Source organism: Streptomyces sp. STAM6, from assembly GCF_054963715.1.
In genome coordinates, this window is the sequence record NZ_JBUEFZ010000002.1 from 165,937 (window position 1) to 391,714 (window position 225,778).

Sequence of the window (225,778 nt, forward strand, 5' to 3'; positions counted from 1 at the left end):
ACGGGCGTGGTGGTGCCGGGCCGGAAGGTCAGCAAGGACTGGAAGATGTTGCTGTACATGGCCCAGGACCCGGCGTCGTAGGCGCCGGCCGGATCCAGTGAGGTCACCTCGTCCGTCGTGCCGACGGCGATCGGGCTCCGCCCCGCACCGTCGGACGGCAGCAGCTGCCAGCCACCGATTCCCGCGGCGATCAGTACTAAGCATGTGATGAGGACCCGCAGACGGACCGATCGCATGACCGTGATTCCTTTCACGCCACCCCTGTCGCGAACGGGGTCACCCAATCACACGCTGTTGACTTGTGGAAGGGTAAACATTCACACGCCCACCACATCACCCTTTGATACAGGGGGAGTTGAGCGCGTGACGCCTCGTCAGGCCTGGCGGGATGCCAGCTCGACGACCGTGATGTCGGAGGGCGCGCCGACCCGGACCGGGGGACCCCAGGCACCGGCGCCCCGGGAGACGTACAGCTGGGTGTCGCCGTACCGCTCCAGCCCCGCGAGGGTCGGATTGGCCAGCTCGGCGAGGTAGTTCCCGGGCCAGAGCTGGCCGCCGTGGGTGTGGCCGGACAGCTGGAGGTCGACCCCGTGGCGCACGGCGTCGTGGATGACGATCGGCTGGTGGGCGAGGAGCACGGCGGCCCGGGCACGGTCCCGGTCGCCGAGCGCCGCGGCGAAGTCCGGGCCCTGGCCCTCCCGTTCGCCGGCCACGTCGTTGACCCCGGCGAGGTCGAAGCCGGCGGCGATCTCGACGCGCTCGTTCTGCAGCGGCCGCAGGCCGAGTTCGCGGACGTGGTCGACCCACTGCTCGGCACCCGAGAAGTACTCGTGGTTGCCGGTGACGAAGAACGAACCGTGCCGGGCCCGCAGCCGGGTGAGCGGCTCGGCGGCCGGCCCGAGGTTCTCGACGGTGCCGTCGACCATGTCGCCGACGACGGCGACCAGGTCGGGCTGGGTGGCGTTGATGGCGTCGACGATCCGCTGGGTGTGGGCCCGGCCCAGGATCGGCCCGAGGTGGATGTCGCTGACGACGGCGATCCGATAGCCGTGGGCGCCGCGCGCGAGCTTGCCGAGCGGCACGGTGACCCGCTTGACCCGCGGCCCGCGCAGCACGCCGTACGTCCCGTACCCCACGGTTCCCACCGCGGCCGCGGCGGCGGCCCCGCCGACGATCCGCGAGACGAAGAGCCGCCGCGACATCCCGGCCGCGCCGGGCGCCGCGGCGTTCGGCGCCCCGGCGTCCGGCGCGGTGCTCTCCGGCGCGGTGCCGGAAGCGGCAAGAGCGGCGTCCACGGGCGCGGGCGACGCGCCGGGACCGGCCGCCGGGTCGACGGCCGTGGCCGTCCCGCCGCGCGGCAGGTCCGGCGAGTCGGGCGCCGCCGTGGAGGCGGGGGCGGGCTCGACGACGGTGGCGGCCTTGCCGGCCGACGCCGCGGAGGCGGGGCCGCCGTCGGACACGACGGCCTGCGCGGCGGCCTCCGCCCCGGGTCTGTCCTCGGCCGGCCCGCCGACGGCAGGGCCCGCCCCGCCGGGCAGCACGAGCGACGCGGAAGCGCCCTCGGGCGTGCCGGCGCCCGGGGCGGGCGAGGCGCCGGGCGCCTGGCCGCCGCGGGCGGCGGCCTCACCGGGGGACGTGACCGCGGGGGTGCCGACGCCGTGCGGGGTTGTCGCGGCGGGCGCCGGGGCCACGGCCCCGCCCGACGGTGCCGTGGCCGTCGCCGGACCGTCCGTGGGCGCGCCGGCACGGGTGCGGAGGGCCGGGGCGCGGTGCAGCAGGGGGCGGATCGCCTCGCCGACGAGCAGGGCCAGGACCAGGTACAGAAGGAGCGCCAGCCACAGGAAGCCCGGCCAGGCGACGATCTGCTGGAGCCGGAAGGGTGCGCCGGCCCGGCCGGCGGTCAGGGCTCCCAGCGACAGCAGCGGGAGTACGAACGCGGCCACCGTCCCGGCCCGGCGCGCCGGGCTCCCGGGGCGGGTGACGTCGCGCACGAGCCGGCGCCAGACGTACCAGTGCACCGCGCCCAGCAGGGCGACGACCAGGACGATCACGAGCAGGACGACCAGCACGGCCTCGTACTCCCCCTCCGGTTATCCGCGATCGCCCACGCGATCGCGGCGCAAGGCGCGGACGCCGCGCAACCCGATGGCGCCGACCACCGTCCCCAAGACAAAGGACGTGATGGCGAGCACCAGATGGACCCAGAAGTACCCGGTCGGCTCACCGGCGTCGTCGAAGGCGAGACCGCTCCCGTCGTTCCACAGGTTTTTGACGAAAGTGATCCAGATGAACCAGCTCCACACCCCGAACGCGAGCAGGAACCATGAGGCGGAGCGGTTGAGCTTCATGGAGCCAGTATCGCCTTCACCGGTGACCCGTATCGCGGGGGGTCGGGGTGTGGTGCCGGCTTCCGCTGACACTCCCTGTACGTTCCTGATCGTGTCTGCTTTGAAGAAGACCGCTTTGACGGTCGCTGCTGCCGCACTGCTGCCCGCCCTCGCCGCCTCACCGGCGCTGGCGAGCCCCGGGGCGGACAAGAAGGAAGAGGACAAGCAGCCCAAGCCGCCTGCGGTCATGTCCACGGTCGGCGGGGCGAAGCTCGGCAAGCCGGGCACCCAGGTGAACCTGGCGGCCGGTGTGCCGGTCCTCCCCAAGCAGGTCACCGGCCGGTCGTGGATCGTCGCGGACGCCGAGACCGGTGATGTGCTCGCCTCGCACAACGCGCACTGGCGGCTCCCCCCGGCCTCCACGATGAAGATGCTCTTCGCGGACACGTTGCTGCCCAAGCTCCCGCGGAACCAGGCGCACGTGGTCACCCGGGCCGAGCTCGCCGGGGTCGGCGAGGGCTCCAGCCTGGTCGGGGTCAAGGAGAAGCTCAGCTACACCGTCCACGACCTGTGGCTCGGGGTCTTCCTCCGCTCCGGCAACGACGCCGTGCACGTCCTGTCCCACATGAACGGCGGCATCGCGCAGACCGTCAAGGACATGAACGCCCGCGCGGACGAGCTGCAGGCGCTCGACACCCATGTCGTCTCGCCGGACGGCTACGACGCCGAGGGCCAGGTGTCGTCGGCGTACGACCTCACCCTCATCGCGCGCAGCGGCATGCAGAACAAGGACTTCCGGGAGTACTGCTCCACGTCCCGGGCGAAGTTCCCCGGCGAGCAGAAACCCGGCAAGAAGCGCGAGACGTTCGAGATCCAGAACACCAACCGGCTGCTGACCGGGGACTACGGCATCCCGCCGTACAAGGGCATCGCGGGCGTGAAGAACGGCAGCACGACGCATGCCGGCTCCACCTTCACCGGGGTCGCCGAGCGCAACGGCAAGGTGCTGCTGGTCACCGTCATGAACCCGTCGGCCACGGAGGGCCACGCGGTCTACAAGGAGACCGCCCGCCTGCTCGACTGGGGCTTCGCGGCGGCCGGGAAGGTGAAGCCGGTCGGCGAGCTGGTGCCGCCGAAGTCCGCACAGACCGGTTCGGGGTCGGGCGAGAGCGGCGGCACCGAGCAGGCCGCCGGGAAGGGCGAGGGGGGTGCCGCCAGGGCGGGCGCCGCCGCCGGCAAGGCGTCCGGCGGTGCCGGCGTCGCGCTGGGCGTGGTCGGCGGTGTGCTGGTGCTGGTGGCGGGCGCGGTGTACCTGGTCAACCGGCGCTGGCCGCTGCCGGATCTGGTACGTCGTCTGCCCCGTCGCTAGCGGCCTCGCCGGACGCCGAGGGCGTCGCCGTCCAGGCGGCGCAGTACAAGAGCAGCTTGGCGGTGAAGTTGATCCACAGCAGCAACGCGACGGGGACACCGAAGGCTCCGTACATCGACTTCGCCGCCACGCCGCTCATGTAGCCGCCGAGCAGCAGCTTCAGCGCCTCGAAGCCGACCGCGCCGATCAGCGCCGCCACCACGAGGCGCCGGCGCGGCGGCTGGACGCCGGGCAGCAGTGTCAGGACGTAGAGCAGGATCAAGAAGTCCGCGACGACCGCGACGACGACGGCGCCGGCCTGGAGCAGAACGCCGCCGGCGCCGCCGCCGGAGATGCCGAGGCGCTCGGCGGTCCAGCCGACGGCGGTGGAGCCCAGGCTGGAGGCGGCGAACGACGCCAGGCCGGTCAGGCCGAGACCGCACAGGATCACCGCGTCCTGGCCCTTGCGGACCACCGGATTGCCCTCGTCGACGTCGTCGAGCTCCCACACGGCGCGCAGGCAGTCGCGCATGGAGGTGACCCAGCCGATGCCGGTGAAGAGCAGGACGGCACCCGCCACCAGCCCGACGGTGCCGGCGTTGGCGACCAGGGCGTTGATGTCGAGCTGGTCGGAGATACCGGGGACCTGGTCGCTGATCCGGTCCTCGATCCGGCGCAACTGGTCGTCGCTGAGCAGCGCGGCGCCGATCGCCGCCGCGAGGGTGATCAGCGGGAACAGCGCGAGGAAGCTGATGAAGGTGATCGCGGCGGCGAGGCGGGTCCAGTGGACGCGGTCGAGGGTCTCGTACGAGCGCCAGGCGTGTGTCGCCATGAGCCGGGCCGCCCATGGGCCGATGACGGGGAGCTTGGTCAGCCAGTCCATGGGGTGCCTTCTACCCCCGTGCTCCGAAGACCAGCGTGCGGGTCCCCCAGAAGCGCAGGCAGGTGGCGAGAACCATGCCGACGCCGAGACCCGACACGGCGTCGGCGCGCGCGGAGGTGAGTCCGAGTCCGTAGTGCGACACGCTCAGGCAGGCCATCTGCACCGCCGCCCCCGCCGCGTTGACCGCGAGGAACGCGCCGTAATCCCTGATCCGCACCCGTCCACGGCGGTAGGTGACCAGGGCGTTGCCGAGGTAGGCGACGGTGCATGCGGCGAGGAAGGCGAGGACCTTGGCGGTCAGCGGGTCCTGGCCGAGGGGGCCGCGCAGCCACAGGAAGAGGGCCAGGTCGGCGGCGTAGGCGGCGGCCCCGGCGCCCAGGAAGCCGGTGATCTCGGTCCGGGTGGTCCTCACAGGTCGGTGACCGCCATCGCGTACATCGCGAGCCACACGGCTCCGATGACGGCCAGCGGCCGGTCGCGCAGGACGACGTCCTCGGGGGCGCCGGCGGTGCCGCGGTCGGCGAAGACGGCGTAGCGGAGGACGGCCAGGATGAAAGCGATCATGGAGAGCTGGCGCCAGGGCAGCAGGGAGCCGTTGGCGGTGCCGCCGCTCTCCAGGGCCCACAGGCAGTAGCCGAGGACGGCGACGCCGGCCGCCAGCTGCCACACGAAGCGCAGGTAACCGGTGGTGTAGGTGTTCAGCAGCACCCGTGTGGCCCCTCCGCGCCCGGCCATCTCCACGGCCTCCGAGTACCGCTTGGCGGCGACCATGAAGAGGGCGCCGAAGCCCGTGGTGATGAGGAACCAGCGCGAAAGCGGGATGCCGAGGGCGATCCCGCCGATCATGGCGCGCATGAGGAACCCGGTCGTGACGACCGCGAGGTCGACGACCAGGACGTGCTTGAGGCGCAGGCAGTACGCGAGCTGCATGACGAGGTACGCGGCGAGCAGCGCCGCGGTCATGGGGGTGCACAGCGCGGCGCCCCCGGCGACGGCGGCGACGGCGAGGACGCCGCCCGTCGCGTACGCCACGGGCACGGGCACGTCCCCGGCGGCGACCGGGCGGCGGCACTTGGCGGGGTGGGCGCGGTCCGCCTCGGCGTCCCGGGCGTCGTTGACGAGGTAGACGCCCGCGGCCGCCGCGGTGAACAGGGCGAATACCAGGACCAGTTGGACGGCGGTGTGCCGGGAGGCGAGCTGTCCGGCGGCGGCAGGCGCGGCCACGACGAGCACGTTCTTCACCCACTGGCGCGGCCGCGCGGCCCGGACCAGGCCGACCGGCACCCCGAAGGCGGGAGAGACGCTCCTTACGGCGACGGTCCGCTCACCCATGGGCGCCCCGCAGCATCCAGCGCCCTCCGGCCGAGGCCGCCGCCGCGCCCAGCAGGGCGCCCGCAGCCACGTCGGTCGGATAGTGGACGCCCACCACCAGCCGGGAGAGGCACATGGCGGCGGCGAGGGGGCCCGCCACCCGGCGGACCGCCGGGCGCAGGGTGCCGAAGGCGACCGCCGCCGCGGCGGCCGAGGCGGCGTGGGAGCTCGGGAAGGAGTGCCGGCCGGCGGTGCGGACCAGGGGTTCCACGGTCGGCCGGGGCCGGCGCACCACCCGCTTCACGCCCATGCTCGTCAGATGCGCGGCGCCGATGAGGGCGGTGCCGCGCAGCCAGGCCCCGCGCCGCTCGCGGTCGGCGGCCGCTCCGGCCAGCCCCGCGGCGAGCCACAGCGCGCCGTGCTCGCCGCCGAACGACAGCGCGCGGGATGCCGCCGCCACCCCCCGAGAGCGGCGCCCGCACGCGCGCAGTGCGGCCAGCAGCCGATGGTCGGCGCCTGCGCGGTCGTATCCCATCCGGCTCCCCTTCCTGCCTCGCGGCAGCTCCGTGCACCAGGGGGACTCTCGCTCGCCGCGCGGCCGACGGCACGGCAATCTTTCCTGACACTCGTTTAATCACCCATTTCGGCGAGTCAGGTGACAAAGGAGTCAAACCGCGCATACCCGGCGGTACGGTCGCCCTCATGTCCGTCGTCACCGTCACCGGCTGGGGCCGTACCGCGCCGACCGCCGCCCGGGTCCTGCGCCCCCGCAGCCCGGAGGAAGCGGCCGCCGCCGTCCGTGCGTGCGGCGCCCGCGGCGGTATCGCCCGCGGCCTCGGCCGGGCCTACGGCGACGCGGCGCAGAACGCCGGCGGCACCGTGCTCGACATGACCGCCCTGTCCCGCGTCCGCTCCGTCGACGCGGAGGCGGGCACCGTCGTCTGTGACGCCGGTGTCAGCCTGCACCACCTCATGGAGGTGCTGCTCCCGCTCGGCTGGTTCGTCCCGGTCAGCCCCGGCACGCGGTACGTCACGGTCGGCGGCGCCGTCGCGGCCGACATCCACGGCAAGAACCACCACGTCTCGGGCTCCTTCGGCCGCCACGTACGCGCCGTCGACCTGCTCACGGCGGACGGCGGCGTCCGGACCGTCCTGCCCGGCACCGACCTCTTCGACGCCACGACCGGCGGCATGGGGCTGACCGGGGTGATCCTCTCCGCCACGCTCCGGCTGCACCCGGTCGAGACGTCCCTGATGTCCGTCGACACCGAACGGGCGACCGACCTCGACGACCTGATGCACCGGCTGACCACCGGCGACGGCCGCTACCGCTACTCCGTCGCCTGGATCGACCTGCTCGCACGCGGCGCCGCGACCGGCCGCTCCGTCCTCACCCGCGGCAACCACGCCCCCCACGACGCGCTCCCCCCGCGGGCCCGGCGCGCCCCGCTCGCCTTCCGCCCCGGCCGGCTGCCGGCGGCACCCCGCCTCCTGCCCGAGGGGCTGCTGAGCCGCCCCGCCGTCCGGGCCTTCAACGAGCTCTGGTACCGCAAGGCCCCCCGGCGCCCCCGCACCGGCCAGCTCCAGCCGATCCCCGCCTTCTTCCACCCCCTGGACGGCGTCCCGCACTGGAACCGGATCTACGGCCGGGGCGGCTTCGTCCAGTACCAGTTCGTCGTCGGGTACGGGCAGGAGGAGACCCTGCGCCGCGTCGTGCGCCGCATCTCCCGGCGCGGCTGCCCGTCCTTCCTGGCCGTCCTCAAGCGGTTCGGCGAGGGCGACCCGGGCTGGCTGTCGTTCCCGATGCCGGGCTGGACCCTGGCACTCGACATCCCCGCCGGGCTGCCGGGCCTTGCCGCGCTCCTCGACGAACTCGACGAGGAGGTGGCGGGCGCGGGCGGCCGGGTCTACCTCGCGAAGGACTCCCGGCTGCGGCCGGAGACCCTGCGCGCCATGTACCCACGGCTCCCCGAATTCCTCGCCCTGCGGGCGGAGCTGGACCCGCGCTCGGTCTTCAGGTCCGACCTCGCCCGCCGTCTCTCCCTGTAAGGAAACCGGTCATGAAGGACGCCTTCGGCACCCCGCAGTCCCTGCTGGTCCTCGGCGGCACGTCGGAGATCGCCCTGGCCACGGCCCGGCGCCTGATCGCGCGCCGCACCCGCACCGTGTGGCTGGCCGGCCGGCCCTCCCCCGCCCTGGACGCCGCCGCCGCGTCCCTGCGTGAGCTCGGCGCCGACACCCGTACCGTCGCGTTCGACGCCCTGGACACCGCCGGCCACGAGGAGACCCTCGCCAAGGTCTTCACCGAGGGCGACATCGACATGGTCCTGCTGGCCTTCGGGGTCCTCGGCGACCAGGCCCGCGACGAGACCCACCCGCCGGCCGCCGCCCGGGTCGCCCAGATCAACTACACCGGCGCCGTCACAGCCGCCCTGACGTGCGCAAACGCGCTGCAGGCGCAGGGTCACGGCTCGCTGGTGGTGCTGTCCTCGGTCGCCGCCGAACGTGCCCGCCGGGCCAACTTCGTCTACGGCTCCAGCAAGGCCGGTCTGGACGCCTTCGCGCAGGGCCTGGGCGACGCGCTGCACGGCTCCGGCGTCCACGTCATGGTCGTCCGGCCCGGCTTCGTCCGCACCAGGATGACCGCCCACCTCCCCGAGCCGCCCCTGGCGACCGGCCCGGAGGCCGTCGCCGAAGCGATCGAGCAGGGTCTGCGCCGCCGCGCGGAGACGATCTGGGTGCCGGGCGCACTGCGCCTGGTGATGTCGGCCCTGCGGCACGTGCCGCGGCCGCTGTTCCGCCGTCTGCCCCTGTGAGGCGTCAGGTACGCGTCGGCGCGGGGGCGTCCACCGGCGCCCCCTGCGCGGGCACGCCCTTGGCCGGACGGGCGGGACCGAAGTCGAACTCGCGCAGCTTCCGCCACACCGCGTCCGGGCCCTGCTCGTACAGCGCGAAGGAGTTGACCGTCCACTCGGCCTCGAAGTCGGCCAGCTCCTCGTACGCCCGGTCCATCGCCTCCTCCGCGATGCCGTGCGCCACGGTCACGTGCGGGTGGTACGGGAACTGAAGCTCCCGCACCAGCGGACCCGACGCGTCGCGCACCCGCTGCTGGAGCCAGGAGCAGGCCGAGGTGCCCTCCACGAGCTGGACGAAGACGACCGGCGACAACGGCCGGAACGTGCCGGTTCCGCTCAGCCGCATCGGGAAGGGCCGGCCGGCCGCGGCGACGGCGGCCAGGTGCGCCTCGACCGCGGGCAGCCGCGCCTCGTCGACCTCGGTCGGCGGCAGGAGGGTGACGTGCGTGGGAATGCCGTGCGCGGCGGGATCACCGAAGCCCGCGCGCCGCTCCTGGAGCAGGCTGCCATAGGGCTCCGGGACCGCGATCGAAACGCCGAGCGTTACGGTCCCCACGTCGTTCTCCTCAGTTTCAGTCGTCCGCTGCAGCGCCAGTGTGGCGGCTGCACCCTCTCCATGGCCAGACTCTTCCGGCTCAGTGCTTGGCGGGCAGGAAGCCCACCTTCTCGTACGTCCGTGCCAGCGTCTCCCCGGCGACCGTCCGTGCCTTCTCCGCGCCCTTGGCCAGGATGGAGTCCAGCGTCTCGGGGTCGTCCAGGTATTCCTGCGTACGGGTCCGGAACGGGGTGACGAAGTCCACCATCACCTCGGCCAGGTCCGTCTTCAGGGCGCCGTACATCTTGCCCTCGTAGGCCACCTCCAGCTCCGCGACGGTGGTCCCGGTCAGGGTGGACATGATCGTCAGCAGATTGCTGACGCCCGGCTTGTTCTCCGGGTCGAAACGGATCACGGTGTCGGTGTCCGTGACCGCGCTCTTGACCTTCTTGGCGGTGGTCTTCGGCTCGTCGAGCAGATTGATCAGCCCCTTCGGTGTGGAGGCCGACTTGCTCATCTTGATCGACGGGTCCTGCAGGTCGTAGATCTTCGCCGTCTCCTTCAGGATGTACGGCGCCGGGACCGTGAACGTCTCACCGAAGCGGGTGTTGAACCGCTCGGCCAGGTCCCTGGTGAGCTCGATGTGCTGGCGCTGGTCCTCGCCGACCGGGACCTCGTGCGCCTGGTACAGCAGGATGTCCGCGACCTGGAGGATCGGGTAGGTGAACAGACCGACCGTGGCGCGGTCGGCACCCTGCTTGGCCGACTTGTCCTTGAACTGCGTCATCCGGGAGGCCTCGCCGAAGCCGGTCAGACAGTTCATCACCCAGCCCAGCTGGGCGTGCTCCGGCACGTGGCTCTGGACGAAGAGCGTGCAGCGCTCGGGGTCGAGTCCCGCGGCCAGCAGCTGCGCGGCCGCGAGCCGGGTGTTCGCGCGCAGCTCCGCCGGGTCCTGCGGCACGGTGATCGCGTGCAGGTCGACCACCATGTAGAAGGCATCGTGCGACTCCTGCAGCGCGACCCACTGACGGACCGCACCGAGGTAGTTGCCGAGGTGGAACGAGCCTGCGGTCGGCTGGATTCCGGAGAGCACACGACGTGGACGCTGCATGGCGGAGCCATTCCCCTGAGGGTGGTGGTGGGCGACGGGCGGGCTATCAGAGGCCATGCCCATCATTCTCTCAGGTGCCGGAGACCGCTCGGAAACGGATCGGCACCCATGGGTGTACGAGGCGGGTGAGGACACGGGAACCCGGTCCGCGGCCTCACGCCGGTCGCCCCGCGGACGGCCGTGGCCTTCGGAGCAGGTACGGACCCCGAGGACGTCGTGCGGCGTGCCTCCTCCAGGACGTACCGCTCACCGGGGCGGTTCCGGCCGGGCACCGGATTCCGCCCGTGGCGGCCGCGGATCGTCATGAATGAGACGAGGAACACAGTGCCTTCGGCCGTACGGCGGCGGGGCGCCGGCCCACGGGGCGCGGCACGCTCTGCCGGACCGACGACGAGGGGAGGCCCGGGCCAGGTCCAAGCGCCCCGGCGAACCCCCGGCCCGGACAGCCGGAGGCTCCGGGGACGGTGGGCAGTCCCCGGAGCCTCCGGCCGGGGCACCGGCCTTCCGCCGGAAGGGCGCGCCGTCCCCCGGCTCGCGGAGCCGACGTGAGGTGAGGTGGGGCGTGCGGGGTCGCCCCCGCAGGGGCCGGCGGCGGGTCACGCCCTGGACAGGGACGCTCACCGGCCGGCCCCGAGGAGTCCGGGCCGGAGGGGCCCCGCCGCCCGTGCTCGCGAGGGAAGGCACGCGGGGGCAGCCAGTCCGCACCTGGGCGGCGGGAGGGCCGCCCACCCCGGCCGGAACCGGCGGGGCCCGGGCGGCCGGGTCAGGCCGGCAGGCCCGGCGCCGGGTGCTCGGCCATCAGCGCGGCGACCTCCGCGCGGATGCCCGCGAGGGCGTCCTCGTCGCCCGTGCGCGCCGCGGTGACGCCACGGTCGATCCAGTCCGCGACCGCCGCCATGTGCTGCGTTCCCAGCCCGCGCGAGGTCAGCGACGGCGTGCCGATGCGGATGCCGGACGGGTCGAACGGCTTCCTCGGGTCGTAGGGCACCGTGTTGTAGTTCACGACGATGCCGGCCCGGTCGAGGGCCTTCGCGGCGACCTTGCCGGGGACGTCCTTCGGCGTGAGGTCCATGAGGATCAGGTGGTTGTCCGTGCCGCCGGAGACCAGGTCGAAGCCGCGGGTGAGCAACTCGTCGGCGAGCGCCTTGGCGTTGGCGACGACGTTCGCGGCGTAGTCGCGGAAGGCCGGCCCGGACGCCTCGCGGAGGGCGACCGCGATGCCCGCGGTGGTCTGGTTGTGCGGGCCTCCCTGCAGGCCGGGGAAGACGGCCTTGTCGATGGCCTTGGCGTGCTCCTCACGGCACATCAGCATCGCGCCGCGCGGCCCGCGCAGCGTCTTGTGCGTGGTGGTGGAGACGACGTCGGCGTGCGGCACGGGCGACGGGTGGGCGCCGCCCGCGATCAGGCCGGCGATGTGGGCGACGTCGGCGACGAGCACGGCGCCCGCCTCGCGAGCGATCTCCGCGAAGGCGGCGAAGTCGATGGTGCGGGGCAGGGCGGTGCCCCCGCAGAAGATGACCTTGGGGCGCTCCTTGAGGGCGAGGTCGCGCACCTCGTCGAAGTCGATCAGGCCGGTGTCCTGGCGTACGCCGTACTGGACGCCGCGGAACCACTTGCCGGTCGCGGACACGCCCCAGCCGTGGGTGAGGTGGCCCCCCATGGGCAGGGCCATGCCCATGACGGTGTCGCCGGGGTCGGCGAAGGCGAGGTAGACGGCGAGGTTCGCCGGAGAGCCGGAGTAGGGCTGGACATTGGCGTGGTCGACGCCGAACAGGGCCTTGGCGCGCGCGACGGCGAGCTGCTCGACCTGGTCGATGTTCTGCTGGCCCTCGTAGTAGCGGCGGCCGGCGTAGCCCTCGCTGTACTTGTTCTGCAGGACCGTGCCGGAGGCTTCCAGCACGGCGTGCGAGACGTAGTTCTCGCTGGGGATCAGGCGCAGGGTGTCGGCCTGGAGCCGCTCCTCTGCGGCGACGAGCGCGGCCAGTTCGGGGTCGGCGGCGCTCAGGGCGGGGTGGTGGGCGGGAAGGCCGGTCATGGCGTCCTCCGGGGCGATCCGTTCGGTCGTGGTCCCGGGTGCGAACTCCGGCGGCCCCGCACGAAGGCGCGGGGCGGAGGCGGACAGCACCCGATTCCGGGGTGCCCAGGCGGGCGGCACCTCGTGGGGTCTGCCGCGCACGGCTTCCCCGGGGTCGGTTCCCCGCGCGCCAGTCGCCGTGCGTGGAGCCCACCCTAATGGCCCCGCCGCGCCCCGGTTTCCCTGTCCGCATCCCGAGCGACCATAGGGGGGACCTCTGCCCGCACCGGACGAACGGAGATCCCGTGTCGAGAACGGAAGACGCGATCGCTGCCGCGGAGGCGCACAGCGCGCACAACTACCACCCGCTGCCCGTGGTCGTCGCGTCGGCGGAAGGCGCGTGGATGACGGATGTCGAGGGGCGCCGCTACCTCGATCTGCTGGCCGGCTATTCGGCGCTCAACTTCGGGCACGGCAACCGCCGGCTCATCGAGGCCGCGAAGGCGCAGCTGGAACGGGTGACGCTGACGTCCCGGGCGTTCTACCACGACCGGTTCGCGGAGTTCTGCGCGCAGCTGGCGGAGTTCTGCGGCATGGAGATGGTGCTGCCGATGAACACCGGGGCGGAGGCGGTGGAGACGGCGGTGAAGACCGTCCGCAAGTGGGGCTACCGGGTGAAGGGCGTCCCGGACGGGATGGCGAAGATCGTGGTCGCGGCGGGCAACTTCCACGGCCGGACGACGACCGTCATCAGCTTCTCGACGGACCCGGAGGCCCGCGCGGACCACGGCCCGTACACGCCGGGCTTCGAGATCGTGCCGTACGGGGACCTGGCGGCGATGGAGGCGGCGCTGACCGACAACGCGGTGGCGGTGCTGCTGGAGCCGGTCCAGGGCGAGGCGGGGGTGCTGGTGCCGCCGCCCGGCTATCTGCCGGCGGTGCGTGAGCTGACGCGCGCCCGGGACGTGCTGTTCGTCGCGGACGAGGTGCAGTCGGGCCTGGGCCGTACGGGGCGGACGTTCGCGTGCGAGCACGAGGGTGTGGTGCCGGACATGTACGTGCTGGGCAAGGCGCTGGGCGGCGGCATCGTGCCGGTGTCGGCGGTGGTGTCGAGCGAGGCGGTGCTGGGGGTGCACCGGCCGGGTGAGCACGGTTCGACGTTCGGCGGGAACCCGCTGGCCTGCGCGGTGGCGCTGGAGGTGCTCGCGCTGCTGCGGACGGGCGAGTACCAGCGGCGGGCGGCGGAGCTCGGCGAGCGGCTGCACCGGCAGCTGGGTGAGCTGGTGGGCGGCCCGGTGGTGGCGGTGCGCGGCCGCGGGCTGTGGGCGGGGGTGGACGTCGACCCGGCGCTCGGCACGGGCCGGCTGATCTCGGAGAAGCTGATGGACCGCGGGGTGCTGGTGAAGGACACGCACGGCTCGACGATCCGGATCGCCCCGCCGCTGGTGATCAGCGAGGAGGACCTGGACTGGGGCCTGGCGCAGCTGCGGGACGTGCTGGGGGTGCCCGCGTGAGGCGCCGCCGGGGCACGTCCCGCGCCGGGGGTGGCGTCAGAGGATGACGTGCGGCAGGAAGCGGGCGTACTCGTCGGTGACGAGGCCGGCCGACTCCCGGATGCCGAGGCCCGCGGACTCGTCCTCGACGACCCACGCGCCGAGGACGACGCGGTTGCCGTCGAAGTCGGGCAGCGGCGCCAGCTCCTGGTAGCAGCACGGCTCGTCGCGCAGCACGGGCGCGGCGCCCGGCTCGTGAATCGTGACCCCGGCGCCTTCCCGCCCGAGCAGGGGCTTGGCGACGTAGCCGGGGCCGTCGGCGAGTTCGCGCGGCCCGTCGAGGTAGGCGGGCAGCAGGTTCGGATGGCCCGGGTACAGCTCCCACAACACCGCGAGCAGCGCCTTGTTGGAGAGCAGCATCTTCCACGCCGGCTCGATCCAGCAGGTGCTGCCCGTGCCGCCGCCGTTGTCGAGGGTGTCGAGGACGTGCGGCCCGAACCGGTCGGTGGTGAGCCACTCCCAGGGGTACAGCTTGAAGCAGCTGCGGATGAACCGGAGCCGGTCGTCGACGAACCGGCCCGACAGCCGGTCGAAGCCGATCTGCTCGACGGAGAGGGCCTCGGTCTCCAGACCGGCCTGCTCGGCGGTCTCGCGCAGGTACGCGACCGTCATCAGGTCCTCGCCGAGCTCGTCCCCGTCGGAGTGGACGAAGTGCACGGGCCCGGGCGGCAGCAGCGGCGCCTGCCGCTTCCAGGCGGCGACGAGCCGCTCGTGGAGGGAGTTCCACTGGTCGGCGCCGGGGAACCGCTCCTCCATCCAGAACCACTGGGGGCTGGCGGCCTCCACCAGCGACGTGGGGGTGTCGGCGTTGTACTCCAGCATCCTGGCCGGGCCCGTGCCGTCGTAGCGCAGGTCGAACCGGCCGTAGACGGAGGGGAGTTCGGCGCGCCGGCGCCACGACTCGGCGATCCGCCCGGCCAGCCGGGCGTCGGTGATGCCGAGGTCGGCGAACCGGTCCCGGTCGACGATGTGCGCGGCCGCCGCCAGGCACATGGCGTGCAGCTCCTCGACGACCTCCTCCAGCGCCTCGACCTCGGGCAGCGAGAAGGTGTAGTAGGCGCTCTCGTCCCAGTACGGCCGCAGCGAGCCGTCGGGATAGCGCGTGAGGGGGTAGATGAGCCCCTGCTCCTCGACGGTCTCCTGCCAGCCGGGGCGCGGTTCGATCGTGTGGCGCTTCATGTCGGACCCGGGTGCCGCTCAGCCGCCGCCGGAGCCCGAGCAGCCGAAGCCGCCCCGCTCGACCGCCGACTTGTCGAAGCTGCCGCCGGACACCTTGCCGTCGCTCACGCTGCCGCCGTAGTAGTACGAGCCGCGGGCGGTGCCACTGCCGCCGCTGCCGCACTCGTAGCTGGGCAGCTTCTCGCGCGTGATCGGGTCGACGCAGCGCTTGTCCGGCTCGGAGCCGCAGGACGTGATCGTCGCCGCGAGCACCCCCATCCCGCCGAGCACCACCGTGCTCGACCTCAGCCTGCGCATGCGCCGTCCTCCTTGCCGATGAGCCTGTCATGTGCCGTACGAACATGAACGCCGCACACACTAGAGGTCGGTGCGCCGCGCTGGTAAGCCCGGTCCTCGTTCACTCTCGAACCAAAGTCGCTTTGTGTTTTTTGGGATGGTGTGCGCACTCGGTTCCGCGGTCTGCTGCGACACGGCGTCCGTTCCGCAGGCCATGGGTGCCCGCGCCGCGCCCCCGGGAACCGGCTCGGGGCTCGGCGTGCGCCGCGCCGGGTGAGGGCCAGCCCGGTGGTCGCGGTCCTGGCGCTCGGAGCGGTCGCGGGCCGGCTGCCCGACCGGCCCGGGCGCCGGCGCCGGGCCTGGGATCGGGCGGCCCGGCCGGTGGTCGCGGGCTTCGCGGTGGCCGGCGTGGGCGCGCCCGGCGCCGGCCCGCCTCGGGGAGCTTCCCGAGCCGGTGGCGGTGCCGGAGGGGACGTGAGGCCCGGGTGCGCTCACGGCAGGGCCCGGCACAGCGCGTCCAGGGCTCCCGCCCATGCGCTGTCCGTCGGGGTCGCGTAGCCGACGACGAGGCCGTCGCGGCCACGCGGCACGGACGGGTGGCGGAAGCGGTCGAGGCCCTGGAGGGCCAGGCCCTGCCACGCGGCCGCCCGCACGACGGACTCCTCGGTGCCGGGCGGGAGTTCCAGCACGGCGTGGAGGCCGGCCGCGATGCCGCTGACCCGGATGTCCGGGGCGCGTTCGGCGAGCGCCGCCACGAGCTGGTCGCGCCGTCTGCGGTAGCGCAGCCGCATGTTCCGTACGTGCCGGTCGTACGCCCCCGAGGAGATGAACTCGGCGAGCGTGAGCTGGTCCAGCGCGCTGCACACCCAGTCGACGTCGCCCTTGGCCGCGAGCACCTCGCCCACCAGGTCCCGCGGCAGCACCATCCAGGCCAGCCGAAGCCCGGGGGTGAGCGACTTGCTCGCCGTACCGAGGTAGACCACGCGCTCGGGGTCGAGGCCCTGGAGCGCGCCGACGGGCTGGCGGTCGTAGCGGAACTCGCCGTCGTAGTCGTCCTCCAGGACCAGCCCGCCGGTCCGGCGCGCCCAGTCGACGGCTGTCGCGCGCCGGTCCGGGCGGAGGGCACCGCCGAGCGGGAACTGGTGGGCGGGGGTGATCAGTACCGCGCCCGCCCGGCCCAGGCCGTCCGTGCGGGTGCCGAGTTCGTCGAGGGGCAGGGCGGGGGTGCGCAGTCCCGCCTCGGTGAGGAGGTTCCAGTGGACGTCGAGCCCGTACGACTCGACGGCGGCCTCCCGCACGCCCCGCTCGCGCAGCACCTTCCCCATCAGCATCAGTCCGTGGACGAATCCGGAGCAGATGACGATCCGTTCGGGGCCGGCGTACACGCCGCGGGCCCGGGCGAGGTACTCGGCCAGCACGGTGCGCAGTTCGACGCGCCCGCGCGGATCGCCGTAGCCGAAGGCCTCGTGCGGGGCGGCCGTCAGGGCTCGCCGGGCCGCCTTGAGCCACTCGGCGCGCGGGAAGGAGCCCAGGTCCGGTGTGCCGGGGTGCAGGGTGTGGGTGGGCCGGCCGCGCGGCGGGGACACCCGCCGCGCCGCTGCGGCCGCCGGGGGGCCGGTCCGGCCGCCGGTGCCCGCGCCGGGGTGCGTGCCCGCGCCGGGCCGAGAGCCCGCGGCCGCGCCGGCACCTGCACCGGCACCGGGCTGAGGCGCTCTGCGGGGGGTGGTCCGCCCGGCGACCCGGGTGCCCGATCCCTGACGGGCGGTGAGCCAGCCCTCGGCGACCAGTTCGGCGTAGGCGTCGGCGACCGTGTTGCGGGCGATGCCCAGGTCGGCGGCGAGCGAGCGGGAGGACGGCAGCCGGGCGCCGGGGGCGAGCCGCCCCGTGCGCACGGCCTCCCGCAGGGCGTCCATCAGCCCGGCCCGCAGCCCCGGTCCGCGCAGCTCCAGGTGCAGGTCGGCACCGAAAGTGGCCCAGGAATCCGTCATGGAAATGGACCATACCTCTGCGCCACAACGCCCGTACGGTCGTCGCCATGACGACGCACACGCACACGACGAACCACGCCCCCGAGCAGACACCCCGCCTCGACTGGGCCACGGCGGCGCCCGAGGTCTACAAGGCCATGGTGCGGCTGGACGCGGCCGCGCGGCAGGGCCTCGACCCGGTCCTCCTGGAGCTCGTCAAGATCCGCGCGTCGCAGCTCAACCGCTGCGCGATGTGCCTGGACATGCACAGCAAGGACGCGCTGGCGGCGGGCGAGTCGGTCGACCGGATCATCCAGCTCAGCGCCTGGGAGGAGTCGCGGCACTTCTACACGGAGAAGGAGCTGGCCGCGCTCGAACTCACCGATGCCGTCACGGTTCTGACGGACGGTTTCGTCCCGGACGAGGTCTACGAGCGGGCGGCCGCCCATTTCGACGAGACGGAACTGGCCCAGCTGATCGCCTCGATCACCGTCATCAACGCGTGGAACCGGTTCGGGGTCTCCACCCGCAGGACGCCGGGCCACTACACGCCGGGACAGTTCGCATAGCCCCCCGCGGCGGAGGTGTTCCCGGCACCGCACACGGGCGGGTCCCTCGGCCGCGACGTTCGCGGCGGGCGGCCGTCAACGCCCCGTGTGGATACCTTCCTTCGGCGGTCTCGCCGCCCCGGACGGGCGCATGGTCCGCCACGGCTCAGCCGTAGCGGACGTACGACTCGCCGTTCAGGTAGAGAATGCCGTTCCGGTCGATCGCCCACTCGTACGCCAACGGCGCCGCGCCGCCGTCCGTGTAGGCCGTGATCCGGCTGCCGTGCACGACGAAGCGTCCCGTGACGGTCGCGCCCATGATGTCGTGCCTGAAGGTGCCGTCGGCGAAGAAGCGGTACACGGAGGACTGGAAGCCGTCGCTCGAACCGCCACTCCAGCTGCCGACCAGCGCGGCCGGGACGGCGGAGCCGCCCGCGTCGTCCCAGTCGCCCCCTCCGTCCCGGGAAGCGGTGCCCGTCACGGACGTGGCGCCGGACTCGCAGGCGGAAAGGGCGAGGAACGCGCCGATCAACAGCACCGGCGCAAGGCCCCGTCGGGCACGGTTCATGGCAGCCTCCGGGGTTCTGTGCGGCACGGCTCGCGCCCAGCCTCGGGGCACGGACGGGGCCGCACAACGCGACGACCGCAAGTGACGCCTCTTGACCTGCCCTGACCGTCCTTGACCGGGCCCACCCGGCACATCCGCCCCTGCAGACGCACCGGCCCGGGCAGTCCTGAGACTGCCCGGGCACGGCGGACGTCATCCGCGGACGCGGGCGCGGGTCATTCCGGCAGCCACGCGCGCCACGTGCGCTCGTTCTCCTTCACCCACTTCTCGGCGGCGGCCTCCGGCGACAGCTTCTCCTCGGCGATCATCAGCGCGACGTCGTTCTGCGCCTCCGTCGTCCAGGAGAAGTTCTTCAGGAACGCGGCCGCCTGCCCGCCCTTCTCCGAGAAGTCCGCGTTCAGGAACTTCTGCAGCGGGGTGTGCGGATAGGCGCACGCCACCTTCTTCGGGTCGGCGTCGCAGCCCTCCTTGTACGCGGGGAGCTTCACCTCCGTCATGGGCACCTTCCGGAACAGCCACTGCGGCTTGTACCAGTAGGTGAGGAACGGCTTCTTCTCCTTGGCGAACTGCTTGATCTGGGTGATCTGCGCGGCCTCGGAGCCCGCGAAGACGACCTGGTAGTCCAGGTCCAGGTTCTTCACCAGCGCCTTGTCGTTGGTGATGTACGACGGTGATCCGTCGAGCAGCTGGCCCTTGCCGCCGCTCTCGGCCGTGCGCAGCCGGTCGGCGTACTTGTTGAGGTTCTTCCAGTCGGTGACGTCCGGGTGGGCGTCGGCGAAGTACTTCGGCACGAACCAGCCGATGTGGCCGGTCACGCCGAGGTCGCCGCCGCGGGCGATCGTCTTCTTGTCGTCGACGTACCGCTTCTCCTGGTCCGGATGGCCCCAGTCCTCCAGGATGGCGTCCACGCGGCCCTGGCTGAGCGCGTCCCACGCGGGGACCTCGTCGACCTGGACGGTGTCGACGCGGTAGCCCAGCTCGTGTTCGAGCAGGTACTTCGCGACGGCGACGTTCGCCTGGGCGCCCACCCACGACTGCACGGACAGCGTGACGGTCTTCGCGCCCTCGGCGGCGGCGTACGGGGAAGCCTGCTTGGTCATGTCGGCCGCGCCGCAGCCGGCCAGCGGGAGCGCCAGCAGGGCCACGGCCGCGGCGGAAACGGTGATGCGGGTGGTACGCATGTCAGGCCTCCTTCCGGGTCGGCTGCGTCACGCGGTCGAGCATCAGGCCCAGGCAGACGATCGCGGCACCCGCGACGAGGCCGGTCGCCAGGTCGCCCTGGGCGAGGCCGAACACCACGTCGTAGCCGAGCGCGCCACCGCCGACGAGGCCGCCGATGATGACGACGGCGAGGACCAGGACGACGCCCTGGTTCACGGCCAGCAGCAGCGCCGGCCGGGCGAGCGGCAGCTGGACCTGGCGCAGTTGCTGCCAGCCGGTCGCGCCGAGCGAGCGCGCGGACTCCATGGCGACGGGGTCGACGCCCCGCAGCCCCTGCGTGGTGATGCGGACGACGGCGGGCAGCGCGTACACGACGGCGGCCGCGACGGCCGGCGCGCGGCCCACGCCGAACAGCGCGACGACCGGGATCAGGTAGACGAACTGGGGCATGGTCTGGAAGACGTCGAGTACGGGGCGCAGGCACCGTTCGACGCGTGCGCTGCGGGCCGCGGCGACCGCGACGCCGAAGCCCAGGACCAGCGTGACCGCGACGGCGGCCAGCACCTGCGACAGGGTGTCGAGGGAGGCGTCCCACACGCCCAGGACGCCGATGGCGGCCATGGCGAGGACGGCCGTCAGCGCGGTGCGCCAGGTGCCGATGAGCAGCGCGAGCGCTCCGACCAGCAGCAGCACCGTCCACCAGGGCAGGGCCTGCAGTCCGCTGCGGAGGGGGTCGAGGACCCAGCCGGTGAAGCGGGCCGCCCAGTCTGCGGTGCCGCCGACGACGGGCACGCCGGAGTAGAGGTGTGCGGTCATCCAGTCGACGGCGCGGTTGACGGGCTCGGCGATGTCGACGTGCCAGGCGTCGGGCCAGGTGAGCCGGCCGGCCAGGCGGCCGGCCACGGCGGCGGCCAGGACTCCGAGGACCGCCACGGCGGTGAGGACCGGGCTGTGGCCGGGGGCGGGACGGGTACCGGTCGCGGTGCGGTCGAGCACGACCGCGAGCAGCACGATCGGGATGCCGGCGGCGAGCGCGGCGCCCACGTCGACGGAGGCGAGCGCCTGGTAGACACGGTCGCCGAGGCCGCCGGCGCCGATGACGGACGCGATGACGGCCATGGACAGGGCCATCATGATCGACTGGTTGACGCCGAGGAGGAGTTCCTTGCGGGCCAGCGGGAGGCGGGCGGTGAGCAGCCGCTGCTTGCCGGTCGCGCCGAGCGAGGCGGCGGCCTCCAGGACACCGGGGTCGGCGCCGCGCAGTCCCAGGGCGGTGAGCCGCGCCATGGGCGGGGCGGCGTAGACGACGGTGGCGAGGACGGCGGCGGGCACGCCGATGCCGAAGACCAGCACCACGGGCAGCAGGTACGCGAAGGCGGGCAGCACCTGCATGGTGTCGAGGACGGGGCGCAGCGCCCGGAAGGTGCGGTCGGACAGGCCGGCCGCGAGGCCCAGCAGCGCGCCGAGCGCGACGGAGGCGGCGACCGCGACGACCATGAGGGCGAGCGTCTGCATGGTGGGCACCCACATGCCGAGCAGTCCGCACACGGCGAAGGCGGCGACGGCGGTGACGGCGAGCCGGACACCGGCGAGGCGCCAGGCGATCAGGCCGGCCGCGGCCGTGACCCCGGCCCAGCCGGCGGCGAGCAGCAGCAGGTAGACGGCGCGCACGGCCAGCACGACGGCGTTGCTGACGTGGCCGAAGAAGTACAGAAACAGCGGGTGGCTGTCGCGGTTGTCGATGATCCAGTCGCTGGCGGAGCCGAGCGGGCCGGACAGGTCGACGGTGAGCGCGGCGGGCCAGTTGCCGGTGCCGGCGACGAGGACGCCGACGGGCAGCAGGACGAGCGCCGCGGCCAGCGGCCAGAACCGGCGGAGGGCGGTGGGCAGGCGGGGGGTCACCGCGGCGGTGACAGCCGCGGTCATGCCGCCGCCTTCCCGACGGGGACGCCCGCCACGACCGACAGCAGGTCCTTGTGGTCGACGACGCCCACGCAGCGGCCGTCCTCGACGACCCGGGCCGGGCCGCCGCTGCGGGCGACGGCCTCGATGGCCTCGGCGACGGTGGCGTCGGGGGCGACGGCGGGGCCGGCGGTGCCGGCGTCGCCGGGCGGCCGCATGGCGCTGCGGACCGTCATGACCTGCTCGCGCGGCACGTCGCGGACGAAGTCGCGTACGTAGTCGTCGGCGGGCGAGCCGACGATCTCCTCGGGCGTGCCGAGCTGGACGATCCGGCCGTCGCGCATCAGGGCGATGCGGTCGCCGAGGCGCAGTGCCTCGCTCAGGTCGTGGGTGATGAAGATCATCGTGCGGCCCTCCTCGCGGTGGAGCCGGACGACCTCCTCCTGCATGTCGCGGCGGATCAGCGGGTCGAGGGCGCTGAACGGCTCGTCGAACAGGAGCACCTCGGGGTCGACGGCGAGCGCCCGGGCGAGCCCCACGCGCTGCTGCTGGCCGCCGGAGAGCTGGCCGGGCCTGCGGTCCTCCATGCCGTCGAGGCCGACCTTGGCGACGAGCTCGGCGGCCTTGGCGCGCCGTTCGGCGCGGCCGACGCCCTGGATCTCCAGGCCGTAGGCGACGTTGTCGACGACCGTGCGGTGCGGCAGCAGGCCGAAGTGCTGGAACACCATGGCGGCGCGGTGCCGTCTCAGTTCACGCAGCCGTGCCTTGTCCATGGACAGCACGTCCTCGCCGTCGATGGCGACGGTGCCGGAGGTCGGTTCGATGAGCCGGGTCAGGCAGCGCACGAGGGTGGACTTGCCGGAGCCGGACAGGCCCATGACGACGAAGACCTCGCCCTTGCGGACGTCGAAGGAGACGTCACGGACGGCGGCGGTGCAGCCGGTGCGCTCGCGCAGTTCGGCCGCGGGCAGTTCCGCGAGGTCCGTGCCGGGGACGCGGTCGGCCTTCGGTCCGAAGACCTTCCACAGGCCGTCGACGGAGAAGACGGGGGCGGGGGTGGGGGCGGAAGGATGGGCGGGGGTACTGACGGGATTGCTCATCGGTTGTCACCTCGCAGCAGATCGGCGGCTTTCTCCCCGACCATCAGCACGCCGATCATCGGGTTGACGGCGGGCATGGTGGGGAACACGGACGCGTCGGCGATCCGGATGCCGTCCAGGCCACGGATCCTCAGGTCGGGGCCGACCACGGCCTGTTCGTCGTCGACCGCGCCCATGCGGCAGGTGCCGGCCGGGTGGTAGACGGTGTGGGCGACCTTGCGGGCGTACTCGCCGAGTTCGTCGTCGCCGGTGATCTCGGGGCCGGGGCAGACCTCGCGCTTGAGCCAGCCCGCCAGGGGTTCGGCCTTGGCGATCTCGCGGGCGATGCGGATGCCGTCGACGAGCGTGCGGCCGTCGTAGTCGTCCTCGTCGGTGAAGTACCGGAAGTCGAGGGCGGGCTTGACCTCGGGGTCGGCGCTGGTCAGGTAGAGGCGGCCGCGGCTGCGCGGCTTGGGTATGTTCGGCGTCATCGACACGCCGTGCGCGGGGCGCTGGTAGCCGAGGCGCTCGGGGTTGTCGGTGAACGGGACCTGGTAGAAGTGGAACATCAGGTCCGGGCCCCGCTCCTCGGGGTCGCGGCGCACGAAGAGTCCGGCGTCGCTGTCCATCGCGGAGTTCTCGGGGATCGGCCCGTGGGTCTCCCAGACGATGACCGACTCCGGGTGGTCGAGCAGGTTCTCGCCGACGCCCGGCAGGTCGTGGACGACGGGGATGCCCAGCTTCTCCAGGTCCGCCCTGGGCCCGATGCCCGAGTGCAGCAGCAGCCGCGGGGTGTCCACGGCGCCGGCGCAGACGAGTACTTCGCGCCGTGCGGTGACGAGCCGCTCGTCGCCGTCCTTGGTGCGGACGTGGACACCGGTGGCGCGGGTGCCCTCCAGCTCCAGCCGGTAGGCCCAGGTCTCCAGCATCAGGTGGAGGTTGGGGCGCCGGTCCATGACGGGGTGGAGGTACGCCACCGACGCGGACGAGCGCTTGTTGTCCTCGGGGTGGTAGGCGAGGTCGAAGAAGCCGACGCCCTCGTGGAACGGCTTGCTGTTGAACCCCTCGACGCGCGGCACGCCGAGCGCGGCCTGTGCGGCGTCGACGAAGTCGCGGGCGATGGCGTTCCGGTCCTTCTCGTCGACCGGGACGATGTTGTTGAGCAGCTTGCCGAAGTACGGGTCCATGGCGGCCGCGTTCCAGCCCTCGGCGCCCGCCTCCTCCCACTCGTCCCAGTCGGACGGCAGCGGCTTGAAGGAGATGAGGGTGTTGTGCGAGGAGCAGCCGCCGAGTACCCGGGCGCGGCTGTGCCGGATGTGGGAGTTGCCGCGTGGCTGCTCGGTGGTGGGGTAGTCGTAGTCGAGGTCGCCGCCGAGGAGGCCCATCCAGCGGCGCAGGGTCAGCACGTCGGGACGGTCGACGTCGCTCGGCCCGCCCTCGATGACGGCGACGGTGACGTCCGGGTCGGAGGTGAGGCGATGCGCCAGAACGGAACCGGCGGTTCCGCCTCCGACGATGACGTAGTCAAAGGTGGTGTGCTCGTTCATGGTGCGTTCGTTTCCCTGCTCAGCCCGCGAACCAGCGCACGGGGCGCGGGGCGAGGTTCTGGTAGACGTGCTTGGTCTCGCGGTACTCGGCGAGCCCGGACGGGCCCAGTTCACGGCCGATGCCGCTCTTGCCGAAGCCGCCCCACTCCGCCTGCGGGAGGTAGGGGTGGAAGTCGTTGATCCAGACGGTGCCGTGGCGCAGCCGGCCGGCGACGCGCCGGGCCCGGCCCGGGTCGGCCGACCAGACGCCTCCTGCGAGGCCGTACTCGGTGTCGTTGGCGAGGGCCACGGCCTCGTCCTCGGTGCGGAAGGTCTCCACCGTCAGGACCGGACCGAAGACCTCTTCGCGCACGACCCGCATCCCGCGGTGGCAGCGGTCGAGGACGGTCGGCCGGTAGAAGTAGCCCGGGCCGTCGGGGCGTTCGCCGCCTGCGCGCAGCACCGCGCCCTCCGCGAGGGCGGAGGCCACGTACTCCTCGGTCCGGGCGAGCTGCTGTGCCGAGACGAGGGGGCCGCACTCGATTCCGTCGTCGGTGCCGCGGCCGATGCGGATCCGCTCCGCCCGGCGGGCGAGTTCGGCGACGAACCGCTCGCGCAGCGACTCCTCGACGATGAGGCGGGAGCCGGCCGAGCAGACCTGGCCGCTGTGGATGAAGGCGGCGTTCAGCGCCTGGTCGACGGCGGTGTCGAAGCCCTCGTCGGTGGCACAGGCGTCGGCGAAGACGACGTTGGGGTTCTTGCCGCCCAGTTCGAGGGCGACCTTCTTGACGGTGTCGGCGGCGGCGCGCATCACCTTCGTGCCGCTGGCCAGGCCACCCGTGAAGGACACGAGGTCGACGTCCGGGTGTTCGGACATCCGGGCGCCGACGGGGTCGCCCGGGCCGGTGACGAGATTGGCGACACCGGCCGGGAGACCGGCCTCCGCCAGCAGCCCGATGAGGCGGACGGTGCTCAGCGGGGTGATCTCGCTCGGCTTCAGCACGAAGGTGTTGCCCGCGGCGAGCGCCGGAGCGATCTTCCAACTCGCCTGGAGCAGCGGGTAGTTCCACGGCGTGATCAGCGCGCAGACGCCGACGGGCTCGTGGACGACCACGCTGTGGACGTCGGGTGAGCCCGCGTCGACGACCCGGCCTCCGCTCTCGTTCATCACGAGGTCGGCGAAGTAACGGAAGGCGTCGGTGACGCAGTCGACGTCGACGCGCCCCTCTTCGAGGGTTTTTCCGGCATCCCTGCTCTCCAGCAGGCCGATCTCCTCGCGGTCGCGCTGGAGCAGATCGGCGACGCGGCGCAGCAGCGCGGCCCGCTCGGCGACGGGGGTGCGCGGCCAGGCGCCCTCGTCGAAGGCCGTGCGGGCGGCGGCGATCGCGGCGTCGGTGTCCTCGGCCCCGCCCTCCGCCACGACCGCGAGGGTCGTGGCGTCGGCCGGGTCGAGGATCTCTCGCGTGGCGCCGGAGGCGGCGCTGCGCCACTCTCCGGCCACGTGGATGGTCTGTTGGTCCGACACGTCGCGTTTTGCCTTCCGTTCCCGGTTCGTTCTTCGCCGGTGGTGACCGGCGACCGGGAGCCCTGCCCCGAAGGACGGAAAGCATGCGCAACGCTTGTTCGAAAGTGTCTTTCCTCACTCCTCGTCGCGTTCGGGCGATTCATCCTGTACGCGCAGGCCGGCGACCCACAGAGGCATCACCCAGTGCACGACCAGCGCGCCGAACAGCACGGCGAAGGCCAGGCCTTCGTACCGGACGTCGGTGACCCAGGTCACCAGCCCGACCGTGGCGGCGGCGACGAGGAACACCCCTGTGGTGATCCGGTGGGCCAGGGCTCGCACCCGGTCGCGCTCGGCGAGCTGACGCTCGTCCAGCATCCGGCCGCGCAGCTCCAGCAGACCGCGGGTGGCGCCGTTGATGACACCGGTGACGACGCACCAGGGCAGGAGCAGCCCCAGCAGCAGCCAGAGGCTCCACGTCGGCCCCCCACCCACGACCATGTACAGCCAGTCGGCCATACCCATGAGGGTCAGCGCCATGTGCGCTCCCACCACCAGCCACCTGCGCGGCGCCGTGGCGTACAGCGACGCACCCTCGCGCCGGTTCATGATCGCGTACATGCGCCGGTCGTGGCGCGTGACGGTCGCGGTCTTCACTTCTTCCTCCCGTAGACCTCGTCGGAGAGCGGCTGGAACGGTTCCAGCGAGAACAGCGCCTCCACCGGAAGCCCGAAGAAGGCGGCCATCTTCAACGCCAGGTCGAGGCTGGGGTTGTACTGCCCGCGCTCGATGTAGCCGATGGTCTGGTAGTGGACCCCGAGGGCTTCGGCCAGCGCCTGACGCGACACTTTCCGCTCAGCCCGGACCACCGCCAGCCTGTTGTGCACCTGCTCGCTCATGTATAAGAAGTACTACATCCGATCGCACTTTCGCAATGATCCGTATGGATGACTGTCGTGATTCATTGCCCGGAGGGCGGAGCCGCCCCGGCCTAGGGTGCGGTGCATGCGCAGCAGCGACGACCGCGTCTATCTCGCCCCCGTCGACCATCTGCGGGCCCTCGCCGCTGTGCTGGTGGTGCTCTACCACGGCTGCCAGCTGATCGGCGCGCGCGGGGAGGGCCGGACGTTCACACCCGCGAAGGACTGGCTCTACTCCAGCAATCCGGCCGCCACGCTCGTCTTCGAGGGGCACACCGCCGTCGCCCTCTTCATGGTCCTGTCGGGGTTCATCTTCACGGTGGGCGCCGGGGGCGGGCCGGTGCGCTACGGCCGCTTCATGGCCAACCGGCTGCTGCGGATCTACCCGCTCTACCTGACCGTCGCCGTCCTCGGCACGGCCACCCACGTCACCCTGCCGGACTTCCAGGACCTGCTGCGCATCCTCACCCTCGGCACACCCGGGCTGCCCTACGGCGGCGTCTTCTGGACCCTCGGCGTCGAGCTGCAGTTCTACCTGCTCTTCCCGCTGCTCAACCGGCTGCTCACGGAGCGGGGGCCGGGCGCCCTGCTGCGGCTGCTGGCCGCCGTCTCACTGCTGCGGGCGCTGGTGTGGCTGAGCAGCCCGGCGAACGAACCGCCCACGGCCGCCCTCTATCTGGGGCTGGCCGGCCGGATCGACCAGTTCCTGCTCGGCATGCTGGCCGGCTGGGTCTTCCTGCACCACCGCGACCGGCTGCGGTCACGCTGGCTGACACCGGCCGCGCTGGCGGTGGCACTCGGCGCGCTCTGGGCGTTCAACCAGGTCCACGGCTTCGTCTCCAACAGCCCTTGGAAGCTGCTGTGGTGCGCCGCCGAGGGGGCCGTGTGGGCGCTGGTGGTCGCGGCGTACGTGGCCAACGGACCCGCCACGGGCGCGCTGTCGCGCGGACTCGCCCGGCTCGGGGAGGTCAGCTTCTCGGTGTACCTGACGCACTTCATGGTGCTGACGGTGATCTGCGAGGCGTACGAGGGACGGCTTGCGGGCGCCCTGCCGCCGTTGTGGGGCGCCCTGCTCGTCACCGTGTGCGTGGCGCTGCCGCTGACGGTCGCGGTGTCGTTCCTGACGTACCACGCGATCGAGCTGCCGTTCCTGCGCCTGAGGCGGCCGTACGCGGGCGCCCCGGCCGCCACCGGAACACCGCGCCCCCGGCAGCGCGAGGGCTACCGGGGGCGGTGAGTACCGGCTCGTACGCGCCGGCGAGCGGGATGGCTCAGATGAGACCCAGACCGCGGACCGCGTCGCGCTCCTCGGCGAGCTCGGCGACCGAGGCGTCGATGCGGGTGCGGGAGAACTCGTTGATGTCCAGGCCCTGGACGATCTCGTACTTGCCGTCCTGGCAGGTGACGGGGAAGGAGGAGATCAGGCCCTCCGGGACGCCGTAGGAGCCGTCCGACGGGATGCCCATGGACGTCCAGTCGCCCTCGGCGGTGCCGTTGACCCAGGTGTGGACGTGGTCGATGGCGGCGTTGGCGGCCGAGGCGGCCGAGGAGGCGCCACGGGCCTCGATGATGGCGGCGCCGCGCTTGGCGACGGTCGGGATGAACTCGTCGGCCAGCCACTGCTGGTCGTTCACGACCTCGGCGGCGTTCTTGCCGGCGATCTCCGCGTGGAAGATGTCCGGGTACTGGGTCGCCGAGTGGTTGCCCCAGATCGTCAGGCGCTTGATGTCGGAGACGGCGGCACCGGTCTTCGCGGCCAGCTGCGAGATCGCGCGGTTGTGGTCCAGGCGGGTCATCGCGGTGAAGCGCTCGGCCGGTACGTCCGGCGCGGCGGCCTGCGCGATGAGCGCGTTGGTGTTCGCCGGGTTGCCCACGACGAGCACCTTGATGTCGTCCGCGGCGTTGTCGTTGATGGCCTTGCCCTGCGGCTTGAAGATGCCGCCGTTGGCCTCGAGCAGATCACCGCGCTCCATGCCCTTGGTACGCGGGCGGGCGCCGACCAGCAGAGCCACGTTGGCGCCATCGAAGGCGACGTTCGGGTCGTCGGTGATCTCGATGCCGCGCAGCAGCGGGAAGGCGCAGTCGTCGAGCTCCATGGCGGTGCCCTCGGCGGCCTTGAGGCCCTGCGGGATCTCCAGGAGGCGGAGCTTGACCGGCACGTCCGCGCCGAGCAGGTGGCCGGAGGCGATGCGGAAGAGCAGCGCGTAACCGATCTGGCCGGCCGCGCCGGTCACGGTGACATTCACGGGAGTGCGGGTCATGGCGATCTCCGTAAGACAGCTGGCGGTGGGGGTCCCTGCCCCTGATGCTGGACATCTCCGTTGATCGATCGGTGTCTCGATGTGAAGAGATATCCAGCGGTCAGGCTATCCGACCCGGGCCCCCGTCAACCGCTGCCCCCTTGTGTCACGGCTCACTGCTCCCCTGTGCAGCCCTTCTGGCCGCTCTTCAGGGTGGCGCACGCCTTCGGAGCGGTGCCGTCGGCCGCCGCGACCATCGGGGTGTAGGCGTCCTTGTCGATCTTCACCGCCCCCTTCTGGGTGGCGCCCTCCGAGGTGATGGTGACCGTGTCGCCGGCCGTGGCCTGGGTGATGCGCGCCCAGGCGGCACCGCAGGTCTCGCTGTAGCGCACCTCGACCTTGGTGGTGCCGACGGTCGCGGAGGAGACGGTCGCCGCGTACTCGCCGCCGCAGCCCATGGTCTCCGGGTCCTGGCCGGTGCAGTCCTTGCCCGTGCACTTCACCCCGGCCGGCAGCGGCTTGGGGGAACTGGCGCTGGGGGAGGCCGCCGGGGACTGCGCCACCGTCTTGCCGCCGCCGTCCCCGCCGCCACCGAGGTCGGTGAGCAGCACGGCCGCGGCGACCACGAGGAGCGCCCCGACGACGCCCGCGAGGAACATCGTGATCTTGCGCCTGCCGCCGCCCGCGGCGGGCGGGGGGCCGTAGCCGGGCGGGGTCGCGGGCCGGGTGCCCGCTCCGCCCGCCGCGGCGCCGGGGCCGCGCGGGGCGGGCCCGTTGGGACCGCCGTCGGGAGGTATGACGGAAGGGCGGTCGGCGCCCGGACCGGCCGGGGCGGCCGTACGGGCCCCGGCGCCGGCCGCCGCCGCGGCGGCCGGCGGACCGGCGGTGCCGCCGAACTCCCCGAGCGCCGCGCGCGCCTGGGAGATCCGGATCGCCTCCATGGTCATGTCGTGGCGCATCTCGGCGCGGCTCCAGGCTCGCTCGGCGAGCTCCCACATGGTGGTGAGGTGCACCGGGTTGGTACCGGTCACCTCGGCGAGTGCCACGATCGCGCCCTTGGGGGCGAGCAGCCGCCCGTTCAGATAGCGCTCCCACGACGTCTTGCTGTATCCGGTGCGGTCCGAGACCGCGGCGATGCTGAGACCGCTGCGGTCGACCAACCGGCGCAGTTGACTCGCGAACTCCTTGACCTGCGGATCGAGTTCTTCCGGTAGCGCCTTCCAGCGAGGCATTGCGTCCCCCTATTCCCCCCGTACGTGCCTGATGTGCCCCCCGCGCTGCGTGCCCCCTGAAGGGTGTCCGCCGGACACCCCAACCGCCCTCGGGTCTCAACCGGAGGGATGCGCGAACCCAGGATGACAGTTCCGCGGGCGGGGGCGCACGGGCGCATACGGAACATGGGCGTGCCCCCTTACGCGCCCCTGTCCTGTCTGCGGACCCAGTTTCGCATCCGTTGCCCACCGATCACACCATGCCGGAATGGTCACTTCCGTGCCACAGGGGCCGGACATACCTTGATCCGGGTTGGCGCGTGCATGACGCTCGTCAGGCAGGTCGGCGGCGCCCGTCCTTCCTCGGGGGAGGGGACGGTCGCCGCCCACCACGAGCGGCGGCCCGTGCCCGGACGTGCGGACCGGGCGCGGGCCGCCGCCGGACGCGCCGCAACTGCCTCAGAAGGACGCCATCTTCTTCTGCAGGGCGATGTCCAGCACGTCGAGGAACTGCTCGGTGGTCAGCCAGGGGTGGTCCTTGGAGACCAGCACGGCGAGGTCCTTCGTCAGCTGGCCGCCCTCCACCGTCTCGGCGCAGACCTGCTCCAGGATCCGGGCGAACCGCACGACATCGGGCGTGTCGTCCAGCGTCCCCCGGTGAGCCAGCGCCCGGCTCCAGGCGTGGACCGTGGCGATCGGGTTGGTCGAGGTCGACCGGGACTGCTGGTGCCGGCGGTAGTGGCGGGTGACCGTGCCGTGGGCGGCCTCGGCCAGGACCGTCCTGCCGTCGGCGGACATCAGGACCGACGTCATCAGGCCCGGCGACCCGAAGCCCTGCGCGACCGCGTCCGACTGGACGTCGCCGTCGTAGTTCTTGCAGGCCCAGACGTAGCCGCCCTCCCACTTCAGGGCGGAGGCGGCCATGTCGTCGACGAGACGGTGCTGGTAGCCGATGCCCGCCTCCTCGAAGTCCTCGCGGAACTCGAGGTCGAAGACCTCCTGGAACAGCTCCTTGAAGCGTCCGTCGTACTTCCTCAGGACCGTGTTCATCGTCGACAGGTAGACCGGGTAGCCGCGCCCGAGGCCGTAGCGGAACGAGGCCCGCGCGAAGTCGCGGATCGACTCGTCCAGGTTGTACATCGCCAGGGCGACACCGGCGCCCCGGAACTCGTGCACCTCCAGCTCGACCGGGTCCGAGCCGTCCTGCGGCGTGAACGTGAGGGTGAGGGTGCCGGGGCCCGGGACCTTGAGGTCGGTGGCCCGGTACTGGTCGCCGAAGGCGTGCCTGGCGACCACGATGGGCCTCGTCCAGCCCGGTACCGGCCGCGGCAGGTTCCGCATGACGATCGGCTCGCGGAAGACGGCGCCGCCGAGGATGTCGCGGATCGTGCTGTTCGGCGAGCGGTGCATCGCCTTCAGGCCGAACTCCTCGACCCGCGCCTCGTCCGGCGTGATCGTGGCGCACTTGACGCCCACGCCGTACCGGCGGACGGCGTGGGCGGCGTCGACCGTCACCTGGTCGCTCGTGGCGTCACGGTGCTGGATGCCCAGGTCGAAGTGGTGCAGCTCGACATCCAGGTACGGCAGGACCAGCTGGTCCCTGACGAACTGCCAGATGATGCGGGTCATCTCGTCGCCGTCCAGCTCGACGAGCGGGGTGGCTGCCTTGATCTTGGCCATGCCCCCATGTATGACCGCGCGTGCGCCCGGTCTAACGGTCCGGCAGGGCCGTCCGGTGCCCCGGGGGCCGCGGAGCGGAGGCGTCCTAGGACTGCAACGGACCGTTGCAGTACTAGGGCGTGAAAGTCCCGTCCGGCCGGGGCCCCGGCCCTCCGGGCGGACGACGCCACTTTCGAAACACGCGCTAGCGCACGGTGAAGCGGACGGCCTTCTCCAGGAACGGGATCTCCAGCCACGGATTGGGCTGGGTCATCAGCGCGAGCAGCACGATGGATCCGCCGAGCACCCCGTACGTCGCCAGGTCGGTGAACCGGGACCGTACGGCGAGCATGCCGACGGAGGGCAGGGCCCGCCGCAGGGCGGCTCCCGTGAGGAGGGCGACGCCGACGAGCAGGGTGCCGATCCGGTGGGCCTGCGGGAACAGGTCGAACCCGACGATGAGCAGCCCCAGGGCGGCCAGCCCGAGGACGGTCAGCAGCGGCCACTGGCGGGCCGGCGCCGGAGCGTCACCGGGAGCGGCCCGGCCGCCGCCCTCGGGTCGCGCGGTCCCGTGCGTCACGCTGGGCGGCCGCCGGGACGGTCCGCCCTGGCGGGTGCCTGCTCCCCCGTCCTCGTCGGCGGCGCCCCGGTCGGCCGGCCGTCCGGCCGGACCGGTACCGGTGGTCGCGGCTGTGGTCGTACCGGCGGTCGCGGCGGTGCTCGTGCCGGTGCCGCCGCCCGGGGCGCCGGTACCGGCGGGCGCCCGGCCCGCGCGCGCGGCCGAACGGCTCGCGTCCTCGGAGTCCTCGCCCCCGCCCTCGGCCGGGCTGCTGTCCGCCTCGGCCGCGGACGCCCCGGCGACCGGGGCGGGCTCGGCGTCCTCGGCCGGCGGCTCGGTGACCGGGCCGGAGGCATCCGGCGCCGGGCGACCCGCGCGGGCGCGGCCCGGCGGCCGCGCGTCGGCGGCCCCCGGGTCGGGGGCGCCCGGCCCGTCGGCCGGGTCCGTGGTGGCGGGGTCGTCGTTGGCCCGTACGCCCATGGGGTCGCCCTCTCCGGCTCAGCTCGCGGCGGCGTTCGCGGCGCGCTCCGCCGCTTCGACGACGTTGACCAGCAGCTGCGCGCGGGTCATGGGGCCGACGCCGCCCGGGTTGGGGGCGCGCCAGCCGGCGACCTCGTTGACACCCGGGTGCACATCGCCGACGATCTTGCCGCTCTCGTCGCGGCTGACGCCGACGTCCAGGACGGCCGCGCCCGGCTTGATGTCCTCCGGCTTGATCAGGTGCGGCACACCCGCCGCGGCGACGACGATGTCGGCGCGCCGCAGATGGGCGGCGAGGTCGCGCGTACCGGTGTGGCACTGGGTGACCGTGGCGTTCTCGGACTTGCGGGTGAGCAGCAGCGGCATCGGGCGGCCGATGGTGGTGCCGCGGCCGACGACCACGACCTCGGCGCCGTTGATCTCGACGCCGTGCGCGCGCAGCAGCGTGATGATGCCGTTGGGGGTGCAGGGCAGCGGGGCCGGCTCGTTCAGGACGAGGCGGCCCAGGTTCATCGGGTGCAGACCGTCGGCGTCCTTGGCCGGGTCCATCAGCTCCAGGACGCGGTTCTCGTCGATGCCCTTGGGGAGCGGCAGCTGCACGATGTAGCCGGTGCAGGCCGGGTCGTCGTTGAGCTCGCGCACGACCGCCTCGATGTCCTCCTGCGTGGCGGTCGCGGGGAGTTCGCGCTGGATGGAGGCGATGCCCACCTCCGCGCAGTCGCGGTGCTTGCCCGCGACGTACTTCTGGCTGCCGGGGTCCTCACCCACCAGGATCGTGCCGAGGCCCGGGGTGATTCCCTTCGCCTTCAGGACCGCCACACGGGCGGTCAGATCGGATTTGATCGCGGCCGCGGTGGCCTTGCCATCGAGAATCTGGGCGCTCATGGACCCATCCTCGCGGATGACCCCTCCCCTGTTCCAATTCGCCCTCCGCGCCCCCGTGACGAAGGTTGCACTTGCACAACACATTCGTTGTCCGACTGGACAAAAAGTCGATGTCAATACCACGATGAGGCGCGCACAGCCGCGGGCAGTGCCGGGGGGCAAACCGCTAAGAACATGTGCAGTTCCTCCGCGCGGGCCGCGCCGTCCCCGCACTATCAACGGAGGAAGACCAGCCATGAGCTTCGGCGACCCGAACAACCCCTACGGCCAGCAGCCGCAGGGCCAGCAGCCCGGCTACGGCTACCCGCAGCAGCAGGGTCAGCAGCCGGGCTACGGCTACCCGCAGGCGCCGCCGGTGCAGCAGCCGTACGGCGGCTACCCGGCCGCCCCGGCCACGATGCCGGGTGGCGTGAAGGCCGCCCAGGTCATGATGTGGGTCATCGCCGGTCTCCAGGTCGTGGGCATCGTGCTGCTGGGCCTCGGCGCGGCCGCGGTGAACAAGCTGAAGGACGACCCGAACCTGCAGAGCAGCGAGGGCTTCGACGCCTTCGCCGACTTCTCCAGCGGCGTCATCTACGCCCTGATCGGTGTGGCCCTGGTCTACCTGGTGGCCTCCGTCGTGCTGGCGCTGCAGTGCGGCAAGGGCGGCAGCGGTGCCCGCGTCGGCATCATCGTCTACGCCGCGCTGGGTCTGGTGCTGAGCCTCTACCCGTTCTTCCCGCTGAGCATCGTCCACATCGTGCTGCTCATCCTCATCATCGTCTTCGTGGCGAAGAAGGACGGCGCCGAGTGGTTCCAGCGCCCGCGGCACTGAACACCACCGCCGGGCCTCGCCCGGTGTGAGCGAAGAGCCCCGCACCCCGCCTCCGAAGGCGGGATGCGGGGCTCTTCCGCTGCCGGGGCCCGAGCGGTCCGGAGCGGGCCCGGCCGGACGCGGCCGCCGGGCCCGGACCGGGCTCAGTGGAAGAAGTGGCGCGTGCCCGTGAAGTACATCGTCACGCCGGCCTTCTCCGCGGCCTCGACGACCTGCTCGTCGCGGACCGAACCGCCCGGCTGCACCACGGCCTTGACGCCCGCCGCGGTGAGGATCTCCAGCCCGTCGGGGAACGGGAAGAAGGCGTCGGACGCGGCGTACGCGCCGCGGGCGCGCTCCTCGCCCGCCCGCTCGACGGCGAGCTTCGCGGAGTCGACGCGGTTGACCTGGCCCATGCCGACGCCGACGCTCGCGCCGTCCTTGGCGAGCAGGATCGCGTTCGACTTGACCGCCCGGCACGCCTTCCAGGCGAACGAAAGCTCGGCCAGCTCGGCGGCGGACAGCACCTCGCCGGTCGCGAGGGTCCAGTTCGCCGGGTCGTCGCCGTCGGCCTGGAGCCGGTCGGTGACCTGGAGCAGCGCGCCGCCGTCGATGGGCTTGACCTCGACCGGGGCCGAGGGGGCGCCGGGGGCCCGCAGCACGCGGATGTTCTTCTTGCGGGCCAGCACCTCGACGGCGCCGTCCTCGTAGTCCGGCGCGACGATGACCTCGGTGAAGATCTCGGCGACCTGCTCGGCCATGGCGACGGAGACCGGACGGTTGACCGCGATCACACCGCCGAACGCGGACAGCGGGTCGCAGGCGTGTGCCTTGCGGTGCGCCTCGGCGACATCGGCGCCGATCGCGATGCCGCACGGGTTGGCGTGCTTGATGATCGCGACACAGGGCTCGTCGTGGTCGTACGCGGCCCGGCGCGCGGCGTCGGTGTCCGTGTAGTTGTTGTACGACATCTCCTTGCCGTGCAGCTGCTCGGCCTGGGCGAGGCCGCCGCCCTCCTCGGTGAGGTAGAGCGCGGCGCCCTGGTGCGGGTTCTCGCCGTACCGCAGGACGCTGGAGCGCGCGTAGGTGGCACCGATGAAGTCGGGGAACGACGACTCGTCGGCCGGGGCGTACCCGGACGCGAACCAGGACGCGACGGCGACGTCGTACGCGGCGGTGTGCTGGAACGCCTCGGCGGCCAGGCGCTTGCGGGCGGTCAGGTCGAACCCGCCGGCCTTCACCGCGTCGAGGACGTCCCCGTACCGCGCCGGGGAGGTGACGACCGCCACGGAGGGGTGGTTCTTGGCGGCGGCGCGGACCATGGAGGGGCCGCCGATGTCGATCTGCTCGACGCACTCGTCGGGGGTGGCCCCGGAGGCGACGGTCTCCCGGAACGGGTAGAGGTTCACGACGACCAGCTCGAACGGCTCGACACCCAGCTCGGCGAGCTGCTCACGGTGGGCGTCCAGGCGCAGGTCGGCGAGGATTCCGGCGTGCACGCGGGGGTGCAGGGTCTTGACCCGGCCGTCCAGGCACTCGGGGAAACCGGTGAGTTCCTCGACCTTGGTGACCGGGACACCGGTCGCGGCGATCTTCGCGGCGGTGGAGCCGGTGGACACCAGCTCGACGCCGGCCTCGTGCAGCCCGCGGGCGAGCTCCTCCAGCCCCGTCTTGTCGTAGACACTGATCAACGCGCGACGGATGGGCTTATTCACCGACATGAACCTTTCGTCCCTCAATGCGGTAGCCGTGCCGGGCGAGACGCCCCACGACCTCGACGAGCAGCGAGCGCTCGACTTCCTTGATGCGCTCGTGGAGGGCGGCTTCACCCTCCACTGTGTCCTCTTCCACCACCTCGACCACGCCCTGGGCGATGATCGGGCCGGTGTCGACGCCGTCGTCGACGAAGTGGACGGTGCATCCGGTGACCTTCACGCCGTGCGCGAGCGCGTCGCGCACTCCGTGGGCACCGGGAAAACTGGGCAGCAGGGCGGGGTGCGTGTTGACGATCCGCCCGCCGAACCGGGCCAGGAACTCCTTGCCGAGGATCTTCATGAACCCGGCCGACACGACCAGGTCCGGCTCGTACGCCGCGGTCGCCTCGGTGAGCGCCCGGTCCCACTGGTCGCGCGTGGCGTGGTCCTTGACCCTGCACACGAAGGTCGGCAGCCCGGCACGCTCGGCGCGCTCGAGGCCGGCGATGTTGTCACGGTCGGCGCCCACGGCGACGATCTCGGCCCCGTATCCGTCCGGATCGGCGGCGATCGCGTCGAGCAGGGCCTGGAGGTTCGTGCCTGACCCGGAGACCAGGACGACGAGGCGGGCGGCAGCCACGGGGGACTCTTTTCGCGTTGCGTGCATGCCTTACGGCTGCGTACGGCTTGTTTGTGTGGTCCTACGAAAGAATCGCGCCCCTCGATACGGGGAACCCTACGAAGGACCAGACCGTCAGCAACGATACCGGCACACCGAGCCGCCCCCACGGGACGGGGGCGGGGCCGGGGGGTAGCGTCTGGGGACAGAGCCGTCCCCGAACGGACGGTCACGACGACAGAAGACCCCTGTAGAGGTGGGTCTGAGGGGAAGACGTTCACCACATGCCGGACCGACGCCGCCGCACGGCCATCCACCTCCTGCCGCGGGAACGCCAGTCCACGGACGAGAACAACCCGTTCGCGCCGCCGCCGGAGGGCAGGCCCGACCAGCCCTGGCGGCCCCGCCGGCCCGAGGGCGGCGACGGCGACGACGGCTCGTCCGGCTCCGGTTCCGGGTCCCCGGACTCGCCGGACCGCGACCGGCCCGCCTGGGGCAGCCAGTGGAGCCCGCACCAGCCCGGCCGCTCCTCCGGCGGCTTCGGAGGGCGCCCGGGCGGGGATCAGCAGGGCGGCGGACCGGGCCAGGGCGGCCCGGGCGGCGGCCCCGGCGGGCCCGAGGGGCCCGGTCTGCGCTGGGACCCGACCGACCCGGCCCAGCGCCGCGCACGCTACGCCCTGCTCTCGGGCATGTGGGCGTTCTTCTTCGCGATCTTCGACTTTCCGGAGATCGCCCTGCTGCTGGGCTCGCTGGCGCTGTACTGGGGCATCAGCTCGCTGCGGAACCGGTCGCGCCGGCCGCAGCCGGCCACGGCCGCCGGTGCCGTGACCCCGCCGGCCGCAGCCCCGGCCCCCGGCTCGGGCCGGCCGCAGACGACGGCCGCGGTGAGCGGACTGGTCACGGCGGGGCTGGCGCTGCTGATCGTGGCGGCGACGTTCACGGTCCAGCTCGTCTACCGCGACTACTACGCGTGCGTGGACGACGCCCTGACCAAGACGGGCCAGCTGTCCTGCAACGAGCTGCTGCCGACCCCGCTGCGGGACGTCTTCGGGGTGCAGGAGTAGATCACACCTCCGGGCCCGGCCGAGGGTCCGGCCGTTCCGGGTCCGGGCTCAGTGAGCTTGGACCCGGTTCCGTTTCCGGACCGGCCGCCGCTGTCGCGTCCGCTGCCCCCGGCCGCGGCGCGGGCCCGGCCACCGGCCTCGGTGCGGCCCGGGCGACCGGCTCCGAGGGGCCCGGAGGCTCCGGCTCGGCCCCCGGATTCGAGGGGGCCTGAGGTCCGGGCCCGGCACCCGGCTCCGCGGGGGCCTGAGGTCGGGGCGGCTGCGGCGGTGGGGGCGACTGCGGCACGACGGTCCGCGGGGCGGCCGGCGGGAACTGCGCCATCAGCCCGCCCGAGGCCTCCTTGAGGGCCGCCCAGCGGGCTTCCCGGGCGGCCGGCTCCTCCCACGCCGCGGGCAGGAAGTCGTACGGCTCGTAGGGCGTGTCGTCATAGAGCGCGTCGTCGTAGGGCATGTCGTCGTAGGGCGTGTCGTCGCACGACGGGGCGTCCGCGTCGTAGGGCGCGCGCGGGCCGACGGTGACCGCCGGTCTCCCGAACGGCGCGGCGACCACGGCGGCACTCCCCTCGCCGGGCTCCGGCCCACCGCCGGAGGTCTTCTCCCGCCGCCCGCGCCAGGCCCGCACGACCAGGGCCCCCGGTACGCCGCACACGACCGTCCACACGAGGGTCGCCACACCCGTACGCCACCACACCGGGCCGAACGCCGCCAGCCGCCCCGTCCCGAGCGGCCCGCCCGCGGCCGCCGCGAGAGCCGCCGCTCCCAGCGCGCAGAGGACCGCCGCCAGCAGCGACGCCAGCGCGGAGTCCCGCAACCGCCACCCCGTCACCCGGCCCGTGAACCATGCGATCGCGACCGCCGCCGCGACGGGCACCGCCCCGGCCGACCAGTGCAGCCAGGTCCCCGGCCCGTCCGCCGGGACGGCGGCGAGCAGCGGGAAATCGGGCAGATCCGCCACCCCGGTCGTCTTGGAGGCGCCCACCACCGCGAGGGGCGTGGCCGTCGCCCCGGCGCCGAGCGCGAAGCCGGGGCCGAGGCCGTAGGACGCGCCCCACACCGCCGCGTTGGGCACCAGCGCGATGCACAGCAGGACGACCGCGATCCGGCCCGACCAGACGTCCGACAGGTGCAGGAACGACTCCTGTGCCTCGCGCGCGTGCCACAGCAGCGAGGCCGCCACCAGCAGCGCTCCCCCGCCGAGCAGGGTCGCCAGCGCGGCCGCCGAGGCGCGCGCGGCGACCCCGGTCCTGCTGCCCACGGCCCGCCCCAGCCACGTCGGCAGCCACCCGCGCACGTGGCCCGGGGGCCAGCGGCGGGCCGACCACACGCCGCTGATCGCCGCGAGGACGGTCAGCGGCGGGATGTGCAGCGCCGCGCTGAGCGGGACGGCGGGGAGCGGACCACCCGCGGCGTATGCGGCGGCGCCCGCCGCGGCGGCGAGATAGCCGCAGGTCACGGCCGCCACCGCGCCGGAGGCGGACGGCGTGCGCGCCCCGTCGCGTCGGTCCAGGACGTCCCGCGCGGTGCGGTGCGCCAGCCACACGGGCAGGGCGACGAGCAGCAGCGGCACCACACCGACCGGCGCCGGGACCTCCGAGAGCGTGTCCGGCCGCACCAGTTCCACGCCGTGGGCCAGCAGCCACAGACCGGCGGCCACGTGCAGGGCACCGGCGGGTCCGCTGTCCGGGTACGGGGAGCTGATCCACATCACCATGACCAGGACGGCGAGGGAGCCGAGCCCGAGCCCCGCGGCGATCCCCCCGCGCACGAAGGCCACGGCCAGCGCGCCCGCGGCGGCGCCGCGCCCCTGCACCGGGGGCGCGTCGGCCGGCGGCGGTGACGGACGGTGGTCGATCGACTGTGTCACGGCGCCATGCTGCCAACGACACGCGCTTTCACCATGTAACGGCAGAATGCCCGTTGTGTCGCTCAAGATACGGTTATGTACTTTTCCGTCGAGTGCAGCCCTGCCGGGGGCCGGCCATGAGCCGGATCATCACGACCCTCCAGTCCAAGCCCCCGCTGCCCTCCCCGAAGGAGCGGCGGCGGCTGCGGATGGCGAAGTCGCTGAGCGAGGAGCAGGTCGCCGAGGCGCTGGGCGTGCCCCTCACCACGGTGCGGGCGTGGGAGACGGGCCGCGGCACCCCGCGGGGCCGGAAGCGGGAGGCGTACGCGAAGCTGCTGGGCACGCTGGTGACGGTGGACGCGTCGGCGGCACGGCAGCCGCCGGCACGCAAGGGACCGCCGAAGGGCGCGCCCCCGGTGCCGCGCGAACGGGAGGCGGGCGCGGATGCGGGGGCCGCGGCGCGGGAGACTCCTCGCGAGCCCCCGGGGTCCCGCGCCCGGGCCCGGGCCGGCGCTCCGGTGGACTCGACGCCCCTCCCCCACACGCCCCCGCGCGCCCGCGCGCACACCACCACACCCCCGCCGGAGGCGGCCCCGGGCCCTCTGCCCCGAGCCGGATCGTCCGCGGCCGCGCCCACCCGGCCCGTCTCTTCCTCGGCCGGGACCGCCGATCCGAGCGGCGGGGCGGAGCCGGACGGTCGAACGGGCGTCCGCGAACCGAGGGCGGACAGCCGACGCGCTGAACCGCAGGGGCGACCGGACATCCATGAATCACGGGCGGACAGCCGACGCACCGTGGAGCCGGACGGCCGAACGGGCATCCGCGAACGGGGAACGGACACCCCACGCACCGCCGAGCCGGAGGGCGGCGCCGGCGGCAGCGAGACGCCGGCCGGCACGCCGGACCGCCCGGCCGGGGCAGAGACCCAGGACCGCCCGGCCGGGGCAGAGACCCAGGACAGCCGGGCCGGGGCAGGCACACCACCGGCCCGCCAAGCCGACGGCCGAGCGCCGGGCGGAGCCGCGCCGGGCAGTGGCGGGCCGGGCAGTGGCGCACCGGTGGGCGGGCCCGCCTCCGCCGGGGCCGACACGGCACCCGAGGACGGGGCCGACGGTGCCGGTGCCGACCGCGGAAAGCGCAAGGGCGGGGGGTCGAAGTCAGGCACCCGGTCGAAGGCCCGCCACGCCTCGAAGCCGGAGGACTCGCCCGGCGGCGGCGCCCCGCCCGGCACCGAGGGCCAAGCTCCGGCCGCCACGCCGGACGGCGCTGACGCCCCCGCCCCCGGACGAGGCCGGCGCAAGGCGGACGGCCGGCCGGACGGCGAGCCCGCCACCGAGCGGAGGAAGGGCCGCCGGTCGGGGGCGCCCGGCCCGAGCGGCGGTGAGCCGGACACGGACCAGCCCAAGGCCGGCGCGGGCCCCGGCCCGGACGGCACGCCCACCCCCAGGGCCAGGGGCCGCCGCCGCAAAGCCGGCACCCGGACGGACAGCCGGACCGGCGGCCGGACGCCGGGCGGAGGCCGGTCGAACGGTGAGAGCGACGGCGGGCCGAAGGACGCGGGTGATCGGCCTGCCGCCCGAAACGGCGAGGGACCGGGCACAGCAGACGAACCGTCCGGGGCGGGCCCCGGCCCGGACGGCCACGCCCCCACGAAGGCCAAGGGCCGCCGCCGCAAAGCCGGCACCCGGACGAACAGCCGGACGGGCGGCGGCCGGACCCCGGCCGGCGGCGGGCCGAACAGTGAGACCGCCGCCGCGCCGAAGGCGGGGGGCCGCCGCCCCGGGGCGGGCCACCCCGCGCCGGACGGCACCGAAGGCGAGGACGAAGCCGGTTCCGGTCGGCAGAAGAAGCGTGCTGGTGGCCCGCGCGCCGCAGAGCCGGGCGGCACACCGGACGACGGCAGCGGCGCCCCGGCCGGGGACGGCCGCGAAGCCACGGCCGGCACGCCGGACGACGCGCCTGGCAGGGGCGATGCCGCAGGCGATGCCCCGCAGGACAGTCCGGCCCGTGGGAAGGCGAAGACCGGGGACGGGCAGGCCGGGGCGGACACCCCGGCGGACGGTCGGGCCGGTGGTGAGGCCCCGGCCGGGGCGCGGGCCGGCGGGCGGGCCGGCGGGCGGGTCGGCGGGCGGGCCGGCGGCGAGGACGACCCGGGCAAGGTCACCGCGGGCGTGCGGCCCGTCGGCGCCGGCCGCGTCGCCGTCGCCGGGCGGGCCCGGCGGGGTGCGGTGGTGGTGTCCGCGCCCGCCGAGGCGTTCGACACGCTGTACGCGTGCGCCGCCCCCGTTCTCGTGCAGCAGGCCTACCTCCTCACCGGGCGGCGGCTCCTCGCGCGCGAGGCCGTCGAGTTCGCGTTCCACCGGGCGTGGGAGCGCTGGCCCGAGGTGGCCGTTGACCCGGATCCCGCCGGGTGGGTCCGGGCGGTGACGTACGACTACGCGCTGTCGCCGTGGCACCGGCTGCGCCCCAGCCACCGGCATCCCGACACTCCGACCACGGACCGCGCCGCACGGGCGCTGCGGGGCGCGGTGCTGGACCTGCCGCCCGCCTACCGCCGGACGCTGGTGCTGTACGACGGCCTGGGACTCGACCTCCCGGAGACGGCCGCCGAGACCGAGGCGAGCACCCCGGCCACCGCGATGCGGCTGCTGCACGCCCGTGAGGAGGTCGCCGGGCGGATTCCCGAGCTGCGCGACCCGGAGGTCCTGCACGAACGGCTGGCCGCGCTGCTCGCCAAGGGCCCGGCGATGGTGCTGGCGACCGCCCGTACCGTACGTACGGGCAGCGAGCGCCGCGCGCGGTTCTGGACGCGGGCGGCGATCGCGTTCACCACGCTCATCGTGGGCGCCACCGTGTTCACTCTGGCCACGGCGCCCACCCGGTACCAGCCACCGCTCGCGCCGGGCGAGGCGATCGCCGGGGTGCCGGTCCTCAGCGGCGCGGAGGGGCTGAACGGCGAGGACGAGGTCCTGCGCGACAAACTCCGGGAGGAGCACGTGACCGGCCCGCCGCGGCTGGTCCCGGAGACCCACTGAGCGGCCCGCCGCGCCGGGCGCGCGGAAGGGCCCGCCCCCGGAATGACGGGAGCGGGCCCTTCGGACTGCTGCGGCGGGCTTACTTGCCGAGGATGGCGCGCGCCAGCTTCGCCGTCTCGGTCGGCGTCTTGCCGACCTTGACGCCGGCGGCCTCGAGGGCCTCCTTCTTCGCCTGCGCGGTGCCGGACGAGCCGGACACGATCGCACCGGCGTGGCCCATCGTCTTGCCCTCGGGGGCGGTGAAGCCCGCGACGTAGCCGACGACCGGCTTGGTGACGTTGGCCTTGATGAAGTCGGCCGCCCGCTCCTCCGCGTCGCCACCGATCTCACCGATCATGACGATCAGCTCGGTCTCGGGGTCGGCCTCGAAGGCCGCGAGCGCGTCGATGTGGGTGGTGCCGATGACCGGGTCGCCACCGATGCCGACGGCGGACGAGAAGCCGATGTCACGGAGCTCGTACATCATCTGGTAGGTCAGCGTGCCCGACTTGGAGACGAGACCGATCTTGCCGGGCTTGGTGATGTCGCCCGGGATGATGCCGGCGTTGGACTGGCCCGGCGTGATGAGACCGGGGCAGTTCGGGCCGATGATGCGGGTCTTGTTGCCCTTGGCCTTCGCGTACGCCCAGAAGGCGGCGGAGTCGTGGACCGCGATGCCCTCGGTGATCACGACGGCCAGCGGGATCTCGGCGTCGATGGCCTCGACGACGGCGGCCTTGGCGAAGGCCGGCGGCACGAACAGGACCGAGACGTCGGCGCCGGTCTCCTTCATCGCCTCGGCGACGGAGCCGAAGACCGGGACGGACGTGCCGTCGAAGTCGACGGACGTGCCGGCCTTGCGGGGGTTCACGCCACCGACGATGTTGGTGCCGTCACCGAGCATGAGCTTGGTGTGCTTCATGCCCGTGGCGCCGGTCATGCCCTGGACGATGACCTTGCTGTCCTTGGTGAGGAAGATAGCCATGGTGTGTCTGTGACCTCGTCCCTTTTACTTCGCAGCCGCGAGCTCGGCGGCCTTGTCGGCCGCGCCGTCCATGGTGTCCACACGCTGCACCAGCGGGTGGTTGGCGTCCGACAGGATCTTGCGACCCAGCTCCGCGTTGTTGCCGTCGAGGCGCACGACCAGCGGCTTGGTGACCGCCTCGCCCCGCGAGGACAGCAGGTTCAGGGCCTGGACGATGCCGTTGGCGACCTCGTCACAGGCGGTGATGCCACCGAAGACGTTGACGAAGACGGACTTCACGTCGGGGTCACCGAGGATGATCTCGAGACCGTTCGCCATGACCTCGGCGGAGGCGCCACCGCCGATGTCGAGGAAGTTGGCGGGCTTCACGCCGCCGTGGTTCTCACCGGCGTACGCGACGACGTCGAGGGTCGACATGACCAGACCCGCGCCGTTGCCGATGATGCCGACCTCGCCGTCGAGCTTGACGTAGTTGAGGCCCTTGGCCTTGGCGGCAGCCTCGAGCGGGTTGGCTGCGGCCTTGTCCTCGAGCGCCTCGTGCTCGGGCTGGCGGAAGTCGGCGTTGGCGTCCAGGGACACCTTGCCGTCCAGCGCCAGGATGTCGCCGGAGGCGACCTTGGCGAGCGGGTTGACCTCGACGAGGAGCGCGTCCTCGGCGACGAAGGTCTTCCACAGGGTCACGAGGACCTCGGCGACCTGCTCGGCCACGTCGGCCGGGAACTGCGCCTGGGCGACGATCTCGCGGGCCTTCTCGATGTCCACGCCGTTGTTGGCGTCGACCGGGACCTTGGCGAGCTTCTCGGGGGTCGTCGCGGCGACCTCCTCGATGTCCATGCCGCCCGCGACCGAGGCCATGGCCAGGAAGGTGCGGTTGGTGCGGTCGAGGAGGTACGAGACGTAGTACTCCTCGACGATCTCGGGCGCGGTCTCGGCGATCATCACCTTGTGGACCGTGTGGCCCTTGATGTCCATGCCGAGGATGTCCGTCGCGCGGGCGACGGCCTCGTCGGGGGTGGCGGCCAGCTTGACGCCACCGGCCTTGCCACGGCCGCCGACCTTGACCTGGGCCTTGACGACGGACTTGCCGCCAAGACGCTCGGTCGCCTCGCGCGCCGCCTCAGGCGTGTCGATGACTTCACCGGCCAGCACCGGTACACCGTGCTTGGCGAAGAGGTCCCTCGCCTGGTACTCGAACAGGTCCACGCGCGTCCGTCCCTTTTCTGGTGATCGCGGTTCGTTGTCTGCGTGGGCGTGCCGCGGAGGGCAACGTGACTGCGCTGTCACAAGGGAGGCGTACACGGTGTCCGTGGACGCGGCATGTCCGTCTCGCAGGTTATCCCCGTGGGAGCGAGGGTCCTAAATCGCAGCTCACACCGGCGCGGTGATACCTGTCACAGACAACAACCTCAAACGGGCGGCCTCCCTCTTTGTGAGACCGCCCGTCACTGCGGATTTCGTACCGGATCAGACGCCGTACGGGAGGTAGTCCGGGCTGACCGCCGCCACCGTGCCCCGGACACCGGTGACGGCGTTGCCGGCCAGCGGCTGGACGTCCGCCGTAACACCGGAGGCGACCTCCTGCGCGAACGGCCGCGCGTCCGACGTCACTCCCTCCGCGAACGGCCGCACGTCACCGGTCACGCCGTGGGCGAGAGCGGTGGTGCTGCCGCCGACGCCCTGCGCGACCGGCTCGACGTGGTCGGCGACGGCCCGCACGAGCGGCTCCACGGCTCCGGTGACGCCGTCCGCGAACGGCCGGACCTCGCCGGTCACCCCGTACGCCAGCGGCGGGACGTCGGCGACCACGCCGTGCGCGAAGGGCTGCACCTCCGAGACGACGCCGTGAGCGAGGTACCCGGCGTCGCCGGCCAGCTGGCCCGCGACCGGGAGGGCGGAGGCGACGGCGGTCGCCACGACGGGCGGGGTCACGTCGGCGGCGACACCGCCGGCGATCGGGGTGGCGGTGGCGACCGGGTCGTTCGTCAGCTCCCCCGCGAAGGCGGACAGGGGGCCGAAGAGGTAGTCGATCTCCTCACCGGCGGTGTCCACGGCGGGCCCGGCGTGCCGGTCGGCGACTTCCTGGGTCCGGTGCACATCGGCCCGGACGTCCTGGGCGGAGCTCCGGGCGACGTCCTGGACGCCCGCCATGCCGGCCCGGCCGGCGTCCAGGACCTCGGGCTGGGTCGCGGTGGCGTCCTGGACGCCGCCCCGGGCGGTGTCCTCGACCGTGTCCTCGACCGTGTCGACGGCCTGGTCGGGCGAGGAGAGCGGGACCGAGACGGGGACCTCGGCCGCGCCGGCGGCCGCGGTGCCGATCGCCCACATACCGGTTGCGGTGGCGGCGACGGCTATGGAACGGCGGATGTTCTTGTTCATGGGTGTGTGATTCCTTCGAATTCGGCTTCGAGCTCTGCCGGGTCCGGGAACGCTGTCCGGGAGAGCTCCGGTGACGACGGGCAGACCTGTCCCGCCCCCGCGCGGCAGGTCCTGAGCGGGGGGAGGTCTGCCCTAGCCGGGGAATTCGAGGATCTGGTGGGGCCGTTCCGCGACGGGTGCCGCGGTGGCCGGCAGCCCGGCGCCGCGTACGAGTGCGTGGTGCGCGGCGGCGGCGGACGCGACGGCGTCGTGGTCGCCCCCGCGTGAGCCGCCGGTGTCACCGGCCCGCTGGGGCGCGGTGCTGCCGCACGGGTCGGTGGGCCCGGGGAGGAGGGGCAGCCCGGGGCGGCCGTCGTACGGGCGGGCGGCCTTCGCCGCGGTCGCGTCGTGGGTGTCCGGGCCGGTGAAGCCGGCGCCGGTCGGGGGAAGCCAGGTGAGGTGCGGGAACAGCCGGGGACCGATGGCGTCCGCCGGGTCGGTGCCCCGGCCCGGACCGGTGGTCGTGGACCGTGGTGCCGTGGGCTGCGGCAGCTCCGCACGGGGCGCTCCGGTGACACCGCCGGGCATGCCGGTCGTCGTGGGCGCCGTCGGTCCGAAGGCAGGCTCGACGGTGGTCGCCACCGTGCCGGTGACGCCGTCCGTGACACGGTCCGTGACCCCGGCGACGGCGTCGCCCACGGCCGTCACCGTGGTGGCAGCGGTGACCGGCCGGCCCGAGGGCACGGTGGTTTCCCGTATCTCGCCGGTGACGTCGGCGGCCGTGCCGGCGGTGGTGGTCGCCGCCTCGCGGATCCGCCCGTCGTGGACGGTGGGGTCGGCCTGCGGCCGCCCGGCCGCGGGTGCCGTGTCCGTGTGCTCGGCGGTGGCGCCGGCCGGTGCCGGGGCTTCCGCGGCATGGGCCGTCCCTCCGAGGAGGAGTCCCAGGCCGAACAGCCCGCCGAGGAACAGCAGGACCGCCGCGGCACGCCGGCCGGCCACCCGGCGCGCGGGGCGCGGGGCGGTGGCGGGCGCGACGGCGGATGCGGTCACGAGCGGGATGCCTCCAAGATCGCGGAATGTCCAACTCCGCGTACGACGCGACGATGCTCGCACGAGCCTCCCCGGTTCACGCAAGCCCGGTGTTACTGATGAGTCGCCATGTCCGGTATGGGCAGTGGCCTTTTCTCGATCGCCGCTGCCATCACCTCCGGGAACAGGTCCGGAGTGCAGGCGAACGCGGGTGCGCCGAGGGCCGCCAGCGCGGCCGCGTGCTCCCGGTCGTACGCCGGGGCTCCCTCGTCGGAGAGCGCGAGCAGCGCCACGAACTGCACACCCGACGCCTTCATCGCCGCCACCCGCTTCAGCATCTCGTCGCGGATTCCACCCTCGTAGAGGTCGCTGATGAGGACGACGACGGTGTCGGCGGGGCGGGTGATCTGCGACTGGCAGTACGCCAGTGCCCGGTTGATGTCGGTGCCGCCGCCGAGCTGGGTGCCGAACAGGACGTCGACGGGGTCGTCGAGCTGGTCGGTCAGGTCGACGACCGCCGTGTCGAACACGACGAGCCGGGTGGAGATGGACCGCATGGACGCCAGTACGGCCCCGAACACCGAGGCGTAGACGACCGACGCGGCCATCGAGCCGGACTGGTCGATGCACAGGACGACGTCCTTCTTCACGGACTGGGAGGCGCGTCCGTAGCCGATGAGCCGCTCGGGCACGACCGTGTTGTACTCCGGCAGGTAGTTCTTCAGGTTCGCCCGGATCGTGCGGTCCCAGTCGATGTCCCGGTGGCGCGGGCGGTTCACGCGCGCGCTGCGGTCGAGGGCGCCGGTGAGGGTGGCGCGGGTACGGGTGGCGAGCCGCTTCTCCAGGTCCTCGACGACCTTGCGGACGACCGCGCGCGCCGTCTCCTTGGTCGTCTCGGGCATCGCCTTGTTGAGCGACAGCAGCGTTCCGACGAGGTGGACGTCCGCCTCGACGGCTTCGAGCATCTCCGGCTCCAGCAGCAGCGCCGACAGGCCGAGCCGGTCGATCGCGTCGCGCTGCATCACCTGGACGACGGAGCTGGGGAAGTACGTACGGATGTCGCCGAGCCAGCGGGCCACGGACGGGGCCGACGAGCCCAGTCCCGCGCGGCGGTCCCGACCGCCCTGCCGGCCGCCCGCCCCGGTCTCACCGTCGCCGTACAGCGCGCCCAGGACGCCGTCCATCGCGGCGTCGGTCCCCGCGAGTGCGCGGCCGGTCCCGTCGGCGGCTCCCCCGCCGAGCACCATGCGCCACCGCCGCAGCCGCTCGTCCTCGCTCATCGTCCCACCTCCACCAGGTCGTTGTTCTCCGCGGCGCCCAGCAGCAGCCGCACCAGCGGCAGCACCGCGTCCGCCCGGGCCTCGTCGAGCCCCGGGCCGAATCCGGGCACGCCCGGCTCGGCCCGCCCCGGGCCCGCCCCGCCGGTGGCGCGGGTGGCCGGGCCGCGCCGGACGAGCTCTCCGAGGGTGCGCCGCACTCCCGGTTCGTAGGCCGAGAACGTACGCCGCAGCAGCGGCAGCACGTCCGTGAAGGCGTCGGCGGGGACGCCGGTCAGCCAGGTGTCGACCAGTCCGAGCAGCCGCTCGTCGTGGACCAGCAGCATGCCGCTGCCCGGGCCGGCGGAGCCGCCGCCGACGAAGCCCTCGATCCAGGCGGCCGCTTCGGCGGGCGGGGTACCGGGCGAGAGGGCGAGGCCCATGCGCCGGGCCGCCTCGTCCTCGGCGAGCCGGCCGTCGTCCAGCAGCAGCCGGGCCGCCCGGCCGCGGATCAGCCCGGGCACGGTGTCCCTCGCGGTCAGGGTGCGCAGAACGGCGGTCCAGCGGCCGGTGACCTCCTCCGCGTCCGGCAGGAGCCGGATCGCGGCGTGCACCCCGTCCAGGTGGCCGCGCATCTCGGTGGCGCCGTCCGCGTCGAGTCCCGCGCACGCCGGCGGCAGGCCGACGCAGATCCGCAGGACCAGCCCCGTCGCGACCTCGCCGAGAGCGGCCGTGTCGGTGGACCGCACGTCGCCGTACCGGAGGGAGCGGGCGAGCGCGGGCAGCGCCTGCGCCAGGTGGCCGACGTCCGCGTCGAGCGCGGCCCGCTCGGCCAGTGCCCGCATCACCGTGGGCAGCGCGTCGGGCAGATCGGCCAGCAGGCACCGCTCCGCGAGCGCGGTGACCTCGGACAGCGCGGTCGCCGACACCGCCCGGGACTCGGCCTTGGCGGTGGCGGCGGACAGCACGGTGGTGCCCCAGACGCCGGCCTCGGCGACCCTCACGTACAGCTCCGGCTCCCAGCGCAGCCGCCAGGTCTCCCGGAAGGTGCCGGTACTGCCGCGCCCGGCGGCGGGCTCGCCCCAGCCGACCGCGAGCAGCCGCAGCCGGTGCAGCAGCCGGCTGCGCGCCGCGTCCGTGTCCTTGCGCAGATCGAGCTCGAGTTCGCGCTCCAGCACCTCCGGCTTGAGGCGCAGACCGCGCTGAAGGCGGGTCAGGTCGCGCTGCAGCGGGACGGCGGGGGCGCCCTCGGGGACCTCGCCGAGGACATCGCCGATGATCAGGCGGTCCTTGATGAGTCCGAGCGGCACGTCGGAGCCGTCGCACATCACGGCCCGCACGGCGTCGAGCGTCTCGCCGAGCCCGGCGAGCGGGCGGCCGCGCATGGCGGCGAGCGTGTCGGCGAGCCGTACGGCCTCGATGACATGGGCGGACGAGACGATCCGGTCCTCGTCACGGAGCAGTCCGGCGATCTTGGTCAGCCAGCGTTCGACGGGCCGGTCCGGGGCGCTGAACAGATGCCCGTACCAGCCGGGCGAGTCGATGCCCGCGCCGTATCCCCCGTGACGGGCCAGACGGTGGTGGGTCCAGGGGACCCAGGTCATCTCGGTCTTGATCTTGGGAAGACCCTTGAGGAGGGCGCGGTCGGCGGTGACGGTGCTCCTGGCGGCGAGCGCGGGCACGTGCCACGCGCCGCAGACGACGGCCACTTCGCCGTCCGTGTGCTGCTTGCGCGCGGCGCGCAGCTGGAGCCGCATGTACGCCTCGCGGACGAGGTCGCGGTGGTGCCCGCCGTGCCCATAGGTCTCCCGCAGTGCCGTCATGGCCTCGGCGAGAGCGGCGAACGGAGCCAGGGGATCGTGCTCGCCGTCCGGTGGGGCGTGGGCCGCGGACCCGGTACCGCGGTGTTCGACGACGTCCTCCCACCAGCGTTCCGGGTCGTCGTACCCCGCGGTCTCGGCGAGCACCGCGATCGGGTCGACCCGCAGGGCCGGTGCCCTGGCGCTCGGCTCGTCGTCGGCCGGCTCCTCCTCGTCGTCCCCCCAGGTGGGGTCGCCCATCATGGCCAGGGAGTGCGCGGCCGGCAGGTCGATGAAGCGGACCGCCGCACCGTGGTCGAGCGCCCAGCGCAGGGCGACCCACTCGGGTGAGAACTCGGCCAGCGGCCAGAAGGCCGCCCGGCCCGGGTCGTCCACGGCGTGGGCGAGGAGCGCGACCGGCGGCCGCATCCGCTCGTCGGCGGCGAGCGGCAGGAGCGTGTCGCCCTCGGGCGGCCCTTCGATCAGCACGGCCCGCGGCTTCGCCGCGTCGAGCGCGGCCCGCACCGCGCGGGCGGAACCGGGTCCGTGGTGGCGTACGCCGAGCAGCAGGGGCCCCGTGGGCGCGCTCACGCCGACACCTCCCGGCAGGCGCGGTAGAAGTCCTTCCAGCCGTCGCGCTCGCGGACCACGGTCTCCAGGTACTCCTGCCAGATGACGCGGTCGGCCGCGGGATCGCGGACGACGGCGCCGAGGATGCCGGCGGCGACGTCGCCGGGGCGGAGCACTCCGTCGCCGAAGTGGGCGGCGAGGGCGAGGCCGTTGGTGACCACGGAGATGGCCTCGGCCGTGGACAGGGTCCCCGAGGGGGACTTGAGCTTGGTGCGCCCGTCGGCGGTGATGCCGTCGCGCAGCTCCCGGAAGACGGTGACGACCCGCCTGATCTCGTCCATGCCCTCCGGTCCGGCCGGCAGGTCGAGGGAACGCCCGATCTGGTCGACGCGCCGGGAGACGATGTCGACCTCGGCGTCGGGAGTGGCGGGCAGCGGGAGCACGACGGTGTTGAAACGGCGGCGCAGCGCGCTGGAGAGGTCGTTGACCCCCCGGTCCCGGTCGTTGGCCGTGGCGATGAGGTTGAAGCCCCGGACCGCCTGGACCTCCTGGCCGAGCTCGGGAATCGGCAGCGTCTTCTCGGAGAGGATGGTGATCAGCGTGTCCTGCACGTCGGCCGGGATGCGGGTCAGCTCCTCCACGCGGGCGGTCATGCCCTCGGACATGGCGCGCATGACGGGGCTGGGCACGAGCGCGTCCCGGCTCGGTCCGTGGGCGAGCAGCTGCGCGTAGTTCCAGCCGTACCGGATGGCTTCCTCGGGCGTGCCCGCTGTGCCCTGCACGAGCAGTGTCGAGTCGCCACTGACCGCCGCGGCGAGGTGCTCGGAGACCCAGGTCTTGGCGGTGCCCGGGACACCCAGGAGAAGCAGGGCGCGGTCGGTGGCGAGTGTGGTGACGGCGACCTCGACGATGCGCCGCGGTCCCACGTACTTCGGTGTGATCACCGTGCCGTCGGGCAGCGTGCCGCCGAGGAGGTAGGTGGCGACGGCCCACGGGGAGAGTCGCCAGCGGGCCGGCCGGGGCCGGTCGTCGGCGGCGGCGAGCGCCTTGAGCTCGTCGGCGAACGCGTCCTCGGCGTGCGGCCGCAGGGCCTCCGTCCGGGTCTCCTCGCGGGTCGCACCGGCGGTTTCGGCGGCATGGGTGGTTGCGGGCACAGTCATGGAATCCCCCTCCAGATCGTGTTCGACCGGGTGTGGGACCAACCGTGCACCATGCCACTGACAATCGGCCGTTTCCGCTGCCGACGTGCGGAAACGGCCGGTGCCGCAGGCGAGTTGCGGGGTGGGTCAGCCGGCGATCGGGGAGATCGCGACGCAGGTGGCGGCCGCGGCGGCGCCCTTGCCCGAAGCCTCCTTGATCACTTTGCCCTTGTGCGTGATCTTGCAGGTGATGTCGGCCTCGGTGGTGCCGAGGCCGATGGGGGTGACGGCGGGGGCCTCGATGCCGCGCAGCTTCACCGTCTTCTTCCACGGCAGCGTCGGGTTCTGCACCGTCTCCAGCTTCGGATTGGTCGCGTCGCCACCGCCGGCGTTGTAGTCGATGGAGTCCACGCCCTTGCCGGTGACCTCGTACGTGACCTCGTACTCCTCGTTCACCGCCTTGTCGACCTGCTTCGTCGCCTCGTCGGCCACCTCCGAACAGGCCGCCAGGACGAGCGCGAGCCCGCCCGCGGCGAGGACGGAGACGATGGAGCGGCTGATGCGGTTCATATGGACCCCCCAGGGTGATTGGCGTGCGATACCCGCAGAGAACAGTAGAGGGCAAGCATGGTCAACTCGTCGGCACCGGAAGAATCCGCTGGTCATGAACGATTGTCAGTGGCGGGCCCTACGGTCGGCCGTATGAATCAGCAGGGGGTGCGCTGGACGGCGGAACAGGTGCTGGCCCTGGCTCCTGACGACGCCTCACGCAGAGCGGGGAGCAAGCTCGGCACGGCCGGACCGTGGTCCGAGGCGGGCTGCGGCGGCGAAGGAGCCGTCTGGGGCCTGTGCAAGGGCAGCGGGAGCAAGCCGTACCAGACGATCGTCGACACCACGGGCCCGGCGTACAAGTGCAGTTGCCCGAGCCGGAAGTTCCCGTGCAAGCACGCGATCGGGCTGCTGCTGCTCTGGGCGGCGGACGAGGAGGCCGTGCGCGGCTCCGAAGCGCCGGACTGGGCGGGGCAGTGGCTGGAAGGACGCCGCGCCCGCGCGGCGAAGCAGGAAGAAGGGGGAGGGACCGGGGACGGGGCAGCGGCCGCGAGAACGACCGACCCCGAGGCGGCCAGGCGCAGGGCCGAGCGGCGGGCCGCCAGGATCAGCGCCGGCGCGCGGGAGCTGGAACAGCGGCTCGCCGATCTGCTGCGCGGCGGGCTCGCCGCCGCCGACCGGGCGGGGTACGGCCTGTGGGAGGAGACAGCGGCCCGGATGGTCGACGCGCAGGCGCCCGGACTGGCGGCCCGTGTCAGGGAGCTGGGGGCGATACCCGGCTCGGGCCAGGGCTGGCCGGTACGGCTGCTGGAGGAATCCGCACTGACCCATCTGCTCGACCGCGCCTGGCTGGGCATCGATCGGCTGCCGGAGCCGCTCGCCACGACCGTCCGCACACGCGTCGGCCTCAGTTCGCCCGCCGCCGGCCCGGTCGTGCGCGACCACTGGACCGTGCTCGCGCAGTACGACACCTCGGACGGCAAGCTCACCACCCGCCGCGCCTGGCTGCACGGACGCGACAGCGGGCGCACGGCGCTGCTGCTGTCCTTCGGCGCGGCCGGCCGGGCACCACAGCTGGCACTGCCCGTGGGAGTCGTCATCGACGCGGACATCACCCCGCACACGGGCGCCGGACAACTGCGGGCCGAATTGGGCGAGCGGTTCTCCCTGCCCGTCCCCGCCGAGGCGCCGCCGCCCGGCGGGACGACCACCGACGCGGTCGAGGCGTACGGCGCCGCGCTGCGCGACGACCCCTGGCTGGACTCCTGGCCGGTCACCCTGACCAACGTCATACCCGTCCCGACCGAGGGCGGCGGTTGGCAGCTGGCCGACGCGGAGGAGCGCGTGGGGCGCGCGGACGACGGCGGCGCGGAGGGCGGAACTGCGCTGCCCGTCGCCCCGGCCGCGCTCGGCCGCCCGGGCCTGTGGCGCCTGGTCGCCCTGTCCGGCGGCGGCCCGGTCACGGTCTTCGGCGAGTGCGGGCACCGCGGCTTCAACCCGCTGGCCGCATGGTCCGCGGACACGCCCGAGACGGTCCCGCTGATCTGAACGTACGGAGAACCCGATGACCACGAACCCGATGACTGCGCGACCGATGACCACGGAGCCGGCGGCTGCTGAGCCGCTGACCGCTGACGCGGCGGCCTCGGAGCCGCTGCCCGCGACATCGGCGGCCACGAGAGCGACGACCGTAAGGGCCACGACCGCGAGGGCGACCACGGCGAGGGCGACCACCGCGACATCGGCGGCCACGACGCCGACGACCGCGGACCCGGCGGCCACGGCGCCGGTGCGTGCGACTCCCTGGGAGGAACTCGTCACCTCGGCCCTGCTCGGCACCGACCGCCGGCCGCCCGGCGCCGACGTCATGGCGTCGGCGGCCGGACAGGACGCACCGGTCGCCCTGCTCGACGCGGCGGCCCTGCACACCGTCCGGCGGCGGGCGGGACTGCTGCCCGCGACCGCGGCCCCGCCACCCGAGCCGGCGCCGCACGACACACGCGCGCCCCTGCCCGAGGCGGCCAGGCACCGGCTCATCCAACTGCTCGCCGACCGTTCCGGCACCTCGTCGGGCGGCGGCCGGCGCGGCGCGGCACCCGACCTCACCGAACTGCTGCCGCAGTGGCTCGCCACCGCCAACGAGCACGGGTACCGGGCGCCCGCGTCCGTGCTGCCCGCCCTGCTCGACGCCGCCCGGGCACGCACCGATCTGCGCCCCCAGGCACTGGCGTTCGCCGGACCGCGCGGCCTCTGGCTGGCGCGGCTCAACCCGGAATGGCGGTTCGCCCTGCGCGGCGGCACGGGCAGCACCACGCTGCCCGACCCCGAGGACACCGAGGCCGTGCGGCGGCTGTGGGAAGAAGGGCTGTTCGCCGAGCGGGTCGCCCTGCTCGGCGCCGTACGCGCCCACGACACCGCCGCCGCGCCCGCACTGCTGGCCACGACTTGGTCCACCGAGCGGGCCGAGGACCGGCTGATGTTCCTCGACTCACTGCGCCACGGACTGTCCGACGCGGACGAACCCTTCCTGGAGCAGGCGCTCTCCGACCGCAGCCGCAACGTCCGCTCCACCGCGGCCGAGCTCCTGTCGGCACTGCCGCGGTCGGCACTGGCGGGCCGCATGGCCGAGCGGGCGGCGTCCTGTGTGAGCCTCGACCGGACGGGGAGCGGATCCTTCCTCTGCGTGGAGGCGCCCCACGAGTGCGACGCGGGCATGCAGCGCGACGGCGTCGTGCCTCACGCACCCGCCGGACGCGGCGAACGATCCTGGTGGCTGGGGCAGTTGGTGGAGGCCGCGCCCCTCACCGCGTGGACGCGACGGCTCGGCGGGCGCACGCCCGAGGAGATCGTCGCCCTGCCGGTCGCCGACGACTGGCGCGACGAACTGCACGCGGCGTGGTGCCGGGCCGCGGTGAGGCAGCGCGACTCCCACTGGTCCCGCGCCCTGCTCGGGCCGGCCGCGGCGCCCCCGGCGACGGGTCCGGGGACGTCGTCACCGGCGGAGCGGTCGAAGCTGCTGTCCGTCCTGCCCGCGGAGGAACGAGCCGTGTGGGTGGCCGACTTCATCGCCGCCCACGGCCTCTCGGAGGCCTTCCAGCTGCTGGGCGCCTGCAACGTCCCCTGGGCCGAGCCGCTCGGCCGCGCGGTGATCGACGCGCTCGACATCGCCCGCGACGCGGGGAGCTACCCGTGGAGCTTCAGCGGGGTCATGGGACTGGCGGAACGATGCCTCGACCCTGCCGAGGCGGCCCGCCTCGAGGTCCTCACGGCCCTCCCGGACGAAGCGGAAGGCGCGTCGCCGGGGGCGGGGGGCTACTGGTCGGAGGCGTTCCAGCGCCTGGTCGCCACGCTGCGGCTCCGAGCGGCCATCCAGGCGGAGCTTGCGGCCGCCTGAAGCAGTGGGCGGGCGCGGCCTCTGCCGGGGGTGGGCCCGTCCGTTTCCGGGTCCGAGCGCGGTGCCGGCCCGGGGAGTGAGCGTGCCCTTGCGGGTGCGGGTGCGGGCGCGGCCCCTGCCGGGGGTGGGCCCGTCCGTTTCCGGGTCCGAGCGCGGTGCCGGCCCGGGGAGTGAGCGTGCCCTTGCGGGTGCGGGTGCGGGCGCGGTGCCTGTCGGTGGGGTAGGCCTGCCCCTTCCGGGGCGCGATCACTCCGGCGGGGTGGGCCCGCCGTTTCCGGGCGCGGGTGTGCGGCCTGCCGGTGGGTGGGGGGCGTGGCCCCTCCGGGCTCGACCCTCCCCCAAAGGGGCACCCCCACGGGGCCGGGCGGCCTGACCTTCTTTGTGAGGGAGCCGTTTCCCGGCCGCCACCCCTGCGGGGACGACCCTGCACGGCCCCACCCCAACGCCGCATGCCGCCCGCGGCTCGGCGCGGGCCGGGGCCCATAGCTCCGGTTACCGGCCGGGTGCACCTGTGTGGCCCGTCGCTCCGGTTACCGGCTCGGTGCACCACGTTGTGGGCGGTCGTTCCGCGGGGCGATGGGGGTCCCCCCTGCTCGAGCGAAGCCGAGAGCTTGGGGGGGTGGGCACAACGGGACCACGGTCCGCAGACGGACAGGGGTCCGGGCCGGAGCCCCGAGTGGGGCCGCACCCTGAAGTGCGGGCCTGGGGGTCCGGGGCGGAGCCCCGGGTGGGCCCGCAACCCGAAGTGCGGGCCCAGGGGCTCCGGGGTCAGGCTTCCGCGGAGACGCGGACGTTCGCGTTCACCCAGTTCACGATCGACGCCGTCGTCGCCCCCGGCGTGAAGATCTCCGCCACACCCTTCTCCTTCAGCGGCGCGATGTCCGCCTCGGGAATGATCCCGCCACCGAAGACCTTGATGTCCTCCGCGTCGCGCTCCTTCAGCAGCTCCAGCACCTTCGCGAACAGCGTGTTGTGGGCGCCCGACAGGATCGAGAGGCCGATCGCGTCGGCGTCCTCCTGGATCGCCGTGTCCACGATCTGCTCCGGCGTCTGGTGCAGTCCGGTGTAGATGACCTCCATACCGGCGTCACGGAGCGCCCGCGCGATCACCTTCGCGCCGCGATCGTGGCCGTCGAGACCCGGCTTGGCCACCACCACGCGGATCGGACCGGTCACACCCATCACTGCCTCCACATGCGTCCCCCGATACCTAGTGCCGGGGAGGTGAACGAACGTTATCTCCAGCATCCCGCACCCTGTCGTTTCGCGGTGGTCAGGGAGGGGGAAATCACACGTGGGACATGTTCGCTATGCGTTGTACCCGCCCCGGAAGGCCCAATGGCCCCGTCCGGGACGTCCGGGACGAGCGCACAGGGGAGCCGCAGAGAGGTCGCCGTATCACCGTGCCGCCAGCCGCGCGGCGCGGCGGTGCGGCCCCCGGCACCCCATGAGGGCATACGGGGGACAGCGCCGTCTTTCGCGTGCCGTTCGGGAGGTCGGCCATGAAGGCGCTGCCCTGGATTCCTCTCCTTCCGTTACGGCTGTCCGTGGCCCTGATCAAGGCCACCGCCCTGGAGCTCGCGATCCTGGCCGGGCATCTGGTCCTCTATCCGACCGGGATCACCCAGGAGCGCCGGGAGCCGGCTCCCGCGGACCGGCCGGGACAACCGCCCACCCTGCTGCTGCACGGCTTCATCGACAACCGTTCCGTTTTCGTGCTGCTGCGCCGTGCGCTGGGGCGGGACGGCCGGCGCCCTCCGGAGTCGCTCAACTATTCACCGCTGACATGCGATCTGCGCACCGCCGCCGTACTGCTCGGCGCCCGCGTCGAGGAGGTCTGCGCCCGCACCGGGCACGCCCGGGTGGACATCGTCGGGCACAGTCTCGGAGGTCTGATCGCCCGCTATTACGTACAGCGACTGGGTGGTGACCGGAGAGTGCGCACCTTGATCACCCTCGGCACGCCGCACTCCGGCACGCTGGTCGCGCCGCCGGCCGACGCCCATCCGCTCGTGCGCCAGATGCGGCCCGGCTCCGCCGTGCTGCGGGAGTTGAGCGAACCGGCACCCCACTGCACTACGCGATTCATCGCTTTCTGGAGCGAACTGGACCATGTGATGGTGCCGGTGGAGACGGCCCGCATCGATCATCCGGATCTGATCGCGCAGAACATCCGCGTGAGTGGAATCGGACATCTCGCGCTGCCCGTTCACCCCGCGGTCATCGCCCGCGTCCGCGAGCTCCTCGACGCCGACGAGACACCCACCGGAGCCTCCGGTTCCGCGTCCGTGGCCTGACATCCATCGAACAACTCTCGAACGTAAGGCCAAGGCTCCGTCCGCACTCCGCCGAAAGGCGGCCGAATGCCCGTTTCCCGCGGACCCAAAACCCCCGGAAGATTGTCGCGTGCGCGTACCGCCGGGTACAGTCGCGCCCACTACTTCCCCTCTGGGGCCCTCCACACAGGGCCGATCCCAGAACTGGTCCTGCTGCCGAGGCGAGAGAGAAGTTGGTGAACGACCAGCACCCCCACGCCGGGTACGCCGGAGACGCCGCTTACACCACGGGCAGCTTCGACACCGGCAGCTTCGACACCGACCCGCTCTTCGGTGCCCTCCCCGGCGGTTACGACGCCGGCCACAGCGGCCAGTACGACTCCTCGCAGTGGACGGCCACCACGGCCGCCACCACCGGTTACGTCGAGTACTCCGAGTACACCGGCCAGTGGGACGCGAGCGCCTGGAGCCAGGGGAGCGAACTGCACAACCCGAACTACGCGGCACAGACCGGACAGTTCGACACCGCGACGTACGAAGCCGCCGTCGCTTACGGCACATACGACACCACCGGGCAGTGGGCCACGCCCGGACTCACCGGCGACGAGAGCGGCGCCTACGACGCCACCGCCTGGAACTACGCACCGCCCACCGAGGTGTTCGTCCCGGAGCAGTACGACTACGCGGCGGCCACCGAGGCCGAGGCCGGCCCCGAGGAGCCCGAGACCGCCTACTCCGAGGCGGAGTTCGCCACGGAGACCGTGACCGAGGCGGAGCCCGAGGACCACCACCTGATGGAGACGGTGGCCGCGCCCGTCATCCCCACTCCGCGACCTTCCCGCCGCGCCGGCGGGAACAGTGGCGGCGGCCGCGGCCGGCGCCGGCCGCCGGCCAAACGATCCGCACTGCTCACCGTCGCCGTGCCGTCCGCCTGTGTGATGGGTGTCGCCGGTATCGCCGCGGCGTCCGTCAGCGGGATCACCGACGCCGGCGAGAAGAAGGACGACGGCAGAACCGTCACGGCGGCCGACCCCGCCTCTGTGAAGCCGGTCGCCGCCAACAACGCCCTGGACACCCAGCTCGCCGCGCTCAGCGCCGACGCCCGGGACTTCGGCGACCGCGCGAGCCGCACGCAGGAGCGCATCGACCTCAAGGCGCGCCAGGAGGCCGAGCGGAAGAAGCGTGAGGCGGAGGCGGCTCGCAAGGAGGCCCTGCGGCCGAAGTTCGCCCTCCCGGTGAAGCTGCACCAGCTCAGCGCCTATTACGGGCAGGCGGGCGTCAACTGGATGTCCCTGCACACCGGTATCGACTTCCCCGTCCAGTACGGCACGCCCGTGATGGCGGCGACCGACGGCACCGTGCGCACCCAGTGGAACAGCGCCTACGGCAACATGGCCATCGTGACGGCCAAGGACGGCACCGAGACCTGGTACTGCCACCTCAGCAGCACCAAGATCCGGTCAGGTGAGGTCAAGGCCGGCGACGTGATCGCGTACTCCGGCAATTCGGGCAACTCCACCGGCCCGCACCTCCACTTCGAGGTACGGCCCGGCGGCGGCTCGGCGATCGACCCGCTGCCGTGGCTGCGCGGCCACGGCCTGGATCCCACGGGCTGACCGCAGCTCCTCTCAGAGCTTCTCGACCGGCGCGTACCGCAGCAGGAGCCGCTTCGGCTTCTCGTCCCCGAAGTCGATCGTCGCCTGGGCGTCCGCGCCCGCGCCCGTCACCGCCATCACGGTTCCGAGTCCGAACTGGTCGTGGGTGACACGGTCGCCGACGGCCAGCGAGATCACCGGCTTGTCGCCGGTGCGGCCGGTGGCGAAGCCGGACGGGCCGGAGCGCCTCCGGGACGAGGACAGCGAGGACGTGATGCCGGACACCGGGCCCGCCGACTTGGCCACCGGACCGGTGCGCTTCCACTCCAGGTGGCGGCCCGGGATCTCCTCCAGGAACCGCGACGGCGGGTTGTACGAGGGCTGGCCCCAGGCGCTGCGCATCGACGACCGGGTCAGATAGAGCCGCTCGCGGGCACGGGTGATCCCGACGTACGCCAGGCGGCGCTCCTCCTCCAGCTCCTTGGTCTGGCCGAGGGCCCGCATGTGCGGGAAGACGCCGTCCTCCATGCCCGTCAGGAACACCACGGGGAACTCAAGGCCCTTCGCGGTGTGCAGCGTCATGAGCGTGATGACGCCGGAGCCCTCCTCGTCCTCGTCGGGGATCTGGTCGGAGTCGGCGACCAGGGCGACCTGCTCCAGGAACTCGGCCAGCGTGCCGGCGCCCTCCCCCTCCCCGCGGTCCTGCTCGAACTCCAGGGCGACGGCGGCGAGCTCCTGCAGGTTCTCGATACGGGTCTCGTCCTGCGGGTCGGTGGAGGCCTGCAGTTCCGCGAGGTACCCGGTCCGCTCCAGTACGGCCTCGAGGACGACGGCCGGTCCGGCCCCGGAGTCGGCGATGGTGCGGAGCTCCTCCATGAGGGTGTTGAAGCGCTTGACGGCGTTGGCCGAGCGGGCCGCCATTCCGTATGCCTCGTCGACCCGCTTCAGCGCCTGCGGGAAGGTGATCTTCTCCCGCAGGGCGAGGGCGTCGATCATCGCCTCGGCGCGCTCGCCGATACCGCGCTTGGGCACATTGAGGATGCGGCGCAGCGGGACGTTGTCCTCGGGGTTGGCCAGCACCCGCAGGTAGGCCAGGACGTCTCGGACCTCCTTGCGCTCGTAGAAGCGCACGCCGCCGACGACCTTGTAGGGCAGGCCGACGCGGATGAAGATCTCCTCGAAGACGCGGGACTGGGCGTTGGTGCGGTAGAAGACGGCGACGTCCCCGGCCTTGGCGTCGCCCGCGTCGGTGAGCCGGTCGATCTCGTCGGCGACGAACTGCGCCTCGTCGTGCTCGGTGTCGGCGACATAGCCGGTGATCTGCGCGCCGGCTCCGGCGTTCGTCCACAGGTTCTTGGGGCGGCGGCTCTCGTTGCGCTCGATGACGGCGTTGGCGGCGGAGAGGATCGTCTGCGTGGAACGGTAGTTCTGTTCCAGCAGGATGGTGGTCGCGTCCGGGTAGTCCTCCTCGAACTGGAGGATGTTGCGGATGGTCGCGCCGCGGAAGGCGTAGATGGACTGGTCGGCGTCACCGACGACGCACAGTTCGGCGGGGCCCAGATCCTCGTACCCGCTGCCGACCAGCTCCCGCACGAGCGTGTACTGCGCGTGGTTGGTGTCCTGGTACTCGTCGACGAGGACGTGGCGGAAGCGGCGCCGGTAGTGCTCGGCGACGTCCGGGAACGCCTGGAGCAGATGGACCGTGGTCATGATGATGTCGTCGAAGTCCAGGGCGTTGGCCTCGCGGAGCCGCGCCTGGTACATCCGGTACGCCTCGGCGAGCGTCTTCTCGAAACCGTCGGCGGCCTGGTCGGCGAAGGTCTCCTCGTCGATCAGCTCGTTCTTCAGGTTCGAGATCTTGGCGCTGAAGGACTTCGGCGGGAACTTCTTCGGGTCGAGGTCCAGGTCGCGGCAGACCAGCGACATCAGGCGCTTGGAGTCGGCGGCGTCGTAGATCGAGAAGGAGGAGGTGAAGCCCAGCTTCTTGGACTCGCGGCGCAGGATGCGCACGCACGCGCTGTGGAAGGTCATGACCCACATGGCGTTCGCGCGCGGGCCGACGAGCTGCTCCACGCGCTCCTTCATCTCACCGGCGGCCTTGTTGGTGAAGGTGATCGCCAGTATCTGGCCGGGGTGGACGTGCCGGGTGGCCAGCAGGTGCGCGATGCGGTGGGTCAGGACGCGGGTCTTCCCCGATCCGGCACCGGCCACGATGAGCAGCGGGGAGCCGGTGTGGACGACGGCGGCACGCTGCTGCTCGTTCAGCCCTTCGAGCAGCGCGGCAGCGTCCACGACGGGGCGCGGGGCGCCGTTGCGGTAGTGCGGGTCCCGGGCCGGGGGCACGTCGAAGCGGTCCCCGAAGAGGGCGTGCGGGATCTCCTCCGGGGCCGGGCCGTGGCCCTCGGAGTCCTCGGGCGGCGGTGGGGGCTCCTCGGAGGTGTGGTTCCGCAGGTCCGCCAGGAAGCTGTCGTCAAAGAGGCTGCTCATCGCCTATTGAGTCTAGGCCGCCCCACTGACAGCCGTGGCCGAACGGGATCCGTCACCCACAGGAGTTTCCGGGTGACCCACGGAGAAGGTCACGAAAACGTATCGGGCATATCGAACATCATCCTTCACAGCACCACCACAGGTTGGCTAGCGTGCTCGCCCAAGCGGCCCGTACCCGCATCGGCGAACCACGCCAACCGGGCCGCCCACGCCGAATCCGCGCTTTCCGCAAGAAAGTTCGGAACCGGGGACCCACCATGTACAACCGGGGTGAATCGGTCCGCACCAGCACGGCCGTAGGGCACCTTCCGACCGCCCGAACCCGACAGCTAACCCGGTAGGCGGTCCACGGAAGGAGATGCCGGCCTTGGCGTCGCATCGCAAGCCGCGCAGCCGCACGACCCGCTCCCACTCCCCTGCCGTCGGGGTCACGACGGCCGCGATCGCCGGAGTCAGTCTGCTTTCCACCCAGGGCGCCACCGCGGCGCCCGCGGAACCGCGCCCCAACAGCAAGCCGACCGTCGAGGAGGTCCAGAGAAAGGTCGACGACCTCTACCGGCAGGCCGGCACGGCGACGCAGCAGTACAACACGGCCAAGGAGGCCACCGAGGAGCAGCGGCGCGAGGTCGGCGGCATGCTCGACGACATCGCCAAGCGCACGGACGCCCTGAACGAGTCGCGCCGCGAGCTCGGCGCCTACGCGGCGGCGCAGTACCGCTCGGGCGCGGTGAGCCCGACGGCCGCGCTCATGTTCGCGGACAGCCCGCAGTCGTTCGTCGACCAGACGCAGCTGATGGACCGGCTCACGGACCGGCAGCGCGAGACGGTCACCGAGTTCCAGACACAGCAGGCGGAGGCGGCGAAGAAGCGCGTCGAGGCCTCCAAGAGCCTGGAGGACCTGACCGCCTCCCAGGCCTCGCTGCGGGCGACCAAGCAGACCGTGCAGCGCAAGCTCGGCGAGGCGCGGGCGCTGCTGTCGCAGCTGACGGCGCAGGAGCAGGCCCGGCTCGCCGAGCTGGAGCGCGAGCGCGAGGAGGAGGCCCGCCGCCGGGCCGAGGAGAAGGCGAAGGCCGAGGCGGAGGCCGAGGCGGCACGCGAGCGCCAGGAACAGCAGGAACAGGAGCAGCAGGAGCAGCAGGAGCAGGCCCCGCCGCCCGCGGACGAGACGGCTGCCGCCACCAAGGCCGACAAGGTCCTCGCCTTCGCGGCGGCCCAGATCGGCAAGCCGTACGTGTGGGGCGCGACCGGCCCCAGCTCGTACGACTGCTCGGGACTGACGCAGGCGGCGTGGAAGGCGGCCGGTGTCGACCTGCCGCGCACCACGTGGGACCAGGTGAAGGTCGGCACACGGGTCGCCACCGAGGATCTGCGCCCCGGTGACCTGGTGTTCTTCTACGACGACATCAGCCACGTCGGGATCTACAAGGGCGACGGCATGATGATTCACGCGCCGAAGCCGGGCACCAACGTCCGCGAGGAGTCCATCTACTACATGCCGATCTACGGCAGCGTGCGCCCGGCCTGACCACCGCGCGCACGCGGAGGGGGAAAGCGTGGAGGGGGAAGTGACGACCGGCCGACGGCTCACCGTCCTGTTCGTGCCGGAGAGCGCTTACGGACCGACCAACAACTGCGTCGGGATCGCCGATGTGCTGCGCCGGCGCGGACACCGGGTCGTCTTCGCCGCCGAGGCATCCTGGCGGGGAAAGCTCCGCCCGCTCGGCTTCGAGGAGGATCTCGTCGACCTCGCCCCTCCCGCGGAGGGCGAGCGGGACGCCGGGCAGTTCTGGAAGGACTTCGTCAGGGAGACCGCGCCGGAGTTCCGCAAGCCGACGTTGGAGCAGCTCGGCGGCTGGATCAGGCCGGTGTGGGAGGAGCTGATCGCCGGTGCCCGGTACTGCGAGCCCCAGCTGGAGGCGATCGTCGAGCGGGTCCGGCCGGATGTGATCGTCGAGGACAACGTGGTGGCGTTCCCGGCCCTGCTGACCGCGGGCCGGCCGTTCGTCCGGATCACCTCCTGCAACCCGCTGGAGATCAGGACCCCGGACGTCCCGCCCGCCTTCTCGGGCTATCCGGCCGGCGACCCGGCGGGATGGGCGGACTTCCGGGCGGAGTACGACCGCACGCACCGGGCGCTGTGGGAGGAGTTCAACGCCTGGGTGGTCGGCCGGGGAGCCCCGCCCCTGCCCGACCTGGAGTTCATCCACGAGGCCGGGACGAATCTGTACGTGTTCCCGGAGGCGGTCGACTACCCGCGTGCGCTGCCGTCGTCCTGGCACCGCCTGGATTCCTGCGTCCGGGAGACGGACGAGCCGTTCACGATGCCGCCGACCCTGGCGAGCGGCGACGGCGACAGCGCGCTGGTGTACTTCTCTCTGGGTTCGCTGGGCTCGGCCGACGTGGAGCTGATGCGCCGCGTCATCGGCGTACTGGCGCGCACCCCGCACCGTTACATCGTCTCCAAGGGGCCGCTGCACGAGGAGATCGAGCTGGCCCCGAACATGTGGGGCGCGGAGTTCCTGCCGCAGACGTCGATCCTTCCGCACGTCGATCTGGTGATCACGCACGGCGGCAACAACACCACGACCGAGTCGCTGCACTTCGGCAAGCCGATGATCCTTCTGCCGCTGTTCTGGGACCAGTACGACAACGCGCAGCGCGTGCACGAGCTGGGGCTCGGCGTACGGCTGGACACGTACCGCTTCACGGACGGGGAACTCACCGGGACGCTGGAGCGGTTGCTCGCCGACACGGCGCTGCGCGAGCGGCTGGCCGCCACCGGCGCGGCGATCCGCAGCCGGAACGGGCTGCGGCGGGGGGCGGACCTGATCGAGCGGGCGGCCGGGTAACAGCCGGCCGCCCCGGCCCCGGCGTCCGGCCGAGCCCGGCGGGGCCGCCGGGCGTCAGGCCCCGTCGGCCGCCCCGGCCCGGGCGTCGGGCCGGGGCGGCCGCGTCACGTCCAGAGGGTCGCGATGAAGATGTTGGCGACGGTCAGGGCGCCGACCGCGCCGAACACCGCCTTGTCGACCCGCTCCTCGTCGCGCTTGACGTAGACCAGGCCGAGGATCACGACCAGGACCGCCAGCTTGACGCCGATCTTGAGGTTGTTGACGGTCTGGTCGTCGGCCTGGTTGAGGCCGACCAGGACCACACCGGTGACCAGCATGGTCAGCGCGCCGTGCAGCATCGCGGGGACGAACCGCGCCGTGCCCGCGCCGATGGCCTTCATCTGGGTCAGGAATCCGCCGAGGAGGGCGGCGATGCCGATGATGTGCAGCGCGACGAAGACATTGATGAGTACGTCCATGGGGCGGAGCCTAACGGGGGCCATACCACCGGACGCCGGGCAGGGTTGCCTCAATCGCCGCAACGGTCACAGCTGATCCGGAGCGTGGGATTCCGAACATGCGCTGCCCCTCTCACTCGGGCGTGAAACCTCAATCGCGGCCAATTACGGTCATGCCCCCGCTTCCCCGTGACCCCCGCGCCTAGCGTCCTCCCCCAGGTGGCCGACTCTCCCCACCGCCGTCCCCCGACTCCCCGGACGGCAGTCGGCCACCCCGCCGCCCCCGCCCGGCAGGAAGGGAAGTGACCGCCCTCGTGGCAGCACACCGGAAGCCCAAGCAGCGCCCGCTCGGCGGACCGGCCGGCCGCACCGCCGTCACCCTGGCGCTGGCCGGGGCGGCGACCGCCACCGCCTTCGAAGGCTCCGGGCACGCCGAGCCCCGGCTGACCCCCGCCCAGGTCAAGGCCCAGGTCGACAAGCTCTATCAGGAGGCCGAGGAAGCCACCGAGCGGTACAACGGCACCAAGGAGAAGGCGGACACGGCCCGGGCCTCGCTGAACGAGCTGCGCGACGAGGCCGCCCGCAGGACCGCCCGGCTCAACACCGCCCGCAACGCCCTGGGCTCGGCGGCCACCGCGCAGTACCGGGGCGGCGGCCTCGACCCCGCCCTCCAGCTCGCCCTCTCCTCCGACCCCGACAGCTATCTCGAGGGCGCCGCCCTCGCCGAACGGGCCGGGGACCGGCAGGCCGCCGTGATCGCCGGCTATCAGCGCCAGCTCACCGAACTGCGCCGGCTGCACAGCGAGGCCGACGGCCGGCTGCGCGAGCTGACCGGCCACCAGGCCGCGCTGGGCCGCCACAAGTCCACGATCCAGCAGAAGATCGCGTCCGCCGAGCGGCTGCTCGACCGCCTCACCGCCGCCCAGCGCGCCCGGTACGACGCCGGGGGCACGACGTCGCCCGCCCGCGCCGACCGGGCCGCCCCGCGTGGCGCGGTCCAGGCTCCCAACCCGCGGGCGGCGCAGGCCGTTGCCTTCGCCTACGGCGCGCTCGGCAAGCCGTACGTATGGGGCGCGACGGGGCCCTCGGCGTACGACTGCTCGGGGCTCACGCAGGCCGCGTGGCGCTCCGCGGGGGTCTCACTGCCCCGCACCACCTACACCCAGATCAACGCCGGGCAGCGGGTCTCCCGGGCCGAACTGGCCCCGGGCGACCTGGTGTTCTTCTACTCGGGCGTCAGCCATGTCGGGCTCTACATCGGGGGCGGGAAGATGATCCACGCGCCACGCCCGGGCGCGCCCGTCCGGATCGCGCCGCTCGACGAGATGCCCTGGGCGGGCGCGACCCGGGTCGGCTAGGGCGTGTTTCGAAAGTCCCCGGTCCGGCTCCCTGGACGGTCGTCCGGGGGTGTGCGCTACGGCTTGACGTGGCGGGTCAGCCAGCGGAACACGTCCGGCACCTGCTCCTTCCACACGCCCGTGTCGTGGGCGCCCGCCACCTCGACCACCTTCACGGTGGTGGGCGGCTGGGCGAAGCTCCGCAGCGCCAGGCCGGACTGGTAGCCGTCACCGTTGGCACCCGAGACGTACAGGGCGGTGCGCGGCGGCTTCGGCGCGGACTTCAGGATCTCCAGCGGGTTGTTGGCCCGGCGCAGCTCCGGGTCCTTCGCGGCGAGGGAGGTCTTCTCCGCGGCGGGGTCGTTGTAGCCGGACAGGCTCACACCGGCGCGGTAGCGGTCGGGGTGGGCGAGCGCCAGCTTGGCGGCGCAGTGACCGCCGGCCGAGTAACCGGCCGCGGCCCAGCCGTCGGCCCGGTCGGAGGCCCGGAAATTGTCGATGACCATCTTGCGGACGTCCACGCTCAGCCAGGTGTCGGCGTTGATCCGGCCCGGGATGTTGGCGCAGCCCGTGTCCGCGTCGATCAGCGTGGTGCGCGGCGCGACGATGATGAACGGGGCGACCTCGCCGCGCTCCATCATCGGCGCGAGCTGCTGCTGGACCTTCAGCGTGCCGAACCAGGCCTTCGGCGAGCCGGGGTAGCCGGAGAAGACCTCGACGACGGGGAACTTCTTGTCCTTGTAGGCCGGGTCGTCGTACTGCGGCGGCAGCCACACGTAGACCTCGGCGTTCACCCCGGACACCCGGCCGGTCACCCGGGTGACCTGCACGCCCGGGCCCATGACCGGGTCGTCGGCCGGCTGGAACTTCTGCCGGACCTTCGGCAGGTCCGCGAGGCGCACCCCGCCCAGGCCGTCGCGACCCAGGTCGGGCGCGGCCTTGACGTGGTCGGTGGTGCCCAGCAGATCGCTCCAGTTGTCGTAGAGGGCGTTGCTGTTGTTCACCATGACGAAGACCAGGAGGAGCGCCGTGACCTGCGCGAAGCCGAGCATGACCAGCCTGACCGCGCCCCGGATCAGGGCAGGTCCGCGGACCCGGCTCCACAGGGCGAGGGGCAGGATTACGGCGACCACGGCCAGTGCGATCGTGGTCACGAAGAAGGGCGTTCCCGTCAAGCTCATCACGGAGGGTTAGAGGGTTCGCCCGCCGCCCAGGTTGCCGATCATGTGTACCGGTTGCATCACAAATGACAGGAGGTCGTGTGACATCTCACACCATCCGTCCTGTCCCACCGTTGGGGAAGGCGGTCAGACGAGCCGGCGGGCCGTCGCCCAGCGGGTCAGCTCGTGCCGGTTGGAGAGCTGCAGCTTCCGCAGCACCGCCGAGACGTGCGACTCGACCGTCTTCACCGAGATGAACAGCTGCTTGGCGATCTCCTTGTACGCGTATCCGCGCGCGATCAGGCGCAGCACCTCCCGCTCGCGCTGGGTGAGCCGGTCCAGGTCCTCGTCGACGGGCGGCGCGTCCGTGGAGGCGAAGGCGTCCAGCACGAAGCCGGCCAGCCGGGGCGAGAAGACGGCGTCGCCCTCCTGGACGCGGAAGATCGAGTTGACCAGGTCGGTGCCGGTGATCGTCTTCGTGACGTAGCCACGGGCTCCGCCCCGGATCACGCCGATGACGTCCTCGGCGGCGTCCGACACGGACAGGGCCAGGAACCGCACGGGGTTCTCGGCGGTGCCCATCAGGCTCGCGCAGCGGCGCAGGACCTCGACGCCGCCGCCGCCGGGCAGATGCACATCGAGCAGGACGACCTCGGGCCGGGTCGCCGTGATCACAGTGACGGCCTGGTCGACGTCGGCGGCCTCGCCGACGACCTCGACGCCCGTGGTCTCGGTGCGGCCGATCTCGGCCTGCACCCCGGCGCGGAACATCCGGTGGTCGTCGACGAGCACGACCCGTACGCGACGCTCCGTGGTCTCCTCGGTCATCCGTCCGCCCTCTCCATCTCGAGTTCCACTTCGGTGCCGTCCCCGGGCACCGACCGCAGCCGCGCGGTGCCGCCGTTGCGCTGCATCCGGCCGATGATCGATTCTCGTACACCCATGCGGTCGTCGGGGACGGAGTCGAGGTCGAAGCCCGGCCCCCGGTCCCGTACGGACACGAAGACCGTACGGCCCTCCACCTCCGCGTACACCTGGACCGCCCCGCCCTCGCCACCGTACTTGGCGGCGTTGACCATCGCCTCGCGCGCGGCCTGCATCTGTGCGGCCAGTTTCTCGTCGAGGGGGCAGTCGCCGACGACCACGACCTCCAGCGGGACGCCGTGCTTGTCCTCGACCTCGGCGGCGGCCTTCTTGACGGCCTCGGCGAGGGTGGCCGGCTCCTCGGACTCGTCCTGGCCGGTTCCTTCCGGCTTGTACAGCCAGTTGCGCAGCTCCCGCTCCTGGGCGCGGGCGAGCCGGCGGACCTCGCCGGGGTCGTCGGCCCGGCGCTGTATCAGGGTCAGGGTGTGCAGGACGGAGTCGTGCACATGGGCGGCGACCTCGGCCCGCTCCTGCGCGCGGATGCGCATGGTCCGCTCCTCGGAGAGATCCTGCGACATACGGACCAGCCAGGGGCCGGCGAGCAGCGCCATGCCGGCGAGGACGGCGATGGCGGCGGTGAGGGCGGTACCGAGCTGGGCCGCCGAGCCGCGCACCACCATGAAGACGGTCAGGCCCATGCCGACCAGGGCGACCCCGGCCAGGCCCCGGGCCAGCTGGAACATCCGCTTGCGGCCGCCGGACTCGGTCCAGCGGGCGCGGCGCGCGTTGTCGGCCTGCCGCCAGACCAGGACGACGCCGACGGCGACGAGGAGGACGGGCCAGACGTACCGGTTGGCCTCGCCGCCGAGGTTGACGTTGGTGACGAAGACGAGCGCGCCGACGGCGAGCGCGATCAGCGCGACGACCTGGCCCTTGTCGGGCTTGCGGAGCCGGCGCCGGCCGTCGGGGGTGGTCTCGAACACCGAGCGCGGCTCGGTGGCCCTGCCCCCGACGCCCAGCGGGACGACGACCCAGAAGACGGCGTAGACCAGCACTCCCAGGCCGTCGGCGACGAACAGGCCGAAGAAGACCAGACGGACCCAGATGACGGGCAGCCCGAGGTGTCCGGCGAGACCGCGCGCGACACCGCCCAGCAGCCGTCCGTCGGCACTGCGGTAGAGCTTGCGCAGGGGTGGTTCCTCGGTGTCGGGCAGACGGGCGGCGACTGGCATGGACCGATGGTCACACGGCGGGCGGGGGCCGGACATCAGGGTCGGCCCCGAACCGACCCTGAGAACGGTGGGGGCGGCCGGCCGCTCGCGGTCTGTCCGGGCCGTCCGCCGCAGCCGTGTCCGAGCCGTCCGGCCACCGCCGCAGCCAGGTCCGAGCCGTCCGCCGAAGCCGTGCCCGGGCGGGGCGATATCAGGGAAGGGCCAGGGTCGGGGCGGGTGCCGCGGCGGCTCACGGCCCGTCACCATGGTCGTATGACGAGCACGACGCCCGCTCCCCCGCAGCCGTCCGAGGAACCGGTCCCCCCACCGCTGCGGCGCACGCCGCGGCACAAGGTGGTGGCCGGGGTGTGCGGCGGGCTCGGCCGCCACTTCGACCTCGACCCGGTGATCTTCCGGGTCGCGGTGGGGGTGCTCGCCGTGACGGGCGGCCTCGGCCTGGTCTTCTACGGCTTCGCGTGGCTGCTGATCACGGCCGACGGCGAGGACGAGAACGAGGCGCGCAGGCTGCTGTCGGGCCGGGTGGACGGGGCGTCGCTCACCGCCGTACTGGTCGCCCTGGTGGGCTGCGGCCTGTTCCTGTCCATGCTGGGCAACGGCAGCACGATCTCCTTCTCGGTCCTGCTGATCCTCACCGTCAGCGGCGCCGCCGTGTGGTCGCAGCGGCGCCGGCTGGCGGTCGCCGCGGAGACCCCGCCGGACCCGGCGACGGCGCACGCGGTGGCCGAGGCGCCGCCCGAGACGAAGGCCCCGCCACCGCCCGGCGCCCCGTCGTGGTGGCGGGACCCGATCGTGAAGGACGGCACGACCGGCCCGGTCGCGACCGGCTATCTGTGGGGCCCGGTGGACGCGGTCGAGGACGGCTCGGTGACGGGCACGACGGCGGTGGCGGGTACGGCGGCGGTGGCGGGAGGCGCGCGGCCCGGGCGCCCCGCCCGGGGGCGGACCGTGCCGGGCGGCGTACGCGGGCCGCGTTCCATCGGCGGCCTCGTCTTCCTGCTGGCCCTGGTGGCGGGTGCCGTCGGGACCGGGGTCGCCTGGGAGACACAACCGCTGGGGACGTGCCTGCAGATCGGCCTGGCCTGTGCGCTGGGGGTGTTCGCCCTCGGGCTGGCGCTCAGTTCGTTCCTGGGCCGGACCGGCTTCGGCACGGTCTTCATGACGGTGGTGACGGCGCTCCTGCTGGCGGGGGCCTCGCTGGTCCCGAAGCAGATCGGCACGGAGTGGGCGCGTACGGAGTGGACGCCCACGACCGTCGCGGAGGTGGGGCCCCGGTACGAGCTGAGCACCGGGGACGCCACGCTCGATCTGTCCCGGCTGTCCGTCCCGGCGAAGACGGCCGTCGGCACCACCGCGGAGGTGGGTGCCGGCCGGCTGGAGGTCGTCGTCCCGCGGAACGTGACGGTGAAGGTCCACGCGGACGTCGGCATCGGCGACCTGCGGCTGCCCGACGACCCTCCGGGCGACGTGGACGTCGCCCCGGACCGCCGGGCGACCCGGACGATCCCGCCGCCGGCGGGCACGGCACCGGCGGGCACGGTCGTGCTGGATCTGGAAGTCTCGGTCGGACAGGTGGAGGTCACCCGTGCTGCTTCATGAGTTCCGCCCGGGCCGGCTGATCGCCGGCGCCACCGGTCTGACGATCGCCGCGCTGTACGCGGGCGACGCCGCGGGCTCCTGGCACACACCCTGGTACGCGGTCGTGCCGCTGCTCTTCGTCGGCCTGCTCCTGGCGGGCGTGGCGAGCTTCGTCGGCTACCGGGTGCGGCGCCGCCGGTCGGCCAGGGCGGCGTCCATCGAGAGCACCGGCGCCCCGGCGAGCACCAGCGGCAGCCAGGCCATCAGGTAGGCGAGGTCGTTGCCGTAGTAGTACGGGTCGGACTGCCAGCTCACGGTCAGCCACAGGCTCAGTGAGATCAGCGCCCCGCCCAGCGCGGCGAGCCGCGCGAACAGTCCGACGAGTGTGCCGATCCCGACGGCGACCTCACCGCACGCGATGGCGTATCCGAACGCCTCGGGGTTCTTCAGCGCGATGTCCACGAGCCAGGGCACGGCGGAGCCGTCCCGGACGGACCGCATGGTGTCACCGATGGATCCGGTGCCGGACGCGGCCATGAACTGCTGGTCGGTGATCTTGTCGAGGCCCGCGTAGATGAACGTGACGCCGAGGAAGACCCGGAGCGGCAGGAGGGCGTACCGGGCGGCGGTGGCCCGCCACCCGTCGGGCCCGTCGCCGGTGCCGTACGTCGCTCTCGTCCGGTACGTGTGCGTCATTGCCGGCCCTGCCTCTCCACGCGGCTGTCCCGGAACCGATTCTCCTCGGCCCCCACCGATAGGGGTACGTGAGAGAGGCATTCGGCGCTCAATCCTTCCGCGGCACCCGGGCCCAGGTTTCCCGCACCAGGCGGGCGAGTTCGTCGGGCGACGGCACCGGGACGCCGAGGTTCCCCAGTCGTCCGGCGACGGTGAGCACGTCGGTGCGCAGACGGTGGGCGGTGACGAGGAGGTGCTCCAGGCCGACGCGTTCGTCGAGGAGCACCCAGTCACCGTTCCGGAACCCGTTCTCCCGGAGGAGCAGCAGATCTGTTTCCTCCGGCCGCTCGTCCGGGTACTCGACGTCCTGCAGGACGCAGCCGGCGGCCAGCAGACGGTCGGCGATCTCACGCACCGTGGAGCCCTGGAGATCAGCCACGGCGAGCACATGAGCGGCCGGCAGGGGCTGCCCGGCGGCCAGCAGGTCGGTGAGCCAGCGGGCCTCCGCCGCCGCGTCGAGCAGGTCCGCGTCCTCCTTCAGGGCATCGCGCTCATGCGTGCCGTCCTTCCCGAAGACAGCGAGGCCGAGGTTCGACAGATGGTCCCGCACCTCGCCGATGGGCATCCCGGCCACGTCGGCCACCTCGAGGATCCGGCGCGTGGTCACGGTCCCGCCGGAGAAGATCCAGGGGCCTCGCGCGGCCGCTCCGCGACCCAGCAGGGTGCGGTCCTGCGCAGTGGGCTCCCGCAGGCCGTCGGCGGCGTCCGGGATCCGCAGCCCCCTGGCTGTCAGTCGTTCCACCGTTTCCGGAACGGTCCACATCATGTCCATCGACAGACACATCACGTGGGCGGCGGGGACCAGGGGTGCCGGTCCGGGACCGTAGGGAATCCAGGGCCCCGCGAGCTCGGTCTCGTCGCGGAGAGGCAGCCACTCCGGCTCCGGGTCCGGAATGGCGTCCACCGTCATGCCGAGTTCCCGCAGCCGCTCATGGACCTCGGCCACCGACAGTCTGCAGCGGGCGGCAGAGACGGCGACATGAGCGAGGGGCACCGGGTATCTGGGGTCCAGGCCGCGGCGCGGGCCGTAGTCGGAACCGTTGATCTGGGTCACCATGACGAGATCCTGTGGCCGCAGGCGGTCGGGCAGTTCCTGGTAGGGCACGTCGACCGCGAGCGCCCTCAGCCGCTCGGCGGTCTGGCCGAGGGTCAGGGTGAAGTTCTGAGCCAGCAGGTGGAGATCCAGCAGGGTGACGGGGACGTCCGGGGCAAGCCGGCCCTCTTCGAGAGGCGTGGTCAGCAGATGGGCGTGCGGTGGCACCTGGTAGCCGTCGGCGGTCTCCACGACGCTGAGCCCGTGCGCTTCCAGCCACAGCACCGCGTCACGTGCCGTGCAGCTTCTCTCCTCCGCCACCCGGTGGACGAACGGCAGCCCGAGGGGCGCGTCCTCCTCGCCGCCCTGGCCGACCGACCACTCCAGCTGCCGCTCCAGATCAGCGGGGGTGGGAAGAACGTGGTTCTGCCGGGTGAAGACCGCGCGTATCTCCGCGGGAGTCAGACCCGTCTTCTTCGCGGCCCGCACGATATGCGTGGCCCACGCCGTCGAGTCCCAGGGCGTGGCGAACCAGGGCGCCGTTCCATTGCACTGCTGGCTGTAGAGCCGCCGGAGCAGGTGGCCCTCGGCCGAGTCCGTCTCGGTGAGCACCTCGCAGAGCCGGACGTCGAAACCGAGGTGATCAAGGTGACGGATGGCGTTCGCCTCGGTCAGCGAGGTGCCTTCGATGGCGCGCAGCACGTGCAGAGCGTTGACCGGGTCGCCGGGGCTCAACCACGGTGCCGTCCCGTCCGCGTCCCGGCTGACCATCGTGAGCAAGGACGGCAGGGGAACGTCCGGGCTCCGCTCCGGCCCGATGGGCTCCAGCATCAGGTCCTGGAGTCGTTGAGTCACCTTGTCATGGGTGAGGTGGAGCAGGCGGCCGTAGTGCAGCTGGGTGCCCAGGCGAGGCGCGGGATCCCAGTCCATTGACGCGTTCGTCTCATAGAGGTGTGATTGACCCGATCCATATCCGAGCAGGCACGCGTCGGAGGGCAGCGCCGGTCGCAGCTCGGCCGACGTGAAGTCGGGCGGGCAGAGTGTGCCCAGCGCCCGCCCGACCTCCTCCCGGAAGTGAGCGGCGTAGCGCCACAGCGCGATGTGCGCGGGCGGGAGTGCGCTCCTGGCGGATGCCGGACGCCCCCAGCGAGTCGTCCGCTCGGGACCTCGAAGCCAGGCCGTACGGAAGGCCGGGTCCTCGATGAAATAGCCCGTGTGCGCCATGTCCATGGGCCCGGTCTCGTGTTCCAGCCGGGCCCGGCGCGCGATGAGACCCTTCACCACGGCGTCGGCGATGCGCGGGGAGATGTCCGTCACCCGCTTCAGCCATCGCTCCGTCAGCACGTCACTGTCGACCAGCCGGGCTGCCGCCTTCCTTTTCGCGAGGAGGGAGAAGACGGTCTCGTCCACTTCGTCCATGACGTAACGGCGGTCGACCGACAGCCGAGGAGCCCTCTTACGGCTCGTGCTGGACTTCAGGGCCTTCTTCGAGAGATTCACGACGGCGCCGGGAATCTCCATGACGCTGTCGGCCCGGCGTTCGCCGGTGTGCTCGTCCGTCGTGAACCAGCGGCCCTCGACCGCGATGCCGTCCACGAGCAGAGCTCCGCCTTCTTCGCACCAGAAGACCTCTCCGCCGGGATCGTGCACGACGGTTCCGGAGGCCTCGATGGCTTTGTTGCCGCCCGTGTCGCGACGACTCTGGTACTCGCCCTTTCTCCAGAACTCCTCGTCCTGCTTTCCCGAGTCCGCCCGGTGCACGGCGCGCGTGGGGAACTCCGCCACACCCAGCACCGAGCGCAGTGCCCGCACGCAGGAGAAGTCCCGCTGGTCGGCACGGAGCCACCAGCGCACCTTGGTACCGCAGGTGTCCCCGTCGAACAGGCCGGGTTCTCCGGTGTGCGAGGTCACCTGGAACAGGTGGTCCGGACCCGTGATGCTGACTCTCAGCAGGTCCCCCGGATTTCCCTTCTCGTCGAACTTCCTCGTCACCACTTCGATTTCGTCGGCCAGCATGAAGTAGCTGAGGACGCCGATCCCGAACCGGCTGTTCTCCTGGAACGTGATGTCCCGCAGGAGCCAGGCGGCCTTCTCACGCTGGAAGGAAGGGAGGTCGGCGAGCCGCGTGCCGCCTTCGGAGAAGGCGTGCAGCAGTTCGCGGCGATCCATGCCGGACCCGGTGTCGACGCACTCCAGATACTGCCGGCCGCCCTCGGTCCCCTGCTCCAGGGTGATGCGGCCTTCCCACCGCGACGTGCGTCCCATCTTGTGCAGATACTGTTCCCGGGCATCACGGACCCGGCAGGCGTCCAGCGCGTTCTGGTACAGCTCCCGCACCGCGAAGTGCTTCTCCTGGTAGAGCTGTTCACCGACCAGGAGTTCGCGCACCCGCGCGCCGTCCAGTTCGAAACGGGTCACGACGGGGTGGAACTTCAGTGCGTTCGTGTCCGGATCCCACTCGGGCCGCACTTCCAGGTCCGAAGCGCGCATGGGCAGTCCGGGCAGGTCGGTCCGGTCGAGGTCGCCGCAGAGCAGGGCGTCCAGCGCCCTGACCTGTTCCTGCAGGGCGGCCATGAGAGCGGGATGACCGCACTCGGCCTCCAGGAGCACGACGCGCCCTTCGCCGGGGCGCGGGATGCGCCAGGTCGCCCTTTCGATGGCCCCCCGCACATGGGCCAGGCTGATGCGGTCCCGGCCGGCGATGTGCTGGACCAGGACCACCGGCAGCTCCACCGGGTCGAGCGCCATGATCTGAGCGGCGCACAGCAGAGGTCCGAGCACCGCCGGACGGATGTCCCACGCCGAGGGCCCCGAGGGAGCCGGGGAGGGGTCGGCGAGCTCACCCCCGCCCGGCTGCATGGCCTGGAAGAGTCCCGAGACGAGCCCGAAGGTGCACAGGTCCGTCAGTTCGTCCGTGTTTCCCAGCATGGTGCCCAGGAAGGGCTGCAGCTCCGCCAGGTAATGGCGGACGTCGCCGGGCCGCGCCTTCGTCCGGTGCAGCACCCACCCCTTCACGACCTCGCGGTCGTACCGCCGTGCGTGCGGGCCGGCCGTGGCGTCCACGCTGCGCTGCAATGCCGGGAACTGCGCCCACTTGTCCCTCAGGTCGGGATCGGCCCGCCAGACCAGCCGGGCGCGGAACCCGTTGCGCAGGGCCGGGGTCACCGCGAGCAGGGCCGCCTCGGCCGGGGAGAAGCTCACCTCCGGCGGAAGTACCGCGATCAATCGCGACAGCTGGTCGGCTGCACGCTGGTCAGCGTCCGGGTCGAGCCATGGATCGTCCCGGAAGGCCGCGTCGGTCTGCTGCCACCACTCGTTGAGGTTCTCCAGGACGATCCGCGCCTCGTCGCGAAAGGCCTCGGCCTCGGCGGGGTCGTCCACTCGGCGCCACACCTCATGGTCCAGCATGCGCCGGATCCGCAGCCGGCCCGCCGACTCACGAGCCGGGAGCAGCGGGAACGTCCGTATCGCCTGGCCGCTGCTGACACGCGGGACCTGGGGCGGGAGAGGGGGCTGGTGGCGATTGCGCACGTCCTCCATCACCTCGGCCAGGAGGTCGCGCATCCGGTCGCCGCGTATCTCGCCGCGGGCGTCGGACAGTACTTCCAGGAACGCCTGGGTGAAGAGACTGCGGCGGTCGCCCGGCGCTTCCCCGCTCCCTCCCGCCACGGCTCTCTCCGCCGGCTCGCAGGCCATCACATAGCCGAGCTTGTCGGTCCCGGCCGGGGCGTCGAACAGCGGCCCGGCCGCCTTCGCGTCGGCGGGATGCCTGTCCCGGCACGCGTCCACGACGAAGAGGACCGTCTCCGCCTCACCGCGGTGGACGCGATCGCCCCAGCCCCCGTCCAGCTCGACGTTCGTGAGCTGGAGGACGGACGAGGTGCGCTCTCCGGGGGGCGTGGAATCCGCACCCGCGAACCAGTGCTTCCCGTCGTACTCGAAGCCGTGACCGCTGAGGAAGACGATCAGGTGCTCACCCCGCCGGCCGCTGTCGATGAACCGTTCGACGCGGTCGATGAGCTCCTTCGCCGTCCAGGCGGCGCATCCACTGGACGACTCGTCGACCTCGTAGCGCTGGTCGACCAGCGCCGCGGCCACATCTCGGTATTCCTCGCGGAGGTAGTCGAGGTCCGTCCATACCGGGTCCTCGTAGGCAGGGACGAACAGCAGCAGTGCCCGGTGCGTCGCCATGCGCCGCTCAGTCGGTGGTGGGGCTGTCGGGGCCAGGAGCCCGGAACACCAGGGTGATGGCCCCCTTGCCCTGCACCTCACTGGTTCCGACGAGCTGGAAGCCGCCCTTGGCGGACACCTCGAAGGAGAGCTGGACCTCACTCAGCGGGAACGCGGATTCCGGCGCGGCCACCCGCTCGAAGATCTCGCGCAAGGCGGCGACGTTCCGCTCAAGACTCTGACGGAAGCTGTCGGTGGCCACGGAGACGGCGGCGACGTCTCGTGCGCCGCGCCGCCCCTTGAAGACCACGTTGGTGGAGCCGTCCACGCCTTCGCCGTCGACGAGGATTTCCAGCTCCCGCGCGGGCCTGACCGCAGGCGGGCTCTCGCCACCGTGCACCGTCATGCTCGTCCCTCCCCTTCACTCGTGTCCCGTCCGGGACCGTTGCATCGTACGGAGTCGACGCCAACCGGCGCCGGTGAAACGTCAGTTGGCCCCCGACACGTCGATGACCACCCGGTTGGTCACCGCTCCCGACGCGGTCACCACCTGGACGTCCGCCCAGCCCGCGGGGACGTCCGGGGGGACCGGGACGGTGAGGGTGGTGTCGGTGGGGTTGGCGAAGCCGCCCGGGGCGGGCACGAGGGGGACCTGGATGTGGACCGGTCCGATCCGCACCACCATGCGGGTGAGGTGGTCGGGGGTGGCCGCGCCGGGCGGCACGAAGCCCGCGCCGCGGATCTCGATGTCGTCGCCCGGGCGGATCGGGGCGCCCGGATCACCCGTCTCCCGGGTGCGGACCACCGAGAGGATCACCGGGCGGACGCCCTCGGCGCACTTGGCGGCCAGATAGGTGGCGGCCGAGACGGCGACCAGCAGGACGAGCGCCCAGGGAAGGTGGGGCAGCTGGTCGGGGCGGCGGACGAGCCGGGCGGTGGCGAAGAGCACGGCGAACGCGGACACCAGCACGTACTGCGCGTCCGCGAGGCTGCCGCGCCCGGCGTCGTCGCACAGCAGGTCGGCGGCGCGCGGCCGGTCGGCACGCACCTTCTGCAGGCGCTGCGACAGGAGGCGTACGGTCACCACCTTGCGTACGGCGACGACGGCCCCGCACACCAGCGCCAGGACGATCAGCAGACGGGCACCCCGGTCGAGCCGGACGATCCCCTGGAAGGTCAGGAACAGTCCGGCGTACACGGCGAAGACGACCCAGGCGGAGGCGACCGCGCGGGACGTGGACAGCCGGTTGTCCTCGCCGATCAGGGGGGCGAGCAGTCCGCCGTGCGCCTGGTGGACGGCGGCCGCGAGGGTCAGCAGGACTCCCATGACGACCGCCGTGGCGAGTCCGGCGGTGCGGGTGGGTGTCCAGCCGGCACCGAGGAGCGCGGTACCCGCCTGGGCCAGGAGCAGCAGGGTGACGCCGCCCCAGACCGCGAGCAGCGTGCCGCGCCGGACGAGGTGCAGCCAGGCGTCGCCGAGCGCCCGGCCGTGGGCGGCGACCGCGCGGGCGGACCGGGCGAGTTCGTCCGAGACCCACTGCCGGGACGCCCCGTCCGGGAGCCCCTCGCCCACCGCCAGCTGGTCGCGCCGTGCGCGGAACGCCGCCACCGCCCGGCGGTGCTCCTCGCGCGCCCCGTGCGAGCACCCGCCGCACCGCCTCGCTTCGTGCACCGCCATGGCGGTCCCTCCCATGTCTCGACGCCGGACAAGGAAAAGGAATTCTTTCGTACGAATGGCAACGTCCGCTGCCCGCTCACACCTCCCCTGCGAGTGAAAGGAGGGCGGGCAAATTGACGTACTACGACAGGAGTTCGGGCTCGGCTCGGCTGATCCGTCGCCACAGCGGCTGGTAGTTGATCCAGGCGACCAGGTCACTCCCGAGCTGCTCACGCGTCGCCACCGCGTCCCGGTGCCCGATCGGCACCGGCTTCCCGGCCGCCCGGGCGGCCAGTTGCACCCGGCTGCACCGCTCCATGGCGATGAACCACCAGGCCGCCGCGTCCACCGAGTCGCCGACGGTCAGCAGCCCGTGGTTGCGCAGGATTACCGCCTTGCGGCCGCCGAGCGCCGCCGCGATCCGCCGTCCCTCGGCGGCGTCCACGGACACGCCGCTGTAGGCGTCGTACAGCGCGTGGTCCTCGTAGAAGGCGCACGCCTCCTGCGTGATCGGCTCGATCGGCTCGCCGAGCGCGGCGAGCGCCCGGCCGTACGTGGAGTGGGCGTGCGCCACGGCGACCACGCCGGGCCGTGCCCGGTGGACCTCGGCATGGACGGTGAACGCCGCCTGGTTGACGTGCTCGGTCCCGTGGACGACCTGACCGTCGCCGTTCACCAGGATCAGATTACCGGCCGTGAGGTCCGCGAACGGCGCCCCGAAGGGATTGACCCAGTAGCAGTCGGCGAACTCCGGGTCCCGCGCGGTGATGTGCCCGGCGACCCCCTCGTCGTGGCCGAACCGCGCGAACAGCCGCAGCGCGCCGGCCAGCCGCTGTCTGCGGTGCTCGCGCTCCTCGGCCGCGGAACCGTGGGTGGGCGGCATCGCGAAGTGCAGCCGGTCGACCGGTATCGGCTGGGGTGCGTCCGCATCCGTCATGGCCGGAAGTTACCTCCGGTCACGGCAACTGACCAGAGAGATCGCACGACGGAGCCGCCGCCCACCAGTGGTGGACGGCGGCTCCGGTCAGGCGGATGCGGGGATCACTCCCACTCGATGGTGCCCGGCGGCTTGCTCGTCACGTCGAGCACGACCCGGTTGACGTCACGCACCTCGTTGGTGATCCGCGTCGAGATCTTCGCCAGCACGTCGTACGGCATGCGCGTCCAGTCCGCGGTCATCGCGTCCTCGGACGAGACCGGGCGCAGGACGATCGGGTGGCCGTACGTCCGGCCGTCGCCCTGGACGCCCACGCTGCGGACGTCCGCGAGCAGCACGACCGGGCACTGCCAGATGTCACGGTCCAGACCGGCCGCCGTGAGCTCCTCGCGGGCGATGGCGTCGGCCTCGCGCAGCAGGTCCAGGCGCTCCTTGGTGACCTCGCCGACGATACGGATACCGAGGCCCGGGCCCGGGAAGGGCTGGCGCTGGACGATCTCCTCCGGCAGGCCGAGCTCCTGGCCGACCATCCGGACCTCGTCCTTGAACAGCTTGCGCAGCGGCTCGATCAGCTGGAACTCGAGGTCCTCGGGCAGGCCGCCTACATTGTGGTGCGACTTGATGTTCGCCGTGCCGGTGCCGCCACCGGACTCGACGACGTCCGGGTAGAGCGTGCCCTGCACCAGGAACTCCACCGGCTGGTCGCCCGGCGCCTCGGCCACGATCTCGGCCTGGGCCTGCTCGAAGACGCGGATGAACTCACGGCCGATGATCTTCCGCTTCTCCTCGGGGTCGGACACCCCGGCGAGCGCGTTCAGGAACCGCTCCTGCGCGTCGACGACCTTCAGCTGGACGCCGGTCGCCGCCACGAAGTCCTTCTCGACCTGCTCGGTCTCGCCCTTGCGCATCAGACCGTGGTCGACGTACACGCAGGTCAGCTGCGAGCCGATGGCCTTCTGGACCAGGGCCGCGGCCACCGCGGAGTCCACGCCGCCGGACAGACCGCAGATCGCGCGCCTGTCGCCGACCTGGGCGCGGATCGCCTCGATCTGCTCCTCAATGACATTGCCCGTGGTCCAGTCGGGCTCGATGCCGGCGCCCCGGTAGAGGAAGTGCTCCAGGATCTGCTGGCCGTGCGTGGAGTGCATCACCTCGGGGTGGTACTGCACGCCGTACAGCTTCTTCTCGTCGTTCTCGAAGGCCGCGACCGGCACGACGTCCGTGGACGCGGTGACCGTGAAGCCCTCGGGCGCGGCGGAGCAGGCGTCGCCGTGCGACATCCACACCGGCTGCTCGGCCGGGGTGCCCTCGAAGAGGGTGGAGGAGTTCTTGGTGACGTGCAGCGGCGTGCGGCCGTACTCCCGCGCGCCGGTGTTGTCGACCGTGCCGCCGAGGGTCGTGGCCATCAGCTGGAAGCCGTAGCACATGCCGAAGACGGGGACACCGGCCTCGAAGATCGCGCGGTCGAGCTGGGGCGCGCCCTCCTCGTACACGGACGACGGCCCGCCGGAGAGGATGATCGCCTTGGGGTTCTTGGCCAGCATCTCGGCCACCGGCATGGTGGACGGGACGATCTCGCTGTAGACCCGGGCCTCACGGACACGACGGGCGATGAGCTGGGCGTACTGCGCGCCGAAGTCGACGACGAGTACGGCGTCGGGCGCGGCAGCGGGATTCGCTGATGACACTACGGCGGCCTTCCGGCGTGGGGAGGAGGGGGTCTGTATGTCGATTCTACCGGCCGCCCCCGGGCTCTCTTTTGTCTCACCATCCGAACCCGCGCTCACCCCGCCCGGCGGATGGTCCATACTTGCCGCATGCACAAGCTCCCGACCTTCCTCTTTACCTATGGCACCGGCCCGTCCGGCTGCCATGGTCGTGCTGCTTGAGCCACTCACAGCGACTTCCCAGGCGCCCCGGGCCGACAAGGCCCGGGGCGCCTTGCGTTTTCCCGGCCACGTCGCCACCCGGGGTTCCCGATCCCTCCAAGGAGCCCCGTCATGACCGCTCTCGACACCACCGCCATCGCCACCGAGAAGACCGGCGCCCGCACCGACGAGGCCGCCCACGTGATCACGAACGCGCGTGAGCGCATCGACGCCCTCGACGACCGGATCATCGGCCTCATCCAGGAACGGATGGCCGTCTCGGCCGTCATCCAGGAGGCCCGGATCTCCTCCGGCGGCCGGCGCGTGAACCTGGCGCGCGAGATGGAGGTGCTCGCCCACTACCGGGACGCGCTGGGCAAGCCGGGTACGTCGCTGGCGATGACGATGCTGGAGCTGTGCCGGGGCCGCATCTGAGTTCGGTCCGGTCTCACCCGTACGGCGCGTGACCGCAGCCGCGCGGGCTTCGTTGGTCCCGTTGTCCGTGCCAGCCAGGCGCGGCCCCGAGAAAACCACGCGTGGCTCCGCTGGGGCGTGTGGCGTACCCGTGGGTACGTCGTGGGACCTCGCCCCAGCGTGCGTGACCGGACGGCAGGGGACAGCAGCCCGGTCACCCGAAAGGGCGGTCGGCTCCGGGGACGCCCGGAGCCGGCCGCATCGGCCGGAACCTTTGCGCCCGCCCCGGCCGTCCAGCGGATGCGGAACGACTCACCACACCGTCCCCGCGCCCTCGCGCAAGGGCGCGGCGCCCGGGCGGCCGTCCGGCCCCCACGACCGCACACCCGCCCCACCTGCCACCCGAGCGGCGCACCCCCGGCGCCGCGCCCCGCGGCACCGGCGCCGCCCCGACGCCGGTGCTGACGGCCAAGGGCCCCGCGGAACGCGTCCGCGGGGCCCTTGCTCTGCACCGCCGGACAGCGCCGTCGGACCGCGCGGTCGGTCAGCGCGGTCGGTCAGCGCGGTCGGTCAGCGCCCGCGCGGAGGAACAGGCGCTCGTCGGGACGTTCCCCCGGCCTTTCGGGCGGGATTTCGCCACTGAGTGGCCTCCGGGCCACTCCCCCGCTCGGCCCGGTCGCCGGCAGACCCACGGTGGTGGAGCCGAGAGCGGGCCGGCCCATGTGACGCAGCACACAACAACTCTCGGCCATTTTCCGTGCAACCAAACCGCGAGGTCGTAGGTCATGCATGCGAAACAACGGCCCCACCCGTGACACCCCCACCTCGGGAGGCCCTCGCACCCGTGCCGCCAGCCGCGGCACGCCAAGACCTGAGGTCTCTGAATGAAGCTTCGCCGCGCCATGGCAGTCGCCGCCGCGACCGCTGTCATCGCCCCTGCCGCCTTCCTGGCGGCTCCGGCCGCGTACGCGACGGACGGCACGACCAGCACGACGACCTCCTCCGGCACGACCGGTGAGCAGGACCCGGCGGCCGGCACGACGGACCCGGGCACCACCGAGCCCGACACGACGGACCCGGCCACCGAGACGGACACGGACACGGCCGAGGGGACCGAGCCGGCGGACGACACCAAGCCGGCCGAGGACACCAAGCCCGCCGAGGACACCAAGCCGGCCGAGAAGCCCGCCGAAGACACCAAGCCGGCCGAGAAGCCCGCCGAGGACGCCAAGCCCGGCGAGTCCGAGGATGAGGAAGACCTCGGCGAGGAGTTCTCCTGCGAGGAGGCCTCCATCAAGGTCTCCCTCGGCGGGTTCCCGAACAAGATCGTCGCGGGCAGCGGCTGGAAGAACTTCACGTTCAACGTGGAGAACACCGGCAAGAACAGCATCGAGAACGTCGAGGTCTTCGCCGCCGCGGCGTACGACGGCGGCAACGGTCAGCCGAGCGAGGACGACACGCTCCTCTCCAAGCACGCGCACTTCGAGTACAAGGACCCCGAGTCCGGCGAGTGGGTCAACGACTTCGCCGGCTCCGGCTTCAACAACGGGATGTTCTACGGCAACGTCAGCCTCGAGGCCGACGAGACGGCCACCATCGAGCTCCGTGTGAAGATCGACAAGGCGGCGCCCGCGGGTGACGGCCTGGCGATCGCCGTCGGCAGCTACGACAACGGTGCCGAGGACGAGACGTACAAGTGCTTCGAGACCGGCGAGCTCTACACCTTCAAGGTCATCGCGGCCGGCAAGAACCCGGGTGAGGTCGAGGACTCCAAGCCGACCGGTGACAAGCCGCAGGCGGACCTGAAGCCGCAGGGCGACGTCAAGCCGGTCCCCGTCACGGGCAACCTCGCCGAGACCGGTTCCAACTCGATGCTGCCGACCATCGGTATCGCCGGTGGTATCGCCATCGTCGCCGGTGCCGGTGTCGTCTTCGCGCTGAAGCGCCGTAACAGCGGTGCCGCCGCGTAACGCGTAGTACGCGACACAAGGACAAGAGAGGCGCTGCACTCGGAGGGGGGTGCAGCGCCTCTCTCATGTCCCGGTCCCCCGGGCGGTCACTTCTTCGTCCCCCGGGCGGTCACTTCTTCGGCGGGACCTGCGGCATGCCCAGGAAGGGCAGCCTCAGTGCGCCGAAGGCGTCCGCCGGGACCGCCGGGGACTTGGGTTCGACGGGGGCGAGGCGCTCGTAGGCGGATCCCTGCCGGGGGCGCGGGTCGGTGTCGCCCTTGTTGGGCCAGAAGGACATGGCGCGTTCCGCCTGGGCGGTGATCGTGAGCGAGGGGTTCACGCCGAGGTTGGCGGAGACGGCGGCGCCGTCCACGACCGAGATGCCCGGGTGGCCGTAGAGGCGGTGGTACGGGTCGATGACGCCGTCGTCGGCGGTGGCGCCGATGACGCAGCCGCCGAGGAAGTGGGCGGTCAGCGGGGTGCCCATGAGTTCGCCGACGTTGGAGCCGGCGAAGCCGTTGATCTCCTCGGCGACGAGGGTCGCCGCCCGGGTGCCCTCCGCTATCTGCTTGGGGTTGGGCGCCCCGTGGCCCTGGCGGGCGGTGAGCAGGCCCTTGCCGAGGCCGCCCGGCTTGCGGAAGGTGGTCAGGGAGTTGTCCAGGGACTGCATGACGAGGCCGATGATCGTCCGCTCCGACCAGCGGCGGTTGGACAGGGACCGCAGGGTCAGCCAGGGGTGGCGGGCGACGTTGCCGAGCCAGGCCGTGACGCGCCGGTCGGCGTAGGGGACCTGGAGGATGGACAGGGAGCCCATCGCGTTGGAGCCCTTGCCGTAGCGGACGGGTTCTATGTGGGTGTTCTCGTCGGGATGGATCGACGAGGTGATCGCCACGCCCCGGGTGAAGTCGGCCCGCCGGTGACCGTGGCGCTTGCGGTAGCGGCGGTCGGTGGTCTGGGAGCCGACCAGTGCCTCGGAGTTGGTGCGGGTCAGTTCGCCGAGGCGGGCGGACACGCGCGGGAGGAGCCCGCGGTCCTTCATGGTGTGCAGCAGGGTCTGGGTGCCGTACGTGCCCGCCGCGACCACGACGTACCTGGCACGCAGGGAGCGGGGGGTGGCCTTGCGGCGGCGGTGCGTGGGCACGGTGGAGACCAGGTAACCGGCGCCGGACGGGTCGTCGGTGATCGCGGTGACCGTGGTCATGGGGTGGATGACGGCCCCGGCCTTCTCGGCGAGGTGGAGGTAGTTCTCGTTGAGGGTGTTCTTCGCGCCGTGCCGGCAGCCGGTCATGCACTCGCCGCACTCGGTGCAGGCGCGCCGGGACGGGCCGGCGCCGCCGAAGTACGGGTCCGCGACGTCGGCGCCGGGCCGCGCGCCGGCTTTCGCGGCAGGCGCCGCCCCGGCCCCGCCGGCCCCGCCGGCCCCGCCGTCGCTCGCCCGGTCCGAACCGGCCCCGCCGTCGCTCGCCCCGTCCTCGCCGACCGCGTCCTTGCCGTCGCCGAAGAAGACGCCGACCGGGGCGAGATGGAAGGTGTGGCCGACGCCCATGGCCTCGGCGGCCGCCTTCAGGTGGATGTCCGAGGGCGTCATGGTCGGGTTGAGCCGGACGCCCAGCATGCGCTTGGCCTGGTCGTAGTACGGGGCCAGTTCGGCCTGCCAGTCGGTGATGGACGCCCACTGCTTGTCCCGGAAGAACGGCTCGGGCGGTACGTACAGGGTGTTGGCGTAGTTGAGTGAGCCGCCGCCGACACCGGCGCCCGCCAGGACCATGACGTTGCCCAGCAGATGGATGCGCTGGATGCCGAACAGCCCCAGGGCGGGTGCCCACAGGTAGTTGCGCAGGTCCCAGGAGTTCTTCGGGAGCGTCTCGCGGGTGAAGCGGCGGCCGGCTTCGAGGACGCCGACCCGGTAGCCCTTCTCGGTCAGCCGCAGGGCCGAGACCGCGCCGCCGAAGCCCGAGCCGACGACGATGACGTCGTAGTCGTACGCGGTGTCGGAGCCTTCCTGATTCTGGGCAGGGGGGACCTGGGGCATGGGCTCTCCTCATACCGAAAAGGGGGAAATCGGGCGGGCGGTGGGGGCCGTGGCGGCGGCTCAGCGGAAGCGCAGCGCCTTCATCACCCGCAGGCTGGTGGTCATGAACGCCGCGTACTTCTCGTCGTCCATGCCGAACGCCGGGGCGAGCGGGAGGATTCGCTGCTGGGCGACCGTCTGGGCCTCGGTGTACTTGAGGATGCCCTCGGAGCCGTGCCGGCGGCCGAGGCCGGAGTCCTTCATGCCGCCCATCGGCGACTGGACGCTGCCGTAGGCCGGGGCGTACCCCTCGTTGATGTTGACGGTGCCGGTGCGGAGCCTGGCGGCGACGGCGTGGCCGCGCCGGCCGTCCTCGGTCCAGACGCTGGAGTTGAGGCCGTAGGCGGTGGCGTTGGCCTGTTCGATGACGTCGTCCTCGTCCTTGAACCGGTAGATCGAGACGACGGGGCCGAAGGTCTCCTCGCCGCACACCGCCATCGGCGCCTCGACGCCGTCGAGGATGGTCGGCTCGTAGAAGAGGGGCCCGATGTCGGGACGGGCGACACCGCCGGCGACGAGGGTGGCGCCCTTGGCGACGGCCTCGTCGACATGGCGCCGCACGGTCTCCAGCTGCCGCTCGCCGACCAGGGAGCCCATGTCGGCGCCGTAGGCGAGGGACGTGCCGAGGCGCATCGCCCTGGTGCGGGCGGCGAAGCGCTCGATGAAGTCGTCGGCGACGGACTCGTGGACGTAGAGCCGCTCGATGGAGATGCAGAGTTGGCCGGCGGAGGAGAAGCACGCACGGACGGCACCGGCGGCGGCCTTCTCCACGTCGGCGTCGTGGAGGACGAGCATGGCGTTCTTGCCGCCGAGTTCGAGGGAGACGCCGACGAGGCGGGCCGCGGCGCCCTGGGCGACCTCGCGGCCGGTGCGGGTCGAGCCGGTGAAGGAGACGTAGTCGGCGTGCTTGACGACCTCGGGTCCGACGACCGGGCCGTCGCCGAGCACGACCTGGAAGACATCGGCGGGCAGGCCGGCCTCTATCAGCAGGTCACGGGCCCAGAGGGCGGTCAGCGCGGTCTCGGTGTCGGGCTTCATGACGACCGCGTTGCCCGCGACGAAGGCGGGCAGCGCGTCACCGACGGACAGCTCCAGCGGATAGTTCCAGGGGGCGATCTGGCCGATGACACCGCGCGGCTGACGCAGCTCGGTGACCTTGGTGAGGGTGGGTACGACACCGGTGTGCCGCTTCGGCTTGAGATAGGCGGCGGCCCGGCGGCCGTAGTGGCGGGCGGCGACGGCGACCGCCTGGACCTCCTCGTGGGCGTGGAGCCGGGCCTTCCCGGTCTCCAGCTGGATGAGGTCGAGGATCTCGGCCTGGCGCTCCAGGACCAGGTCGTGGAAGCGCAGCAGCACCGCGGCGCGGGCCCGGACGGGCGTCGCGGCCCACACGGGCTGGGCGGCGCGGGCGCGCGCGAACGCCTCGGCGACGTCCTCCGGGGTGGATTCGGGCAGCTCCGCCAGTACCTCCCCGGTGAACGGGGTGTGGTTGGCGGTCCGGCCGGAGCCGACGACGCCTCGCGTGAGCTGGGCGACGACCTCCGGTGTGACGACGTCGGCGGCGGTGCGCGCACCGGCCGGTGCGGGGGCGATCGGGTTCGTACCGAGGGATGTGCCGAGGGGGGCGGCGGTGGCCTGCGAGTCCGTCATGGGGGCGAGGGTATGCGCAAAGGGACCCGTCCGGTACCCACCGGTAACACCTTTTCACCGGCCGCTCACACCACGCCAGTGTTCACTGGCAAGGAAGCCCTGATCAGGCGCTATCCGGGCCTTTCGGCACCCGGTGAGGATCCCGTCACAGCCCCTGGAAGGTGAGCCACTTCGTGACGTCCGCGTACAGCGCCTCGCCGTCCCGGACGCCCTTGCCCTCCGCCGGCATGGACACCCGCAGCCGCCAGTACACGTTCTTGTCCTGGGTGACGTAGCGCTCGTGCCAGCGGTAGCGGATCGGGTCCTCCGAGGTCGAGCTGTACGGGGTGTAGTCGACGACCGTCTCGGCCGCGGCCCTGCCCTGGTGCTGCACCTTCCGGGTGTCCACGTCCGCGTCCTTGATCTCGGTGCCGCTAACGCCGCCCTTCTCGTAGTGGGCCGCCCAGGCCTCGGCGGTCGGTTCGAGGCTCTCCTGGTTCTTGGACCGGTCGACCTGCTCCAGGTACACGACGAAGATGCCGCTCGGGTCGTAGTACGTGACGCTGCTGCCGTTGTCGCCCTCGACCCGCTCGTACTCCTTGGGGACGGCGACCTCCGCCGAGACGACCTCGTTCTCCGGCCGCACGATCCAGTCGGCGGGCAGCTCCTCGGCCGCGAACGGGTTGGCGAGGACCAGCACGAGGGTGATCGCCACGGCGAGCACCCCGCTCAGCAGCCCGTACTGCGCCTTGCGGTTGCCCTGGAGGACCGGCGGCACCCAGGCGCTGCCCCGGCCGCCGCCCGTCACGGCCCGGGTCGCGTCGAGCGGCCACTGCGGCTGCGGCGGCCGGGCCACCGCCTCCAGGACGGCGCGGATCTCGGCCGCCTCCGGCCGGGCCGCCGGGTCCTTGCGCAGCAGTTGCATCACCAGCGTGCCGAACGCGCCGGAGCCACGGGCGGGGAGCTGCGGCTCGGCCGACAGCACGGCCTGGAGGGTGGCGGGGGTGTTGGAGCGGCGGTACGGCGACATGCCCTCGACCGCGGCGTACAGCACGACACCGAGCGACCACAGGTCGGACTCCGGGCCGGGGCGCTGCCCCAGCACCCGCTCGGGCGCGATGAACTCGGGCGAGCCGACGAAGGCTCCGGTCTCGGTCAGCCCCTGTTCGCCCTCCACCTGCGCGATGCCGAAATCGGTCAGGACGACCCGGTCTCCGCGGCCGAGCAGGACGTTGTCCGGCTTGACGTCCCGGTGCAGCACACCGGCCTCGTGGGCGGCCGCCAGCGCGCCGAGCACGGCGAGGCCGATCCGGGCGGCCTCGCGCGGGTCGAGCGTGCCTTCCCGCAGCCGGTCGGCGAGCGACTGGCCGCGCACCAGCTCCATCACGATCCAGGGCTTGCCGTCCTGGACGACGACGTCGTGCATGGTGACGACGGACGGGTGGTCGATGCGTGCGGCGGCGCGCGCCTCGCGCTGCATGCGCAGATAGAGGTTGGCCCGCTCCCGCTCGTCGACGTGGTCGGGCACGCGGGGCTCCTTGACCGCGACCTCGCGGTCGACGACCTCGTCGTGGGCGCGCCAGACCGTGCCCATGCCGCCGTGGCCGAGGCGGGCGATCAGGCGGTACCGGCCGCCGACGACGGCCTGCGGGCCCGGTGGTGTCGCGGTCGGGGGCGCCGCGGTGCGCGGCGCCGGCGGCTGCAGGCCGTAGCTGGTGGGCTCGTTCGCCCGTCCCCCGTTGTTCGTCATGTTCACATCCTGGCAGATGCGTGAGGGGCCCTTGGGGTGACGGCCGTCCCGTGGTCAGCGGCCCGCCGTGAAGGAGTCGAGAACGGTGTCGAAGTGGCGTTTCACCTCGTCGAGCCGGGCGGCCGGGCCGGAGACCCACACGTCGTACATCCGGCCTCCCTCGTCCCAGCAGATGTCGAACGTGTGCCGGGGGCCCTCGCGTCCGGAGAAGCCGTTCCAGGTGAATTCCCAGAGCGCGGCGGGCAGTCCGTTGTACGTGGTGGGGGTGACCCGGGCGTCGCGGTAGCCGGGGTGGGTGTCCGGTCCGTTGGCGTGGGCGAGGCGCATCACGCCGAGCGGCCCGCCGGCGACCGTCTTCTGGATGCGGACCCCGATCCGGAACATCCTGTCGGGCGACATGTAGTAGACGCGCTTGTCGTCGAAGGAGCGGACGTAGCCCTCGGGGACGCTGAGCGAGAAGCCGTCCGGGTCGGTGACGGAGCGGTAGCCGTCGGGGACACGGCCGTCGGAACTGCCGCCCCCGGCACCGGCGGTGAGGCTCGCGCCGGGACCGGGCCCCGTGGTGGAGCCGGGGCCGGGGCTCGCGGTCGGGCCCGGGCCGGTCCCCGCGCCGGGACTCGCGCTCGGGCCCGAGGCGGTGACGGTCGCCCGCTCGGCCGGCGGGCCGCCGCCCCTGTCGCCGTCGTCCCACAGCAGCAGCGCGCCCGCCGCGCCCGCCCCGGCGAGGGCGGCCAGCAGCACCGCCGCCACCAGCGGTGTACGTGCCCGGTGACGGCGGACGGGATCGCGGACCCCGGCGACGTACACGGGCGTCATGCCCGTCGTGACGTACGAGCGCAGCAGCCGCTCCGCCTCCTCCGCGCCGATCCTGCGCCGCGGGTCGCGCTCCAGCAGTCCGCGGACCAGCGGCAGCAGCGGCCCGGCCGCCGCGGGCGGTCTGACCTCCTCCTCGACGACGGCGTGCAGCACCCCGCCCAGCGAGTCGCGGTGGAAGGGCGACTGGCCGGTCACCACCGCGCACAGCAGCGCGCCCAGTGACCACAGGTCGGTCTCCGGGCCGGCCTGCGCGCCCTGCATCCGCTCCGGCGCGGTGTACTCGGGCGAGCCGACGAACATCCCCGTCTCGGTGATGGTCGTGGAGCCGGCGAGCTGCGCGATGCCGAAGTCGGTGAGGACGACCCGGCCGGTGCCCTCCTCCAGCAGGACGTTGGCCGGCTTGAGGTCGCGGTGCAGCACGCCCAGCGCGTGGGCGGCGCGCAGGGCGGCCAGCAGGGCCAGTCCGATGCGCGCGGCCTCGGCCGTGCCGACCGGTCCCCGGGCCGCGATCCGCTGGGCGAGCGAGACGCCTTCGACGAGCTCCATCACGATGTACGGGACGCCGTCCTCCTCCACGACGTCATGGACGCAGATGACGTGCGGGTGGTGGACCCGGGCGACGGCCCGCGCCTCGCGCAGCGTGGAGTGGGTGGCCGTGCCCGCGTCGACGTGGAGTTCCTTGACGGCGACGCGGCGGCCGAGCAGCTCGTCGTACGCGCGCCAGACGGTGCCCATGCCGCCCCGGCCGAGCCGGGCCTCCAGCCGGTAGCGCCCCGCGATCCGCCGCGGCTGCCCCGGTGTTGCGTGCGGTTCCTGCGGTCCGACGGACACGGCACATCCCCTCTGCTCGCGCCGAGGTCACTCCTCGGCGGGACGCCAGCCGCGCAGCACGGTGTCGAACTGTTCCCGCGTGGTCTGCCAGTCGGCCGCGGGAGACGACATGAACAGCGCGTACTCGGTTCCGTCATCCGTGAAGTACACCTGGTCGACGGCGTGCCGCTTGCCCGCGTTCTCGTTCTTCTCGACCCAGGTGAACTCCCACAGACAGGATTCCAGTTGATCACGGAACGTATTCGTGCGCAGCTGCTTCCGCTGATACTGGGGGAGTCGCTTCTTCAGCCCCTTCTCGATGTCCTCCATGTGGCGGCACGGGGTCTCGAAGTCCGGTGAGCGGTCGAGGCTGATCCGCAGGAGGTGGCGGCCGTTGTCCGGGGTGTAGTCGATCTGCCCGTTCTCCACCCGCCGCTTCCAGCCGTCGGGGACGAGCAGGCTGAAACCCTCCGGGTCCTCGACCCGCTGCCAGCCGGCCGGTACGGCGCCGGGGGAATCGGTGCCGGAGGAGCCCGTGCCGGAGGAGTCGGTGCCGCCGGAGGCGGACCCGCCGCTGGCGGCGCTGTCCGCCTCGGCGTTGCGGTCGGCGTACGTCTTGACCGCGAGGGCCGCACCACCGCCGACGACGGCGGCGATGACGGCGGCGAGGAGCAGCCTGCGCGAACGGGCGGGGCGTGGACGGTCCTCGGGGCCCCGGACGTCACGGCTCGCGGTGTCACGGCGCGTCATGTCGCGGCGCGTGCTGTCACGACCCCCGGTGTCGCCGCCCGCCGCGTCCCGCCGGGACGTGCTCCCGGCCTCCGCGTCCGCCGCCGTACGGGAGTCCGCCGTGCCACCGCCTGCTTCGGACTCGGTGAGCCGCGCCGTCACGGCGGTCAGTTCGTCGCCGCGCACACGCTGGGTCGGTACGTAGGCCTGGGCGGCGTCCGGAGTCCGGCCCTCCATGGCCTCCAGCAGCATGCGTTCGGTCTCGGCGGCGTTCGGCCGGTCCGCCGGGTCCTTGCGCAGCAGCGCGGTGATGACCGGCGCGAGGGCACCGGCGTGCCGGGGCGGCGGCGGTTCCTCGGTCACCACGGCCTGCATCGTGCTGATCGGTGACGTGCGGCGGAAGGGCGAGGTGCCCTCGACGGCCGTGTACAGCGTCGCGCCCAGCGACCACAGGTCGGAGGCGGGCCCCGGGTCACCGCCCCGGACCCGCTCGGGCGCCAGGTAGTCGATGGAGCCGACCAGTTCGCCGGTCCTGGTGATGGTCGAGTCGCCCTCGATGGCGGCGATCCCGAAGTCGGTGATCAGCACCCGGCCGTCGCGGGCGAGGAGGACGTTCCCGGGCTTGACGTCCCGGTGCAGTACCCCCGCGGCGTGCGCCGCCCGCAGCGCGCCCAGCACGTGCAGGCCGATCCGAGCGGCCTCCCGGGCGTCGATGCGGCGGTCGTCGGCCTCCTTGGCCGCGTCCGCCAGCGAGGGCCCGTCGACGTACTGCATGACGATCCACGGCCGGTCGTCGTGCTCCAGCACGTCGTGGACGGTGACGACGCCGGGATGGGAGATCCGGGCGGCGGCCCGCGCCTCCTTCTGCGTCCGGGCGTGGAGGACGACCCGGTCCGCCTCGGAGACGTACTGGCCCGCCGTCAGTTCCTTGACGGCGACGGTACGGTGCAGCACCTCGTCGTGGGCGCGCCAGACCTTGCCCATACCGCCGCGGCCGATGGTCTCGCTCAGCCGGTAGCGCCCGGCCAATACCAGACCCGCGCCCATGTCCGAAAAGTGTTCCACTTGTCCCCGCCTGTTCTTCGCCAGGCCAGAGTACGGAGGGTTCACGCGGGCCATAACCGTGGGGTTGCCACGCAATTCTCAGCGGGTGGTTCGGTATGCCTTGACTGCTTGTTGGTAGATCTCCGTCACCTTGTCCCGCTGCCCGTCCGGCCCGATGACCTGGATGACGTGGTAGCGGTCGCCGACGATGAGGGCCAAGTTTCGGACATACACTTCACGCCCGTTGCTGTCCTGCCAGGTGAACTGCCCCTCCGCCATGATCTGTCGCCCGACGTCGATACGGCGCATTCCGGTCTCGGTGGCCCAGGACGAGTCCCGCCACGGCTGCAGCTCGCGTTCCCTGGTGCGCTGGTACTCCATCGGGTCACCGCCGTTGTCCCGCACCGAGTCCCGGCCGGGGACCACGATCAGCGTGTAGTCGCCACCGGTGTAACGGACCTGGCCCACGTCGTTGATGGGGCTGCGCCGCCACTTCCTGTCGACGCCGACGTGGAAGCCCTCGGGGTCCTCGCGCACCGTGTACCCGGCGGCGAGTGCGGACGCGCCGGGCGTGACCGCGTTGGTCGAGGGGGCCTGCGGGCCCGGAGTGGGCTGCTGCTGCCCTCCGTCGGGCGTCAGGGACGGCGTCGGCTGCCGGGTCGCCGGTGGCCGGCCCTGCTGCTGCGGTCCCTGCCCGCGGTCCTGGGGCTCCGCCTCGGGCATGAACAGCACGGCGTACGCCACGGCGGCCGCCAGTCCGAGCAGTATGGCGATCAGCAGGATGCGCCCGAGGGCCCGGGGGCCGCGGGTGCGGGCGGGTGCCGGGGTGCGGGGAGCGCCGGACGTGCGGCCCCGCGGGGGCCGGGTCTTCCGGTGGCGGTGGCGGCCGTGCGCGGAAGCCGCCGCGCCACCACGCCGCTTGCGCACCAGCTCGCCCCGCCGGCGCACGATGGGCAGCCGGGTGTCGTCGACGGACGGCATGGCCACGACGTCCGTGCCCGCGTCGGGCTCGGGCGCGGACCTTATGAGCGAACGCAGCCAGCCGCGCAGCTCCTCGACATCCGGCCGCTCCGTCGGGTCCTGGCGCAGCAGGGACTCGACGACGGGGCGCAGCGGGCCGCATTCCTCGGCGAACGCGGGCGGTTCGGCGCACACCAGCTGGACCAGCTCGGCGGCGCTCTCCTCCGGGTAGGGGGCGTGGCCCTGGACTGCGCGGTAGAGCAGCGCGCCCAGCGCCCACAGGTCGGTGGCCGGCCCGATGGGCGGGGCCAGCTGCCAGTTCTCGTGGACCGGTCCGGCCTGCTCGGGCGCCCACCGCTCGGTGACGGCGCCGACGACGGCGATCCTTGCCTGGCGGGCGCGCTCGGCCGCGAGGGGAGTGGCCGGGCCGCGGTAGGCGGGGGGCCGGCCGCTCGCCACGATGTCGTCCCACCGACCGCCTGCCGGGGCCGGCTCGGGGATCCGCGCCTGGCGCTGGGAGTCCGCCCGCAGGGCGTCCTTGGCGCCGTACGGCGAGACGGCGCCGTACGGCGACGTGCCGCCGCCCGCCGAGAGGGGGCGGCCTTCGGGGCCGGAGCCGGGGCCGTCGTGCCAGGAGCCGGTCAGCAGGGCGCGCCGCGGGCCTTCGCCGGTTCCCCCGTCGTGCCCACCGCCGCCGTGGGTGTCCCCGTCGTGATCGTCGTGGTCGTCGTCATCGTCGTCGTCCATGTGCCCCGCGTGCGACCACCACTGCGGAGCGCCGGCCTCGCGCGGAGGTGGCAGCGGAGAGACGGCCGGACCGGCGTCAGCCGCCTCGTGGGCGCGGGCCGCGGCCCGCGCGCCCGCCCGGTAGGCGGCGATGGCACCCGCGCGTGCGCCACGCACGTCGGCCGCGGGCGGTTCGGCAGGTCCGCTGCCGTACGGCTCGATCGCCGAGGGCCCCTGGGGCAGCGCCGGCGGGGCGGCGCCGGGTGGGGTTCCCGTTCCGCCCGGCGCGGGGTCGGGCGCGGTGTGCCCGTCCTCGTACGCGTACGGGTCGTCGTCGTCCGAGTCGGGCTCCGGCACCGGCGCGTATCCGCACAGGGCCTCCTCGGCGGCGCCGGCCGCGAGTCCGGTCAGCACGACTCGGCCGTCGTCACAGACGAGCACGGTTCGGACGGTGATGTTCCGGTGGGTCCAGCCGTGGACGTGCAGCGCGCGCAGGGCGGTGAGCACGTCCGAGCCGATCTCGGCCGCGCGGTACGGGCTCAGGGGCTGCTCGGCGAGGAGCGCGGCGAGGGGGCGGGCCGCGACGAGCTCACTCACTATCCACAGCGAGCCGGCCTCCGCGAAGACGTCGAAGACCTGGTCGAGCCGGGGGTGGTCGGGGATCTGCGCGGCGGCCTGGGCGGCCTCGACGGCGCGCCGCACCGCGGGGTCGGTGGGCCGCCGGGTCGTGCGGCCGGGCGGCCTGCGCGGCTGTCCGTACCCGCCGGTCGGCCCCGGGATGCCGTCGGCGTCGAGCACCTCCGCGTCCACGACCTCCGGCAGCGGCAACTGCCGCACCAGGACTTCCTGGCCGCTGTAGGTGTCGAAGGCGCGTGTCTCGACGAGTTCGTACTCGTCGGAGGGCGGCAGCGGCAGGCGGTAACGGTCCGCGAGCACCCTTCCCGCGTACTCCTCCACGACGCCTCCCCACGAGCGCGCTGTCCCCCCGGCCCCGCGGAACGTACGGAACCGTCAAATCCGGTCCGTAACCGCGCAGTTACCCACCCAACCCGGCTGCGTACGGTCCGCGAGCTCTCACGATACGTGGCTCTGTTCAGTCCTTGGGGCTGAATGTCGCGAACGCCGTCTCCCGCAGCGTCTTGCACGCCGAGGCGTTCCACTCACTGGACACACAGGTGACCATGATCGAGTAGCCGTGGCCTGCGTCGACCTTGAAGCCCCTGTTGAGGACCCATACCCGCTTGCCGTTCTGATTGCGCTCGAACTGCCAGTCGGCGACCGTCGGGTACCCCTTGTACTCCACCGCCTTGATGCCGTGGTGCGTGTACCCGCTGCTGCTGGCGGCCACGGCCGTCAACGCGGCCGTCCAGGCAGCGGCGGCGTCGTCCTTGGGGCTGGCGTTGAAGTCGACCTGCACGCGCGGGAAGGCACCCTCGGAGACGTTGAAGATCCCGCCCGAGTTCTGTCCCGCTACGCCGGTCATCCGGAAGTTCGCCGGCATCGCCATGGTGAACTTGAACCGGTCGTTGCTGAACAGCTTGTACCCGGCCGGCAGTACGGTGCCGCCACCCGGCGCCCCGGACGGCTTCCCGCCGGTGACGCCGCCCTGCTGAGCACCCTGGCCGCCGGTGCCGGGCTGGGTGCCGCCCGGCTCCTGCTCCTTGCCCTGCTCGCCGTCGGGCTTCCCGCCCGTCCCGCCACCGCTTCCGCCGGAGGCCGCGGACCCCGCAGAGCCCGCGGTGGCCCCGGCCGAGGCGGCCGTACCGCCCGAGGGCTTGCCCTGGCCCTTGGTGCCCGGCTCGTCGCCACCACTCAGGGCGATGGCGAGGACCGTGCCGATCACGGCCAGCGCGACGACGATCGCGATGATCACCAGGGTGCGGCGCGGCACGACGTCGGTGAGCGGTGCCCGCGCCGGCGCCTGCGGTCCGGACCGCTCGGCGGGCTTGGGCCGGGGCCCGGGCTCCGCCTTGGCGGACGACGCCGCGTTCCGGACCGAGCGCAGCGCGCCGCGCATCCGCTCCGCGGCCGCGTCGGTGGCCTCCCTGGCCTTCTCCTTGCCCTCCCGGCCACGGTCCTGCTCGACGGGGACGGGCGGGACCGGCGGCATCGGCACGACCCGCGTGGCCTCCGGGGAGGGTTCCGCGACGGGCGCGGCGGGCCGGCCGGCCCCGTGGATCACATCCTTGAGCAGCGCCCGCGCGCCCGCGTCGTCGAGCCGCTTGGCGGGGTCCTTGTGCAGCAGGCCGTAGATGACCTCCTCCAGCGGACCCGCGTTCTTCGGCGGGTCCAGCTGCTCGGTCATGACGGCCGTCAGCGTCGCGATCGCCGAGCCCTTGTCGTACGGCGGGCAGCCCTCCACGCTCGCGTAGAGCAGTCCGCCCAGCGACCACATGTCCGCGGCCGGCCCCGGCTTGTGGCCGCGGGCGCGCTCCGGCGAGATGTAGGAGGGCGCGCCGACGAGCATGCCGGTCGAGGTGATGGACGGGTCGCCCTCCACCTGCGCGATGCCGAAGTCGGTGAGGACGACCCTGCCGTCCTCGGCGATCAGGACGTTGGACGGCTTCACGTCGCGGTGCAGGATGCCCTCGCGGTGCGCGGAGCGCAGGACGTCGAGGATGGCGAGGCCGACCTCGGCGGCGCGGTGCGGCGTGAGCACCCCGTCCTCACGGATGGCGTCCGCGAGGGACTTGCCCTCGATGAGCTCCATGACGATCCAGGGCCGGTCGTCCTCGTCGACCACGTCGTAGACCGTCACCGCGCTGTTGTTGCGGATCCGGGCGATCGCCTTGGCCTCGCGGAGGGTACGCGTGATGAGGCGGCGCTTCTCCTCCTCGTCGATGCTGTTGGGGAAGCGCAGCTCCTTGACGGCCACCGTGCGGCCGAGCGTCTCGTCGACGGCCCGCCAGACGGTGCCCATGCCGCCCCGGCCGAGCACCCCGCCGAGCCGGTACCGCCCGGCGAGCAACCGCCCTTCGGTGGTCACCGCCCCCCGGCCGGCCACAGCACCGCCCCTGGCCCCGGTACCCGGCTTGGCGTCCGCGGCCCCGGCCGGCTTGGCGTCCGAGACCGGCTTGGCGTCCGAGACCGGCTTGGCGTCCGAGACCGGCTTGGCGCCAGCGGCAGCGGCAGCGGCAGCGACCGACGCACCCGCGCCGGCACCACCCTTCACGCCCGCCCCCGACACGCCCGCCGCGGCCGGAGCAGCCGACCCCACAGCACCTTCCGTGCCCGCTCCCGCACCCGGCTCGGCGCCGACACCGCCCTTCGCCCCGGTACCGGCCTTGGCGTCCGCGTCGGGACGGGGGCCGCTCGCGGCGTCGGTCCGCGCCGAGTCCGCTCCGGAGCCGGCGCTCCGGGGGTCGCCCGGCTTACCGGATTCGCCGCCGGTGGCCGGCTCGGTGGCGTCGCCCTTCGGGGCGTCAGGCTCCTTGGCATCGGCCCGCTCCGGGGCCGGGGCGCCCGGCGCGTCCTTCGTGTCCCCCGGCTCGGAAGACCGCGCGGCGGGGACAGAACCATCGGTTCCGCCCTTCGCTTCCCGCTTCACATTCCGCTCGACGCCCGACTCCACGGCCGCACCCTCGCCCGTCTCGACACCCGACTTCGCCGTGTCCCGCTGAGGTTCCCGCGCCGCGTCCCGCGACTGCTCCGCTCCCGACATGCGTCCCCTCTGCGATCCCTGATCCTCGCCCGCGCCTGCCGCTTCCGCGCGATGCGGTAACCCGCCCTGGAAGAGCGTCCATTGTCTCTCACTCCGGGACCGGCGGTTCTCCCGGGTCCGACGTCCGCCAGGATGGGGCCGGAGGAAGGGACCCCACCATGCCACTGCTCCGGCCTCGGACCGCCGCTCCCCTGGTCATGACGCTGCTCGGGCTGGGCGTCGGCATCCTGTCCGGCGCGCCGTCCGAACCACCCGCCGCCGCACCCTCCTCCGCCGTGCTGTCGCGCCTCGTCTCCGAGGGCCGGGCCCCCGCCGCCGCGCTGCTCTCCACCTCACCGGCCGCCCCCCGCTTCCGGACGACGGGGCCGGGCATCCACCGCGCCGACCACTTCCGGGCCGGCAGCATCACCAAGACCTTCGTCGCCACGATCGTCCTCCAGCTGGCCGGCGAGCGGCGGTTGAGCCTCGACGATCCCGTCGCGCGTCACCTCCCGGGAATCCTTCCCGGCCCGCCGGACCGTCACCTGACCCTGCGCACCCTGCTGACCCACACCAGCGGACTGCCCGACTTCACCGGCCAGGACGCCGAGCCCGGCCATCCCGCGCGGGACGCCGCCCGGGCGGCGCTGGCCCGCCCACCGGGCCCCGTCGGCACGTACGCGTACTCCAACACCAACTACGTCCTGCTCGGCCTGGTCGTCGAAGAGGTCACCGGCCGCCCGTACGCGGCCGAGGCCCGCCGCCGCATCATCACCCCCCTGCGACTGACCGGAACCTCCTTTCCCGGCTCCGTCGCCACCCTGCCCGCCCCGCACGGCCGCGCCTACGACGCGGAAGGCCACGACGTCACGGTCATCGACCCGCGCACCGCGGGTGCGGCGGGCGAGCTGATCAGCACGCTCGACGATCTGAACCGGTTCTACGCCGCTCTCCTGAGCGGCCGTCTCCTCTCCCCGCCCCAGCTGCGCGAGCTCCTCGACACGCGTGCCGCGCACGGCGCCTACGGCATGGCCGTCTACCCGAGCCGACTGTCCTGCGGGCGCACGGTGTGGGGCCACAACGGGCACATCACGGGCAGCTATGTACGGACCGCCACCACCCCCAATGGCCGACACACCGTCACTTTCCGTATCAACACGGACAACCTTGCCGACGGCGCCGTGGACAGGCTCGAATCGGCACTCCTCGAAGCCGAGTTCTGCCGCTAGGGCGTGTTGCGAAAGCCCCGTCCGGCCGGGGGCCCCGCCCTCCGGGCGGACGACGCCGCTTTCGAAACCCGCACCCTAGATCGGCACGATGTCCGGGGCGCCGAGCCGTGCCGCGTCCGCCGTCAGGTCGTCCGGCTGGAGCTGGGACTCGCGCTCCGCCTCCACCCGCTTCTCGTAGTGCTCGACCTCCTTGTCCATGTGGCTCGCGTCCCAGCCGAGCACCGGCGCCATCAGCTCCGCGCACTCCCTGGCGCTGCGCGTGCCCCGGTCGAACGTTTCGATCGAGATCCTGGTCCGCCGGGTCAGCACGTCGTCGAGGTGCCGGGCGCCTTCGTGCGACGCGGCGTAGACGACCTCGGCCCGCAGGTAGTCGTCGGCCGCGGCCAGCGGCTCGCCGAGCGAGGGGTCGGCGGCGATCAGCTCCAGCAGTTCCTCCACGAGCGAGCCGTACCGGTTCAACAGGTGCTCCACGCGGACGACGTGAAGACCTGTCCGGGCCGCGATGCGCGCCCGCGCGTTCCACAGCGCGCGATACCCCTCGGCGCCCAGCAGCGGCACGTCCTCGGTGACGCAGGCCGCCACCCGCGTGTCGAGGCCGTGGACCGCCTCGTCGACCGCGTCCTTGGCCATCACCCGGTAGGTGGTGTACTTGCCGCCGGCCACCACGACCAGTCCGGGTACCGGATGGGCGACCGTGTGTTCCCGTGACAGCTTGCTGGTCGCGTCGGACTCGCCCGCCAGCAGCGGCCGCAGACCCGCGTACACGCCCTGGACGTCGTCCCGGGTGAGGGGGACGGCCAGCACGCTGTTGACGTGTTCCAGCAGGTAGTCGATGTCGGCGCTGGACGCCGCCGGGTGGGCCTTGTCCAGGTCCCAGTCGGTGTCCGTGGTGCCGACGATCCAGTGCCGCCCCCAGGGGATGACGAACAGCACCGACTTCTCGGTCCGCAGGATCAATCCGGTGGTCGAGTGGATCCGGTCCTTGGGCACGACCAGGTGGATGCCCTTCGAGGCCCGCACATGGAACTGCCCGCGCTCCCCGATCAGCGCCTGTGTGTCGTCCGTCCACACTCCGGTCGCGTTGACGACCTGTTTGGCCCGGACCTCGTACTCACCGCCCGCCTCCACGTCCTGCACCCGGGCACCGACCACGCGCTCGCCCTCGCGCAGGAAACCGATGACCCGCGCCCTGCTCGCGGCGAGTGTGCCGTAGCTCGCGGCGGTCCGCACGAGCGTCGCCACATAGCGCGCGTCGTCCATCTGCGCGTCGTAGTACTGCAGGGCGCCGACGAGCGCGTCCTTCCTGAGCGCGGGCGCCACCCGCAGGGCCTGGCGCCGCGACAGATGGCGGTGCACGGGCAGCCCGCGCCCGTGGCCCGACGAGACGGACATCGCGTCATAGAGCGCGACGCCCGATCCCGCGTAGAGCCTCTCCCAGCCCTTGTGCTGCAGCGGATAGAGGAACGGCACGGGCTTGACCAGGTGCGGGGCCAGCCGCTCAAGGAGCAGTCCGCGCTCCTTGAGCGCTTCGCGCACGAGGGCGAAGTCCAGCATCTCCAGATAGCGGAGCCCTCCGTGGATGAGCTTGCTGGAGCGGCTCGACGTCCCCGAGGCCCAGTCACGCGCCTCCACCAGACCGGTGGCCAGTCCCCGTGTCGCCGCGTCGAGGGCGGTACCGGCACCGACCACGCCGGCACCGACCACCAACACGTCCAGCTCACGTTCGGCCATGGCCGCCAGCGCCTCGGCGCGCTCGGCGGGTCCCAGTGTCGCTGTCCTCACCGCTGCCTCCCGTCATCCCCCGTGTGGTCGGGCTCACAGACTCGATTCTGTCCCCGTGCCACGACTTCAGCCACCGCCTGTGGACAACACTCGGGCGTCCATAGCCTTGCAATGCCGCATAACGGTCATATTTACGCCTAGTCTGACATTGCGCCCCGCTCGTTCTGCCCACAGGACTTGCGGAACTCGTCCCCTCCGGCTACTGGGAAGGACGGCCCACGACCCATGCCCGCAGACCTCGCCGTCATCGGCCTCGGCCAGCTCGGACTGCCCCTGGCCCAGGCCGCCACGGCCGCCGGGATCGGCACCGTCGGCTACGACACCGATCCCCGCCCCGTGAGGGAACTGGCCGCCGGACGCACCCCGGCCGACGGCTCCCTCACCGCCTCCGAAACCCGCCGGATGCTCTCGGGGGGCTTCCGGCCCACCACCGACCCGGCCGAACTGGGCCGGGTCCGCACCGCCGTCATCTGCTCGCCCACACCACTCGGCGCCGACCGCACGCCGGACCTCACGGCGCTCGCCGACGCGGCCCGGACCCTGTCCGCACGGCTGCGCCCCAACACCACCGTCGTGCTCGAATCGCCCGTACACCCCGGCACCACCGAGGACTTCCTGCGCCCCCTGCTCGAAGAGGGCTCCGGCCTGCGGGCCGGCCGGGACTTCCACCTCGCCCACTCCCCCTGCCGCCTCGACCCGGGCAACCGCACCCACCCCTACGCCCACACCCCCAAGGTCATCGGGGGCCTGACCCCCGCCTGCACCGAGGCGGCCGCCGCCTTCTACGGCCGCCTCACCGACAAGGTCGTACGGGCCCGGGGGCCGCGTGAGGCCGAGACCGTCAAACTGCTGGAGACCAACTTCAGGCACGTCAACATCGCCCTGGTCAACGAGATGGCCGTGCTCTGCCACGACCTCGGCGTCGACCTGTGGGACGTCATCCGGTGCGCCGAGACCAAGCCCTTCGGCTTCCAGGCCTTCCGCCCCGGCCCCGGTGTCGGCGGCCACGGCGTCCCCGTCGACACCATCGGCAGCCACCGTCCGCTGCGGCTGGTCGAGCTGGCGAGCCAGGTCAATGAGCGCATGCCGCAGTACGTCATCCAGCGCTGCGCCACCCTGCTCAACGAACACGGCAAGTCCGTGCGGGGCGCGCGCGTGCTGCTGCTCGGCGTCACCTACAAGCCGGACCTGCCCGACCAGGAGGCCTCCCCCGCCACCGAGATCGCCCGCCGATTGATGGACATGGGCGCGGTGGTCAGCTACCACGACCCGTACGTCGCCGACTGGCGCGTCCGTGACCTGCCCGTTCCCCGCGCGGACTCCCTCTACGAAGCGGCGGCCGGAGCCGACCTCACGGTGCTGCTCCAGCACCACCGCACCTACGACCTGCAGGGGTTGGCGGTGAAGGCGCAACTCCTCCTGGACACCCGCGGGGCGACCCCGGCCGGAGCCGCGCACCGGCTCTGAACAACAGCTCCAGGAAATCCCCCATCGGATTGTCGTATCGGCCTGCTAGTCTCCGGGCCGCTACTTCACACGGAACTTATCCGTGCACAAGCACGGCATAACCGTGCATTCTCCCAGGGGGATTCCTCAGCATGAGCCAGCCCGTACCGCCGTCCGGCAACCCGTTCGCCGGCGACCCCGCCGCCCAGTACCCCGCGCCCCCGGCGCCGGCGCCCGCGCGCAACAACATCGCCCTCGGCCTGGTGGCCGCGCTCGTCGCGGCCCTCGTCGCCGCCGGCGCGTACGGCGCCATCGGTGGTGCCATCGAGCGCGAGATCGGCTACGCCGCGATCGGTGTCGGCTTCCTGGTCGGCTTCGCCGCCGCCAAGGTCGGCGGGCGCAACCCCGCTCTCCCGGTCGTCGCGGCCGTCTTCTCGGCCGGTGCGGTGTACCTCGGCCAGCTGATCGCCATCTCGGTCATCCTCGGCAAGCTCGGCGGCGGCTCCGCCACCGAGATCTTCTTCGAGGACTTCGGTGCCCTGACCGACGTGTGGAAGGAAGCCGCGGACGCCATGACGTACGTCTTCCTCGCCATCGGCGCGATCACCGCCTTCGCGGGCGCCAAGAAGGCCAACGCCTGACACAGCTGCTGAACAGCGGCCGCAGCGGCGTGACGCCGGCACCGCAAGGACATGACGAGGGGCCCGCACCGTCCGGTGCGGGCCCCTCGTCATGTCCTTGCGGAACGCGGTCAGCGCTTGTGCTGCGCGTCCGCCACCGTCACCTCGACGCGCTGGAACTCCTTGAGCTCGCTGTAGCCCGTCGTCGCCATCGCCCGGCGCAGCGCACCGAAGAAGTTCATCGACCCGTCCGGCGAGTGCGAGGGGCCCGTCAGGATCTCCTCGGTCGTACCGACGATGCCCAGGTCGACCAGCTTGCCGCGCGGCACGTCCTCGTGGACGGCCTCCATGCCCCAGTGGTGGCCCTTTCCGGGTGCGTCGGTCGCGCGGGCCAGCGGGGAGCCGATCATCACCGAGTCGGCGCCGCACGCGATCGCCTTCGGCAGGTCGCCGGACCAGCCGACACCGCCGTCCGCGATGACGTGCACGTAACGGCCGCCGGACTCGTCCATGTAGTCCCGGCGGGCGGCCGCGACATCGGCCACCGCCGTGGCCATCGGGACCTGGATGCCCAGCACGTTGCGGGTGGTGTGCGCGGCGCCGCCGCCGAAGCCGACGAGCACGCCCGCCGCGCCCGTGCGCATCAGGTGCAGGGCCGCGGTGTAGGTCGCGCAGCCGCCGACGATGACCGGCACGTCCAGCTCGTAGATGAACTGCTTCAGGTTCAGCGGCTCGGCGGCGCCGGAGACGTGCTCGGCCGAGACGGTCGTGCCTCGGATGACGAAGATGTCGACGCCGGCGTCCACCACGGCCTTGGAGAACTGCGCGGTGCGCTGCGGGGAGAGCGCGGCGGCGGTCACCACGCCCGAGTCGCGCACCTCCTTGATGCGCTGCCCGATCAGCTCCTCCTTGATCGGAGCGGCGTAGATCTCCTGCAGACGGCGGGTCGCGGTCGCCTCGTCCAGCTCGGCGATCTCGTCGAGCAGCGGCTGCGGGTCCTCGTACCGGGTCCACAGGCCCTCGAGGTTCAGCACGCCGAGGCCGCCCAGCTGACCGATACGGATCGCGGTCTGCGGGGAGACCACCGAGTCCATGGGGGCGGCCAGGAACGGCAGCTCGAACCGGTAGGCGTCGATCTGCCAGGCGATCGAGACCTCCTTCGGGTCCCGGGTGCGCCGGCTCGGTACGACGGCGATGTCGTCGAACGCGTACGCCCTGCGGCCGCGCTTGCCGCGCCCGATCTCGATCTCAGTCACGATGTGTGGCCTTTCCCTCTACGTCTGCGCCTACCAGTATCGCCGACACACGCGTGCGGGGCGGCTCGGGCCACATGCCGGAGCCGCCCCGCACGCGTGTGTGCGGTGCCTGTCGCTACTTCCTGCTGTAGTTCGGCGCCTCGACGGTCATCTGGATGTCGTGCGGGTGGCTCTCCTTGAGGCCGGCCGACGTGATCCGGACGAAGCGGCCGCGCTCCTGGAGCTCCGGAACGGTCCGGCCGCCGACGTAGAACATCGACTGGCGCAGGCCGCCGACCAGCTGGTGGACGACCGCGGAGAGCGGGCCGCGGAAGGGCACCTGGCCCTCGATGCCCTCGGGGACGATCTTCTCGTCGGAGGCGACGCCCTCCTGGAAGTACCGGTCCTTGGAGAAGGAGCGCTGCTCGCCGCGGGACTGCATGGCCCCCAGGGAGCCCATGCCGCGGTACGACTTGAACTGCTTGCCGTTGATGAACATCAGCTCACCCGGCGACTCCTCGCAGCCCGCGAGCAGCGAGCCGAGCATCACCGTGTCGGCACCGGCGACCAGGGCCTTGGCGATGTCTCCGGAGTACTGCAGGCCACCGTCGCCGATGACCGGGACGCCGGCCGCCTTGGCGGCGAGGGAGGCTTCGTAGATGGCGGTGACCTGGGGGACGCCGATGCCGGCGACGACACGCGTCGTGCAGATCGAGCCGGGTCCGACGCCTACCTTGATGCCGTCCACGCCGGAGTCGATCAGGGCCTGGGCGCCGTCGCGGGTGGCGACGTTGCCGCCGATGACGTCGACCGCGGAGTTCGACTTGATCTTGGCGACCATGTCGCCGACCAGCTTGGAGTGGCCGTGCGCGGTGTCGACGACGATGAAGTCGACGCCCGCCTCGATCAGCGCCTGGGCGCGCTCGAACGCGTCGCCCGCGACGCCGACGGCCGCGCCGACGAGCAGCCGGCCGTCCTTGTCCTTGGCGGCGTTCGGGTACTTCTCCGCCTTGACGAAGTCCTTGACGGTGATGAGGCCCTTGAGGATGCCGGAGTCGTCGACGAGCGGCAGCTTCTCGATCTTGTGGCGGCGCAGCAGCTCCATGGCGTCCACGCCGGAGATGCCGACCCTGCCGGTGACGAGCGGCATGGGGGTCATGACGTCCCGCACCTGCTGGCTGCGGTCGGTCTCGAAGGCCATGTCGCGGTTGGTGACGATCCCGAGGAGCTTGCCGGCCCGGTCGGTGACGGGGACGCCGCTGATGCGGAACTTCGCGCAGATGGCGTCGGCCTCGGCGAGCGTGGCGTCCGGGCCGACCGTGATCGGGTCGGTGACCATGCCGGACTCGGAGCGCTTGACCAGGTCGACCTGGTTGGCCTGGTCGGCGATGGAGAGGTTGCGGTGCAGGACACCCACGCCGCCCTGCCGGGCCATGGCGATGGCCATCCGGGACTCGGTGACCTTGTCCATGGCGGCGGACAGCAGCGGGATGTTCACCCGCACGTTCTTGGAGATGTACGAGGAAGTGTCGATCTGGTCGGGCGCCATGTCGGACGCGCCGGGCAGCAGCAGCACGTCGTCGTAGGTCAGCCCGAGTGTCGCGAATTTCTCGGGCACTCCGTCGACGTTGGCAGTCATGACACCTTCCCCAATGGCCTTGATCGGTGCGGATGTCCATGCTAACGGGCTGCGGCGGTGTCTCATTCCACGAGCAAGATCACCCACGAGATTTGTGTGTTCACACGTATGCCATCCCTCGAACGGGTGACGCCCTGCGCCGAGCGGCTCACCGTAGGTGGGGGCGCACCCCACCGCCGGCGGGGCCGCTCACTGCTCGGCGAGCGCCCTCAGCCGGCTGAGCGCCCGGTGCTGGGCGACCCGTACGGCGCCGGGCGACATCCCCAGCATCTGGCCGGTCTCCTCGGCCGTGAGCCCGACCGCCACCCGCAGCACCAGCAGCTCGCGCTGGTTCTCCGGGAGGTTGGCGAGGAGCCGCTTGGCCCATTCCGCGTCGTCGCTGAGCAGCGCCCGCTCCTCGGGACCGAGCGAGTCGTCGGGCCGCTCGGGCATCTCGTCCGAGGGCACGGCGGTCGATCCGGGGTGCCGCATGGCGGCTCGCTGCAGGTCGGCGACCTTGTGCCCGGCGATGGCGAACACGAACGCCTCGAAGGGGCGTCCGGTGTCGCGGTACCGGGGCAGGGCCATCAGAACGGCGACGCAGACCTCCTGGGCGAGGTCCTCGACGAAGTGGCGCGCGTCACCGGGCAGCCGGTTCAGCCGCGTGCGGCAGTACCGCAGGGCCAGCGGGTGGACATGGGCCAGCAGGTCATGAGTGGCCTGCTCGTCGCCTTCGACGGCACGGTGTACGAGTGCACCGATGGCCCCCTGGGCAGTCGCCGCCTCGTCGTCGCGCATCGGTCCATGGTGCCTTGGCGGCTGCCGGTCCGTGGCACCGCGTCCGTAGTTGTGCACCGAAGCGTTATGAGCAGGTGCGCCGGAAGTCATCCCCTGCGCCCTCCCCTCCCGCTCGATCGACTCGTCCCCGAGGAACTCCACCCTTCAAGGATGCGGCATCGGGCCGGAAACAGATATCGGGCGTCCGCCGCCCCGTCCGCCGGGCGGCGGACGGGGATCGATACGGTCACGCCCTAGCGCACCAGGCCCCAGCGGAATCCGAGCGCGACCGCGTGCGCCCGGTCCGATGCGCCCAGCTTCTTGAAGAGCCTCCTGGCGTGCGTCTTGACCGTGTCCTCGGAGAGGAAGAGCTCGCGGCCGATCTCCGCGTTGGACCGGCCGTGGCTCATACCTTCGAGGACCTGGATCTCGCGGGCGGTGAGGGTGGGCGCCGCACCCATCTCGGCCGAGCGGAGCCGGCGCGGGGCGAGCCGCCAGGTCGGGTCGGCGAGCGCCTGCGTGACCGTGGCCCGCAGCTCGGCCCGCGAGGCGTCCTTGTGCAGATAGCCGCGAGCCCCGGCGGCGACGGCGAGCGCCACCCCGTCCAGGTCCTCGGCGACGGTGAGCATGATGATGCGGGCGCCGGGGTCCGCGGAGAGCAGCCGGCGGACGGTCTCCACGCCGCCCAGACCGGGCATGCGTACGTCCATCAGAATCAGGTCCGAGCGGTCCGCGCCCCAGCGGCGGAGGACTTCCTCGCCGTTGGCCGCGGTCGTCACGCGCTCGACGCCGGGCACGGTGGCAACGGCGCGGCGGAGCGCTTCTCGGGCAAGCGGGGAGTCGTCGCAGACGAGGACGGATGTCATGACCGTCCTCCGCAGCTGATGCGCGTCACCTTGGGCCTCCAGGCTGTGTACGTGTCGTCACCTGTGCGGTTGACGCCCCCGGACATTTGCCCGAGCGCTTGTTCTTTCAACCGCCTCCGCACTCTCAACGATGGTCACTCGAAAGAGTTACGGGTGCCCCCACCCCGTCCGGCACTCTACGTGAGGGAGCGCGTACAGAGGAGAGCGACGCAGGTCACCAATGCTTCACTCACAGCTATGCCCCATTTAGCGGCTTTTCCTTCACTTTGTCGGTGTCTGTGGCTAGATTCGCAATGAGTCATATTTACATCTACTTAGACAGTAGTTGTACCGTCGTGGCTGTATCGGCCCAGCTATCCGCTCAGCACCGGTTTCAAGGGGACATGCGCTATGGCAGATTTCTCCCGCCTTCCCGGACCCAACGCCGACCTGTGGGACTGGCAGCTCCTTGCGGCCTGCCGAGGGGTCGACAGTTCGCTCTTCTTCCACCCCGAGGGAGAGCGCGGCGCCGCACGGAGCGCGCGCGAGAACTCGGCGAAAGAGGTCTGCATGCGGTGCCCGGTCCGCGCGGAGTGCGCGGCCCACGCACTGGCCGTGCGGGAGCCCTACGGCGTATGGGGCGGCCTCACGGAGGACGAGCGCGAGGAGCTCATGGGGCGGGCGCGCAACCGCCTGATCACCGCGACCGCGGCATCGGCGGCGCGCACCTGAAGGAACGTTTCTGCACAGTGGGGTGGCCCGCGCGTGGCGGGTCACCCCGTCGTGCGTCCGGGGGCTGCGGCGCCGCTCCGGGGGCGCTCGCGCCGGAGGTCAGGGCCGCGGCGCGCGGGCCGCGGCGCGCGTGAGCCGGTCGAGGGTGGCCGCGACCGCCGGCACCTGGGCGAGGTCCGGCAGGGTGAGGGCGACGATCTCCCGCTCCACCGCGGGTTCCACGGCGACCGTCCGGGCGCCCCTCGGGCGTACCGACTCGATGGCCAGTTCGGGCAGGACGGCCACACCGAGCCCCGCGCCGACCAGCCCCACCACGGCCGGGTAGTCGTCGGTGGCGAAGTCGATCCGGGGGGTGAAACCGGCCGCCTCGCACACGTCCACCAGCTCGCGGCGGCAGCGCGGACAGCCGGCGATCCAGGACTCGTCGGCCAGTTCGCGGATGCCGACGGCCTCGGCGTCGGCGAGGCGGTGGCCCTCGGGGACAAGGCCGACCAGCCGGTCCGCCAGCAGGGGCCGCACGACCAGGTCGTCCCACTCCCCGGCGCTGGGGCGGTAGCGGAAGGCCAGCGCCACGTCGCAGTCGCCCTCGCGGAGCATCTCGACCGAGCGCGGCGGCTCGGCCTCGACCAGGGACACCCGCGTGCCGGGGTGCGCGGCGCGGAGGGCCGCGAGCGCCGTCGGGACCAGGGTGGAGCTGCCGCTGGGGAAGGACACCAGCCGGACGCGGCCGGCCCGCAGCCCGGCGATGGCGGCGATCTCCTCCTCGGCGGCGGTCAGCCCGGCGAGGATGCCGGACGCGTGCCGCACGAGGGCCTCTCCCGCCTGCGTCAGCCGCATCTCGCGCCCCGTGCGGATGAGCAGCGGGGTGCCCGCAGAGGACTCGAGGGCCTTCATCTGCTGGCTGACCGCGGGCTGGGTGCAGCCGAGTTCCCGCGCGGCCGCCGAGAAGGAGCCGGTGGCGGCCACGGCGCGCAGGACCCGGAGGTGGCGAGCTTCGATCACCCTCTGAATATAAGCCTTGCTTGGACATGTCGCGAGATCCCCGCCCACTCCTTTGAGACGTTCGCGTTAGCGTGCCGTGCATGAGGGTTCTGACCGTGAATGTGGGACGGCCGAAGGCCGCCGGGTACACCGACGCTCCCGCCGGGGAGACCGGTATCGACAAGCGGCCGACGGAGGGGCCGGTCCGGGTCTCGGACCCCGGGCCCCGGGGCGAGGGCGGCAGCGGGGTGGCCGGGGACGCGGTCTGCGACCTCCGCTTCCACGGCGGGAGCATCCAGGCGGTGTATGCCTTCGCGCGCGAGGAACTGGACCACTGGGAGGCCGAGCTGGGCCGCACCCTCGCCAACGGCTCGTTCGGGGAGAACCTGACCACGGCCGGCATCGACCTCAACGCCACGCTGATCGGCGAGCGCTGGCGGGTCGGCTCGGCGCTGCTCCAGGTGAGCCACGTGCGCCTGCCGTGCCGTACCTTCGCGGGCTGGCTCGGCGAGAAGGGCTGGGTCAAACGGTTCACCCAACGGGCCCGCTCCGGCGCCTACTTCAAGGTCCTGGAGCCCGGCGAGATCCGCGCGGACGACGCGGTGCGGATCGTGCACCGCCCCGACCACGACGTGTCCCTCGATCTCGTGTTCCGCGGCTCCACCCTCCGGCGCGAGCTGCTGCCGCGCACGCTCGCGGCCGGCGACGACCTGCCCCCGGACGTCCGCGAGGCCGCGCTCAAGTACGTCGCGCGGAAGCACTAACGTGCCGCGTATGACGACTGCACTGATTACGGGCGCGACGGCGGGGATCGGGGCCGCCTTCGCGCGGCGGCTGGCGGCGGACGGCCGCGACGTGGTGCTGGTGGCCCGGGACGTGAAACGCCTGCGGGAGCAGGCGACCGAGCTGCACGACCGGCACGGGATCGAGGCGGAGGTGCTGGCCGCGGACCTCTCCGAGGAGGACGGGATCGCTGCGGTCGAGGCGCGTCTGTCCGACCCGAGGCGGCCGGTGGACCTGCTCATCAACAACGCCGGGTTCGGCAACAAGGGCCGCTTCCTCGAAGTGTCGATGGCCGACGAGCTGAGGATGCTGAAGGTGCACTGCGAGGCGGTGCTGCGGCTGACGGCCGCGGCCTCGGCGGCGATGCGCGAGCGCGGGCGGGGCGGCGTGGTGAACGTCGCCTCGGTGGCCGCGTTCGTGCCGCGTGGCACGTACGGCGCGTCGAAGGCCTGGGTCGTGCAGTTCACCCAGGGCGCGGCGCGCGATCTGGCCGGCAGCGGTGTGCGGCTGATGGCGCTGTGCCCGGGCTTCGTGCGTACCGAGTTCCACCAGCGGGCGGGGATGGGGACCGACAACATCCCGGGCTGGATGTGGCTGGACGCCGACAAGCTGGTCGGCGACGCGCTGACGGACCTGGCCCGGGGCAAGACGCTGTCGATCCCCGACCCGCGGTACAAGGCGCTGATGGGTCTGGTGAAGCTGGCGCCGCGCGGCCTGCTCGGCGGGGTGAGCTCGCGGGCGGGCCGCACATACGGGCCGAACTAGCGGAAGGCCCGCGCGAACGGAGCCGCTGAGCGGCTCCGACCGGAGGATCGGCGTTCTCACGGCTCGGTCATCCGAAGGGTGGGATCCGGAGGGCCGAGTCCGGAGGGTGGAGTCCGGAGGCGGGGACAGCTGTCGGCCGCGCACGGCCCGAGAACCGGCGAGGCGTGGGCCGCCCCGGGGTCGGCCGAGGCCCGGCACGGCCGAGGCCCGGTGCCCCCGCGACGGGGGCACCGGGCCTCGGCGTTCAGCCGTGAGCGTCAGTGGGCGTGGCCGTGACCGTGGCCCGCGTCCGCCGGCTCCTCTTCCTTCTTCTCGACCACGAGGGTCTCGGTGGTGAGGAGGAGGGAGGCGATGGAGGCGGCGTTCTCCAGGGCCGAGCGGGTGACCTTGACCGGGTCGATGACGCCGGCCTTCACCAGGTCACCGTACTCACCGGTCGCGGCGTTGAAGCCCTGGCCCTTGTCGAGCTCCGCCACCTTCGCGGTGATGACGTAGCCCTCGAGGCCGGCGTTCTCGGCGATCCAGCGGAGCGGCTCGACGGCGGCACGGCGGACGACGGCGACACCGGTGGCCTCGTCACCCTCCTTGCCGAGGTTGCCCTCGAGCACCTTGACGGCGTGGACCAGCGCGGAGCCACCACCGGAGACGATGCCCTCCTCGACCGCGGCGCGGGTCGCGGAGATGGCGTCCTCCAGACGGTGCTTCTTCTCCTTCAGCTCCACCTCGGTGGCGGCGCCGACCTTGATCACGCACACGCCGCCGGCCAGCTTCGCGAGGCGCTCCTGGAGCTTCTCGCGGTCCCAGTCGGAGTCCGTGGTCTCGATCTCGGCCTTGATCTGGTTGACGCGGCCGAGCACGTCGTCGCTGTTGCCGCCACCGTCGACGATCGTGGTGTCGTCCTTGGTGACGGTGACGCGGCGGGCGGAGCCGAGCACGTCGAGGCCGGCCTGGTCGAGCTTGAGGCCGACCTCCTCGGCGATGACGGTGGCGCCGGTGAGGGCGGCCATGTCGCCGAGCATCGCCTTGCGGCGGTCACCGAAGCCGGGGGCCTTGACCGCGACCGCGTTGAAGGTGCCGCGGATCTTGTTGACGACCAGCGTCGACAGGGCCTCGCCCTCGACGTCCTCGGCGATGATCAGCAGCGGCTTGGAGCCACCGGCCTGGATGACCTTCTCCAGCAGCGGGAGCAGGTCCTGGATCGCGGAGATCTTGCCCTGGTGGATCAGGATGTACGGGTCGTCGAGGACGGCCTCCATACGCTCCTGGTCGGTGACCATGTAGGGGGACAGGTAGCCCTTGTCGAAGGCCATGCCCTCGGTGAAGTCGAGCTCCAGGCCGAAGGTGTTGGACTCCTCGACGGTGATGACACCGTCCTTGCCGACCTTGTCCATCGCCTCGGCGATGAGCTCGCCGACCTGCTGGTCCTGCGCGGAGAGCGCGGCCACGGCGGCGATGTCGGTCTTGTCCTCGATCGGGCGGGCGGTGGCGAGCAGGTCGTCGGAGACGGCCTTCACCGCGGCGTCGATGCCCTTCTTCAGGGCGGCCGGGGAGGCGCCGGCGGCGACGTTGCGCAGACCCTCGCGGACGAGCGCCTGGGCCAGGACGGTGGCGGTGGTGGTGCCGTCACCAGCGATGTCGTTGGTCTTGGTCGCCACCTCCTTCACCAGCTGGGCGCCGAGGTTCTCGTACGGGTCCTCGATCTCGACCTCGCGGGCGATCGTGACGCCGTCGTTGGTGATGGTGGGTGCGCCGAACTTCTTGTCGATGACGACGTTGCGGCCCTTGGGGCCGATCGTCACCTTGACCGTGTCGGCAAGCTTGTTGACGCCGCGCTCAAGGGCGCGACGGGCGTCCTCGTCGAACTTCAGGATCTTCGCCATGGGAGCGGTTCAGCCCTCTCGGAATTCGTTGAACGAACTGCGCCCCTGGACGCCCGGTGCGGGGTCAGGGGCGCAGCTCAAAGCATCTGCTTCGGTGAATTACTTCTCGACGATCGCGAGCACGTCGCGAGCCGAGAGGACGAGGTACTCCTCGCCGCTGTACTTCACCTCGGTGCCGCCGTACTTGCTGTACAGCACGATGTCGCCGGTCTTGACGTCGAGCGGCAGGCGCTCGCCGTTCTCGAAGCGACCCGGACCCACGGCGAGGACGACGCCCTCCTGGGGCTTCTCCTTCGCGGTGTCCGGGATGACCAGGCCAGAGGCGGTGGTCTGCTCGGCGTCGAGCGGCTGGACCACGATGCGGTCCTCGAGCGGCTTGATGGCAACCTTGGAGCTGGTGGTCGTCACGATCCGACCTCCCCCTTCGGAGATCTCACGGGGTTAACTGTCTGAGGTGGCGACCAGGTGGATCCGTCGTCGCGGGTGCCGGACCTGCCCGTCGCTGTGTTGGCACTCTCCAGTGGGGAGTGCCAGAGCCGAGACTATGGCCGCGATTAGCACTCGGTCAAGCGGAGTGCCAATCGCGCGAGCCGCGTCGCGGTACGGAGGGTCCACGGCGCACACCACTCAGACGTAGTCCTCCAGCCTGGCGACCGCGTATCCCTTGGCGGTTACCACGTTCATCACGTGCCGGATCATGTCCGGCATCGTGCCCTTCCAGTCCCCCCGGCCGCGGAAATGCGTGAGGATGATGTCGCCGGGGTGCAGGTCCTTGTCCCACTCCCGCCACTCCATGTGGTCGGGGAACGCCTCGGCCGCCCACAGGGGGACGGCCTTGACGCCGCAGGACCGCGCGGCGCGCAGGGTGTCCTTGTCGTAGTTGCCGTACGGCGGGCGGAAGAGCGTCGGGCGCTTGCCGTACCGCTTCTCGATGGTGGCCTGCTGTCCGCAGATCTCGCGCTTCTGTTCGGAGTAGGAGAGGGCGGGCATGTAGCGGTGATTGAGGGTGTGGTTGTGGAGGGTCACGCCCCGGCCCTGCATCCGCTCGAAGTAGCCGTAGTCCTCCTTGACCAGGTAGTCGCTGAGGAAGGCGCTGTAGGGGATGCCCATGTCGCTCATCATCCGCAGCAGGTCGGGGTCCTTCTCGGCGCCGTCGTCGATCGTCAGGAAGACGACGCGCTGCTTGGTCGGCACTGTGGTGAAGACCGGCGGGAGGGTCGGGTCGCCGACCCCGAAGCCCTTACGGAAGGTGATCTTCGGCTTCACGTCGGGAGGCGGGGGTGCGGGCAGCGGGGTCCGTTTCAGGCCCCATTTCTTCGCGGCGACCGCTCGTGCGGCCTGCGCGCGCCTGATCTTCTCCACGTACGCGGTGAGGGCGCCGGCCGCCCCCGGCTCCCGCTGCGGCTGACCGGCGGCGGGCTTGACGTTGCCGCCCGCCGGCTCGCCTCGGTCCGCGGGCTCGGCGGAGCAGCCCGAGCCGATGGCGGCGGCCAGCACCGCGGCGAGGACCAGCCTCACCCGATTGGCACCCTTATAAGGATTTTGTCGTACAAGCTGCATGGCGTCGCATCCTGTCAGCGCCACGCCCCGTCACCCGGCCGACACCGCCGCCCGGCGTGCACCATCCCCCGGCTGGCCCACAATGGGCCGCGTGAACGACGTGTCCTCCTTCCGCGCCCTGCTCACCGACGAGGGCCGGGAACTGCTCACCGCCCTGCGCGACTACAACCCGGCGCAGGAGCTGGCCATCGCCTCCCGGCTGCGCCGCGACCACCCGGCCGAGCTGGTCTCGGCGGCGCTGGGCCAGGCCCGACTGCGCCAGCGGGCGGAGCCGAAGTTCGGGCCCGAGGACGCGTACCGCATGTACTTCACGCCCCACGGCGTCGAGCAGGCCACCCGGGCGTCGGTCGCGGCGTACCGGGCCGCCGCCTTCGCGCGCCTCGGCGTGCGCACCGTCGCCGACCTGTGCTGCGGCAACGGCGGTGACGCCATCGCCCTGGCCCGCGCCGGGCTCTCCGTGCTCGCGGTGGACCGGGACCCCCTCACCGCCGAGGTCGCCCGGGCGAACGCCGAGGCGCTCGGCCTCGCGGACCTGGTCGAGGTGCGCTGCGCCGATGTGACGGAGATCGACACCACGCCGTACGACGCCGTCTTCGTCGACCCGGCCCGGCGGGGCGGCCGGGGCCGCGGCGCCGGCCGGATCTTCGACCCGGAGGCCTACTCGCCGCCGCTGTCCTGGGCGATCGAGGCCGCTCTCCGGGCCCCGCACGCCGCCCTGAAAATCGCCCCCGGCATCCCGCACGAGACCGTGCCGCCCCAGGCCGCGGCCGAGTGGATCTCGGACGGCGGGGACGTGAAGGAGGCGGTGCTCTGGTTCGGCACACACCCCGGCACGATCACCGCGACGCTGTTGCCGGGCCCGCGCTCGCTCACCGGCCGGGGCCTGCCCGACCCGCAGGTGCGCGAGGTCGGCCGCTTCCTGTACGAGCCGGACGGCGCCGTCATCCGCGCGCACCTGGTCGCCGAGGTGGCCGAGGAGCTGTCGGGCGGTCTGATCGACGAGACCATCGCGTACATCACGGCGGACGAACTGCGGCCGACGGCGTACGCCACCGCGTACGAGATCACCGACCGGCTGCCCTTCAACGTGAAGAAGCTCAAGGCCCTGCTGCGCGAGCGCGAGGTCGGCGTACTGACCGTCAAGAAGCGCGGCTCGGCGGTGGAACCGGAGGAACTGCGCCGCAAGGTCAAGCCACAGGGACCGAACGCGGCGACGGTGTTCCTGACGAGGGTGGCGGGGGCGCCGACGATGCTGGTGGGACGGCCTGTGTAGTCGGATTCACAGAGCCCGACCATTTGCAACCGCCATGTCGGCAGGCCGCGTTGCTAGGGTGCGAGGGGCGCGCCGAGGAGGGGGACTCATGGTGGAGAACGCAAATCTCGACGTCAAGGACGACGATCTGACGCGTCTCACGAAGGACCTGGACGAGATGCAGCGTCATCTGGACAGCCAGGTGCGGCGGATGGACGCGATCGTCGACCGCATCGAGGCGGGCTGGAAGGGCGAGGCGGCCAAGGGGTACCGGGCACTGCACCGGGGCGCCGCCGAGGACGCCGTACGCATCCGGGAAACGCTGCTCGTCCTGGAGGAGGCCATGCGGATGAGCCGGGACGGCTTCAGTCAACAGGAGCTCGACAACCTGAGGCGCATGCGCAAGGCCGAGAGCCAGGTGGACGTGGAGCGCGAGGCTCGCGAGCTGTCGGAGAGCACAGCGCCACCGACGCCCACGAGTCGCATTCTCGACATCTGACGCACGACGCATGGCATACACAACGGGGACTTCGCATGGATGACGACCACATAGGCGTCAGCTTCGCCACGCTGCGCGAGCTGGCGGGCGAGCTGGAGGACATCCTCCGGCAGCTCAACGAGAGACTCGAAACGCTCTACACCCGCACCGAGAAAGTCGTACTGACCTGGCAGGGCGAGGCGCGCGACGCCTTCGTCGACGAGCTCGACAAATGGGACCGGCAGATGGAGGATCTGCAGGCCGCCCAGGCGTGGCTCCACGAGGTGGTCACCACCGGCCATGCCAACTACGCCGAGGCACACCGTGCCGTGCTGCGCGGCTGGGGAGGTGCCTGATGGGTACCCCTCCGCCGCCCCAGAACGGCACCATCGACGTCAAACCCTCCGATCTGCACCGGGTCTCCGGCGGCTTCGCCGGACAGCAGCCCATGTACAGCAAGGCCGCCAAGGACCTTGTGAGCAACCTGGAGAAATATCCCGACGCGGGCGGCTACGGCACAGCCCCGCAGGCGTTCGCGGCGGCATACGTCGAGGCGGGCAACCGCTTCCTGGACGTGTGGGCCAAGAGTGTGGTGAGCATCGGAGGCGCCGCCGTCGGTTTCACCACCACAGCCAACAACTACTCCAAGGCGGAGGCCGCCGCAGACCCGACGGGCAAGAAGCAGGCCGTCGTACAGCCCGAGCCGAAGGTCATCGACAAGGAGCCCGACTACGGCAAGGTCCCCGATCTGAAATGGGGGGACGACGACGGCGGCGACGGCTGGCTGCGCAGCATCCTGGAGTGCATTCCCGAAGTCGTGTGGGATGTGATCCGCCCGGTGCTCAAGCACGCGTTCCGCTGGGGCAAAGTCGCGGAGGTCTACCCCTATCCCCAGCAGCACTACCTCAACTCACTGTCCAAAGCCTGGCGGGACATGACCATCACACTCTCCATGACGGAGAGTGCGCTGACCGGGCAGGTCAGCAGCATCACCCAGCAGACCAACAGCGAGTGGCACGACGCCATGCGGCAGTTCTGCAGCTCGCTGTGGGGAACGACGGCGTGGGGCACGTCCACGGCGGGATACCAGTGGAAGCACGACTCGGCCTCCGCGCAGGCGGGTGCCACGCACCCCGTGATGACCGTGCTGTTCGACACCGCCATGAAGATCAGCGACCTGCTCTACGACTTCGCCGAGGCCGCCGTCGACCTCAATGGCAAGGTCTGGGACATCTACATGGAGGCCGTGCGCGAGGCCGTTGGCAAGATCGACCTCAGCGACGGTGTCGGCATGGACGACGTCAAGGAGGGCGCCAAGACCGCCGGCCGCTTCCTCAAGGGCCTGGTGAAGGGTGCGGCGGAACTCAGTGTGGAGATCACGCTGAACATCGACACCGCCCGGCTCAATGCGGTCGTCAACGAGTACAACAACCGTGTCAACGGCCTGGTGCCGCAGCTCAAGGCACTCATGGAGCCGCTGAACGAGGCCCACAGAGCGGCGCCGACCTACCGCTCCGAAGCGGCGCGGGCGCAGGCGTTCGGCGCACGGGCACTGAACGACTTCAAGCGGGAGCACCGCTTCAGCGTCCCGGGTGAAGACCCGGACAACATCTACTATCCGATCGACCTGGCGAGCCAGGAAGGCCTGTACGACAGTCACCCGATCGACAAACACGTCGGTCTGACGGACGAGCAGCTGAGGATGCGCCTGCGGGACCAGGCAGGCGCGCCGGCCGCGTCCACGTTCACGGACCTCGCCTCCGCTCAGAAGTTCACTCAGGCAGCCCTCCAGAACGATGCGAACGAGAACCGGATCGCGGACTGGATCGACAGCACCGAGAAGAAGATCAAGAACAATCCCAATTACGATCCGAACAAGTCGGAGATCCAGCCCCCGGTCTATCTGGAATTCCCAGGACAGGTGACCGGCCGGAGCGTCTCTCGTGACGACTATGCTCAGGACGGGATGAGCGCCAAGGCCGAGGACAAGAGTTGGGTTCAGGTCCGTCTCATCTACAAGGAGGGTCTCGAGCCGCCCTTCATCGTGCTCACCGCCATGCCGCACAAGGGCCCGTGAGAGAGGTACGTCACATGCAGCCGTCTCCGATGTCACTGTTCTCGGACGGTCCGGCACTGCGGCTCCTCGACATCGCCATCGCGGCGCAGGAGTCCGGTGGGAAGCTGTCCCTGGACACGGAGCTCCAGCGGTACGTACGTGTCGTCCGCACCGACTGGGTGGCGCACTGGAACTGCTCGGTGCTCGCCGGGGCCGGTGTGCTCGACTTCGCCGCGGAATCCGTCGAGCGCCTGGGTGCACTGCACACCTTCCCGCCGGAATTCCGCGAGAAGGCCGCGCGCGCGGCAGGCGGCATGGACCCGGCCGAGTATCTGCGCACGTTGGCGGAATTGGTGCGGATCGCGAACCGCGAAGGGCCACCCGATTACGACCAACTGCCCATGGCGGGGTGGGAATTCCTGCAGCTGTTCCCCCATCTGTTCGGTTTCGACGCGATCCTCATGGACGAGGGCGACCGGCCCTTCGCGGACGTCGCCCGGTCGGTGCTGACCAACGAGCACCCGTTCTGCCACGAACGGGCAGCCGCCTACACCACTGAGGCGCAGCGCGCCCTGGTCCTCTTCCCTTCGGCGGACGGACTGCGACCGCATCTGTCCTTCGCCACCCGAGACCGCCTCCGCGAACTCATCGAGACCCTCAACGACCACATGCAGCGAGAGCACTGATGACCGCCGTCACCCGGAACCGTTCCGCCACCTACCCCGACCGCGCCGCCGCCCAGTGGGCCACCCAGCAGGTCGTCACCGCCAACGAGCAGCTCATCCACCGATGGCTCGCCCAGTCGACGCGACAGCGGCTGACCATCGAGGCGGCGTGGCCGTCCCGGCCCGAGCCGGTCGGGCGGGTGCTGCTCCAGGCGATGATGCTGGCCGGGCGCGACGCCGTCGACGTCCGGGCCGCCCGGGTGGTGCTCAAGCGCGACACGGCGAGCCCGCACGGCTTCACCGTCCACGCCACCTTCCCGATCTACCTCTAGAGGCAGCAGCCGTGTCCCTGAAGCCGCGCGAGCACGACCGCAAGTACGGCGAGCTCGACCAGGTCGTCCGGGCCCACATGGGCCTGACCGCCGACAACGACGAGGCGCTCACCGCCTACCTCCGCCACACCTGGCGCACCCGCCCCTGGGCCATCGCGATCGCCGAGGAGCAGCTGCGCGAGTACGCCGACAACCCGCCGGGCCGGCTGAGGCTGCGACTGGGCGAGTTCTACCCCGTACCGGACGTCGGGCTGCCCGACGCCGAGATCCAGGCGTGGCTGGTCCGGCTCGCCGACCGGCTCAAGGAGAGCGTCGAGACGGGGCAGGCACCACCGCCCGCCACCCCGCAGACGCGCTGGGAGTGGCACGCCCGCTTCCCGGAGCTGGCGCAGTTCCTCGGAGGCTGGTTCTCGCAGGACATGCCGGACGAGTTCGAGGACCACGACGCCGCGCTCCAGGACTACCTGGACGGCACCGACGCCGGTCTGATCGCCCAGCTCACGGGCGAGCTGCACGATCTGCTCACCCTCCCGCTGGACGAGCCGGACTACGCGCTGGCGCTGGCGGAACTCGGCATGGAGGTCGACCCGCCCGCCCCGTACACCCCCGGAGCGTGGCTGGCCGAGCTGGCCGCACGCCTGCGCTGACGGCCGGCGGCGCGCGTCAGCGGTGCGCGCCGCCCGCCGGTGGGCCGTCCACCGGGAGGCCCGTCGTCAGGCGGACCGCCCAGCGGTAGTGGAGCACCGCCTTGCCGATGCCGATCAGGCCGGTGATCCACATGATCAGGCCGAATCCCATCATCAGGGCGACTTCGGCGGTGGTGTCCTCGCCGGGCTTCGCCCCGGCCGGGACGGCGAACGAGAGCCACAGGCCGCAGGCGGACAGCAGGAACGACGGCAGGAACCAGAGCAGACTCAGGCCCGGCGCCCCGAAGCGGGCGTCGTGCCGCGGGTTGCGGTCGAGCGCCGTCCACGCGCGCAGCAGCCGCCGTATGTCGCGGTCGCGTGCCAGACCGAAGCCGATCACCAGTCCGGTCGGGATCATGCACGCCAGGCCGAGGGCCGCGACCATCGCGCCGAACAGGTAACTGAACACGTCCAGCGCCTCCTCGAACATGATCAGCGCCCCGCCGAACATGCCCCAGCCGAAGGCGAAGCCCGCGGCGGTGAGCCACAGCAGCGCCAGCTTGCGCGGGTCGATGCTCAGCCGGTGCAGCTCGCCCATGGCCCGTGCCCGGTCGGTCAGGAGCGCCTCGCGGTCGGGCCAGGTGCGCAGTTCGGCCGGGGGCGGGGGCGGCGGCAGGGGGTTACGGTGAGGCATGGTCCGAGGCTAGCGCCCGTGATCGCGCCACCAGCAGGACCCTCTCCCTCTCATTGCGGGTCAGTCCTGCCGCCCGCTCGAACTCCGCCCGCGCCTCCTCCTTCCGCCCCAGCCGGGCCAGCAGGTCGCCCCGTACGCTCGGCAGCAAGTGATAGGACTTCAGGGCCGGTTCGGCCGCGAGGGCGTCGACGATCGCCAGGGCCGGCTCGGGGCCGTCCGCCAGGGAGACGGCGACCGCCCGGTTCAACTCGACGACCGGGGAAGGGGCGACGGCGGCGAGCCTCCCGTACAGGGTGGCGATGGCGCGCCAGTCGGTGTCCTCGTAGCGCACGGCTCGCGCGTGGCAGGCCGCGATGGCCGCCTGGAGGGCGTAGGGGCCGGCGGCCCGGCCGCCGGCCTTCTCCAGGGCCGCGAAACCGCGCCTGATCAGCAGCTGGTTCCAGCGGGAGCGGTTCTGGTCGGCGAGCAGCACGGGTTCGCCGCCGGGGCCGGTGCGGGCGGCGGTGCGCGAGGCCTGGAGCTCCAGCAGGGCCACCAGCCCGTGGACTTCGGGCTCCTTCGGCATCAGCCCGGCGAGCACACGCGCCAGCCGCAGCGCGTCCTCGCACAGTGCGGGACGCAGCAGGTCGTCACCGGCGGTCGCCGAGTACCCCTCGTTGAAGACGAGGTAGATGACGTCCAGTACGGAGTCGAGCCGCTCGGCCCGGTCGGCGCCACGGGGGACTTCGTAGGGCACGCCCGCCTTCGCCAGGGCGCGTTTGGCGCGCACGATCCGCTGGGCGACGGTCGGTTCCGGTACGAGGAAGGCGCGGGCGATCTCCTCGGTGGTGAGCCCGCCGAGCAGCCGCAGGGTGAGCGCGATGCGGGCGTCGGCGGACAGCACCGGATGGCAGGCGGTGAAGACGAGCCGCAGCAGGTCGTCGTCGATGTCGTCGGGGTCGTACGCGACCTCCGGCTCGTCGGCGGGCAGCTCCCGGCCGACCTCGGCGAGCTTGCGCGCGTACGTCTCGCGGCGGCGTACGAGGTCGACGGCGCGGTGCTTGGCGGTGGCCATGAGCCAGGCGCCCGGACGCTCCGGGACACCCGACTCCGGCCACTGCTCCAGCGCGGCGACCAGGGCGTCCTGCGCCAGTTCCTCGGCGATGCCCACGTCCCGCACGATCCGGGCGACCGCGGCGATGATGCGGGCCGACTCGATGCGGAAGACCGTCTCCACGGCGTGGGGTGCGCTCACGGCTCCTCATGAGAGCACCCGCGCCGCGTCGTGGCAATCAGCCTTCGGCGATCTCCCGCACCTCGGCGGTGATCGTCCAGTAGTCCTCGTGGAGCGAGAGGAACCGCTTCGTCCACTCGATGGCCTCGGCCTTGTCCTTGCACTGGCTGATCGAGTACCCGCCGATGACCTCCTTGGACTCGGTGAACGGGCCGTCGGTCACGGACAGCTGACCGCCGGACCAAGTGACGCGGCTGCCGTCGGCGCTCGGCGTGAGCCCGGCGGTGTCCAGCATGACCCCGGCCTTGGTGATCTCCTCCAGCAGCTTGCCCATCCGCTCCATGAGCTCCGGGCTCGGGCCCTCGGCGGGGGCGTTCTTCTCGTCGATGCGGATGAGCGTCAGGTAGCGCGGCACGGCCGTCTCCTCGGGTGCGGTGGCGGGGCTGTTCCCCGCCTCTCACCTATACGTCGAACGGGCCCGGGCGGGATCGACACGCGCCGCGAGGAAATCTCAGAGGTAGTCCTCCAGCCGGGCGACGGTGAAGCCCTGCTCCTGGATGTGGCGGAGCATGTTCGCCGTCATCTCGGTCATGGAGGTGCCCTTGAGGTCCTTGGGGCCGCGGAAGTGGGCCAGGATGATGTCGCCGGGGCGCAGCTTCCGGTCGGCCCGCTGGTACTGCATGTTGGTGATCTGCATGGACTCGCGCCACAGCACGATCGCCTCGACTCCGCACTGTGCGGCCGCCGCGCGGGTCTCCTCGTTCCAGTTGCCGTAGGGCGGGCGCATCAGCCGGGGCGTGGTGCCGTACTTCCCGGCGAGCCTGGTCTGCTGCCCGCAGATCTCCTTCTGCTGGGCGGCGGCGCCGAGGGTGCGCAGGTTGGGGTGGGTGAGGGTGTGGTTGGCGATGCCGTTGCCGAGGTCGCCGAGCTTCTTGAAGTAGCCGTAGTCGCCGTTGATGGCGGAGTCGGTGAGGAACATCGTGATGGGGATCTTCAGGTCCCGCATCATCTCGACGAACTTGGGGTCCTTCTCGGCACCGTCGTCGAAGGTGAGGAAGACGACCTTGTCCTTGGTGGGGATCTCGCTGATGACCGGTACCTTGCCGCCGGCGCCGGCGCCGGTCGCCACGGGCTTCCGCTTCGGCGGCGCGGGCGGCGCGGCGAACGGTTTCAGACCCCACTTCTCGTACGCCGCGGCGGTGTCGGGGGCCTTGTCCTGGGCTCTGGGCGGCACGGCGGCGACCGTGGTCGGTGCCGGGGCCGGTGCGGCCCCGTTCTGCGTCGTACACCCCGATATGAGCAGGGCGGCGCATGCCGCCACCGCCCCCGCGACCCTCTTGCCCACCCTGGAACCCCATGCTCGAACGCCTGATCAGCTGTGTACTGCTTGATGGCTGAATCAGGCCGTAGGTTCCGTCGCGTCTGAGGCCGTCTCGTCTCAGGCCGTCACAGGCCGTGGGTCTCAGGTCCCGTGGGACTCGAAACGCCAGCGGTGGACCGGGCGGGCGATCAGCTCCGCCGGCGGCTCGGGGAGTTCCGGCAGGTCCGCGTCCTCGGGGGCGTCCCACCAGGTCAGCACGAGCACCCGGCCGCCGGGAGCCGTGAAGGTCTCCCGGCGGGCCGGGGTGCCGGGGAGGCGCTGGTCGCGGGCCCACCGCAGCAGGTCGGTGTCCCGGCCCCCGGCCGCGCGGGCCTCCCACATCAGGGTGCGGACCGTCATGAGTAGAGGTTGTCCTTGCTGATCTCGTGGACGTGGTCGTGATCGTGGACGTGCGCCTGCCCCGCCACGTGCGGGTCGGTCACCGGCAACGAGGAGTCCGCCGACAGCTCCAGGTCGGAGGCCGGCCGGTTCCGGGCCACCATCTCGGCGCCGAGCGCGGCGACCATCGCGCCGTTGTCGGTGCACAGCCCGGGACGGGGTACCCGCAGTCGGATTCCGGCCCGCTCGCACCGCTCCTCGGCGAGCGCCCGCAGCCGCGAGTTGGCGGCCACACCGCCGCCGATCATCAGATGGTCCACGCCCTCGTCCTTGCAGGCCCGTACGGCCTTGCGGGTGAGGACGTCGACGACCGCCTCCTGGAATGACGCCGCCACGTCCCGCACCGGGACCTCCTCGCCCGCGGCGCGCTTCGCCTCGATCCAGCGGGCCACCGCGGTCTTCAGGCCGGAGAAGGAGAAGTCGTACGCGGGGTCGCGTGGGCCGCTCAGGCCGCGCGGGAACGCGATGGCGGAGGGGTCGCCCTCCCTGGCGAGCCGGTCGATCACCGGTCCGCCCGGGAATCCCAGGTCCAGCACGCGCGCGATCTTGTCGAACGCCTCGCCCGCCGCGTCGTCGATCGTCGCGCCCATGGGCCGCACGTCGGCCGTGATGTCGGGGGCGAGCAGCAGCGACGAGTGGCCGCCCGACACCAGCAGTGCCATCGTCGGCTCGGGCAGCGGCCCGTGTTCCAGCTGGTCGACGCAGATGTGCGAGGCCAGGTGGTTCACGCCGTACAGCGGCTTGTTCAGTGCGTACGCGTACGCCTTGGCCGCCGAGACGCCGACCAGCAGGGCACCCGCGAGGCCCGGACCGGCGGTGACGGCGATGCCGTCCAGGTCACGGGCGGAAACGCCGGCCTGCTTCAGCGCGCGCTCGATGGTCGGCACCATCGCCTCCAGGTGCGCCCGGGAGGCGATCTCCGGCACCACGCCACCGAACCGGGCGTGCGTGTCCACGCTCGACGCGATGGCGTCGGCGAGCAGGGTCGTACCGCGGACGATGCCGACGCCGGTCTCGTCGCAGGACGTCTCGATTCCGAGGACGAGGGGTTCGTCAGCCATGACTCTTCGTTCCTTCTGCGTCTTCTGCTTCGTCTGCGTCTGCTTCGCCGGCGTCCTGGACGGTCAGCCGCATGACGAGCGCGTCGATGTTGCCGGGCTGGTAGTAGCCGCGGCGGAAGCCGATCGGTTCGAAGCCGAAACGCTCGTACAGCTTCTGGGCGCGGGTGTTGTCCACGCGCACTTCGAGGAGCACCTCTTCGCACTCGAAGGCGGTGGCGTGCTGCAGCAGGTCGGTCAGCAGCCGGGCGCCCAGCCCGGTGCCCCACTGCTCGGGGGCGACGGCGATGGTCTGCACGTCGCCGAGTCCGCCGGCCGCCGCCAGCCCCGCGTACCCGACGAGCCGGCCGTCCGGGGTCTCCGCGACGACGTAGCGGCGGGTGGCCCGCGTGCCGCGCGCATGGGCGAGTTCGGACCAGAACATGCCTTCGGACCAGGCGTCCTCGGGGAAGAGCTGCCGTTCCATGTCCAGCACCGGCTCGATGTCCCACCAGCGCATCTCGCGCAGCACCGTGGTCGCGCGACTCACTTCGGAGTGACCACCTTGTAGTTCTTCGGCACCTGCGCGTCGGGGCGGCGCAGATACAGCGGCCGGGGTTCCTCGAAGGCCGCTCCCGCCGTCAGCCGCTCGGCCGCGAGCGCGGCGAGGGCGGCGGCGGACTGGTGCTCGGGGTCCCGCGCCCCGGTGAACACCTCGCCGTAGAGCCGGGCCCCGGCGCCGACGGCCGGCAGTCCCGCCACGCGGTCCGCGATGTCGGCGGGCCGGTCGACGGCGGGCTCGCTCACCCGGGTGCGGGCGTCGTCGTACCGCGCCCAGTACACCTCCTTGCGGCGGGCGTCGGTCGCGACGACGAACGGTTCCTCGATCCCGGAGGCGTACGCGAGGCCGTCCAGCGTGCACAGGCCGTGCACGGGGACCCCGAGCGCCGACGCGAAGGTCGCCGCCGTCACCAGGCCGACCCGCAGGCCCGTGTACGGGCCGGGTCCGACGCCGACGACGACGCCGGTCACGGCGTCGAGCTTCAGACCGGCTTCCCGGAGTACCCGGTCGACGGCGGGCAGCAGCAGCTCCCCGTGCCGGCGCGCGTCGACCCGGGTCGACTGGGCGACGACGGACTCCCCGTCGTGGAGGGCGACGGTGACGGCTGGTGTGGCGGTATCCATGGCGAGCAAGAGCACGCAAACAGCCTACGGCTCCGCGGGCGCGGGCACGGCTGCCCGTACCCTCCGGCGGCTGCTGCTAACGTCACACCGCAGACGTACACGGGAGAGGTGGGCAGGGTGGCAAGGAGCAGCTCGGGATTCGTGGCCGGGCTCACCGCGGCGGCACTGGCAGCGGTCGGCTTCCTCGCCTATCAGGCGTCGGCCAATGCCCCGGCCGAGCTCCCGAAGGCGCAGGCGCCGGCCACCTCGCCGTCGGCCCCGGCCGCGGGCGGTCCGAAGCAGCCGGCCGCCGCCCCGGCGGCCCTGCCGAAGCGCTCCGGGACGGGTGCGCGGGTCGTGTACGCGCTGGCCGACAAGCGGGTGTGGCTGGTGGACGAGAAGAACAAGGTGACGCGCACCTTCGCCGTGATGCCGAGCACGGTCCACCCCTCCCCCGGCACCTACCGTGTGACGTCCCGCTCGGGGAAGGTCGCCGGCTCCGACGGTGTGCAGATCGAGCACGTGGTGCGGTTCGCCAATGTCGAGGGCGTGACGGTCGGCTTCAGCGCGGCGGTGGACGGCTCGATGGCCAGTCCCGACCCCGAGCGCAGGACCGGCGGCATCCGGATGAAGCGGGCGGACGGCGACGTGTTGTGGTCGTTCGCCACGGTCAACTCGAAGGTCGTCGTCGTCCCGTGATCGGATGAGCGGGGCTACGCGGCCTCGCGCCCCGCGTCCCGCTCCTCACGCGCCTCATGGGCCGCGCGGGTGTCGCCGGTGTCGTCGCCGGGCGGCTCCTCGACGGCCCGGGGCGGTGTCGAGACGGCGCTGGCCGCGGCACACGACGCCAGCAGATCGCGCATCGACACATCCTGCTTCGACGGCATGGTCGCCTCCTGGGCTCGGGGGCAGGCGGGTTAGGTAGACCTAACAAGATGCTGGTCATCCATGTGACCACGCCTCGGAGGTACGGCGCAACATTGTGCCGACGTCTTGTCGGAAACTACGGCGTCCAGCCCAGCTCGACATCGGCCCACCGCGCCCCGATGCCGTACAGCGTCACCGTGCGCCGGTCGTCGTCCGTGTCCCCGACGACGCGGTGGATCACCACGTGCAGCCGGTCCTCGGAAAGGTCCTCGACCTTGCCGTCACCCCACTCCACGACGATCACGGAGTCGGGCAGCGAGACGTCCAGGTCCAGGTCCTCCATCTCGTCGAGGCCCCCGCCCAGGCGGTAGGCGTCGACGTGGACCAGCGCGGGCCCGCCGACCAGGGAGGGGTGCACTCGGGCGATCACGAAGGTCGGCGAGGTGACCGCGCCCCGCACGCCGAGTCCCTCGCCGAGTCCGCGCGTCAGTGTCGTCTTGCCCGCGCCGAGCTCACCGGAGAGCATCACCAGGTCGCCGGGGCGCAGCAGCTTCGCGAGCGTGCGCCCCAGCTCCTGCATCTGGTCGGGCGAGTGCAGGGTGAGGCGGGCGGTGCTGTCGGCGGTCTCAGCCGCCGGGCTGTGCGGTGCTTCCATACGTGCCAACGTTAGCCGCTGCCGGGACCGCACCGACCCGCACCAGCAGGTCGGCGAGCCGGTCGGTGACCGCCTCAGGGTGCTCCAGCATCACCAGGTGCCCGCCGTCCGGCACGATCACCAGTTCCGCGTCCGGCAGCAGATCGGCGATGGCCTCCGTGTGCGAGCTGGGTGTGACCAGGTCCCGGTCGCCCGCCAGCGCCAGGACCGGCACCTCGGCGAAGATGCTCAGTGCCTCGGCCTTGTCGTGGTCGGTGAACGCCGGATAGAACTCCGCGACCACGTCGATCGGCGTGCCCTCGATCATGCGCTCCGCGAACCGGGCGACCGCCGGGTCGACGTCCTTCGAGCTGAACGAATAGCGCTTGACGAGCCCCGCGAACAGGTCGGCGGTGGCCCGCCGGCCCCGCTCGACCAGTTCCGCCTGCGAGCCGAGCGCCCTCAGCACACCGGGCAGCACCCGGCGGACGGCGTTCACGCCGGCGACCGGAAGCCCGTAGTTGACCTCGCCGAGCCGGCCGCAGGACGTGCCGACGAAGGCGACCCCGACGACGCGCTCCCGGATCAGCTCCGGGTACTGGTCGGCGAGCGCCATGATCGTCATGCCGCCCATGGAGTGCCCCACCAGCACCAGCGGCCCCTCGGGGGCGGCCGCGTCGATGACGGCCTTCAGGTCCTGCCCGAGCTGGTCGATCGAGACCGGCACGCCTTCGTGGCCGGCCTGGGCGACGCCCCGCGCGGAACGGCCGTGACTGCGCTGGTCCCAGTGCACCGTGCGCACCAGGCCGCGCAGGGCGGCGCGCTGGAAGTGCCAGGAGTCCTGGTTGAGGCAGTAACCGTGGCTGAAGACGACCGTGACCGGCACGGGCGTCCTGCGCCCGAACAGCCGGCGCCTGCGGGGAGCGCTGCTGTCCGCCTCCACCTCGTCGGTCTCGTAGTACAGCTCCGTGCCGTCGTCCGCCCGGGTCTTGCCGGGTGTTCCGCGCAGCGACCCGTACGGCCCCGCCGCGTCCAGCGCCAGCCGCGCCTTGCGGCGCATGCCGCGTCCGACGGTGAGCCGCTCTATGGCGACGCCGGCCGCCGCGCCCGCCGCGATCACGCCTATCGCGGCACCGGCGAAGCCCGCGCGGCGCCAGTTGCCGGTGGCGGCCTCCGCCAGGGCGTCGACCGCCGCCTCCCCCGCACTGGTCTCACTCACTACGGCTGCTCCTCGTCGGTCAGGTCGCGTTCGTATAGACGCGTGGTACCCGCGATCCGATCCGGGTCACGATCTCGTACGCGATCGTGTCCGCGGCCCGTGCCCAGTCCTCGGCCGTCGGCTCCCCCCGGTCACCCGCTCCGAACAGCACGGCCTCGGCGCCCGGTGCCACCGTGTCCCCGTCGAGATCGACGACGAACTGGTCCATCGCGACCCGGCCGGCGACGGTCCGGATCTTCCCGCCGACCAGGACCGGACCCCGGCCCGACGCATGGCGCGGGATGCCGTCCGCGTACCCGAGCGGCACCAGGCCCAGGGTCGTGTCGCGCGGGGTCACGTAGTGGTGCCCGTAGCTCACACCGTGCCCGGCGGGTGCCTGCTTCACCAGCGCGATGCTCCCCGACAGCCGCATCACCGGACGCAGCCCGAAGTCCGCGGGCGTGCCGATCTCCGGGCTGGGCGAGATGCCGTACATGGCGATGCCGGGCCGCACGAGATCGAAGTGGGAGTCCGGGACGGTCAGAGTGGCGGGCGAGTTCGCCAGGTGCCGCACCTCGGGCTCGGCGCCCGCCTCCTCGGCGTGCGCCAGCATCTCGCGGAAGGCCTCCAGCTGCGCCCCGATGGACGGGTGGCCGGGCTCGTCGGCGCAGGCGAAGTGCGACCACACACCGGTGACCTTCACCAGGCCGTCGGCCTCCGCCTTCAGCGCGTCGCCGACCAGGCGGGGCCAGTCCGCGGGCTGGCAGCCGTTGCGCCCGAGCCCGGTGTCGGCCTTCAGCTGGATCCGGGCGGTCAGCCCGGCCTCCCGGGCCGCCCGGGTGACCTCGTCCAGCGCCCACAGGCCGCTCACCGACACGTCGACGCCCGCCGCGACGGCCTCCCCCCAGGGGTCCCCGGGCGTCCACAGCCAGCACAGGACGGGCGCGTCGATCCCGGCCGCCCGCAGCGCGAGCGCCTCGTGGGGCGTGGCCGTCCCGAGCCAGGTGGCGCCGGCCTCCAGCGCCGCCCGGGCGCACGGCACCGCCCCGTGACCGTACGCGTCGGCCTTCACCACACCCATGACCTGGGTGTGGGGCGCGACGCGCGCACGCAGAGCACGGACGTTGGCACGCAGCGCGCCGAGGTCGATCTCGGCACGGGCGCGGCGGGGCAGCGGTGTCTCAGTCATCCCGCCCAGTCTCTCAGGTCTTCTTCGTGGCTCTGCTGGGCGACGCCCCAGGGGTCGTCCGGAGCCGATCACCCCGGAACGCCGCCCCGCGGCGGAACCTTCCACCCACGGACGTGAGGCGGGGGCCGTGGAGGGGCGTCCCCGCAGGGGATTGGCGGCGACGAGGGGTGCCCATGACAGGAACGGCATGCCGCCAACCCCGAGGAGTCGAGCCCGGAGGGGCGCCGCCGCCCGCAGCGACGGCGAGCAGGCACCCCCCGCACCCCCGCAATCAGCGACACTCACAGGGTCAGTGGGCAGCCGTCACGTCCCGCCAGGCGCCCGGCAGCGCCCCGGCCACGTCCTGGGCGCTGAGGGGGGCCGCTCCCGAGGCCCGGCGGGCGGCGAGGCCGTGGAGGTAGGCCGCGACCGACGCCGCGTCCCGCGGGGCGAGGCCCGCCGCCAGCAGCGAGCCGGCCAGCCCCGACAGCACGTCTCCGCTGCCCGCCGTGGCCAGCCATGCCGTGCCCGTCGGGTTCACCCGTACCGGCACGTCCGGCGACGGGTCCGCGACGAGCGTCGTCGAGCCCTTCAGCAGCACCGTCGCGCCGTACCGGGACGCCAGCTCCCGCACCGCCTCCAGCCGCCGGGCCTCCACGTCCTCGCGGGCGACGCCCAGCAGCGCCGCGGCCTCGCCCGCGTGCGGGGTCAGCACGGTGGGCGCGGGGCGGGTCCGGATCGCGGCGGGGTCGAGCAGGCGCAGCCCGTCCGCGTCGACGAGGACCGGCACGTCCGACGCGAGGACGTCGTCGGCACCCGGCGTGTCGGCGAGACCCGGGCCGATCACCCAGGCCTGCACGCGGCCGGCCTTCCCGGGCGGCCCCTCGTGCACCAGGGTCTCGGGGAAGCGCGCGATCACCGCGTCACCGGCCGGGCCGACGTACCGCACGGCCCCGGCGCCGCCGTGCAGCGCGCCCGCCACGGCGAGGACGGCGGCGCCCGGATAGCGCGCCGATCCGGCGACGAGCCCCACGACGCCCCGCCGGTACTTGTCGCTCTCGACCGCCGGGCGGGGCAACAACCGTGCCACGTCCGCGTGTTGCAGCGCCTCCAGTTCGGGGACCGACGGCAGCAGCTCGTTGAGCCCGATGTCGACGAGCCGTACGGCGCCGGCGTACTCGCGCGCCGGGTCGATCAGCAGCCCCGGCTTGTACGTTCCGAACGTCACCGTCGCGTCGGCCCGCACCGCTTCGCCGGCCACTTCCCCGGTGTCCGCGTCCACACCGCTCGGCAGGTCCACGGCGACGACCACCGCGTCCGATCCGCGGGCCGCCCGCACCACGGGCACGGCGTCCGGCCGCAGCCCGCCGCGGCCGCCGATCCCGGTGATGCCGTCGAGGACGAGGTCGGCCCGTGCGAGGACCTCGAACGGGTCGTCGGCCACCCACCCGCCGGCGCCGGTCAACGCGGCCAGACCGCCCTCGTGGGCGCGCGAGCCGAGCAGGACGGCCGACACTCCCGCGCCGCGCCGGGCGAGCCGGGCGCCCGCGTACAGCGCGTCGCCGCCGTTGTCGCCGGTGCCGATCAGCAGCACCACGCGGGAGCCGTACACCCGGCCGCGGCCCAGCAGTCCGGCGCACGCGGCGGCCAGTCCGGCCGCGGCCCGCTGCATCAGCGCGCCCTCCGGCAGCCTCGCCATCAACGCGGCCTCTGCCGCCCGTACGGTCTGAACGCGGTAAGCGGTACGCATGGGGTCAACCCTCCGCGATCACCACCGCCGACGCCACCCCCGCGTCATGGCTGAGCGAGACGTGCCAGTGCCGTACGCCCAGCTCCGCGGCGCGGGCCGCGACCGTGCCCCGCACCCGGAGCCGGGGCTGCCCGCTCTCCTCGACGTACACCTCCGCGTCCGTCCAGTGCAGGCCGCTCGGCGCGCCGAGCGCCTTGGCGATGGCCTCCTTCGCGGCGAACCGGACGGCGAGCGAGGCGACGCCGCGCCGCTCGCCGCTGGGCAGCAGCAGTTCCCGTTCCAGGAAGAGCCGCTGTGCCATCTGCGGTGTGCGCTCCAGCGCCGCCGCGAACCGGTCGATCTCCGCGACGTCGATCCCCACCCCGATGATCATTCGTTCATTCCGCCGTTCCGCTCGCACACCGCGCGCGCCCCGCGTGTTCCGGGCACGTCACTCCACCGTCACCGACTTGGCCAGGTTCCGCGGCTGGTCCACCTCGTTGCCGCGCGCGGTGGCCAGTTCGCACGCGAAGACCTGCAGCGGCACCGTCGACACCATCGGCTGCAGCAGCACCGGCGTCTGCGGGATGCGGATGAGGTGGTCCGCGTACGGCACGACCGCGTCGTCGCCCTCCTCCGCGATCACGATGGTCCGGGCGCCGCGGGCCCGGATCTCCTGGATGTTCGACACGATCTTGTCGTGGAGGACCGAACGTCCGCGCGGTGAGGGTACGACGACGACCACCGGCAGGTCCTTCTCGATCAGGGCGATGGGGCCGTGCTTGAGCTCGCCCGCGGCGAAGCCCTCGGCGTGCATGTAGGCGAGCTCCTTGAGCTTCAACGCGCCTTCGAGGGCCACCGGGTAGCCGACGTGCCGGCCGAGGAAGAGCACCGTGTCCTTGTCGGCGAGGGAGCGCGCCAGCTCCCGTACCGGCTCCATCGTCTCCAGGACCCTGTCGACGTCCTCGGCGATCCTCGCGAGGTCCCGGACCACCGCGCGGATCTCGTCGCCCCATTTGGTGCCGCGTACCTGCCCCAGGTAGAGCGCGAGCAGGTAGACGGCCACGAGCTGGGTGAGGAAGGCCTTCGTCGAGGCGACCGCCACCTCGGGGCCGGCGTGCGTGTAGAGCACGCCGTCCGACTCGCGCGCGATCGTCGAGCCGTTGGTGTTGCAGATGGCCAGCACCCGGGAGCCCTGCAGACGGGCGTGGCGCAGCGCCATCAGGGTGTCCATGGTCTCGCCGGACTGGGAGACCGCGATCACCAGCGTGCGCTGGTCGAGGATGGGGTCGCGGTAGCGGAACTCGCTCGCCAGCTCCACCTCGCACGGGATGCGGGTCCAGTGCTCGATGGCGTACTTGGCGATGAGGCCCGCGTGGAACGCGGTTCCGCACGCCACGATGACGATCTTGTGGGCTTCGCGCAGGACGTCGTCCGGGATGCGCACCTCGTCGAGGTGCAGCGCCCCCGCGGCGTCGATCCGGCCCAGCAGGGTGTCGGCGACCGCCTTGGGCTGCTCCGCGATCTCCTTCAGCATGAAGTAGTCGTAGCCGCCCTTCTCGGCGGCCGAGGCGTCCCAGTCGACGTGGTAGGCCCGCACCTCGGCGGGCGCCCCGTCGAAGTCGGTGACGCTGATGCCGTCCCGGCGCAGCTCCACGACCTGGTCCTGGCCGAGTTCGATCGCGGAGCGGGTGTGGTCGATGAAGGCGGCCACGTCCGAGGCGAGGAACGCCTCGCCCTCGCCGACGCCCACCACCAGCGGGGAGTTCCGCCGTGCGCCGACGACCACGTCCGGCTGATCGGCGTGCACGGCGACCAGCGTGAAGGCGCCCTGGAGGCGCCGGCAGACCTGCCGCATCGCCTCCGGCAGGTCGGCCACCGAGGAGTGCGCCTCCGCCAGGAGGTGCGCCACGACTTCCGTGTCGGTCTCGGACTCCAGGACGTGGCCGCGCTCGGCCAGCTCGGCCCGCAGCGCAGCGAAGTTCTCGATGATGCCGTTGTGCACGACGGCGACCCGGCCGGCGTTGTCCAGATGGGGATGCGCGTTGGTGTCGGTGGGCCCGCCGTGGGTGGCCCACCGGGTGTGCCCGATGCCCGTCGATCCGCTCGGGAGCGGCCGGCCGATCAGCTCCTTCTCCAGGTTGGAGAGCTTGCCCGCCTTCTTGGCCGCGGCCATCCCACCGTCGGCGAGTACGGCGACACCGGCCGAGTCGTACCCCCGGTACTCCAGCCGCTTGAGCCCGGCGAGCACCACATCAAGCGCCGACTGCCCGCCGACGTAACCCACGATTCCGCACATGTCGGCAGCCTAGGGGCTGTGCGGTGGAGGCGTCGGCAAGCCGGCCCGCGCTCACACCTTCGCCCGGTAGGCCCGCATGGCCAGCGGGTAGGTCACCAGGGCTATGCCCGCCGCCCAGACCAGCGACCACATGACCGGTTCGGCCACCTCGCCGCCGAGGAGCAGCCCGCGGAACGCGTCCGACAGATGGGTGACCGGGTTGACCTCCACCCAGGCCTGGAGCCAGCCGGGCATGGTGTCGACCACGACGAACGCGCTGCTGGTGAAGGTGATCGGGAAGATCAGGGTGAACCCGAACGCCTGTACCTTCTCCGCGTCGCCCGCGAGCATCCCGATGAGTACCGCGCACCACGAGACGGCCGCCGCGAAGAGGATGACCAGCAGGGTCCCGGCGAGGAATCCGCTGAAACCGCCGGTGACCCGGAAGCCGAGCGCCAGACCGAGGCCGATCATGAGGAGGATCGCCCACAGGTGCTTGGCCAGGTCCGCAGTGATCCGGCCGATGAGCGGCGCGGACCGGGCGATCGGCAGGCTCCGCAGCCGGTCGAAGACTCCCTTGGTGAGGTCGGTGTTGAGCGCCATCGCCGTGTAGATGGTCATGAACAGCGTGTTCTGGACGATGATCCCCGGCAGCGCGTATTTCAGATACGCATCGGGAGATCCGGCCATCTGCCCGCCCATCACATAGGTGAAGAGGAACACGAACATGATCGGCGTGATGCTGTAGTCCACCAGCTCCAGCGGGTTGTGCTTGACGGCCACCAGACTCCGCCAGGCCATGGTCGCGGTCTGCCGCACCCCCGCGGCGGGCCGCACCCGGCCGCTCGCACCGACCTGCGCGCCGACGGTCGTGGCGGTCATGCCGAACTCACCACCTTCTCGTAGTCCCGGTCGTCCGGCTCGGAGTCCCCGTCGCCGTCCTTGCCGTCGCCGGGCTCGGCGCGGTGGCCGGTCAGGGCGAGGAAGACCTCGTCGAGGGAGGAGCGGCGCAGGGTCAGTTCACCGACGGCGATACCGGCGCCGTCGAGCCGCCGGACGACCGCGGGCATCAGCTCGGGGTCGTTCACCGGGGCGGTGATCACCTCGCCCTCGATCTGGGTGTGCGGCCCGGCGGCCTCCGCGACGAGCGCGTGCGCGGCGGCCAGTTCCTCGCCCGCCACCGGCCTCAGCTGCAATACCCGTCCCCCCACCTGCGACTTCAACTCGTCGGGCGTGCCCTCGGCGATCACCCGGCCCCTGTCGATCACCACGATGTTGTCGGCCAGCAGATCCGCCTCGTTCAGGTACTGCGTGGTCAGCAGGCAGGTCACCCCTTCGGCGACCAGACCGCGCAGCATGTCCCACAGCTCGCCGCGGCTGCGCGGGTCGAGGCCGGTGGTCGGCTCGTCGAGGAACAGGATCCGCGGCCGTCCGACCAGGCTCGCGGCCAGGTCCAGCCGGCGCCGCATGCCGCCGGAGAACGTCTTCACCGCGCGCCCGGCGGCGTCGGTGAGGTGGAAGCGGTCCAGCAGCTCCGCCGCCCGGGCCCTGGCCTCCCGCCGCGGCATCCCCAGCAGCCGGCCGATGAGCAGCAGGTTCTCCGTGCCGGTCAGGTTCTCGTCGACCGCGGCGTACTGCCCGGTGAGGCCCACCAGGGAGCGCACCACGCCGGCCTCCCGCACCACGTCGTGGCCGGCGACGGTGGCTCTGCCCGCGTCGGGCTGGATCAGGGTGGCGAAGATCCGCACCGCGGTGGTCTTGCCCGCGCCGTTGGGCCCCAGCAGTCCCAGCACGGTGCCCGTGCGGGCCGCGAGGTCCACCCCGGCCAGCGCCTGGGTCTCCTTGAACCGTTTGGCCAGGCCCTCCGCCTGGATCGCGTACGTCATGGGCCGTTCCCCTCGGATCGGGGCCCCTGGGCTCGGGGTCGCGCTTCGCGGACACCGGAACCGGCGCCCACCCTTCCCACAACTGTGACGCACGCCACTGACATTCCACCCCCGGGCGTTCCGGCGCCGCCCGGCGCCCGCCCGGCCACAGTGACCGAGCACACCACCCACGACCCGCCCCGAGGCCCGACAATGGCCAGGTGATCACTTCGCCGCCACGAAGCGCCGCCCACCGCCGGGCGGAGGCCACGCCGTACGTCGACCTCACCCGCGACGAGTGGAGTGCCCTGCGCGACAAGACACCGCTGCCGCTCACCGCCGAGGAGGTCGAGGAGCTCCGCGGTCTCGGCGACGTCATCGACCTCGACGAGGTCCGCGACATCTACCTCCCGCTCTCCCGGCTGCTCAATCTGTACGTGGGGGCCACCGCCAATCTCCGGGGCGCGCTCAACACGTTCCTCGGCGAGAAGAGCGCCCAGCGCGGCACGCCCTTCGTCATAGGGGTGGCCGGGTCCGTGGCCGTCGGCAAGTCCACCGTCGCCCGTCTCCTCCAGGCACTGCTGGCCCGCTGGCCCGAGCACCCGCGCGTCGAGCGGGTCACCACCGACGGGTTCCTGCTCCCGATGAAGGAGCTCCAGGAGCGCGGCCTGATGTCCCGCAAGGGGTTCCCCGAGTCCTACGACCGCCGTGCCCTGACCCGTTTCGTCGCCGACATCAAGGCGGGCAAGGACGAGGTCACCGCCCCGGTCTACTCCCACCTCATCTACGACATCGTCCCCGGGCAGCGCCTTACCGTGCGCCGGCCCGACATCCTGATCGTCGAGGGCATCAACGTCCTGCAGCCGGCACTGCCCGGCAAGGACGGCCGCACCCGTGTCGGCCTCGCCGACTACTTCGACTTCTCGGTGTACGTGGACGCGCGCACCGAGGACATCGAGTCCTGGTACCTCAACCGCTTCCGCAAGCTGCGTGAGACGGCGTTCCAGAACCCCTCCTCGTACTTCCGCAAGTACACGCAGGTCGGTGAGGAGGAGGCGCTGGACTACGCCCGCACGATGTGGCGCACCGTCAACAAGGTGAACCTGCTGGAGAACGTGGCGCCGACGCGCGGCCGTGCGACGCTCGTCGTACGCAAGGGCCCGGACCACAAGGTCCAGCGCCTCTCGCTGCGCAAGCTCTGACCCGAGCCGAAGGGACCGCGTGACGTGCTGCATCTGCGCCTGATAGTGCCGCCGGACCGCACCGACGACGTCGTGCGCACGATCGAGAGGACGGTCGGCACCACCCACCTCGTCGTCCTTCCCGGGGTGGCCCGCGACCCGGTCGGTGACCTGGTGCTGTGCGACGTGGCGCGCGAGGCCGGGGACGGACTGATCGGGGCGCTGCGGGAGCTGGGCATCGACGCCTCCGGCTCGATCGCCGTCGAGGGCATCGACCTGTCGCTGTCGAGCCGTGCCCGGACGGCGGAGAAGGAGGCCCCGGGCGAGGGTGCGGACGCGGTGCTGTGGGAGCACCTGTCGGAGGCCACGCACGAGGAGTCGACGTTCACCGTCACCTACGCCGCGTTCCTCGCCCTCGCGACGATGATCGCCGCGTGCGGGGTGATGCTCGACAACGCGATCCTCATCGTCGGCGCGATGGCGGTGGGCCCGGAGTTCGGTCCGCTCGCGGGCATCTCGACGGCGCTGGTGCAGCGCGCGCCGCGCCTGGTGTGGCGTTCCGTGGTGGCACTGCTGGGCGGGTTCGCCGTGGCGATGGCGCTGACGGCGGGCTTCGCGTGGCTGCTGGACGGGCTGGGCCTGTTCACCAGGGACATGGTGGAGGCGGAGCGCCCGAACACGGGGTTCATCTGGCAGCCGGACTGGATGTCGTTCGTGGTGGCGTTCCTCGCGGGGATCGCCGGCACGCTCTCGCTCACCTCGGCCAAGTCGGGGGCGCTGATCGGCGTGGCGATCTCGGTGACGACGGTGCCGGCGGCGGCGAACGCGGCGGTGGCGTTCAGCTACGAGGACTACGGCCAGACGTGGGGCTCGACGGGCCAGCTGATGGCGAACCTGGGCGGCATCGTCCTGGCCGGCACGCTGACGCTGCTGGTCCAGAAGGCGCTGTGGGCGACGCAGCGCGGCCGGCGCGTCACCTGACCGGCCGGTCCGGGCCCGCCCGCGCCCGCTCGGGCCGGTCCCGGCCCACTCGGGCCCGGACGAGCCGTCCGGGCCCCGGAGGAAAGCAGAAGGGCGCCCCCCCGGACGGGGGCGCCCTTCGCCGCGTACGGGCGTCAGCCGAGGGCCGACTTCACCACGTCGGCGAGACGGCCGGCGACCGCCCGGGCCTGCTCGATGTCGGCGGCCTCGACCATGACGCGCACCAGGGGCTCGGTGCCCGACGGGCGCAGCAGGACGCGTCCGGTGCTGCCCAGCTCTCGCTCGGCCTGGGCGACGGCGTTGCCCAGCTCGGCGGAGGTCTTCACGCGCGACTTGTCCACGTCCGGCACGTTGATGAGGACCTGCGGCAGCCGCTCCATGACGCCGGCCAGGTCGGCCAGCGAGCGGCCGGTGGCCGCGACCCGCGCGGCCAGCATCAGGCCGGTCAGGGTGCCGTCACCGGTGGTGGCGTGGTCCAGCACGATCACGTGCCCGGACTGCTCACCGCCCAGCGCGTAGCCGTGCTCCTTCATGGACTCCAGCACATAGCGGTCACCGACGGCCGTCTGCACCAGCCGCAGGCCCTCGCGCTCCATGGCGAGCTTGAAGCCCAGGTTGGACATCACGGTGGCGACGACGGTGTCGCCGCGCAGGGTGCCGGCCTCGCGCATGGCGAGCGCCAGAACGGCGAGGATCTGGTCCCCGTCGACCTCGGCGCCGGTGTGGTCCACGGCCAGGCAGCGGTCGGCGTCACCGTCGTGGGCGATGCCGAGGTCCGCGCCGTGCTCGACGACGGCCGCCTTCAGCATGTCCAGGTGCGTGGAGCCGCACCCGTCGTTGATGTTGAGCCCGTCCGGGGCGGCACCGATGGTGATCACCTCGGCGCCGGCCTGCTGGAACGCGGCCGGGGACACGCCGGACGCGGCGCCGTGCGCCTCGTCCAGGACGATCTTCAGCCCGTCGATCCGGTTCGGCAGGACGCTCAGCAGGTGGGCGACGTACTGGTCGAAGCCCTCCTTGTAGTCGGCGACGCGACCGACGCCGGCGCCGGTGGGCCGGTCCCAGGGCTCACCGGTGCGGTGCTGCTCGTAGACGGTCTCGATCTTGTCCTCCAGCTCGTCGGCCAGCTTGTGGCCGCCGCGCGCGAAGAACTTGATGCCGTTGTCCGGCATGGCGTTGTGGCTGGCGGAGAGCATCACGCCGAGGTCGGCCCCGAGGGCCCCGGTGAGGTACGCGACCGCGGGGGTCGGCAGCACGCCGACGCGCATGACGTCGACGCCCGCGCTGGCGAGCCCCGCCACGACTGCCGCCTCCAGGAACTCTCCCGACGCGCGCGGGTCACGCCCGACCACGGCGGTCGGCCGATGTCCTTCAAAGGTGCCCGCTTCGGCGAGCACGTGCGCCGCAGCGACCGACAGGCCGAGCGCGAGCTCCGCCGTCAGATCCGCGTTTGCGACACCGCGCACACCGTCCGTGCCGAAGAGTCGTCCCACAGCTGTCCTCCGAGTTACTCCGAAAATGCAAGCCTGCGAGCGCCTGTTGCCCATATGCGCCCGAGGTCGAGGAAAAACGTACGCCCCGGCAGCACGGAGGTGCCGCCGGGGCGTACGTACGAAGCAGACCGAGCAGGCGATTAGCGCTTGCTGTACTGCGGGGCCTTGCGGGCCTTCTTCAGACCGGCCTTCTTGCGCTCGACGGCACGGTCGTCGCGGCTCAGGAAGCCGGCCTTCTTCAGCGGGCCGCGGTTGTTGTCCACGTCCGCCTCGTTCAGCGCGCGGGCCACGCCGAGGCGCAGGGCGCCGGCCTGGCCGGAGACGCCGCCACCCGAGATGCGGGCGATGACGTCGTAGCGGTTGTCGAGCTCGAGCACCTTGAAGGGCTCGTTGACTTCCTGCTGGTGCACCTTGTTCGGGAAGTAGTCCTCGAGGGTGCGACCGTTGATCTTCCACTTGCCGGTGCCCGGGACGATCCGGACGCGGGCGATGGCGTTCTTGCGGCGGCCCAGGCCGGCGGCCGGCTGCGGGTCGCCGAAGCGCGACGCCAGGGACTCCGAGGTGTACTCGCCCTCAACGGGGACCTCGGACTCGAAGGTGGTGACCTCGGCGTAGGTCTCCTCGCCCTCGATGGGGTTCTCAACAGTGGTCTCGGCCACGATGCTCCTCAGATTCTTTTCGTCTTAGGGGGTGGCCGGACTTACTGCGCGACCTGGGTGATCTCGAACGGGACCGGCTGCTGAGCAGCGTGCGGGTGGTTCTCGCCCGCGTAGACCTTCAGCTTCGAGAGCATCTGACGGCCCAGGCTGTTCTTGGGGAGCATGCCCTTGACGGCCTTCTCGATGGCCTTCTCGGGGCTCTTCTCGAGCAGCTCGTCGTAACGGACGGAGCGCAGACCACCCGGGTAGCCGGAGTGGCGGTACGCCATCTTCTGGGTCCGCTTGTTGCCGGACAGGTGCACCTTCTCCGCGTTGATGATGATGACGAAGTCACCAGCGTCAACGTGCGGCGCGTAGATCGGCTTGTGCTTGCCCCGGAGAAGGGTAGCGGCGGTGGTCGCCAGACGGCCCAGGACGATGTCCTGCGCGTCGATGATGTGCCACTGGCGCGTCACATCGCCGGGCTTGGGGCTGTACGTACGCACGGTCGTAGCCTTCGCTTCTTCAGTGATGGGGTTCCCCGGACCCCGAGGGTCCAGAGAAAGGTCCTGACAAGGCCACCCGGACGATCACGACAGCCTTGACCGCACGTCGGGGACGCAACCCGAGTGCCAGTCGCTGGTCATCGGCCCGGTGGACCGGCGTAAGGGCCCCTCACGTGAGAACGAGCAAGCCAATACGCATAACGAACCAGAAGAATACCCGTGCGGCCCCGGCCGGGTCAAAACCGCCCGCCCGGCCCGGGTCGTGCCTGCTCGCGCCGGTCCGCTACCGCACCCGGTCCACCCGGCGCTCGTCCCACACCGGGCCGGGCGTTTCCCGGACCACGCCGTCCGCGCCGAAGACCAGGTACCGGTCGAACGAGCGAGCGAACCAGCGGTCGTGGGTGACGGCCAGTACCGTCCCCTCGTACCCCTCCAGGCCGTCCTGGAGGGCCTCGGCCGACTCCAGGTCCAGGTTGTCGGTCGGCTCGTCCAGCAGGAGCGCGGTCGTCCCCGCGAGTTCCAGGAGCAGGATCTGGAACCTGGCCTGCTGACCGCCCGAGAGCCGCTCGAAGGCCTGGTCGCCCTGGCGCTCCAGCTCGTACCGCCGCAGGGCCGACATGGCCCCGCCCCGGTCCTTCGCGTGCTCGGTCCACAGGATGTCGACCAGCGTGCGGCCCTCCAGCCCGGGATGGGCGTGCGTCTGCGCGAAGTGCCCCGGCACGACCCGCGCACCCAGCTTCCACTCGCCCGTGTGCGCCACCGAGGGATCACCCGCCAGCAGTCGCAGGAAGTGCGACTTGCCGGAGCCGTTCGAGCCCAGGACGGCGACCCGCTCCCCGTAGAAGACCTCCAGCGAGAACGGCTTCATCAGGCCCGTCAGCTCCAGACCGGAGCAGGTCAGCGCGCGCACCCCGGTGCGGCCGCCGCGCAGCCGCATGCGGATGTCCTGCTCGCGCGGCGGCTCCGGCGGCGGTCCGGCCTCCTCGAACTTCCGCAGCCGGGTCTGCGCCGCGGCGTACCGGGACGCCATCTCATGGCTGACCGACGCCGCCTGCCGCAGGTTGATCACCAGCCGCTTCAGCTGCGCGTGCTTCTCCTCCCAGCGGCGCTTCAGCTCCTCGAAGCGGGCGAACCGCTCCCTGCGCGCCTCGTGGAACGTGCCGAAGCCGCCGCCGTGCACCCAGACGTCCGACCCCGCCGGGCCGGGCTCCACGGCCACGATCCGCCCGGCGGCCCGCGCCAGCAGCTCCCGGTCGTGGGAGACGAACAGCACGGTCTTGCGGGTCTCGGCCAGCCGCTCCTCCAGCCAGCGCTTGCCCGGGACGTCCAGGTAGTTGTCCGGCTCGTCCAGCAGCAGGACCTCTTCGGGGCCGCGCAGCAGCGCCTCCAGCACCAGCCGCTTCTGCTCACCGCCGCTGAGCGTGCGCACCGCGCGGAACTGTGCCTTCTCGTACGGCACCCCCAGCGCCGCCGTGGTGCACATGTCCCACAGGGTCTCGGCCTCGTACCCGCGGGCCTCCGCCCAGTCGCTGAGCGCCTGCGCGTACCGCATCTGCGCGGCCTCGTCGTCGACCGTCATGATCAGGTGCTCGGCCTCGTCCACCGCGGCCGCCGCCTCCCTGATCCGCGCGGGCGCGACCGAGACCAGCAGGTCCCGCACGGTCCGCTCGTCCCGCACCGACCCCACGAACTGCGGCATCACGCCCAGTCCGCCCGAGACGGTCACCGCCCCGCCGTGCGGCTGGAGCTCGCCCGAGATCAGCCGGAGCAGCGTCGTCTTGCCTGCGCCGTTGGCGCCGACGAGGGCCGCGACCGCGCCTTCCCCCACCCTGAACGACACGTCCCCGAGGAGCACCCGCCCGTCCGGCAGGCAGTACTCCAGATGCGCGACCTCCACATGTCCCATGGGCCGCATTGTCGCCGGGGATCAGCCCCCATCCCAACCGGTCTAGGATGCGCGGCATGAGCTTTGGGGGACCCCAGTGGGGGCAGCAGCCGCCGCACGGCAGTGATCCGTACGGCCGGGATCCGTACGAGCAGCGGCAGAACGCGTTCGGTGGCTCCGACACGCCGGACTGGGGCGCCCTGGCCGACGCGTCGGCCGCCCGGGCCCGCCGCAGGCGCTGGATGATCGTCGGAGGTGCCGCCCTGGGCACTGTCGCGGTCGGCACGATCATCGCCGTCGCGATCGTCTCCACCAACGGCGACAGCGACGCCAAGGCGTCCGACAACCTCAACAGCACCGCCCCCGTGCTGCCGGACGACACCAGCAAGCCGCAGCCGTCGTTCTCCTCGGTCGCTCCCCCGCCCCCGCCGAACCCCAAGGAGTTCATCTCCGACAAGAAGAAGGACAAGGCGCCGCTCAGCGCCGAGTCCCTCTTCCCCGGCAAGCGGCTCACGATGGGCGAGCGGGTCTACCAGAAGGGCTCCACGGCCTCCACCACCAACTGCGCGGCGGTCACGCAGGGCGGTCTGGGCACGGTCCTGGAGAAGAACGGCTGCACGCGCGTCATCCGCGCCACCTACGAGAAGGACGGCGTCGCCATCACCGTCGGCGTCGCGGTCTTCGACACCGAGGCGGCGGCGGTCAAGGCCAAGGAGCAGGCGCAGGGCGGTATCGCCCCGCTGGCCGGCTCCGGGATCAAGGACTTCTGCCGCGCCACCGTCTGCCTGCGCCGCGCCAACTCGCTCGGCCGGTACGCCTACTTCACCCAGGCAGGCTGGAGCAGCGGCAAGAAGGTGACCAAGGCCGACGAGCTCGTCTTCAAGGCCAGCGACGACCTCGGCACCTTCGCGTTCAACCAGATCTACGCCCGCGGCCGCACCCAGGCGTCAGCAGCAGCCACCGCTCCCGCGACCGGGCAGTGACCGCTTGTTGCGGGCCTCCAGGTTGCGGGCGGCCAGCAACGCGTCGTCCGGGTAGCCGACTTCCTCGAGGGTGAGGCCGTGCGGCCGGACGACGTGCACGGCCGAGTCCCGCACACCGGCGGCCAGCACCTTGCCCGGCCAGTCGGCCGGCCGGTGGCCGTCGCCGACGAAGAGCAGGGCGCCCACCAGCGAGCGCACCATGTTGTGGCAGAAGGCGTCGGCCCGCACGGTCGCCTCCAGCACCCCCGACGGAAGCCGCTCCCAGCGCAGCTCCTGCAGGGTGCGGATGGTCGTGGCCCCGTCGCGCCGCTTGCAGTACGCGGCGAAGTCGTGCTCGCCGACCAGCCGCTCGGCGGCCTCGTTCATCGCGTCCACGTCCAGCGGCCAGTCGTGCCACAGCACATGGCCGCGCAGCAGCGGGTCGACGCCGCCGGGGTTGTCGGTGACGCGGTAGGCGTACCGGCGCCAGATCGCCGAGAACCGGGCGTTGAAGCCGCTCGGTGCCTCCTCGACCTTCCAGATCCGCACGTCGTGCGCGAGGCGACCGGCCAGCCGCCGCAGCAGCTTGTCGCGGTGCTCGGCCCAGACGGCCTCGGGCAGGTCGACATGGGCCACCTGGCCGCGCGCGTGCACCCCCGCGTCCGTGCGGCCCGCGACGGTCAGCTCGTAGGTCTCGGCCGACCGCGTCACCGTGCGCAGGGCGTCCTCGATCTCGCCCTGCACGGTCCGCTGCCCGCCGGCCTGCTTGGCCCAGCCGTGGAAGTCCTTGCCGTCGTACGACAGGTCCAGCCGTACCCGTACGAAGCCGGGCTCCACCTCATCGCTCACGCGACAGATCCTCTCAAAGCAGTGCAATGCGGAACGGGCCCGCCCCCGTGAGGGAGCGGACCCGTCCGTCAGCCTTGTCGGCAGACGCGTCAGGCGTCCTTCGACTCCTCGGCCGGAGCCTCGGCGGCGTCCTCGGCCTTGGTGTCCTCGGCGGCCTTGGCCTCCTCGGACTCCTTCACCGCGCGCTTGGTCGCGGCCTCGGCCTCGGCGACGGTCGCCTTCTTCGCGATCTCACCCTCGACCAGCTCGATGACCGCCATCGGGGCGTTGTCGCCACGACGGTTACCGATCTTGGTGATGCGGGTGTAGCCACCCGGGCGCTCGGCGTAGCGCGGAGCGATCTCGGTGAAGAGCGTGTGGACGACGCCCTTGTCCGTGATCGTCTGCAGCACGAGGCGACGGTTGTGGATGTCGCCCTTCTTCGCCTTGGTGATCAGACGCTCGGCGACCGGACGCAGGCGACGGGCCTTGGCCTCGGTCGTGGTGATGCGGCCGTGCTCGAACAGCGACTTCGCGAGGTTCGCGAGAAGCAGCTTCTCGTGCGCGGCGCTGCCGCCCAGACGGGCACCCTTGGCGGGCTTCGGCATGGTGTTTCTCCTTGTGATCTGCACCGGCCGTATCAGGTACCGGTGTCAGGGCCCCGCAGGCGGACGCCTGCGGGCAGCAATCAGTACTGCTCGGTCTCGACGAAGCCGGCGTCGGCGTCGTCGTCCGCGCCGAAGGCGTCGGCGGCGGCGGTCGGGTCGAACCCGGGCGGGCTGTCCTTGAGGGCCAGGCCCATGCCGGCCAGCTTCGCCTTGACCTCGTCGATCGACTTCGCGCCGAAGTTGCGGATGTCGAGCAGGTCGGCCTCGGAGCGGGCGACGAGCTCACCCACGGAGTGGATGCCCTCACGCTTGAGGCAGTTGTACGAGCGGACGGTGAGCTCGAGCTCCTCGATCGGCAGCGCGAGGTCGGCGGCCAGGGCGGCGTCCGTCGGGGACGGGCCCATGTCGATGCCCTCGGCGTCGATGTTGAGCTCACGCGCCAGACCGAACAGCTCGACCAGGGTCTTGCCGGCGGACGCCATGGCGTCGCGCGGGCGCATGGCCTGCTTGGTCTCGACGTCGACGATCAGCTTGTCGAAGTCGGTGCGCTGCTCGACTCGGGTCGCCTCGACCTTGTAGGTGACCTTGAGGACCGGCGAGTAGATGGAGTCGACCGGGATGCGGCCGATCTCCTGGCCGACCTGCTTGTTCTGCACGGCGGAGACGTAGCCGCGGCCGCGCTCGACGGTCAGCTCCATCTCCAGCTTGCCCTTGCCGTTGAGCGTGGCGAGGACCAGGTCGGGGTTGTGCACCTCGACACCGGCCGGCGGGGCGATGTCCGCGGCGGTGACCAGGCCGGGGCCCTGCTTGCGCAGGTACATCACGACCGGCTCGTCGTGCTCCGAGGAGACGACCAGCTGCTTGATGTTGAGGATGAGGTCGGTGACGTCCTCCTTGACGCCCGGCACGGTGGTGAACTCGTGCAGGACACCGTCGATGCGGATGGACGTGACAGCCGCACCCGGGATCGAGGAGAGGAGCGTACGGCGGAGGCTGTTACCGAGCGTGTAGCCGAAGCCCGGCTCCAGCGGCTCGATGACGAACCGCGAGCGGTACTCGTCGACAACCTCTTCGGTCAGCGAAGGACGCTGAGCGATCAGCATGGTGTGTTTCCTTCAGTCGTGGACGCCCGCTATTTGACGTCCTCGGATAGTGCAAGGGTACGGGCGGCACGCCCCAGAAGAGCCGTACCGCCCGAGAATCCCTGCGAAAGCAGCCGTGCGTCAGACGCGGCGGCGCTTGGGGGGACGGCAGCCGTTGTGCGGCGTGGGGGTGACGTCCTGGATCGAGCCGACCTCGAGGCCGGTGGCCTGGAGGGAGCGGATCGCGGTCTCACGGCCGGAGCCGGGACCCTTGACGAAGACGTCGACCTTGCGCATGCCGTGCTCCTGCGCGCGGCGGGCGGCCGACTCGGCGGCCATCTGCGCGGCGAAGGGGGTGGACTTGCGCGAGCCCTTGAAGCCGACGTGGCCGGCGGAGGCCCAGGAGATCACGTTGCCGGTCGGGTCCGTGATGGACACGATCGTGTTGTTGAACGTGCTCTTGATGTGCGCGTGGCCGTGAGCGACGTTCTTCTTTTCCTTGCGGCGCACCTTCTTGGCAGCGCCCTGACGTCCCTTGGGGGGCATGTCTTAACTCCTACGGGAGGTGGTCGGTCCTACAGCGAAGACCGCTGATGAGCGTCCGCTGTGGACTACTTCTTGCCCGGCTTCTTCTTACCGGCGATGGCGCGACGCGGGCCCTTGCGGGTACGGGCGTTCGTGCTGGTGCGCTGGCCGTGGACCGGCAGACCGCGGCGGTGACGCAGACCCTGGTAGCAGCCGATCTCGACCTTGCGGCGGATGTCGGCCTGGATCTCACGACGGAGGTCACCCTCGGTCTTGATGTTGTTGTCCACGTACTCGCGGATCTTGACCAGGTCCTCTTCGGCCAGGTCACGAACGCGGGTGTTCGGGTTCACACCGGTGGAGGCGAGGGTCTCCTTCGCCAGGGTGCGGCCGATACCGAAGACGTAGGTGAGTGCGACCTCCACGCGCTTGTCGCGCGGGATGTCAACACCGGAAACGCGTGCCATTCAATGGCTCCTGTGTTTTTCGGGGGTCTTCCGCAGTACCGGTCCGTGATCGCCGACCCTTCCCTTCCGGGCGAGTGGTACGACCAGGTCCCCGGCCCCCGCCGGAGGTACCGCCGACCCTGTCAGGGCTTGGCGGGTACTGCGTATGTACGAATTACTTGCGTCGCGCGAAGAACTGCGAGGTGCAGGTCGGCGTGCGTCAGCCCTGGCGCTGCTTGTGGCGCAGGTTGTCGCAGATGACCATGACCCGGCCGTGACGGCGGATCACCTTGCACTTGTCGCAGATCTTCTTGACGCTCGGCTTGACCTTCATGGGATGTGAGGTTCTCCGGGTCAGTGCCACCACCCGCGCGGAAGCGGGGTGCGGGCAAGATCTACTTGTACCGGTAGACGATCCGGCCACGCGTCAGGTCGTACGGAGACAGCTCCACGACGACCCGGTCATCCGGGAGGATGCGGATGTAGTGCATGCGCATCTTGCCGCTGATGTGCGCGAGGACCTTGTGACCGTTCTGGAGCTCCACCTTGAACATGGCGTTCGGCAGGGACTCGATCACGGTGCCCTCGATTTCGATGGCACCTTGCTTCTTGGCCACGCTTCGCCCTTCGAATCGGCTACCTTGATCGACTCTCGCCTCCGAGTGCGGACACACGGGTACACGAGAGCCGACGCATCAGTCTACGCCAGGCCATTCGAAAAGACGAATTGAGTAGTGTGCCCGCCGCGGGTGATCGTTACTCGGCGGCTCATGCCAGCGGGTCGGGAGCCGCCGTCACACCCAGCTCGGCCAGCTTCGCCCTGCCGCCGTCGGGGGCGGTCAGTACCAGGGGGCCCTGCTCCGTCAGGGCGACCGAGTGCTCCCAGTGGGAGGACCAGGTGCCGTCCGTCGTGATGACGGTCCAGTCGTCCTCCAGGACCTCCGTGCGCGGCGTGCCGAGCGACACCATCGGCTCGATCGCCAGGCAGAAGCCGGGCACCAGCTTCGGGCCCTTGCCGCGCTTGCGGGAGACGTAGTTCAGCAGGTGCGGGTCCATGTGCATCTCGGTGCCGATGCCGTGGCCGCCGTACTCCTCGATGATCCCGTACTTGCCCAGGCTGTGGTCGCCCACGGCGGGCCGCGGCTGGCGCTTGATGTACGACTCGATGGCCTTGGAGATGTCCACGAGGCGGTTGCCGAGCTTCATGGCGGCGATACCGGCCCACATGGACTCCTCGGTCACCCGGGAGAGCTCCAGGAGCTCCGGCGCGTGACCGGACCCCACGAACGCCGTGTAGGCGGCGTCACCGTGCCAGCCGTCGACGATCGCGCCGCAGTCGATCGAGATGATGTCGCCGTCCTTGAGGACGACGTCCTCGCTCGGGATGCCGTGGACGACGACCTCGTTCACCGAGGTGCAGATCGTCGCGGGGAACCCGCCGTACCCGAGGAAGTTCGACTTGGCGCCGTGGTCGGCGATCACCTTGCGGGCGACCTCGTCCAGGTCCTTCGTCGTGGCACCGGGGACGGCCGCCTCGCGCGTCGCCGCGTGGATGGCGGCGACGACCAGCCCCGCCTCGCGCATCTTCGCGATCTGCTCGGGAGTCTTGATCTGCACCATGACGGCTGACGCCTTTCGGAGGGACGGAACCGATGTTCCGGGAGTACGGCTGACCCCCACCACGATACGGCCGTCGTGGACCCGTCACGTCCCGTACAAGACTCCGGCCGCGGTGCCCACCAGGGGGCACCGCGGCCGGAGCACGAGCAGCAGGGGTACTACGCGGCCTTCTCGCCCCGCAGCGCCTCCATGGCCCGCTCGGTCACGTCGTGGACCTTTCCGAGCGCGGAGATGGTCACCACGAGGCCCTGGGCCTTGTAGTAGTCGATGATCGGCTCGGTCTGCGTGTGGTAGACCTCGAGCCGCTTGCGCACGGTCTCCTCGGAGTCGTCGTCGCGCTGGTACAGCTCGCCGCCGCAGACGTCGCAGACACCTTCCGTCTTGGGCTGCGAGTACGTCACGTGGAAGACGTGCGCGCTGTCGTTGCGGCAGATGCGACGGCCGGCGATCCGCTTGACCACCTCGTCCTCGGGGACCTCCAGGTCCAGGACGGCGTCCAGCTTCATGCCCTCGGTCTCGAGCATCCGGTCGAGCGCCTCGGCCTGGGCGACGTTCCGCGGGAAGCCGTCCAGCAGGAAGCCGTTCTCGGCGTCCGGCTGCTCCATGCGGTCCTTGGCCATGCCGATGGTGACCTCGTCGGGTACGAGGTTGCCGGCGTCCATGTACGACTTGGCCTGCTTGCCCAGCTCCGTGCCCTGACTGATGTTGGCGCGGAACAGGTCGCCCGTGGAGATGTGCGGAATCGACAGGTTCTTGGCAAGGAACGCAGCCTGCGTTCCCTTGCCGGCACCGGGCGGCCCGACGAGGACGATTCGCATCAGCGGAGGAACCCTTCGTAATTGCGCTGCTGGAGCTGGCTCTCGATCTGCTTCACGGTCTCCAGCCCCACACCCACGATGATGAGGATGCTCGTCCCGCCGAACGGGAAGTTGGCATTGGCGCCACCGAAGCCTGCCAACGCCATCGTCGGCACAAGAGCGATCAGACCCAGATACAGCGAGCCCGGCCAAGTGATCCGGTTGAGCACGTAGCTCAGATACTCGGCAGTAGGTCGACCAGCCCGGATACCCGGGATGAAGCCACCATACTTCTTCATGTTGTCCGCGACTTCCTCGGGGTTGAACGAAATCGCCACGTAGAAGAAGGCGAAGAAGACGATCAGGAGGAAGTAGACGGTGATGTAGTAGGGGTGGTCACCCTTCACGAAGTGGGCTTCGATCCAGGTCTTCCAGCCCGAGGTGGAGCTCGAGAACTGGGCGATCAAGGCCGGGATGTAGAGCAGCGACGAGGCGAAGATGACAGGAATCACACCTGCCTGGTTCACCTTGAGCGGGATGTAAGTGGACGTACCGCCGTAGGACCTGCGGCCGATCATGCGCTTCGCGTACTGGACCGGGATGCGGCGCTGGGCCTGCTCGACGAAGACGACGAGGGCCACCATCACGAAGCCGATCAGGATGACGGTGCCGAACTCGATCCAGCCCTGGGCGAGCTTGCCGCTCTCCTTGATGGCCCAGAGGGCGCCCGGGAAGCCGGCGGCGATCGAGATGAACATCAGGATCGACATGCCGTTGCCGATGCCGCGGTCGGTGACGAGCTCACCGAGCCACATGACGACGGCGGTACCCGCGGTCATCGTGATGACCATGACGCTGGTGACGAAGATCGACTGGTCCGGGACGACCTGGTCGGCCACCGTGCAGCCGCTGAAGATGGCGCCGGTACGGGCCGTCGCCACCAGACCGGTGCCCTGCAGGATCGCGAGCGCGATCGTCAGGTAGCGCGTGTACTGCGTGATCTTGGCGGTGCCGGCCTGCCCCTCCTTCTTGAGGGCCTCGAGGCGCGGGATGACCACGGTCAGCAGCTGCAGGATGATGCTCGCCGTGATGTACGGCATGATGCCGAGCGCGAAGATGGTGATCTGCAGAAGCGCCCCGCCGCTGAACAAGTTCACCAGGCCGAGCAGGCTGTTGCCGCCCTTACTCGCCTCGTCCACACACTGCTGGACGGACTGGTAGTCGACTCCGGGGACCGGAATGTGGGCCCCGAGCCGGTAGATCACGATGATGCCCAGCGTGAAGAGCAGCTTCTTGCGCAGGTCGGGCGTCTTGAACGCCCGGGCGAACGCGGTGAGCACGGTGCCTCCTGCGACCCCCGCGTTGCGCGCGTGAGGGTGACGGTTTGGTATGTGAGTAGATACAAACCCGGCAGTCTCACGCCACGAGAGCAGACTGCCGGGGACACTAACAGCGGCTACCATACCCGGCCGCCACGCCCGCGTGAAACGTCGCTGAGGCACGTCAACCGCCGGTCCGGAGATTCCTCCGAACGCGATCGCCTCACCCCGCGTCCCCGGCCGCTGACCGGAAGTCACCGGAGTCGCCGCGTCCGTGGGGACGACTCCCCGTTCCCGCGCCGCACTTCCGACGCCGCTCAGAGGGCCCTGGAGCGTCACCGGTCCCCGCGGCGCGCGTGCGGGTCCTCCCGGGCCCACGAGGCCGCTCAAGGGCGGCCGGGAGCGCCATGCCCACCGAAAGGCCCCTGGGAGCACGAAAAAAGCCCGGCCGACGCCCACGAGGGGCGCCGACCGGGCCTCTGTCTGTCAGACCGGGACTCAGACGAGCTCGGTGACGGTGCCGCCGGCGGCGGCAATCTTCTCCTTGGCGGAGCCGGAGACGGCGTCAACCGAAACCTGCAGCGCCACGGAGATCTCGCCCTGGCCCAGGACCTTGACGAGCTGGTTCTTGCGCACCGCGCCCTTGGCGACCAGGTCGGCCACCGTGACCTCGCCACCCTGCGGGTAGAGCGCGGCCAGCTTGTCCAGGTTCACGACCTGGTACTCGGTGCGGAACGGGTTCTTGAAGCCCTTGAGCTTCGGGAGACGCATGTGGAGGGGCATCTGCCCACCCTCGAAGCGCTCCGGAACCTGGTAGCGGGCCTTGGTGCCCTTGGTACCACGACCGGCCGTCTTACCCTTCGACGCCTCACCACGACCGACACGGGTCTTGGCGGTCTTGGCGCCGGGGGCGGGACGGAGGTTGTGGACCTTCAGCGGGTTCTGCTCCGCCATGTCAGTCGACCTCCTCGACCGTCACGAGGTGGCGGACGGTGTGCACCATGCCGCGGAACTCGGGGCGGTCCTCCTTGACGACCTGCGTGTTGATTCCCTTGAGACCGAGGGAACGCAGGGTGTCGCGGTGGTTCTGCTTGCTGCCGATGTACGACTTCGTCTGCGTGATCTTGAGGCGAGCCATTACGCACCCGCCCCGGCACGCGCACGGAGGAGAGCCGCGGGGGCGACGTCCTCGAGGGGCAGACCACGGCGAGCCGCGATCTCCTCGGGACGCTGCAGGCCCTTGAGGGCCGCCACGGTCGCGTGCACGATGTTGATCGCGTTGTCGGAGCCCAGGGACTTCGACAGGATGTCGTGAACGCCGGCGCACTCGAGCACGGCACGCACCGGGCCACCGGCGATAACACCGGTACCGGGGGAAGCCGGCTTGAGCAGGACGACGCCCGCGGCCTTCTCACCCTGGATCGGGTGCGGGATGGTGCCCTGGATACGGGGGACCTTGAAGAAGTGCTTCTTGGCCTCCTCCACACCCTTGGCGATGGCGGCCGGCACCTCCTTGGCCTTGCCGTAACCGACACCCACGGTGCCGTCACCGTCGCCCACCACGACCAGCGCGGTGAAGCTGAAGCGACGACCACCCTTCACAACCTTGGCGACACGGTTGATCGCGACAACGCGCTCAACGTAAGCGGTCTTCTCGGCGGCAGCTGCGCCGCCGTCACGGCCCTTCCGGTCCCGCCGCTCGCCGCCACCGGCACCGCTTCCGCGGCGCTGGGGTCCAGCCATTGGAATTACCTCTCTTCGTTTTCCGCTGAGCTACGGAACCGGCTCAGAACTTCAGGCCGGCTTCGCGGGCGGCGTCCGCCAGGGCGGCGATGCGCCCGGCGTACCTGTTGCCGCCACGGTCGAACACGACAGCCTCGATGCCGGCGGCCTTGGCACGCTCGGCCACGAGCTGGCCGACCTGCTTCGCCTTCGCCGACTTGTCGCCTTCGCCGCCGCGGATGGACGAGTCCAGGGTCGACGCCGACGCGAGGGTGTGACCCGCGATGTCGTCGATGACCTGGGCGGTGATGCCGCGGTTGGAGCGCGTGACGACCAGGCGCGGACGCTCGGTCGTACCCGCGATCTTCTTGCGGATGCGGATGTGGCGACGCTTCAGAGCAGCGCCCTTGTAGGCCTTGCCCTTGGCAATCTTCACGCCGTATGCCATGGCTTACTTACCAGCCTTTCCGACCTTGCGGCGGATGACCTCACCCGCGTACTTCACGCCCTTGGCCTTGTAGGGGTCGGGCTTGCGAAGCTTGCGGATGTTCGCGGCGACCTCGCCGACCTTCTGCTTGTCGATGCCCTCGACCGAGAACTTGGTCGGCGACTCGACCTTGAAGGAGATGCCCTCGGGGGCCTCCACCAGGATCGGGTGGCTGTAGCCGAGCTGGAACTCCAGGTTGGAGCCCTTCGCGGCAACGCGGTAACCGACACCGCTGATCTCGAGCGCCTTCGTGTACCCCTGGGTCACACCGGTGATCATGTTGGCCACCAGCGTGCGGGACAGGCCGTGGAGGGCCTTGTTCTGACGCTCGTCGTTGGGACGGGTGACGTTGAGAACGCCGTCCTCACCCTTAACGATCTCGATCGGCGCGGCAACGGTGTGCGACAGGGTGCCCTTGGAACCCTTCACCGTGACCGTGCGGCCCTCGATGGTGACGTCCACGCCGGCGGGAACCGTGATGGGGAGCTTGCCAATACGCGACATTAGCTTTTCCTCCGTTCCCGACTACCAGACGTAGGCGAGGACTTCCCCACCCACGCCCTTCTTCTGCGCCTGCTGGCCGGTCAGGAGACCGTGGGACGTGGAGATGATCGCCACGCCCAGGCCGCCGAGGACCTTCGGCAGGTTGGTGGACTTCGCGTAAACCCGGAGGCCGGGCTTCGAGATCCGCTTGATGCCCGCGATGGAGCGCTCACGGTTCGGACCGAACTTGAGCTCGAGAACGAGGTTCTTGCCGACCTCGGCGTCCTCGACCTTCCAGCCCGTGATGAAGCCCTCCTGCTGGAGGATTTCCGCGATGTGAGACTTGATCTTGCTGTGCGGCATCGTCACGGAGTCGTGGTACGCCGAGTTCGCGTTACGCAGACGCGTGAGCATGTCTGCGATCGGATCAGTCATGGTCATGAATTGGCCTTCGGCCTCTCTCGCCGGGGTTTCCTGTATGCGCCATCCCTCTCCCCACTCACTGGCGGGACGGGTGCGGTGCGGGGACCTACGGCGTAGTAAGTCGGTCAGGGCGGCAGGCGCCCAACCCCACAAGCCTACGACATGCGGGGAAGGGCTCCTGCCGACCGGATGCTTACCGAGAGCCCGGCAAACAACCCAAGTGGGTTGTTACCAGGAGCTCTTGGTCACGCCCGGCAGCTCGCCACGGTGAGCCATCTCACGGAGGCACACGCGGCACAGGCCGAACTTGCGGTAGACGGAGTGCGGACGACCGCAGCGCTGGCAGCGGGTGTACGCGCGCACGCCGAACTTGGGCTTGCGGGCAGCCTTCGCGATGAGAGCCTTCTTCGCCATCTCGCTTACGCCTCCTTGAACGGGAAGCCGAGGTGACGGAGGAGCGCGCGGCCCTCTTCGTCGTTGGTCGCCGTGGTCACCACGGTGATGTCCATACCCCGGACACGGTCGATCTTGTCCTGGTCGATCTCGTGGAACATGACCTGCTCCGTGAGACCGAAGGTGTAGTTGCCACGGCCGTCGAACTGCTTCGGGGACAGACCACGGAAGTCGCGGATGCGCGGGAGCGCGAGCGACAGGGTGCGGTCCAGGAACTCCCACATGCGGTCGCCACGGAGCGTGACGTGGGCACCGATCGGCTGGCCCTCACGCAGCTTGAACTGCGCGATGGACTTGCGGGCCTTGGTGACGGCCGGCTTCTGACCGGTGATCGTGGTGAGGTCCTTGATGGCACCCTCGATCAGCTTGGAGTCGCGGGCGGCGTCGCCCACACCCATGTTGACCACGATCTTGACGAGGCCGGGAACCTGCATGACGTTCTCGTACGAGAACTCCTCACGCAGCTTGCCCGCGATCTCCTCGCGGTACTTCGTCTTGAGACGCGGAGTGGTGGTGGTAGCCATCAGATGTCCTCACCCGTCCGCTTGGCAACGCGGATCTTGTTGCCCTCGTCGTCGAAGCGGTAACCGACGCGGGTCACGACCTTCTTGCCGTCCTTCTCAACGACCAGCTGGACGTTGGAGACGTGGATCGGCGCCTCGGTGGTGACGATGCCGCCGGCCTGCGACGCACGGCCCGGCTGGTTGGCCTTGGTGTGCTTCTTGACCCGGTTGACACCCTCGACCAGGACGCGGTCCTCGCGGGGGAAGGCCGCGATGACCTTGCCCTGCTTGCCCTTGTCCTTACCGGTGATGACCTGGACCAGGTCGCCCTTCTTGATCTTCATGCTTACAGCACCTCCGGCGCGAGCGAGATGATCTTCATGAACTTCTTCTCGCGCAGCTCACGGCCCACCGGGCCGAAGATACGGGTGCCGCGAGGGTCGCCGTCGTTCTTCAGAATGACGGCGGCGTTCTCGTCGAAGCGGATGTACGAGCCGTCCTGGCGGCGGCGCTCCTTGACGGTGCGAACGATGACCGCCTTGACGACGTCACCCTTCTTCACGTTGCCACCGGGGATCGCGTCCTTGACGGTGGCGACGATGACGTCACCGATGCCCGCGTAGCGGCGACCGGAACCACCGAGCACACGGATGCAAAGGATCTCCTTCGCACCAGTGTTGTCGGCGACACGCAGTCGCGACTCCTGCTGGATCACGTCTATCTCCTGATTGTCTGCCGGTTCCCGGCAGGGGCCTGACCTGCAAGCCCCTGCCGAGCCTGGCGGAACGAACCTGAAGGGTTACCCCTTCAAGTAATTACTTGGCCTTCTCGAGGATCTCGACGACGCGCCAGCGCTTCGTCGCGGACAGCGGCCGGGTCTCCATGAGGAGGACGCGGTCGCCGACGCCCGCGGCGTTCTGCTCGTCGTGGGCCTTGAGCTTGTTCGTACGGCGGATGACCTTGCCGTACAGCGCGTGCTTCACGCGGTCCTCGACGGCGACGACGACGGTCTTGTCCATCTTGTCGCTGACGACCAGACCCTCACGGGTCTTGCGGAAACCGCGCTCGGTCTTGTTCTCAGTCACGTTGCTCTCGCTCATCAGGCGCTCTCCACCGTCTCGATGCCCAGCTCGCGCTCACGCATCAGGGTGTAGATCCGGGCGATGTCCTTACGGACGGACTTGAGCCGACCGTGGTTCTCGAGCTGACCGGTCGCCGCCTGGAAGCGGAGGTTGAACAGCTCTTCCTTGGCCTCGCGGAGCTTGGCAACAAGCTCCTCGTTGCCCAGCTCGCGCAGCTCGGACGCCTTGGTACCGGCCGACATCACGCTTCACCTGCCTCGCGCTTGACGATCCGGCACTTCATCGGCAGCTTGTGGGCCGCGCGAGTCAGAGCCTCACGTGCAATCTTCTCGTTCGGGTAGGACAGCTCGAACATCACCCGACCGGGCTTGACGTTCGCGATCCACCACTCGGGGGAACCCTTACCGGAACCCATGCGGGTCTCGGCCGGCTTCTTGGTGAGGGGGCGGTCCGGGTAGATGTTGATCCAGACCTTGCCGCCACGCTTGATGTGGCGGGTCATCGCGATACGAGCCGCCTCGATCTGGCGGTTGGTCACGTACGCCGGCGTGAGGGCCTGGATGCCGTACTCGCCGAACGCAACCTGCGTACCACCCTTGGACATGCCGTTGCGCTTCGGGTGGTGCTGCTTGCGGTGCTTGACCCTACGGGGGATCAGCATTTCGGTCAGGCCTCCGTTCCGGTGCTCTCAGCAGCCGGAGCGGCGGCGGGAGCCTCGGCCTTGGGGGCCTCGGCAGCCTGAGCCTGCTGCGGCTTGCGACCGCGACCGCCACGCTCGCCACCGCGGCCACCACGGGCCGGGCGGTCAGCGCCACCACGGGCCGGGCGGTTGCCGGCGCGGGCAGCGGCGTTCTCGGCGCGGACCTCGGCGATGTTCTTGACGTCGCCCTTGTAGATCCAGACCTTCACGCCGATGCGGCCGAAGGTGGTCTTGGCCTCGAAGAAGCCGTACTCGACGTTCGCGCGCAGCGTGTGCAGCGGCACACGACCCTCGCGGTAGAACTCCGAGCGGGACATCTCGGCGCCGCCGAGACGGCCACCACACTGGATCTTGATGCCCTTGGCGCCCGCCTTCATGGCCGACTGCATGCTCTTGCGCATGGCGCGGCGGAAGGAGACGCGGGAGGACAGCTGCTCGGCAACGGCCTGGGCCACGAGCTGAGCGTCGACCTCGGGGTTCTTGACCTCGAGGATGTTCAGCTGGACCTGCTTGCCCGTGAGCTTCTCAAGGTCGCCGCGGATGCGGTCGGCCTCGGCGCCACGGCGGCCGATGACGATGCCGGGACGAGCGGTGTGGATGTCCACCCGCACGCGGTCACGGGTGCGCTCGATCTCAACCTTCGAGATGCCGGCGCGCTCCATGCCGGACGTCATCATCCGACGGATGGCGACGTCTTCCTTGACGTAGTCCTTGTACAGCTTGTCGGCGTACCAGCGCGACTTGAAGTCGGTGGTGATGCCGAGCCGGAACCCGTGCGGGTTTACCTTCTGGCCCATTACCGGGTTCCTTCCTTGCTGCTGACGACCACGGTGATGTGGCTGGTCCGCTTGCGGATCCGGTAGGCACGGCCCTGGGCACGCGGACGGAACCGCTTCAGGGTCGGGCCCTCGTCGACGTACGCCTCGCTGATGAACAGCGAAGAGGCGTCCGTGTGGTCGTAGTTGTGCGCGGCGTTGGCAATGGCGCTGTCCAGCACCTTGCCCACCGGCACGCTCGCGGCCTGCGGGGCGAAACGCAGGACCGCCTGAGCCTCCGTGGCGTCCATGCCACGGATGAGGTCCACCACGCGGCGGGCCTTCATGGGCGTGACGCGGATGTACCGCGCCTGGGCCCTGGCTTCCATGGTTGTCCCTTCAGTGTCTGACACGTTCGTCATGGTCTTTCACCCCGCTACTAGCGGCGCTTCGACTTCCGGTCTTCCTTGACGTGACCCCGGAAGGTGCGCGTCGGCGAGAACTCGCCGAGCTTGTGGCCGACCATCGACTCGGTGACGAACACCGGGATGTGGGTCTTGCCGTTGTGCACCGCGATCGTGTGGCCGAGCATGGCCGGGACGATCATCGAGCGACGGGACCAGGTCTTGATGACGTTCTTGGTGCCGGCTTCGTTCTGGGCGTCCACCTTCTTGATCAGGTGGTCGTCGACGAAGGGCCCCTTCTTGAGACTGCGCGGCATCTAAACCCGCTCCTAGCGCTTCTTGTTCGTCTTGCGGCGGCGGACGATGTACTTGCTCGAAGCCTTCTTCGGCGAGCGAGTACGACCCTCCTTCTGACCCCACGGGGAGACCGGGTGGCGACCACCGGAGGTCTTGCCCTCACCACCACCGTGCGGGTGGTCAACCGGGTTCATCGCGACACCGCGGACGGTCGGGCGAACGCCCTTCCAGCGCATGCGGCCGGCCTTGCCCCAGTTGATGTTCGACTGCTCGGCGTTGCCGACCTCGCCGACGGTGGCGCGGCAGCGGACGTCGACCAGGCGGATCTCACCGGACGGCATGCGCAGGTGGGCCATCTGGCCCTCCTTCGCGAGCAGCTGCACGGAGGCACCCGCGGAGCGGGCGAACTTGGCGCCACCACCGGGACGGAGCTCGATCGCGTGGATCGTGGTACCGACCGGGATGTTGCGGAGGGCCAGGTTGTTGCCGGGCTTGATGTCGGCGCCGGGGCCGTTCTCGACCCGGTCGCCCTGGTTCAGGCCACGCGGAGCGATGATGTAGCGCTTCTCGCCGTCCACGTAGTGGAGCAGCGCGATGCGCGCGGTGCGGTTGGGGTCGTACTCGATGTGAGCGACCTTCGCCGGCACGCCGTCCTTGTCGTGACGACGGAAGTCGATCACGCGGTAGGCGCGCTTGTGGCCACCGCCCTGGTGGCGGACGGTCACACGACCGGTGTTGTTACGGCCGCCCTTGCTGTGCAGGGGGCGGACCAGCGACTTCTCCGGCGTGGACCGCGTGATCTCGACAAAGTCGGCGACGCTGGAGCCACGACGGCCCGGAGTCGTCGGCTTGTACTTGCGGATACCCATTTCTCAGTCCTCGTCCGATATTCGGACGATCCAGACCGCCCTTAGGCGGTCGGACCGCCGAAGATGTCGATACGGTTGCCCTCGGCAAGGGTCACGATGGCGCGCTTGGTGTTGGCGCGCTTGCCGAAACCGGTGCGGGTGCGCTTGCGCTTGCCCTGGCGGTTGATCGTGTTGACCCCGGTGACCTTGACCGAGAAGACCGCCTCGACGGCCTGCTTGATCTGGGTCTTGTTGGCGGTGGGCGCGACGATGAACGTGTACTTGTTCTCGTCGAGCAGCGCGTAGCTCTTCTCGGAGACAACCGGCTTGACGAGTACGTCGCGCGGGTCCGTGAAGGTCTTGCTGGTGATCTCGGCCATCAGGCCTCGCTCCCCTCGTTGTCAGCGGCCTTGGGGCCAGACACGAAGGACTCGAAGGCGGCCTTGGTGAAGACCACGTCGTCGGAGACGAGCACGTCGTACGTGTTCAGCTGGCCCGGCTCCAGGATGTGCACCTGGGGCAGGTTGCGGGCGGACAGCCACGCGGCCTCGTCGCTGCGCTCGGCGACCAGGAGCAGGTTCTTGCGCTCCGAGATCTTGCCGAACAGAGTCTTCGCGGCCTTGGTGGAGACCTCGCCCTCGATCACGCCGGTGACGACGTGGATACGGGAGTGACGCGCCCGGTCCGAGAGGGCACCGCGCAGGGCGGCGGCCTTCATCTTCTTCGGGGTGCGCTGCGAGTAGTCACGCGGCACGGGGCCGTGGACGACGCCACCGCCGGCGAACTGCGGAGCGCGGGTCGAACCCTGACGGGCGCGGCCGGTGCCCTTCTGCCGGTAGGGCTTCTTGCCACCACCGCGGACTTCGCCACGGGTCTTGGTCTTGTGCGTGCCCTGACGGGCAGCGGCCAGCTGCGCGACGACGACCTGGTGGATCAGCGGAACGCTGGTCTTCGCGTCGAAGATCTCCGCGGGGAGCTCGACGGTCCCGGCCTTGTCGCCAGCAGGCGAAAGGATGTCAATGGTGCTCATCGGTTACCTCAGGCCCCCTTGGCCGCGGTACGGACCAGGACGAGGCCGCCGTTCGGACCGGGAACCGCGCCCTTGATGAGCAGCAGACCCTTCTCCGCGTCAACGGCGTGGACGGTCAGGTTCTGGGTGGTGACCCGCTCGTTGCCCATACGGCCCGCCATGCGGAGGCCCTTGAACACACGGCCCGGGGTGGCGCAGCCACCGATGGAACCGGGCGAGCGGTGCTTGCGCTGGGTGCCGTGACCGGCGCCCAGACCACGGAAGTTGTGGCGCTTCATGACACCGGCGAAGCCCTTGCCCTTGCTCTTGCCGGTGACGTCGACCTTGACGCCCGCCTCGAAGACCTCAGCGGTGATCTCCTGGCCGAGGGTGTACTCGGAGGCGTCAGCGGTGCGGATCTCCACCAGGTGGCGGCGCGGGGTGACGTCGGCCTTGGCGAAGTGGCCCTTGAGGGGCTTGTTCACCTTGCGCGGGTCGATCTCGCCGAAGGCGATCTGGACCGACTCGTAGCCGTCGATGTCGTTGGTGCGGACCTGGGTGACGACGCAGGGCCCGGCCTTGACGACGGTCACCGGGACGACCCGGTTGTTCTCGTCCCAGACCTGGGTCATGCCGAGCTTCTCGCCCAGGACGCCCTTAATGTTCTTAGCCATCTCGCGCGTCACCTCAGAGCTTGATCTCGATGTCGACGCCGGCCGGCAGGTCGAGACGCATGAGCGAGTCAACCGTCTTCGGCGTGGGGTCGAGGATGTCGATGAGGCGCTTGTGCGTGCGCATCTCGAAGTGCTCGCGCGAGTCCTTGTACTTGTGCGGCGACTTGATGACGCAGTACACGTTCTTCTCAGTGGGCAGCGGCACCGGGCCCGCGACCGACGCACCAGTGCGGGTCACCGTCTCGACGATCTTCTTCGCCGAGGAGTCGATGACCTCGTGGTCGTAGGCCTTGAGCCGGATGCGGATCTTCTGTCCCGCCATGGCTACTCAGTAGTCCTGTCTCTCGTAACGCTCTGGAACCTGATGGGTCCGTGCTCGTGAGAACACCGTCCTGCTCCGACCCACGCGGTCGGGCGTGTCGCATCCCCTCTACGAAGAAGTCCCGAAGGATTTCCCAACCAAGGGGGTGCGGGCCCGAGGACCGCGAGACCGGGAGGCAGAACACCCACCGGGTGCCTGGTCGGCGCCCCGCTGACACTTCCCGGAAGATTCCCGTACGTCCGCCCCTGATCAGGGACGACGAGTACTGTGGGACTCGCTTCCGGTCCTCCCGGCGGGAGGCGCGCAGCATCGGCACTCAACCGAGCAACCCGGACAGTCTGCCATACCGGCCACGACCGACGCCAATCGAGCCGAAGAGATTACCCCGCCGGGGTTGCGTGTCAAACCGCGGCACGCGGAACCCGCCGCCACCGGCCCGCCCCCGGCCCACCGTGGACGGCGCGCCCCGCCGGGAGCCGCGCACCCCTCTCTTACTAAGATCGCCGGCTGTCCGGGCGGGGCGCCCGCCCGGAAGCCGATTCATGGGGGAATCATGCGCAAGACATCGAAGGGCGCGGCCGCGGCGGCCGGCCTGGCCCTGGCGGCGGCCCTGCTCACGGGCTGCGGCGGAGCCGAGAAGGGCGGCGACAAGGCCGCCGACAAGACACCCCCGGCGGGGCAGTCGCCGTCCGGGAAGCCGGACGGAGCGTCGGGCGGGTCGTCGGGCGGGACCGCGGACGGCGGCTCGTCGCACGAGGTGACCATCGAGGTTCAGGGCAAGGGCCGGACGATGGTGATGTGGTCGCTGGACGAATCCAAGACCGAGACGGTGACGCTGCCCTGGAAGCGGACGGCCACGATCGCCCCGGAGGGCGCGGAGAAGCAGGTGGGACGCCTGATCCTCGTCACGCCCGGGACGGTCCAGGGCGACGACGGCATGCTCACGGCCGCATCGTGCACGATCACGGTGGACGGCAAGAAGGTCGCGGACAACGGCGGTGGCAAGATCGCCAAGCCCTGCTCGTACAAGCTCAAGTAGCACCGTTCACGTCGACGCGCCCCGTACCCGGGAGGACCCCGGGTACGGGGCGCGGTCGTGTGCGGGGCCCTACCGCTGCGCTCCGGGACGGCTGCGCGGCCCTGCTCCCCATACGCCGCCATACCGGTGATCGCCGTCCGGGCCTGCCCGATCCACTTCACGGCCGGCCGGCACAAGATCCAGGGTCGGCGCCGGGAGGGGCTCCTCCGGCAGGGGGCACGCCCCAAGCGCTGCCCCTCGACTACCTCACGCCGTGGGCCGCGTACGCCACGAACCCGGCCCACGCGGCCGGGGCCACGGCGAGGCGGGGGCCTTCGGTGTTCTTCGAGTCGCGGACGTGGACGGCGCGCGGGGTGAGGGCGACTTCGACGCAGTCGGCCTCGCTCCCATTGCTGCTGTAGCCGCTCTTGCGCCACTCCAGCGTGGAGCCTTCCCCGGCAGTGACCTTGCGGATCATGTCTCTCCCAGCACTTGCTCGATGAAGGCCAGCGACTCCCCCGGAGTGAGGGCCTGGGCCCGGATCATGCCATAGCGCAGTTCGAGTACCCGGAGCTCTTTCGGGTCCGATACCGGGCGCCCGTTGAACGCCCCTTCAGAGCGCCCGACCGCGGTGCCGTCACCGAATTTGAGCACTTGCGTCTCACCCTGCATACCGGCGTGATCGTCGCGGAGGGTCGGCATGACCTGGATGACGACGTTGCGCAGCCGCCCGAGCCCCAGCATGTGTTCGAGCTGCTGGCGCAGCACCATTCTGCCGCCGAGGGGGCGGCGCAGCGTCACCTCTTCCTGGACAAAACTGAGCGTGGGCGCGGGCGACCGTTCGAAGATTGAGCGCCGGGCGATCCGCGCCGCAACCGCGCGCTCGATCTCGTCCGTCGTGTAAGCGGGCTGCCGCATCTCGAACAACGCGCGGGCGTAGGCCTCCGTCTGCAGCAGCCCGTGCAGGTTGTGGTCGCCGTACGCCAGCAGCTCCACCGCCCGCCCCTCCGCACGCGCTAGATCCCGCACCTTCTTGGGATAGCGGGCCTCCGCGACGTCCTTCTTCATCGCGGCGATCAGCCCGCCCGCACCCAGTACCTCGTCGGCCTTGTCCAGGTACTCCGGCCTGGGGATCCGTTTTCCCGCCTCCACCTTGTAGACGAGGTTCTCGCCGTAGCCGATCGCGAGGCCGAATTCCGCCGCCCGCATGCCGGCGGCCTCCCTCCGCAGCCGGAGCTGGCGCCCGACCGTGGCGACGACGGCCGCGCCCGACTCGCCGTCGGGGTCGACGTCCCAGCCCGGTTCGTCCGACTCGTTCTTGGTGATGTCTTCCACGCTCACCCGTGCCACCTCCACGCAGTGCCGTACCTGGACGCCCCTCTGCCCATACGCCCCCGCGGACAGCCTGGACAGCACCGGACAAACTCCGGACAGTCACGGTACGCACGCATGAGGTCACCGGCGGCGGGATGAGGGACTCCGGCGGAGTTTGTGAGGTGGACCACATTCCAGGCGTCAGGCACCCCTCACTCAAGCGGGTGAATATGCCAACTGCATATGCAGAACGGCCGGTTGCACGTCCTACGCTCGCCGCGAGACCACCGCACCCGAGTAAGGATTCGCATGGTCAGCGCGCCCCATGAGGCGATGCACCGCATCTTCCAGGAGTACCCGGAGCTGTTCTCCCGGGTCTCGGAGGTGCTCGGCATCGACCTCCCTCAGCCCACTTCCGTCGAGGTCCTGCCCACCGACCTCACCGAGAGCCGACCCGTCGAACGACGTGTCGACACCCTGCTGCACTTCGAGACCGAGGCGGACGGCGGCTTCCTCGTCGCCGTCGAGGCGCAGGGCAAGAAGGACCCGGAGAAGCCCAGCAGCTGGGCGTACTACGTCACGTACCTGTTCAACAAGTACAAGCTCCCGCCCTTGTTGCTGGTTGTGTGCCAGGACCGCGCGACAGCCGAATGGGCGGCACAGCCCGTACGCGTCGGCCCGGCACAGTGGACCACGTTCGAGGTACACCCCCTCGTGGTCGGACCGCACAACATGCCTGTGATCACCGACCCCGTAGAGGCGCGGAAGGACCTCGCGCTCGCCACGCTGGCGGCGATCACTCACGCGTCCGATCCGGACGTCGGTGCCATACTGAAGGCACTTTCCGGCGCCCTGCGCGACGCACCTGAAGACCTCTCGATCATCCTCGCCGAACTCACCGCACAAGGCCTGGGCAGGCGTCCGGCCGCAGAACAGTGGAGGAACCTGGTGGCCGTGGATCTGTCCTTCTTCAAGTCGCCCATGTCGGAAGAGATCCGGCACGAAGCCCGTGCCGAAGGTCTCGCCGAAGGCCGTGCCGAAGGCCGTGCCGAAGGCCGCGCCGCCGACATTCTGCTCGTCCTGGAAGAGCGTGGCATCGACGTACCGGACGACGCTCGCGAGCGAATCACGGGCTGCAAGGACCTGGAGCTCCTGCACCGGTGGCTGGTCCACGCCGTCACCGCCGCAGCCGCCGAGGAGATCTTCGGCGACGAGTAGCACACTTCGCCCGCGCCCCGCATCCGGCTCGCGCCGGGGCGGGGCGCGGCGGCGTTAATCGTTCGAGCGGCGGACGGTCCGGCTCCTACAGTGGCCCCTCACATCATCATCACCGGGGGGGCCGATCCGTCATGCGCACGTCCTATCCCCGCACACCCCACCTGCCCTGGTCGCCCGGGGCCGGTGGTGACGATGTGCGGGCCGGGGACCTGTCCGGGCTGGTCGGCCGTGAGGTCGTGGTCACGGAGAAGCTGGACGGGGAGAACACCACCCTCTACGCCGACGGGCTGCACGCCCGGTCGGTCGATTCCGCGCACCATCCGTCGCGGGCCTGGGTGAAGGCGCTGCAAGGGCGGGTTGCGCACGGGATACCGGCCGGCTGGCGGGTGTGCGGCGAGAACATGTACGCGCGGCACTCCCTCGCGTACGACCGGCTCGACGGCTTCTTCTACGGGTACTCCGTGTGGGACCGCGACGGCCGCTGCCTGGACTGGGACGCCACCGTGGCGTTCCTGCGGGGGCTCGGCATCCCGGTGCCGGCGGTGCTGTGGCGCGGGGTCTTCGACGAGCGGGCGCTGCGGAGACTGCGGCTCGACACCGACCGCCGGGAGGGGTACGTCGTCCGCACCGCCGACGCCTTCGGGTACGCGGAGTTCGGCCGGCGCGTCGCCAAGTGGGTGCGGCCCGGGCACGTACAGACCGATACGCACTGGATGCACGCCGCCGTGGTGCCCAACGGCCTGGGGCCGGCCGCCGCCCTGTGGGACGTGCGGTCCGGTGCGGCACCGGACGCCGAAGCGCTCCTGGCCGCCGTGGGACTGGACCAGGGGGACGGGGCGGCGGCCGCCGAGGTGGCCGGACGGCTCGCGGCGACCGGGGACGGGCGGCTCACCGGTGTGCTGGCCGCGCTGCTGCACGGGCACCGGCGCGGGACGCTCGCCGCCCGGCTGGCCGCACCGCTCGGCGTGCCCCTGGCCAGGCGTGTCGCCGACGTCGTCGGACTGCACGGCAGGCTGCACCATCCGTACCCCGACGAGGAACGCCGGACCGGGCTGATCCGGATGTCGTACGCCGCCGATCCGGACGTTCTGCACGCCGTCGCCGCCACGACCGCGCCCGGCGCGGAGGAGCGCGATCAGGTGGCATGGTCGGCGCTGCACGCCGAGGAGATCCGGCCCCTGGACGGGCTGCGCGAGGCGTTCGCGGACCTGGACGCGGGCGGGGACGCCGACGCGGCGGCCCGCTGCCGGGCGGAGGCGCGCGAGGCGTACGCGCTCGGGCGGATCGCTTCCGCCGACGAGGCCGTCGCGGCAACCTGGCGGTGGCGGTCCGGAGCCTTCCCCCGGCTGGTGCACCTGGTGGGGCCCTCGGGCAGCGGCAAGAGCACCTTCGGCCGCGACCTGTCCGGCGTCGACGCGTACGTGTCCCTCGACGATCTGCGCGAGGCCCGCGGCGACCGCGCCGACCAGCGCGCCAACGCGGACGTCCTGCGCACGGGGCTCGGCAGGCTCGACACCGCCCTGGCGGAAGGTGGGACCGTGGTGTGGGACGCCACGTCCCTCACCCCGCACCAGCGTTCCCTGGTGCACGCGGTCGCGCACCGGCGGGACGCGCTCATCACCCACGCGGTGGCGCTGGTCGACGAGGACGAACTGGCGCGTCGCAACGCCCGGCGGGCGCACGCCGTGCCGCTGGACGTGCTCGCCTCCCAGGTGCACCGGTTCGCCCCGCCGTACCCCGGCCAGGCCCACCGCACCTGGTACATCGGCGCGGGCGGGACCGTCGAGGAGGAGGCGTAGGTGCGTACCAGTGAGGAGATCTACCACCGGGTGCGCTGGGACGCGCGCTTCGACCCGGCGCGGTTCGTGATGGGCATCAACCAGCGCTCCGCCCCGCCCAAGCGCATCCCGTTCGCCGCTTTCGACCCCGCCGGGGAGATCCCCTGGCACCGGGTGCTGTTCTTCGAGGCGGACGGCGAGGTGGTGTGGGACCGGACGGCGGGCGTGGACCGCATCGACGTGACGGACGCCGGGCGGATCCGGAACCCGCGGCGGCTGCGCGCGCCGTTCTTCGCGGCCCGCACGCCGCACGCCTGGGATGCGGCGGCGAACGCGTGGCTGCCCGCCACGACGCCCCGCGGCGCACCGGCCGCCCCGGGAGTGCGGGTGGTCACCTGGAACACCCTGTGGGACCGGTACGACAGCGACCGCATCGACACCGCGCGGCGGCGACCGCTGCTGATGGCCGCGCTGGAGGACGCCGACGCCGACGTCATCGCCCTCCAGGAGGTGGAGCCGGAGCTGCTCGCGATGCTGATGGCCGCGCCCTGGGTGCGCGAGGCCTACACGCTGGGCACCGACCCGGCGGGCCCGGACGTGGGCGAGTACGGGCTGCTGCTCCTCAGCCGGCTGCCCGTGCGGGAGTCGGCGGCGCACGAGCTGGGATCCCACAAAGGCGTCACGGCCGCGGTCGTGGACACGGCCGCCGGCCCGATCACGGTCGCCGCCACTCACCTGAGCAGCGACCACTCCGAGGGCGGGGCCGCGCGTCGTGAGGCCGAGCTGACGCGGATCGCTGAGGGGCTGGCGGGTGTCGACGGCGACGTGGTCCTGCTGGGCGACTTCAACGACGGCGGGGACGTGCCCGAGACGACGCTCGGGATGCGGGACGCGTGGACCGACGCGCACGGCCACGGCGACCGGACACCCACCTTCGATCCGGGCGTCAACCCGCTGGCCGCGGTGTCGTCGCTGACCGGACGGGCGTCCCGGCTCGACCGGGTCCTGCTGCGGTCGCAGACGCTGCGCGTGGACGGGGCCGCCCTGGGCGGGGACGTCCCGGTGGACGGGCTGTACGTCTCCGACCACTACGCCGTGGTGGCCGACCTGGCCCTCGACGGGGACGAGCCGGGCGACGTGCTCGCCGTACCGGCCACGGCCCGTACGGCGGTGGCCTGGATCCCCCCGAAGCGGCTGTGGCCCCGGATCCAGCACATCCGCCGCGAGCACGACCGCCAGATCCACCGCTGGCCGCCGCACGTCAATGTGCTGTTCGGGTTCGTACCGGAGTGCGACTTCGAGCGGGCGGCGCCGCTGCTCTCCGCGGCGGCCGCCGGGACGCCGTCGTTCGCCGCCCGGCTGGAAGGAGTGCACTGGTTCGGGCACCGCGACGACGCCACGGTCTGGCTCGACCCGGCGGCGGCCGACGCGGAGCCGTGGCAGGAGCTGCGGCAGGCCCTGGAGGCGCGTTTCCCCCTGTGTGGCGGGCGCGCCAAGGGCTTCACCCCCCACCTGTCCCTGGGCAGGGCGAGGGATCCGCATCGCCTCGCGGCCCAGTGCGAGGAGCTGCTCGACGGCATGACGGCCCACGTCGGTGAGGTGGTGCTGCTGTCCCGGCGTGGCGACGAGCCGATGCGTGTGCGGGCGGAGGTGGCGCTGGACACCGGCGAACTGCGGTGGGTGCCGGACGAGGGCCTGCCGACCGTGCCGGAGACGGTGGACGCCTTCGATGTGGCGCGGCGGATCTCCGGGGCGCTGTCCGACGGAGTCGTCCACGTCGTCGGCTCGCGCCGGACGGGCTGCGCGCTGCCCGGCGCCGACCTGGACCTGGTGGCGGCGCTGCCCGGGGAACCCGACCCGGCGGACGTGCGGGCCCGGATCGTGGCCGCGTGCCCGGAGGCGTCCGCGGTGCGGGAGGTGACCGGCGCGCGGGTCCCCGGCCTGCGGCTCCGGGTGGCGGACCTGGACGTCGACGTGGTCGTCGTCGCCACCGGGCCGGTACCCCCGGCCGAGGCGGTCGCCCGCCGTGCGGAGCTGGGCGAGGCGGCTGCGGTGGCGCTCAGCGCCGTGAGCGACGAGGCCGCGCTGGTCGAGGCGGTCGGGGAACTGCGCGAACCGTTCGTCCGGCTGGCCCGCGAGGTGAAGGCCTGGGCGAAGGCACGCGGCCTGGACGCGGCGCCCTTCGGCGGGCTGCCCGGTCTGGCCTGGTGCGCCCTGGCGGCCCTGACCGTCCGTGAGGCCGGCGATCTGCCGCCCCGAGAGCTGCTGCGGCGGTTCTTCGCCACCTGGGCCGCGTGGGACTGGCGCGAACCGGTGGCGGTCCCGGGCGCGGCACAGGCCGCCCCGGCAGCGGGACCCGCGGTCACGATCACGACCCCCTCGGCGCCGGTGCGCTCCTGCACCGACCAGGTCTCCCCCGGCGGCCGGGACCTGCTCACCCAGGAGCTCTTCCGGGCCTGGGAGCTGCTGGAGTCGGCCGCGGAGAGCGGAGCCGACCCCTGGCCGGAGCTGCTCTGCCCGCCGCCCCTGCACCGGCGGCACGGCGCGTGGGCGGTCCTGACCGTGCGGCCCGTGGCGGGCGAGGAGTTCGAGGCGACCCTCGGCCGGGTCAGGGGGCGGATGCGCGCCCTGCTCACCGCCCTGGAGGACGCCGGGGTCGCAGACGCCCACGCCTGGCCGCGCCCGTTCGCCGCCGACGCGTCGTCCCATCGGTACGCGATCGGGCTCGGCGCCTCGCCGCCCGACGAGGCGGCCCTCGCCCGGATCGTCGCGCCGGTGCTCAGGGGCCTGCCCGGTGCCGCCCTCGGCCGGGCCGGCGGCGGGGACGTCCCCACCCTGCGGTGACCCGGCCGCCGTACGAACGAAGGGCGTCGCCCCGGGCAACCCGGCCGCCGCAGGAACGAGGGGGTGCGCCACGGGCAACCCGGGGCGGCGCGGATCCGTCTATCCGAGCGCGGATTCCGGCCCGACCCGGCCGGGCGCGCCCGGGGGCGACGGCCCGGGGGGAGAAGACGTGACGCAGACGGGGGCCTGAGCCCGCCCGCTGCGGGGGAAGCGGACGGAGCACGACACGTGATCAACAGTGCTGCGCGCGGGGGCACGGCCGGCCCGTCGCGCTCGGGGCCGCGGCGGCGCGGAGTCCTCGCCGCGCTCGCCTCACTCGCGGCTCCGACCGGCGCCGGTGCGCTCACCGGGTGCTCGGTCCCGGCCCCCCGCCGGGGCGGCCCTGTGGCGGACCCCGCTCCCGGCATCCCGATCCACACCTCGCGCCGGGCCCAGCTGATGCAGATAGTCGCCCACCCCGACGACGACCTGTACTTCATGAACCCGGACAGCCGGCGGATGCTCGACGCGGGCGTCCCGCTGGTCACCGTGTACGTCACGGCCGGCGAGCACGACGGACGGAACCACATACCCGGGCGGGGCGAGGTCCCCGCCGACACCTCGGCCTACTCGTCCGCCCGACACCAGGGCCTGCGCCAGGCGTACGCGGACATGCTCGGCCTGGACATGTTCACACCCTGGCAGAAGGGCGTCCTGAGCCTGCGCGGCGACCGCCGGGCCGAGATCAACACGCTCACGAACGGCGGCCGCCGGGTCGAGCTGATCTTCCTCAACCTCTCCATGCACGCCCCGCGGCGCTGGACCGCCCTCCCCAGCCTGTGGAAGGACCGGGCGCTCGGTCTGCGTACCGTCGTCGCCGACGACTCCCCGGTCCGCAAGGCGGAGCTGTACGACTACGACCGGCTCGTCGACGTCCTCGTGGGGCTGATGGAGCAGTACCGGCCGACCGTGATCCACACCCTGGACCCGGATCCGGACATCCAGCACAGCGACGAGAAGACCCGGAAGAAGGACTCCGAGCAGCCCGGCTACTCCGACCACGGCGACCACACCGCCGTCGCCTGTTTCAGCTGGGCCGCGATGGTCCGCTGGGTGGCCGACGCGTCGAGGGACGGCGGGGCGATACCCGGGTTCGTCACCACGTCGTTCCGCGGCTACTACAACCGCCACTGGCCGAAGAACCTGCCCGCGCAGGTGCTGAAGGAGAAGGCCGCACAACTCGTGCCGTACGGCGGCGACCCGTCCTGGCAGTGCGGCAACAGCGGAGGCTGCGGCGACTACAACGTCGGCGGCAACCGCCCGCTCACCAACAAGAAGGGCTGGGTCCGCGCGACGCACCACCGCTACCCGGACCCGGGCCCGGTCGTCGCGGCCGGACCGGACGGACGGCTCACCGTCTACGGCGTCCTGGGCCTGCGCGCGGTGCGCTGGCGCGAGACCGCGCCGGGCAGCGGCGCATGGGGCGAGCCCGACGACCTGGGCGGCGGGCCGCTCGCGCCCGGGCTCGGCGCGGCGACCCTGAAGGACGGCAGGCAGCTGCTGTTCGGGCTGCGGTTCTCGGCGCTGGCCGGACACGGCGCCGCCAACCACCGCGAGATCGTGGTCCTGGAGCAGGGCTCGCCGGGCGGCCCGTTCCTCGCCTGGAACGGCCTCGGCAACCCGGAGCACGGCGACGACCGCCGCCGGCGCCTCGGTGTCCCGGTCGCGGTGACGGCACCCGACGGGCGGGTCCACCTCTTCGTGCGCAACGCGGACAAGGGCGTCAGCACCCGCGTCCGCGACACCGACGGCACCTGGCACCGCTGGCGGGACCTGGGCGGCGCCGAGGTGCAGGACGGGCTGTCGGCCGCGGTCGACCGGGCGGGCCGCGTGCACCTGTTCGCGGCGGGGCGGGAACGCGTCCACCACTGGACCCAGGACACCCGCGCCGAGCCGCTGACCTTCCGCCCCGACACGGTCCTCCCCCTCACCGGCGGCCCGGTGGCGGTCGCCCCCACCCCGGCCGGCGATCTGGAGCTGCACTACCGCGCACCGGCCGGCAAAGAGCTGAGGACGGTGCGCCTGGACGGCGGCACGCCCACCAAGGCCTCTTTCGACGGGTACGGCGCCGTCGCCGCGGCCGGCACCCCCAAGGGCCCCGTGCTGCTCGGCAAGGACCTGAACGGCCGCGTCCAGATCCACGCCGGGGGCCGTCGGGCCACCCGCACCCACGGCCCGGCCCCGCTGGCCTCGACCGCGCTCCACCTCACTGCCACGGGCCCCCTGGCCGTCGGCCTCGGCGCCGACGCCCACCCCTGGACGTGGGCGCCCGAACCACGCACGGCGGGCTGAGGCCCAGCCCCACCCGGCGGCCACGTCCGGCGGTGTGCCGCATCGGCACCGGGCATCGGCACCGGGGCCGCCGCGGCGGGCCACGGAGGCACCGACGCGCCACGGACAACGCAAAGGCCCCGCATCCTCGTACGAGGATGCGGGGCCCTTTTGCAGCTCTGCGAGCTACCAGGTCAAACCAACAAGATTACTTGTTGATCTTGGTGACCTGGCCGGCGCCGACGGTCCGGCCACCCTCACGGATGGCGAACTTGAGGCCCTCCTCCATGGCGACCGGCTGAATCAGCGAGACCGTCATGGTGGTGTTGTCGCCCGGCATGACCATCTCGGTGCCCTCGGGGAGGGTCACAACGCCGGTCACGTCCGTGGTACGGAAGTAGAACTGCGGGCGGTAGTTGTTGAAGAACGGGGTGTGACGACCACCCTCGTCCTTCGACAGGATGTAGGCCTGGGCCTCGAACTCGGTGTGCGGCGTGACCGAACCGGGCTTGATGATGACCTGGCCGCGCTCGACGTCCTCGCGCTTGATGCCACGGAGGAGCAGACCGACGTTCTCACCGGCCTGGCCCTCGTCGAGCAGCTTGCGGAACATCTCGATGCCGGTGACCGTGGTGGTGGTCTTCTCTTCCTTGATACCGACGATGTCGACGGTCTCGTTGACCTTGAGGACACCACGCTCGATACGACCGGTGACGACGGTGCCACGACCGGTGATCGTGAAGACGTCCTCGATCGGCATCAGGAACGGCTTGTCGACGTCACGCTCGGGCTGCGGGATCGCCTCGTCGACGGCGGCCATCAGGTTCAGGACCGACTGGCCCCACTCCTTGTCGCCCTCGAGCGCCTTGAGCGCCGAGACCTTGACGACCGGAACGTCGTCGCCCGGGAACTCGTACTCGGAGAGGAGCTCACGCACCTCGAGCTCGACGAGCTCCAGGATCTCCTCGTCGTCCACCATGTCGGCCTTGTTCAGGGCGACGACGATGTACGGAACGCCGACCTGGCGGGCCAGGAGCACGTGCTCCTTGGTCTGCGGCATCGGGCCGTCGGTGGCGGCGACCACGAGGATGGCGCCGTCCATCTGCGCGGCACCGGTGATCATGTTCTTGATGTAGTCCGCGTGACCGGGGCAGTCGACGTGGGCGTAGTGACGCGACTCGGTCTGGTACTCGACGTGCGCGATGGAGATGGTGATACCGCGCTGGCGCTCCTCAGGAGCCTTGTCGATCTGGTCGAAGGCCGAGGCCTCGTTCAGGTCCGGGTACGCGTCGTGCAGCACCTTGGTAATGGCGGCCGTGAGGGTCGTCTTACCGTGGTCAATGTGACCGATGGTGCCGATGTTGACGTGCGGCTTAGTCCGCTCGAACTTCGCCTTCGCCACTGGGGTCCTCCTGTGGAGTGGTTCTGTACGCCTTACTCATCGGCGCCAGGTGATCTTTGCTGGGGTGCCATCCGCCGGGGCACTGCCCTCGGGTTCGGGAGCCGAGCTCCGGCGGATGGTGTCAAGCCTAAAGCGTGAACTCGGGAGAGTTACTCGCCCTTGGCCTTCGCGATGATCTCCTCGGCGACGTTCCGCGGAACCTCGGCGTAGGAGTCGAACTGCATCGAGTAGCTTGCGCGACCCGAGGTCTTGCTGCGGAGGTCGCCGACGTAGCCGAACATCTCCGAGAGCGGCACCAGGCCCTTGACGACCCGGGCACCCGCCCGCTCCTCCATGGCCTGGATCTGGCCACGGCGGGAGTTGATGTCACCGATGACCTCGCCCATGTAGTCCTCGGGCGTGGTGACCTCGACGGCCATCATCGGCTCAAGGAGCACGGGGGACGCCTTGCGCGCGGCCTCCTTGAAGGCCTGCGAACCGGCGATCTTGAACGCGAGCTCGGAGGAGTCGACCTCGTGGTAGGCACCGTCGAGAAGCGTGACGCGGACGCCCGTCATCTCGTAGCCGGCCAGGATGCCGAACTGCATGGCCTCCTGCGCACCCGCGTCCACCGAGGGGATGTACTCCTTGGGGATGCGGCCACCGGTGACCTTGTTGACGAACTCGTACGAGGCGTCGCCGCCCTCGATCGGCTCGATCGCGATCTGCACCTTGGCGAACTGACCGGTACCACCGGTCTGCTTCTTGTGGGTGTAGTCCACGCGCTCGACGGCCTTGCGGATCGTCTCGCGGTACGCGACCTGCGGCTTGCCGACGTTGGCCTCGACCTTGAACTCGCGCTTCATGCGGTCGACGAGCACCTCGAGGTGCAGCTCGCCCATACCGCCGATGACGGTCTGGCCGGTCTCCTCGTTGGTGTGCACCTGGAAGGAGGGGTCCTCCTCCGCGAGACGCTGGATGGCGACACCCAGCTTCTCCTGGTCACCCTTGGACTTGGGCTCGATCGCGACCTCGATGACCGGGGCCGGGAAGTCCATGGACTCCAGGATGACCGGGGACTTCTCGTCGCAGAGCGTCTCACCGGTCGTGGTCTGCTTCAGACCCATGACGGCGATGATGTCGCCGGCGCCCACCGAGTCGATCTCCTCACGCTTGTTCGCGTGCATGCGGTAGATCTTGCCGATGCGCTCCTTCTTGCCCTTGACCGAGTTCAGCACCGAGGTGCCGGACTCCAGGCGACCGGAGTAGATCCGGACGAAGGTGAGCTTGCCGAGGTGCGGGTCGCTCATGATCTTGAACGCCAGCGCCGACAGCGGCTCGTCGTCGGACGGCTTGCGCTTGACGACCGTCTCCGCGTCCTTGACGTCGTGGCCCTCGATGGCCTCGATGTCGACGGGCGACGGCAGGTAGCGCACGACCGCGTCGAGCAGGGGCTGGACACCCTTGTTCTTGAACGCGGTACCGCAGAACACCGGGGTGACCGTGGTGTCCTTCGACTTGCCGGAAGCGATCGTGATGCGGCGGATGGCCGCGTACAGCTGCTCCTCGGAAGGCTCCTGGCCCTCCAGGTACAGCTCCATGATCTCTTCGTCGTTCTCGGCGACCGTCTCGAGCAGCTTGCCGCGCCACTCGTCGGCGGCCTCGGTGTGCGTGGCCGGGATGTCGACGACGTCGTACATCTCGCCCTTGGCGGCTTCGGCGGACCAGACCAGGGCCTTCATGCGAACGAGGTCGATGACGCCCTTGAAGTCGGCCTCGGCACCGATCGGCAGCTGCATGACGATCGGCGTCGCGCCCAGGCGGTCGCTGATCATGTCGACGCAGCGGTGGAACTCGGCGCCGGTGCGGTCGAGCTTGTTGACGAAGCAGATACGCGGAACGCCGTAGCGGTCCGCCTGACGCCACACGGTCTCGGACTGCGGCTCAACGCCGGCGACGCCGTCGAACACCGTCACGGCACCGTCGAGCACGCGGAGCGAACGCTCCACCTCGACGGTGAAGTCGACGTGGCCCGGGGTGTCGATGATGTTGATGGTGTGGTCAACGTCTTCCAGCGGCCAGTGGCAGGTCGTCGCGGCAGACGTGATCGTGATGCCGCGCTCCTGCTCCTGCTCCATCCAGTCCATGGTGGCAGCGCCGTCGTGGACTTCACCGATCTTGTACGAAACGCCGGTGTAGAACAGGATCCGCTCGGTGGTGGTCGTCTTGCCCGCGTCGATGTGGGCCATGATCCCGATGTTGCGGACCTTGGCCAGGTCAAGCGAAGTGGTAGCCATAAGGCTTCAGTCTTCTCTCGGTCTCGATGTGGGTGCGACTACCAGCGGTAGTGCGCGAAGGCCTTGTTGGACTCGGCCATCTTGTGCGTGTCCTCACGCTTCTTGACCGAAGCACCGAGGCCGTTGGAGGCGTCGAGGAGCTCGTTCATGAGGCGCTCGGTCATGGTCTTCTCGCGACGGGCGCGGGAGTAACCCACGAGCCAGCGCAGCGCGAGCGTGGAGGCGCGACCGGGCTTGACCTCGATCGGCACCTGGTAGGTGGCGCCACCGACACGGCGGGACTTGACCTCGAGAGACGGCTTGACGTTCTCGAGGGCGCGCTTCAGCGTGATGACCGGGTCGTTGCCGGTCTTCTCGCGGAGGCCTTCCATGGCGCCGTAGACGATCCGCTCGGCGGTGGAACGCTTGCCGTTCAGCAGGATCTTGTTGATGAGCGAGGTCACCAGAGGAGAACCGTAGACCGGGTCGATGATGACCGGGCGCTTCGGGGCGGGGCCCTTACGAGGCATTCTTACTTCTCCTTCTTGGCGCCGTAGCGGCTGCGGGCCTGCTTGCGGTTCTTGACACCCTGGGTGTCGAGCGAGCCGCGGATGATCTTGTAACGAACACCCGGCAGGTCCTTCACACGGCCACCACGCACGAGCACGATGGAGTGCTCCTGCAGGTTGTGTCCCTCACCCGGAATGTAGGCCGTGACCTCGATACCGGAGGTCAGACGCACACGCGCGACCTTGCGGAGGGCCGAGTTCGGCTTCTTCGGGGTGGTCGTGAACACACGCGTGCAGACGCCGCGACGCTGAGGGGAACCCTCGAGTGCGGGCGTCTTGTTCTTCTCGACCTTGTCCTGCCGGCCCTTACGGACCAGCTGCTGGATCGTAGGCACTACTTCTCCGGTTTCTGTGTGCCGTGTAGTAAAGCTAACCTGGAACGTCGCCGACCCACGCGGTCGGGTGTGTCGAATGCTGCGGACTTCCGCCGAAGGCGGAAAAGGGCGCAGATTACGGTGGCCGTGACCGACTCGCCGTGCGGTTGAAGACACGCACAGGAGCCCAGGCACACCCCAGGCACAAGGTCTGAGCGTACCTATCGCATGGACTCCGGTCAAAACAAATGCGGACGGCAGCGACACGCCGGATACCGTCCCCCCGCATACGACCGCCGGTGGCCGGATCTGCTCATTCGAGCCCGCACCGGACCGCGCCTTCAGTACGTTGATCGGTCCGCTCGACGATTCGGGGGATCATCCATGACGGTGGCGAGGTTATCCGGTGCGGGAGGCTGGACGGGTGGCGCGGGCGGCGGTGCCGACGGCCGCCCCGGCGGCGGCCCTGCCGGCGGGGCCGGAGGCCTGGACGACCGTGTGCCCTTCCTCGCGCGCCTGGAGAAGCCCGACCGGCAGGCGCTGCTCGCGCTCGGCCGTGAGCTGGGATTCACGCCGCGCATGGTCCTGCTCCACCAGGACGAGCCGTCGTCGCACGTCCTCTTCCTCGTCCACGGCTGGACCAAGGTCACGGCGGCCGCCGCCAACGGGTACGAGGCGCTCCTCGCCCTGCGCGGCCCCGGCGACATCGTCGGCGAGTCCGCCGCGCTGACCGGCCGGCCCCGCTCGGCGACCGTGACGGCGCTGGAGCCCGTACGGGCGGTGGCGGTGGAGCACGAGCGGTTCAAGGACTTCCTCGGCCGCTCCCCCGCCGTCTCCTTCGCCCTGCTGGGGCTCACCTCCGACCGCACCCGTGCCGCCGACCGGCGCCGGCTGCAGTTCGCGTCCATGAGCGTGCGGGAGAGATTCGCGGCGCTGCTGCTGGAGCTGGCCCGGATGCACGGCCGCCGCACGGAGGAGGGCATCGAGATCGCCGTACCGCTGAGCAAGCAGGAGCTCGCCGGGTCGGTGGGCGCCTCCCGGGAGATGGTGCAGCGGCTGCTGAAGGAGCTCCGGACCCGCCAGGCGGTCTCCACCGGGCGTCGCACGCTGCTCATCACACGCCCGGACGTGCTGCGGCGGATCGCCCGCTCCGAGCGTCTCGACGGCTGAACAACGGCCCCGTACGCCCTTCTGTGCACACGGTCACACTTCGAGTGGGTCATCGTTCCTCACCACAGCAGCCCCTCGGTCGCCAGGCTGCTGCTGCTCCCTCCCACCGGAAAGGCGACCATGACCGACCCCGTGAGCCGGACGATCCTCCTGCTCGACATCGAGAAGTACAGCGACCGCGACGATGTCGAGCAGGCGTACTTGCGCCGGATGCTGTACGGCATCTCCGACAACGCGCTGGAGCGCGCGGGCATCGACGAGACCCTCCGGTCGCGCGCCGACCGCGGTGACTCCGTCATGGAGCTGATCGACGCCAACGCCTCGGTGACGGCGCTGCTGCGCGCCCTGCTCACCGAGGTGCCCGCCCAGTTGCGCGCGGTCAACCGGATGGCCTCCAGCTCCGCCCAGATCCGGCTGCGCGCGGTCCTCGCCACGGGATACGTGGCGGTGGACGGGCTCGACGGCTGGGTCGGATCCGACCTGAACCACGCCTGCCGCCTCCTGGACGCCGACCTGCTGCGCGCGGCACTGCGGGAACGGAAGGACGACTTCGCGCTGTGCGTCTCGGACGCCGTGCACACCGGGATCGTGCGGCACGGCCACGCGGGCATCCCGCCCGAGGACTTCCACGCCATCACGGTGAGCAGCAAGAACGGCCCGTTGCGGGCATGGCTGCACGGCCCCGTGCCCGGCGGGCGGGTGCCCGAGGACCACAGTGATGAGGGGGAGGGGGGTGCCCCGGCGCCGGGCACACCGGGGGACCGCCCGGCGCCGGGGACACTCGGGGACCGCCCGGCGCCGGGGGCCGCCTTCGACTTCCGTGGCGCGGACGTCCGCGTCGACGGCGGCTTCGTCGGCGGCAGCCACCACGGCATCAGCGGCGGCACCTTCAACGGCGACGTGTGCATCGGCGGTGACACGTGAGCGCCGAGCAGCCCGGAACGGCCGGGCCCGGCGGGCCGGCCGTTCCGGCCGGACCCGCCGAACCGGAGAAGGCGGACGGCGGCGCGGGCGAGGCGCAGCAGCCCGGCGGTGCCGCGGAAGCCGCCCAGGAGGAGCCCGCCGACCGTCGGCAGGACGCCTGGTCGGCCCGGCGGGACCTGATCAACCACAGTCCGCGGACCATGATCGGCGGAGGTGTCGTCGGCGCCGACCACCACGGCATCAGCGGCGGCCACTTCACCGGCAACGTCCATCTGGGCAGCAGGACCGAGATCGTGTATCAGTTCGGCGGCGGGCCGGCGGCCCACTCCTCCGGCGAGATCCCGGAGGCGATGCTCGCCCGGCTGGCCTCCCGTTTCGTCACCGAAGAGGACACCTTCGGCTCACTGGTCGAGCGGCTGCGCGCCGAACGGGTCCTGGTGCTCTCGGGCGCGCAGTTCTCCGGCCGCCGCACCGCCGCCCTGATGCTCCTGCACCGCCTGGGCGCCGCGCCCGTGCGCGCGCTGGACCGGGAGACCGCCCCCGGTGACCTCGCCGGGTGCGTGGGCGAGGGCGGCCACGTCCTGTGCGATCCGCTCACCCGCCGCGACCGGCCCCTGCGTGAGGCGCACCTGCTGGCGGCGCGGGACCGGCTCGCCGAGAAGGACGCGTATCTGGTGATCACCGTCGGTCCCATGGCGGCGCTGGAGGACGTCACCCCGGCCGTCTGGCGGCCGCCCGGCACCGCCGCCGTCCTCGAAGCGCATCTGCGTGCGGAGACGGCCGACGAGGAGGCGTTGCGCGAGCTCATGGCCCTGCCGCCGGTCACCGGGTTCCTCGGCCGCAGTCACCAGCTGCGCGAGGCGGCCGCCTTCGCCCCGGTGCTCGCGCGGTACGCGGCCGGGCAGGCCGAGTGGCGGCAGGTGGAGCAGTTCTCCCAGGCCTCGCTGGAGAGCCAGGTCCAGGAGTGGTTCGAGGAGGACGAGGCGTCCCTGCACCTGCGGGACAAGGCCTTCCTCGTCGCGCTGGCCGCCTTCGACGGCGGGCCCTACGCACTGACGGCCGAGCTGAGCGACCTGCTGTACGCCTTCCTGCAGAAGACCGAGAACCCCTCCCAGCCGGCAAAGGTCCCCGTCTTCGGCACCCACATCGGCAAGCGCCTCCAGCTCGCCCGGGCGATCCGGTACCCGGAGGAGGAGCAGACCGAGTGGGGGCCGGTCGAGCAGCTGAAGGCTCGCTACGAGGACGACCGCGCCGCGCAGGTGCTGATCCGCGAGGTGTGGACGGGCCACCCGTCCGCCCGCCCCGCCCTGATCGCCTGGTTGCAGCGGCTCGCGGGCGACGGCCGCCCCCTGGTGCGGACGCGCGCCGCGGCGACCGCCGCCGTCCTCGCGTACACGGACCTGCCGTCCGCCATGGCCCTGGTCATCGAACCGTGGGCGACCTCCAAGGGCTTCCGGCACCGCCTCGTCGCGGTCAACGCCCTCACCCTCGCCCACCTCGTCGGCACGCCGAACGTGCCCCGCATCCTCGACGCCTGGTGCGAGAGCGAGAACCCGCGCCTGTGCTGGGTGGCCATCCGCACGCACGGCCTCATCGGCCCGGAGCGGCCCGTGGAGACCCTGGCCGCGCTCCGGGCCGCGGCCCGTCACCAGGCGGCCCGGGACGAGCCCCAGGAGCGCTTGAGGGCCGAGCTCACCGAGTCGGTGGAGCTGCTGCTGCTCTCCCCGGCCGGCGACGAGGTCCTGGCGGAGCTGATCAGAACGATGCACGACGACCGGCCCGTGCTGGAGCTGGCCGTGAGCGGCTTCGTCAGCGCCTGCCGGCGCAGCGAGAACGACGAGCGGTACGGCCGTCCGCTGATCCTGCGCCGGTACGCCCGGGCCGCCACCGAGAACGACCCGGCGGCACTCCACCTGGCCACCCTCTGGCGCACCGCCCTCGGCGACCGCGGCCACACCGGGGCAGCGCTCGACGTCCTGCGCCACTGGGTCCTCGCGGCCGACCGGGACCGGAGCGTCGAGTGGGAACTGGCGGCGCTGCTGCCCCCGCTGGTGACGACCCGGTCCGAACACCAGCGCCTGGACCACCTGTTGCGGACCATGCCCGGCGAGGACGGCGCTCCACCGCCGCCCGCCGCGAGCCGTCTGCTCACCGTGCTCCCGCGGCCGCCCCGCTGATCCCGCCGCTCCGTCCTGACCACGCAAGGAGAACCAACCCCATGGCCGACTTCCGCCACCCGTACGACTGGGCGCAACAGGCCGACCGGCACACCCGGTTGATCGATCCGGTCCTCACCGTGCGGCAGCTCTCGCGGTTCGACTTCGCCCGGAAGTCGCCGACCCGCATCGACCACGCCCTGGTCTTCGCCACGCCCAAGGGCTCGTACGACGCCTTCCTGCCACCGCTGCGGCCCTCGCGCTCGGAGGCCGCGGCCAAGCGCTACACCGCGGTGTACGAGGTGGACATGGGCGTCCACCCGGTGCGGGCGGAGATCCATCTGCCCAGCGACAACGACGCGTTCGAGTTCGGGGTCGTGGCCGAGCTGTCCTGGCAGGTGGCCGACCCGGCGAAGTTCGTGGAGAGCGGCCACCGGGACGTACCGCGGCTCCTCCTCGGGGAGTTGGAGCAGGCCGCCCGGCCGGTCGCTCGCCGCTTCCCGATCGCCGAGAGCGCGGCGGCGGAACGAGAGTTGCTGAACGCGGTGAACGCACAGGGCTCCCTGGGCGGCTCGGCGGGGCTGACGGTGTCCTGGACGGTCCGGCTGCGCCGCGACCAGCAGAACATCGAGCACCAGTTGCGGCTCCAGGCCATCGACCACGCCGCCGCGGAACAGGTCCACACCGAGCGGCGCGGCATGGAGTACGACGTCGCACTCGACCGGCGCAGCAGACAGCAGGACGCCCTCCAAGCGGGCCGCGCCATGGAGTACGGGCGACAGCAGCAGGAGCTGGCGCTGCAGCAGCAGGCGTGGCAGCACGAGCGGGCGGTGCTGGAGGGCCGGCAGGCGGTGGAGATGCAGCGGATCGAGGCGCAGAAGATCGCGTTCTACCAGTGGCACCTCCAGCAGGGCGGGGTCCATGCGTGGGCCCTGCACCTGGCGCAGCACCCCGAGGACTCCCGGCTGGTCATGGAGAGCATGCGCGAGGACCAGCTCCGCCTGATCCAGGCGCAGATGGATCTCGTGGGGCAGTTGCTGGGCAGCAACGGAGCGGAGAACTACGAACTGGAGGGCCCCAAGCAGCTGGCGCTCCGGGCCGTGAGTGACATCCTGAACCAGCGTCTTCCAGGGGTGGCCCAGGACGCCACGCCTCAGCTCCCCGCAGAGCCCGCACAGCCGGTCCCGCCGTTCCCTGCCCACACGCCCGGCGTACAGGCCGGAGCACGGCAGGGCGATCCGTTCCCCGACCCGCCCGGCGACCCGCGAGCGGGGGCACCGGAGCCGCCCCGGCCCGAGCACCCCGCCCCGCCGGCCCCGTCCGCCCCGCAGGTCCCGGCCGCACCGCAGGTCCCGGCCGCACCGCAGGTCCCACTGGCCTCGGCAACTCCGACAGCTCCGATGGCTCCGCCGCCCCCGACTGCTCCACCGTTCCTGTCTGCCCCGTACGCCCCGTCGGTCCCGTCGGTCCCGGTGAACCCGTCCGCGCCGCCTCCCCCTGCCCAGCCCGCCCCTCCGCAGGCGGGGGCCACCTTCCAGGGCTGGCAGCCACCGCCGGGGTACGGCAGTGCGCCGGTCATGCCGCCGCCCGTCCGGCCGCAGGCAGTGCCGACCGGCGCAACGGCCACACCGCCCGCCGGGGAGGGAACAGCGGGCGAAGACCCCGCTCAGCAGGCCGGTACCTCATGACGGACGCCGCTCCCGACGCCGCCGCCCGGCTCCTCCTCGACCTGCGCTCGGAGATCGCCCGGGCGGACCACAAGGCCTCCGTCCTGGTCGCAGCCCTGGGCATGACCGCCGGAGTGGTCAGCGGCCTGCTGGCCGGCAAGGGCTGGAACCCGAGCGCGCTCTCCTGGCCCGGCGCGGCCGCCTGGTGGACGGGCGTGCTCGCGCTCGCCGCGGCCCTGCTGGCCCTGCTCATGGCCATCGTCCCGCGCTACGGCGGCCCCGGGTGGGAGCCGGGGCAGCCCCTCTCGTACTTCGGCGACATCCAGGAGGCCGTACGACGTGGCCTGCTGGCGGAGGCACTCGCCGAAACGGAGCGCGCCGGCGCCGCCGCGCTCACCGCGGCACTGGCGGAGAACAGCCGCATCGCCGCTCGCAAGCACCAGTGGATACGGACCGGCGTGCTCGCCTTCTCGGCGGGTGCGGTCCTGCTACCCACGTCCCTGCTCGTCAGCTGACGTCCCCACACCGCGAAGGATCTCGAAGGACCACCATGTCGCAGCCCCAGGAACCTCAGTACCCGGGCTATCCGCCCCCGTACCCCGAGCCGGAGGCCCTCCCCCACTCAGCGGCGACCCCGCCCGCCCACTCGCACCCCCCGCAGTACCCGGCGGCCAGCCAACCGGTCGCGGCACCCGATCACCCGGCCGGCCCTCCGGCCGCGGCACCGCAGTACCCGGCACCCGATCACCCGGCCGGCCCTCCGGCCGCAGCCCCCCAGTACCCCGCTCCCCCACCGGCCGCGGCACCGCAGTACCCGGCACCCGATCACCCGGCCGGCCCTCCGGCCGCGGCACCGCAGTACCCCGCTCCCCCACCGGCCGCGGCACCACAGCATCCCGCTCCTGCCCCGCCGGCGTACCCCGGGGCCCATTCGCCGCAGGCCCTGCCGGCGGCCGGCGTCCCGCCCACGGTGCCCGGCGCCGTGCCCGCCTCCCCCGGCGGCGCACCCCCCGTCCCCGCCGCCGCTGCCCCCGCCGCTGCGCTGCACCCCGACGACCCGTACCACCCGCACCACATCAGCACCGATCCGCGCCGGGTCCACCTCTCCGGCACCCAGCGCCGCACGGACGCCACGGCCATCGGGAACCTGCTGCTCTACCTGCCGCATTTCCTGTGCAGCCTCTTCGTCATGGCGCTGGTCTCGCTCGTCTTCGGCGGCTTCGGCCCGGTGCTTCTCCTCGCCTGGCTGCTCAGCGGCGCGCTGGTCTTCCACCGGCCCACCGAGAGCGCCATCGCCCGCCGGCTGCTGCGGCTGCGTCACCCCACCCCGCAGGAGCGCGCCAGACTCGAACCGGTCTGGCGGGAGGTCACCGCACGCGCGGGTGTGGAGGGGCGCACCTACGAGCTGTGGGTGGAGGACAGCGACAGCCTCAACGCGGTGGCCGCCGCCGGCCACATCGTCGGTGTGACCCGCTTCGCCATGAACCACCTGCCAAACGGCGAGCTCGCCGCCGTCCTGGCGCACGAGCTGGGCCACCACGTCGGCGGCCATGCCTGGTCCTCCCTGCTCGGCTACTGGTACGCCCTGCCGGGACGCGTCGCCTGGCGCTTACTCCGCGCCGTCTCGACTGCCGTCTTCAGGGTGTCCCGGCTGTTCTCCTGCTTCGGCACGGGACTCGTCGTGCTCGTCTTCGGCTGCATCGCCCTCGCGACGATCAGCACGCTGTACGGGCTTCCGCTCCTCGTCCTCGGCGTGCCGTACGCCCTGGCCGCCGTCGGCCGCCGCGCGGAGCTGCGGGCCGACCAGCACGCGGCGGCCCTCGGTTTCGCTCCCATGCTGGCCGCCGTCCTCGACAAGCTGCACCAGGGGGAACAGCGGCAACTGGCCCAGGCCGCCGCCGTCGCGGCCTACCAGGGCAGTCCCCCGCCGCGGGAGAGCGCGCTGAGCAAGCTGCTCTCCTCCCACCCCGACCACTACACCCGGCTGCACCACCTGCAGCCGTATCTGCGGCAGCAGCGGTAGCCACCAGCGCCACCAGCGCCCGGACACGCCGAAGGGCGGCCACCCCGTGCGAAACGGGGTGGCCGCCCTTCGATCAGACGTACGCCTTACTGGTTGTACGGACCGTAGTCGTAGTCCTCCAGCGGAACGGCCTGGCCGGAGCCGGTGCCGAACGGCGAGTAGTCGATGTCGTCGTAGCCGACGGCCGAGTACATCGCGGCCTTGGCCTCCTCGGTCGGCTCGACCCGGATGTTGCGGTAGCGGGACAGGCCCGTACCGGCCGGGATGAGCTTACCGATGATGACGTTCTCCTTGAGGCCGATCAGGGAGTCGGACTTGGCGTTGATCGCCGCGTCCGTCAGGACCCTGGTCGTCTCCTGGAAGGAGGCCGCGGACAGCCACGACTCCGTCGCCAGCGACGCCTTGGTGATACCCATCAGCTGCGGACGGCCGGAGGCGGGGTGACCGCCCTCGGTGACCACACGACGGTTCTCCGACTCGAACTTCGACCGCTCGACCAGCTCGCCCGGCAGGAGCTCCGCGTCGCCGGACTCGATGATCGTCACGCGGCGGAGCATCTGCCGGATGATGATCTCGATGTGCTTGTCGTGGATCGACACGCCCTGCGAGTTGTAGACCTTCTGGACCTCGCCGACCAGGTGGACCTGGACGGCACGCTGGCCGAGGATGCGCAGCACGTCGTGCGGGTTGGTGGCACCCGCGGTGAGCTTCTGGCCCACGTCGACGTGGTCGCCCTCGTGCACCAGGACCTTGGCGCGCTTCGAGATCGGGTAGGCCGTCTCGTCGCTGCCGTCGTCCGGGGTGACGACGATCTTCTTGGTCTTCTCGGTCTCCTCGATCCGCACGCGGCCGGAGGCCTCGGAGATCGGGGCGACACCCTTCGGCGTACGGGCCTCGAAGAGCTCGACGACACGGGGCAGACCCTGGGTGATGTCGTCACCGGCCACACCACCGGTGTGGAAGGTACGCATCGTCAGCTGGGTACCGGGCTCACCGATGGACTGGGCGGCGATGATGCCGACCGCCTCACCGATGTCGACCAGCTTGCCGGTGGCGAGCGAACGGCCGTAGCAGTACGCACACGTGCCGACCGCGGACTCACAGGTCAGGACCGAGCGGGTCTTGACCTCCTCGACGCCCGCGGCGACGAGGGCGTCGATGAGCACGTCACCCAGGTCGACGTTGGCCGGCGCGATGACCTTGCCGTCCACGACGACGTCCTCGGCGAGCATCCGCGCGTACACGGAGGTCTCGACGTCGTCCGCCTTGCGCAGCACGCCGGTGGCGTCCTTCGCGGCGATCCGCAGCTTCAGACCGCGCTCGGTGCCGCAGTCCTCCTCGCGGATGATGACGTCCTGCGAGACGTCCACCAGACGACGGGTCAGGTAACCCGAGTCGGCGGTACGCAGGGCGGTGTCGGCGAGACCCTTACGGGCACCGTGCGTGGAGATGAAGTACTCCAGCACGGACAGGCCCTCACGGAAGGACGCCTTGATCGGACGCGGGATGGTCTCGTTCTTGGCGTTCGACACCAGACCACGCATACCGGCGATCTGCCGCATCTGCATCATGTTTCCTCGGGCACCCGAGTCAACCATCATGAAGATGGGGTTCGTCTTGGGGAAGTTCGCGTTCATCGCCTCGGCGACCTCGTTGGTCGCCTTGGTCCAGATCGCGATGAGCTCCTGAGTGCGCTCTTCCTTGGTGATCAGACCGCGCTCGTACTGCTTCTGGACCTTCTCGTCCTGCGCCTCGTACCCGGCGACGATCTCCTTCTTCGCCTCGGGGACGACGACGTCGGAGATGGCGACGGTGACGCCGGAGCGGGTGGCCCAGTAGAAGCCGGCCGCCTTCAGGTTGTCGAGCGTCGCCGCCACGATGACCTTCGGGTAGCGCTCGGCGAGGTCGTTGACGATCTCGGAGAGCTGCTTCTTGCCGACCGAGTAGTCGACGAACGGGTAGTCCTCGGGCAGCAGCTCGTTGAAGAGCGCGCGGCCCAGGGTCGTGCGCAGGCGGAACGAGTCACCCTGCTGCCACTCGGGCTCACCCTCCTCCGCCACCGGCGCGGTCCAGCCACGCGGCGGGACGGTGCCGATCGGGAAGCGGATGTCGACCTTCGCCTGGAGCGAGAGCTCGCGGGCGTCGAAGGCCATGATCGCCTCGGCGGTGGAGCCGAAGGACCGGCCCTCGCCCTTGACCTCGCGCTCCTCCTCGTCCGTGGTGAGGAAGAAGAGGCCCAGCACCATGTCCTGGGTCGGCATGGTGACGGGACGGCCGTCGGCCGGCTTGAGGATGTTGTTCGAGGACAGCATCAGGATGCGGGCCTCGGCCTGCGCCTCCGCGGACAGCGGCAGGTGCACGGCCATCTGGTCACCGTCGAAGTCCGCGTTGAAGGCGGTGCAGACGAGCGGGTGGATCTGGATGGCCTTGCCCTCGACCAGCTGCGGCTCGAAGGCCTGGATGCCGAGACGGTGCAGCGTGGGCGCACGGTTCAGCAGCACCGGGTGCTCGGCGATGACCTCTTCGAGGACGTCGTACACGACGGTGCGGCCGCGCTCGACCATGCGCTTGGCCGACTTGATGTTCTGCGCGTGGTTCAGGTCGACCAGGCGCTTCATCACGAACGGCTTGAAGAGCTCCAGCGCCATGGCCTTGGGCAGACCGCACTGGTGCAGCTTGAGCTGCGGGCCGACGACGATGACGGAACGCGCCGAGTAGTCGACTCGCTTACCGAGCAGGTTCTGACGGAATCGACCCTGCTTACCCTTCAGCATGTCGCTGAGGGACTTCAGCGGGCGGTTACCGGGACCGGTGACCGGGCGACCGCGGCGGCCGTTGTCGAACAGGGCGTCGACGGCCTCCTGCAGCATCCGCTTCTCGTTGTTCACGATGATCTCGGGGGCACCGAGGTCAAGGAGACGCTTGAGGCGGTTGTTGCGGTTGATCACACGGCGGTACAGGTCGTTCAGGTCGGAGGTGGCGAAACGGCCACCGTCGAGCTGGACCATCGGCCGCAGGTCCGGCGGGATCACCGGGACGCAGTCCAGCACCATGCCCTTGGGGCTGTTGCTGGTCTGCAGGAAGGCGGAGACGACCTTGAGGCGCTTGAGCGCACGGGTCTTCTTCTGGCCCTTGCCGGTACGGATGATCTCGCGGAGCTTCTCGGCCTCCTCCTCGAGGTCGAAGGACTCCAGGCGCTTCTGCAGCGCCGCGGCACCCATCGAGCCGTCGAAGTACGTGCCGAAGCGGTCACGCAGCTCGCGGTAGAGCAGCTCGTCGCCCTCGAGGTCCTGGACCTTGAGGTTCTTGAAGCGGTTCCACACCTCGTCGAGACGGTCGATCTCGCGCTGCGCGCGGTCGCGCAGCTGCTTCATCTCACGCTCGGCACCCTCGCGCACCTTGCGGCGCACGTCGGCCTTGGCACCCTCGGCCTCGAGCTCGGCCAGGTCGGTCTCGAGCTTCTTGGCGCGGGCCTCGAGGTCGGCGTCCCGCCGGTTCTCGATCTGCTGGCGCTCGACGGAGACGTGGGCCTCCAGCGACGGCAGGTCGCGCGTACGGCGCTCCTCGTCCACGAACGTGATCATGTACGCGGCGAAGTAGATGACCTTCTCGAGGTCCTTCGGCGCCAGGTCCAGCAGGTAGCCCAGGCGCGACGGAACACCCTTGAAGTACCAGATGTGCGTCACGGGCGCGGCCAGCTCGATGTGGCCCATCCGCTCACGGCGCACCTTGGCGCGCGTGACCTCGACGCCACAGCGCTCACAGATGATGCCCTTGAAGCGGACGCGCTTGTACTTGCCGCAGTAGCACTCCCAGTCCCGGGTCGGACCGAAGATCTTCTCGCAGAAGAGTCCGTCCTTTTCGGGCTTCAGGGTGCGGTAGTTGATGGTCTCGGGCTTCTTGACCTCGCCGTGGGACCACTGACGGATGTCGTCAGCGGTGGCCAGGCCGATCCGCAGCTCGTCGAAGAAGTTGACGTCGAGCACTATGCGTCAATCCCTCTCAGGGTCGTGTCTCAATCATGGTCTGTACGGGGTCCGGGGAGGGGCCGGGGCTCTTCGTAGGAGCCCCGGCCGACCCGTCAGACCTCTTCGACGCTGCTCGGCTCGCGCCGGGACAGGTCGATGCCGAGCTCTTCCGCAGCGCGGAAGACGTCCTCGTCGGTGTCGCGCATCTCGATGGACATGCCGTCCGAGGACAGCACCTCCACGTTGAGGCACAGGGACTGCATCTCCTTGATGAGCACCTTGAAGGACTCCGGGATGCCGGGCTCGGGGATGTTCTCGCCCTTGACGATGGCCTCGTAGACCTTCACGCGACCGGTGACGTCGTCGGACTTGATGGTCAGCAGCTCCTGGAGGGCGTACGCGGCGCCGTAAGCCTCCAGCGCCCACACCTCCATCTCACCGAAGCGCTGGCCACCGAACTGAGCCTTACCACCCAGCGGCTGCTGGGTGATCATCGAGTACGGACCGGTCGAACGGGCGTGGAGCTTGTCGTCGACCAGGTGGTGGAGCTTGAGGATGTACATGTACCCGACCGAGATCGGGTCCGGGAACGGCTCGCCGGAGCGGCCGTCGAACAGGCGGGCCTTGCCGGTCGGGAGCACCATGCGCTCGCCGTCCCGGTTCGGGATGGTGTGCTGCAGCAGACCGGCCAGCTCGTCCTCACGGGCGCCGTCGAACACCGGGGTGGCGACGTTGGTGCCGGGGGCTACCTGGTCGGCACCGATGTTCTGCAGGCGCTGCGCCCACTCGTCCGCGAGGCCGGAGACGTCCCAGCCGCGGCTGGCGAGCCAGCCGAGGTGGATCTCCAGGACCTGTCCCGGGTTCATTCGGGACGGGACACCGAGCGGGTTGAGGATGATGTCGACCGGGGTGCCGTCCTCCAGGAACGGCATGTCCTCGATCGGGAGAATCTTGGAGATGACACCCTTGTTGCCGTGACGGCCGGCGAGCTTGTCACCGTCGGTGATCTTGCGCTTCTGCGCGACGTACACGCGCACCAGCTGGTTCACACCGGGGGGAAGCTCGTCGCCCTCCTCGCGGTCGAAGACGCGGACGCCGATGACCTTGCCGGTCTCGCCGTGCGGCACCTTCAGCGAGGTGTCACGGACCTCACGGGCCTTCTCACCGAAGATCGCGCGGAGCAGGCGCTCCTCCGGCGTCAGCTCGGTCTCACCCTTGGGCGTGACCTTGCCGACGAGGATGTCGCCGGCGACGACCTCGGCACCGATCCGGATGATGCCGCGCTCGTCGAGGTCGGCGAGGACCTCCTCGGAGACGTTCGGGATGTCCCGGGTGATCTCCTCCGGGCCGAGCTTGGTGTCACGGGCGTCGACCTCGTGCTCCTCGATGTGGATCGAGGAGAGGACGTCGTCCTGCACGAGGCGCTGCGACAGGATGATCGCGTCCTCGTAGTTGTGACCCTCCCACGGCATGAACGCCACGAGCAGGTTCTTGCCGAGGGCCATCTCACCGTTCTCGGTGGCCGGACCGTCGGCGAGGACCTGGCCCTCGATGACCCGGTCGCCCTCGGAGACGACGACCTTCTGGTTGACCGAGGTGCCCTGGTTGGAGCGGGAGAACTTGGCGACGCGGTACGTGGTGTACGTGCCGTCGTCGTTGGCGACGGTGATGTAGTCGGCCGAGACCTCCTGGATCACACCGTCCTTCTCGGCCTTGATGACGTCGCCGGCGTCGGTGGCACAGCGGTACTCCATGCCGGTGCCGACCAGCGGCGCCTCCGCCTTGATGAGCGGAACGGCCTGGCGCATCATGTTCGCGCCCATGAGGGCACGGTTGGCGTCGTCGTGCTCGAGGAAGGGGATCATGGCGGTCGCGACCGACACCATCTGGCGCGGCGAGACGTCCATGTAGTCCACGTCGTCGGGCGCGACGTAGTCGACCTCGCCGCCACGGCGGCGGACCAGCACGCGGGCCTCGGCGAACCGGAGCTCGTCGGTCAGCGGCGCGTTGGCCTGGGCGATGACGAAGCGGTCCTCCTCGTCGGCGGTCAGGTAGTCGACCTCGTCGGTGACCTGGCCCTCGACGACCTTGCGGTACGGCGTCTCGACGAAGCCGAACGCGTTGACGCGGCCGTACGAGGCGAGCGAACCGATCAGACCGATGTTCGGGCCTTCGGGGGTCTCGATCGGGCACATGCGTCCGTAGTGGGACGGGTGCACGTCACGGACCTCGAAGCCGGCCCGCTCACGGGACAGACCACCCGGGCCGAGCGCGGACAGACGGCGCTTGTGCGTCAGCCCGGACAGCGGGTTGTTCTGGTCCATGAACTGCGACAGCTGGCTGGTGCCGAAGAACTCCTTGATGGAGGCGACGACCGGCCGGATGTTGATCAGGGTCTGCGGCGTGATCGCCTCGACGTCCTGGGTGGTCATGCGCTCGCGGACGACGCGCTCCATACGAGCCAGACCGGTGCGGACCTGGTTCTGGATGAGCTCGCCGACGTTGCGCAGACGACGGTTGCCGAAGTGGTCGATGTCGTCGGTCTCGACGACGATCGTGGTGCCGTTCTCGCCGACCGTCTCGGTCTCGCCGGCGTGCAGCTTGACCAGGTACTTGATGGTGGCGATGACGTCGTCGGTGGTGAGCACACCGGCGTCCAGCGGCTCGTCGGCGCCGAGCTTCTTGTTCACCTTGTAGCGGCCGACCTTCGCGAGGTCGTAGCGCTTCGGGTTGAAGTAGAGGTTCTCGAGCAGCGTCTGAGCGGCCTCGCGCGTCGGCGGCTCGCCCGGACGGAGCTTGCGGTAGATGTCGAGCAGCGCGTCGTCCTGGCCCTGGGTGTGGTCCTTCTCCAGGGTGGCGCGCATGGACTCGTACTCGCCGAACTCCTGCAGGATCTGCTCGGTGGTCCAGCCGAGGGCCTTCAGGAGGACGGTCACGGACTGCTTGCGCTTGCGGTCGATACGGACACCGACCATGTCACGCTTGTCGATCTCCATCTCCAGCCAGGCACCCCGGGACGGGATGATCTTGGCGGAGAAGATGTCCTTGTCGGACGTCTTGTCGATGGAGGAGTCGAAGTAGACACCCGGCGAGCGGACCAGCTGCGACACCACGACACGCTCGGTGCCGTTGATGACGAAGGTGCCCTTGTTGGTCATGAGCGGGAAGTCGCCCATGAAGACCGTCTGGGACTTGATCTCGCCGGTCTCGTTGTTGGTGAACTCGGCCGTGACGAAGAGCGGAGCCGCGTACGTGAAGTCGCGCTCCTTGCACTCGTCGATGGAGTTCTTCGGAGGCTCGAAGCGGTGGTCGCGGAAGGTCAGCGACATCGACCCGGAGAAGTCCTCGATCGGGGAGATCTCCTCGAAGATCTCCTCCAGACCGGACTTCGTGGGGACGTCCTGTCCGGACTCCAGAGCCGCCTCGACACGAGCCTTCCACGCGGCGTTGCCGAGCAGCCAGTCAAAGCTCTCGGTCTGCAGCGCGAGGAGGTTCGGAACCTCGAGGGGCTCCTTGATCTTTGCAAAGGAGATGCGCAGCGGGGCGGTGCTTGCGCCGTTGTTCGTATTCGCGGTCGAGGCGTTGCGCGAGGCGGCCAAGAGGGGGTCCTTCCGAGGGCTCGGACTCACTACGCGCGTACCGGTCCCAAGCCGGGCACGGCGACAGACATTCCTGGATTCAGCCAAAAGGCCTGGTCAGGGCATTCGGTCAACTGTGCTCTTGCGAGGGGATGCCCCTGGTGACGGGCAGGGGGCAGCTAACAGGCAGCGCAAAGGGACAGTGTAGCCACTTGGCCCACTGATGTCCAGGGCGAGTAATTCGCGACCCTCGTTGTTCTCAACTCCACGGCACCTCGCGCCGTTGGCGCACATCGATACTGCCCACTCGGTCGTCGATCCATGCCTCGGATCCGGATCGTGCGACGACGCGTCCTGAGAATTGCGCGCTGCGTGCGGTTCGTCAAGGCCCCCGGGCGCGTGGGCCGCACGGCGAAGATCACCATACTCCCCGCCGGGCCCTGCGCAAGACAGGCGTCACGGCAACACCGAAGGGCGACCACCCGGATGGGTGATCGCCCTTCGAGAGCGCTCAGCGGCGCTCAGGAGAGTCCTGGGACTCTCGGAACTTACTTGACCTCGACGGAGGCGCCGGCAGCCTTGAGGGACTCGGCAGCCTTCTCCGCGGCGTCCTTGGCGACCTTCTCGAGGACCGGCTTCGGGGTGCCGTCGACGAGGTCCTTGGCCTCCTTCAGACCCAGCGAGGTCAGCTCACGCACGACCTTGATGACCTGGATCTTCTTGTCGCCGGCGCCGGTGAGGATGACGTCGAACTCGTCCTTCTCCTCGGCAGCCTCGGCGGCCGGGGCGCCCGGGGCGCCGGCGGCGGCAACCGCGACCGGGGCGGCGGCGGTGACGTCGAACTTCTCCTCGAAGGCCTTCACGAACTCGGCGAGCTCGATGAGGGTCATCTCCTCGAACTGCGCGAGCAGGTCGTCCTGGGACAGCTTCGCCATGATGGCGTCCTTCCACTAAATCGGCTGGTGCCGGGATGTACATGTCGGCGGGCGTACGTTGGGCCCGCTGTGACCGTCGCCTCAGGTGGCGGCGATCAATGTGCGAGCCGAATTACTCGGCACCGCCCTGCTCGGCCTTCTTGGCACGAAGCGCCTCCGCGGTGCGGACGAACTTCGAGGGAAGCGCCTGGAAGAGCGCGGCAGCCTGGGACTGCTTGCCCTTCATGGCGCCCGCCAGCTTGGCGAGCAGAACCTCGCGGGACTCGAGGTCCGCAAGCTTCTTGATCTCGTCGGCGGACAGCGCCTTGCCTTCAAGGACACCGCCCTTGATGACGAGAGCGGGGTTCTCCTTGGCGAAGTCACGAAGACCCTTCGCCGCCTCGACCGGGTCACCGGTCACGAAGGCGACAGCGGTCGAGCCCGCGAGGTGCTCGTCCAGCTGAATCCCGACCTCATTGGCCGCGATCTTGGTCAGCGTGTTCTTCACCACACGGTACTGAGCGTTCTCACCGAGCGAACGACGCAGCTGCTTGAGCTGCGCGACGGTGAGCCCGCTGTACGCGGTAACGACAGCGGCGTTGGAGGTGCGGAACTTGTCCGTGATCTCCTCGACAGCTGCGACCTTGTCGGGCCTCGCCATGAGCCTCGGCCTCCTTCCGGGTGATGAGGACCGCGCAGAAGGGGCTGGGCAAAACGAAACGCCCCGGCGCAGGGCACGGGGCGTGACTCGACCGGAAACGAGTTTCCGGGAGTACATCCACTGTCCACCTGCGCAGGCCGTCCGCGAGCTAGCGGATCCTTCGGTAGCCATACCCCTTAGCGGGAGGCACAGCGACAACCAGCGGTCTTTGGCTTCTGGGAGACCATACGTGAACCGGTGCGTGTCAAGCAAATCGGGCCCCGCTCCTCGGAGAGGAGCGGGGCCCGATGGCCACTCAGGGAGCCGTGCGGGCTCGGCCTGGTCAGACCGCGGCCGGGTCCTCCTCGACGAGGAGGTTGCGGGTGCGGTTGGAGTCCAGCGGGATGCCGGGGCCCATGGTGGTGGTCAGGGTCGCCTTCTTGATGTAGCGGCCCTTCGCGGCGGACGGCTTCAGACGGAGGATCTCCTCCAGCGCCGCGGCGTAGTTCTCGACCAGCTTCGTCTCGTCGAAGGAGACCTTGCCGATGATGAAGTGCAGGTTCGAGTGCTTGTCGACGCGGAACTCGATCTTGCCGCCCTTGATGTCGGTGACAGCCTTGGCGACGTCCATGGTCACGGTGCCGGTCTTGGGGTTCGGCATGAGACCACGGGGACCGAGCACGCGGCCGAGGCGGCCGACCTTGCCCATGAGGTCCGGGGTGGCGACGACGGCGTCGAAGTCCAGACGGCCCTTCGCAACCTCGTCGATGAGTTCGTCGGAGCCGACGATGTCGGCGCCCGCGGCTTCCGCGGCCGCAGCACGGTCACCGGTCGCGAAGACCAGGACCCGGGCGGTCTTGCCGGTGCCGTGCGGAAGGTTCACGGTGCCACGGACCATCTGGTCGGCCTTGCGAGGGTCAACGCCCAGGCGGAAGGCGACCTCGACGGTGCCGTCGAACTTGGTGGTGGCGGTGTCCTTGGCGAGACGGACGGCCTCGAGGGGCGCGTAGTTACGCGCCCGGTCGACCTTGGCGTCCGCGCCGCGGAGAGCCTTGCTGCGCTTCACTTCTTCTCCTGTTTGGTTCAGGTGTGGAGTCGTGGTGCGGGCCAGCGCCTGGCCCTACCACTGAGGTGCTGGGGGCTGATCAGCCCTCGACCGTGATGCCCATGGAACGGGCGGTGCCGGCGATGATCTTCTCGGCGGCGTCCAGGTCGTTGGCGTTCAGGTCGGGCATCTTGGTGGTGGCGATCTCGCGGACCTGGTCGCGCGTCAGCTTGGCGACCTTGGTCTTGTGCGGCTCGCCGGAGCCCTTGTCCACACCCGCGGCCTTGAGGATCAGCTTGGCGGCCGGCGGAGTCTTGGTGACGAAGGTGAAGGAACGGTCCTCGTAGACCGTGATCTCCACCGGCACGACCATGCCACGCTGCGACTCGGTCGCGGCGTTGTAGGCCTTGCAGAACTCCATGATGTTGACGCCGTGCTGACCCAGCGCGGGACCGACCGGCGGAGCCGGGTTGGCCGCACCGGCCTGGATCTGGAGCTTGATAAGCCCCGTGACCTTCTTCTTCTTGGGAGGCATTGCTCTCTCCGGGTCCTAGTGAGAGTGTTCCGCCCGCCACCCGATCATCCGGATGCAGGCATACCGCACAACGATAACGGGTATAGCTGTGCGGCCAAAAACCGAGCAGGTCAGAGCGGCCGCACGTGCCGTTCTGACCTGTTCGGAAGGCTATGTTCCAGAAGTTCAGTTCTTCTGGATCTGGTCGAAGCTGAGCTCGACCGGGGTCTCGCGGCCGAAGATCTCGACGAGGCCCTTGACCTTCTTCGAGTCGGCGTTGATCTCGTTGATCGTGGCCTGCAGCGTGGCGAACGGACCGTCGGTGACGGTGACCGAGTCGCCGACCTCGAAGTCCAGCACCTGGACCTCGACCTTGCGGGCCGGAGCCGGCTTGCCCTCGGCCTCGGCGGCCTCGCGCGCGGCCTTCTCCTCCGCCTCCGGGGCGAGCATCTTGACGATCTCGTCCAGCGTCAGCGGGTACGGGTCGTAGGCGTTGCCGACGAAGCCGGTGACGCCGGGGGTGTTGCGGACGACGCCCCAGGACTCGTTCGTCAGATCCATGCGGACCAGAACGTAACCGGGCAGCTTGTTCTGCCGGACGTTCTTGCGCTCGCCGTTCTTGATCTGGACGATCTCTTCCTCGGGCACCTCGGCCTGGTAGATGAAGTCCTCGACGTTCAGCGAGACGGCACGCTGCTCCAGGTTGGCCTTCACGCGCTTCTCGTAGCCCGCGTAGGTGTGGATCACGTACCACTCGCCGGGCAGACCGCGCAGCTCGTCGCGGAGCGCGGCGATCGGGTCGACCGGAGCCTCCGGCTCCTCGTCGGCCTCCTCCTCGGCTGCCTCTTCTTCCGCGGCGGCCTGGACGTCCTCGGCGTCGCCCTCGTCCTCGACGGCCTCTTCCGCGTCCTCGTCCTCGACGTGGAGCGCGGCGTCCTCGGCCGCCTCGCCGGCAGCGGCGTCCGCAGCTTCCGCCTGGTCCTCGTCGGCCGCCTCGACGATGTCGAGCTCGTCCTGGGCGGACTCGTTCAGGTTCGGGTCAGACACGGTGGCTGCTTCTTCCTGGATACAGATGGGGTGGAACATGCGAAAAGGGGCGCCGGATGGGCGCCCTCCGCGGGAATCAGCCGAAGACGTACTTGACTGCTTCCTGGAAGCCGAGATCGATCACGGTCACCAGACCGATCATGATCACGACGAAGACGATGACGACCGTGGTGTACGTCGTCAACTGGCTGCGAGTCGGCCAGACGACCTTGCGCAGCTCGGCGATGATCTGGCGGTAGAAAAGCGCGAGACGGCCCAGGGGGCCCTTCTTTCCGCGCTTGCCGCCCTTGCGGTTCTTCTTGGGCGCTTCGTCCTCGGCATCAGGCATGTCGATGGAGCCTACGGCGTCCGTCACGTCTCTCACCTGATTCCGGGTCGGCCGTGCCGCGCCCGGGTTGAGCCGCACGGCGGTGCAATGAAATAGCTACCTGCGCACACATCCTGGCGGTGTGTGTAGCAGGGCCGGAGGGACTTGAACCCCCAACCGCTGGTTTTGGAGACCAGTGCTCTACCAATTGAGCTACGACCCTTTGTGGTTCTCCCCCAACCTACCGCATCCACCGGACGTGGTCGGTGAGGGCCAACGAGCAGAGAGTGTACGTGGTCAGGGGCCCTGCGTCGAACAGATAGCTCCGGACACGGCGGCGGACCGGCTGACGGACAGTCTGTCCGCCCAGCGAAACCTGTGTGCCGCGCCCGTTCGGGGTCTGGGACGATGGGCCGCATGAGCGCTGCAACTCCTCCCTCCGAGCGCCGGGTCTCCGCCCGAGTCGGCGCGATCTCCGAGTCCGCGACCCTCGCCGTCGACGCCAAGGCCAAGGCCCTCAAGGCCGCCGGCCGTCCGGTGATCGGCTTCGGTGCCGGCGAGCCGGACTTCCCGACCCCCGACTACATCGTCGAGGCCGCGATCGAGGCCTGCCGCAATCCGAAGTACCACCGCTACACGCCGGCCGGCGGTCTGCCCGAGCTGAAGACCGCCATCGCCGCGAAGACGCTCCGCGACTCCGGCTACGAGGTGGACGCCTCCCAGATCCTCGTGACCAACGGCGGCAAGCAGGCGATCTACGAGGCGTTCGCCGCGATCCTCGACCCGGGCGACGAGGTCATCGTCCCGGCCCCGTACTGGACGACGTACCCCGAGTCCATCCGGCTCGCGGGCGGTGTGCCGGTGGACGTCGTCGCCGACGAGACGACCGGCTACCGGGTGTCGGTGGAGCAGCTGGAGGCGGCGCGCACGGAGAAGACCAAGGTGGTCCTCTTCGTCTCCCCGTCCAACCCGACCGGCGCGGTCTACACCCGCGCACAGGTCGAGGAGATCGGCCGCTGGGCGGCGGAGCACGGCCTGTGGGTGCTGACGGACGAGATCTACGAGCACCTGGTCTACGGCGACGCCGAGTTCTCCTCGCTGCCGGTGGTCGTGCCGGAGCTGCGCGACAAGTGCGTCGTGGTCAACGGCGTCGCCAAGACGTACGCGATGACCGGCTGGCGGGTCGGGTGGATCATCGGCCCGAAGGACGTCGTCAAGGCCGCGACGAACCTGCAGTCGCACGCCACGTCCAACGTCTCCAACGTCGCCCAGATCGCGGCCCTCGCCGCCGTGTCGGGCGACCTGTCGGCCGTGGACGAGATGAAGGTGGCCTTCGACCGCCGCCGTCAGACGATCGTGCGGATGCTCAACGAGATCGAGGGCGTGTACTGCCCGGAGCCCGAGGGCGCGTTCTACGCGTACCCGTCGGTCAAGGGCCTGCTCGGCAAGGAGATCCGCGGCAAGCGCCCGCGGACCTCGGTGGAACTGGCGGCGCTGATCCTGGACGAGGTCGAGGTCGCGGTCGTCCCGGGTGAGGCCTTCGGCACCCCCGGCTACCTGCGGCTGTCGTACGCCCTGGGCGACGAGGACCTGGTCGAGGGCGTGTCGCGGATGCAGAAGCTGCTGGCGGAGGCCCGCGACTGAGTTCCTCCCGTCCTTCGCGCACACGGAAGCACCCGATCGGTGAAAGGGGCTGCCGCTCGGGCGCCGTGTTTGGCAAGATCCCCAGATGGAGCACCACCTGAGAGATCTGCGGCTGCTGCCCAAGGCCCATCTGCACCTGCACTTCACGGGGTCGATGCGGCCCGCCACGCTGCTGGAGCTGGCCGACAAGTACGGCGTCCACCTCCCCGAGGCACTGACCGGGGGCGAGCCCCCGAAGCTGCGGGCGACCGACGAGCGGGGCTGGTTCCGGTTCCAGCGGCTGTACGACATCGCCCGCTCCTGCCTGCGCGAGCCCGACGACATCCGGCGGCTGGTGCGCGAGACGGCCGAGGAGGACGTCCGGGACGGCTCGGGATGGCTGGAGATCCAGGTCGACCCGACGTCGTACGCGCCGCGGCTGGGCGGGCTGATCCCGGCGCTGGAGATCATCCTGGACGCGGTGGAGAGCGCCTCGCGCGAGACGGGGCTCGGGATGCGGGTGGTGGTCGCGGCGAACCGGATGAAGCATCCGCTGGACGCGCGGACGCTGGCCCGGCTGGCGGTGCGGTACGCGGACCGGGGCGTGGTCGGGTTCGGGCTCTCCAACGACGAACGGCGGGGCATGGCCCGGGACTTCGACCGGGCGTTCGCCATCGCCCGGGAGGGCGGTCTGCTGGCGGCGCCGCACGGCGGTGAGCTGACCGGGCCGGCTTCCGTGCGGGACTGCCTGGACGATCTGCGGGCGGCGCGCATCGGGCACGGGGTGCGGGCGGCCGAGGACCCGCGGCTGCTGCGGCGGCTCGCCGAGAAGGGCGTCACCTGCGAGGTCTGTCCCGCGTCCAATGTGGCGCTGGGGGTGTACGAGAAGCACGAGGACGTGCCGCTGCGCACGCTGTTCGAGGCGGGGGTGCCGATGGCGCTGGGCGCCGACGACCCCCTGCTGTTCGGTTCCCGGCTCGCCGCGCAGTACGAGATCGCCCGCCACCACCACGGTTTCACGGACGAGGAGCTCGCGGAGCTGGCCCGCCAGTCGGTGCGGGGCTCGGCGGCTCCCGAGGGCGTCAGGGAGAAGCTGCTGGCCGGTGTCGACGACTGGCTGGCGGGTGGACCGGGCGCTTAGGGCGGCTGTGCGGCCCGGTGCCGAAGGACGCGGCGAGCGGCCGGACTCCGGCTGCCGGGGTGCCGACGGCCGCGGTGCCGACGGCCCGGTGACGCGTCCGTCCGAAGTGTGCGGCTAGCGGCCGGCGTCCTCGGCGGCGATTCCGCCCATCAGCGTGCCGACGAGGGCGGCGGCGAAGGTGTCCACGTCCTGTGGGGGCGTACGGCCGGTCTTGGGGTCGTAGGCGAAGGCGCGCTGGGAGCAGGCGCCGAGCAGCAGGGAGGCCGCCGCGAAGGTGTCCGCGGCGGGGTGGATGCGGCCCGCGGCGCGCTCGGCGCGCAGATACTCGTCGAGCGCCTCGATGGGGACGTGGGGCCCGGAGCCGAGGTCCCGCAGGGCGGCGTCGTGGCGGGCCTTGAGCCGGGTCTCGGCGTAGAGCGAGGCGGCGATCGGGAAGCTCTCGGCGTAGAACAGCGTGGCCCGTCGGGCGATCTCGGTGAGGTTCTCCTCCACGGTGCGGTCGTCGGCGCGCGGGTCGGTGGCCAGGCCGTGCAGGAGGGGGCCGAGGCCGGGGAGCCGTTCGTGGAGGACGGCCACGAAGAGCTCCTCCTTGCTCGCGTAGTACTTGTACAGCGCAGCCTCCGAGCACTGGGCCGCCTTGGCGATCTCCTTGGTGGTGGTGCGGGCGAGCCCGACCGTGGTCCACAGCTCGTGGGCCGCGTCGAGGATGCGTTCGCGGGCGGGCTTCATCAGGTGCTGTGCTCCAACCGACTTGACGGGTGAGTGGGTACTTACCCACTCTAGTGGTGAGTGAACACTTACCCACCAGGGAGGGGCACCATGAGGCTGACCGTGTTCGGGGCGACCGGGGGCATCGGCGGGGAGATCGTTCGGCAGGGGCTCGCAGCCGGGCACCACGTCACGGCGGTGGTGCGCGACCCGGCGCGGCTGACGTCGGCCGACGACCGGCTGGAGGTGGTCACGGGACGGTTCGACGACCCCGAGTCGCTGCGGCCCGCGGTCGCGGGGCGGGACGCCGTGCTGTCGGGCATCGGCCCGAGGTCCGGCAAGCGGGTCGGGGTCGCGTCGGCGGTGACGCGCACGATCCTCCGTGCGCTGGAGGCGGAAGGCGTGCGCCGCTTCCTCGCGGTCAGCGCGGCGCCGCTCGGCCCCGTGCCGGAGAACGAGACGCTCTACCTGCGGATCGCCACACCGCTGGTCTCGCGCATACTGCGGCGCCACTACGACGACCTGCGGGCCATGGAGGCCGATATCCGGCGCAGCGCGGTCGACTGGACGGCGGTGCGGCCGCCGCAGCTGATCGACCGGACGGTGACGGGGACCTATCGACGGGCGGTCGGGGCGAATCTGCGCGGCGGCGTCAAGATCGCGCGGGCGGACGTGGCCCACGCGATGCTGGCCATGATCGACGATCCGGCGACGCTGAAGCAGCCGGTGTCGGTCGCGTACTAGGGCGTGTTTCGAAAGTGGCGTCGTCCACCCGGAGGGCGGGGACGCCCCCGGCCGGACGGGACTTTCGCGACACGCCCCAGCCGGGCGCGCCGCTAGAGGCTGACGCCGACCGTCACCGGCTCGTTGACCAGCGTGATGCCGAAGGCGTCCCGCACCCCGGCGACGACCTCGCGGGCGAGGGCGAGCAGGTCCTCGGTGGTGGCCTCGCCCCGGTTGGTCAGGGCCAGGGTGTGCTTGGTGGAGATGCGGGCCGGCCCCTCGCCGTACCCCTTGGTGAAGCCGGCCTTGTCGATCAGCCAGGCGGCGGAGGTCTTCGTACGGCCGTCCCCGGCGGGGAAGGCGGGCGGGGCGACGTCCGGCCCGAGCCGGTCCCGTACACGGGCCAGGAAGGCCTCGTACTGCTCCTGCTCCAGGATCGGGTTGGTGAAGAACGAGCCGGCGGACCAGGTGTCGTGGTCCTCGGGGTCCAGGACCATGCCCTTGCCCGCGCGCAGCTTCAGCACCGTGTTCCGGGCCTCTGCCAGCGGCACCCGGTCCCCGGCCCCGACGCCCAGCGCCCGCGCGGTCTCCGGATACTTGACCGGGGCGCTCATGCCCCCGGCGTCCTCCAGCCGGAAGCGGACGCGGAGCACGACGAAGCGGTCCGGGTCGGCCTTGAAGCGGCTGTGCCGGTACGAGAAGTCGCAATCGGCGTTCCGCAGCGTGACCGTCTCGCCGGCGCGCCGGTCGTAGGCGACGACCTCCGTGATGGTCGAGGAGACCTCCTGGCCGTACGCCCCGACGTTCTGGATGGGGGTCGCGCCGGCCGAGCCCGGGATGCCGGCCAGGCACTCGACGCCGGCCAGCCCGGCCTCCACGGTCCGCGCGACCGCGTCGGACCACACCTCGCCGGCCGCCAGCTCCAGCAGCGTGCCGTCGAGGGTGAAGCCCCGCGTGGCGATGCGCAGGGCGGTGCCGTCGAAGCCCTTGTCGCCGATGACCAGGTTCGACCCGCCGCCGATGACCAGCAGTGGTGTCCCCGAGTCGTCCGCCTCGCGCACGGCGGCGACGACCTCGTCGTCGGTGGTCGCCGTGACGAGCCGCCCGGCGGGACCGCCGAGCCGGAAGGTGGTCAGGGGGGCGAGGGGAGCGTCGTGGAGTTCCTGCACGCGCCCAAGACTACGGTGCCGCTCCGACAGCCCCGCCCGACCGGCCCGTGTCCCCTGCCGGGCGGGCCGGCAGGGGACACGGGAGCGCCGTCGGACGCCGGGAGACCGGCCGGGCCGCTCCGGGGCGGCCCCGCGCCCTAGTGGGGCGCTCCGGCGGCCACCGGCTGGGGGGCGTCCGCGGGCTGCGGCTCCCGCGCGGGGCGGAGCGCGCGGCGGCCGGGGAGCAGGAGGGCGGATGCCGCGGCGACCGCGACCACCGCCGCTCCCACCCAGAGGGACGGAACGAGGCCGTCGGTGAAGCGCTGGGGCGTCTCGTAGCCGCCCTGGGCGGAGAAGACCGCTGCCAGGACCGCGATGCCGAGGGCGCCACCGACTTCACGCAGGGCGTTGTTGGCGCCGGAGGCGACACCCTGCTCCCGCGCGGGGACGCTGGACATGACCAGGTTCGCCGCCGGGGCGAAGTACAGCGCCATGCCGACGCCGCTGACGATCAGGGCCGGGAGCTGTGCGGCGTACGAGACGTCCGGCGACAGGACCGCGGCGAACCAGCCGAGCCCGATCGCCTGCAGGGCCAGCCCGACCGCGACGACGGGGCGGCCGCCGATCCGGTCGGAGAGGTAGCCGGCGATCGGCGCGACGATCATCGGCATGCCCGTCCAGGGCAGCATCCGCAGCCCGGCCTCGGTGGGCGAGTAGCCGAGGACGGTCTGCAGGAACTGGCTCAGCAGGAAGATCGAGCCGAACATCCCGGCGAACATCAGCAGGCTGGCCGCGTTGATCGCGGTGAAGGCGCGGCTGCGGAACAGCCGCATCGGCAGCATGGGCGCCCGGCCCCGGATGCCGTGCCGCACGAAGCCGCCGAGCAGCACGGCACCGCCGATGAGGCCGCCCAGCACCGGCATGCTGGTCCAGCCGTCGATGTTGCCGCGGATCAGGGCGTACACGATGCCGAAGAGGCCGCCGCTGGCCAGCAGGGTGCCGGTGATGTCGAGCGGCGCGCCCGTCCCGTAGGACTCCTTGAGCCGCAGGCGGGCGAGCGGCAGCAGGGCGAGACCCAGCGGCACGTTCAGCCAGAAGATCCACTGCCAGGAGACGTGCTCCGTGAGGCTGCCGCCGATGAGCGGCCCGGAGGCCACGGCCAGGCCGTTGACGGCGCCCCATATGCCGTACGCCATGCCACGCCGCTCGGCGGGGACGGCGGCGGTGAGCAGGGTCAGCGTGAGCGGCATCATGATCGCCGCTCCGACGCCCTGCACCGCGCGGGCGGCGATCAGCGCGTCGATTCCGGGCGCGAGCGCCGCCGCCGCGGAAGCGACGGTGAAGATCGCCAGACCGGCGGCGAACAGCCTCCGCCGCCCGAAGCGGTCGCCCAGGGCGGCACCGAACATCAGCAGGACGGCGAAGGTGAGGGTGTAGGCGCTGACCGTCCATTCCAGGTCGTGCAGGGCCCCGCCGAGATCCGTGCGGATGGCGGGCAGGGCGGTGGTGACGACGAGGTTGTCGAGGGCCGCCATGAAACCGGCGACGCTGGTGATGACGAGGGCCCAGACGGTTCCCGCGCGGTGTGATTGATGTTCCACGGCGTCTCACGCTCCTGAATTAGTTATTGATCACTAACTTTTACGCCAGCAAAACCGTGCGGCCCGCCCGCCGGCGGGCGGCCTACCGCCTACTCCGCGGCCGGGATCTTGGACAGGTCGAAGCCGCCCCACACCCGGTGACTCGCCGGGAACCCCATCGAGGCCAGAACATTGATGAGCATCCCGAAGGACATGAACCGGGTGGTCTCCCCCACATCGGCACCGAGCGCCAGATGACAGGCGTCCCACAGCTCCGCCCACCCGGCCCGGACCATCTCGCCGAGCTCCCGCTCCCCGGACGCCTCGGACGCGGCCACGGCGACGTACATCTGCATCTGCATGAGCAGCCGGTCGGGGTGCTCGGCCAGCAGTTCCTTGTACGCCTCGGCCATGGCCATGTGCGCGTCCTCGGGCTCCGCCTCACGCGCCGCGGCGACCATGCGCTCACGCGTCTCCGTCAGACAGCGGTTCGCCGCCGCGAGAAAGAGCTCCTGCTTGTTCTTGAACAGACGGAAGAGATAGGGCTGCGAGACACCGACCCGCTTGGCGATCGCCTCCGTGGACGTGCCGTGATAGCCGCCGCGCGCGAACTCGGTGATCGCCGCGCGGATCACACTCTCGCGCCTCTCCTCCGCACTCATCCTGACCATGCGACCTAAGTTAGTGACCAATCACTACCCAGTCAAGGGAGAGAGCGGGGCGGCCGCCGCACCGGACGGCCGCCATACCGGCCCTCAGGCCAGCCGCACCACGGCCCGCGACATCCCCAGCACCTTCTGGCCGGCGCTCATCGCGGTCAGGTCCACCCGGACCCGGTTGTCGTCCAGCTTGGCCGCCACCTTGCCGCTGACCTCGATCAGCGCGCCGGTGTCGTCGTTCGGCACGACGACCGGCTTGGTGAAGCGCACGCCGTACTCGACGACGGCGCCCGGGTCACCCGCCCAGTCCGTGACCACCCGGATCGCCTCGGCCATGGTGAACATGCCGTGGGCGATGACGTCCGGGAGGCCGACCTCCTTGGCGAACTTCTCGTTCCAGTGGATCGGGTTGAAGTCCCCGGACGCCCCCGCGTACCGCACCAGCGTGGCGCGTGTCACGGGAAAGCTCTGCGCCGGCAGCTCGGTGCCGACCTCGACCTCGTCGAATGTGATCTTCGCGGTCATCGCCTACGCCTCCTCTTCCGCCGCACGCGCCACGAGCTTCGTCCACGCCGTCACCACATGCTCACCGGCCTCGTCGTGGACCTCGCCACGGACGTCGAGGATGTCGTTCCCGGCCAGGGACTTGATCGCCTCGATGGTCGAGGTGACCGTCAGCCGGTCCCCCGCCCTGACGGGCCGGTTGTAGGCGAACTTCTGGTCGCCGTGCACGACCCGGCTGTAGTCCAGGCCCAGCTGCGGGTCGGAGATGACCTCGCCCGCCGCCTTGAAAGTGATGGCGAACACAAAAGTCGGCGGAGCGATCACATCGGAGTGACCGAGCGCCTTCGCGGCTTCCGCGTCGGTGTAGACGGGATTCGCGTCGCCCACCGCTTCGGCGAACTCGCGGATCTTTTCCCGGCCCACCTCATAGGGCTCGGTGGGCGGATAGGTCCGCCCCACGAAGGACTGGTCGAGCGCCATGAACTCGCTACCTCCTGGCTTTTTCCATGAACAAACGACACGAGGCCGCCCCCGGTGTGGGGACGGCCTCGTGTACGAGCCTGATTCAGCGCGTCTCGCGGTGCGCCGTGTGCTGGTTGCAGCGCGGGCAGTGCTTCTTCATCTCAAGACGGTCCGGGTTGTTGCGCCGGTTCTTCTTGGTGATGTAGTTCCGCTCCTTGCACTCCACGCAGGCCAGCGTGATCTTCGGGCGGACGTCGGTGGCAGCCACGTGAGTGCTCCTTGACGGACGGATGGACGGGTGAACGCAGAAAAGAGTAGCCGATCGAAGGACCGACCCCACAATCGGCTACTGTGTGTAGCGGTGACCGGACTTGAACCGGTGACACAGCGATTATGAGCCGCTTGCTCTACCGACTGAGCTACACCGCTTCGATGCTGGATCCCCTCGCCCGAAGGCGAGGATCACCGAACATCAGAGCCCCAATACGGAATCGAACCGTAGACCTTCTCCTTACCATGGAGACGCTCTGCCGACTGAGCTATTGGGGCGAGCGATGAAGACATTACACGGTCGGCCGCCGTTCGCCCAAATCCGATTCCCGGCCCCCGTTCCCGAGGAGCCGGGACGCACCCTTTGGGCCACTCGGGCCCCCTCCTCGACTTCCCGTCCCCGCCGCCACACCGCCGACCGGTACGACTGTCGCTCCACCGTGCGCGCCCGTGCCGGTACGACTGTCGCTCCACCCTGGGCGCCCGTGCCGGTACGACTATTTCGCCCCTCCTCGAAGCCCGGTCGGACGCCCCCTAGGCTCGCCTCACACAGCGTGACCCCTCGCGTACAGCTGTGCGTACGCGCCCGCCCCACCCGTCACACCCGAGCCCCGCCAGGAGCCCGATGTCCCCCGACAGCCAGCAGCCGCAGCCGCCCGAGGGTGCCACCACCGACACCACCGCGCTGCTGCTGTGCGGCGCCCGCCTGACCGACGGCCGGACGGTCGACGTACGGCTCAGCGGGGGGCGCATCGAGGCGGTCGGCACGGCGGGCAGCCTGCCGAACCAGGGCGCCCGCGTGGACCTGAACGGCTATCTGCTGCTCCCGGCACCCGCCGAGCCGCACGGCCACGCCGACACCGCGCTCAGCGCCGACGAGCCCGGGCCCGTTTCGTACGCCACGGAGGACGTGCAGCGGCGCGCCACCGAGGCCGTCCTCCTCCAGCTCGGGCACGGGGCCACCGCCGTACGGGCCCACGTGCGGATCGGGGACGTCCAGGGCCTCGGCCCGCTGGAGGCGGTGCTCCAGGCCCGCCGGTCACTGCGCGGGCTGGCCGATCTCACGGCGGTGGCCGTGCCCCGGCTGCTGACCGGCGTGGCGGGCGCGGACGGCCTCGCCATACTGCGGGACGCGGTGAAGATGGGCGCCTCCGTGGTGGGCGGGTGCCCGGACCTGGACCCGGACCCCGCCGGGTACGTGGAGGCCGTCCTGGAGGTGGCGGCCGAGCACGGCTGCCCGGTCGACCTGCACACGGACGGCGACGACCCGGCGCGGCTCGCCCGGCTGGCGGCCATGGCCGGTGGCCTGCGGCCCGGGGTCAGCATCGGGCCGTGCGGCTCCCTGGGGCGGCTGCCGGTCGACGCGGCCGGCCGGGCCGCCGACCAGCTGGCGGCGGCCGGTGTGACGGCGGTCTGCCTGCCCCAGGGCGGCTGCGGTGGCACGGAGGTCCGGGGCGCGGCGCCCGTGCGGCTCCTGAGAGCGGCCGGCGTGCGGCTGGCGGCGGGCAGCGGAGCGCTGCGCGACGTGGCGAACCCGGTGGGCCGGGGAGATCCGCTGGAGGCCGCCTATTTGCTGGCCTGCCAGGGCGGTCTGGCCCCCCAGGAGGCGTACGGGGCGGTCAGTTCGGCCGCCCGGGAGGCCATGGGGCTGCCCGCCGTGCGGGTGGAGGCAGGCTTCCCGGCCGAGCTGCTCGCGGTCCGCGGGGAGCGGCTGGCGGGTGTGCTGTCCCTGGCGTACAGCAGGATCGTGGTGCACCGGGGCAGGGTGGTGGCGCGGACGAGCGCCGTGCGGGAGTACTGCGACTCGGCGGCGGCGCTCGAACTGCCGCGGCAGGGGCGGCCGGACCCCGGCCCCTGAGCGGCCACCGGAGCTCCTCATGAGCGCTTTCGCCGTCGGGGCCGTACGGTCGGAAGCATGCGCATTGTCATCGCTGGAGGACACGGTCAGATCGCCCTGCGGCTGGAGCGGCTGCTCTCGGCCTCGGGGCACGAGGTCACGGGGGTGATCCGCAAGCCGGAGCAGGCCGGGGCGCTGCGCGAGGCGGGCGCCGAACCCGCTGTCCTGGACCTGGAGTCGGCGTCCGTGGACGCGGTCGCCGAGCTGCTGCGGGGTGCGGACGCGGCGGTCTTCGCGGCGGGCGCGGGGCCGGGCAGCGGCGCGGAGCGCAAGGACACCGTGGACCGGGCGGCGGCTGTGCTCTTCGCGGACGCGGCGGAACGAGCCGGGGTGCGGCGCTACATCGTCGTGTCGTCGATGGGCGCCGACGCGGACCGCGCGGGTGACGACGTCTTCGACGCGTACCTGCGGGCCAAGGGCGCGGCAGACGACTACGTCCGCTCCCGGACCGGCCTGGACTGGACGATCCTGAAGCCCGGCATGCTGACGAACGACGCGGGCACCGGGCTCGTCCGGCTGGAGGCGGCGACCGGCCGCGGCCCGATCCCGCGCGACGACGTGGCCGCCGTCCTGGCGGAACTGGTGGAGACCCCGGCGACCGCCGGCCTGACCCTGGAACTGATCGGCGGATCCGTTCCGGTCACGGTCGCCGTGAAGGACATCGCGGGCAACTGAGGAGTCCCATGAGCCGTATGTCGGAGCCCAGAGTCGTGGAACGTGCCGAGCAGCCGTACGTCTTCATGCGCAGAACGGTGCGGATGGACGGCTTCGCCGAGATCGCCGACCGTCTGCCGGAACTCGTCGCCTGGCTGGAAGCCCATGACATCCCCCTGGCGGACGCGCCGTTCTTCCGGTTCAGCACCATCGACATGACGGGCGAATCGGTGGTCGAGGCCGGCATCCCGGTCGCCGAGGCGCCCGAGCCGGAGGGCGACATCCGCGTCGCGGTCCTCCCGGCCGGCCGCTACGCGACCCTGACGCACATCGGCCACCCGGACGGCCTGCTCGACGCGATCACGGCCCTGCGCGCGTGGGCGACGGAGCGGGACCTGAAGTGGGACATGACGGAGACGGACGGCGTCGAGCGCTGGGGCTGCCGGATCGAGTCCTACCGCACGGACCCGAGGGTCGAGCCGGACCCGTCCAACTGGGAGACGGAGCTGGCGTTCCGCCTGGCCGACTAGGGCGTACGGCCCGGCGGACACCCCGTCAGCAGGGGGCGACCGGCCGACGGCCGCCCGCCGAACCGCCGCACCGAACGCACGAGAAAACCCCCGCCGCTCCGCGCTTGCGCGCGGGCGACGGGGGTCTTACTTCGCGTGGCGGCGCCAGGATTCGAACCTGGGTAGGCTAAGCCGACGGATTTACAGTCCGCTCCCATTGGCCACTCGGGCACACCGCCATGGGATGTCGCTGTGGGAGATGCCGCTTTTCGGCGGTGCTCCCTGGCAACGACGTAAACGATACCTGATGCCGGGGGGTGCTCCGCCACCGCATTGATCAGCGCTCGGGGCGAGTGCGGGTGGCTAGGCTTTGCCGTGGCGGTCCGGGATCCCGGCCGTACGTCTACGCACCCCATACAAGGAGCCACAGGACATGGCCGACTCCAGTTTCGACATCGTCTCGAAGGTCGAGCGGCAGGAGGTCGACAACGCCCTCAACCAGGCGGCGAAGGAGATCTCGCAGCGCTACGACTTCAAGAACGTCGGGGCCTCCATCGCCTGGTCCGGCGAGAAGATCCTGATGCAGGCGAACTCCGAGGAGCGGGTCAAGGCCATCCTCGACGTCTTCCAGTCCAAGCTGATCAAGCGGGGCATCTCGCTGAAGTCGCTGGACGCCGGGGAGCCCCAGCTGTCCGGCAAGGAGCACAAGATCTTCGCCACGATCGAGGAAGGCATCTCCCAGGAGAACGCCAAGAAGGTGGCGAAGATCATCCGCGACGAGGGGCCCAAGGGCGTCAAGGCGCAGGTACAGGGCGACGAGCTGCGGGTCAGCTCGAAGAGCCGCGACGACCTGCAGGCCGTGATCGCGCTGCTGAAGGGGCAGGACTTCGACTTCGCGCTGCAGTTCGTGAACTACCGCTAGTCAGGGCGGACCGGGGGCGGGCGCGGCTGAAGCCGGTCCGCCCCCGCCCCGTTCTCCTTGCCGGTCCCCGAGAGCCGCCGGGCGGCGATCTCCGTGTCCGATTCCCGCCGGCGCCCGGGATTGGGAGGGGCGCAGACTGGCGAGGACGCGAAGGAAGGGACGAGCCATGACGGAGTACGCGTACGTCGACGGGCCGCTGGGCCGGATGCTGCTGGTCGGTGAGGCCGCGGGCGGCCGGACCGTGCTCGCCTCGCTCTCCCTGCCCGGCCAGAAGGGCGGCGTGGCCGTCCAGGAGGGGTGGCGGCACGCTCCGGAGGCGTTCCAGGGCATCGCCGAGCAGCTCGGCGCCTACTTCGGGGGCCGGCTGACGCGGTTCGACATCCCGTACGCCACCGCCGCCGGCACCGACTTCCAGCGGCGCGTGTGGCGGGCGCTGGAGGACATCCCGTACGGCACGACCGTGACCTACGGGGAGATCGCCGCCCGGGTCGGTGCGTCGGGGGCCGGGGTGCGCGCGGTCGGCACCGCCGTCGGGCGCAATCCGCTGCTGGTCGTGCGGCCCTGCCACCGGGTGATCGGGGCGGACGGGGCGCTGCGCGGCTACGCGGGCGGGGTGGCGCGCAAGGAGCGGCTGCTCGGCCTGGAGGGAGCCCTGGCGGTATGACCGAGGGGCTGTTCCCCGCCGCGCGGGAACGGGCGGAGATAGCCCCGGGCGCGGTGCACGTGCCCGGGTGGCTGCCGCTGGAACGGCAACGGGAGCTGGTCGAGGTCTGCCGGGACTGGGCGCGGGGACCGGTGCCGATGCGGAACACGGTGCTCCCCGGCGGCGGGGTGATGTCCGTGCGGACGGTCTGCGTGGGCTGGCACTGGCAGCCGTACCGGTACACGCGCACGGCCGGCGATGTGAACGGCGCCCGGGTGGCCGCGTTTCCCGGCTGGCTGGTCGAGCTGGGGCGGGCGGCCCTGGTGGAGGCGTACGGCGACCACGGCGGGTACGCCCCTGACACCGCGCTGGTCAATTTTTACGACCGTGACGCGAGGATGGGCATGCACCAGGACAAGGAGGAGCGGTCCGGTGCCCCGGTGGTGTCCCTGAGCATCGGGGACAGCTGCGTCTTCCGGTTCGGGAACACGAGCACACGGGGACGGCCGTACACCGATGTGGAGCTCGCGTCCGGGGACCTGTTCGTCTTCGGGGGGCCGTCGCGGTTCGCGTACCACGGCGTGCCCAGGGTGCGTCCCGGGACGGCCGGCCGGGCGGTCGGACTGGAGTCGGGACGGTTGAACATCACCCTGCGGGAGACGGGACTGTCAGGCGCCTAGGGCGCGTTCCGGGTCGGACGGGACTTTCGGAACACGCCCTAGCGTGAGCGGGAGTGGCCGAAAAGGATGCGGTACGCGGCGAGGAGGACGAGCGATCCTCCGATGGCCGCGAGCCAGGTGGGGCCGTCGTAGAACTCGTTGCTGACGGGCCGGTCCAGGAAGCGGGCCGAGATCCAGCCGCCGACGAAGGCCCCCGCGATACCGATGAGGGTGGTGCCGATCAGGCCGCCCGGGTCACGGCCCGGCATGAGGACCTTGGCGATGATGCCGGCCAGCAGTCCCAGAACGATCCAGCTGATGATGTCCATGCGGTGAATCTGCCTTCCGTACCGGGACTTCAACCCCTGTTGTGTGCCGGGGAAGACGTCCCGGCGTGCAGGGCCGGTTGCGCGGGTCAGTAGGGTGCGGCGCATGACACAGGAGTTGCGGCGATCGCTGGGTGTGTTCGACGCCGTCGTCATCGGACTGGGTTCGATGGTCGGTGCCGGCATTTTCGTGGCCCTCGGTCCGGCGGCGGGCGCGGCCGGCAGCGGGCTGCTGCTCGGCCTGGGGCTCGCGGCCGCCGTGGCGTACTGCAACGCCATGGCGTCGGCGTGGCTGGCGGCCCGCTATCCGGCGTCGGGCGGCACCTATGTGTACGGGCGTGAACGGCTCGGCCCGTTCTGGGGTTACCTCGCGGGCTGGGCGTTCGTGGTCGGCAAGACCGCGTCCTGCGCGGCGATGGCGCTGACGGTCGGGGCCTACGCCTGGCCGGAGCAGGCGCACGCGGTGGCGGTCGCGGCGGTGGTGGCGCTGACCGCCGTGAACTACGGCGGGGTGCAGAAGTCGGCATGGCTGACCCGCCTGATCGTGGCGGTGGTGCTGGCGGTGCTCGCGGCGGTCGTCGTGTCCTGCCTGGTGTCCGTGGAGGCCGATTCCGGTCGGCTGGAGCCGGCCGGAGACACGTCGGCGAGCGGTGTGCTGCAGGCGGCGGGGCTGTTGTTCTTCGCGTTCGCGGGGTACGCGCGGATCGCCACTCTGGGCGAGGAGGTCAGGGACCCGGCCCGGACCATCCCGCGCGCGGTACCGCTGGCACTGGGCATCGCCCTGGTCGTGTACGCGGCGGTCGCGGTGGCCGTCCTGTCGGTGCTGGGCGCACCGGCCCTCGGGGAATCGGCGGCGCCGCTCGCCGACGCGGCCCGGGCGGCGGGCGCGGACTGGCTGGTGCCGGTGGTGCGGGTGGGCGCGACGGTGGCGGCCCTCGGCACGCTGCTGGCCCTGATCCTGGGGGTCTCCCGTACGACCCTGGCGATGGCCCGCGACGGTCATCTGCCCCGTACGCTCGCGGCCGTCCATCCGCGCTTCCAGGTGCCGCACCACGCGGAGTTGGCGGTGGGCGCGGTCGTCGCGGTGGTCGCGGCGACGGTGGACGTGCGCGGCGCGATCGGGTTCTCGTCGTTCGGCGTGCTGGTGTACTACGCCATCGCGAACGCGTCGTCGTGGACCCTGCGGCGGGCGCTGGTGCCGCGCGTCATGGCCGCGGGCGGCCTGGCGGGCTGTCTGGCGCTGGCGTTCGCGCTGCCCGTGGTGTCGGTGATGGCGGGCGCGGGTGTGCTGGCGGCGGGAATGGTGCTGTACGCGGTGCGCAGCCGCTAGAACGCCACGGGCGGGGCTCTTCGGCCTTCGGCTCCGGACGGGCCCCTGGGCCCGTCCCCGGCCCTGGCCCGGCCGGGGCAGGCCCGGGCTGACCGGGCCTTGCTCGACGGAGCCTGGCCTGAGGGGGCCTAAAGCGTCGTGAAGGGCCGGTCCGTCGGGACGATCTCCTTGCCCAGAGGCAGCAGCGAGACCGGGATCAGCTTGAAGTTCGCGATTCCCAGGGGGATGCCGATGATCGTGACGCACAGGGCGATGCCGGTGGCGATGTGACTGAGCGCCAGCCACCAGCCGGCGAGGACCAGCCAGAGGACGTTGCCGACGCACGAGGCGGCGCCCGCGTCGCGGCGTTCCACCACTGTCTGGCCGAACGGCCACAGGGCGTAGACGCCGATGCGGAAGGCCGCCAGGCCGAACGGGATGCCGATGATCGTGATGCAGAGCAGCAGGCCCGCCACGAGGTAGCCGAGGAAGAGCCAGAAACCGCTCAGGACCAGCCAAATGACGTTCAGGATTGTCTTCACGGGCGGTGACCTGCCATCTGTTCGAGTCGGGCGATGCGCTCCGCCATCGGAGGATGGGTGGAGAACATCCTGGCGAGCCCCCGTCCCGGCCGGAACGGGTTCGCGATCATCATGTGGCTCGCGGTTTCGAGCCTGGGCTCGGGTGGCAGAGGCAACTGCTTCGTGCCCGTCTCCAGCTTGCGCAGCGCGCTGGCCAGGGCCAGCGGATCGCCGGTGAGCTGGGCACCGGAGGCATCCGCCTCGTACTCCCGGGACCGGCTGACGGCGAGCTGGATGACCGAGGCGGCGAGCGGGCCGAGGATCATGATCAGAAGCAGGCCCAGCAGTCCCGGGCCCTCGTCGTCGTCGGACCGGCCGATGGGGATCAGCCAGGCGAAGTTCACCAGAAACATGATCACGGAGGCAAGGGCGCCGGCGACGGACGAGATCAGGATGTCCCGGTTGTAGACGTGGCTGAGCTCATGGCCGATGACACCGCGCAACTCGCGCTCGTCGAGGATCCGCAGGATGCCCTCGGTGCAGCAGACGGCGGCGTTGCGCGGGTTGCGGCCGGTCGCGAAGGCGTTGGGCGCCTGGGTCGGCGAGATGTACAGCCGGGGCATGGGCTGGCGGGCCTGGGTGGAGAGGTCCCGCACCATCCGGTACAGCTGGGGTGCCTCGAACTCGCTCACCGGCCGCGCGCGCATGGCCCGCAGGGCGAGCTTGTCGCTGTTCCAGTACGCGTACGCGTTGGTCCCGAGCGCCACGACGAGCGCGACGACCAGGCCCGTCCGGCCGAAGAAGCTGCCGATCAGGATGATGAGTGCGGACAGTCCCCCGAGGAGTACGGCGGTCTTCAGCCCGTTGTGCCGGCGGTGCACGGTACGCCCTCCAAGTGGTGCGGCAGGGGGACCCTTTGCCTGTGCTGGTCCACTGTCCAGTGGACCCTCCCGTACTGGTCAACGCCAGGCGGGGATGGCTGGTTCCCTGGTCCGCGCGGGTGGGCGGGTCTGCCGTCCGGGTGAGGACCCGGTGTCGTGCGCGTCCGCGGGCGGCCGTGGGCCGCCGGGAGAGGCCGCCGTAGGTCGGCCGGGGTGGCTTCAGCGCTGAGCGGGCAGCCCGGCCTTCTCCAGTGCCTCGGGCACCGGCTCGACCTCGCTGGTGCAGTGCCCGCAGCGGCTGGCGACGGCCGGGATGGAGGAGTAGCAGCGGGGGCAGTCGCGGACGGCGGCCCTGACGTCGAAGGGCTGGTCGCGCGTGAAGCGGTCCTGGATCTTCATCATCGGCAGCACGACGCAGAAGTAGAGAACGGCGGCGGTGATGAGGAACGCGATGGCGGCGCTGATGAACAGGCCGTAGGGGAACTTGGCCCCCTCGACGGTGAAGTACGCCTTGCTGTAGTCGCCGACGGAGCCGGTCGCGAGGCCGATGAGGGGGGCGATGAAGGCATTGCTGAAGCCGGTGACGACGGCGGTGAAAGCGGCACCCACGGCGAGGCCGATCGCCATCGAGATGACGTTTCCGCGCAGAAGGAAGTCCTTGAAACCGCTCAGCACTGCGTTGCTCCTCGAGGTGCGTGGGGGGAAGGCGGGGTCAGAAAAGGCCCTTGGCGGCGAAGCGCAGGACCAGCTGGGGGTAGCCCGAGAGTGCCACACCGGCGACGGCCGTCAGACCGATGCACAGGGTGACCGGAGCGGGGACGGACAGCTTCGCGGAGGTCGTCTCCGGGGCGCGGAACATCACCGCCGTCCACTGCAGGTAGTAGTAGAGGGCGATCACGACGTTGACGCCCATGACGACGGCGAGCCAGCCCAGGCCGGCGTCGACGGCCGCGGAGAAGACCGCCACCTTGGCGAAGAGTCCGATGATGCCGGGCGGCAGGCCCGCCAGGCAGAGCAGGAAGAAGCCCATCACGAGCGCGGCGACCGGCCGGGTGGCGTACAGGCCCCGGTAGTCGGCGATCCGGTTCTGCGGATGCGTACGGCCGACGAGCGCGGCCACGGCGAAGGCACCGAGGTTCACGACGGCGTACATCAGGGCGTACGAGACGGTGGCACCGATCTGCTCGTCGCCGGAGTACGCGGCCGCGGCGACCGGCACCAGGAGGTAGCCCGCCTGAGCCACGGACGACCAGGCCAGCAGGCGTACCGCGCTCCACGCGCGCGTGGGCACCTGCCGCAGGGCGGCGACGTTCCCGACGGTCATGGTCAGGGCGGCCAGGACGGACAGGGCGGGGCCCCACACGTCCGCGTACGTCGGGAAGGCGACGACGGTCACCAGGATGAGGCCGGTGAAGCCGACCGCCTTGCCGATGACGGACAGGTACGCGGCGACCGGCAGCGGGGCGCCCACGTAGGTGTCGGGCACCCAGAAGTGGAACGGGACGGCGGCCGTCTTGAAGGCGAAGCCGACGAGCGTGAGGGCGACCCCGGCCTTGGCGAGGTTCTCCAGCTGGGCCGGCACGTCGTCCAGGCTCTGGGCGATCTCGGTGAGATGGAGGGTGCCGGTGGCCGCGTACACGAAGCTGACGCCGAGCAGGGTGACGGCGGTGGCGGTGACCGAGGAGAGGAAGAACTTGAGCGCGGACTCACCGGACATGCGGTCGCCGCGCTTGAGGCCGACGAGCGCGAAGGCGGGCAGCGAGGCCACCTCCAGGGCGACGATCAGCGTTGCCAGGTCGCGTGAGGCGGGCAGCAGGGCGGCGCCGGCGGCGGAGGACAGCAGCAGGAACCAGTACTCCCCGGCGGGCAGCCTCTCCCTGGTCTCGTGCAGCGACAACAGGGCCGTCAGGAGCGCGCCGCCGAGCACGAGGAACTGGATGACCAGCGTGAAGTGGTCGGCGGTGTAGCTGCAGGCGTCGGCGTCGGTGGTCAGACAGAAGGTGCTGCGGTCGCCCTTGCGCAGGGGCACCAGGGTGACGAGGGCGGCGGCCAGACCGGCGATCGAGGCCCAGCCGAGGAGCTGCTTGCGCTCCTCGGGCACGAACAGGTCGGCGACGAGCACGATCAGGGCGACCGTGGCGGCGATGGTGGGCGGCGCGATGGCGGCCCAGTCGACGGACTGGACCAGGGTGGCCGCTGCCGTGTCGGCGGCGCTCGCGGCTGCGACGGTCACGACTTGCCTCCTGCGAGGAGCTTCTGCACGGCCGGATCGGTGAGACCGAGGAGGACCGCGGGCCAGAGGCCGGCGACGACGGTGAGGACGGCCAGCGGCGTCCAGGCGGCGAATTCGTACGTCTGGACGTCGGGGAGCCGTGGCTGGTCATCGGTGGGGGCGGCGCCCATGCAGATCCGGCGCACCACGACGAGGAGGTACGCGGCGGTGAGCAGGGTGCCGAACGCGCCGACGGCCATGAAGGTGAGGAAGGCGGGACGGCTGAGCCCCTCGGCCGGTCGGAAGGCGCCGAAGAGGGCGAGCATCTCGCCCCAGAAACCGGCCAGGCCGGGCAGGCCGAGCGAGGCGACGGCCGCGAAGGCGAGCAGGCCGCCGAGGCGGGGCGCGCGGCCGTAGAGGGCGGCGCCGGTGGCCCCCGCGAGGGTGTCGATGTCGGCCGTGCCGTACCGGTCCTTGACCGCGCCGACCAGGAAGAACAGCAGGCCGGTGATGAGGCCGTGGGCGATGTTGGCGAAGAGCGCGCCGTTGACGCCGGTGGGGGTCATGGTCGCGATGCCGAGGAGCACGAAGCCCATGTGCCCGACGGAGGAGTAGGCGATGAGCCGCTTGAGATCGCCCTTGGCACCGGTGCGGGCGAGGGCGAGGCAGGCGAGCGAGCCGTAGATGATGCCGGCGACGGCGAACGCGGCGAGGTAGGGCGCGAAGGTGCGCATCCCGTCGGGCGTGATCGGCAGAGCGATCCGGACGAATCCGTACGTGCCCATCTTCAGCAGGACGCCGGCGAGGAGCACGGAGCCGACGGTCGGCGCGGCGGTGTGCGCGTCGGGCAGCCAGCTGTGCAGCGGCCACATCGGCGTCTTCACCGCGAGCCCGACCCCGATCGCCAGAACGGCGATGACCTGCACGGAGGTGGTGATGTCACGGCCGTTGTCAGTGGCGAGTGCCACCATGTCGAACGTGCCGGCCTTCAGCCCCACGAGGAGCAGGCCGAGCAGCATGACGACCGAACCGAGCAGGGTGTACAGGATGAACTTCCAGGCGGCCGGCTGCCGCCCCTCGCCGCCCCAGCGGGCGATGAGGAAGTACATCGGGATGAGCACCATCTCGAAGGCCAGGAAGAACAGCAGCAGGTCGAGGACGGCGAAGGTCGCCAGCGTGCCGGACTCCAGGACGAGGAGCAGGGCGACGAATGCCTTCGGGGAGGGTCCCGCGGGCATCTTGAAATAGCTGTACAGCGCGCAGAGGAACGTCAGCAGGGCGGTCAGGACCAGCAGGGGGAGGGAAATGCCGTCGGTGCCGAGGTGGATGCGCACGTCGAGCGCGGGGATCCACGGAACGTCCGTCGTGGCCTGCATCCGCGACGGCTCGTCGTGGTCGAAGCCGAGCGTGAGGACGATCGCGGCGGCGAGGACCGCGCCGGTGACGACCACGCCGTGGCGGAGCACGGCCTGGTCCGGGGACTTCCCCCGCAGCCCGGGCGGCGCCGGGAGGAGGGCCGCGGCGGCGCCGACGAGCGGGCCGACGACGAGGAACGCGAGAAGGAACTGCATCACGGATTCGCTGATATCGATCACGGCTCACGCTCCGGCGGCGACGAGTACGGCGGCGATCGCCAGGACGACGGAGCCGGCGAGCAGGGCGCTGAGATAGGTCTGCACATTGCCGGTCTGCGCGCGGCGGACGGCCCGGCCGAGGAGGTTGGTGCCGGTGCCCGCGCCGCGTACGTAGGTGTCGACGACCTCGCGGTCGAGGAAACTGACCAGCGAGGCGGCGGCCCTCACGGGGCGGACGAACAGCACGGAGTAGACGGCGTCCAGGTGGAAGCCGGCGGCGGCGTGCCGGTGCAGCGGGCCGAGCAGCAGGCGTCCGGGGTCGGCGGCGTCGGGGGCGGCCGCGCCGGCGCCGTACGCGGGGGTGCGCGCGGCGATGGCCTCGGCCTGGGCCTCGGGGGCGGCGGATTCGGCCCCGGGGTGGGCGGCGACCTCGCCGATCGGGGTGCGGGCGGCGAGCGCCGTGGTGTGCCGCCAGGTGGCGTAGGTGACCAGTCCGCCGACGAGGGCGACGCCCGTGCCGAGGACGGCGGTGGTGACGGTCGGGGTGAGGGCGTTGCCGTCGAACCAGTCGTCCAGGTATCCGGCGGCCAGGCCGAAGGCGAGGGAGGGCAGGGCGAGCACCCACAGGACGGCGTTCATGGCGCGGGGCTGCCTGGTCGTGGTCTCCCCCGCCCGAACGGAGCCGAGATCCCCGGCGAGGGCGGGGGCCTCGGTGCTCCTGCCCCGGAAGGCGAGCAGCCACAGGCGCATGGCGTACGCGGCGGTGAGGAGGGCGGTGAGCAGGCCCGCGACGAGGACGGTCCAGCCGGCACCGGCCGGGGCGATGTCCCGGTCGCCGAGGGCGGTGTGCTCGGCGGCCACCAGGACGGCTTCCTTGGAGAAGAAGCCGGCGAACGGGGGGATCGCGGCGAGCGCGAGCAGGGCGACCGTCATCGTCCAGTAGGCGTCGGGGACGCGCTTGGCCACTCCGCTCATCCGGGACATGGCGGCCAGTGAATTGGTGCCGACCGCGTGGATGATCACGCCGGCGGCGAGGAAGAGCAGTGCCTTGAAGGCGCCGTGCGACAGGAGGTGGAAGACGGCGGCGCCGCGGTCGCCGACGGCCAGGGCGCCGGTCATGTATCCGAGCTGGCCGATGGTCGAGTAGGCGAGGACGCGCTTGATGTCGTCCTGCGCCAGGGCCGCCAGCGCCGAGCCGACCATCGTGATCGAGGCCATCACGGCGAGGACGGTCATGGCGGCGGCGGACGAGGCGAAGAGCGGAAGGAGGCGGGCGACGAAGTACACACCGGCGGCGACCATCGTCGCGGCGTGGATGAGCGCCGAGACGGGGGTGGGGCCGGCCATCGCGTCGGGGAGCCAGGTGTGCAGCGGGAACTGCGCGGACTTGCCCGCCACACCGGCGAGGAGCAGCAGCGCCACGAGGGTGGGGTGGTCGATGCCGCCCGCGGCGACGGCGCCGAGGACGCCGGTGATGCGGAAGGTTCCGGCGTCCGCGGCGAGGGCGAACAGTCCGATGAGGAAGGGGACGTCGCCGAGCTTGGTGACCAGGAACGCCTTCAGGGAGGCGGCGCGTGCCTCGGGGGTCTCCCAGTAGTGGCCGACGAGGAAGTACGAGCAGATGCCCATGATCTCCCAGCCGACCAGCAGCACCATCAGGTCGCCCGAGTAGACGACGAGCAGCATCGCGGAGGTGAAGAGGGAGATGAGCGCGGCGTACGAGGGGTAGCGCGGGTCGTCGCGGAGGTAGCCGGTGGAGTAGATCTGCACGCAGGTCGCGACCAGGCCCACGAGGACGGCGGTGGCGGCCGCGAAGCCGTCGAGGTGCAGGGCCAGGTCGATGGGGACCGAGCCGGTGGGCGTGAGCTGGGTCGCCGCGTCGATCGCCCGGCCGCCGCCCTGCCGTACGGCGACGAGCACGGCGAGGACGAACGCGCCGAGGGCCGGCAGGACCGCCAGCGGGCGCACGAACCCGGGGGCGGCGCGGCCGAGCAGCAGTCCGGCGGCGGAGCCCAGGAAGGGGAGGAGGGGGACGAGGACGGCGAGGGTCGTGGTGGTCACGCGGTGGCCTCAGCCTTCTCGGCGGCCTTCTCTGCGGCCTTCTGGTCGGGGTCCGGCGTCTCGGCGGTGTCGCGGAGTCTGTCGATGTCCGAGGTCCCGTGGTTGCGGTGGACCATCAGGACGATCGCCAGTCCGATGCCGATCTCCGCGGCGGCGATGGCGATGGTGAACAGGGTGAGTGCCTGGCCGGCGTGCAGGGTGTCGCGCAGCCAGACGTCGAAGGCGACCAGGTTGAGGTTGACGGCGTTGAGCATCAGCTCGACGGACATCAGGACCAGGATCGCGTTGCGGCGGGCGAGCACCCCGTACAGGCCGGTGCAGAAGAGCAGGACGGCGAGGACCGCGGGATAGGCGAGGTGCATCACTTGTCCCCTTCTCGGCCGGCCGCCCGGTCCCTGCGGGACAGGACGATCGCGCCGACGAGGGCGGCCAGGAGGAGGACGGAGAGGGCTTCGAAGGGCAGGACCCAGTGCCGGAAGAGGATCGAGCCGGAGACCTTGGTCGAACCCTGGGCGGGGCCGTCGAGGTCGATCCAGGTGGTGCGGAACGCGTCGGCGACGACCCAGACGAGGGCGGCCGCGGCGGCGAGGGCCACCACGAGCGCGGCGGGCCGGTTGCCCGAGTCGGCGTCCGGGGAGCGGCCGATCGGCGCCTTGGTCAGCATCAGCCCGAACAGGAGGAGCACGACGACGGAACCGACGTAGATCAGGACCTGGACCCAGGCGACGAACTCCGCGGTCAGCAGCAGGTACTCGACGGCGATGCCGCCGAGCGCCACGACCAGCCAGAGGGCGGCGTGGACCAGCTGCCTGGTGGTGACCGTGATGACGGCCGCGCCGAGGGTGACGAGGCCGACGAGGAGGAAGGCGATCTCCACACCGGTGGGCGAGAGGAAGCCGTGAGTGGCGGCGAGCGTCACGCGGTTCCTCCCTCGGCGGGCGGCTGCTGCCGATCGCTACCGGCGGCACCGGGAGCGGCACCGCCTGCGTCTCCGGGTGCGGCGGTCTTTCGCGGCGCGGCGGCCTCGCCGGGCGCGGCCGTCCTTCGCGGTGCGGCGGTCTCGCCGGGTACGCCAGTGCCGCCGGGTGCGGCGGTCGGCGCGGCCGCGGCGTCCGCCCGGGCCGCGGCGAGCTTCTCCGCGGACTTGCGGGCGGCGGCGATCTCCTTGGGCTCCTCGGCTCCGGGGTCGAGGGCGGGCGGTTCGGGCACCGTCCACATCCACTCGCGGAGCTTGTCGCGCTCGTGGGTGAGGTCGTGGATGTCCGTCTCGGCGTACTCGAACTCAGGGGACCAGAACAGCGCGTCGAAGGGGCAGACCTCGATGCAGATACCGCAGTACATGCAGAGCGCGAAGTCGATGGCGAACCGGTCGAGGACGTTCCGGCTGCGCTCGCGGCCACCGGGAGCGGCGGCGGGGATCGTCTCCTTGTGGGAGTCGATGTAGATGCACCAGTCGGGGCACTCGCGGGCACAGAGCATGCAGACCGTGCAGTTCTCCTCGAACAGGCCGATGACGCCGCGGGTGCGCGGCGGCAGTTCGGGCTGGGCGTCCGGGTACTGCGCGGTGTGGGACTTGCGCGTCATCGTCCGGAGGGTGACGGCCAGACCCTTGGCGAGGCCGGACCCGGGGATGCGGGAACGGGCGGGCGGAAGCTGCGCAGCCATTACTGCATCACCACCTTGACGACACCGGTGAGGGCGATCTGGGCGAGGGCGAGCGGGACGAGCGTGGTCCAGGCGAGCTTCTGCAGCTGGTCCTCGCGCAGCCGCGGGTAACTCACGCGCAGCCAGATCACGATGAAGGCGAGCACAGCCGTCTTGAGCAGGGTCCACACCCAGCCGAGACCCTCGGCGCCGAACGGGCCGTGCCAGCCGCCGAGGAACAGGACGGTGGTCAGACCGCACAGGACGACGATGCCCGCGTACTCGGCGAGCAGGAACAGCGCGAAGCGCAGCCCGGTGTACTCGGTGTACGCGCCGAAGATGATCTCGGAGTCGGCGACGGGCATGTCGAAGGGCGGCCGCTGCAGTTCGGCGAGGCCGGCCACGAAGAAGACGAGGGCGCCGACGATCTGCCAGGGCAGCCACCACCACTCGAAGGCGTTGAGGATGCCCGGGAGGGAGACGGTGCCGGCCGCCATGGCGACGGAGGCGGCGGCGAGCAGCATGGGCAGCTCGTACGCCAGGAGCTGGGCGGCGGTGCGCAGACCGCCGAGGAGGGAGAACTTGTTGGCGGACGCCCAGCCCGCCATGAGCGAGCCGAGCACGCCGACGCCCATGACGGCGAGGACGAAGAAGATGCCGGCGTCGACCAGTTCGCCGACCGCGCCTTCGCTCGGGCCGACCGGGATGGCCACGAGGACCAGCAGGTACGGGAGGAGGGCGACGGCGGGGGCGAGCTGGAAGACGCGGCGGTCGGCGTTGGCCGGGACCACGTCCTCCTTCTGCGCGAACTTCACCCCGTCGGCGACGAGCTGCGCCCAGCCGTGGAAGCCGCCGGCGTACATGGGGCCGAGGCGGCCCTGCATGTGAGCCATCACCTTGTGCTCGGTCTGCCCGATCACCAGGGGCATGACCAGGAAGACGCCGAAGACGACGAGCAGCCGGAAGGTGACGTCGAGTACGTCGTTCACGCGTCTCCTCCGGTTCGTCGGTCGCGGTCGGGCGCGGCCGTGTCGGTCGTGCCGTCGCCGGGTGCGGTCTCGCCGGCGCCGGCGCTGTCGGCGCCGCGCTCGGGGGCGCCTTGGTCCTCGATGCCTTGGTCCTGAGTGCCCCGGTCCTCGGCGCCCCGGTCCTCGGCGCCTTGGTCCTCGCCGTTCTCGGGCGCGGTTTCGGGGGCCGGTTTCGCGGTCCGCTCGGGCGCGGGCTCAGGGGTCGCGGGAGCCGGCTCCGGCTCCGGTGCGGGCACGGCCTCCGGGGACAGTGCCGGCTCGGGCGCCGCCCCGGGTGCGGGGGCACGCTCGGCGGCCGGCTCCGGTGCGGGCACGGCCTCCGGGGACAGTGCCGGCTCGGGCGCCGCCCCGGGTGCGGGGGCACGCTCGGCGGCCGGCTCCGGTGCGGGCACGGCGTCCGGGGACAGCGCCGGCTCCGGCGCCGCCCCGGGTGCGGGGGCGGTGGTCCGCTCCGGGGGCGCCTCGGAGGCGGGCGCCGTGGTCCGCTCCGGCGCGTTACGGTTCGGCTCCGTCCCGGTCGGTTCCTCGTCGAAGGCGGGCTTCGGGTTGTTCCAGGGCGCGTCCGTGCTGCGGGTGCGCGGAGGCGGCGCGGGCGCCTGCGGGGCGGTCGGCGCCGACTCCGGCTCCGTGCGCCGGCTCGCCGAGCCCTCGCTGACGCTGCGGCTGCGACGCGGCCCACGCGGCGCGGCGGTGGGTTCCGCGGCCTGGCTCGCGGAGCCTTCGGCGGCGGTGCGCGTACGACGCGGCCGGGCCGGGGCAGGGGTGTCCGCCGCCGGGGCGCCCGCCTGCGCCGTCGCTGCCTCCGCCGCCTGGCTCGCCGAGCCCTCGCTCACGCTACGGGTGCGGCGGGGAGGCCGTTCGCCTGCCGTGCCGGCCGCGCGTGGGGTGCGGGCCGGCCGGGCCGGGGCAGGGGGGAGCTGGCCCTTGAGGGGGCCCCACTCGTTGGGGTCCGGGACTCCCGGCGGCAGCATCTGACGCCGCTTGGGCCCGCCGTGTTCGGACTCACCCGGCTCCTTCGCGCCCGGCCACGCCTTGACGACCCGGGCCGCCAGCACGAAGTCCTTGCGCAGCGGGTGCCCTTCGAAACCGTCGGGCAGCAGCAGGGGCACCAGGTGCGGGTGGTCGGTGAAGGTGACGCCGAACATCTCGTGCGTCTCGCGCTCGTGCCAGGCGGCGCCCGCGTAGACCGCGACGGCGGACGGCAGGGCGGGGGCGGTGTGCGGCACGGTCGTACGCAGCAGCAGCCGGCGCACCCGGCGGCCCTCCAGGGCGACGACATGGGCGCAGACCCGGAAACCCGCGCCCGGCTCGTCGACCGCGCTCAGCCAGTCGAAGTAGGTGCAGCCGAGCTTGTCCCGGGCGATTTCCAGCGCGGCGATCCAGGAGCCGGCCGGGACGTCGACGGTCAGCAGGTCGTAGGTCCGCTCGGCCGTCGCCTCCTCGCCGAAGACGTCGGTGACGGCGTCGGGCAGGGTGTCGTAGGCGTTCATGCGTCACCGCCGGAGGCGGGCGCGGGCGGGGCCACCAGCCCGCTGCGCAGCTGGCCGACGGACGACGGGCGGCCGTGGCCGTAGCGCTCGCCGAGCGACTCGCGGGCGATCTTCTCCTGGAGCTTGAGGATGCCCTGGAGCAGCGCTTCCGGCCGCGGCGGGCAGCCCGGCACGTACACGTCGACGGGGATGATCTGGTCGACGCCCTTGGTCACGGAGTACGAGTCCCAGTACGGGCCGCCGCAGTTGGAACAGGCGCCGAAGGAGATGACGTACTTGGGCTCCGGCATCTGCTCGTAGAGCCGCTTCACGGCGGGCGCCATCTTGTCCGTGACCGTGCCGGACACGACCATCAGGTCGGCCTGGCGCGGTCCGGGCGCGAACGGGATCACGCCGAGCCGGATGAAGTCGTGCCGGGCCATGGACGCGGCGATGAATTCGATCGCGCAGCAGGCGAGGCCGAAGTTGAAGACCCAGAGGCTGTAGCGGCGGCCCCAGTTCAGGACCACCTTCATGGGCTCGGGGGCGAGCCTGGACAGCACGCCGAGCCTCTTCGGCTCGGGCAGTGCCGGTGCTTCGACGGGGGTCGGGGTCACGTCCATGTCAGGACGCCCTTCTTGTACGCGTAGAGAAGGCCCACGGCGAGGAAGCCGAGGAAGATGAACATCTCGACCAGCGTCGTGGCGCCGTAACCGGGCGCGGCGAAGACCGTCGCCCACGGGAAGAGGAAGATCGAGTCGACCGCGAAGATGACGTAAAGAAAAGCGTAGACGTAATAGCGGACCTGGGTGTGGGCCCATCCCTCGCCGACGGGGTCGACGCCGCACTCGTAGGTGAGGAGCTTCTCCGGGGTGGGGACGACGGGCCGCAGGAGCCGTCCGGCACCGAACGCGACGGCGACGAAGAGGACACCGATCAGTGCGAGCAGTCCGACGACCGAATAGCTCTGGAAATAGTCGGCGGCGAGCTCGGGGGCCGGCTCGGCCGGTACGGTCGGATGTGGCACGTCCGTGTCCCTCGCTCCCTGCCCACGCGGCGATGCTTATGCGATCTGTACGCACGGGAGTCTAGGCCCTGGCCATGTGCCGGTAATCAGCCGTGCCGCACTCCAGGTGGGGTTATCCCTACTTCTCCCTACCCACGTACCCCATGGCGGGCGCCATCGCGGCCCGGCAGGCTTGTCCGCATGACCACGCGCATCGATGAACCCCGGGACGACAACGCCGCCAGACCACCCGCGCGCCTCGCCTTCGGGGCGCACACCTGGAAGGAGGTCGCGCATCTCCTGTCGAACCTCCCGGTGGCACTGGTCGGTTTCGTTTACGTGGTCTTCATCGTGACCGTCGGGGCCGGGCTGTCGGTGACGGTGATCGGGCTTCCGCTGCTGGCCCTGGGGCTGGCCGGGGCGCGGTTCCTCGGGCGTCTGGAGCGGGCGCGGGCGCGGGCTCTGCTGGGGGTGCGGGTGGAGGAGCCGAGCCCGCTGCCGCGCAGGTCCGGGGGCGGGTTGCTGAGCAGGCTGTGGACGGCGCTGAAGGACCCGGTGGGCTGGCGGACGCTGCTGTTCGAGTTCATACGACTGCCCTGGGGTGTGCTGACGTTCACCGTCACGCTGGTGAGCCTGATCGTGCTGTGGCCGGTGCTCCCCTTCATCGTCCGCGGGCTGGCCAACGCCGACCGGGCGATGGTGCGGGGGCTGCTGTCGCCGTCCGACGAGCTGGAGCGGCGGATCGCCGAGCTGGAGTCGGACCGGGGCGTGGTGGTCGACACCGCGGCCGCCGATCTGCGCCGCATCGAGCGGGATCTGCACGACGGCGCCCAGGCGCGGCTCGTGGCTCTCGCGATGGGGCTCGGTCTGGCCAAGGAGAAGCTCCTGGAGGACCCGGAGGCGGCCGCCGCGATGGTCGACGAGGCGCACGGGGAGGTGAAGCTGGCGCTGCAGGAGCTGCGCGATCTGGCACGCGGCATCCACCCGGCCGTGCTCACCGACCGCGGTCTCGACGCCGCCCTGTCGGCGGTGGCGTCACGCTGCACCGTCCCGGTCACCGTGACGGTCGACCTCGCCGAGCGGCCGGCCGAGGCGATCGAGGGCATCGCGTACTTCACCGTCTCGGAACTGCTGCAGAACGTCTCCAAGCACGCCCGGGCGACCCGGGCGGGTGTCGAGGTGTGGCGGGCGAAGGACCGGTTGATGCTGCAGGTCACGGACGACGGGCGGGGCGGCGCCCGGCTGGACGGCGGGTCCGGGATGGCCGGGCTGGCGGAGCGGCTCGGGGCGGTCGACGGGCTGTTCGTCCTGGAGTCGCCGGCCGGCGGCCCGACGACGGTCACGGCGGAGCTTCCCTGGCGCCCGCGGAACGCCGCGCGGCCCGCCGGACAGCCGGCCAGGTAGGGAAAACCCCCGGTCGAAGAGTGCGACGGCCTTCATGGTGCGGGCCGGAGCGCACAAGCACTCTTGAGGTACCGGCTCGACCACGCCGAGGCGCGGCGACGGAGACGCGGCTGTCCGGCAGCGGTCTCCTCACGCGCGGATCGCGCGGATCACGCGCAGACCACGAGCAGAACCCCGAGCAGAACGGACGACATCCGATGGCCATGGCTTACGGACCGGACACCCGGCGCCCCCGGCTTCCCGCAGCGCTGCGTGCGCCGGTCGAGGGGCGCACCTGGCGCGAGCTCGGGTATGTGGTGCTCGGCCTGCCGCTGAGCCTCTTCTACTTCACGGTGGCCATCGCCATGATCTCGGTGGGCGCCGGTCTGCTGATCACCTTCCTCGGCATACCGGTCCTGGCGGCCGGGCTGGCCCTCTGCCGCGGGTTCGGTGCGGTGGAGCGGGCCCGGGCGCGCGGCTTGCTGGGCCTGGAGGTGGCGGACCCGGAACCGGTGCGCCCGCGGCCGGGCGG

The 225,778-nt window shown here is 71.6% G+C and carries 212 protein-coding genes, 4 tRNA genes and 2 riboswitches (2 of these 218 running past the window's edge); of the genes, 60 read left to right on the forward strand and 156 right to left on the reverse strand.

Annotation, left to right across the window (positions count from 1 at the left end; all coding sequences use genetic code 11):
* From ACY34K_RS03230 to ACY34K_RS03240, 3 genes are all read right to left on the reverse strand, one after another.
* Positions 1-236, reverse strand: partial view of an ABC transporter substrate-binding protein gene (locus tag ACY34K_RS03230; protein WP_462743218.1) — the 5' end (the start) only. It extends 1,318 nt beyond the left edge of the window; only the first 236 of its 1,554 coding nucleotides appear in the window; its start codon is at positions 234-236; its stop codon lies off the left edge, out of view.
* A 138-nt stretch (positions 237-374) separates the two neighbouring features.
* A complete protein-coding gene (locus ACY34K_RS03235) occupies positions 375-2,069 on the reverse strand; it encodes a metallophosphoesterase (RefSeq protein WP_462743221.1) in 1,695 nt (564 codons plus the stop codon).
* A 21-nt stretch (positions 2,070-2,090) separates the two neighbouring features.
* Positions 2,091-2,348 carry an SCO4848 family membrane protein gene (locus tag ACY34K_RS03240; RefSeq protein WP_462743224.1) on the reverse strand — a complete coding sequence of 86 codons (258 nt, stop codon included), beginning with the start codon at positions 2,346-2,348 and terminating at the stop codon, positions 2,091-2,093.
* Between the two features lie 91 nt (positions 2,349-2,439).
* Here ACY34K_RS03240 and ACY34K_RS03245 point away from each other — a divergent pair, with 91 nt between their 5' ends.
* The gene (locus ACY34K_RS03245) at positions 2,440-3,696 is read left to right on the forward strand and encodes a D-alanyl-D-alanine carboxypeptidase family protein (RefSeq protein WP_462743227.1); all 1,257 of its coding nucleotides are present in this window, start codon (positions 2,440-2,442) and stop codon (positions 3,694-3,696) included.
* Here ACY34K_RS03245 and ACY34K_RS03250 read toward each other — a convergent pair.
* From ACY34K_RS03250 to ACY34K_RS03265, 4 genes are read right to left on the reverse strand one after another with little or no spacing between them, the layout of a single operon-like run.
* The gene (locus ACY34K_RS03250; RefSeq protein WP_462743230.1) at positions 3,644-4,558 is read right to left on the reverse strand and encodes a YihY/virulence factor BrkB family protein; all 915 of its coding nucleotides are present in this window, start codon (positions 4,556-4,558) and stop codon (positions 3,644-3,646) included. The genes ACY34K_RS03245 and ACY34K_RS03250 overlap by 53 nt on opposite strands.
* Before the next feature lie 10 nt (positions 4,559-4,568).
* Positions 4,569-4,970: a GtrA family protein gene (locus tag ACY34K_RS03255; RefSeq protein ID WP_462743234.1), complete on the reverse strand. Its 402-nt coding sequence runs from the start codon at positions 4,968-4,970 to the stop codon at positions 4,569-4,571.
* Positions 4,967-5,890, reverse strand: coding sequence for a decaprenyl-phosphate phosphoribosyltransferase (locus ACY34K_RS03260; RefSeq protein WP_462743237.1), 924 nt, complete (start codon positions 5,888-5,890; stop codon positions 4,967-4,969). Before ACY34K_RS03260 ends, ACY34K_RS03255 begins: the two co-directional genes overlap by 4 nt.
* A complete protein-coding gene (locus ACY34K_RS03265) occupies positions 5,883-6,404 on the reverse strand; it encodes a phosphatase PAP2 family protein (protein WP_462743240.1) in 522 nt (173 codons plus the stop codon). The genes ACY34K_RS03260 and ACY34K_RS03265 overlap by 8 nt, the downstream gene beginning before the upstream one ends.
* 167 nt (positions 6,405-6,571) lie before the next feature.
* On the opposite strand from ACY34K_RS03265, the gene ACY34K_RS03270 reads away from it, so the two are divergent.
* Positions 6,572-7,918 carry an FAD-binding protein gene (locus ACY34K_RS03270; RefSeq protein ID WP_462743243.1) on the forward strand — a complete coding sequence of 449 codons (1,347 nt, stop codon included), beginning with the start codon at positions 6,572-6,574 and terminating at the stop codon, positions 7,916-7,918.
* Between the two features lie 11 nt (positions 7,919-7,929).
* Positions 7,930-8,685, forward strand: a complete 756-nt coding sequence (locus ACY34K_RS03275; RefSeq protein ID WP_462743246.1) for a decaprenylphospho-beta-D-erythro-pentofuranosid-2-ulose 2-reductase — start codon at positions 7,930-7,932, stop codon at positions 8,683-8,685.
* Positions 8,686-8,689: 4 nt separating this feature from the next.
* Here the strand turns inward: ACY34K_RS03275 and ACY34K_RS03280 are convergent, their stop codons facing one another.
* The 3 genes from ACY34K_RS03280 to ACY34K_RS03290 form a co-directional block, all read right to left on the reverse strand.
* Positions 8,690-9,280, reverse strand: a complete 591-nt coding sequence (locus ACY34K_RS03280; RefSeq protein ID WP_462743249.1) for a 2'-5' RNA ligase family protein — start codon at positions 9,278-9,280, stop codon at positions 8,690-8,692.
* Positions 9,281-9,359: 79 nt separating this feature from the next.
* Positions 9,360-10,427 carry a tryptophan--tRNA ligase gene (trpS, locus tag ACY34K_RS03285; protein WP_462743252.1) on the reverse strand — a complete coding sequence of 356 codons (1,068 nt, stop codon included), beginning with the start codon at positions 10,425-10,427 and terminating at the stop codon, positions 9,360-9,362.
* Between the two features lie 706 nt (positions 10,428-11,133).
* Complete coding sequence (locus tag ACY34K_RS03290) at positions 11,134-12,405, reverse strand: serine hydroxymethyltransferase (RefSeq protein WP_462743255.1); 1,272 nt, start codon at positions 12,403-12,405, stop codon at positions 11,134-11,136.
* Positions 12,406-12,501: 96 nt separating this feature from the next.
* Positions 12,502-12,592, reverse strand: a riboswitch (ZMP/ZTP riboswitch).
* Between the two features lie 97 nt (positions 12,593-12,689).
* On the opposite strand from ACY34K_RS03290, the gene rocD reads away from it, so the two are divergent.
* Positions 12,690-13,898 carry an ornithine--oxo-acid transaminase gene (gene rocD / locus ACY34K_RS03295; RefSeq protein ID WP_462743258.1) on the forward strand — a complete coding sequence of 403 codons (1,209 nt, stop codon included), beginning with the start codon at positions 12,690-12,692 and terminating at the stop codon, positions 13,896-13,898.
* Positions 13,899-13,934: 36 nt separating this feature from the next.
* Here rocD and ACY34K_RS03300 read toward each other — a convergent pair whose 3' ends face one another.
* The 3 genes from ACY34K_RS03300 to pdxR all read right to left on the reverse strand — a co-directional run bounded on the left by ACY34K_RS03300 (position 13,935) and on the right by pdxR (position 17,380).
* Positions 13,935-15,116 carry a glutathionylspermidine synthase family protein gene (locus tag ACY34K_RS03300; RefSeq protein WP_462743261.1) on the reverse strand — a complete coding sequence of 394 codons (1,182 nt, stop codon included), beginning with the start codon at positions 15,114-15,116 and terminating at the stop codon, positions 13,935-13,937.
* A gap of 18 nt (positions 15,117-15,134) precedes the next feature.
* Positions 15,135-15,413: a hypothetical protein gene (locus ACY34K_RS03305; protein ID WP_462743264.1), complete on the reverse strand. Its 279-nt coding sequence runs from the start codon at positions 15,411-15,413 to the stop codon at positions 15,135-15,137.
* Positions 15,414-15,883: 470 nt separating this feature from the next.
* On the reverse strand, positions 15,884-17,380 hold the full coding sequence (gene pdxR, locus ACY34K_RS03310) for a MocR-like pyridoxine biosynthesis transcription factor PdxR (protein WP_462743267.1): 1,497 nt from the start codon (positions 17,378-17,380) through the stop codon (positions 15,884-15,886).
* 47 nt (positions 17,381-17,427) lie between these two features.
* Here pdxR and ACY34K_RS03315 point away from each other — a divergent pair, with 47 nt between their 5' ends.
* On the forward strand, positions 17,428-17,928 hold the full coding sequence (locus ACY34K_RS03315; RefSeq protein ID WP_462743270.1) for a carboxymuconolactone decarboxylase family protein: 501 nt from the start codon (positions 17,428-17,430) through the stop codon (positions 17,926-17,928).
* Positions 17,929-18,073: 145 nt separating this feature from the next.
* Here the strand turns inward: ACY34K_RS03315 and ACY34K_RS03320 are convergent, their stop codons facing one another.
* The 8 genes from ACY34K_RS03320 to ACY34K_RS03355 form a co-directional block, all read right to left on the reverse strand.
* The gene (locus tag ACY34K_RS03320; RefSeq protein WP_462743273.1) at positions 18,074-18,475 is read right to left on the reverse strand and encodes a hypothetical protein; all 402 of its coding nucleotides are present in this window, start codon (positions 18,473-18,475) and stop codon (positions 18,074-18,076) included.
* A 215-nt stretch (positions 18,476-18,690) separates the two neighbouring features.
* Positions 18,691-19,656, reverse strand: a complete 966-nt coding sequence (locus ACY34K_RS03325; protein ID WP_462743276.1) for an ABC transporter substrate-binding protein — start codon at positions 19,654-19,656, stop codon at positions 18,691-18,693.
* A gap of 1 nt (position 19,657) precedes the next feature.
* The gene (locus ACY34K_RS03330; RefSeq protein ID WP_462743279.1) at positions 19,658-21,562 is read right to left on the reverse strand and encodes an ABC transporter permease subunit; all 1,905 of its coding nucleotides are present in this window, start codon (positions 21,560-21,562) and stop codon (positions 19,658-19,660) included.
* Positions 21,559-22,638, reverse strand: a complete 1,080-nt coding sequence (locus ACY34K_RS03335) for a quaternary amine ABC transporter ATP-binding protein (protein WP_462743282.1) — start codon at positions 22,636-22,638, stop codon at positions 21,559-21,561. Before ACY34K_RS03335 ends, ACY34K_RS03330 begins: the two co-directional genes overlap by 4 nt.
* Positions 22,635-24,164 (reverse strand): GMC family oxidoreductase, encoded by a 1,530-nt coding sequence (locus tag ACY34K_RS03340; RefSeq protein WP_462743285.1) that lies wholly within the window; start codon positions 24,162-24,164, stop codon positions 22,635-22,637. The genes ACY34K_RS03335 and ACY34K_RS03340 overlap by 4 nt, the downstream gene beginning before the upstream one ends.
* A gap of 19 nt (positions 24,165-24,183) precedes the next feature.
* Positions 24,184-25,668, reverse strand: coding sequence for an aldehyde dehydrogenase family protein (locus ACY34K_RS03345; protein ID WP_462743287.1), 1,485 nt, complete (start codon positions 25,666-25,668; stop codon positions 24,184-24,186).
* A 114-nt stretch (positions 25,669-25,782) separates the two neighbouring features.
* The gene (locus ACY34K_RS03350; RefSeq protein ID WP_462743289.1) at positions 25,783-26,304 is read right to left on the reverse strand and encodes a hypothetical protein; all 522 of its coding nucleotides are present in this window, start codon (positions 26,302-26,304) and stop codon (positions 25,783-25,785) included.
* Positions 26,301-26,546: a helix-turn-helix transcriptional regulator gene (locus tag ACY34K_RS03355; RefSeq protein WP_462743292.1), complete on the reverse strand. Its 246-nt coding sequence runs from the start codon at positions 26,544-26,546 to the stop codon at positions 26,301-26,303. The genes ACY34K_RS03350 and ACY34K_RS03355 overlap by 4 nt, the downstream gene beginning before the upstream one ends.
* 106 nt (positions 26,547-26,652) lie before the next feature.
* Here ACY34K_RS03355 and ACY34K_RS03360 point away from each other — a divergent pair, with 106 nt between their 5' ends.
* On the forward strand, positions 26,653-27,804 hold the full coding sequence (locus tag ACY34K_RS03360; protein ID WP_462743295.1) for an acyltransferase family protein: 1,152 nt from the start codon (positions 26,653-26,655) through the stop codon (positions 27,802-27,804).
* A 34-nt stretch (positions 27,805-27,838) separates the two neighbouring features.
* Here ACY34K_RS03360 and ACY34K_RS03365 read toward each other — a convergent pair whose 3' ends face one another.
* The 5 genes from ACY34K_RS03365 to ACY34K_RS03385 all read right to left on the reverse strand — a co-directional run bounded on the left by ACY34K_RS03365 (position 27,839) and on the right by ACY34K_RS03385 (position 33,601).
* Positions 27,839-28,828, reverse strand: a complete 990-nt coding sequence (locus tag ACY34K_RS03365; protein ID WP_462743298.1) for a malate dehydrogenase — start codon at positions 28,826-28,828, stop codon at positions 27,839-27,841.
* A 152-nt stretch (positions 28,829-28,980) separates the two neighbouring features.
* Positions 28,981-30,039 (reverse strand): XRE family transcriptional regulator, encoded by a 1,059-nt coding sequence (locus ACY34K_RS03370; RefSeq protein ID WP_462743301.1) that lies wholly within the window; start codon positions 30,037-30,039, stop codon positions 28,981-28,983.
* A gap of 438 nt (positions 30,040-30,477) precedes the next feature.
* Positions 30,478-31,698 carry an NADP-dependent isocitrate dehydrogenase gene (locus ACY34K_RS03375; RefSeq protein ID WP_462743304.1) on the reverse strand — a complete coding sequence of 407 codons (1,221 nt, stop codon included), beginning with the start codon at positions 31,696-31,698 and terminating at the stop codon, positions 30,478-30,480.
* Positions 31,699-31,882: 184 nt separating this feature from the next.
* Positions 31,883-32,716, reverse strand: a complete 834-nt coding sequence (locus ACY34K_RS03380) for a DUF3017 domain-containing protein (RefSeq protein WP_462743307.1) — start codon at positions 32,714-32,716, stop codon at positions 31,883-31,885.
* A gap of 18 nt (positions 32,717-32,734) precedes the next feature.
* Positions 32,735-33,601 carry a bifunctional methylenetetrahydrofolate dehydrogenase/methenyltetrahydrofolate cyclohydrolase gene (locus ACY34K_RS03385; RefSeq protein ID WP_462743310.1) on the reverse strand — a complete coding sequence of 289 codons (867 nt, stop codon included), beginning with the start codon at positions 33,599-33,601 and terminating at the stop codon, positions 32,735-32,737.
* Between the two features lie 235 nt (positions 33,602-33,836).
* On the opposite strand from ACY34K_RS03385, the gene ACY34K_RS03390 reads away from it, so the two are divergent.
* Positions 33,837-34,415 (forward strand): hypothetical protein, encoded by a 579-nt coding sequence (locus tag ACY34K_RS03390; protein ID WP_462743313.1) that lies wholly within the window; start codon positions 33,837-33,839, stop codon positions 34,413-34,415.
* A 143-nt stretch (positions 34,416-34,558) separates the two neighbouring features.
* Here the strand turns inward: ACY34K_RS03390 and purH are convergent, their stop codons facing one another.
* Both purH and purN read right to left on the reverse strand, forming a co-directional pair.
* Positions 34,559-36,115 (reverse strand): bifunctional phosphoribosylaminoimidazolecarboxamide formyltransferase/IMP cyclohydrolase, encoded by a 1,557-nt coding sequence (gene purH, locus ACY34K_RS03395; RefSeq protein WP_462743316.1) that lies wholly within the window; start codon positions 36,113-36,115, stop codon positions 34,559-34,561.
* Complete coding sequence (gene purN, locus ACY34K_RS03400) at positions 36,102-36,728, reverse strand: phosphoribosylglycinamide formyltransferase (protein ID WP_462743319.1); 627 nt, start codon at positions 36,726-36,728, stop codon at positions 36,102-36,104. Before purN ends, purH begins: the two co-directional genes overlap by 14 nt.
* A gap of 263 nt (positions 36,729-36,991) precedes the next feature.
* Here purN and ACY34K_RS03405 point away from each other — a divergent pair, with 263 nt between their 5' ends.
* Positions 36,992-37,771 carry a hypothetical protein gene (locus tag ACY34K_RS03405; protein ID WP_462743321.1) on the forward strand — a complete coding sequence of 260 codons (780 nt, stop codon included), beginning with the start codon at positions 36,992-36,994 and terminating at the stop codon, positions 37,769-37,771.
* A gap of 1 nt (position 37,772) precedes the next feature.
* Here ACY34K_RS03405 and ACY34K_RS03410 read toward each other — a convergent pair whose 3' ends face one another.
* Complete coding sequence (locus ACY34K_RS03410) at positions 37,773-39,635, reverse strand: cell division protein PerM (RefSeq protein ID WP_462743324.1); 1,863 nt, start codon at positions 39,633-39,635, stop codon at positions 37,773-37,775.
* 116 nt (positions 39,636-39,751) lie between these two features.
* On the opposite strand from ACY34K_RS03410, the gene ACY34K_RS03415 reads away from it, so the two are divergent.
* On the forward strand, positions 39,752-42,649 hold the full coding sequence (locus ACY34K_RS03415) for a helix-turn-helix domain-containing protein (RefSeq protein ID WP_462743327.1): 2,898 nt from the start codon (positions 39,752-39,754) through the stop codon (positions 42,647-42,649).
* Between the two features lie 79 nt (positions 42,650-42,728).
* Here ACY34K_RS03415 and sucD read toward each other — a convergent pair whose 3' ends face one another.
* The 8 genes from sucD to ACY34K_RS03455 all read right to left on the reverse strand — a co-directional run bounded on the left by sucD (position 42,729) and on the right by ACY34K_RS03455 (position 52,331).
* Positions 42,729-43,613 carry a succinate--CoA ligase subunit alpha gene (gene sucD, locus ACY34K_RS03420; RefSeq protein WP_462743330.1) on the reverse strand — a complete coding sequence of 295 codons (885 nt, stop codon included), beginning with the start codon at positions 43,611-43,613 and terminating at the stop codon, positions 42,729-42,731.
* Between the two features lie 24 nt (positions 43,614-43,637).
* Positions 43,638-44,816: an ADP-forming succinate--CoA ligase subunit beta gene (gene sucC, locus ACY34K_RS03425; RefSeq protein ID WP_462743333.1), complete on the reverse strand. Its 1,179-nt coding sequence runs from the start codon at positions 44,814-44,816 to the stop codon at positions 43,638-43,640.
* Positions 44,817-45,077: 261 nt separating this feature from the next.
* Positions 45,078-45,989, reverse strand: a complete 912-nt coding sequence (locus tag ACY34K_RS03430) for a hypothetical protein (RefSeq protein ID WP_462743336.1) — start codon at positions 45,987-45,989, stop codon at positions 45,078-45,080.
* A 132-nt stretch (positions 45,990-46,121) separates the two neighbouring features.
* Positions 46,122-47,018: a hypothetical protein gene (locus ACY34K_RS03435; protein ID WP_462743339.1), complete on the reverse strand. Its 897-nt coding sequence runs from the start codon at positions 47,016-47,018 to the stop codon at positions 46,122-46,124.
* A gap of 92 nt (positions 47,019-47,110) precedes the next feature.
* Positions 47,111-48,277 (reverse strand): VWA domain-containing protein, encoded by a 1,167-nt coding sequence (locus ACY34K_RS03440; protein ID WP_462743342.1) that lies wholly within the window; start codon positions 48,275-48,277, stop codon positions 47,111-47,113.
* The gene (locus ACY34K_RS03445; RefSeq protein WP_462743345.1) at positions 48,274-50,643 is read right to left on the reverse strand and encodes a DUF5682 family protein; all 2,370 of its coding nucleotides are present in this window, start codon (positions 50,641-50,643) and stop codon (positions 48,274-48,276) included. The genes ACY34K_RS03440 and ACY34K_RS03445 overlap by 4 nt, the downstream gene beginning before the upstream one ends.
* Positions 50,640-51,782: an ATP-binding protein gene (locus tag ACY34K_RS03450; RefSeq protein ID WP_462743348.1), complete on the reverse strand. Its 1,143-nt coding sequence runs from the start codon at positions 51,780-51,782 to the stop codon at positions 50,640-50,642. The genes ACY34K_RS03445 and ACY34K_RS03450 overlap by 4 nt, the downstream gene beginning before the upstream one ends.
* A gap of 126 nt (positions 51,783-51,908) precedes the next feature.
* Entirely contained in the window at positions 51,909-52,331 is a 423-nt protein-coding gene (locus ACY34K_RS03455) for an MmpS family transport accessory protein (RefSeq protein ID WP_462743351.1), read from the reverse strand.
* Positions 52,332-52,463: 132 nt separating this feature from the next.
* Between ACY34K_RS03455 and ACY34K_RS03460 the strand changes: the two genes are divergently transcribed.
* On the forward strand, positions 52,464-53,858 hold the full coding sequence (locus ACY34K_RS03460) for an SWIM zinc finger family protein (protein ID WP_462743354.1): 1,395 nt from the start codon (positions 52,464-52,466) through the stop codon (positions 53,856-53,858).
* A 16-nt stretch (positions 53,859-53,874) separates the two neighbouring features.
* Complete coding sequence (locus ACY34K_RS03465; RefSeq protein WP_462743356.1) at positions 53,875-55,704, forward strand: DUF5691 domain-containing protein; 1,830 nt, start codon at positions 53,875-53,877, stop codon at positions 55,702-55,704.
* A 768-nt stretch (positions 55,705-56,472) separates the two neighbouring features.
* On the opposite strand, the gene ACY34K_RS03470 is transcribed toward ACY34K_RS03465, so the two are convergent.
* Positions 56,473-56,886 (reverse strand): cobalamin B12-binding domain-containing protein, encoded by a 414-nt coding sequence (locus ACY34K_RS03470; RefSeq protein WP_462743359.1) that lies wholly within the window; start codon positions 56,884-56,886, stop codon positions 56,473-56,475.
* Positions 56,887-57,206: 320 nt separating this feature from the next.
* On the opposite strand from ACY34K_RS03470, the gene ACY34K_RS03475 reads away from it, so the two are divergent.
* Positions 57,207-58,001, forward strand: a complete 795-nt coding sequence (locus ACY34K_RS03475) for an esterase/lipase family protein (RefSeq protein ID WP_462743362.1) — start codon at positions 57,207-57,209, stop codon at positions 57,999-58,001.
* Between the two features lie 215 nt (positions 58,002-58,216).
* Positions 58,217-59,596: a M23 family metallopeptidase gene (locus ACY34K_RS03480; protein ID WP_462743365.1), complete on the forward strand. Its 1,380-nt coding sequence runs from the start codon at positions 58,217-58,219 to the stop codon at positions 59,594-59,596.
* 12 nt (positions 59,597-59,608) lie between these two features.
* Here the strand turns inward: ACY34K_RS03480 and pcrA are convergent, their stop codons facing one another.
* Entirely contained in the window at positions 59,609-62,062 is a 2,454-nt protein-coding gene (gene pcrA, locus ACY34K_RS03485; RefSeq protein ID WP_462743368.1) for a DNA helicase PcrA, read from the reverse strand.
* A gap of 199 nt (positions 62,063-62,261) precedes the next feature.
* Positions 62,262-62,422, forward strand: a riboswitch (cyclic di-AMP (ydaO/yuaA leader).
* On the opposite strand from pcrA, the gene ACY34K_RS03490 reads away from it, so the two are divergent.
* Both ACY34K_RS03490 and ACY34K_RS03495 read left to right on the forward strand, forming a co-directional pair.
* Complete coding sequence (locus ACY34K_RS03490; protein WP_462743371.1) at positions 62,421-63,587, forward strand: C40 family peptidase; 1,167 nt, start codon at positions 62,421-62,423, stop codon at positions 63,585-63,587. It overlaps the preceding riboswitch by 2 nt.
* Before the next feature lie 40 nt (positions 63,588-63,627).
* Positions 63,628-64,911 (forward strand): glycosyltransferase, encoded by a 1,284-nt coding sequence (locus ACY34K_RS03495; RefSeq protein ID WP_462743374.1) that lies wholly within the window; start codon positions 63,628-63,630, stop codon positions 64,909-64,911.
* Positions 64,912-65,015: 104 nt separating this feature from the next.
* On the opposite strand, the gene ACY34K_RS03500 is transcribed toward ACY34K_RS03495, so the two are convergent.
* On the reverse strand, positions 65,016-65,369 hold the full coding sequence (locus tag ACY34K_RS03500; RefSeq protein ID WP_462743377.1) for a hypothetical protein: 354 nt from the start codon (positions 65,367-65,369) through the stop codon (positions 65,016-65,018).
* A 293-nt stretch (positions 65,370-65,662) separates the two neighbouring features.
* Here ACY34K_RS03500 and ACY34K_RS03505 point away from each other — a divergent pair, with 293 nt between their 5' ends.
* The gene (locus ACY34K_RS03505) at positions 65,663-66,706 is read left to right on the forward strand and encodes a C40 family peptidase (protein WP_462743380.1); all 1,044 of its coding nucleotides are present in this window, start codon (positions 65,663-65,665) and stop codon (positions 66,704-66,706) included.
* A 56-nt stretch (positions 66,707-66,762) separates the two neighbouring features.
* Here ACY34K_RS03505 and ACY34K_RS03510 read toward each other — a convergent pair whose 3' ends face one another.
* From ACY34K_RS03510 to ACY34K_RS03520, 3 genes are all read right to left on the reverse strand, one after another.
* Positions 66,763-67,866, reverse strand: coding sequence for an alpha/beta hydrolase (locus ACY34K_RS03510; protein WP_462743383.1), 1,104 nt, complete (start codon positions 67,864-67,866; stop codon positions 66,763-66,765).
* A 126-nt stretch (positions 67,867-67,992) separates the two neighbouring features.
* Complete coding sequence (locus tag ACY34K_RS03515; RefSeq protein WP_462743386.1) at positions 67,993-68,673, reverse strand: LuxR C-terminal-related transcriptional regulator; 681 nt, start codon at positions 68,671-68,673, stop codon at positions 67,993-67,995.
* Positions 68,670-69,941 carry a PspC domain-containing protein gene (locus ACY34K_RS03520; protein WP_462743389.1) on the reverse strand — a complete coding sequence of 424 codons (1,272 nt, stop codon included), beginning with the start codon at positions 69,939-69,941 and terminating at the stop codon, positions 68,670-68,672. The genes ACY34K_RS03515 and ACY34K_RS03520 overlap by 4 nt, the downstream gene beginning before the upstream one ends.
* A 252-nt stretch (positions 69,942-70,193) precedes the next feature.
* Here ACY34K_RS03520 and ACY34K_RS03525 point away from each other — a divergent pair, with 252 nt between their 5' ends.
* A complete protein-coding gene (locus tag ACY34K_RS03525) occupies positions 70,194-71,537 on the forward strand; it encodes a PspC domain-containing protein (RefSeq protein WP_462743392.1) in 1,344 nt (447 codons plus the stop codon).
* Positions 71,524-71,787: a hypothetical protein gene (locus tag ACY34K_RS03530; protein ID WP_462743395.1), complete on the forward strand. Its 264-nt coding sequence runs from the start codon at positions 71,524-71,526 to the stop codon at positions 71,785-71,787. Before ACY34K_RS03525 ends, ACY34K_RS03530 begins: the two co-directional genes overlap by 14 nt.
* Here the strand turns inward: ACY34K_RS03530 and ACY34K_RS03535 are convergent.
* The 6 genes from ACY34K_RS03535 to guaA all read right to left on the reverse strand — a co-directional run bounded on the left by ACY34K_RS03535 (position 71,694) and on the right by guaA (position 81,736).
* Positions 71,694-72,212 (reverse strand): DoxX family protein, encoded by a 519-nt coding sequence (locus ACY34K_RS03535; protein ID WP_462743398.1) that lies wholly within the window; start codon positions 72,210-72,212, stop codon positions 71,694-71,696. The genes ACY34K_RS03530 and ACY34K_RS03535 overlap by 94 nt on opposite strands.
* A gap of 88 nt (positions 72,213-72,300) precedes the next feature.
* The gene (locus ACY34K_RS03540; protein WP_462743401.1) at positions 72,301-77,475 is read right to left on the reverse strand and encodes a wHTH domain-containing protein; all 5,175 of its coding nucleotides are present in this window, start codon (positions 77,473-77,475) and stop codon (positions 72,301-72,303) included.
* Positions 77,476-77,482: 7 nt separating this feature from the next.
* Complete coding sequence (locus ACY34K_RS03545; RefSeq protein ID WP_462743404.1) at positions 77,483-77,860, reverse strand: Pepco domain-containing protein; 378 nt, start codon at positions 77,858-77,860, stop codon at positions 77,483-77,485.
* Between the two features lie 81 nt (positions 77,861-77,941).
* On the reverse strand, positions 77,942-79,132 hold the full coding sequence (locus tag ACY34K_RS03550; protein WP_462743407.1) for a hypothetical protein: 1,191 nt from the start codon (positions 79,130-79,132) through the stop codon (positions 77,942-77,944).
* A gap of 121 nt (positions 79,133-79,253) precedes the next feature.
* Positions 79,254-80,048, reverse strand: coding sequence for a class II aldolase/adducin family protein (locus ACY34K_RS03555; protein ID WP_462743410.1), 795 nt, complete (start codon positions 80,046-80,048; stop codon positions 79,254-79,256).
* 104 nt (positions 80,049-80,152) lie between these two features.
* Positions 80,153-81,736 (reverse strand): glutamine-hydrolyzing GMP synthase, encoded by a 1,584-nt coding sequence (guaA, locus tag ACY34K_RS03560; RefSeq protein WP_462743412.1) that lies wholly within the window; start codon positions 81,734-81,736, stop codon positions 80,153-80,155.
* 312 nt (positions 81,737-82,048) lie between these two features.
* On the opposite strand from guaA, the gene ACY34K_RS03565 reads away from it, so the two are divergent.
* Both ACY34K_RS03565 and ACY34K_RS03570 read left to right on the forward strand, forming a co-directional pair.
* Positions 82,049-82,351, forward strand: coding sequence for a chorismate mutase (locus ACY34K_RS03565; protein WP_462743415.1), 303 nt, complete (start codon positions 82,049-82,051; stop codon positions 82,349-82,351).
* An 863-nt stretch (positions 82,352-83,214) separates the two neighbouring features.
* Positions 83,215-84,300, forward strand: a complete 1,086-nt coding sequence (locus tag ACY34K_RS03570; protein ID WP_462743418.1) for an LPXTG cell wall anchor domain-containing protein — start codon at positions 83,215-83,217, stop codon at positions 84,298-84,300.
* Between the two features lie 109 nt (positions 84,301-84,409).
* Here the strand turns inward: ACY34K_RS03570 and ACY34K_RS03575 are convergent, their stop codons facing one another.
* The 7 genes from ACY34K_RS03575 to ACY34K_RS03605 all read right to left on the reverse strand — a co-directional run bounded on the left by ACY34K_RS03575 (position 84,410) and on the right by ACY34K_RS03605 (position 98,475).
* Positions 84,410-86,311 (reverse strand): GMC oxidoreductase, encoded by a 1,902-nt coding sequence (locus ACY34K_RS03575; RefSeq protein ID WP_462743421.1) that lies wholly within the window; start codon positions 86,309-86,311, stop codon positions 84,410-84,412.
* Between the two features lie 60 nt (positions 86,312-86,371).
* A complete protein-coding gene (locus tag ACY34K_RS03580; RefSeq protein ID WP_462743424.1) occupies positions 86,372-88,000 on the reverse strand; it encodes a succinic semialdehyde dehydrogenase in 1,629 nt (542 codons plus the stop codon).
* 145 nt (positions 88,001-88,145) lie between these two features.
* The gene (locus tag ACY34K_RS03585) at positions 88,146-89,729 is read right to left on the reverse strand and encodes a serine/threonine-protein kinase (protein ID WP_462743427.1); all 1,584 of its coding nucleotides are present in this window, start codon (positions 89,727-89,729) and stop codon (positions 88,146-88,148) included.
* Positions 89,730-89,783: 54 nt separating this feature from the next.
* Positions 89,784-91,376 carry a serine/threonine-protein kinase gene (locus tag ACY34K_RS03590; protein WP_462743429.1) on the reverse strand — a complete coding sequence of 531 codons (1,593 nt, stop codon included), beginning with the start codon at positions 91,374-91,376 and terminating at the stop codon, positions 89,784-89,786.
* 27 nt (positions 91,377-91,403) lie between these two features.
* Entirely contained in the window at positions 91,404-93,131 is a 1,728-nt protein-coding gene (locus tag ACY34K_RS03595) for a serine/threonine-protein kinase (RefSeq protein WP_462743432.1), read from the reverse strand.
* Between the two features lie 96 nt (positions 93,132-93,227).
* Positions 93,228-95,771 (reverse strand): protein kinase, encoded by a 2,544-nt coding sequence (locus ACY34K_RS03600; protein ID WP_462743435.1) that lies wholly within the window; start codon positions 95,769-95,771, stop codon positions 93,228-93,230.
* Between the two features lie 136 nt (positions 95,772-95,907).
* Entirely contained in the window at positions 95,908-98,475 is a 2,568-nt protein-coding gene (locus tag ACY34K_RS03605) for a serine/threonine-protein kinase (protein WP_462743438.1), read from the reverse strand.
* Between the two features lie 158 nt (positions 98,476-98,633).
* Here ACY34K_RS03605 and ACY34K_RS03610 point away from each other — a divergent pair, with 158 nt between their 5' ends.
* A complete protein-coding gene (locus ACY34K_RS03610; protein ID WP_462743441.1) occupies positions 98,634-99,683 on the forward strand; it encodes a serine hydrolase domain-containing protein in 1,050 nt (349 codons plus the stop codon).
* Positions 99,684-99,758: 75 nt separating this feature from the next.
* Here the strand turns inward: ACY34K_RS03610 and ACY34K_RS03615 are convergent, their stop codons facing one another.
* On the reverse strand, positions 99,759-101,465 hold the full coding sequence (locus ACY34K_RS03615) for a glycerol-3-phosphate dehydrogenase/oxidase (protein ID WP_462743444.1): 1,707 nt from the start codon (positions 101,463-101,465) through the stop codon (positions 99,759-99,761).
* Positions 101,466-101,690: 225 nt separating this feature from the next.
* Between ACY34K_RS03615 and ACY34K_RS03620 the strand changes: the two genes are divergently transcribed.
* Both ACY34K_RS03620 and ACY34K_RS03625 read left to right on the forward strand, forming a co-directional pair.
* Positions 101,691-102,932 carry a nucleotide sugar dehydrogenase gene (locus tag ACY34K_RS03620; RefSeq protein ID WP_462743447.1) on the forward strand — a complete coding sequence of 414 codons (1,242 nt, stop codon included), beginning with the start codon at positions 101,691-101,693 and terminating at the stop codon, positions 102,930-102,932.
* Positions 102,933-103,063: 131 nt separating this feature from the next.
* A complete protein-coding gene (locus ACY34K_RS03625) occupies positions 103,064-103,552 on the forward strand; it encodes a hypothetical protein (RefSeq protein WP_462743450.1) in 489 nt (162 codons plus the stop codon).
* A gap of 110 nt (positions 103,553-103,662) precedes the next feature.
* On the opposite strand, the gene ACY34K_RS03630 is transcribed toward ACY34K_RS03625, so the two are convergent.
* The 4 genes from ACY34K_RS03630 to ACY34K_RS03645 form a co-directional block, all read right to left on the reverse strand.
* Complete coding sequence (locus ACY34K_RS03630) at positions 103,663-104,787, reverse strand: GuaB3 family IMP dehydrogenase-related protein (RefSeq protein WP_462743453.1); 1,125 nt, start codon at positions 104,785-104,787, stop codon at positions 103,663-103,665.
* A gap of 115 nt (positions 104,788-104,902) precedes the next feature.
* A complete protein-coding gene (gene guaB, locus ACY34K_RS03635) occupies positions 104,903-106,405 on the reverse strand; it encodes an IMP dehydrogenase (RefSeq protein WP_462743456.1) in 1,503 nt (500 codons plus the stop codon).
* Positions 106,406-106,594: 189 nt separating this feature from the next.
* Complete coding sequence (locus tag ACY34K_RS03640) at positions 106,595-107,182, reverse strand: sigma-70 family RNA polymerase sigma factor (RefSeq protein ID WP_462743459.1); 588 nt, start codon at positions 107,180-107,182, stop codon at positions 106,595-106,597.
* A gap of 233 nt (positions 107,183-107,415) precedes the next feature.
* Positions 107,416-108,027, reverse strand: a complete 612-nt coding sequence (locus ACY34K_RS03645) for a response regulator transcription factor (protein ID WP_003948568.1) — start codon at positions 108,025-108,027, stop codon at positions 107,416-107,418.
* Positions 108,028-108,417: 390 nt separating this feature from the next.
* Between ACY34K_RS03645 and ACY34K_RS03650 the strand changes: the two genes are divergently transcribed.
* Positions 108,418-108,738, forward strand: coding sequence for a WhiB family transcriptional regulator (locus tag ACY34K_RS03650; RefSeq protein ID WP_462743462.1), 321 nt, complete (start codon positions 108,418-108,420; stop codon positions 108,736-108,738).
* Positions 108,739-108,837: 99 nt separating this feature from the next.
* Here ACY34K_RS03650 and ACY34K_RS03655 read toward each other — a convergent pair whose 3' ends face one another.
* Entirely contained in the window at positions 108,838-109,740 is a 903-nt protein-coding gene (locus tag ACY34K_RS03655) for a LysR family transcriptional regulator (RefSeq protein WP_462743465.1), read from the reverse strand.
* Positions 109,741-109,820: 80 nt separating this feature from the next.
* Between ACY34K_RS03655 and ACY34K_RS03660 the strand changes: the two genes are divergently transcribed.
* Positions 109,821-110,483 carry an MOSC domain-containing protein gene (locus tag ACY34K_RS03660; RefSeq protein ID WP_462743468.1) on the forward strand — a complete coding sequence of 221 codons (663 nt, stop codon included), beginning with the start codon at positions 109,821-109,823 and terminating at the stop codon, positions 110,481-110,483.
* 10 nt (positions 110,484-110,493) lie between these two features.
* Complete coding sequence (locus ACY34K_RS03665) at positions 110,494-111,267, forward strand: SDR family NAD(P)-dependent oxidoreductase (protein WP_462743472.1); 774 nt, start codon at positions 110,494-110,496, stop codon at positions 111,265-111,267.
* Positions 111,268-111,524: 257 nt separating this feature from the next.
* Here the strand turns inward: ACY34K_RS03665 and groL are convergent, their stop codons facing one another.
* The 3 genes from groL to ACY34K_RS03680 form a co-directional block, all read right to left on the reverse strand.
* Positions 111,525-113,147, reverse strand: a complete 1,623-nt coding sequence (gene groL / locus ACY34K_RS03670; RefSeq protein ID WP_462743476.1) for a chaperonin GroEL — start codon at positions 113,145-113,147, stop codon at positions 111,525-111,527.
* Positions 113,148-113,246: 99 nt separating this feature from the next.
* Entirely contained in the window at positions 113,247-113,555 is a 309-nt protein-coding gene (gene groES, locus ACY34K_RS03675) for a co-chaperone GroES (protein ID WP_010471835.1), read from the reverse strand.
* Positions 113,556-113,774: 219 nt separating this feature from the next.
* On the reverse strand, positions 113,775-114,707 hold the full coding sequence (locus ACY34K_RS03680) for a polysaccharide deacetylase family protein (protein WP_462743480.1): 933 nt from the start codon (positions 114,705-114,707) through the stop codon (positions 113,775-113,777).
* 82 nt (positions 114,708-114,789) lie between these two features.
* Between ACY34K_RS03680 and ACY34K_RS03685 the strand changes: the two genes are divergently transcribed.
* The 7 genes from ACY34K_RS03685 to ACY34K_RS03715 all read left to right on the forward strand — a co-directional run bounded on the left by ACY34K_RS03685 (position 114,790) and on the right by ACY34K_RS03715 (position 120,137).
* Positions 114,790-115,980 carry a class I SAM-dependent methyltransferase gene (locus ACY34K_RS03685; RefSeq protein ID WP_462743483.1) on the forward strand — a complete coding sequence of 397 codons (1,191 nt, stop codon included), beginning with the start codon at positions 114,790-114,792 and terminating at the stop codon, positions 115,978-115,980.
* 88 nt (positions 115,981-116,068) lie between these two features.
* Complete coding sequence (locus tag ACY34K_RS03690) at positions 116,069-116,458, forward strand: WXG100 family type VII secretion target (protein ID WP_462743486.1); 390 nt, start codon at positions 116,069-116,071, stop codon at positions 116,456-116,458.
* A gap of 35 nt (positions 116,459-116,493) precedes the next feature.
* The gene (locus ACY34K_RS03695) at positions 116,494-116,793 is read left to right on the forward strand and encodes a WXG100 family type VII secretion target (protein WP_462743490.1); all 300 of its coding nucleotides are present in this window, start codon (positions 116,494-116,496) and stop codon (positions 116,791-116,793) included.
* A complete protein-coding gene (locus ACY34K_RS03700; RefSeq protein ID WP_462743493.1) occupies positions 116,793-118,514 on the forward strand; it encodes an RNase A-like domain-containing protein in 1,722 nt (573 codons plus the stop codon). The genes ACY34K_RS03695 and ACY34K_RS03700 overlap by 1 nt, the downstream gene beginning before the upstream one ends.
* Before the next feature lie 14 nt (positions 118,515-118,528).
* Positions 118,529-119,179: a hypothetical protein gene (locus tag ACY34K_RS03705; RefSeq protein WP_462743496.1), complete on the forward strand. Its 651-nt coding sequence runs from the start codon at positions 118,529-118,531 to the stop codon at positions 119,177-119,179.
* Complete coding sequence (locus ACY34K_RS03710) at positions 119,179-119,490, forward strand: RNase A-like domain-containing protein (RefSeq protein WP_462743499.1); 312 nt, start codon at positions 119,179-119,181, stop codon at positions 119,488-119,490. Before ACY34K_RS03705 ends, ACY34K_RS03710 begins: the two co-directional genes overlap by 1 nt.
* Positions 119,491-119,501: 11 nt before the next feature.
* Positions 119,502-120,137: a contact-dependent growth inhibition system immunity protein gene (locus ACY34K_RS03715; RefSeq protein ID WP_462743502.1), complete on the forward strand. Its 636-nt coding sequence runs from the start codon at positions 119,502-119,504 to the stop codon at positions 120,135-120,137.
* A gap of 16 nt (positions 120,138-120,153) precedes the next feature.
* On the opposite strand, the gene ACY34K_RS03720 is transcribed toward ACY34K_RS03715, so the two are convergent.
* The 8 genes from ACY34K_RS03720 to tsaB form a co-directional block, all read right to left on the reverse strand.
* Complete coding sequence (locus tag ACY34K_RS03720; RefSeq protein ID WP_462743505.1) at positions 120,154-120,810, reverse strand: hypothetical protein; 657 nt, start codon at positions 120,808-120,810, stop codon at positions 120,154-120,156.
* On the reverse strand, positions 120,797-122,044 hold the full coding sequence (locus ACY34K_RS03725) for an RNA polymerase sigma factor (protein ID WP_462743508.1): 1,248 nt from the start codon (positions 122,042-122,044) through the stop codon (positions 120,797-120,799). Before ACY34K_RS03725 ends, ACY34K_RS03720 begins: the two co-directional genes overlap by 14 nt.
* Before the next feature lie 37 nt (positions 122,045-122,081).
* Complete coding sequence (locus ACY34K_RS03730; protein WP_462743512.1) at positions 122,082-122,438, reverse strand: YciI family protein; 357 nt, start codon at positions 122,436-122,438, stop codon at positions 122,082-122,084.
* A gap of 96 nt (positions 122,439-122,534) precedes the next feature.
* A complete protein-coding gene (locus ACY34K_RS03735; RefSeq protein WP_462743515.1) occupies positions 122,535-123,368 on the reverse strand; it encodes a polysaccharide deacetylase family protein in 834 nt (277 codons plus the stop codon).
* 117 nt (positions 123,369-123,485) lie between these two features.
* Complete coding sequence (locus ACY34K_RS03740; RefSeq protein WP_462743518.1) at positions 123,486-123,743, reverse strand: hypothetical protein; 258 nt, start codon at positions 123,741-123,743, stop codon at positions 123,486-123,488.
* Entirely contained in the window at positions 123,740-124,843 is a 1,104-nt protein-coding gene (gene tsaD / locus ACY34K_RS03745; protein ID WP_462743521.1) for a tRNA (adenosine(37)-N6)-threonylcarbamoyltransferase complex transferase subunit TsaD, read from the reverse strand. The genes ACY34K_RS03740 and tsaD overlap by 4 nt, the downstream gene beginning before the upstream one ends.
* Positions 124,836-125,339: a ribosomal protein S18-alanine N-acetyltransferase gene (gene rimI, locus ACY34K_RS03750; RefSeq protein ID WP_462744018.1), complete on the reverse strand. Its 504-nt coding sequence runs from the start codon at positions 125,337-125,339 to the stop codon at positions 124,836-124,838. Before rimI ends, tsaD begins: the two co-directional genes overlap by 8 nt.
* A 26-nt stretch (positions 125,340-125,365) precedes the next feature.
* Positions 125,366-126,019 carry a tRNA (adenosine(37)-N6)-threonylcarbamoyltransferase complex dimerization subunit type 1 TsaB gene (tsaB, locus tag ACY34K_RS03755; protein WP_462743524.1) on the reverse strand — a complete coding sequence of 218 codons (654 nt, stop codon included), beginning with the start codon at positions 126,017-126,019 and terminating at the stop codon, positions 125,366-125,368.
* A gap of 102 nt (positions 126,020-126,121) precedes the next feature.
* Here tsaB and ACY34K_RS03760 point away from each other — a divergent pair, with 102 nt between their 5' ends.
* A complete protein-coding gene (locus tag ACY34K_RS03760; protein ID WP_462743527.1) occupies positions 126,122-126,682 on the forward strand; it encodes a hypothetical protein in 561 nt (186 codons plus the stop codon).
* A gap of 14 nt (positions 126,683-126,696) precedes the next feature.
* Here the strand turns inward: ACY34K_RS03760 and ACY34K_RS03765 are convergent, their stop codons facing one another.
* The 9 genes from ACY34K_RS03765 to ACY34K_RS03805 all read right to left on the reverse strand — a co-directional run bounded on the left by ACY34K_RS03765 (position 126,697) and on the right by ACY34K_RS03805 (position 135,743).
* Positions 126,697-126,870, reverse strand: coding sequence for a hypothetical protein (locus tag ACY34K_RS03765; RefSeq protein ID WP_462743530.1), 174 nt, complete (start codon positions 126,868-126,870; stop codon positions 126,697-126,699).
* A 116-nt stretch (positions 126,871-126,986) separates the two neighbouring features.
* Positions 126,987-127,505: a tRNA (adenosine(37)-N6)-threonylcarbamoyltransferase complex ATPase subunit type 1 TsaE gene (gene tsaE / locus ACY34K_RS03770; protein ID WP_462743533.1), complete on the reverse strand. Its 519-nt coding sequence runs from the start codon at positions 127,503-127,505 to the stop codon at positions 126,987-126,989.
* Entirely contained in the window at positions 127,477-128,703 is a 1,227-nt protein-coding gene (locus tag ACY34K_RS03775; RefSeq protein WP_462743536.1) for an alpha/beta fold hydrolase, read from the reverse strand. Before ACY34K_RS03775 ends, tsaE begins: the two co-directional genes overlap by 29 nt.
* Before the next feature lie 19 nt (positions 128,704-128,722).
* On the reverse strand, positions 128,723-129,871 hold the full coding sequence (gene alr, locus ACY34K_RS03780) for an alanine racemase (protein ID WP_462743539.1): 1,149 nt from the start codon (positions 129,869-129,871) through the stop codon (positions 128,723-128,725).
* A gap of 289 nt (positions 129,872-130,160) precedes the next feature.
* Positions 130,161-131,600, reverse strand: a complete 1,440-nt coding sequence (locus ACY34K_RS03785) for an NAD(P)H-hydrate dehydratase (RefSeq protein WP_462743542.1) — start codon at positions 131,598-131,600, stop codon at positions 130,161-130,163.
* Between the two features lie 4 nt (positions 131,601-131,604).
* Positions 131,605-131,973, reverse strand: coding sequence for a holo-ACP synthase (locus ACY34K_RS03790; protein WP_462743544.1), 369 nt, complete (start codon positions 131,971-131,973; stop codon positions 131,605-131,607).
* A gap of 57 nt (positions 131,974-132,030) precedes the next feature.
* Positions 132,031-133,878 (reverse strand): glutamine--fructose-6-phosphate transaminase (isomerizing), encoded by a 1,848-nt coding sequence (gene glmS, locus ACY34K_RS03795; RefSeq protein ID WP_462743547.1) that lies wholly within the window; start codon positions 133,876-133,878, stop codon positions 132,031-132,033.
* A 51-nt stretch (positions 133,879-133,929) separates the two neighbouring features.
* Positions 133,930-134,739 carry an ABC transporter permease gene (locus tag ACY34K_RS03800; RefSeq protein WP_462743550.1) on the reverse strand — a complete coding sequence of 270 codons (810 nt, stop codon included), beginning with the start codon at positions 134,737-134,739 and terminating at the stop codon, positions 133,930-133,932.
* On the reverse strand, positions 134,736-135,743 hold the full coding sequence (locus tag ACY34K_RS03805) for an ATP-binding cassette domain-containing protein (RefSeq protein WP_462743553.1): 1,008 nt from the start codon (positions 135,741-135,743) through the stop codon (positions 134,736-134,738). Before ACY34K_RS03805 ends, ACY34K_RS03800 begins: the two co-directional genes overlap by 4 nt.
* 200 nt (positions 135,744-135,943) lie before the next feature.
* Here ACY34K_RS03805 and coaA point away from each other — a divergent pair, with 200 nt between their 5' ends.
* Positions 135,944-136,924, forward strand: coding sequence for a type I pantothenate kinase (gene coaA / locus ACY34K_RS03810; RefSeq protein WP_462743555.1), 981 nt, complete (start codon positions 135,944-135,946; stop codon positions 136,922-136,924).
* A gap of 24 nt (positions 136,925-136,948) precedes the next feature.
* Positions 136,949-137,884 (forward strand): DUF389 domain-containing protein, encoded by a 936-nt coding sequence (locus ACY34K_RS03815; protein WP_462743558.1) that lies wholly within the window; start codon positions 136,949-136,951, stop codon positions 137,882-137,884.
* Positions 137,885-138,018: 134 nt separating this feature from the next.
* Here the strand turns inward: ACY34K_RS03815 and glmM are convergent, their stop codons facing one another.
* The 4 genes from glmM to ACY34K_RS03835 all read right to left on the reverse strand — a co-directional run bounded on the left by glmM (position 138,019) and on the right by ACY34K_RS03835 (position 142,427).
* Positions 138,019-139,377: a phosphoglucosamine mutase gene (gene glmM, locus ACY34K_RS03820; protein ID WP_462743560.1), complete on the reverse strand. Its 1,359-nt coding sequence runs from the start codon at positions 139,375-139,377 to the stop codon at positions 138,019-138,021.
* Positions 139,378-139,517: 140 nt separating this feature from the next.
* On the reverse strand, positions 139,518-140,036 hold the full coding sequence (rpsI, locus tag ACY34K_RS03825; RefSeq protein ID WP_462743562.1) for a 30S ribosomal protein S9: 519 nt from the start codon (positions 140,034-140,036) through the stop codon (positions 139,518-139,520).
* A 41-nt stretch (positions 140,037-140,077) separates the two neighbouring features.
* Entirely contained in the window at positions 140,078-140,521 is a 444-nt protein-coding gene (gene rplM / locus ACY34K_RS03830) for a 50S ribosomal protein L13 (protein ID WP_365991337.1), read from the reverse strand.
* Between the two features lie 283 nt (positions 140,522-140,804).
* On the reverse strand, positions 140,805-142,427 hold the full coding sequence (locus ACY34K_RS03835; protein ID WP_462743566.1) for an ABC-F family ATP-binding cassette domain-containing protein: 1,623 nt from the start codon (positions 142,425-142,427) through the stop codon (positions 140,805-140,807).
* Positions 142,428-142,483: 56 nt separating this feature from the next.
* Here ACY34K_RS03835 and ACY34K_RS03840 point away from each other — a divergent pair, with 56 nt between their 5' ends.
* Complete coding sequence (locus ACY34K_RS03840) at positions 142,484-143,389, forward strand: hypothetical protein (RefSeq protein ID WP_462743569.1); 906 nt, start codon at positions 142,484-142,486, stop codon at positions 143,387-143,389.
* Here the strand turns inward: ACY34K_RS03840 and truA are convergent.
* The 31 genes from truA to rpsJ all read right to left on the reverse strand — a co-directional run bounded on the left by truA (position 143,354) and on the right by rpsJ (position 160,755).
* Positions 143,354-144,217, reverse strand: coding sequence for a tRNA pseudouridine(38-40) synthase TruA (gene truA, locus ACY34K_RS03845; RefSeq protein ID WP_462743571.1), 864 nt, complete (start codon positions 144,215-144,217; stop codon positions 143,354-143,356). The genes ACY34K_RS03840 and truA overlap by 36 nt on opposite strands.
* 89 nt (positions 144,218-144,306) lie before the next feature.
* Entirely contained in the window at positions 144,307-144,804 is a 498-nt protein-coding gene (rplQ, locus tag ACY34K_RS03850) for a 50S ribosomal protein L17 (protein WP_462743574.1), read from the reverse strand.
* A gap of 80 nt (positions 144,805-144,884) precedes the next feature.
* The gene (locus ACY34K_RS03855; RefSeq protein ID WP_003956430.1) at positions 144,885-145,907 is read right to left on the reverse strand and encodes a DNA-directed RNA polymerase subunit alpha; all 1,023 of its coding nucleotides are present in this window, start codon (positions 145,905-145,907) and stop codon (positions 144,885-144,887) included.
* 120 nt (positions 145,908-146,027) lie between these two features.
* The gene (gene rpsK, locus ACY34K_RS03860) at positions 146,028-146,432 is read right to left on the reverse strand and encodes a 30S ribosomal protein S11 (RefSeq protein WP_003948617.1); all 405 of its coding nucleotides are present in this window, start codon (positions 146,430-146,432) and stop codon (positions 146,028-146,030) included.
* Positions 146,433-146,497: 65 nt separating this feature from the next.
* The gene (gene rpsM / locus ACY34K_RS03865; RefSeq protein WP_462743578.1) at positions 146,498-146,878 is read right to left on the reverse strand and encodes a 30S ribosomal protein S13; all 381 of its coding nucleotides are present in this window, start codon (positions 146,876-146,878) and stop codon (positions 146,498-146,500) included.
* 199 nt (positions 146,879-147,077) lie between these two features.
* Positions 147,078-147,191 carry a 50S ribosomal protein L36 gene (rpmJ, locus tag ACY34K_RS03870; RefSeq protein WP_003956441.1) on the reverse strand — a complete coding sequence of 38 codons (114 nt, stop codon included), beginning with the start codon at positions 147,189-147,191 and terminating at the stop codon, positions 147,078-147,080.
* Positions 147,192-147,252: 61 nt separating this feature from the next.
* Positions 147,253-147,474, reverse strand: coding sequence for a translation initiation factor IF-1 (infA, locus tag ACY34K_RS03875; protein ID WP_003956442.1), 222 nt, complete (start codon positions 147,472-147,474; stop codon positions 147,253-147,255).
* 151 nt (positions 147,475-147,625) lie between these two features.
* Positions 147,626-148,477, reverse strand: a complete 852-nt coding sequence (gene map, locus ACY34K_RS03880; RefSeq protein ID WP_462743581.1) for a type I methionyl aminopeptidase — start codon at positions 148,475-148,477, stop codon at positions 147,626-147,628.
* Between the two features lie 158 nt (positions 148,478-148,635).
* Positions 148,636-149,295: an adenylate kinase gene (locus tag ACY34K_RS03885; RefSeq protein ID WP_462743584.1), complete on the reverse strand. Its 660-nt coding sequence runs from the start codon at positions 149,293-149,295 to the stop codon at positions 148,636-148,638.
* Positions 149,295-150,614, reverse strand: a complete 1,320-nt coding sequence (gene secY, locus ACY34K_RS03890; RefSeq protein WP_462743587.1) for a preprotein translocase subunit SecY — start codon at positions 150,612-150,614, stop codon at positions 149,295-149,297. Before secY ends, ACY34K_RS03885 begins: the two co-directional genes overlap by 1 nt.
* A gap of 477 nt (positions 150,615-151,091) precedes the next feature.
* The gene (gene rplO / locus ACY34K_RS03895) at positions 151,092-151,547 is read right to left on the reverse strand and encodes a 50S ribosomal protein L15 (RefSeq protein ID WP_462743590.1); all 456 of its coding nucleotides are present in this window, start codon (positions 151,545-151,547) and stop codon (positions 151,092-151,094) included.
* A 1-nt stretch (position 151,548) separates the two neighbouring features.
* The gene (rpmD, locus tag ACY34K_RS03900) at positions 151,549-151,731 is read right to left on the reverse strand and encodes a 50S ribosomal protein L30 (RefSeq protein ID WP_010473936.1); all 183 of its coding nucleotides are present in this window, start codon (positions 151,729-151,731) and stop codon (positions 151,549-151,551) included.
* Positions 151,731-152,336 carry a 30S ribosomal protein S5 gene (gene rpsE, locus ACY34K_RS03905; RefSeq protein WP_005313527.1) on the reverse strand — a complete coding sequence of 202 codons (606 nt, stop codon included), beginning with the start codon at positions 152,334-152,336 and terminating at the stop codon, positions 151,731-151,733. Before rpsE ends, rpmD begins: the two co-directional genes overlap by 1 nt.
* 43 nt (positions 152,337-152,379) lie before the next feature.
* Positions 152,380-152,763, reverse strand: a complete 384-nt coding sequence (rplR, locus tag ACY34K_RS03910; RefSeq protein WP_462743595.1) for a 50S ribosomal protein L18 — start codon at positions 152,761-152,763, stop codon at positions 152,380-152,382.
* A gap of 3 nt (positions 152,764-152,766) precedes the next feature.
* Positions 152,767-153,306 carry a 50S ribosomal protein L6 gene (gene rplF / locus ACY34K_RS03915; protein WP_064069946.1) on the reverse strand — a complete coding sequence of 180 codons (540 nt, stop codon included), beginning with the start codon at positions 153,304-153,306 and terminating at the stop codon, positions 152,767-152,769.
* A gap of 21 nt (positions 153,307-153,327) precedes the next feature.
* Complete coding sequence (rpsH, locus tag ACY34K_RS03920; RefSeq protein ID WP_006347222.1) at positions 153,328-153,726, reverse strand: 30S ribosomal protein S8; 399 nt, start codon at positions 153,724-153,726, stop codon at positions 153,328-153,330.
* Positions 153,727-153,936: 210 nt separating this feature from the next.
* Positions 153,937-154,122 (reverse strand): type Z 30S ribosomal protein S14, encoded by a 186-nt coding sequence (locus ACY34K_RS03925; RefSeq protein ID WP_003956452.1) that lies wholly within the window; start codon positions 154,120-154,122, stop codon positions 153,937-153,939.
* A 5-nt stretch (positions 154,123-154,127) separates the two neighbouring features.
* Positions 154,128-154,685, reverse strand: coding sequence for a 50S ribosomal protein L5 (gene rplE, locus ACY34K_RS03930; RefSeq protein ID WP_073753487.1), 558 nt, complete (start codon positions 154,683-154,685; stop codon positions 154,128-154,130).
* On the reverse strand, positions 154,685-155,008 hold the full coding sequence (gene rplX / locus ACY34K_RS03935; RefSeq protein ID WP_351226551.1) for a 50S ribosomal protein L24: 324 nt from the start codon (positions 155,006-155,008) through the stop codon (positions 154,685-154,687). Before rplX ends, rplE begins: the two co-directional genes overlap by 1 nt.
* Positions 155,009-155,010: 2 nt before the next feature.
* Complete coding sequence (gene rplN / locus ACY34K_RS03940) at positions 155,011-155,379, reverse strand: 50S ribosomal protein L14 (RefSeq protein ID WP_003956455.1); 369 nt, start codon at positions 155,377-155,379, stop codon at positions 155,011-155,013.
* 100 nt (positions 155,380-155,479) lie between these two features.
* Positions 155,480-155,764 carry a 30S ribosomal protein S17 gene (gene rpsQ, locus ACY34K_RS03945; RefSeq protein ID WP_093656384.1) on the reverse strand — a complete coding sequence of 95 codons (285 nt, stop codon included), beginning with the start codon at positions 155,762-155,764 and terminating at the stop codon, positions 155,480-155,482.
* On the reverse strand, positions 155,764-155,988 hold the full coding sequence (gene rpmC, locus ACY34K_RS03950; protein ID WP_031076670.1) for a 50S ribosomal protein L29: 225 nt from the start codon (positions 155,986-155,988) through the stop codon (positions 155,764-155,766). The genes rpsQ and rpmC overlap by 1 nt, the downstream gene beginning before the upstream one ends.
* Positions 155,988-156,407, reverse strand: a complete 420-nt coding sequence (rplP, locus tag ACY34K_RS03955; RefSeq protein ID WP_009190136.1) for a 50S ribosomal protein L16 — start codon at positions 156,405-156,407, stop codon at positions 155,988-155,990. Before rplP ends, rpmC begins: the two co-directional genes overlap by 1 nt.
* Positions 156,408-156,412: 5 nt before the next feature.
* Positions 156,413-157,243: a 30S ribosomal protein S3 gene (rpsC, locus tag ACY34K_RS03960; RefSeq protein WP_462743607.1), complete on the reverse strand. Its 831-nt coding sequence runs from the start codon at positions 157,241-157,243 to the stop codon at positions 156,413-156,415.
* Positions 157,243-157,590, reverse strand: coding sequence for a 50S ribosomal protein L22 (gene rplV, locus ACY34K_RS03965; RefSeq protein WP_009327087.1), 348 nt, complete (start codon positions 157,588-157,590; stop codon positions 157,243-157,245). Before rplV ends, rpsC begins: the two co-directional genes overlap by 1 nt.
* Before the next feature lie 50 nt (positions 157,591-157,640).
* Positions 157,641-157,922: a 30S ribosomal protein S19 gene (gene rpsS / locus ACY34K_RS03970; protein WP_004984529.1), complete on the reverse strand. Its 282-nt coding sequence runs from the start codon at positions 157,920-157,922 to the stop codon at positions 157,641-157,643.
* A 12-nt stretch (positions 157,923-157,934) separates the two neighbouring features.
* Positions 157,935-158,771: a 50S ribosomal protein L2 gene (gene rplB / locus ACY34K_RS03975; RefSeq protein ID WP_462743611.1), complete on the reverse strand. Its 837-nt coding sequence runs from the start codon at positions 158,769-158,771 to the stop codon at positions 157,935-157,937.
* A gap of 41 nt (positions 158,772-158,812) precedes the next feature.
* A complete protein-coding gene (gene rplW / locus ACY34K_RS03980; RefSeq protein WP_128985133.1) occupies positions 158,813-159,130 on the reverse strand; it encodes a 50S ribosomal protein L23 in 318 nt (105 codons plus the stop codon).
* Entirely contained in the window at positions 159,130-159,780 is a 651-nt protein-coding gene (gene rplD / locus ACY34K_RS03985; RefSeq protein ID WP_462743615.1) for a 50S ribosomal protein L4, read from the reverse strand. The genes rplW and rplD overlap by 1 nt, the downstream gene beginning before the upstream one ends.
* Before the next feature lie 8 nt (positions 159,781-159,788).
* On the reverse strand, positions 159,789-160,433 hold the full coding sequence (gene rplC, locus ACY34K_RS03990; RefSeq protein ID WP_361421414.1) for a 50S ribosomal protein L3: 645 nt from the start codon (positions 160,431-160,433) through the stop codon (positions 159,789-159,791).
* A 13-nt stretch (positions 160,434-160,446) separates the two neighbouring features.
* Positions 160,447-160,755 (reverse strand): 30S ribosomal protein S10, encoded by a 309-nt coding sequence (rpsJ, locus tag ACY34K_RS03995; RefSeq protein WP_003948644.1) that lies wholly within the window; start codon positions 160,753-160,755, stop codon positions 160,447-160,449.
* A 553-nt stretch (positions 160,756-161,308) separates the two neighbouring features.
* Between rpsJ and ACY34K_RS04000 the strand changes: the two genes are divergently transcribed.
* Positions 161,309-161,794, forward strand: coding sequence for a hypothetical protein (locus tag ACY34K_RS04000; protein ID WP_462743619.1), 486 nt, complete (start codon positions 161,309-161,311; stop codon positions 161,792-161,794).
* Between the two features lie 241 nt (positions 161,795-162,035).
* On the opposite strand, the gene ACY34K_RS04005 is transcribed toward ACY34K_RS04000, so the two are convergent.
* Together ACY34K_RS04005 and ACY34K_RS04010 are read right to left on the reverse strand one after the other, a co-directional pair.
* Positions 162,036-162,251 carry a DUF397 domain-containing protein gene (locus tag ACY34K_RS04005; RefSeq protein ID WP_462743622.1) on the reverse strand — a complete coding sequence of 72 codons (216 nt, stop codon included), beginning with the start codon at positions 162,249-162,251 and terminating at the stop codon, positions 162,036-162,038.
* Entirely contained in the window at positions 162,248-163,114 is an 867-nt protein-coding gene (locus ACY34K_RS04010) for a helix-turn-helix domain-containing protein (RefSeq protein WP_462743624.1), read from the reverse strand. Before ACY34K_RS04010 ends, ACY34K_RS04005 begins: the two co-directional genes overlap by 4 nt.
* Before the next feature lie 282 nt (positions 163,115-163,396).
* Between ACY34K_RS04010 and ACY34K_RS04015 the strand changes: the two genes are divergently transcribed.
* The 4 genes from ACY34K_RS04015 to ACY34K_RS04030 all read left to right on the forward strand — a co-directional run bounded on the left by ACY34K_RS04015 (position 163,397) and on the right by ACY34K_RS04030 (position 171,258).
* Positions 163,397-164,305: an RpnC/YadD family protein gene (locus ACY34K_RS04015; protein ID WP_462743626.1), complete on the forward strand. Its 909-nt coding sequence runs from the start codon at positions 163,397-163,399 to the stop codon at positions 164,303-164,305.
* A 131-nt stretch (positions 164,306-164,436) separates the two neighbouring features.
* Positions 164,437-166,104 (forward strand): RNA ligase family protein, encoded by a 1,668-nt coding sequence (locus tag ACY34K_RS04020; protein ID WP_462743629.1) that lies wholly within the window; start codon positions 164,437-164,439, stop codon positions 166,102-166,104.
* Complete coding sequence (locus ACY34K_RS04025) at positions 166,105-168,927, forward strand: poly(A) polymerase (RefSeq protein ID WP_462743632.1); 2,823 nt, start codon at positions 166,105-166,107, stop codon at positions 168,925-168,927. It begins immediately after the preceding gene.
* A 228-nt stretch (positions 168,928-169,155) separates the two neighbouring features.
* Positions 169,156-171,258, forward strand: a complete 2,103-nt coding sequence (locus ACY34K_RS04030; RefSeq protein WP_462743636.1) for a PIG-L family deacetylase — start codon at positions 169,156-169,158, stop codon at positions 171,256-171,258.
* 187 nt (positions 171,259-171,445) lie between these two features.
* Here the strand turns inward: ACY34K_RS04030 and tuf are convergent, their stop codons facing one another.
* From tuf to rpsL, 4 genes are all read right to left on the reverse strand, one after another.
* Positions 171,446-172,639: an elongation factor Tu gene (gene tuf / locus ACY34K_RS04035; RefSeq protein WP_462743639.1), complete on the reverse strand. Its 1,194-nt coding sequence runs from the start codon at positions 172,637-172,639 to the stop codon at positions 171,446-171,448.
* Between the two features lie 149 nt (positions 172,640-172,788).
* The gene (gene fusA / locus ACY34K_RS04040) at positions 172,789-174,915 is read right to left on the reverse strand and encodes an elongation factor G (RefSeq protein WP_462743642.1); all 2,127 of its coding nucleotides are present in this window, start codon (positions 174,913-174,915) and stop codon (positions 172,789-172,791) included.
* A 38-nt stretch (positions 174,916-174,953) separates the two neighbouring features.
* Positions 174,954-175,424 carry a 30S ribosomal protein S7 gene (gene rpsG / locus ACY34K_RS04045; RefSeq protein WP_031076642.1) on the reverse strand — a complete coding sequence of 157 codons (471 nt, stop codon included), beginning with the start codon at positions 175,422-175,424 and terminating at the stop codon, positions 174,954-174,956.
* 2 nt (positions 175,425-175,426) lie between these two features.
* Complete coding sequence (gene rpsL / locus ACY34K_RS04050; protein ID WP_003948652.1) at positions 175,427-175,798, reverse strand: 30S ribosomal protein S12; 372 nt, start codon at positions 175,796-175,798, stop codon at positions 175,427-175,429.
* A gap of 465 nt (positions 175,799-176,263) precedes the next feature.
* Between rpsL and ACY34K_RS04055 the strand changes: the two genes are divergently transcribed.
* The 6 genes from ACY34K_RS04055 to ACY34K_RS04080 all read left to right on the forward strand — a co-directional run bounded on the left by ACY34K_RS04055 (position 176,264) and on the right by ACY34K_RS04080 (position 183,717).
* Positions 176,264-176,947 carry a Crp/Fnr family transcriptional regulator gene (locus ACY34K_RS04055; RefSeq protein ID WP_462744020.1) on the forward strand — a complete coding sequence of 228 codons (684 nt, stop codon included), beginning with the start codon at positions 176,264-176,266 and terminating at the stop codon, positions 176,945-176,947.
* A gap of 120 nt (positions 176,948-177,067) precedes the next feature.
* On the forward strand, positions 177,068-177,871 hold the full coding sequence (locus ACY34K_RS04060; protein ID WP_462743646.1) for a hypothetical protein: 804 nt from the start codon (positions 177,068-177,070) through the stop codon (positions 177,869-177,871).
* Positions 177,868-180,048 (forward strand): hypothetical protein, encoded by a 2,181-nt coding sequence (locus ACY34K_RS04065; RefSeq protein WP_462743649.1) that lies wholly within the window; start codon positions 177,868-177,870, stop codon positions 180,046-180,048. Before ACY34K_RS04060 ends, ACY34K_RS04065 begins: the two co-directional genes overlap by 4 nt.
* Before the next feature lie 41 nt (positions 180,049-180,089).
* Entirely contained in the window at positions 180,090-181,715 is a 1,626-nt protein-coding gene (locus ACY34K_RS04070; protein ID WP_462743652.1) for a hypothetical protein, read from the forward strand.
* Complete coding sequence (locus tag ACY34K_RS04075) at positions 181,712-182,209, forward strand: Pycsar system effector family protein (RefSeq protein ID WP_462743655.1); 498 nt, start codon at positions 181,712-181,714, stop codon at positions 182,207-182,209. Before ACY34K_RS04070 ends, ACY34K_RS04075 begins: the two co-directional genes overlap by 4 nt.
* A 467-nt stretch (positions 182,210-182,676) precedes the next feature.
* Complete coding sequence (locus ACY34K_RS04080; protein ID WP_462743658.1) at positions 182,677-183,717, forward strand: M48 family metalloprotease; 1,041 nt, start codon at positions 182,677-182,679, stop codon at positions 183,715-183,717.
* 86 nt (positions 183,718-183,803) lie between these two features.
* Here the strand turns inward: ACY34K_RS04080 and ACY34K_RS04085 are convergent, their stop codons facing one another.
* The 9 genes from ACY34K_RS04085 to ACY34K_RS04125 form a co-directional block, all read right to left on the reverse strand.
* The gene (locus ACY34K_RS04085) at positions 183,804-187,703 is read right to left on the reverse strand and encodes a DNA-directed RNA polymerase subunit beta' (protein WP_462743661.1); all 3,900 of its coding nucleotides are present in this window, start codon (positions 187,701-187,703) and stop codon (positions 183,804-183,806) included.
* A gap of 95 nt (positions 187,704-187,798) precedes the next feature.
* A complete protein-coding gene (gene rpoB / locus ACY34K_RS04090) occupies positions 187,799-191,284 on the reverse strand; it encodes a DNA-directed RNA polymerase subunit beta (protein WP_462743664.1) in 3,486 nt (1,161 codons plus the stop codon).
* A 527-nt stretch (positions 191,285-191,811) separates the two neighbouring features.
* Positions 191,812-192,198, reverse strand: coding sequence for a 50S ribosomal protein L7/L12 (gene rplL / locus ACY34K_RS04095; protein WP_462743667.1), 387 nt, complete (start codon positions 192,196-192,198; stop codon positions 191,812-191,814).
* A 112-nt stretch (positions 192,199-192,310) separates the two neighbouring features.
* Positions 192,311-192,838: a 50S ribosomal protein L10 gene (gene rplJ, locus ACY34K_RS04100; protein ID WP_462743670.1), complete on the reverse strand. Its 528-nt coding sequence runs from the start codon at positions 192,836-192,838 to the stop codon at positions 192,311-192,313.
* 322 nt (positions 192,839-193,160) lie between these two features.
* The gene (gene rplA, locus ACY34K_RS04105) at positions 193,161-193,883 is read right to left on the reverse strand and encodes a 50S ribosomal protein L1 (RefSeq protein WP_462743673.1); all 723 of its coding nucleotides are present in this window, start codon (positions 193,881-193,883) and stop codon (positions 193,161-193,163) included.
* Between the two features lie 79 nt (positions 193,884-193,962).
* A complete protein-coding gene (rplK, locus tag ACY34K_RS04110; RefSeq protein ID WP_031076594.1) occupies positions 193,963-194,397 on the reverse strand; it encodes a 50S ribosomal protein L11 in 435 nt (144 codons plus the stop codon).
* Between the two features lie 165 nt (positions 194,398-194,562).
* Positions 194,563-195,423: a transcription termination/antitermination protein NusG gene (gene nusG, locus ACY34K_RS04115; RefSeq protein ID WP_462743677.1), complete on the reverse strand. Its 861-nt coding sequence runs from the start codon at positions 195,421-195,423 to the stop codon at positions 194,563-194,565.
* A gap of 76 nt (positions 195,424-195,499) precedes the next feature.
* Positions 195,500-195,778 carry a preprotein translocase subunit SecE gene (gene secE, locus ACY34K_RS04120; protein ID WP_462743680.1) on the reverse strand — a complete coding sequence of 93 codons (279 nt, stop codon included), beginning with the start codon at positions 195,776-195,778 and terminating at the stop codon, positions 195,500-195,502.
* Positions 195,779-195,880: 102 nt separating this feature from the next.
* A tRNA-Trp gene (locus ACY34K_RS04125) sits at positions 195,881-195,953 on the reverse strand.
* 194 nt (positions 195,954-196,147) lie between these two features.
* Here ACY34K_RS04125 and ACY34K_RS04130 point away from each other — a divergent pair.
* Positions 196,148-197,374 (forward strand): pyridoxal phosphate-dependent aminotransferase, encoded by a 1,227-nt coding sequence (locus ACY34K_RS04130; protein ID WP_462743683.1) that lies wholly within the window; start codon positions 196,148-196,150, stop codon positions 197,372-197,374.
* 85 nt (positions 197,375-197,459) lie between these two features.
* Complete coding sequence (locus ACY34K_RS04135; protein ID WP_462743686.1) at positions 197,460-198,494, forward strand: adenosine deaminase; 1,035 nt, start codon at positions 197,460-197,462, stop codon at positions 198,492-198,494.
* Between the two features lie 114 nt (positions 198,495-198,608).
* Here the strand turns inward: ACY34K_RS04135 and ACY34K_RS04140 are convergent, their stop codons facing one another.
* Complete coding sequence (locus ACY34K_RS04140) at positions 198,609-199,223, reverse strand: TetR/AcrR family transcriptional regulator (protein WP_462743689.1); 615 nt, start codon at positions 199,221-199,223, stop codon at positions 198,609-198,611.
* A gap of 90 nt (positions 199,224-199,313) precedes the next feature.
* Here ACY34K_RS04140 and ACY34K_RS04145 point away from each other — a divergent pair, with 90 nt between their 5' ends.
* Positions 199,314-199,946, forward strand: coding sequence for an NAD(P)-dependent oxidoreductase (locus ACY34K_RS04145; RefSeq protein WP_462743692.1), 633 nt, complete (start codon positions 199,314-199,316; stop codon positions 199,944-199,946).
* Between the two features lie 92 nt (positions 199,947-200,038).
* Here the strand turns inward: ACY34K_RS04145 and ACY34K_RS04150 are convergent, their stop codons facing one another.
* From ACY34K_RS04150 to ACY34K_RS04185, 8 genes are all read right to left on the reverse strand, one after another.
* Entirely contained in the window at positions 200,039-201,094 is a 1,056-nt protein-coding gene (locus ACY34K_RS04150) for a UDP-N-acetylmuramate dehydrogenase (RefSeq protein WP_462743695.1), read from the reverse strand.
* 137 nt (positions 201,095-201,231) lie between these two features.
* Entirely contained in the window at positions 201,232-202,674 is a 1,443-nt protein-coding gene (locus ACY34K_RS04155) for an MFS transporter (protein ID WP_462743698.1), read from the reverse strand.
* An 89-nt stretch (positions 202,675-202,763) separates the two neighbouring features.
* On the reverse strand, positions 202,764-203,324 hold the full coding sequence (locus ACY34K_RS04160) for a TetR/AcrR family transcriptional regulator (protein ID WP_462743702.1): 561 nt from the start codon (positions 203,322-203,324) through the stop codon (positions 202,764-202,766).
* 84 nt (positions 203,325-203,408) lie between these two features.
* The gene (locus ACY34K_RS04165) at positions 203,409-203,837 is read right to left on the reverse strand and encodes a MaoC family dehydratase (protein WP_462743705.1); all 429 of its coding nucleotides are present in this window, start codon (positions 203,835-203,837) and stop codon (positions 203,409-203,411) included.
* Positions 203,838-203,840: 3 nt separating this feature from the next.
* A complete protein-coding gene (locus ACY34K_RS04170; RefSeq protein ID WP_462743708.1) occupies positions 203,841-204,296 on the reverse strand; it encodes an FAS1-like dehydratase domain-containing protein in 456 nt (151 codons plus the stop codon).
* Positions 204,297-204,381: 85 nt separating this feature from the next.
* Positions 204,382-204,546: a 50S ribosomal protein L33 gene (rpmG, locus tag ACY34K_RS04175; protein WP_028427720.1), complete on the reverse strand. Its 165-nt coding sequence runs from the start codon at positions 204,544-204,546 to the stop codon at positions 204,382-204,384.
* Positions 204,547-204,634: 88 nt separating this feature from the next.
* Positions 204,635-204,707, reverse strand: a tRNA-Met gene (locus ACY34K_RS04180).
* Positions 204,708-204,754: 47 nt separating this feature from the next.
* Positions 204,755-204,827 (reverse strand) — tRNA-Thr (locus ACY34K_RS04185).
* 346 nt (positions 204,828-205,173) lie between these two features.
* On the opposite strand from ACY34K_RS04185, the gene ACY34K_RS04190 reads away from it, so the two are divergent.
* The 3 genes from ACY34K_RS04190 to ACY34K_RS04200 are packed head-to-tail and all read left to right on the forward strand — an operon-like array spanning position 205,174 to position 207,629.
* Positions 205,174-206,406, forward strand: a complete 1,233-nt coding sequence (locus tag ACY34K_RS04190; protein ID WP_462743712.1) for an amidohydrolase family protein — start codon at positions 205,174-205,176, stop codon at positions 206,404-206,406.
* A gap of 57 nt (positions 206,407-206,463) precedes the next feature.
* Positions 206,464-207,120 (forward strand): NAD(P)H-binding protein, encoded by a 657-nt coding sequence (locus ACY34K_RS04195; protein WP_462743714.1) that lies wholly within the window; start codon positions 206,464-206,466, stop codon positions 207,118-207,120.
* Between the two features lie 17 nt (positions 207,121-207,137).
* Positions 207,138-207,629, forward strand: coding sequence for a GyrI-like domain-containing protein (locus tag ACY34K_RS04200; protein ID WP_462743717.1), 492 nt, complete (start codon positions 207,138-207,140; stop codon positions 207,627-207,629).
* Positions 207,630-207,765: 136 nt separating this feature from the next.
* Here ACY34K_RS04200 and ACY34K_RS04205 read toward each other — a convergent pair.
* Positions 207,766-207,847 (reverse strand) — tRNA-Tyr (locus ACY34K_RS04205).
* 194 nt (positions 207,848-208,041) lie between these two features.
* On the opposite strand from ACY34K_RS04205, the gene ACY34K_RS04210 reads away from it, so the two are divergent.
* From ACY34K_RS04210 to ACY34K_RS04220, 3 genes are all read left to right on the forward strand, one after another.
* On the forward strand, positions 208,042-208,530 hold the full coding sequence (locus ACY34K_RS04210; RefSeq protein ID WP_462743720.1) for a YajQ family cyclic di-GMP-binding protein: 489 nt from the start codon (positions 208,042-208,044) through the stop codon (positions 208,528-208,530).
* Positions 208,531-208,696: 166 nt separating this feature from the next.
* On the forward strand, positions 208,697-209,194 hold the full coding sequence (locus ACY34K_RS04215; RefSeq protein ID WP_462743723.1) for a methylated-DNA--[protein]-cysteine S-methyltransferase: 498 nt from the start codon (positions 208,697-208,699) through the stop codon (positions 209,192-209,194).
* Positions 209,191-209,853 carry an alpha-ketoglutarate-dependent dioxygenase AlkB family protein gene (locus ACY34K_RS04220; protein ID WP_462743726.1) on the forward strand — a complete coding sequence of 221 codons (663 nt, stop codon included), beginning with the start codon at positions 209,191-209,193 and terminating at the stop codon, positions 209,851-209,853. The genes ACY34K_RS04215 and ACY34K_RS04220 overlap by 4 nt, the downstream gene beginning before the upstream one ends.
* A gap of 38 nt (positions 209,854-209,891) precedes the next feature.
* On the opposite strand, the gene ACY34K_RS04225 is transcribed toward ACY34K_RS04220, so the two are convergent.
* Complete coding sequence (locus ACY34K_RS04225) at positions 209,892-210,161, reverse strand: GlsB/YeaQ/YmgE family stress response membrane protein (RefSeq protein ID WP_462743729.1); 270 nt, start codon at positions 210,159-210,161, stop codon at positions 209,892-209,894.
* 103 nt (positions 210,162-210,264) lie between these two features.
* Between ACY34K_RS04225 and ACY34K_RS04230 the strand changes: the two genes are divergently transcribed.
* Entirely contained in the window at positions 210,265-211,488 is a 1,224-nt protein-coding gene (locus tag ACY34K_RS04230; RefSeq protein ID WP_462743732.1) for an APC family permease, read from the forward strand.
* 128 nt (positions 211,489-211,616) lie between these two features.
* On the opposite strand, the gene ACY34K_RS04235 is transcribed toward ACY34K_RS04230, so the two are convergent.
* The 13 genes from ACY34K_RS04235 to ACY34K_RS04295 all read right to left on the reverse strand — a co-directional run bounded on the left by ACY34K_RS04235 (position 211,617) and on the right by ACY34K_RS04295 (position 223,884).
* Positions 211,617-212,009, reverse strand: coding sequence for a YccF domain-containing protein (locus ACY34K_RS04235; RefSeq protein WP_462743735.1), 393 nt, complete (start codon positions 212,007-212,009; stop codon positions 211,617-211,619).
* Positions 212,006-212,869, reverse strand: coding sequence for a zinc metalloprotease HtpX (htpX, locus tag ACY34K_RS04240; RefSeq protein WP_462743738.1), 864 nt, complete (start codon positions 212,867-212,869; stop codon positions 212,006-212,008). The genes ACY34K_RS04235 and htpX overlap by 4 nt, the downstream gene beginning before the upstream one ends.
* 219 nt (positions 212,870-213,088) lie before the next feature.
* Positions 213,089-213,544 carry an MscL family protein gene (locus ACY34K_RS04245; RefSeq protein WP_462743741.1) on the reverse strand — a complete coding sequence of 152 codons (456 nt, stop codon included), beginning with the start codon at positions 213,542-213,544 and terminating at the stop codon, positions 213,089-213,091.
* Between the two features lie 37 nt (positions 213,545-213,581).
* A complete protein-coding gene (locus tag ACY34K_RS04250) occupies positions 213,582-215,102 on the reverse strand; it encodes an NADH-quinone oxidoreductase subunit N (RefSeq protein WP_462743744.1) in 1,521 nt (506 codons plus the stop codon).
* Positions 215,099-216,676 (reverse strand): NADH-quinone oxidoreductase subunit M, encoded by a 1,578-nt coding sequence (locus ACY34K_RS04255; RefSeq protein ID WP_462743747.1) that lies wholly within the window; start codon positions 216,674-216,676, stop codon positions 215,099-215,101. The genes ACY34K_RS04250 and ACY34K_RS04255 overlap by 4 nt, the downstream gene beginning before the upstream one ends.
* A 3-nt stretch (positions 216,677-216,679) precedes the next feature.
* Positions 216,680-218,716, reverse strand: coding sequence for an NADH-quinone oxidoreductase subunit 5 family protein (locus ACY34K_RS04260; protein WP_462743750.1), 2,037 nt, complete (start codon positions 218,714-218,716; stop codon positions 216,680-216,682).
* Positions 218,713-219,078 carry an NADH-quinone oxidoreductase subunit NuoK gene (gene nuoK / locus ACY34K_RS04265; RefSeq protein ID WP_462743753.1) on the reverse strand — a complete coding sequence of 122 codons (366 nt, stop codon included), beginning with the start codon at positions 219,076-219,078 and terminating at the stop codon, positions 218,713-218,715. The genes ACY34K_RS04260 and nuoK overlap by 4 nt, the downstream gene beginning before the upstream one ends.
* Entirely contained in the window at positions 219,078-219,635 is a 558-nt protein-coding gene (locus tag ACY34K_RS04270) for an NADH-quinone oxidoreductase subunit J family protein (RefSeq protein WP_462743756.1), read from the reverse strand. The genes nuoK and ACY34K_RS04270 overlap by 1 nt, the downstream gene beginning before the upstream one ends.
* Positions 219,632-220,381 carry a NuoI/complex I 23 kDa subunit family protein gene (locus ACY34K_RS04275; RefSeq protein WP_462743759.1) on the reverse strand — a complete coding sequence of 250 codons (750 nt, stop codon included), beginning with the start codon at positions 220,379-220,381 and terminating at the stop codon, positions 219,632-219,634. Before ACY34K_RS04275 ends, ACY34K_RS04270 begins: the two co-directional genes overlap by 4 nt.
* Positions 220,381-221,349, reverse strand: a complete 969-nt coding sequence (locus tag ACY34K_RS04280) for a complex I subunit 1/NuoH family protein (RefSeq protein ID WP_462743762.1) — start codon at positions 221,347-221,349, stop codon at positions 220,381-220,383. The genes ACY34K_RS04275 and ACY34K_RS04280 overlap by 1 nt, the downstream gene beginning before the upstream one ends.
* Positions 221,346-222,878 carry an NADH-quinone oxidoreductase subunit C gene (locus ACY34K_RS04285; RefSeq protein ID WP_462743765.1) on the reverse strand — a complete coding sequence of 511 codons (1,533 nt, stop codon included), beginning with the start codon at positions 222,876-222,878 and terminating at the stop codon, positions 221,346-221,348. Before ACY34K_RS04285 ends, ACY34K_RS04280 begins: the two co-directional genes overlap by 4 nt.
* Entirely contained in the window at positions 222,875-223,480 is a 606-nt protein-coding gene (locus ACY34K_RS04290) for an NADH-quinone oxidoreductase subunit B (RefSeq protein WP_462743768.1), read from the reverse strand. Before ACY34K_RS04290 ends, ACY34K_RS04285 begins: the two co-directional genes overlap by 4 nt.
* Positions 223,471-223,884, reverse strand: a complete 414-nt coding sequence (locus tag ACY34K_RS04295) for an NADH-quinone oxidoreductase subunit A (protein WP_462743771.1) — start codon at positions 223,882-223,884, stop codon at positions 223,471-223,473. Before ACY34K_RS04295 ends, ACY34K_RS04290 begins: the two co-directional genes overlap by 10 nt.
* A gap of 180 nt (positions 223,885-224,064) precedes the next feature.
* Between ACY34K_RS04295 and ACY34K_RS04300 the strand changes: the two genes are divergently transcribed.
* Together ACY34K_RS04300 and ACY34K_RS04305 are read left to right on the forward strand one after the other, a co-directional pair.
* Positions 224,065-225,267 carry a sensor histidine kinase gene (locus ACY34K_RS04300; protein ID WP_462743774.1) on the forward strand — a complete coding sequence of 401 codons (1,203 nt, stop codon included), beginning with the start codon at positions 224,065-224,067 and terminating at the stop codon, positions 225,265-225,267.
* Positions 225,268-225,464: 197 nt separating this feature from the next.
* A protein-coding gene (locus ACY34K_RS04305) for a sensor histidine kinase (protein WP_462743777.1) crosses the window boundary here: on the forward strand, positions 225,465-225,778 show its 5' end (the start). It continues 1,000 nt past the right edge of the window; 314 of the gene's 1,314 nt are visible here — the first part of the coding sequence; it begins with the start codon at positions 225,465-225,467; its stop codon lies beyond the right edge, outside the window.

Bases quoted from the DNA above. Each gene is read 5' to 3' on its own strand.
- ACY34K_RS03355 (WP_462743292.1), bottom strand. From the start codon at position 26,546: ATGAGCGAGCAGGTGCACAACAGGCTGGCGGTGGTCCGGGCTGAGCGG.
- ACY34K_RS03465 (WP_462743356.1), top strand. From the start codon at position 53,875: ATGACCACGAACCCGATGACTGCGCGACCGATGACCACGGAGCCGGCG.
- rplP (WP_009190136.1), bottom strand. From the start codon at position 156,407: ATGCTGATCCCCCGTAGGGTCAAGCACCGCAAGCAGCACCACCCGAAG.
- ACY34K_RS03625 (WP_462743450.1), top strand. From the start codon at position 103,064: ATGAGCCAGCCCGTACCGCCGTCCGGCAACCCGTTCGCCGGCGACCCC.
- ACY34K_RS04020 (WP_462743629.1), top strand. From the start codon at position 164,437: ATGCGCACGTCCTATCCCCGCACACCCCACCTGCCCTGGTCGCCCGGG.
- ACY34K_RS03250 (WP_462743230.1), bottom strand. From the start codon at position 4,558: ATGGACTGGCTGACCAAGCTCCCCGTCATCGGCCCATGGGCGGCCCGG.
- ACY34K_RS03550 (WP_462743407.1), bottom strand. From the start codon at position 79,132: ATGGCGGTGCACGAAGCGAGGCGGTGCGGCGGGTGCTCGCACGGGGCG.
- rplK (WP_031076594.1), bottom strand. From the start codon at position 194,397: ATGCCTCCCAAGAAGAAGAAGGTCACGGGGCTTATCAAGCTCCAGATC.
- ACY34K_RS04140 (WP_462743689.1), bottom strand. From the start codon at position 199,223: ATGAAGCCCGCCCGCGAACGCATCCTCGACGCGGCCCACGAGCTGTGG.
- ACY34K_RS03330 (WP_462743279.1), bottom strand. From the start codon at position 21,562: ATGACCGCGGCTGTCACCGCCGCGGTGACCCCCCGCCTGCCCACCGCC.
- rplV (WP_009327087.1), bottom strand. From the start codon at position 157,590: ATGGAAGCCAGGGCCCAGGCGCGGTACATCCGCGTCACGCCCATGAAG.
- trpS (WP_462743252.1), bottom strand. From the start codon at position 10,427: ATGGCCTCTGATAGCCCGCCCGTCGCCCACCACCACCCTCAGGGGAAT.
- ACY34K_RS03645 (WP_003948568.1), bottom strand. From the start codon at position 108,027: ATGACATCCGTCCTCGTCTGCGACGACTCCCCGCTTGCCCGAGAAGCG.
- ACY34K_RS04070 (WP_462743652.1), top strand. From the start codon at position 180,090: ATGGCCGACTTCCGCCACCCGTACGACTGGGCGCAACAGGCCGACCGG.
- rimI (WP_462744018.1), bottom strand. From the start codon at position 125,339: ATGCGCTGGTGGGACATCGAGCCGGTGCTGGACATGGAACGGCAGCTC.
- ACY34K_RS03525 (WP_462743392.1), top strand. From the start codon at position 70,194: ATGACGAGCACGACGCCCGCTCCCCCGCAGCCGTCCGAGGAACCGGTC.
- ACY34K_RS03835 (WP_462743566.1), bottom strand. From the start codon at position 142,427: ATGGGACATGTGGAGGTCGCGCATCTGGAGTACTGCCTGCCGGACGGG.
- ACY34K_RS03320 (WP_462743273.1), bottom strand. From the start codon at position 18,475: ATGAACCGTGCCCGACGGGGCCTTGCGCCGGTGCTGTTGATCGGCGCG.
- fusA (WP_462743642.1), bottom strand. From the start codon at position 174,915: ATGGCTACCACTTCGCTTGACCTGGCCAAGGTCCGCAACATCGGGATC.
- rplL (WP_462743667.1), bottom strand. From the start codon at position 192,198: ATGGCGAAGCTGTCCCAGGACGACCTGCTCGCGCAGTTCGAGGAGATG.
- ACY34K_RS03705 (WP_462743496.1), top strand. From the start codon at position 118,529: ATGCAGCCGTCTCCGATGTCACTGTTCTCGGACGGTCCGGCACTGCGG.
- ACY34K_RS04165 (WP_462743705.1), bottom strand. From the start codon at position 203,837: ATGACCGCGAAGATCACATTCGACGAGGTCGAGGTCGGCACCGAGCTG.
- pdxR (WP_462743267.1), bottom strand. From the start codon at position 17,380: ATGACGGATTCCTGGGCCACTTTCGGTGCCGACCTGCACCTGGAGCTG.
- ACY34K_RS03440 (WP_462743342.1), bottom strand. From the start codon at position 48,277: ATGAGCGAGGACGAGCGGCTGCGGCGGTGGCGCATGGTGCTCGGCGGG.
- ACY34K_RS03265 (WP_462743240.1), bottom strand. From the start codon at position 6,404: ATGGGATACGACCGCGCAGGCGCCGACCATCGGCTGCTGGCCGCACTG.
- rplB (WP_462743611.1), bottom strand. From the start codon at position 158,771: ATGGGTATCCGCAAGTACAAGCCGACGACTCCGGGCCGTCGTGGCTCC.
- ACY34K_RS03390 (WP_462743313.1), top strand. From the start codon at position 33,837: ATGAGCTTCGGCGACCCGAACAACCCCTACGGCCAGCAGCCGCAGGGC.
- ACY34K_RS03490 (WP_462743371.1), top strand. From the start codon at position 62,421: ATGCCGGCCTTGGCGTCGCATCGCAAGCCGCGCAGCCGCACGACCCGC.
- ACY34K_RS03540 (WP_462743401.1), bottom strand. From the start codon at position 77,475: ATGGCGACGCACCGGGCACTGCTGCTGTTCGTCCCTGCCTACGAGGAC.
- rpsH (WP_006347222.1), bottom strand. From the start codon at position 153,726: ATGACCATGACTGATCCGATCGCAGACATGCTCACGCGTCTGCGTAAC.
- ACY34K_RS03515 (WP_462743386.1), bottom strand. From the start codon at position 68,673: ATGACCGAGGAGACCACGGAGCGTCGCGTACGGGTCGTGCTCGTCGAC.
- ACY34K_RS03470 (WP_462743359.1), bottom strand. From the start codon at position 56,886: ATGGGTGTGACCGGTCCGATCCGCGTGGTGGTGGCCAAGCCGGGTCTC.
- nuoK (WP_462743753.1), bottom strand. From the start codon at position 219,078: ATGCACCTCGCCTATCCCGCGGTCCTCGCCGTCCTGCTCTTCTGCACC.
- rpsC (WP_462743607.1), bottom strand. From the start codon at position 157,243: ATGGGCCAGAAGGTAAACCCGCACGGGTTCCGGCTCGGCATCACCACC.
- ACY34K_RS04075 (WP_462743655.1), top strand. From the start codon at position 181,712: ATGACGGACGCCGCTCCCGACGCCGCCGCCCGGCTCCTCCTCGACCTG.
- rpsG (WP_031076642.1), bottom strand. From the start codon at position 175,424: ATGCCTCGTAAGGGCCCCGCCCCGAAGCGCCCGGTCATCATCGACCCG.
- ACY34K_RS03885 (WP_462743584.1), bottom strand. From the start codon at position 149,295: ATGCGAATCGTCCTCGTCGGGCCGCCCGGTGCCGGCAAGGGAACGCAG.
- ACY34K_RS03640 (WP_462743459.1), bottom strand. From the start codon at position 107,182: ATGCGCGACGACGAGGCGGCGACTGCCCAGGGGGCCATCGGTGCACTC.
- ACY34K_RS03565 (WP_462743415.1), top strand. From the start codon at position 82,049: ATGACCGCTCTCGACACCACCGCCATCGCCACCGAGAAGACCGGCGCC.
- rpsE (WP_005313527.1), bottom strand. From the start codon at position 152,336: ATGGCTGGACCCCAGCGCCGCGGAAGCGGTGCCGGTGGCGGCGAGCGG.
- ACY34K_RS03710 (WP_462743499.1), top strand. From the start codon at position 119,179: ATGACCGCCGTCACCCGGAACCGTTCCGCCACCTACCCCGACCGCGCC.
- rplE (WP_073753487.1), bottom strand. From the start codon at position 154,685: ATGGCTACCACCACCACTCCGCGTCTCAAGACGAAGTACCGCGAGGAG.
- ACY34K_RS04145 (WP_462743692.1), top strand. From the start codon at position 199,314: ATGAGGCTGACCGTGTTCGGGGCGACCGGGGGCATCGGCGGGGAGATC.
- ACY34K_RS04160 (WP_462743702.1), bottom strand. From the start codon at position 203,324: ATGGTCAGGATGAGTGCGGAGGAGAGGCGCGAGAGTGTGATCCGCGCG.
- alr (WP_462743539.1), bottom strand. From the start codon at position 129,871: ATGACTGAGACACCGCTGCCCCGCCGCGCCCGTGCCGAGATCGACCTC.
- ACY34K_RS03380 (WP_462743307.1), bottom strand. From the start codon at position 32,716: ATGGGCGTACGGGCCAACGACGACCCCGCCACCACGGACCCGGCCGAC.
- ACY34K_RS03580 (WP_462743424.1), bottom strand. From the start codon at position 88,000: ATGACGGACTCGCAGGCCACCGCCGCCCCCCTCGGCACATCCCTCGGT.
- ACY34K_RS03800 (WP_462743550.1), bottom strand. From the start codon at position 134,739: ATGACCGCCACGACCGTCGGCGCGCAGGTCGGTGCGAGCGGCCGGGTG.
- ACY34K_RS03595 (WP_462743432.1), bottom strand. From the start codon at position 93,131: ATGGGCGCGGGTCTGGTATTGGCCGGGCGCTACCGGCTGAGCGAGACC.
- ACY34K_RS04000 (WP_462743619.1), top strand. From the start codon at position 161,309: ATGCGCAAGACATCGAAGGGCGCGGCCGCGGCGGCCGGCCTGGCCCTG.
- ACY34K_RS04005 (WP_462743622.1), bottom strand. From the start codon at position 162,251: ATGATCCGCAAGGTCACTGCCGGGGAAGGCTCCACGCTGGAGTGGCGC.
- ACY34K_RS04015 (WP_462743626.1), top strand. From the start codon at position 163,397: ATGGTCAGCGCGCCCCATGAGGCGATGCACCGCATCTTCCAGGAGTAC.
- ACY34K_RS03240 (WP_462743224.1), bottom strand. From the start codon at position 2,348: ATGAAGCTCAACCGCTCCGCCTCATGGTTCCTGCTCGCGTTCGGGGTG.
- rpmJ (WP_003956441.1), bottom strand. From the start codon at position 147,191: ATGAAGGTCAAGCCGAGCGTCAAGAAGATCTGCGACAAGTGCAAGGTG.
- ACY34K_RS03575 (WP_462743421.1), bottom strand. From the start codon at position 86,311: ATGCCCCAGGTCCCCCCTGCCCAGAATCAGGAAGGCTCCGACACCGCG.
- rplX (WP_351226551.1), bottom strand. From the start codon at position 155,008: ATGAAGATCAAGAAGGGCGACCTGGTCCAGGTCATCACCGGTAAGGAC.
- ACY34K_RS03270 (WP_462743243.1), top strand. From the start codon at position 6,572: ATGTCCGTCGTCACCGTCACCGGCTGGGGCCGTACCGCGCCGACCGCC.
- ACY34K_RS03300 (WP_462743261.1), bottom strand. From the start codon at position 15,116: ATGAAGCGCCACACGATCGAACCGCGCCCCGGCTGGCAGGAGACCGTC.
- ACY34K_RS03510 (WP_462743383.1), bottom strand. From the start codon at position 67,866: ATGAGCTTGACGGGAACGCCCTTCTTCGTGACCACGATCGCACTGGCC.
- ACY34K_RS03370 (WP_462743301.1), bottom strand. From the start codon at position 30,039: ATGCCTCGCTGGAAGGCGCTACCGGAAGAACTCGATCCGCAGGTCAAG.
- rplD (WP_462743615.1), bottom strand. From the start codon at position 159,780: ATGAGCACCATTGACATCCTTTCGCCTGCTGGCGACAAGGCCGGGACC.
- rpmD (WP_010473936.1), bottom strand. From the start codon at position 151,731: ATGGCTCGCCTCAAGATCACGCAGACGAAGTCGTACATCGGCAGCAAG.
- ACY34K_RS03605 (WP_462743438.1), bottom strand. From the start codon at position 98,475: ATGTCGGGAGCGGAGCAGTCGCGGGACGCGGCGCGGGAACCTCAGCGG.
- rplF (WP_064069946.1), bottom strand. From the start codon at position 153,306: ATGTCGCGTATTGGCAAGCTCCCCATCACGGTTCCCGCCGGCGTGGAC.
- ACY34K_RS03555 (WP_462743410.1), bottom strand. From the start codon at position 80,048: ATGACGGATGCGGACGCACCCCAGCCGATACCGGTCGACCGGCTGCAC.
- pcrA (WP_462743368.1), bottom strand. From the start codon at position 62,062: ATGAGCAGCCTCTTTGACGACAGCTTCCTGGCGGACCTGCGGAACCAC.
- ACY34K_RS04285 (WP_462743765.1), bottom strand. From the start codon at position 222,878: ATGAACGCCTACGACACCCTGCCCGACGCCGTCACCGACGTCTTCGGC.
- ACY34K_RS04210 (WP_462743720.1), top strand. From the start codon at position 208,042: ATGGCCGACTCCAGTTTCGACATCGTCTCGAAGGTCGAGCGGCAGGAG.
- ACY34K_RS03740 (WP_462743518.1), bottom strand. From the start codon at position 123,743: ATGACGGTCCGCACCCTGATGTGGGAGGCCCGCGCGGCCGGGGGCCGG.
- ACY34K_RS03460 (WP_462743354.1), top strand. From the start codon at position 52,464: ATGAATCAGCAGGGGGTGCGCTGGACGGCGGAACAGGTGCTGGCCCTG.
- ACY34K_RS03585 (WP_462743427.1), bottom strand. From the start codon at position 89,729: ATGACGAACAACGGGGGACGGGCGAACGAGCCCACCAGCTACGGCCTG.
- ACY34K_RS03620 (WP_462743447.1), top strand. From the start codon at position 101,691: ATGCCCGCAGACCTCGCCGTCATCGGCCTCGGCCAGCTCGGACTGCCC.
- ACY34K_RS03665 (WP_462743472.1), top strand. From the start codon at position 110,494: ATGACGACTGCACTGATTACGGGCGCGACGGCGGGGATCGGGGCCGCC.
- ACY34K_RS03570 (WP_462743418.1), top strand. From the start codon at position 83,215: ATGAAGCTTCGCCGCGCCATGGCAGTCGCCGCCGCGACCGCTGTCATC.
- rplW (WP_128985133.1), bottom strand. From the start codon at position 159,130: ATGGCCGAGATCACCAGCAAGACCTTCACGGACCCGCGCGACGTACTC.
- ACY34K_RS03720 (WP_462743505.1), bottom strand. From the start codon at position 120,810: ATGCCTCACCGTAACCCCCTGCCGCCGCCCCCGCCCCCGGCCGAACTG.
- map (WP_462743581.1), bottom strand. From the start codon at position 148,477: ATGGTGCAGATCAAGACTCCCGAGCAGATCGCGAAGATGCGCGAGGCG.
- ACY34K_RS03475 (WP_462743362.1), top strand. From the start codon at position 57,207: ATGAAGGCGCTGCCCTGGATTCCTCTCCTTCCGTTACGGCTGTCCGTG.
- ACY34K_RS03500 (WP_462743377.1), bottom strand. From the start codon at position 65,369: ATGGACGTACTCATCAATGTCTTCGTCGCGCTGCACATCATCGGCATC.
- ACY34K_RS03545 (WP_462743404.1), bottom strand. From the start codon at position 77,860: ATGACGGTGCACGGTGGCGAGAGCCCGCCTGCGGTCAGGCCCGCGCGG.
- ACY34K_RS03685 (WP_462743483.1), top strand. From the start codon at position 114,790: ATGGGCCGCGTGAACGACGTGTCCTCCTTCCGCGCCCTGCTCACCGAC.
- ACY34K_RS04225 (WP_462743729.1), bottom strand. From the start codon at position 210,161: ATGGACATCATCAGCTGGATCGTTCTGGGACTGCTGGCCGGCATCATC.
- rplO (WP_462743590.1), bottom strand. From the start codon at position 151,547: ATGGCGGAGCAGAACCCGCTGAAGGTCCACAACCTCCGTCCCGCCCCC.
- ACY34K_RS04135 (WP_462743686.1), top strand. From the start codon at position 197,460: ATGGAGCACCACCTGAGAGATCTGCGGCTGCTGCCCAAGGCCCATCTG.
- ACY34K_RS03375 (WP_462743304.1), bottom strand. From the start codon at position 31,698: ATGGCCAAGATCAAGGCAGCCACCCCGCTCGTCGAGCTGGACGGCGAC.
- tsaE (WP_462743533.1), bottom strand. From the start codon at position 127,505: ATGGAAGCACCGCACAGCCCGGCGGCTGAGACCGCCGACAGCACCGCC.
- ACY34K_RS03315 (WP_462743270.1), top strand. From the start codon at position 17,428: ATGACGACGCACACGCACACGACGAACCACGCCCCCGAGCAGACACCC.
- ACY34K_RS03840 (WP_462743569.1), top strand. From the start codon at position 142,484: ATGAGCTTTGGGGGACCCCAGTGGGGGCAGCAGCCGCCGCACGGCAGT.
- ACY34K_RS03275 (WP_462743246.1), top strand. From the start codon at position 7,930: ATGAAGGACGCCTTCGGCACCCCGCAGTCCCTGCTGGTCCTCGGCGGC.
- ACY34K_RS03450 (WP_462743348.1), bottom strand. From the start codon at position 51,782: ATGACTGTGCCCGCAACCACCCATGCCGCCGAAACCGCCGGTGCGACC.
- ACY34K_RS03430 (WP_462743336.1), bottom strand. From the start codon at position 45,989: ATGAACAAGAACATCCGCCGTTCCATAGCCGTCGCCGCCACCGCAACC.
- ACY34K_RS03700 (WP_462743493.1), top strand. From the start codon at position 116,793: ATGGGTACCCCTCCGCCGCCCCAGAACGGCACCATCGACGTCAAACCC.
- ACY34K_RS03695 (WP_462743490.1), top strand. From the start codon at position 116,494: ATGGATGACGACCACATAGGCGTCAGCTTCGCCACGCTGCGCGAGCTG.
- ACY34K_RS03690 (WP_462743486.1), top strand. From the start codon at position 116,069: ATGGTGGAGAACGCAAATCTCGACGTCAAGGACGACGATCTGACGCGT.
- rpsM (WP_462743578.1), bottom strand. From the start codon at position 146,878: ATGGCACGCGTTTCCGGTGTTGACATCCCGCGCGACAAGCGCGTGGAG.
- guaB (WP_462743456.1), bottom strand. From the start codon at position 106,405: ATGACTGCCAACGTCGACGGAGTGCCCGAGAAATTCGCGACACTCGGG.
- ACY34K_RS04190 (WP_462743712.1), top strand. From the start codon at position 205,174: ATGTCCCCCGACAGCCAGCAGCCGCAGCCGCCCGAGGGTGCCACCACC.
- ACY34K_RS04195 (WP_462743714.1), top strand. From the start codon at position 206,464: ATGCGCATTGTCATCGCTGGAGGACACGGTCAGATCGCCCTGCGGCTG.
- ACY34K_RS03335 (WP_462743282.1), bottom strand. From the start codon at position 22,638: ATGAGCAATCCCGTCAGTACCCCCGCCCATCCTTCCGCCCCCACCCCC.
- ACY34K_RS03260 (WP_462743237.1), bottom strand. From the start codon at position 5,890: ATGGGTGAGCGGACCGTCGCCGTAAGGAGCGTCTCTCCCGCCTTCGGG.
- ACY34K_RS03680 (WP_462743480.1), bottom strand. From the start codon at position 114,707: ATGCAGCTTGTACGACAAAATCCTTATAAGGGTGCCAATCGGGTGAGG.
- ACY34K_RS03785 (WP_462743542.1), bottom strand. From the start codon at position 131,600: ATGCGTACCGCTTACCGCGTTCAGACCGTACGGGCGGCAGAGGCCGCG.
- ACY34K_RS04290 (WP_462743768.1), bottom strand. From the start codon at position 223,480: ATGGACGTGACCCCGACCCCCGTCGAAGCACCGGCACTGCCCGAGCCG.
- ACY34K_RS03520 (WP_462743389.1), bottom strand. From the start codon at position 69,941: ATGCCAGTCGCCGCCCGTCTGCCCGACACCGAGGAACCACCCCTGCGC.
- rpsS (WP_004984529.1), bottom strand. From the start codon at position 157,922: ATGCCGCGCAGTCTCAAGAAGGGGCCCTTCGTCGACGACCACCTGATC.
- ACY34K_RS04170 (WP_462743708.1), bottom strand. From the start codon at position 204,296: ATGGCGCTCGACCAGTCCTTCGTGGGGCGGACCTATCCGCCCACCGAG.
- rplR (WP_462743595.1), bottom strand. From the start codon at position 152,763: ATGGCATACGGCGTGAAGATTGCCAAGGGCAAGGCCTACAAGGGCGCT.
- ACY34K_RS03360 (WP_462743295.1), top strand. From the start codon at position 26,653: ATGCGCAGCAGCGACGACCGCGTCTATCTCGCCCCCGTCGACCATCTG.
- ACY34K_RS04230 (WP_462743732.1), top strand. From the start codon at position 210,265: ATGACACAGGAGTTGCGGCGATCGCTGGGTGTGTTCGACGCCGTCGTC.
- ACY34K_RS03650 (WP_462743462.1), top strand. From the start codon at position 108,418: ATGGCAGATTTCTCCCGCCTTCCCGGACCCAACGCCGACCTGTGGGAC.
- tsaD (WP_462743521.1), bottom strand. From the start codon at position 124,843: ATGGCTGACGAACCCCTCGTCCTCGGAATCGAGACGTCCTGCGACGAG.
- ACY34K_RS03340 (WP_462743285.1), bottom strand. From the start codon at position 24,164: ATGAACGAGCACACCACCTTTGACTACGTCATCGTCGGAGGCGGAACC.
- ACY34K_RS03405 (WP_462743321.1), top strand. From the start codon at position 36,992: ATGCCGGACCGACGCCGCCGCACGGCCATCCACCTCCTGCCGCGGGAA.
- ACY34K_RS03855 (WP_003956430.1), bottom strand. From the start codon at position 145,907: ATGCTGATCGCTCAGCGTCCTTCGCTGACCGAAGAGGTTGTCGACGAG.
- rpsJ (WP_003948644.1), bottom strand. From the start codon at position 160,755: ATGGCGGGACAGAAGATCCGCATCCGGCTCAAGGCCTACGACCACGAG.
- ACY34K_RS03765 (WP_462743530.1), bottom strand. From the start codon at position 126,870: ATGCCGTCGAAGCAGGATGTGTCGATGCGCGATCTGCTGGCGTCGTGT.
- rplJ (WP_462743670.1), bottom strand. From the start codon at position 192,838: ATGGCGAGGCCCGACAAGGTCGCAGCTGTCGAGGAGATCACGGACAAG.
- ACY34K_RS03610 (WP_462743441.1), top strand. From the start codon at position 98,634: ATGCCACTGCTCCGGCCTCGGACCGCCGCTCCCCTGGTCATGACGCTG.
- ACY34K_RS03455 (WP_462743351.1), bottom strand. From the start codon at position 52,331: ATGAACCGCATCAGCCGCTCCATCGTCTCCGTCCTCGCCGCGGGCGGG.
- ACY34K_RS04200 (WP_462743717.1), top strand. From the start codon at position 207,138: ATGTCGGAGCCCAGAGTCGTGGAACGTGCCGAGCAGCCGTACGTCTTC.
- glmS (WP_462743547.1), bottom strand. From the start codon at position 133,878: ATGTGCGGAATCGTGGGTTACGTCGGCGGGCAGTCGGCGCTTGATGTG.
- rpsK (WP_003948617.1), bottom strand. From the start codon at position 146,432: ATGCCCCCCAAGGGACGTCAGGGCGCTGCCAAGAAGGTGCGCCGCAAG.
- ACY34K_RS04275 (WP_462743759.1), bottom strand. From the start codon at position 220,381: ATGGCTGCGCAGCTTCCGCCCGCCCGTTCCCGCATCCCCGGGTCCGGC.
- ACY34K_RS03790 (WP_462743544.1), bottom strand. From the start codon at position 131,973: ATGATCATCGGGGTGGGGATCGACGTCGCGGAGATCGACCGGTTCGCG.
- rplQ (WP_462743574.1), bottom strand. From the start codon at position 144,804: ATGCCGAAGCCCGCCAAGGGTGCCCGTCTGGGCGGCAGCGCCGCGCAC.
- ACY34K_RS04130 (WP_462743683.1), top strand. From the start codon at position 196,148: ATGAGCGCTGCAACTCCTCCCTCCGAGCGCCGGGTCTCCGCCCGAGTC.
- ACY34K_RS03415 (WP_462743327.1), top strand. From the start codon at position 39,752: ATGAGCCGGATCATCACGACCCTCCAGTCCAAGCCCCCGCTGCCCTCC.
- ACY34K_RS03925 (WP_003956452.1), bottom strand. From the start codon at position 154,122: ATGGCGAAGAAGGCTCTCATCGCGAAGGCTGCCCGCAAGCCCAAGTTC.
- ACY34K_RS03305 (WP_462743264.1), bottom strand. From the start codon at position 15,413: ATGCGCAGGCTGAGGTCGAGCACGGTGGTGCTCGGCGGGATGGGGGTG.
- ACY34K_RS03365 (WP_462743298.1), bottom strand. From the start codon at position 28,828: ATGACCCGCACTCCCGTGAATGTCACCGTGACCGGCGCGGCCGGCCAG.
- ACY34K_RS03805 (WP_462743553.1), bottom strand. From the start codon at position 135,743: ATGACGTACGCGATCCAGGCGGAGGGCCTGGCCAAACGGTTCAAGGAG.
- rpmC (WP_031076670.1), bottom strand. From the start codon at position 155,988: ATGTCGGCCGGTACCAAGGCGTCCGAGCTGCGCGAGCTGGGCAACGAG.
- rplC (WP_361421414.1), bottom strand. From the start codon at position 160,433: ATGGCTAAGAACATTAAGGGCGTCCTGGGCGAGAAGCTCGGCATGACC.
- sucD (WP_462743330.1), bottom strand. From the start codon at position 43,613: ATGGCTATCTTCCTCACCAAGGACAGCAAGGTCATCGTCCAGGGCATG.
- ACY34K_RS03385 (WP_462743310.1), bottom strand. From the start codon at position 33,601: ATGAGCGCCCAGATTCTCGATGGCAAGGCCACCGCGGCCGCGATCAAA.
- ACY34K_RS04300 (WP_462743774.1), top strand. From the start codon at position 224,065: ATGACCACGCGCATCGATGAACCCCGGGACGACAACGCCGCCAGACCA.
- groL (WP_462743476.1), bottom strand. From the start codon at position 113,147: ATGGCGAAGATCCTGAAGTTCGACGAGGACGCCCGTCGCGCCCTTGAG.
- ACY34K_RS03325 (WP_462743276.1), bottom strand. From the start codon at position 19,656: ATGCGTACCACCCGCATCACCGTTTCCGCCGCGGCCGTGGCCCTGCTG.
- purH (WP_462743316.1), bottom strand. From the start codon at position 36,115: ATGTCGGTGAATAAGCCCATCCGTCGCGCGTTGATCAGTGTCTACGAC.
- ACY34K_RS03290 (WP_462743255.1), bottom strand. From the start codon at position 12,405: ATGACCGGCCTTCCCGCCCACCACCCCGCCCTGAGCGCCGCCGACCCC.
- ACY34K_RS04215 (WP_462743723.1), top strand. From the start codon at position 208,697: ATGACGGAGTACGCGTACGTCGACGGGCCGCTGGGCCGGATGCTGCTG.
- ACY34K_RS03660 (WP_462743468.1), top strand. From the start codon at position 109,821: ATGAGGGTTCTGACCGTGAATGTGGGACGGCCGAAGGCCGCCGGGTAC.
- ACY34K_RS04060 (WP_462743646.1), top strand. From the start codon at position 177,068: ATGACCGACCCCGTGAGCCGGACGATCCTCCTGCTCGACATCGAGAAG.
- ACY34K_RS03535 (WP_462743398.1), bottom strand. From the start codon at position 72,212: ATGACGCACACGTACCGGACGAGAGCGACGTACGGCACCGGCGACGGG.
- ACY34K_RS04220 (WP_462743726.1), top strand. From the start codon at position 209,191: ATGACCGAGGGGCTGTTCCCCGCCGCGCGGGAACGGGCGGAGATAGCC.
- rpsQ (WP_093656384.1), bottom strand. From the start codon at position 155,764: ATGAGCGAGAGCAACGTGACTGAGAACAAGACCGAGCGCGGTTTCCGC.